This is a genomic window from Thermanaeromonas sp. C210 (assembly GCF_013167955.1).
In the GTDB taxonomy this organism is placed as follows: Bacteria; Bacillota; DSM-521; order Neomoorellales; family Neomoorellaceae; genus UBA12545.
Genome location: NZ_BLWF01000002.1, coordinates 1 through 221,174, shown reverse-complemented (window position 1 = coordinate 221,174; position 221,174 = coordinate 1). Strand labels below are relative to the sequence as shown.

At 56.5% G+C, this 221,174-nt stretch carries 214 protein-coding genes, 8 tRNA genes, 1 other RNA gene, 5 pseudogenes and 2 riboswitches; of the genes and pseudogenes, 174 read left to right on the top strand and 54 right to left on the bottom strand.

Going from position 1 to position 221,174, the window contains the following annotated elements; all coding sequences use genetic code 11:
• The 3 genes from tnpA (TAMC210_RS05185) to TAMC210_RS05175 all read right to left on the bottom strand — a co-directional run.
• Positions 1-241, bottom strand: a 241-nt coding sequence (gene tnpA / locus TAMC210_RS05185) for an IS66 family insertion sequence element accessory protein TnpA (RefSeq protein WP_173298144.1), incomplete at its 3' end; no start/stop codon positions are given.
• Positions 242-337: 96 nt separating this feature from the next.
• A complete protein-coding gene (locus TAMC210_RS05180; RefSeq protein ID WP_173297739.1) occupies positions 338-679 on the bottom strand; it encodes a nucleotidyltransferase domain-containing protein in 342 nt (113 codons plus the stop codon).
• Positions 643-948, bottom strand: coding sequence for a HEPN domain-containing protein (locus tag TAMC210_RS05175; RefSeq protein WP_217267275.1), 306 nt, complete (start codon positions 946-948; stop codon positions 643-645). The genes TAMC210_RS05180 and TAMC210_RS05175 overlap by 37 nt, the downstream gene beginning before the upstream one ends.
• 131 nt (positions 949-1,079) lie before the next feature.
• On the opposite strand from TAMC210_RS05175, the gene TAMC210_RS13905 reads away from it, so the two are divergent.
• The 4 genes and pseudogenes from TAMC210_RS13905 (at position 1,080) to TAMC210_RS13295 (ending at position 2,074) form a co-directional block, all read left to right on the top strand.
• A complete protein-coding gene (locus TAMC210_RS13905; RefSeq protein ID WP_217267307.1) occupies positions 1,080-1,280 on the top strand; it encodes a recombinase family protein in 201 nt (66 codons plus the stop codon).
• Between the two features lie 2 nt (positions 1,281-1,282).
• On the top strand, positions 1,283-1,531 hold the full coding sequence (locus tag TAMC210_RS13305) for a hypothetical protein (RefSeq protein WP_254388522.1): 249 nt from the start codon (positions 1,283-1,285) through the stop codon (positions 1,529-1,531).
• A gap of 18 nt (positions 1,532-1,549) precedes the next feature.
• A pseudogene (locus TAMC210_RS13640) lies at positions 1,550-1,747 on the top strand (recombinase family protein); the annotation flags it as partial.
• A 45-nt stretch (positions 1,748-1,792) separates the two neighbouring features.
• Positions 1,793-2,074, top strand: coding sequence for a zinc ribbon domain-containing protein (locus TAMC210_RS13295; protein ID WP_217267274.1), 282 nt, complete (start codon positions 1,793-1,795; stop codon positions 2,072-2,074).
• Between the two features lie 384 nt (positions 2,075-2,458).
• Here TAMC210_RS13295 and ssrA read toward each other — a convergent pair.
• From ssrA to TAMC210_RS05155, 3 genes are all read right to left on the bottom strand, one after another.
• Positions 2,459-2,814: a transfer-messenger RNA gene (gene ssrA / locus TAMC210_RS05165) on the bottom strand.
• Between the two features lie 16 nt (positions 2,815-2,830).
• Complete coding sequence (gene smpB / locus TAMC210_RS05160) at positions 2,831-3,304, bottom strand: SsrA-binding protein SmpB (protein WP_173297738.1); 474 nt, start codon at positions 3,302-3,304, stop codon at positions 2,831-2,833.
• 237 nt (positions 3,305-3,541) lie between these two features.
• Positions 3,542-3,817, bottom strand: coding sequence for a YkuS family protein (locus TAMC210_RS05155; protein WP_173297737.1), 276 nt, complete (start codon positions 3,815-3,817; stop codon positions 3,542-3,544).
• A 117-nt stretch (positions 3,818-3,934) separates the two neighbouring features.
• Here TAMC210_RS05155 and splB point away from each other — a divergent pair, with 117 nt between their 5' ends.
• Complete coding sequence (gene splB / locus TAMC210_RS05150) at positions 3,935-4,948, top strand: spore photoproduct lyase (RefSeq protein WP_173297736.1); 1,014 nt, start codon at positions 3,935-3,937, stop codon at positions 4,946-4,948.
• Positions 4,949-4,959: 11 nt separating this feature from the next.
• On the opposite strand, the gene TAMC210_RS05145 is transcribed toward splB, so the two are convergent.
• Entirely contained in the window at positions 4,960-5,403 is a 444-nt protein-coding gene (locus tag TAMC210_RS05145; protein WP_173297735.1) for a helix-turn-helix domain-containing protein, read from the bottom strand.
• A gap of 150 nt (positions 5,404-5,553) precedes the next feature.
• Here TAMC210_RS05145 and TAMC210_RS05140 point away from each other — a divergent pair, with 150 nt between their 5' ends.
• The gene (locus TAMC210_RS05140; RefSeq protein ID WP_254388521.1) at positions 5,554-5,766 is read left to right on the top strand and encodes a helix-turn-helix transcriptional regulator; all 213 of its coding nucleotides are present in this window, start codon (positions 5,554-5,556) and stop codon (positions 5,764-5,766) included.
• 279 nt (positions 5,767-6,045) lie between these two features.
• Here TAMC210_RS05140 and TAMC210_RS05135 read toward each other — a convergent pair whose 3' ends face one another.
• The 5 genes from TAMC210_RS05135 to TAMC210_RS13285 all read right to left on the bottom strand — a co-directional run bounded on the left by TAMC210_RS05135 (position 6,046) and on the right by TAMC210_RS13285 (position 10,471).
• Entirely contained in the window at positions 6,046-7,143 is a 1,098-nt protein-coding gene (locus TAMC210_RS05135) for a murein hydrolase activator EnvC family protein (protein WP_173297734.1), read from the bottom strand.
• Between the two features lie 256 nt (positions 7,144-7,399).
• Positions 7,400-7,678 carry a ferredoxin family protein gene (locus tag TAMC210_RS05130; protein WP_173297733.1) on the bottom strand — a complete coding sequence of 93 codons (279 nt, stop codon included), beginning with the start codon at positions 7,676-7,678 and terminating at the stop codon, positions 7,400-7,402.
• On the bottom strand, positions 7,679-8,989 hold the full coding sequence (locus tag TAMC210_RS05125) for an FAD-dependent oxidoreductase (RefSeq protein WP_173297732.1): 1,311 nt from the start codon (positions 8,987-8,989) through the stop codon (positions 7,679-7,681).
• A 322-nt stretch (positions 8,990-9,311) separates the two neighbouring features.
• Positions 9,312-9,650: a hypothetical protein gene (locus tag TAMC210_RS13475; RefSeq protein ID WP_254388490.1), complete on the bottom strand. Its 339-nt coding sequence runs from the start codon at positions 9,648-9,650 to the stop codon at positions 9,312-9,314.
• A gap of 176 nt (positions 9,651-9,826) precedes the next feature.
• A complete protein-coding gene (locus tag TAMC210_RS13285) occupies positions 9,827-10,471 on the bottom strand; it encodes a hypothetical protein (protein ID WP_173297428.1) in 645 nt (214 codons plus the stop codon).
• Positions 10,472-10,604: 133 nt separating this feature from the next.
• On the opposite strand from TAMC210_RS13285, the gene TAMC210_RS05115 reads away from it, so the two are divergent.
• The 4 genes from TAMC210_RS05115 (at position 10,605) to TAMC210_RS05100 (ending at position 12,710) form a co-directional block, all read left to right on the top strand.
• Positions 10,605-10,680 (top strand) — tRNA-Ala (locus TAMC210_RS05115).
• Positions 10,681-10,698: 18 nt separating this feature from the next.
• Positions 10,699-10,773, top strand: a tRNA-Val gene (locus TAMC210_RS05110).
• Positions 10,774-11,558: 785 nt separating this feature from the next.
• Positions 11,559-11,840, top strand: a complete 282-nt coding sequence (locus TAMC210_RS05105; RefSeq protein ID WP_173297731.1) for a DUF4372 domain-containing protein — start codon at positions 11,559-11,561, stop codon at positions 11,838-11,840.
• A 153-nt stretch (positions 11,841-11,993) separates the two neighbouring features.
• On the top strand, positions 11,994-12,710 hold the full coding sequence (locus TAMC210_RS05100) for a DNA-methyltransferase (protein WP_173298141.1): 717 nt from the start codon (positions 11,994-11,996) through the stop codon (positions 12,708-12,710).
• 385 nt (positions 12,711-13,095) lie between these two features.
• Here the strand turns inward: TAMC210_RS05100 and TAMC210_RS05095 are convergent, their stop codons facing one another.
• From TAMC210_RS05095 to TAMC210_RS05075, 5 genes are all read right to left on the bottom strand, one after another.
• Positions 13,096-13,488, bottom strand: a complete 393-nt coding sequence (locus TAMC210_RS05095; protein WP_173297730.1) for a hypothetical protein — start codon at positions 13,486-13,488, stop codon at positions 13,096-13,098.
• A 148-nt stretch (positions 13,489-13,636) separates the two neighbouring features.
• On the bottom strand, positions 13,637-15,358 hold the full coding sequence (locus tag TAMC210_RS05090; RefSeq protein ID WP_173297729.1) for an NADH-dependent [FeFe] hydrogenase, group A6: 1,722 nt from the start codon (positions 15,356-15,358) through the stop codon (positions 13,637-13,639).
• 25 nt (positions 15,359-15,383) lie between these two features.
• The gene (nuoF, locus tag TAMC210_RS05085; RefSeq protein ID WP_173298140.1) at positions 15,384-17,144 is read right to left on the bottom strand and encodes an NADH-quinone oxidoreductase subunit NuoF; all 1,761 of its coding nucleotides are present in this window, start codon (positions 17,142-17,144) and stop codon (positions 15,384-15,386) included.
• Positions 17,145-17,292: 148 nt separating this feature from the next.
• Entirely contained in the window at positions 17,293-17,766 is a 474-nt protein-coding gene (locus TAMC210_RS05080) for a complex I 24 kDa subunit family protein (protein WP_173297728.1), read from the bottom strand.
• A gap of 625 nt (positions 17,767-18,391) precedes the next feature.
• Positions 18,392-19,705 (bottom strand): putative manganese-dependent inorganic diphosphatase, encoded by a 1,314-nt coding sequence (locus TAMC210_RS05075; protein ID WP_173297727.1) that lies wholly within the window; start codon positions 19,703-19,705, stop codon positions 18,392-18,394.
• Between the two features lie 611 nt (positions 19,706-20,316).
• On the opposite strand from TAMC210_RS05075, the gene TAMC210_RS05070 reads away from it, so the two are divergent.
• The 24 genes from TAMC210_RS05070 (at position 20,317) to TAMC210_RS04955 (ending at position 46,931) form a co-directional block, all read left to right on the top strand.
• Entirely contained in the window at positions 20,317-20,706 is a 390-nt protein-coding gene (locus TAMC210_RS05070) for an ArsR/SmtB family transcription factor (RefSeq protein WP_217267272.1), read from the top strand.
• Positions 20,707-20,822: 116 nt separating this feature from the next.
• On the top strand, positions 20,823-21,896 hold the full coding sequence (arsB, locus tag TAMC210_RS05065; RefSeq protein WP_173298139.1) for an ACR3 family arsenite efflux transporter: 1,074 nt from the start codon (positions 20,823-20,825) through the stop codon (positions 21,894-21,896).
• 353 nt (positions 21,897-22,249) lie between these two features.
• Positions 22,250-22,945: a FadR/GntR family transcriptional regulator gene (locus TAMC210_RS05060; protein WP_173297725.1), complete on the top strand. Its 696-nt coding sequence runs from the start codon at positions 22,250-22,252 to the stop codon at positions 22,943-22,945.
• Positions 22,946-23,074: 129 nt separating this feature from the next.
• Complete coding sequence (locus TAMC210_RS05055; RefSeq protein WP_173297724.1) at positions 23,075-23,764, top strand: RraA family protein; 690 nt, start codon at positions 23,075-23,077, stop codon at positions 23,762-23,764.
• Positions 23,745-24,800, top strand: a complete 1,056-nt coding sequence (locus TAMC210_RS05050) for an Ldh family oxidoreductase (RefSeq protein ID WP_173297723.1) — start codon at positions 23,745-23,747, stop codon at positions 24,798-24,800. The genes TAMC210_RS05055 and TAMC210_RS05050 overlap by 20 nt, the downstream gene beginning before the upstream one ends.
• 163 nt (positions 24,801-24,963) lie before the next feature.
• On the top strand, positions 24,964-26,820 hold the full coding sequence (locus TAMC210_RS05045; RefSeq protein ID WP_173297722.1) for an aldehyde ferredoxin oxidoreductase family protein: 1,857 nt from the start codon (positions 24,964-24,966) through the stop codon (positions 26,818-26,820).
• Positions 26,821-26,851: 31 nt separating this feature from the next.
• Entirely contained in the window at positions 26,852-28,000 is a 1,149-nt protein-coding gene (locus tag TAMC210_RS05040; RefSeq protein ID WP_173297721.1) for an iron-containing alcohol dehydrogenase, read from the top strand.
• Positions 28,001-28,246: 246 nt separating this feature from the next.
• A complete protein-coding gene (gene dapA / locus TAMC210_RS05035; RefSeq protein ID WP_173297720.1) occupies positions 28,247-29,131 on the top strand; it encodes a 4-hydroxy-tetrahydrodipicolinate synthase in 885 nt (294 codons plus the stop codon).
• A 30-nt stretch (positions 29,132-29,161) separates the two neighbouring features.
• Positions 29,162-30,310 carry an iron-containing alcohol dehydrogenase gene (locus TAMC210_RS05030; RefSeq protein WP_173297719.1) on the top strand — a complete coding sequence of 383 codons (1,149 nt, stop codon included), beginning with the start codon at positions 29,162-29,164 and terminating at the stop codon, positions 30,308-30,310.
• Between the two features lie 14 nt (positions 30,311-30,324).
• Positions 30,325-31,077, top strand: a complete 753-nt coding sequence (locus TAMC210_RS05025; RefSeq protein ID WP_173297718.1) for an SDR family NAD(P)-dependent oxidoreductase — start codon at positions 30,325-30,327, stop codon at positions 31,075-31,077.
• A 226-nt stretch (positions 31,078-31,303) separates the two neighbouring features.
• Entirely contained in the window at positions 31,304-32,335 is a 1,032-nt protein-coding gene (locus TAMC210_RS05020; RefSeq protein WP_173297717.1) for a zinc-dependent alcohol dehydrogenase, read from the top strand.
• Positions 32,336-32,343: 8 nt separating this feature from the next.
• Positions 32,344-33,381 carry a zinc-dependent dehydrogenase gene (locus tag TAMC210_RS05015; protein ID WP_173297716.1) on the top strand — a complete coding sequence of 346 codons (1,038 nt, stop codon included), beginning with the start codon at positions 32,344-32,346 and terminating at the stop codon, positions 33,379-33,381.
• A gap of 13 nt (positions 33,382-33,394) precedes the next feature.
• The gene (locus TAMC210_RS05010; protein WP_173297715.1) at positions 33,395-34,195 is read left to right on the top strand and encodes a class I fructose-bisphosphate aldolase; all 801 of its coding nucleotides are present in this window, start codon (positions 33,395-33,397) and stop codon (positions 34,193-34,195) included.
• Positions 34,196-34,211: 16 nt separating this feature from the next.
• Positions 34,212-35,756: a xylulokinase gene (locus tag TAMC210_RS05005; protein ID WP_173297714.1), complete on the top strand. Its 1,545-nt coding sequence runs from the start codon at positions 34,212-34,214 to the stop codon at positions 35,754-35,756.
• A complete protein-coding gene (locus TAMC210_RS05000) occupies positions 35,737-36,204 on the top strand; it encodes a hypothetical protein (RefSeq protein ID WP_173297713.1) in 468 nt (155 codons plus the stop codon). Before TAMC210_RS05005 ends, TAMC210_RS05000 begins: the two co-directional genes overlap by 20 nt.
• Before the next feature lie 236 nt (positions 36,205-36,440).
• Positions 36,441-37,877 (top strand): Nramp family divalent metal transporter, encoded by a 1,437-nt coding sequence (locus TAMC210_RS04995; RefSeq protein ID WP_173297712.1) that lies wholly within the window; start codon positions 36,441-36,443, stop codon positions 37,875-37,877.
• A 113-nt stretch (positions 37,878-37,990) separates the two neighbouring features.
• A complete protein-coding gene (locus TAMC210_RS04990; RefSeq protein WP_173297711.1) occupies positions 37,991-39,259 on the top strand; it encodes a lactate racemase domain-containing protein in 1,269 nt (422 codons plus the stop codon).
• A gap of 36 nt (positions 39,260-39,295) precedes the next feature.
• On the top strand, positions 39,296-40,549 hold the full coding sequence (locus TAMC210_RS04985) for a four-carbon acid sugar kinase family protein (RefSeq protein WP_173297710.1): 1,254 nt from the start codon (positions 39,296-39,298) through the stop codon (positions 40,547-40,549).
• Positions 40,506-41,627, top strand: a complete 1,122-nt coding sequence (pdxA, locus tag TAMC210_RS04980) for a 4-hydroxythreonine-4-phosphate dehydrogenase PdxA (protein ID WP_173297709.1) — start codon at positions 40,506-40,508, stop codon at positions 41,625-41,627. Before TAMC210_RS04985 ends, pdxA begins: the two co-directional genes overlap by 44 nt.
• A 97-nt stretch (positions 41,628-41,724) precedes the next feature.
• Positions 41,725-42,306 (top strand): class II aldolase/adducin family protein, encoded by a 582-nt coding sequence (locus tag TAMC210_RS04975; RefSeq protein ID WP_173297708.1) that lies wholly within the window; start codon positions 41,725-41,727, stop codon positions 42,304-42,306.
• A 27-nt stretch (positions 42,307-42,333) separates the two neighbouring features.
• Entirely contained in the window at positions 42,334-43,359 is a 1,026-nt protein-coding gene (locus TAMC210_RS04970) for an alcohol dehydrogenase catalytic domain-containing protein (protein WP_173297707.1), read from the top strand.
• A 94-nt stretch (positions 43,360-43,453) separates the two neighbouring features.
• On the top strand, positions 43,454-44,956 hold the full coding sequence (locus tag TAMC210_RS04965) for a xylulokinase (RefSeq protein WP_173297706.1): 1,503 nt from the start codon (positions 43,454-43,456) through the stop codon (positions 44,954-44,956).
• A gap of 145 nt (positions 44,957-45,101) precedes the next feature.
• Positions 45,102-45,869, top strand: coding sequence for a FadR/GntR family transcriptional regulator (locus tag TAMC210_RS04960; protein WP_173297705.1), 768 nt, complete (start codon positions 45,102-45,104; stop codon positions 45,867-45,869).
• Between the two features lie 90 nt (positions 45,870-45,959).
• Entirely contained in the window at positions 45,960-46,931 is a 972-nt protein-coding gene (locus TAMC210_RS04955) for a sigma-54 interaction domain-containing protein (protein WP_254388556.1), read from the top strand.
• Between the two features lie 32 nt (positions 46,932-46,963).
• On the opposite strand, the gene TAMC210_RS04950 is transcribed toward TAMC210_RS04955, so the two are convergent.
• The 4 genes from TAMC210_RS04950 to TAMC210_RS04935 all read right to left on the bottom strand — a co-directional run bounded on the left by TAMC210_RS04950 (position 46,964) and on the right by TAMC210_RS04935 (position 49,651).
• Entirely contained in the window at positions 46,964-47,698 is a 735-nt protein-coding gene (locus tag TAMC210_RS04950) for an MBL fold metallo-hydrolase (RefSeq protein ID WP_173297703.1), read from the bottom strand.
• A 53-nt stretch (positions 47,699-47,751) separates the two neighbouring features.
• The gene (gene paaI, locus TAMC210_RS04945) at positions 47,752-48,153 is read right to left on the bottom strand and encodes a hydroxyphenylacetyl-CoA thioesterase PaaI (RefSeq protein WP_173297702.1); all 402 of its coding nucleotides are present in this window, start codon (positions 48,151-48,153) and stop codon (positions 47,752-47,754) included.
• Between the two features lie 36 nt (positions 48,154-48,189).
• Positions 48,190-48,438 carry a hypothetical protein gene (locus TAMC210_RS04940; protein WP_173297701.1) on the bottom strand — a complete coding sequence of 83 codons (249 nt, stop codon included), beginning with the start codon at positions 48,436-48,438 and terminating at the stop codon, positions 48,190-48,192.
• A gap of 70 nt (positions 48,439-48,508) precedes the next feature.
• Positions 48,509-49,651, bottom strand: a complete 1,143-nt coding sequence (locus tag TAMC210_RS04935) for a glycerate kinase (protein WP_173297700.1) — start codon at positions 49,649-49,651, stop codon at positions 48,509-48,511.
• A 288-nt stretch (positions 49,652-49,939) separates the two neighbouring features.
• Between TAMC210_RS04935 and TAMC210_RS04930 the strand changes: the two genes are divergently transcribed.
• Positions 49,940-50,015, top strand: a tRNA-Ala gene (locus TAMC210_RS04930).
• Between the two features lie 143 nt (positions 50,016-50,158).
• Here the strand turns inward: TAMC210_RS04930 and TAMC210_RS04925 are convergent.
• Entirely contained in the window at positions 50,159-50,866 is a 708-nt protein-coding gene (locus TAMC210_RS04925) for a tyrosine-type recombinase/integrase (protein WP_173297699.1), read from the bottom strand.
• A 299-nt stretch (positions 50,867-51,165) separates the two neighbouring features.
• Here TAMC210_RS04925 and TAMC210_RS04920 point away from each other — a divergent pair, with 299 nt between their 5' ends.
• The 8 genes from TAMC210_RS04920 to TAMC210_RS04890 all read left to right on the top strand — a co-directional run bounded on the left by TAMC210_RS04920 (position 51,166) and on the right by TAMC210_RS04890 (position 55,668).
• Positions 51,166-51,402, top strand: a complete 237-nt coding sequence (locus tag TAMC210_RS04920) for a DUF433 domain-containing protein (RefSeq protein ID WP_254388519.1) — start codon at positions 51,166-51,168, stop codon at positions 51,400-51,402.
• A 74-nt stretch (positions 51,403-51,476) separates the two neighbouring features.
• A complete protein-coding gene (locus tag TAMC210_RS13900; protein ID WP_217267271.1) occupies positions 51,477-51,593 on the top strand; it encodes a DUF5615 family PIN-like protein in 117 nt (38 codons plus the stop codon).
• Between the two features lie 21 nt (positions 51,594-51,614).
• A complete protein-coding gene (locus tag TAMC210_RS13275) occupies positions 51,615-51,761 on the top strand; it encodes a hypothetical protein (protein WP_217267270.1) in 147 nt (48 codons plus the stop codon).
• An 884-nt stretch (positions 51,762-52,645) separates the two neighbouring features.
• Positions 52,646-52,891, top strand: coding sequence for a hypothetical protein (locus TAMC210_RS04910; protein ID WP_173297697.1), 246 nt, complete (start codon positions 52,646-52,648; stop codon positions 52,889-52,891).
• 435 nt (positions 52,892-53,326) lie between these two features.
• Positions 53,327-53,581, top strand: a complete 255-nt coding sequence (locus tag TAMC210_RS04905; protein WP_173297696.1) for a CARF domain-containing protein — start codon at positions 53,327-53,329, stop codon at positions 53,579-53,581.
• A 174-nt stretch (positions 53,582-53,755) separates the two neighbouring features.
• Complete coding sequence (locus TAMC210_RS04900; RefSeq protein ID WP_173297695.1) at positions 53,756-54,124, top strand: ArsR/SmtB family transcription factor; 369 nt, start codon at positions 53,756-53,758, stop codon at positions 54,122-54,124.
• A 63-nt stretch (positions 54,125-54,187) separates the two neighbouring features.
• Positions 54,188-55,357 (top strand): permease, encoded by a 1,170-nt coding sequence (locus TAMC210_RS04895; protein ID WP_173297694.1) that lies wholly within the window; start codon positions 54,188-54,190, stop codon positions 55,355-55,357.
• Positions 55,358-55,425: 68 nt separating this feature from the next.
• A complete protein-coding gene (locus TAMC210_RS04890) occupies positions 55,426-55,668 on the top strand; it encodes a thioredoxin family protein (protein WP_173297693.1) in 243 nt (80 codons plus the stop codon).
• A gap of 112 nt (positions 55,669-55,780) precedes the next feature.
• Here TAMC210_RS04890 and TAMC210_RS04885 read toward each other — a convergent pair whose 3' ends face one another.
• The 7 genes from TAMC210_RS04885 to TAMC210_RS04855 form a co-directional block, all read right to left on the bottom strand.
• On the bottom strand, positions 55,781-56,656 hold the full coding sequence (locus tag TAMC210_RS04885; RefSeq protein WP_173297692.1) for a tetrahydromethanopterin S-methyltransferase subunit H: 876 nt from the start codon (positions 56,654-56,656) through the stop codon (positions 55,781-55,783).
• 37 nt (positions 56,657-56,693) lie between these two features.
• Positions 56,694-58,055, bottom strand: a complete 1,362-nt coding sequence (locus tag TAMC210_RS04880) for a monomethylamine:corrinoid methyltransferase (RefSeq protein WP_173297691.1) — start codon at positions 58,053-58,055, stop codon at positions 56,694-56,696.
• Positions 58,048-58,716: a cobalamin B12-binding domain-containing protein gene (locus TAMC210_RS04875; RefSeq protein ID WP_173297690.1), complete on the bottom strand. Its 669-nt coding sequence runs from the start codon at positions 58,714-58,716 to the stop codon at positions 58,048-58,050. Before TAMC210_RS04875 ends, TAMC210_RS04880 begins: the two co-directional genes overlap by 8 nt.
• The gene (locus TAMC210_RS04870; RefSeq protein WP_173297689.1) at positions 58,700-60,502 is read right to left on the bottom strand and encodes an ABC transporter ATP-binding protein; all 1,803 of its coding nucleotides are present in this window, start codon (positions 60,500-60,502) and stop codon (positions 58,700-58,702) included. The genes TAMC210_RS04875 and TAMC210_RS04870 overlap by 17 nt, the downstream gene beginning before the upstream one ends.
• On the bottom strand, positions 60,499-61,554 hold the full coding sequence (locus TAMC210_RS04865) for an energy-coupling factor transporter transmembrane component T family protein (protein WP_173297688.1): 1,056 nt from the start codon (positions 61,552-61,554) through the stop codon (positions 60,499-60,501). Before TAMC210_RS04865 ends, TAMC210_RS04870 begins: the two co-directional genes overlap by 4 nt.
• A gap of 68 nt (positions 61,555-61,622) precedes the next feature.
• Positions 61,623-62,264 carry a hypothetical protein gene (locus TAMC210_RS04860; RefSeq protein WP_173297687.1) on the bottom strand — a complete coding sequence of 214 codons (642 nt, stop codon included), beginning with the start codon at positions 62,262-62,264 and terminating at the stop codon, positions 61,623-61,625.
• A 306-nt stretch (positions 62,265-62,570) separates the two neighbouring features.
• Positions 62,571-63,803, bottom strand: coding sequence for a PocR ligand-binding domain-containing protein (locus TAMC210_RS04855; RefSeq protein WP_173297686.1), 1,233 nt, complete (start codon positions 63,801-63,803; stop codon positions 62,571-62,573).
• 247 nt (positions 63,804-64,050) lie between these two features.
• Between TAMC210_RS04855 and TAMC210_RS04850 the strand changes: the two genes are divergently transcribed.
• The 3 genes from TAMC210_RS04850 to TAMC210_RS04840 all read left to right on the top strand — a co-directional run bounded on the left by TAMC210_RS04850 (position 64,051) and on the right by TAMC210_RS04840 (position 71,379).
• On the top strand, positions 64,051-65,067 hold the full coding sequence (locus tag TAMC210_RS04850; RefSeq protein ID WP_173297685.1) for a tetratricopeptide repeat protein: 1,017 nt from the start codon (positions 64,051-64,053) through the stop codon (positions 65,065-65,067).
• Positions 65,068-65,093: 26 nt separating this feature from the next.
• On the top strand, positions 65,094-70,631 hold the full coding sequence (locus TAMC210_RS04845) for a DUF6079 family protein (protein ID WP_173297684.1): 5,538 nt from the start codon (positions 65,094-65,096) through the stop codon (positions 70,629-70,631).
• An 85-nt stretch (positions 70,632-70,716) separates the two neighbouring features.
• Positions 70,717-71,379, top strand: coding sequence for a glycosyltransferase family 2 protein (locus TAMC210_RS04840; RefSeq protein WP_173297683.1), 663 nt, complete (start codon positions 70,717-70,719; stop codon positions 71,377-71,379).
• A 5-nt stretch (positions 71,380-71,384) separates the two neighbouring features.
• On the opposite strand, the gene TAMC210_RS04835 is transcribed toward TAMC210_RS04840, so the two are convergent.
• Both TAMC210_RS04835 and TAMC210_RS13895 read right to left on the bottom strand, forming a co-directional pair.
• Positions 71,385-71,945 (bottom strand): O-acetyl-ADP-ribose deacetylase, encoded by a 561-nt coding sequence (locus TAMC210_RS04835; RefSeq protein WP_173297682.1) that lies wholly within the window; start codon positions 71,943-71,945, stop codon positions 71,385-71,387.
• 258 nt (positions 71,946-72,203) lie between these two features.
• Positions 72,204-72,344 (bottom strand): annotated as a pseudogene (locus TAMC210_RS13895) (ABC transporter permease subunit); the annotation flags it as partial.
• Positions 72,345-72,466: 122 nt separating this feature from the next.
• A riboswitch (cyclic di-AMP (ydaO/yuaA leader) is annotated at positions 72,467-72,605 on the top strand.
• 106 nt (positions 72,606-72,711) lie between these two features.
• Here TAMC210_RS13895 and eam point away from each other — a divergent pair.
• Both eam and TAMC210_RS04820 read left to right on the top strand, forming a co-directional pair.
• Entirely contained in the window at positions 72,712-73,983 is a 1,272-nt protein-coding gene (eam, locus tag TAMC210_RS04825; protein ID WP_173297680.1) for a glutamate 2,3-aminomutase, read from the top strand.
• A 67-nt stretch (positions 73,984-74,050) separates the two neighbouring features.
• Positions 74,051-74,491 carry an OsmC family protein gene (locus TAMC210_RS04820; protein ID WP_173297679.1) on the top strand — a complete coding sequence of 147 codons (441 nt, stop codon included), beginning with the start codon at positions 74,051-74,053 and terminating at the stop codon, positions 74,489-74,491.
• Positions 74,492-74,532: 41 nt separating this feature from the next.
• On the opposite strand, the gene TAMC210_RS04815 is transcribed toward TAMC210_RS04820, so the two are convergent.
• Both TAMC210_RS04815 and TAMC210_RS04810 read right to left on the bottom strand, forming a co-directional pair.
• Complete coding sequence (locus TAMC210_RS04815) at positions 74,533-75,285, bottom strand: OmpA/MotB family protein (RefSeq protein WP_173297678.1); 753 nt, start codon at positions 75,283-75,285, stop codon at positions 74,533-74,535.
• On the bottom strand, positions 75,278-76,069 hold the full coding sequence (locus TAMC210_RS04810; protein ID WP_173298138.1) for a motility protein A: 792 nt from the start codon (positions 76,067-76,069) through the stop codon (positions 75,278-75,280). The genes TAMC210_RS04815 and TAMC210_RS04810 overlap by 8 nt, the downstream gene beginning before the upstream one ends.
• A gap of 227 nt (positions 76,070-76,296) precedes the next feature.
• Between TAMC210_RS04810 and TAMC210_RS04805 the strand changes: the two genes are divergently transcribed.
• The gene (locus TAMC210_RS04805; protein WP_277997678.1) at positions 76,297-77,100 is read left to right on the top strand and encodes a prolipoprotein diacylglyceryl transferase; all 804 of its coding nucleotides are present in this window, start codon (positions 76,297-76,299) and stop codon (positions 77,098-77,100) included.
• On the opposite strand, the gene TAMC210_RS04800 is transcribed toward TAMC210_RS04805, so the two are convergent.
• Complete coding sequence (locus tag TAMC210_RS04800) at positions 77,097-78,302, bottom strand: metal-dependent hydrolase family protein (RefSeq protein WP_173297676.1); 1,206 nt, start codon at positions 78,300-78,302, stop codon at positions 77,097-77,099. The genes TAMC210_RS04805 and TAMC210_RS04800 overlap by 4 nt on opposite strands.
• Positions 78,303-78,611: 309 nt before the next feature.
• Here TAMC210_RS04800 and pstS point away from each other — a divergent pair, with 309 nt between their 5' ends.
• From pstS to queG, 6 genes are all read left to right on the top strand, one after another.
• The gene (gene pstS, locus TAMC210_RS04795; RefSeq protein WP_217267269.1) at positions 78,612-79,700 is read left to right on the top strand and encodes a phosphate ABC transporter substrate-binding protein PstS; all 1,089 of its coding nucleotides are present in this window, start codon (positions 78,612-78,614) and stop codon (positions 79,698-79,700) included.
• A gap of 225 nt (positions 79,701-79,925) precedes the next feature.
• Entirely contained in the window at positions 79,926-80,867 is a 942-nt protein-coding gene (pstC, locus tag TAMC210_RS04790) for a phosphate ABC transporter permease subunit PstC (protein WP_173297674.1), read from the top strand.
• Complete coding sequence (gene pstA, locus TAMC210_RS04785; protein ID WP_173297673.1) at positions 80,867-81,712, top strand: phosphate ABC transporter permease PstA; 846 nt, start codon at positions 80,867-80,869, stop codon at positions 81,710-81,712. The genes pstC and pstA overlap by 1 nt, the downstream gene beginning before the upstream one ends.
• 3 nt (positions 81,713-81,715) lie before the next feature.
• The gene (gene pstB, locus TAMC210_RS04780) at positions 81,716-82,474 is read left to right on the top strand and encodes a phosphate ABC transporter ATP-binding protein PstB (RefSeq protein ID WP_173297672.1); all 759 of its coding nucleotides are present in this window, start codon (positions 81,716-81,718) and stop codon (positions 82,472-82,474) included.
• Positions 82,475-83,001: 527 nt separating this feature from the next.
• A complete protein-coding gene (locus tag TAMC210_RS04775; protein WP_173297671.1) occupies positions 83,002-83,580 on the top strand; it encodes an HD-GYP domain-containing protein in 579 nt (192 codons plus the stop codon).
• A gap of 40 nt (positions 83,581-83,620) precedes the next feature.
• Positions 83,621-84,712, top strand: a complete 1,092-nt coding sequence (queG, locus tag TAMC210_RS04770; protein ID WP_173297670.1) for a tRNA epoxyqueuosine(34) reductase QueG — start codon at positions 83,621-83,623, stop codon at positions 84,710-84,712.
• A 63-nt stretch (positions 84,713-84,775) separates the two neighbouring features.
• Here queG and TAMC210_RS04765 read toward each other — a convergent pair whose 3' ends face one another.
• From TAMC210_RS04765 to TAMC210_RS04755, 3 genes are all read right to left on the bottom strand, one after another.
• Entirely contained in the window at positions 84,776-85,513 is a 738-nt protein-coding gene (locus TAMC210_RS04765; RefSeq protein WP_173297669.1) for a glucose-6-phosphate isomerase family protein, read from the bottom strand.
• Positions 85,514-85,545: 32 nt separating this feature from the next.
• The gene (locus TAMC210_RS04760) at positions 85,546-85,929 is read right to left on the bottom strand and encodes a hypothetical protein (protein WP_173297668.1); all 384 of its coding nucleotides are present in this window, start codon (positions 85,927-85,929) and stop codon (positions 85,546-85,548) included.
• 260 nt (positions 85,930-86,189) lie between these two features.
• Positions 86,190-87,788 carry a stalk domain-containing protein gene (locus TAMC210_RS04755; protein ID WP_173297667.1) on the bottom strand — a complete coding sequence of 533 codons (1,599 nt, stop codon included), beginning with the start codon at positions 87,786-87,788 and terminating at the stop codon, positions 86,190-86,192.
• 416 nt (positions 87,789-88,204) lie between these two features.
• Here TAMC210_RS04755 and TAMC210_RS04750 point away from each other — a divergent pair, with 416 nt between their 5' ends.
• The 72 genes from TAMC210_RS04750 to TAMC210_RS04400 all read left to right on the top strand — a co-directional run bounded on the left by TAMC210_RS04750 (position 88,205) and on the right by TAMC210_RS04400 (position 159,840).
• Complete coding sequence (locus TAMC210_RS04750; protein ID WP_173297666.1) at positions 88,205-89,503, top strand: phenylacetate--CoA ligase family protein; 1,299 nt, start codon at positions 88,205-88,207, stop codon at positions 89,501-89,503.
• An 11-nt stretch (positions 89,504-89,514) separates the two neighbouring features.
• Positions 89,515-89,946, top strand: coding sequence for an ACT domain-containing protein (locus TAMC210_RS04745; protein ID WP_173297665.1), 432 nt, complete (start codon positions 89,515-89,517; stop codon positions 89,944-89,946).
• Between the two features lie 31 nt (positions 89,947-89,977).
• Entirely contained in the window at positions 89,978-91,087 is a 1,110-nt protein-coding gene (gene hisC / locus TAMC210_RS04740; protein WP_217267268.1) for a histidinol-phosphate transaminase, read from the top strand.
• 69 nt (positions 91,088-91,156) lie between these two features.
• Positions 91,157-91,756, top strand: a complete 600-nt coding sequence (locus TAMC210_RS04735) for a GerMN domain-containing protein (RefSeq protein WP_173297663.1) — start codon at positions 91,157-91,159, stop codon at positions 91,754-91,756.
• A 227-nt stretch (positions 91,757-91,983) separates the two neighbouring features.
• A complete protein-coding gene (locus TAMC210_RS04730) occupies positions 91,984-93,798 on the top strand; it encodes an N-acetylmuramoyl-L-alanine amidase (protein ID WP_173297662.1) in 1,815 nt (604 codons plus the stop codon).
• Positions 93,799-94,019: 221 nt separating this feature from the next.
• Positions 94,020-95,348 (top strand): transposase, encoded by a 1,329-nt coding sequence (locus tag TAMC210_RS04725; RefSeq protein WP_173297661.1) that lies wholly within the window; start codon positions 94,020-94,022, stop codon positions 95,346-95,348.
• Between the two features lie 348 nt (positions 95,349-95,696).
• Complete coding sequence (murI, locus tag TAMC210_RS04720; protein ID WP_217267267.1) at positions 95,697-96,506, top strand: glutamate racemase; 810 nt, start codon at positions 95,697-95,699, stop codon at positions 96,504-96,506.
• Between the two features lie 30 nt (positions 96,507-96,536).
• Positions 96,537-97,316, top strand: a complete 780-nt coding sequence (rph, locus tag TAMC210_RS04715; RefSeq protein WP_173298136.1) for a ribonuclease PH — start codon at positions 96,537-96,539, stop codon at positions 97,314-97,316.
• The gene (locus tag TAMC210_RS04710; protein ID WP_173297660.1) at positions 97,276-97,878 is read left to right on the top strand and encodes an XTP/dITP diphosphatase; all 603 of its coding nucleotides are present in this window, start codon (positions 97,276-97,278) and stop codon (positions 97,876-97,878) included. Before rph ends, TAMC210_RS04710 begins: the two co-directional genes overlap by 41 nt.
• 315 nt (positions 97,879-98,193) lie before the next feature.
• Positions 98,194-98,267, top strand: a tRNA-Gly gene (locus TAMC210_RS04705).
• Between the two features lie 18 nt (positions 98,268-98,285).
• Positions 98,286-98,362: transfer RNA gene (locus tag TAMC210_RS04700), tRNA-Arg, on the top strand.
• A gap of 30 nt (positions 98,363-98,392) precedes the next feature.
• Positions 98,393-98,469: transfer RNA gene (locus TAMC210_RS04695), tRNA-His, on the top strand.
• Positions 98,470-98,485: 16 nt separating this feature from the next.
• A tRNA-Gln gene (locus TAMC210_RS04690) sits at positions 98,486-98,560 on the top strand.
• 9 nt (positions 98,561-98,569) lie between these two features.
• Positions 98,570-98,645: transfer RNA gene (locus TAMC210_RS04685), tRNA-Lys, on the top strand.
• 399 nt (positions 98,646-99,044) lie between these two features.
• Positions 99,045-100,385: a trigger factor gene (gene tig, locus TAMC210_RS04680; RefSeq protein ID WP_173297659.1), complete on the top strand. Its 1,341-nt coding sequence runs from the start codon at positions 99,045-99,047 to the stop codon at positions 100,383-100,385.
• Complete coding sequence (gene clpP / locus TAMC210_RS04675; protein ID WP_173297658.1) at positions 100,345-100,944, top strand: ATP-dependent Clp endopeptidase proteolytic subunit ClpP; 600 nt, start codon at positions 100,345-100,347, stop codon at positions 100,942-100,944. The genes tig and clpP overlap by 41 nt, the downstream gene beginning before the upstream one ends.
• Positions 100,945-100,968: 24 nt before the next feature.
• On the top strand, positions 100,969-102,231 hold the full coding sequence (gene clpX / locus TAMC210_RS04670; RefSeq protein ID WP_173297657.1) for an ATP-dependent Clp protease ATP-binding subunit ClpX: 1,263 nt from the start codon (positions 100,969-100,971) through the stop codon (positions 102,229-102,231).
• 203 nt (positions 102,232-102,434) lie between these two features.
• Positions 102,435-104,069 carry an ATP-dependent protease LonB gene (gene lonB, locus TAMC210_RS04665; RefSeq protein ID WP_173298135.1) on the top strand — a complete coding sequence of 545 codons (1,635 nt, stop codon included), beginning with the start codon at positions 102,435-102,437 and terminating at the stop codon, positions 104,067-104,069.
• Between the two features lie 103 nt (positions 104,070-104,172).
• Complete coding sequence (gene lon / locus TAMC210_RS04660) at positions 104,173-106,569, top strand: endopeptidase La (protein ID WP_173297656.1); 2,397 nt, start codon at positions 104,173-104,175, stop codon at positions 106,567-106,569.
• A gap of 133 nt (positions 106,570-106,702) precedes the next feature.
• Positions 106,703-109,357 (top strand): valine--tRNA ligase, encoded by a 2,655-nt coding sequence (locus TAMC210_RS04655; protein ID WP_173297655.1) that lies wholly within the window; start codon positions 106,703-106,705, stop codon positions 109,355-109,357.
• A gap of 126 nt (positions 109,358-109,483) precedes the next feature.
• A complete protein-coding gene (locus tag TAMC210_RS04650) occupies positions 109,484-110,806 on the top strand; it encodes a bifunctional folylpolyglutamate synthase/dihydrofolate synthase (RefSeq protein WP_173297654.1) in 1,323 nt (440 codons plus the stop codon).
• A gap of 65 nt (positions 110,807-110,871) precedes the next feature.
• Positions 110,872-111,525 (top strand): redox-sensing transcriptional repressor Rex, encoded by a 654-nt coding sequence (locus TAMC210_RS04645; RefSeq protein WP_173298134.1) that lies wholly within the window; start codon positions 110,872-110,874, stop codon positions 111,523-111,525.
• A gap of 21 nt (positions 111,526-111,546) precedes the next feature.
• Entirely contained in the window at positions 111,547-112,152 is a 606-nt protein-coding gene (locus TAMC210_RS04640) for a Maf family protein (protein ID WP_173297653.1), read from the top strand.
• On the top strand, positions 112,136-112,828 hold the full coding sequence (gene radC, locus TAMC210_RS04635) for a RadC family protein (protein ID WP_173297652.1): 693 nt from the start codon (positions 112,136-112,138) through the stop codon (positions 112,826-112,828). Before TAMC210_RS04640 ends, radC begins: the two co-directional genes overlap by 17 nt.
• 45 nt (positions 112,829-112,873) lie before the next feature.
• Positions 112,874-113,914 carry a rod shape-determining protein gene (locus tag TAMC210_RS04630; protein WP_173297651.1) on the top strand — a complete coding sequence of 347 codons (1,041 nt, stop codon included), beginning with the start codon at positions 112,874-112,876 and terminating at the stop codon, positions 113,912-113,914.
• A 15-nt stretch (positions 113,915-113,929) separates the two neighbouring features.
• Entirely contained in the window at positions 113,930-114,862 is a 933-nt protein-coding gene (gene mreC, locus TAMC210_RS04625) for a rod shape-determining protein MreC (protein ID WP_173297650.1), read from the top strand.
• Complete coding sequence (gene mreD / locus TAMC210_RS04620; protein ID WP_173297649.1) at positions 114,774-115,283, top strand: rod shape-determining protein MreD; 510 nt, start codon at positions 114,774-114,776, stop codon at positions 115,281-115,283. The genes mreC and mreD overlap by 89 nt, the downstream gene beginning before the upstream one ends.
• Positions 115,244-117,316 carry a penicillin-binding protein 2 gene (gene mrdA, locus TAMC210_RS04615; RefSeq protein ID WP_173297648.1) on the top strand — a complete coding sequence of 691 codons (2,073 nt, stop codon included), beginning with the start codon at positions 115,244-115,246 and terminating at the stop codon, positions 117,314-117,316. The genes mreD and mrdA overlap by 40 nt, the downstream gene beginning before the upstream one ends.
• Positions 117,317-117,521: 205 nt before the next feature.
• A complete protein-coding gene (gene minC / locus TAMC210_RS04610) occupies positions 117,522-117,959 on the top strand; it encodes a septum site-determining protein MinC (RefSeq protein ID WP_173297647.1) in 438 nt (145 codons plus the stop codon).
• Entirely contained in the window at positions 117,952-118,746 is a 795-nt protein-coding gene (gene minD / locus TAMC210_RS04605) for a septum site-determining protein MinD (RefSeq protein ID WP_173297646.1), read from the top strand. The genes minC and minD overlap by 8 nt, the downstream gene beginning before the upstream one ends.
• Positions 118,747-118,760: 14 nt before the next feature.
• Entirely contained in the window at positions 118,761-119,057 is a 297-nt protein-coding gene (gene minE, locus TAMC210_RS04600) for a cell division topological specificity factor MinE (protein WP_173297645.1), read from the top strand.
• 113 nt (positions 119,058-119,170) lie between these two features.
• Positions 119,171-120,307 carry a rod shape-determining protein RodA gene (gene rodA, locus TAMC210_RS04595; RefSeq protein ID WP_173297644.1) on the top strand — a complete coding sequence of 379 codons (1,137 nt, stop codon included), beginning with the start codon at positions 119,171-119,173 and terminating at the stop codon, positions 120,305-120,307.
• Between the two features lie 114 nt (positions 120,308-120,421).
• Positions 120,422-120,706 carry a co-chaperone GroES gene (gene groES, locus TAMC210_RS04590; protein ID WP_173297643.1) on the top strand — a complete coding sequence of 95 codons (285 nt, stop codon included), beginning with the start codon at positions 120,422-120,424 and terminating at the stop codon, positions 120,704-120,706.
• Between the two features lie 45 nt (positions 120,707-120,751).
• Entirely contained in the window at positions 120,752-122,365 is a 1,614-nt protein-coding gene (groL, locus tag TAMC210_RS04585; RefSeq protein WP_173297642.1) for a chaperonin GroEL, read from the top strand.
• A gap of 238 nt (positions 122,366-122,603) precedes the next feature.
• Positions 122,604-122,714, top strand: a riboswitch (TPP riboswitch).
• A 156-nt stretch (positions 122,715-122,870) separates the two neighbouring features.
• On the top strand, positions 122,871-123,485 hold the full coding sequence (gene thiE / locus TAMC210_RS04580) for a thiamine phosphate synthase (protein WP_254388516.1): 615 nt from the start codon (positions 122,871-122,873) through the stop codon (positions 123,483-123,485).
• 45 nt (positions 123,486-123,530) lie between these two features.
• Complete coding sequence (thiS, locus tag TAMC210_RS13270) at positions 123,531-123,731, top strand: sulfur carrier protein ThiS (RefSeq protein ID WP_217267266.1); 201 nt, start codon at positions 123,531-123,533, stop codon at positions 123,729-123,731.
• Between the two features lie 63 nt (positions 123,732-123,794).
• On the top strand, positions 123,795-124,577 hold the full coding sequence (locus TAMC210_RS04575) for a thiazole synthase (RefSeq protein WP_217267265.1): 783 nt from the start codon (positions 123,795-123,797) through the stop codon (positions 124,575-124,577).
• 13 nt (positions 124,578-124,590) lie between these two features.
• On the top strand, positions 124,591-125,988 hold the full coding sequence (gene hydG / locus TAMC210_RS04570; RefSeq protein ID WP_254388515.1) for a [FeFe] hydrogenase H-cluster radical SAM maturase HydG: 1,398 nt from the start codon (positions 124,591-124,593) through the stop codon (positions 125,986-125,988).
• A gap of 280 nt (positions 125,989-126,268) precedes the next feature.
• Positions 126,269-127,018, top strand: a complete 750-nt coding sequence (locus tag TAMC210_RS04565; protein WP_173297640.1) for a M23 family metallopeptidase — start codon at positions 126,269-126,271, stop codon at positions 127,016-127,018.
• A 3-nt stretch (positions 127,019-127,021) separates the two neighbouring features.
• Positions 127,022-127,897 carry a peptidase M50 gene (locus TAMC210_RS04560; RefSeq protein WP_173297639.1) on the top strand — a complete coding sequence of 292 codons (876 nt, stop codon included), beginning with the start codon at positions 127,022-127,024 and terminating at the stop codon, positions 127,895-127,897.
• A 333-nt stretch (positions 127,898-128,230) separates the two neighbouring features.
• The gene (locus TAMC210_RS04555; RefSeq protein ID WP_173297638.1) at positions 128,231-130,150 is read left to right on the top strand and encodes a TIGR03960 family B12-binding radical SAM protein; all 1,920 of its coding nucleotides are present in this window, start codon (positions 128,231-128,233) and stop codon (positions 130,148-130,150) included.
• Complete coding sequence (locus tag TAMC210_RS04550) at positions 130,134-130,787, top strand: TIGR03936 family radical SAM-associated protein (protein WP_173297637.1); 654 nt, start codon at positions 130,134-130,136, stop codon at positions 130,785-130,787. The genes TAMC210_RS04555 and TAMC210_RS04550 overlap by 17 nt, the downstream gene beginning before the upstream one ends.
• A 220-nt stretch (positions 130,788-131,007) precedes the next feature.
• Positions 131,008-131,751, top strand: coding sequence for a GntR family transcriptional regulator (locus TAMC210_RS04545; protein WP_173297636.1), 744 nt, complete (start codon positions 131,008-131,010; stop codon positions 131,749-131,751).
• A gap of 160 nt (positions 131,752-131,911) precedes the next feature.
• Positions 131,912-132,676 carry an SDR family NAD(P)-dependent oxidoreductase gene (locus tag TAMC210_RS04540; protein WP_173297635.1) on the top strand — a complete coding sequence of 255 codons (765 nt, stop codon included), beginning with the start codon at positions 131,912-131,914 and terminating at the stop codon, positions 132,674-132,676.
• A gap of 362 nt (positions 132,677-133,038) precedes the next feature.
• A complete protein-coding gene (locus tag TAMC210_RS04535; RefSeq protein WP_173297634.1) occupies positions 133,039-134,208 on the top strand; it encodes a sugar ABC transporter substrate-binding protein in 1,170 nt (389 codons plus the stop codon).
• A gap of 82 nt (positions 134,209-134,290) precedes the next feature.
• Complete coding sequence (locus TAMC210_RS04530) at positions 134,291-135,787, top strand: sugar ABC transporter ATP-binding protein (RefSeq protein WP_217267264.1); 1,497 nt, start codon at positions 134,291-134,293, stop codon at positions 135,785-135,787.
• Positions 135,784-136,782, top strand: coding sequence for an ABC transporter permease (locus TAMC210_RS04525; protein WP_173297632.1), 999 nt, complete (start codon positions 135,784-135,786; stop codon positions 136,780-136,782). The genes TAMC210_RS04530 and TAMC210_RS04525 overlap by 4 nt, the downstream gene beginning before the upstream one ends.
• Before the next feature lie 41 nt (positions 136,783-136,823).
• The gene (locus tag TAMC210_RS04520) at positions 136,824-137,717 is read left to right on the top strand and encodes a sugar phosphate isomerase/epimerase family protein (protein ID WP_173297631.1); all 894 of its coding nucleotides are present in this window, start codon (positions 136,824-136,826) and stop codon (positions 137,715-137,717) included.
• A gap of 168 nt (positions 137,718-137,885) precedes the next feature.
• Positions 137,886-138,905, top strand: a complete 1,020-nt coding sequence (locus TAMC210_RS04515) for a Gfo/Idh/MocA family protein (protein ID WP_173297630.1) — start codon at positions 137,886-137,888, stop codon at positions 138,903-138,905.
• Positions 138,906-139,072: 167 nt separating this feature from the next.
• Positions 139,073-140,935, top strand: coding sequence for an aldehyde ferredoxin oxidoreductase family protein (locus tag TAMC210_RS04510; RefSeq protein ID WP_173297629.1), 1,863 nt, complete (start codon positions 139,073-139,075; stop codon positions 140,933-140,935).
• 33 nt (positions 140,936-140,968) lie between these two features.
• Positions 140,969-141,223: a MoaD/ThiS family protein gene (locus tag TAMC210_RS04505; protein ID WP_173297628.1), complete on the top strand. Its 255-nt coding sequence runs from the start codon at positions 140,969-140,971 to the stop codon at positions 141,221-141,223.
• Between the two features lie 4 nt (positions 141,224-141,227).
• Complete coding sequence (locus TAMC210_RS04500) at positions 141,228-142,229, top strand: phosphoglycerate dehydrogenase (RefSeq protein ID WP_173297627.1); 1,002 nt, start codon at positions 141,228-141,230, stop codon at positions 142,227-142,229.
• Complete coding sequence (locus TAMC210_RS04495; protein WP_173297626.1) at positions 142,226-143,278, top strand: zinc-dependent dehydrogenase; 1,053 nt, start codon at positions 142,226-142,228, stop codon at positions 143,276-143,278. The genes TAMC210_RS04500 and TAMC210_RS04495 overlap by 4 nt, the downstream gene beginning before the upstream one ends.
• Positions 143,279-143,354: 76 nt before the next feature.
• The gene (locus TAMC210_RS04490; protein WP_254388513.1) at positions 143,355-143,939 is read left to right on the top strand and encodes a glucose-6-phosphate isomerase; all 585 of its coding nucleotides are present in this window, start codon (positions 143,355-143,357) and stop codon (positions 143,937-143,939) included.
• The gene (locus TAMC210_RS04485; protein WP_173297625.1) at positions 143,939-145,492 is read left to right on the top strand and encodes a xylulokinase; all 1,554 of its coding nucleotides are present in this window, start codon (positions 143,939-143,941) and stop codon (positions 145,490-145,492) included. Before TAMC210_RS04490 ends, TAMC210_RS04485 begins: the two co-directional genes overlap by 1 nt.
• Before the next feature lie 371 nt (positions 145,493-145,863).
• Positions 145,864-146,178, top strand: a complete 315-nt coding sequence (rplU, locus tag TAMC210_RS04480) for a 50S ribosomal protein L21 (RefSeq protein ID WP_173297624.1) — start codon at positions 145,864-145,866, stop codon at positions 146,176-146,178.
• A 7-nt stretch (positions 146,179-146,185) separates the two neighbouring features.
• Positions 146,186-146,533 (top strand): ribosomal-processing cysteine protease Prp, encoded by a 348-nt coding sequence (locus TAMC210_RS04475; RefSeq protein WP_173297623.1) that lies wholly within the window; start codon positions 146,186-146,188, stop codon positions 146,531-146,533.
• Positions 146,521-146,796, top strand: coding sequence for a 50S ribosomal protein L27 (gene rpmA / locus TAMC210_RS04470; protein WP_173297622.1), 276 nt, complete (start codon positions 146,521-146,523; stop codon positions 146,794-146,796). Before TAMC210_RS04475 ends, rpmA begins: the two co-directional genes overlap by 13 nt.
• A 68-nt stretch (positions 146,797-146,864) precedes the next feature.
• Positions 146,865-147,419, top strand: coding sequence for a Spo0B domain-containing protein (locus TAMC210_RS04465; RefSeq protein WP_173297621.1), 555 nt, complete (start codon positions 146,865-146,867; stop codon positions 147,417-147,419).
• Between the two features lie 153 nt (positions 147,420-147,572).
• Positions 147,573-148,841: a GTPase ObgE gene (gene obgE, locus TAMC210_RS04460; RefSeq protein ID WP_173297620.1), complete on the top strand. Its 1,269-nt coding sequence runs from the start codon at positions 147,573-147,575 to the stop codon at positions 148,839-148,841.
• Positions 148,842-148,859: 18 nt separating this feature from the next.
• Complete coding sequence (gene proB, locus TAMC210_RS04455; RefSeq protein ID WP_173297619.1) at positions 148,860-149,996, top strand: glutamate 5-kinase; 1,137 nt, start codon at positions 148,860-148,862, stop codon at positions 149,994-149,996.
• Between the two features lie 19 nt (positions 149,997-150,015).
• Positions 150,016-151,272: a glutamate-5-semialdehyde dehydrogenase gene (locus tag TAMC210_RS04450; protein WP_173297618.1), complete on the top strand. Its 1,257-nt coding sequence runs from the start codon at positions 150,016-150,018 to the stop codon at positions 151,270-151,272.
• Positions 151,273-151,316: 44 nt separating this feature from the next.
• Positions 151,317-151,940 carry a nicotinate-nucleotide adenylyltransferase gene (nadD, locus tag TAMC210_RS04445; protein ID WP_173297617.1) on the top strand — a complete coding sequence of 208 codons (624 nt, stop codon included), beginning with the start codon at positions 151,317-151,319 and terminating at the stop codon, positions 151,938-151,940.
• 112 nt (positions 151,941-152,052) lie between these two features.
• Entirely contained in the window at positions 152,053-152,610 is a 558-nt protein-coding gene (gene yqeK / locus TAMC210_RS04440; RefSeq protein ID WP_173297616.1) for a bis(5'-nucleosyl)-tetraphosphatase (symmetrical) YqeK, read from the top strand.
• Between the two features lie 43 nt (positions 152,611-152,653).
• Complete coding sequence (rsfS, locus tag TAMC210_RS04435; protein WP_217267303.1) at positions 152,654-152,974, top strand: ribosome silencing factor; 321 nt, start codon at positions 152,654-152,656, stop codon at positions 152,972-152,974.
• A 20-nt stretch (positions 152,975-152,994) separates the two neighbouring features.
• On the top strand, positions 152,995-155,493 hold the full coding sequence (gene leuS, locus TAMC210_RS04430) for a leucine--tRNA ligase (protein WP_173297614.1): 2,499 nt from the start codon (positions 152,995-152,997) through the stop codon (positions 155,491-155,493).
• A gap of 163 nt (positions 155,494-155,656) precedes the next feature.
• Positions 155,657-155,983, top strand: a complete 327-nt coding sequence (locus TAMC210_RS04425; RefSeq protein WP_173297613.1) for an MTH1187 family thiamine-binding protein — start codon at positions 155,657-155,659, stop codon at positions 155,981-155,983.
• Positions 155,984-156,229: 246 nt separating this feature from the next.
• Positions 156,230-157,636, top strand: a complete 1,407-nt coding sequence (locus TAMC210_RS04420; RefSeq protein WP_173298131.1) for a sodium:proton antiporter — start codon at positions 156,230-156,232, stop codon at positions 157,634-157,636.
• A 120-nt stretch (positions 157,637-157,756) separates the two neighbouring features.
• Positions 157,757-158,380 carry a ComEA family DNA-binding protein gene (locus TAMC210_RS04415; protein WP_173297612.1) on the top strand — a complete coding sequence of 208 codons (624 nt, stop codon included), beginning with the start codon at positions 157,757-157,759 and terminating at the stop codon, positions 158,378-158,380.
• Between the two features lie 117 nt (positions 158,381-158,497).
• Positions 158,498-159,283: an undecaprenyl-diphosphatase UppP gene (uppP, locus tag TAMC210_RS04410; RefSeq protein WP_173297611.1), complete on the top strand. Its 786-nt coding sequence runs from the start codon at positions 158,498-158,500 to the stop codon at positions 159,281-159,283.
• A 56-nt stretch (positions 159,284-159,339) separates the two neighbouring features.
• Positions 159,340-159,609, top strand: a complete 270-nt coding sequence (rpsT, locus tag TAMC210_RS04405) for a 30S ribosomal protein S20 (protein WP_173297610.1) — start codon at positions 159,340-159,342, stop codon at positions 159,607-159,609.
• A gap of 69 nt (positions 159,610-159,678) precedes the next feature.
• Positions 159,679-159,840: a hypothetical protein gene (locus TAMC210_RS04400; protein ID WP_173297609.1), complete on the top strand. Its 162-nt coding sequence runs from the start codon at positions 159,679-159,681 to the stop codon at positions 159,838-159,840.
• 17 nt (positions 159,841-159,857) lie between these two features.
• On the opposite strand, the gene holA is transcribed toward TAMC210_RS04400, so the two are convergent.
• Positions 159,858-160,847, bottom strand: coding sequence for a DNA polymerase III subunit delta (gene holA, locus TAMC210_RS04395; protein ID WP_173297608.1), 990 nt, complete (start codon positions 160,845-160,847; stop codon positions 159,858-159,860).
• 88 nt (positions 160,848-160,935) lie between these two features.
• Entirely contained in the window at positions 160,936-162,108 is a 1,173-nt protein-coding gene (locus TAMC210_RS04390) for a sensor histidine kinase (protein ID WP_173297607.1), read from the bottom strand.
• Positions 162,109-162,735: 627 nt separating this feature from the next.
• Between TAMC210_RS04390 and TAMC210_RS04385 the strand changes: the two genes are divergently transcribed.
• The 9 genes from TAMC210_RS04385 (at position 162,736) to TAMC210_RS04345 (ending at position 171,151) form a co-directional block, all read left to right on the top strand.
• Entirely contained in the window at positions 162,736-163,524 is a 789-nt protein-coding gene (locus tag TAMC210_RS04385) for a nicotinate-nucleotide pyrophosphorylase (protein WP_254388555.1), read from the top strand.
• A gap of 22 nt (positions 163,525-163,546) precedes the next feature.
• Positions 163,547-164,470, top strand: coding sequence for a molybdopterin-binding protein (locus TAMC210_RS04380; protein ID WP_173297605.1), 924 nt, complete (start codon positions 163,547-163,549; stop codon positions 164,468-164,470).
• Positions 164,445-165,218, top strand: a complete 774-nt coding sequence (locus tag TAMC210_RS04375; RefSeq protein ID WP_173297604.1) for a 2-keto-4-pentenoate hydratase — start codon at positions 164,445-164,447, stop codon at positions 165,216-165,218. Before TAMC210_RS04380 ends, TAMC210_RS04375 begins: the two co-directional genes overlap by 26 nt.
• 58 nt (positions 165,219-165,276) lie before the next feature.
• Complete coding sequence (locus tag TAMC210_RS04370; RefSeq protein WP_173297603.1) at positions 165,277-166,152, top strand: acetaldehyde dehydrogenase (acetylating); 876 nt, start codon at positions 165,277-165,279, stop codon at positions 166,150-166,152.
• Complete coding sequence (gene dmpG, locus TAMC210_RS04365) at positions 166,149-167,168, top strand: 4-hydroxy-2-oxovalerate aldolase (protein WP_173297602.1); 1,020 nt, start codon at positions 166,149-166,151, stop codon at positions 167,166-167,168. Before TAMC210_RS04370 ends, dmpG begins: the two co-directional genes overlap by 4 nt.
• A gap of 2 nt (positions 167,169-167,170) precedes the next feature.
• Entirely contained in the window at positions 167,171-167,791 is a 621-nt protein-coding gene (locus TAMC210_RS04360) for a 4Fe-4S binding protein (RefSeq protein ID WP_173297601.1), read from the top strand.
• Positions 167,791-169,236, top strand: coding sequence for a hypothetical protein (locus tag TAMC210_RS04355; RefSeq protein ID WP_173297600.1), 1,446 nt, complete (start codon positions 167,791-167,793; stop codon positions 169,234-169,236). The genes TAMC210_RS04360 and TAMC210_RS04355 overlap by 1 nt, the downstream gene beginning before the upstream one ends.
• A gap of 391 nt (positions 169,237-169,627) precedes the next feature.
• Entirely contained in the window at positions 169,628-170,407 is a 780-nt protein-coding gene (locus tag TAMC210_RS04350; protein ID WP_173297599.1) for a cysteine hydrolase family protein, read from the top strand.
• 249 nt (positions 170,408-170,656) lie between these two features.
• Entirely contained in the window at positions 170,657-171,151 is a 495-nt protein-coding gene (locus TAMC210_RS04345) for an AmiS/UreI family transporter (RefSeq protein WP_173297598.1), read from the top strand.
• A gap of 129 nt (positions 171,152-171,280) precedes the next feature.
• Here TAMC210_RS04345 and TAMC210_RS04340 read toward each other — a convergent pair whose 3' ends face one another.
• From TAMC210_RS04340 to istA, 5 genes and pseudogenes are all read right to left on the bottom strand, one after another.
• Positions 171,281-171,823, bottom strand: a complete 543-nt coding sequence (locus TAMC210_RS04340) for a transposase (RefSeq protein ID WP_173297597.1) — start codon at positions 171,821-171,823, stop codon at positions 171,281-171,283.
• A gap of 7 nt (positions 171,824-171,830) precedes the next feature.
• Complete coding sequence (locus TAMC210_RS04335; RefSeq protein ID WP_173297596.1) at positions 171,831-172,034, bottom strand: hypothetical protein; 204 nt, start codon at positions 172,032-172,034, stop codon at positions 171,831-171,833.
• Between the two features lie 523 nt (positions 172,035-172,557).
• Positions 172,558-173,583 (bottom strand): annotated as a pseudogene (gene tnpC, locus TAMC210_RS04330) (IS66 family transposase); the annotation flags it as partial.
• Between the two features lie 344 nt (positions 173,584-173,927).
• Positions 173,928-174,704, bottom strand: a complete 777-nt coding sequence (gene istB, locus TAMC210_RS04325) for an IS21-like element helper ATPase IstB (protein WP_173297595.1) — start codon at positions 174,702-174,704, stop codon at positions 173,928-173,930.
• Positions 174,701-176,200, bottom strand: a complete 1,500-nt coding sequence (istA, locus tag TAMC210_RS04320) for an IS21 family transposase (RefSeq protein WP_173297594.1) — start codon at positions 176,198-176,200, stop codon at positions 174,701-174,703. The genes istB and istA overlap by 4 nt, the downstream gene beginning before the upstream one ends.
• A gap of 101 nt (positions 176,201-176,301) precedes the next feature.
• On the opposite strand from istA, the gene TAMC210_RS04315 reads away from it, so the two are divergent.
• Positions 176,302-177,393 carry an IS110 family transposase gene (locus tag TAMC210_RS04315; protein ID WP_173298130.1) on the top strand — a complete coding sequence of 364 codons (1,092 nt, stop codon included), beginning with the start codon at positions 176,302-176,304 and terminating at the stop codon, positions 177,391-177,393.
• Between the two features lie 563 nt (positions 177,394-177,956).
• Here the strand turns inward: TAMC210_RS04315 and TAMC210_RS04310 are convergent.
• The 4 genes and pseudogenes from TAMC210_RS04310 to tnpA (TAMC210_RS04295) all read right to left on the bottom strand — a co-directional run.
• Positions 177,957-178,518, bottom strand: a pseudogene (locus TAMC210_RS04310) (IS66 family transposase zinc-finger binding domain-containing protein); the annotation flags it as partial.
• A 39-nt stretch (positions 178,519-178,557) separates the two neighbouring features.
• Positions 178,558-179,735, bottom strand: a protein-coding gene (locus TAMC210_RS04305; protein ID WP_373996437.1) for an IS3 family transposase whose coding sequence is annotated in 2 segments (ribosomal slippage) — positions 178,558-179,474 and positions 179,474-179,735 — 1,179 coding nt in all. Because the reading frame shifts where the segments join, the coding sequence is not laid out codon by codon here.
• Between the two features lie 169 nt (positions 179,736-179,904).
• A complete protein-coding gene (gene tnpB / locus TAMC210_RS04300; protein WP_173297592.1) occupies positions 179,905-180,264 on the bottom strand; it encodes an IS66 family insertion sequence element accessory protein TnpB in 360 nt (119 codons plus the stop codon).
• Positions 180,258-180,578, bottom strand: a complete 321-nt coding sequence (gene tnpA, locus TAMC210_RS04295; RefSeq protein ID WP_173297591.1) for an IS66 family insertion sequence element accessory protein TnpA — start codon at positions 180,576-180,578, stop codon at positions 180,258-180,260. Before tnpA (TAMC210_RS04295) ends, tnpB begins: the two co-directional genes overlap by 7 nt.
• A 449-nt stretch (positions 180,579-181,027) precedes the next feature.
• Here tnpA (TAMC210_RS04295) and TAMC210_RS04290 point away from each other — a divergent pair, with 449 nt between their 5' ends.
• Complete coding sequence (locus TAMC210_RS04290; RefSeq protein ID WP_173297590.1) at positions 181,028-181,825, top strand: IclR family transcriptional regulator; 798 nt, start codon at positions 181,028-181,030, stop codon at positions 181,823-181,825.
• 2 nt (positions 181,826-181,827) lie between these two features.
• Here the strand turns inward: TAMC210_RS04290 and TAMC210_RS04285 are convergent, their stop codons facing one another.
• Both TAMC210_RS04285 and TAMC210_RS04280 read right to left on the bottom strand, forming a co-directional pair.
• Positions 181,828-184,281 (bottom strand): DNA internalization-related competence protein ComEC/Rec2, encoded by a 2,454-nt coding sequence (locus TAMC210_RS04285; protein WP_217267262.1) that lies wholly within the window; start codon positions 184,279-184,281, stop codon positions 181,828-181,830.
• Positions 184,282-184,291: 10 nt separating this feature from the next.
• Complete coding sequence (locus tag TAMC210_RS04280) at positions 184,292-184,972, bottom strand: NUDIX hydrolase (RefSeq protein ID WP_173297588.1); 681 nt, start codon at positions 184,970-184,972, stop codon at positions 184,292-184,294.
• Between the two features lie 204 nt (positions 184,973-185,176).
• Between TAMC210_RS04280 and TAMC210_RS04275 the strand changes: the two genes are divergently transcribed.
• A complete protein-coding gene (locus TAMC210_RS04275) occupies positions 185,177-185,614 on the top strand; it encodes a GatB/YqeY domain-containing protein (RefSeq protein ID WP_173297587.1) in 438 nt (145 codons plus the stop codon).
• A 30-nt stretch (positions 185,615-185,644) separates the two neighbouring features.
• Here the strand turns inward: TAMC210_RS04275 and spoIIP are convergent, their stop codons facing one another.
• Positions 185,645-186,673, bottom strand: coding sequence for a stage II sporulation protein P (gene spoIIP / locus TAMC210_RS04270; protein WP_173297586.1), 1,029 nt, complete (start codon positions 186,671-186,673; stop codon positions 185,645-185,647).
• 86 nt (positions 186,674-186,759) lie between these two features.
• On the opposite strand from spoIIP, the gene larB reads away from it, so the two are divergent.
• From larB to TAMC210_RS04165, 21 genes are all read left to right on the top strand, one after another.
• Complete coding sequence (gene larB, locus TAMC210_RS04265; RefSeq protein WP_173297585.1) at positions 186,760-187,518, top strand: nickel pincer cofactor biosynthesis protein LarB; 759 nt, start codon at positions 186,760-186,762, stop codon at positions 187,516-187,518.
• Between the two features lie 63 nt (positions 187,519-187,581).
• On the top strand, positions 187,582-187,920 hold the full coding sequence (locus TAMC210_RS04260; RefSeq protein WP_173297584.1) for a phage holin family protein: 339 nt from the start codon (positions 187,582-187,584) through the stop codon (positions 187,918-187,920).
• A 75-nt stretch (positions 187,921-187,995) separates the two neighbouring features.
• Positions 187,996-189,795, top strand: a complete 1,800-nt coding sequence (gene lepA / locus TAMC210_RS04255) for a translation elongation factor 4 (protein ID WP_254388509.1) — start codon at positions 187,996-187,998, stop codon at positions 189,793-189,795.
• Positions 189,796-190,923 (top strand): radical SAM family heme chaperone HemW, encoded by a 1,128-nt coding sequence (gene hemW / locus TAMC210_RS04250; RefSeq protein ID WP_173297582.1) that lies wholly within the window; start codon positions 189,796-189,798, stop codon positions 190,921-190,923. It begins immediately after the preceding gene.
• Positions 190,924-191,029: 106 nt separating this feature from the next.
• A complete protein-coding gene (hrcA, locus tag TAMC210_RS04245) occupies positions 191,030-192,067 on the top strand; it encodes a heat-inducible transcriptional repressor HrcA (protein WP_173297581.1) in 1,038 nt (345 codons plus the stop codon).
• 65 nt (positions 192,068-192,132) lie between these two features.
• Positions 192,133-192,852: a nucleotide exchange factor GrpE gene (gene grpE / locus TAMC210_RS04240; RefSeq protein WP_173297580.1), complete on the top strand. Its 720-nt coding sequence runs from the start codon at positions 192,133-192,135 to the stop codon at positions 192,850-192,852.
• Between the two features lie 11 nt (positions 192,853-192,863).
• A complete protein-coding gene (gene dnaK / locus TAMC210_RS04235; protein WP_173297579.1) occupies positions 192,864-194,705 on the top strand; it encodes a molecular chaperone DnaK in 1,842 nt (613 codons plus the stop codon).
• A gap of 14 nt (positions 194,706-194,719) precedes the next feature.
• Positions 194,720-195,862, top strand: coding sequence for a molecular chaperone DnaJ (dnaJ, locus tag TAMC210_RS04230; protein ID WP_173297578.1), 1,143 nt, complete (start codon positions 194,720-194,722; stop codon positions 195,860-195,862).
• Between the two features lie 9 nt (positions 195,863-195,871).
• Entirely contained in the window at positions 195,872-196,735 is an 864-nt protein-coding gene (prmA, locus tag TAMC210_RS04225) for a 50S ribosomal protein L11 methyltransferase (protein ID WP_173297577.1), read from the top strand.
• A 7-nt stretch (positions 196,736-196,742) separates the two neighbouring features.
• Complete coding sequence (locus TAMC210_RS04220; protein ID WP_173297576.1) at positions 196,743-197,504, top strand: 16S rRNA (uracil(1498)-N(3))-methyltransferase; 762 nt, start codon at positions 196,743-196,745, stop codon at positions 197,502-197,504.
• 22 nt (positions 197,505-197,526) lie between these two features.
• Positions 197,527-198,864 (top strand): tRNA (N(6)-L-threonylcarbamoyladenosine(37)-C(2))-methylthiotransferase MtaB, encoded by a 1,338-nt coding sequence (mtaB, locus tag TAMC210_RS04215; protein ID WP_217267261.1) that lies wholly within the window; start codon positions 197,527-197,529, stop codon positions 198,862-198,864.
• 80 nt (positions 198,865-198,944) lie between these two features.
• A complete protein-coding gene (locus tag TAMC210_RS04210) occupies positions 198,945-199,286 on the top strand; it encodes a histidine triad nucleotide-binding protein (RefSeq protein ID WP_173297574.1) in 342 nt (113 codons plus the stop codon).
• A 139-nt stretch (positions 199,287-199,425) separates the two neighbouring features.
• Complete coding sequence (locus TAMC210_RS04205) at positions 199,426-200,316, top strand: M23 family metallopeptidase (RefSeq protein ID WP_173297573.1); 891 nt, start codon at positions 199,426-199,428, stop codon at positions 200,314-200,316.
• 11 nt (positions 200,317-200,327) lie between these two features.
• Positions 200,328-200,717, top strand: a complete 390-nt coding sequence (locus tag TAMC210_RS04200; protein ID WP_173297572.1) for a bactofilin family protein — start codon at positions 200,328-200,330, stop codon at positions 200,715-200,717.
• A 151-nt stretch (positions 200,718-200,868) separates the two neighbouring features.
• Entirely contained in the window at positions 200,869-201,045 is a 177-nt protein-coding gene (gene rpsU / locus TAMC210_RS04195) for a 30S ribosomal protein S21 (RefSeq protein ID WP_173297571.1), read from the top strand.
• Positions 201,046-201,235: 190 nt separating this feature from the next.
• On the top strand, positions 201,236-201,553 hold the full coding sequence (yqfC, locus tag TAMC210_RS04190) for a sporulation protein YqfC (RefSeq protein WP_173297570.1): 318 nt from the start codon (positions 201,236-201,238) through the stop codon (positions 201,551-201,553).
• Positions 201,553-202,821, top strand: coding sequence for a sporulation protein YqfD (gene yqfD, locus TAMC210_RS04185; protein WP_173297569.1), 1,269 nt, complete (start codon positions 201,553-201,555; stop codon positions 202,819-202,821). The genes yqfC and yqfD overlap by 1 nt, the downstream gene beginning before the upstream one ends.
• A gap of 237 nt (positions 202,822-203,058) precedes the next feature.
• Positions 203,059-204,054 (top strand): PhoH family protein, encoded by a 996-nt coding sequence (locus tag TAMC210_RS04180; protein ID WP_173297568.1) that lies wholly within the window; start codon positions 203,059-203,061, stop codon positions 204,052-204,054.
• Positions 204,033-206,198, top strand: coding sequence for an HD family phosphohydrolase (locus TAMC210_RS04175; RefSeq protein WP_173297567.1), 2,166 nt, complete (start codon positions 204,033-204,035; stop codon positions 206,196-206,198). Before TAMC210_RS04180 ends, TAMC210_RS04175 begins: the two co-directional genes overlap by 22 nt.
• On the top strand, positions 206,167-206,637 hold the full coding sequence (gene ybeY, locus TAMC210_RS04170) for an rRNA maturation RNase YbeY (RefSeq protein WP_173297566.1): 471 nt from the start codon (positions 206,167-206,169) through the stop codon (positions 206,635-206,637). Before TAMC210_RS04175 ends, ybeY begins: the two co-directional genes overlap by 32 nt.
• Positions 206,630-206,968: a diacylglycerol kinase family protein gene (locus TAMC210_RS04165; protein WP_173297565.1), complete on the top strand. Its 339-nt coding sequence runs from the start codon at positions 206,630-206,632 to the stop codon at positions 206,966-206,968. Before ybeY ends, TAMC210_RS04165 begins: the two co-directional genes overlap by 8 nt.
• Positions 206,969-207,138: 170 nt before the next feature.
• Here the strand turns inward: TAMC210_RS04165 and TAMC210_RS04160 are convergent, their stop codons facing one another.
• Entirely contained in the window at positions 207,139-207,624 is a 486-nt protein-coding gene (locus tag TAMC210_RS04160; protein WP_217267260.1) for an NUDIX hydrolase, read from the bottom strand.
• A gap of 111 nt (positions 207,625-207,735) precedes the next feature.
• Between TAMC210_RS04160 and TAMC210_RS04155 the strand changes: the two genes are divergently transcribed.
• The 10 genes from TAMC210_RS04155 (at position 207,736) to ppdK (ending at position 218,223) form a co-directional block, all read left to right on the top strand.
• A complete protein-coding gene (locus TAMC210_RS04155) occupies positions 207,736-208,128 on the top strand; it encodes a cytidine deaminase (RefSeq protein WP_173297564.1) in 393 nt (130 codons plus the stop codon).
• 13 nt (positions 208,129-208,141) lie between these two features.
• Positions 208,142-209,053 (top strand): GTPase Era, encoded by a 912-nt coding sequence (gene era / locus TAMC210_RS04150; RefSeq protein ID WP_173297563.1) that lies wholly within the window; start codon positions 208,142-208,144, stop codon positions 209,051-209,053.
• A gap of 64 nt (positions 209,054-209,117) precedes the next feature.
• Complete coding sequence (locus tag TAMC210_RS04145) at positions 209,118-209,291, top strand: hypothetical protein (protein WP_173297562.1); 174 nt, start codon at positions 209,118-209,120, stop codon at positions 209,289-209,291.
• Between the two features lie 37 nt (positions 209,292-209,328).
• A complete protein-coding gene (recO, locus tag TAMC210_RS04140) occupies positions 209,329-210,105 on the top strand; it encodes a DNA repair protein RecO (protein WP_173297561.1) in 777 nt (258 codons plus the stop codon).
• A complete protein-coding gene (locus TAMC210_RS04135; protein WP_173297560.1) occupies positions 210,080-210,526 on the top strand; it encodes a DUF4342 domain-containing protein in 447 nt (148 codons plus the stop codon). The genes recO and TAMC210_RS04135 overlap by 26 nt, the downstream gene beginning before the upstream one ends.
• Before the next feature lie 419 nt (positions 210,527-210,945).
• Positions 210,946-211,899, top strand: a complete 954-nt coding sequence (gene glyQ, locus TAMC210_RS04130; RefSeq protein WP_173297559.1) for a glycine--tRNA ligase subunit alpha — start codon at positions 210,946-210,948, stop codon at positions 211,897-211,899.
• A gap of 4 nt (positions 211,900-211,903) precedes the next feature.
• Positions 211,904-213,994 (top strand): glycine--tRNA ligase subunit beta, encoded by a 2,091-nt coding sequence (gene glyS, locus TAMC210_RS04125; RefSeq protein WP_173297558.1) that lies wholly within the window; start codon positions 211,904-211,906, stop codon positions 213,992-213,994.
• A 96-nt stretch (positions 213,995-214,090) separates the two neighbouring features.
• Positions 214,091-214,729 carry a helix-turn-helix transcriptional regulator gene (locus TAMC210_RS04120; protein WP_173297557.1) on the top strand — a complete coding sequence of 213 codons (639 nt, stop codon included), beginning with the start codon at positions 214,091-214,093 and terminating at the stop codon, positions 214,727-214,729.
• Positions 214,701-215,558, top strand: a complete 858-nt coding sequence (locus TAMC210_RS04115) for a pyruvate, water dikinase regulatory protein (protein ID WP_254388508.1) — start codon at positions 214,701-214,703, stop codon at positions 215,556-215,558. Before TAMC210_RS04120 ends, TAMC210_RS04115 begins: the two co-directional genes overlap by 29 nt.
• Complete coding sequence (gene ppdK / locus TAMC210_RS04110) at positions 215,548-218,223, top strand: pyruvate, phosphate dikinase (protein ID WP_173297555.1); 2,676 nt, start codon at positions 215,548-215,550, stop codon at positions 218,221-218,223. Before TAMC210_RS04115 ends, ppdK begins: the two co-directional genes overlap by 11 nt.
• Before the next feature lie 51 nt (positions 218,224-218,274).
• Here the strand turns inward: ppdK and TAMC210_RS04105 are convergent, their stop codons facing one another.
• Together TAMC210_RS04105 and TAMC210_RS04100 are read right to left on the bottom strand one after the other, a co-directional pair.
• Positions 218,275-218,757 carry a DUF523 domain-containing protein gene (locus TAMC210_RS04105; RefSeq protein ID WP_173297554.1) on the bottom strand — a complete coding sequence of 161 codons (483 nt, stop codon included), beginning with the start codon at positions 218,755-218,757 and terminating at the stop codon, positions 218,275-218,277.
• Positions 218,754-219,290, bottom strand: a complete 537-nt coding sequence (locus TAMC210_RS04100; RefSeq protein WP_173297553.1) for a ferritin-like domain-containing protein — start codon at positions 219,288-219,290, stop codon at positions 218,754-218,756. The genes TAMC210_RS04105 and TAMC210_RS04100 overlap by 4 nt, the downstream gene beginning before the upstream one ends.
• A gap of 272 nt (positions 219,291-219,562) precedes the next feature.
• On the opposite strand from TAMC210_RS04100, the gene TAMC210_RS04095 reads away from it, so the two are divergent.
• From TAMC210_RS04095 to TAMC210_RS04080, 4 genes and pseudogenes are all read left to right on the top strand, one after another.
• Positions 219,563-219,781: a DUF6485 family protein gene (locus tag TAMC210_RS04095; RefSeq protein WP_173297552.1), complete on the top strand. Its 219-nt coding sequence runs from the start codon at positions 219,563-219,565 to the stop codon at positions 219,779-219,781.
• Between the two features lie 12 nt (positions 219,782-219,793).
• Positions 219,794-220,258, top strand: coding sequence for a ribonuclease HI (gene rnhA, locus TAMC210_RS04090; protein ID WP_173297551.1), 465 nt, complete (start codon positions 219,794-219,796; stop codon positions 220,256-220,258).
• A gap of 74 nt (positions 220,259-220,332) precedes the next feature.
• A complete protein-coding gene (locus TAMC210_RS04085; protein WP_173297550.1) occupies positions 220,333-220,932 on the top strand; it encodes a flavodoxin family protein in 600 nt (199 codons plus the stop codon).
• Between the two features lie 18 nt (positions 220,933-220,950).
• Positions 220,951-221,174 (top strand): annotated as a pseudogene (locus tag TAMC210_RS04080) (deoxyguanosinetriphosphate triphosphohydrolase); the annotation flags it as partial.

Genomic DNA, 221,174 nt, shown 5'->3' with positions numbered 1-221,174 from the left:
GTCCTATTTTGACCAGTAGGGACTGTTCTGGGGAACCTTGCTCGCTTATTTCTATTGGCAGCCACCGGTTGGAACTTTCCGGGGGAGCTGTGGTCTGGTTCTTAAACTTCCGCAGCCAGTACCATAACTGCCTGGGGCTAATGCCCTCATGGGAGGCGCACCATTCTTTAACGCTTTGCCCGCTTTCCCTGTATTCGGCTATACGAGCTTCCCAAAGTTTTTGTAATTCGGCTCTGGTCATAAGGGGAAATCCTCCTCAGTTAGTTTTCCGAGGAAGATTATCCCTTAAACTCGAGCACAATGCCAAGGTGGGTTATATTTGACGCTTACGAAGCCCTTAAAGCTGGTATTCTACGATTTTTTGCCGGGCCAAGACGTCGTAAAGGAAACTGGCCCTGCTCAGTTTTTCTACCTGCACTTCTTCGGGGGTGCAGGCCAGGGGCTCGATGGGCTGCATTACCCTGGCCAGGGCCCTGCCCAGCACTTCGTAGCGGCGGTACAGGGGCATCCGGGCGAAATCGGGAGACACCACTAATAAATCGATGTCGCTGTCTTCCCTGGCATCGCCCCTGGCCCGGGAGCCAAAGAGGATGATCTTGTCGATCTGGATACCCTGGGTTTTGAGGGCTTCGGCAAACTGCTCTACGATTGCTCTGATATCAGCTCTCTCTTCACCCATTCCATTACCTCCTTTGTCTTGCCGAGGTACTCCTGGGCGACTTTGCGGGGATAAGCCTTCCGTGCGGCGGCGAGGTCTTTGGGGTAGCGGGCGCCTGACCCTATGGCGTCCAGCGTCCCCAAGAATTCAAGATACTCATCGGGCAAATTGACCTGCGCTAGCTTTACAAGGAGCAACAATTTATGCGTTTTAGGAGGGGTCTTATCTGTTTGCAAAGTAACGACAGCCTTCAAGAGTTTTTCCAAGGCCAACTGGCACATGTAAATCATATAAGTAAGCCCCAGGAGCGAAAACCCATGAAAGCTGTTGCATATGCAAGATTTTTTTCGGATAACCAGCGGGAAGAAAGCATTACAGCCCAACTCCGCGCCATTCGCGATTATGCCGAAAAACATGGGGTATCGTACGGGAGTACATAGACGAAGCCCGCTCCGCCACCACCGATGACCGCCCAGGCTTCCTGCAGATGATTTCCGACCTGAGAAATGGTGTGATCCGTCCAGATCTGGTGCTGCTCCACAAGTTAGATCGGTTTGCTAGAAACAGGATGACGCGGCCATTTACCGCAGGGAAATACAGCGAGCCGGTGCTCGCCTGGTAGCCGTGGAGCAACCTCTGGACAATAGTCCCGAGGGTGCGTTCCTGGAAGGTATTCTGGAGGCTATGGCCGAATACTACAGCAGAAACCTCGGCCGCGAAGTTATGAAAGGCATGCGGGAAACCGCCTTCCAATGCAGGCCTACAGGAGGTAAACCTCCCATGGGTTACGATATAGACCCCAGTTCAAGAAGATATATCATCAACGAGCGTGAAGCGGAAGCTGTCCGCATAATCTTCTCCATGTATCGCTAGGGATACAGTTATAAAGAGATTATCGACTACCTAAATAGCCATGGTTACAGGACAAAGCTGGGCAGACAGTTTGTCAAGACATCCCTTTATGAAATCCTCCGTAACGAAAAATATACTGGAGTTTTTGTATCCAACCGGGCCGCTAGTAAAACCGGTGGTAAGCGCAACAACCATAGATTCAAGGGCGACGATGAAATTATCCGGATCCATGGTGGATTGCCAGCCATTATCGACCCTTCAACTTTCCGGGAGGTGCAAAAAATGATGGATAGGAGAAAGCGTGCACCTGGAGCAGCTAAAGCAAAAGAGGTCTATTTACTTACCGGCCTTGTTCAGTGCGGTGCTTGCGGCGGCCCGATGATCGGGAATCGCAGGCGAGCCGGGCGCAATAAAGATATTTATGCGGCCTATGAGTGTAATAACCGGAAGCGCCTTAAGGCTTGCCGTGCGAAGTCCATCAATAAGGAATATCTGGAGCAATATGTCTTGAACGAATTAATAAGGCTTATTTTTAGTGATGAAGGAATACGCTATACTGGTTAAGAAACTGAATGAGGCTAATAAACAACACCTCGAAAGAAAGTCTAGGGAACTACATTATGCCAGGCAACAACTCTCAGAAGTGGAGAAGAAAATCGGGAATATAGTAAACGCCATAGCCGACGGCCTATACAGCCCCACTATGAAGGAAACCCTGACAAAACTGGAGGAAGAAAAAGCCCAGTTACAGGTTACCATAGATGAAATCCAGCGTTCTAGTGTTGTTGAATTAACCGAGGATATGATAAAAGCTTACCTAGAAAAAGATAAGCAGGTCATACTTTCCGGAGACCTGCAGGCCTGCAAGGCAATCATTTCTACTTACGTTGATAAGGTCATCGTTTACGAAGACCACATTGATGTGATCCTAAAAATTGTGGATTTCACTGGTGGAGGCGGGGGGAATCGAACCCCCGTCCGAGGGAGCACCCACAGAAGCTTCTACCAGGATAGTTTCCGTTTTAATCTCGCCCCAGGGCCCCCCGGAAACTGGGTGCACCTGCGGCCAGCCTGCTTATCTCTCCCTCTGGGCCCACAGGCCGAGGTCCAGAGGACAGCCCGCTAGGGTTGACATCCACTCCGGGCCCCGCGGGCCGGGCCCGGGTGGATGGGGCTGCGGTCTATTAGGCAGCCAGAGCTAATTCTTTGTCGGCACTTATAGAGGTTCCACCGTTTAACGAGGAGGTGGGATCTCGCCTGGCCACTCCTGCCAATGCTTCCCCCGTCGAAACCAGTACGCCCCCACGAAAGCCGACTAACTCAAAACTTAAGCTTTTGCCGGTCGCGAAAGGCTTTTTCTATCTCCCGCTTGGCGTCGCGCTCGCGAAGGGCTTCCCGCTTGTCATAGAGCTTTTTGCCCCTGGCCAGGGCCAGCTCTACTTTGACTCGGCCCTGGGGATTGAAGTACACCTTTAGAGGGATGAGGGTTAATCCCTTTTCCCTCGTCTTACCGATGAGCCGGCGGATTTCTTCTTTGTGAAGGAGGAGCTTCCGCGGCCTTCGGGGCTCGTGGTTAAACCGGTTGCCCTGTTCATAAGGGCTGATATGCATATCGTAGAGAAATACCTCTCCCTTTTCTACCCTCGCAAAGCTGTCTCTTATGTTAGCTTTGCCTCCCCGAAGGGACTTGACCTCCGTTCCGGTGAGGACTATACCTGCTTCCAGGGTTTCCTCAATGGTGTAGTCGTGTCGGGCCTTGCGGTTTTCGGTCACCAGTTTGAGCTGCCGGCCCATGGTATTCCACCCCGTATATTTTCAGGTTCATTATACCACGGCCGGTAGGGGCGACGTCAAGGGGAGGAGGCTTGGAGAATGACCATCATTAACTCCTTGAAGGTTAAACGAGCATCAGTTACAATAGAAGTGTTCAATAAAATGTTTTTCATAGAACCTCACTCCCCTTTGCGTAATTTCTTCCCACTTGGAGTGAGGTTCTTCTCTTTTTTACCATTTTCTTACCAAAGCCCACTTTTATTTTACACTAAGCTGGTATTCCAACCTTTCCCTCACCATCTGGGCGACCTGGGCCGGGGTTTTGCCCACGGCCTGAATCACAGGCACGCCTGCCGTTATGTCCTCCATCCCCATCATATTCGAGTCTTGGCCGCTTATCACTAGTACACTGTAGTTCTTAAGCTGGTCACCTGTCAAATTGCTCATGTCCACCCGGTCCACTTCAAAACCTTGTTCCTCCAGGTGGTCACCTATGGCGCTGATAGTGTCCTCTACGGCTATACGTTTGACCATGGCCGGGCACCTCCTATTTTTGCTCTTTTCACCGATATTATGAACGGCGGTGCCCGCCTTTATTCCCACGGTTCTTGGGGCCAGTCGCAGGGCAAGCTAAAGGTGAGGTGAAGAACGGTGCCCACCTTTATACCGCGTCTGGTACTCATGCAAAGGGCGGCCCTCAACTATCCCCTGGGCCAACACCTTATGAGGCGCTTCAACCAGGAAGGAATCGAAGTAGTATTCTACGACCGAAGAATTCCCTCCTTTCCTCACCGATCTTTTCGCGCCGGGTTCTTGTTTTCCAAGCGAACGATGGTTGTTACCCTGTGGAAGAGGGGGGTATTCCAGACTTGCCGGCCCTCAGCCCATTACCAGCTACCGCTGGTATCTGGCTGTCCCGGCTTGTGTGAGTACTGCTACCTCAATACCAATTTGGGCCGCCGGCCCTTCGTAAAGGTGTACGTGAACCTGGAAGATATTTTCCACCAGGCCCGCCAATATGTGAGACAACGACGGCCGCAAACAACCATTTTTGAAGGTGCTGCAACATCCGATCCCGTAGCGGTAGAAGGCTGGACCGGTTCCCTTAAGAATGCCGTCCAGTTCTTTGCGGGCCTAAAGGATGCCTATTTTCGCTTTGTTACTAAATATACCGACGTAGAGGGTCTGCTGGGGATAGAGCATCGGGGAAAAACAGAAATAAGATTTAGCCTCAACTCCGATTATATAGTAGAGACCTTTGAGAAGGCGGCTCCACGGATAGATTCAAGGTTGAAGGCGGCGAGGAAAGTCTGGGAGGCTGGTTATCCTTTGGGGTTCTTCATCGGGCCCATCTTTGCCTTTGAGGGATGGAGGCGTGAATATGAAAGGTTATTGGCCGCGATAAGGGACTACCTGCCGGAAGATGCAACCTTTACCTTTGAACTCATAACCCACCGCTTCACTTCGCGGGCTAAGAAAATCATTCAAGAGGCTTACCCGGGGACCGAGGTTCCCATGGACGAGCGGGAGCGCCGGTTTAGGTACGGCCAATTCGGGTACGGTAAATACGTCTATCCCCCGGAGGTAATGGAAGAACTGCAGGAGTTCTTCTATACCCGGATCGAGGAGTTATTTCCCCACGCCAGGATCCTCTACTTTGTTTAAGGGGCCGGGCCCTACGATTCCCCGTCGGACGTGTCTTTTGGGCGGCGCTCCTTCTCCTTTTCTATGAGGCGCAGGGACCATTCCCAGTGCTGGGCCAGAAGCTCTCTCTCTTCCGGGGTCAAGTCAGGAACGCGCTTCAGGAGCCGCACAAAAAGGGGGTCCGTCAGGCTGGCCCTTAAGCCCGGCTCCAAAAGGAGGAGGGAGACCAGGTCCTGGGTTTCCGGAGCCAGGGCATAGTTTACCCTTTGGCGAGATTCCGACCGGCCCAAGAGATAGTCCACCGATACCTGGAAGAAGTCCGCCAGGCGCTCTAGAGTTTCGGGATCGGGCCGGCGCCGGTTTCGTTCGTACATGGCAATAGTGCTCTGGCCCATGTTCAAGAGCTTGGCCAGCTGGGCTTGGGAAAGCCCCTTTTCTTTACGCAGGGCTGCCAGCCTCTCACCAAAGGATTCCACAATGAATACACCCTGCACCAATGTAACACGCTCTGTGATAAGAGGCAACTGGTATCACTAAAAGCAATTTTTTCTCGGATAACTCCTTGACAAATATCGCGGTAGGTGATTATATTGGTTAATGATGACAGAACTTAGCGGTGATCCCTTTTGCGGAACGAAAGAATGTACCGCCTTCGTTTAAAGCGCAAACTCAGCCAGAAGCAGGTAGCCGAGGCCGTGGGCATTACCCAGAGCGGGTATGCCATGATAGAAACCGGACGGCGCCATCCCCGTAAAGAAGTGATGAAGAAGCTGGCCGACTTTTTTGGGGTTACGGTGGATGAGCTTTTCTTTAACGAAGACCGCGGTCAATCTTCCTAAAGTAGCGAGACGGCGTACGCTCAAGCGTACTCTATCCCCTGGCTACCCTGTAAAGGGTAGCTTTTGTTTATGAATGCCAGGGGCCACGATTAAAAGGGGAAGCCAGGCTGAGAGCCTGGCCCTGCAACAGACCCTATCTAACCACCTCACTAGAAGTCGCCGAAAAACAGCAGCACCAGTATCAGGAAGAGGATAAAGGCCAGGCGTCCGTCGAAGAAGCTGGCCGCCGCGGCATTGTTGGTAGTTTCAGGCATAAGGAATTCCTCCTTTGCGTGAACCTTACCGTATTGTATGCGGCGAGGGAGGTAGAAGTTCCAGGGTCATAACTCCGTCCCTAATCTCCAGGTTGCTGTACTCTAAATCCAGGGCGGGCGGCGGCAGTTCAATAGTAAAGGCGGGCTGCGGCAAGAGAACATCCCACGTGGACTTGTCGAGGGGGAGGCCGCCCATCTCTAAGGCTAGAGGGGTAAAGGTTAGATGGCGGGGTCCCGTCACGGCCAGGGAACCCTGAAGGCGAAAGCCCGGTCCTGGTATTACTAGCCTCTGGGGAACCAGTTCAAACCTTACTCCCTCGAGCGCACCCCCGCCGCCCAGGAGCACCTCGTTAATCTTGGCCTGGCTGAATTCTGCCAAAACGCGACCCTGACCTACCGTTACCCTGTCAGGGCTAAGCCGCTGCCAGGGGAAATTTGGAAAAGTGGCAAGAACGGCTTCTAAGGAAGGCAAGGCTTCCTGCCAGGCCTGTTCCAAAGCCAGGAGGGCCTGACGGTAGTGGGAAGATTGGCGACGTACCTCCTCCAAGGCGAGCTGGCGGTGGTTCCGCAGGGCTACCAGCTCCTGCTCCAGGGCGTCAAGCCGTGCTGCCGCCCGGCCGAGCTCCCGCTCTTTCTGGTTAATTTCTTCCTTAATTTTCTGCACCTCGACATAAAGGGCTAGTTGGTGGCGGACCCTTGCCAGCAGGAAGTTTACATAGCGCTGCATCAATTCCCAGCGGACAAAAAAATCGGCCAGGTCGGTGCTTAAAAAAGCTGCCAGGAGGTAAGGGGAAGCACCGTACCTTTGAAAAAAACGGAGACTCTGGCCCACCTTTGTAGAGCCCGCGGACAGCTCCTGGGCCAGCTCGTGTTCCCTCTTCTGGGCCAATGCCAAATCCCCTTCCAGCTGCTCCTGTTGGGCGGCGAGGGCCTCCTTGTCGGTGGTCAGCTTGTGCAGGCGAGAATCGATTTCCAGGAGTTCCTGCAGGAGGGCGTACTCCCTGCTCCCGGTGTTCTCCAGGCGCCGCTGCAACTCTTCCTTAGGGTCGGGAGAAGCGGCCAGACCGGGGAAGCCCATAAAGAAAAGCAGCAGGCCGCACAGGACTGCGGTGGCTGACCGCAATTGATCTCTCTCCTCGGAAATCTATTACCTAAGAGAGTCATTCGCCAAGGGGAGGGCAATATCCTGCTGGAATGGAAAAAAATCCCAAACAGTTGCTCCTCCTATTGGGCCGACAAGGGTGAACGGTAGGGAGATAATTTATGCGGGCCTGGCGGCCTTTTCAGCCTTCGGCGGGGCCGGGAGGGATCATCCACCCGTGAAGGCAGGAGGCACGCCTTAAACCCGTGCCGCGGGAAAAATTCCCGGTCCAGGCCCGCTAGTAATGGTAGGTGACCCCATACCCTCCTGGTGGATATTGCCAGAGGATGTTAGTCGGGCAGACCTTACTACAGGCGCCGCATTCTATGCACCGGACGTAGTTAATTTTTAGGGTGTCCTCTTCCCACTCGTAGACCTGGCTGGGACAGATGTACGTACAGGGTTTGTTCTCACAGCTGAGGCACCCTTTGACGTCCCTTAGGGCAATGTGGGATACCTCGCTGGCCTTGAATTCAACTAGAGGCAAGGGATCTCCGGGAAACTTGGCCGGCAACATCTAGAAGGGCCCCCAATGCTTAGCGAATTCCCACATGTCGCCGATGGTCTTCCACGGGAATTGTTTGGCCCGGATGATGTCCCTGAGGCGGGCCGCCTTTTCTCGCTCGCTTAAGAGGTCGATGTTAAAGAATTCCCGGGCCAGTTCGTTTAGGGTGCTGGCAACCAGGTAATCGGCATCGGACCGTTGGTGGTAGTATCGCAGGGTTTCCCGATCGGCCTTGATGTCTTCGAAGAAAAAGGTATTCTTTATTTTTAACTCATAGTTGGCCAGCATCCGGGCTGAAAAATCGCCCTTGGCTTTGGCCTGGACCACCGTTTCGGCGGCATATTTCCCCGAGAGCATGGCCAGGTCGGTGCCCCGGCGGCCGCTGATCATGAGGGCGGCGTCGCCCGCCACCAGCACGTGGTCTCCGTAAAACTTGGGCAGAAAACTGTACCCGCCCTTGGGTATCATATGGGCTTGATATTCCAGAACCTCTGCCCCCTCGATAAGGCGACGCACCAGGGGGTGTTCCTTCAAACGCTGGAGAAGATAATAAGGGCTCAAACCCCTTTCAGACAGCTGGTTTAGGTAACCGCCCAAAATAATAGAGATGGTTTCCCTGTTGACCCAGATTCCTGCCTTACCGATGGCGGTGGCTGTGGGGAACCCCAGCATACCGATGACGGCACCCTCGTTGTCCTCTAACTGGAAGCGATCGTTAATCTTTTCGGAGGGGAGTCCCAAGACCTCCTTGACATAGAGGGTATAGGTGTGCCAGGGAGGCGGCTCCTTGATCAAACCCGCCTTGGCGGTGAGAAAGGGGAGAACTCCTTCGGCTATGATGACCACGTCAGAACGTAGCACTTCGCCCGTGTCCAACCTGACGCCGCGGATGGGGCCGCGGGCGAAGATACCTTTATCATAGATAAAATCCCGCGCATGGGCCTGGGTGCGCAGGACGGCCCCGGCGGAAGCCGCCTGGGCGGCGAGCCACCTGTCAAAGTTGGGACGCAGGACCGTAAATTTATTGTAGGGCTCCCGGCTGTAGCGCAGGTTGGCATAGCCCATGCGGACGACGGAGTCCGTATGGAGAAACCAAAATTCTTCGGTAACAACTGGCCTCTCCAGGGGAGCCGAGTTCCAAAAGGCGGGTACGATTTCTGCCGTGGGCTGGCTGTAAATGGTGCCGCCGAAGACGTTCTTGCAGCCGGGGAAAGCACCGCGCTCTAAGAGGGCGACCGAAAGCCCGTTTTGTGCCAGCGTTAAGGCCGCGGTACTTCCTGCCGGTCCGGCTCCGACGACAATGACATCATAACTGTCAGCCATGGCAACCTCCAACTACAACCTGAGGGCTATTCCTATTTATTTTGGGGTGGGCGCACTAAAAATATGTGCCTGAGGGGAGAAATACCCGGAGTGTCCCGGCGGCTCCTCGAATGGCAGCCCGGCCGTTGCCCGGCAGGGGATTGCTTTAAAGTATGCCGGCCCGCGGCCGGCCGCTGGCCGTGTCAACTCACATAAAAACCTTACCGAAGGGAGAAGGCTCACTCAAATAAAGACCTAACCTAAAGAGCGATAGTAGAAGGGGGTACTATGTTCCATCATCTCCCTTTAGCTTTAGAGGGTATGCTGTATATGGGTCATTGTTTTAATGGACGGCTTGCTTTTGTTGAGAAGGCTCAGTATAACCTTTAGCGAGCAATTCCTCCAGTTGGCGGTGAAGTACAAGGGGATTAATAGCCTGGAGTTGGCGCTGGAATTTAGCGTTAGTATGAGGGTCTAGTATCCCGGCGTCTATTAAACGCTGCAAAGGGGTTCGAGCCGTATCATAGGTTTTGCGCACATAGGCACCTTGACGTTTCTTAGCAACTACTTTACGCATTGGTAAGAAAAGGTTAACATAGATATCCAAGTAGGCGTAGACCTGATTAAGCCAAGTAACGGCGTTAGGGGTGTCATAGCGTTCATAGCCGACGATATGCCGCACGAACTGGCGATTTTTCTGTTCAACATGGGCATTATCATTTTTGCGGTAGGGTTGGCTTCGCGTAAATGTAAGGTCATTTTGCTGGCAAAAACGGAGGAGTTGGTCATTTAAGAACTCACTACCGTTATCGGTATGGATGCCCCAAGGTTTAAGCGGCCATTCGTTAAGGATAGCCTTCAGCTCGCGAAAGACGGCGGCCTGGCTGCGGCCAAGGATGGCTCTGCGGGACTGTAACCCGTCACCACGTCGACGACGGTGATGGTGTAGGCGAAATGGCCCAGGGAAGAACCGCCATGATGCTCCACCAGGTCGACTTCCAGGGCACCGGGGCGGTTTTCATTCCAAGCATAACATTCAATTGGCACCTTGCTACGAAGCCTGGAGCCGGGTTTTGGGTGGGGCAGGGTACGTTTAGGCTTAGGAGAGCGCCATTTAGCTATTCTTCTAGCCAAAGTAGGGCGGCTAATTCGAGCCAGCTGTTCCCGTATCTGAGGAGTGAGGAGGAGCTCTCCGTGGCTGGCCAGGAGCTCAGCCGTAGAAAGGAGTACTGGATGGAGGCGTTCGGCACAAGGATAATCCAGGGCCTCCCAAACGAGCTGGATGGCCGGGAGTGCCTCCAAATACTTTAATGGTTTAGAACGCTTTTTAGCTGGCTTTTTGGCAGGAATAGGATTATTTAAGACATAGATAGCATACTTACGGTTATAGCCGAGCATCTTGACTACCTCGTCGATAATCTGGGATTTTTCGGTTCGGGAAGCGGCCTGAGAGTAACGCTGGTGCATGTTGTTTAAATACTCACGGCGACTATTTAATGACATCCTCAATACACATCCCCTCGGTAAGATTTCGCCGTGAGTGAGCCGTTCCCCCTTCGGTTATATTTTAAGTGAGTGATCGCGGGGCCTTGACAGGTGTCGGTCGGGGAAGGTATAATAATTTCGCAATGAATAAGGGCGTGTAGCTCAGTTGGGAGAGCGCTAGAATCGCACTCTAGAGGTCAGGGGTTCGAATCCCCTCACGTCCACCATTTTAAAAAGAAAACTATGGGCGCGTAGCTCAGTGGGAGAGCGCTTGACTCACATTCAAGAGGTCGCAGGTTCAATCCCTGCCGTGCCCACCAATAAAATCAAGGCCCTCGGGTCTTACACCTCGGGGGCCTTAGCATTTCCGCTGCAAGACCGCTGCAATTTGTTGCAAAACCGCTATGGGTAGCAGTAACGCAGCAATCAGATTGTAACCGACCTTGCTCTTACATTATTAGTCTACCATCACAAAAGGCCGAAGCTATCTGTTTAGCCGCTTCCTTCCTCATGGAGCACCACTAGGACGTGTAATGGTATCCTGCTTATCCACTGCCTCCTCGAGTATCGGTTGAAGTTCTGCCCGCAAAGTGCCATCCATTCGCATCTGGACTGCCCTCATGTCGAATCGTCCCACTTCGGAGCGGCAAGTTACTACCTGGTAACTTCAGATTTTGATGAACTACCTTCCGCGACAATCTCGACTAATGAGGTGATGGCACTAACCTGGCGGCGCGTACCTTAGCTTCGAACGATAGGCCCACAGGTCCACCGGCTCCCAGTTACACGGTTTACTCATTGTTGTGGTAAACTCCTGTCAAGGGACAGTGAAAATGTCATAGTAAGGAAGCTTCATCTGGACTGAGAAAATGTCAGGCCAGAAGGGTCAAAATTAAGTTTCAGCGTCACTAGCGTTGCATAAAGAAAATATAAACTTGTCAAGAGCAATAGCGCCCAAAAATCAGCCAAATTCCTGAAATAACCTGGCCTTGCAAGAAAAAACTCCTTATACTAGAGATTAAGGGTAGTCCTTGCCCCAACCTCTAACATAAGGAGGCCCAAATGCAAGGCAAGGATACCACATTATCCACATTTCATCAACTGTTTGCTCCGGTTTCTAAACGACTATTTTTGGCAGTTAACCGCAGGTATGGGGGTCGATAAGTACGCTAAGAAGCTAAATTCCCTTCAACTCGTTGAACTAATAGCCTTCGCTCAGCTGGAACAACTTAATGGCTTGCGGGATATCAGCAATAGCTTCAATGACCCGCAATTTAGCCGGGCCATCAATTTAGAGAGCATCAGTTTCTCCCAGATAGCGCGCCGTTTAAGGGATTTACCGCCGCAGCTTCCCAGGCCCGAGAAGGAAATAGCTATAGCGGTGTAGAATGATACCGCATCATAAGAAATTTGGCCCACAGTGATTTCACCAAAAGGGGTCCGCCTTTCCCGCCGAGAGGTTTATTTCTTACTGTGGGTATTCTTGGCCGTTCGAAAGAAACCTCCGCAGGATTAAAATTAGGGGTGTTAGAGGGTGTCAATGGTTTTCGCCAATGGCAGGTGTGCACCTACCTATAGCGATTGTCTCAAAGAGCCCCTCTACCAGTATGACTTTCCTAATCTCTGCGACGGACGAGATCTTTTGGCTGCGGTCAGGGATAATTCCGTCCCATGCGTTTTCTTTGATCCCCAGTACCGGGGTATTCTGGATAAGTTGGCTTACGGCAACGAGGGCGAGAGCCGCGGAATCAGACGTTCCGTTTTACCGCAAATGGATGAAGCCACCATTAAAGAGTTCGTAGGGGAGATAGCACGGGTGCTTGTTCCCACCGGCCACCTTTTTCTATGGGTGGATAAGTTTCACCTGTGCGAAGGGGTATCTGGATGGATGCCTGCAAACCTCCGCATTGTAGATATGATCGTATGGGATAAGCAGAAGATCGGCATGGGTTATCGTACCCGGCGGCAGTGCGAGTACCTATTGGTTATTCAAAAGAAGCCCCTGCGGGCTAAGGGCGTCTGGGCCGTACATGATATACCCGATGTATGGGCGGAAAAACCCATTAATTGTCATGCCCATGCCAAACCGGTGAAACTCCAGGCTCGATTAATAGAGGCAGTGACCAATCCAGGGGATGTGGTGGTAGACCCGGCGGCGGGGAGTTATTCCGTGTGGAAAGCGGCACAACTTGTAGGCCGCAGATTTTTAGGAGGCGACATAGTGTACGGCCCTCATTATGAAGGCGAAAGGTCGTAAACATGGTGGATATACCCGGCTTTTTGGTGACGAACGGCTAGGCTGCCTCACCGGCATACCTCAATCAGAGCGGTGGCGTTCGATCAAATCGGGGTCGTAACGATTATATCTAAATGAAGATCTGGCATCCCATAGATTAGGAGGGTCGAAAATAATTTTTTTCTTAAAGCAACCGTTCTTTTGATCCCAGTAATAGTCGGCCAATTGAATATAGTGAGTATGCATCACATAAATATGCCTTTCTAAATCCGTAGTGTCAGGGCTAATAATTCTAGATTTGTTAAAGATGCCTATCCAGAATTCTATTTGTCCATGCTGCACATAATCGTTAAACAGGGGAAATATTTTCCCACCCTTTCTTACAAGTAAAAGCCATCGTTGCCCATCATCCCACCCCATCAGGCCATCCGGATTCCTTTGGGCCGAGGTATACAATTCGATGCTTTCCTCCCTGCCTATCTACGTCCTCATACATTCTTTCAAGGAGGGTAAGGTTTTCCGTCCTAATGGCCTCTACCGCCTGGATGGTCTCGACCTTTTGTTGCTTGAAGGACTGAAGCAGGTAGCTTTCGACGGCGTCCTGTGTGGGAAGGATCACCTCGGGGTCAAAAAAGATTATGCTTGTTGCCGGCTGGACGGTTAAGGCCGGGGCCTGCGGCGCGGAAAGAACGGTGACACACTCCATCCTACGAGGAATATCAAGGCCTCCAGACATATTTTTTGCCTTTCGTGAGGCACCTTTTAATCTCTTCCTCTGTCCGCCGAAAAAATGCCTCACCAGGCCCTCAAAATCCTCGCAAAGCTTACAGCCACCACGGATAAAACCCGGCCCGAATAAAAGAGGGGTAGACCGCCGGATACCGCACTGATCTACCCCTCTTCCAAGCATTCACCGGAAACGGGGGTTTTGCTAGGGTTATCTTACCCTAGTATTTTCCCCTGGGTGTGTAGGAGGTATGGAGGAGATGATGGGACTTTGCGCTCAAAGGTTTGCCCAGGAACTCGCGGTAGAGGGCCTGGATGGAGGGGTTCTCATGGGACTTACGAATAGGCATTTCGACGTCGGCCTGGTAGATGCCCTTGATGCGCTGCTCCCTGATTGCGGTGTTGGTGGGGATGGGCTGCCCACCGCCGCCGATGCAGCCACCGGGGCAGCACATGATTTCAATGAAGTGATACTGCTCCCCGGCCTTGACCCGCTCTAAAAGCTGCCGGGCGTGGCCCAGGCTGTGAGCCACGGCTACCCTGACTTTGGTGCCCTCGATATCGACGGTCGCTTCCTTAATGCCCTTGAGACCGCGGACCTCGTAAAAGTCCAGGGAAGGCAGTGTCTTACCGGTAATCAGCTCGTAGGCGGTACGCAGGGCCGCCTCCATAACTCCGCCGGTAGCGCCGAAAATGACCCCTGCGCCGGTGGATTCGCCCAGGGGGTCGTCATACTGCTCTTCGGGGAGGCTCTTGAAATCAATCCCCGCTTCCCTGATCATCCGCGCCAGCTCGCGCGTAGTGAGGACGTAGTCCACGTCCTGATAGCCGCTGTCTCGCATCTCCGGCCGCTGGCACTCGAATTTCTTGGCAGTGCATGGCATGATGGAGACGACCACCATCCTGGCCGGATCTATACCGGCCTTCTGGGCATAGTAAGTCTTGGCCACAGCACCGAACATCTGCTGGGGCGACTTGCAGGTGGAGACGTTGGGTATAAGCTCGGGGTAGAAGTGCTCCATGAACTTTATCCAGCCCGGGCTGCAGGAGGTGATTAACGGCAGGGGGCCACCCTTGGTAAATCGCTCAATAAACTCGGAGCTTTCTTCCATAATGGTCAGGTCGGCGGAAAAGTCGGTATCAAAGACCCTGTCAAAGCCCAGGCGCCTTAAAGCCGACACCATCTGGCCGGTGTTGATGCTCCCCGGAGGCAGGCCGAACTCCTGGCCAATGGACACCCGGGTGGCCGGTGCCGTCTGGACGACAACGAATTTTTCTGGGTCGGCCAGGGACGCCCAGACCTCACCGGTATAATCCTTTTCGTATAATGCGCCTACCGGGCACACCAGGGTGCACTGGCCGCACTCCACGCAGGCGGTGTCCAGGAGTTTATCCTGGAAGGCCGGGGCGATGACAGTATTAAAGCCGCGGCCCATGGGGGCGATGGCCTTTACCCCCTGGACCTTTTCGCACACGGCCACGCAACGGCGGCAGAGGATGCACTTATCAGGCTCCCGGATGATAGCCGGTGTGGAATCGTCTATAGGGTACTCACTCTTTTTACCCTCAAAGCGGACCTGCCGGATCCCCAGTTCCTGGGCCAGGGATTGGAGTTCGCAGTTGAGATTGCGGATGCAGGTGGGGCACTCCATCTTGTGGTTGGAAAGGAGCAGTTCCACATTCAGGCGCCGGGCCATCCTGACCCGCGGGCTGCTGGTTTTTACCACCATACCCTCGGCTACCGGGGTCACACAGGAGGCCATCAGGTTCCTGGCCCCTTCAACTTCAACCACGCAGACCCGGCAGGCGCCGATCTCGTTGATGCCTTCCAGGTAACAAAGGGTGGGAATGTGAATACCGGCCTTTGCGGCGGCTTGTAAGATCGTCGTTCCGGTCTCAACTTCCACCGGTATATTGTCAATGGTTAAGTTTACGGTGCTCAACTTACTTACCTCCCATTTTTCCCTTTCATTCCCTCGTTATGGCTCCGAACCTACATTTCTCATAACAGCTGCCGCATTTAATGCAGGCTGCAGGCTCAATCTGATGGGGTTCTTTTTTGCCACCGCTTATGGCCCCCGCCGGGCAGACGCGACTGCAGGCCCCGCAACCGGTACATTTCTCGGCGTCAATAACATATGAAATCAGCTCCTGGCAAACATGGGCCGGGCAACGGTGGTCGCGAATATGGGCAAGGTACTCGTCCCGGAAATAGACGATGGTGCTCAAGACCGGGTTAGGGGCCGTCTGCCCCAGGCCGCACAGGGCAGTATCCTTGATCTGCTGGGCCAGTTCTCTAAGGAGTCCAATATCCCCTTCCTGGCCTTGGCCCTTGGTGATGCGGTCCAGGATCTCCAGCATCCGGGTAGTACCGATCCGGCAGGGCGTACATTTGCCGCAGGATTCATCTTTAACAAAGTCCAGGAAAAATGTGGCCAGGTCCACCATGCAGGTGTCTTCGTCCATAATGATTAGACCGCCCGACCCCATGATGGCCCCCAGGGCCGTTAGAGAGTCATAATCAATGGGTACATTAAGGTGTTCGGCGGGAATACATCCGCCTGACGGACCTCCAATTTGGGCAGCTTTAAACTTCTTGCCGCTGGGTATTCCACCGCCTATATCATAAACTATCTGGCCCAAGGTGGTACCCATAGGCACTTCTATCAGGCCATTGTTGTTGATTTTCCCTGCCAGGGCAAAGACCTTGGTACCCTTGCTCTTTTCGGTACCGATGGAAGCAAACCATTCCCAGCCGTTGCGAATAATGGTGGGCACATTAGCCAAGGTCTCTACATTATTGATTATCGTGGGCTTGCCCCACAAACCTGATACGGCTGGGAAAGGAGGACGCGGCCGCGGCTCGCCCCGGCGTCCCTCGATGGAAGCCAGCAATGCTGTTTCTTCGCCACAGACGAAGGCGCCGGCGCCCAGCCTAATATCGACGTCAAAGTCAAAACCGGAATTGAACAGATTTTTGCCCAAGAGACCTTTTTCCCGTGCCTGGCTGATGGCGATTTTCAGCCGGTGCACCGCAAGGGGATATTCCGCCCGCACGTAAATGTATCCCTGGTTGGCGCCGATGGCATAGCCGGCGATGGCCATACCTTCCAGCACGGCATGAGGATCGCCTTCCAGGATGCTGCGGTCCATGAAAGCCCCTGGATCTCCCTCATCCGCATTGCACACAATGTACTTGATGGGTCCCGGCGAGCGATGGGCAAACTCCCATTTTAGCCCGGTGGGGAAACCGCCGCCTCCCCGGCCCCGAAGGCCCGATTTCTTGATCACGTCGATGACTTCTGCCGGTTTCATTTCGGTCAATACTTTAGCCAGTGCCAGATATCCATCCCGCACAATATATTCTTCAATGGATTCGGGGTTAATAATGCCGCAGTTGCGCAGGGCTATGCGGACCTGGTGTTTAAAAAAGGGCAACTCCGTGTGGGGCCTGATGGCGTCCCCCTGGCGGTTCACAACCCATTCGGTTACAATGTTGCCATCAACGACATGGCGACCCACAATTTCCCTGGCTTTGGTGGCGTCTACCTTCCCGTAAGTCACCTTCGGCTGGCCGGGTAAAATCACCTCAACGAGGGGCTCGTGGGCGCAAAGGCCGATGCAACTTGTCTGGCTAACTATTACTCCCGTTAACTGGCGTTTGGCTACTTCATCGAGGATGGCGTTCATAACCTCACGGGCCCCGGCGGCGATGCCGCAGGTTCCCATCCCCACGACGATCTTCGCCTTCGCGGCCGCTTCTTGGGATTGAATGGCTTCCAATTCACTTTCCTTGAACTTCTGCAATTCCTCCAGGGACTTAATCACAACTCATCACCCCCTGCATTCTAGCGGACCCCTTTATTGATAGATGGCGTTACTGGTATTCCTTTAATATCTTCAGGGCGGTATCTGGGGTTAAGCGGCCATGGGCCTTCTGGTTTACAGTCATTGCTGGCGCCAGGGAGCAGCAACCGAGGCAGCGTACCTGGTTGATGGTGAATTTACCGTCTGCCGTGGTATCGCCGACTTTCGTTCCCAGCTCCTTCACCAGGCGTTCCAGTATCGCCGGTGCGCCCCTAACGAAGCAGGCAGTGCCCATGCACACCGAGACCTGGTATTTGCCCTTGGGCTTGGTTGTGAAATAGTTATAGAAGGACACCACACTATAAACCTGGCTTAGAGAAAGCCCCAGACCATCGGCGATTGCTGCCTGGACATTGCGAGGCAAATAGCCTACCAGTTCCTGGCTCTGGTGGAGGACCTCGATCAAGGCCGACGGCTGTCCCCGGTGGGCGTCGATGATCTTTTCGAGTTCTTCCCATTTAGCTTCGCATTGGCATGTTTCCATTAGAACAACCTCCTCATAAAAGAGTAGCCATGGAACCCTCAGAGGGTATGCATCCTACAATAAGCCGTCTCTCCGGAACCGCCCTCGAACCGGACCGGGAAAATTGAGCCGACCGGGAGGGGATAACCCCCTCTTTTTTAAAGCAGGCCTGGATTTACCGACCTATAATTGCAGAGTGATAGTGAGGCTATTCACTATAACTGTTAAGTCAGCTTGTGATACTTCTTACAGAGAACTTATTTGCCATAAAGTCAAATTTTCCTGCCGGATCTCATATAATTCTTATTAATAGTTCATATTTTTGGACAACATTGTTCACAAATCTGTTTTTCGGTTTCTTGAATCCGCTCCCGGTAACGAAAACCGGGCCTTGAAGGTTGCCCCCTCGGCCCGGTTAGCGTGCTTTTTAAGTTTTAGCCCTACCTTTGGAGAAAATAAAATACTTCGGCTTAAGGGTCTTTAGCCGGCATCTCCTGGCATCAAACGGCTTTGAACTCGTGCACCGCCCGACGATCTTTCCCTTCCTGGCTCTGCCATTATTAGGAGGCTCATCAGGTTCAGGTTCGGGTTCTTGGCAAGTTGGGGAACGCTTCTCAATCTTGCCTCGTGCTGCGGCTGCGGCAAGTCACCCTAAAAGTACACGCCGCAGGGGCGGCACCACTTGTTTTTTCCGCGACATCACGCCCGGCAAAAATACCTTGGTTTTACCAGGGGGCACGTTGAAGGCCTGTTCCACGGCCCGGGCCTGGTGGCCGGTGAAGAAGAGTTCCGTACCGTTGCGCATGAGGTCGGTAATCATCAGCAGTACCAGGTCGTAATTTTTTTCTTTACAGAGTTTATCCATCTCCTCCAGGAGGACCTCCTGACTCACGGGGAGGGCCTGCTGGTCTACTATCTCTATCTGGCCGATACCTACTATATGGTTACCCAGGCAAAATTCTTTAAAGTCCTCCAGTAGGATATCGCGACCCGAGCGGCCCGCCAACAAGGATCCCGCCTGGAACATTTTCTTGCCGAACTCGGTGGGGTTAAGGCCCGCCAACTCTCCCAGTTTGGCTACCTGCTGCCGGTCTTCCTCGGTAGTGGTCGGGGATTTCAAGATCATGGTGTCGGACAATATGGCCGCACACAGGATTCCCGCTATTTCTTTGGGGGGCGTAATGCCCTTTTCGGCAAATATTTTACTGATTATAGTGGAGGTGCTGCCGACCGGTTCGTTGCGGACTAGAATAGGCTCGGAAGTTTCTATATCCGCCACCCGGTGATGGTCGATAATCTCCAGTATCTCGGCCTGCTCGATGCCGGGAACCGCCTGGCTTCTTTCATTATGGTCCACCAGGATTAACTTCTTGCCCCGCATGGCCAATAGGTGATAACGCGCAATCATGCCCATAAAACGGTTGTGTTCATCCACCACCGGGTAATTCCGGTACCGCGTTTCCAGCATGGTCCTTTTAACCTCTTCTACCAGGTCGTCGTTATGAAAGACTACCAGGTTTTCCGTGCGCATTATGTTTTTAACCGGTGCGTCCATGGGTACATACCCGCTATCCCAGGCCTCCAGAAGGAGACGGGCCAGGTCGCCCACGGTAAGCAGACCCAGAAGGTGCTGCTCGCCATCGACAACCGCCAGGGTTTTGACCCCGTGCTGGCGCATGAAAATTCCCGCCTGTCTCACGGTTACTTCCGGGCGAATAAAGAGAATCCCACCGTCGAGGACGTCCTCTACTTTGGTCTTCACATTGTCCACGTAAATAGGAGCGGGTACGTTGAAATACTCCAGCACGAACTGGGTTTCCCGGTTTAGCTCCCCGCACCTCGCGGCGATAACATTATTCTCCTTTCGTATCCGGTTTTGCAGGTAGGCATAGCCTATGGCGGAGGCAATGGAATCGGTGTCTGGCTTTTGATGGCCTATTACTAAGATTTCTCTCGCCATTTTCTTCCACTTCACCTCTAGGGATAGTAACCCGATTGCCAGGTCTTGGCCCGAAAACCGGTACCCGGTATTCATACCGGCTGAGGTAGTCATGGCTGAAGGTGGGGCAGGTATGTTTTATGGTAATAATCGTTGGTTTCCGGGATCCATGTCCAGTTTATCCCTAACGTCGGGAACTTTCAAGCCGGTCCGGGCGCCCCAATGGATGGACGATAGGTGACGGGCCGCGTCACCGTACTCGCTTAAGACCCGGGAGGTCTGGCCGGCCCCTCGAGGGTATTCCCCTGCTTTTAAGACCTGCTGGACCTGTTCTCGCCAAGGATTTCCGCGCAAGGCCGAAAAGCATTACAGGCTTACGGGGTTTCTCAAGGAATTGGGGCCCATGCTTCAGGGCTGGCGCAGGATCCCTTGGCCTTAGGTCTTGCTGAAGGGTGTCGAGCCCGGCCTCACATTAAATACCGCCTGAGGCCTGCTCCCTACCTAAACGGTCCGGGTAGCCCGTCCCAGCAAAGGCGGGATAACCCGGGCGCTGGCTTTCGTTGACAAAGCAGATAAAGTTAAATATTATATAATAAATAACTTATACTTGTCCTAATGGGGAGGTGAAGGAGGTGACCTTCAAGGAGTGGGAAAAGGCCTTTAAAGCCTTGGGCCAGCGCCTCCGGCTCAGGATTCTGGCCCTGCTGGCCGAAGGGGAGCTGTGCGTCTGCGAGCTGGAGGAGATCCTGGGCCTCACCCAGCCGGCCATCTCCCAGCACCTGAGGGTTCTGAAGGAAGCCGAACTGGTCCGGGAGAAAAAGGTCGGCCAGTGGGTGTTCTACCGGCTCAACAAAGAGCGGCTGGCCGCAGTCCTCCAGGGATGGCTGGCTTACCTGGAGGCACCCCTCGCGGAAAAGGAGGAATTGGCTAAAGACTACGAGAAGGTGCAGGAGCTCCTGGAGAATCCCAAGGTTGCCTGCAGAGCGCCCCGGGAGAGGGGTGGCAAAGGTGGCCCTGGTTAGAAGACCATTGCAGGATGGCGTATTACCTTCAGTCTGTACTAAAGTAACCAGGAGGACGGTAGCCACGGTAGCCAAAGGCAGGTATAGGTATGAAGAAGGAGGATTGCTGCACTAATATGGCCCCGGCAACCAACCACCAACCCACGGCGGGGTTATCCCTGCTGGATCGTTTCTTGACCCTGTGGATCTTCCTGGCCATGGCCTTCGGCGTGGCCCTCGGTTACGTCGCACCCGGGGTGGCAGACGCCCTCAATAGGATGTCAGTGGGTACCACCTCCATCCCCATAGCCATCGGCCTCATAGTTATGATGTACCCGCCCCTGGCCAAGGTGAAATACGAAGAATTGGGCAAGGTATTTCGCAACGGCAGGGTTATGGCCCTGTCCCTCATCCAGAACTGGATTATAGGCCCTATCTTGATGTTCATCCTGGCCGTTATCTTTTTACACAATTATCCGGAGTACATGGCCGGCCTCATCCTCATCGGCCTGGCGCGCTGCATCGCCATGGTCATTGTCTGGAACAGCCTGGCCGGGGGTGATGCCGAGTATGCCGCCGCCCTGGTGGCCTTGAACTCCGTCTTCCAGGTTATCTTTTACTCCCTTTATGCGTATGTTTTCATCACCCTGTTGCCGGCGTGGCTGGGTTTCCAGGGGATGCAGGTCCGCGTAACCATCGGTGAAGTGGCCACCAGTGTGGCCATCTACCTGGGTATACCCTTTGTGGCCGGTTTTTTGACCCGCTTGATCCTTCTACCGGCCAAGGGCAGGGAATGGTATGAAAAAACCTTTGTCCCCAAAATCAGCCCCCTGGCCCTGATCGCGTTGTTGTTTACCATTGTGGTCATGTTTTCCCTTAAGGGTCAGTATATCGTTTCCCTGCCGATGGATGTGGTCAGGGTGGCTATACCCCTGATTTGCTATTTTGTCCTCATGTTCTTAATTTCCTTTTTCATAAGCACGCGCCTGGGAATTAACTACGAGCAGACGACGACCCTTTCCTTTACCGCCGCCAGCAACAATTTTGAGCTGGCCATCGCCGTGGCCGTGGCCGTCTTCGGCATTAATTCCGGCCAGGCCTTTGCCGCGGTCATCGGTCCCCTTATTGAAGTGCCGGTGATGATCGGGCTGGTGAACGTGGCCTTGAATTTCCGGCGGCGCTACTTCGCGGCGTCACCGGGCCCGAGGTAGCCGTTGAAAGGGAAGACCAGTTACCAGGGTTCAAACCTGCCTAGGGGAGGCGGCCCCGTGCGCCTCCCTTTTTTCGTTTTATCTCACAAGGGACACGGGCAGGGGAGGTGCGTTGGCCGGTCACGCCGGTTAGACCGGAAAAGAACCCGGAAAGGTGCGCGTATGGAGCCCCCTGTCGCCCCCCAGGTGGGCGTCGGCGAGGTGAGGGCGCCCGGGTTTTGCTCCCAGCGCCCACGAGAATTTTTAGCTGTCCCGGCGGAGGGGGAGAAGGAAAAGCCAAAGATATGTAGAATATTATAGCAATAATACTAAGTGGTATGGACACCGGATGAAAAGGAGACATAGCAGTAGTAATGGAAGCGCGGGAGGTTAAGCGGGTTAAGCTGTACGAGCAGATCGTGGCCGACATCAGGGAGCAGATAGCGTCGGAGAAATTAAAACCGGGCGAGAAAATACCGTCCGAGCGCGAGCTTGCCAGGCTCTACGGTGTCAGCCGCTTAGCCGTACGTGAGGCCCTGAGTGCCCTGGCAGCCATTGGCCTTATTGAAGTTAAACACGGGGTGGGTTGTTTTGTAAGGCAGGTGGAACGGCGGCTCCTACCCCAGGACATCGCTATGAGTTCGGAAGAAAAGGACCGGGCCATGGATCTACTTGTTTTCCGGAGGGGTTTTGAACCCGAAGCCGCCCGGCTGGCAGCTCTATATGCTTCTCAAGAAGAGGTAGAGGAGATCGCCCGGCTACAGGAGGCGGTGAGGGAGAATATCGTGGCGGGAGGGATGGCCGTAGAGGAAGACTTCCGTTTTCATATGGCCATTATCCGGGCCACCCATAGCCCCATTTTCATCCAGGTGGCCGAAACCCTGGAGCAATATTGGCTGGATAGCTTCAGGCTGTGTAAAAAGCATACCCTGGGTGTTCCTACCAGGCTGCCCGTTTTGCTGGAGGAGCACCAGATAGTCCTGCGCTACCTCCTTTATCGAAATCCCGACGGCGCCTACAAGGCCATGAAAATGCATATAGAAAACGCCATCCGGAAATTGGAAACTTAAAGGTGTCGCGGCCCGGGAAGAAAAAGTTAAGCCGCACGTAACTTAAGGAACCATGGCCGTCACCTACGGATGGAAGAAGAAGTTTAGACTTTCACTAAATGCGCGGATATATTAAGGAGTGAGAATTAAATGGCCGCAGGTTTCCGCATTTACACCCGGGTTAAACGCCCGCCCCTCTCCCTCGCCGATGCCTTTCTCCCGTACTCTACTTGTAACATAGCCGACAACATGGGGAGAATGTTTTGCATGGATGCCGGGATAAAGCCGGTGCGGGAAGACGCCAAGCTGGCCGGTATAGCCTTTACGGTAAAGACGCGACCGGGAGATAATCTGCTGGTCCATAAAGCCCTGGATATGGCCGAGCCGGGGGACGTTATCATTGTGGACGCCCGGGGCGATATGACCAACGCCATACTGGGAGAAATTATGGCCCGTTATGCCCTGAAGAGGGGTCTTAGGGGATTGGTGGTAGACGGGGCTGTCCGGGATTGGGCGGGGATAAGGCGATTAGATTTGCCGGTTTTCGCCCGGGGCGCAAGCCCGCGGGGACCCTATAAAGACGGGCCCGGGGAGATAAACGTGCCGGTTTCTTGTGGGGGTGTGACGGTTTTCCCCGGGGATGTTATTGTGGGGGATGCGGACGGCGTGGTAGTAATACCCGCCGGCGAGGCGGAGGAAATCCTTCGCAAGACCAGGGAAGTGGCCCTCCGCGAACAGGCCATATTCCGGCAAGTTGAAGAGGGTACGTGGGACCGGGGGTGGATAGATGAAATCTTGAGGCAAAAAGGGTGTGAAATCCTTGAAACGCTATGGAGCTAGCGATTTGCTGGATTTTTGTACCGGCATACTTACCAGGTTGGGTGTGGGGGAAGAAGCGGCCAGACTTCTGTCCGACACCTTAGTGCAGGCTAATCTCCGGGGAGTAGATTCCCACGGCGTCACCCGCATGGGTATTTATGTGGAGAGGATACGGCGGGGATTGGTGGACCCCGGGGGGGAGCCGGAAATCATCAGGGACACGCCGGCCGTCGCCCTTATGGATGCCAGGAACACCCTGGGACAGGTAGCTTCTTACCGGGCCATGCGCCTGGCCATAGAGAAGGCCAAGGCAGTGGGAACCGGGATGGTGGGCGTGCGGGGCTCCAACCACTTCGGTGCTGCGGCCTACTACACCATGTGCGCCTTAAAGGAGGATTTAATAGGCATAGCCCTGTCCAACGCCCCGGCCACTATGGCCCCCTGGGGGGCGCGCGCTCCTTACATGGGAACCAATCCCCTTTCGGTGGCCGTGCCCGCCAAGGGGAGGCTGCCCATTGTATTCGATATGGCCACTAGTATTGTAGCCCGGGGGAAGATTATCCTTGCCGCTCAAAAAGGGGAAAGCATCCCTGAGGGATGGGCTATGGATGCAGAAGGCCGCATCACCACCGATGCCGAGAAGGCCCTGGAAGGGGCCGTGTTACCCTTCGGCGGGGCCAAGGGTTCGGCCATTGCCATCCTGATAGATGTTTTTGCCGGTATACTTACGGGTGCGGCCTTCGGGCCCCACATAGGCGACCTATATCGTAATCTGGAGGGCAGGCAGAATTTGGGTCATGTTTTTGCCGCCGTCGATCCCGGCGTCTTCGGCGACACCGACGAGTTTAAAAACCGTATAGCTCAAATGATCGACGAGATAAAAGGGCTGCCGCCGGCCTACGGGGTTGAGGAGGTCCTGCTCCCGGGAGAAATCGAATTCCGCACGGCGGAGAGGAGAAGGAGGGAGGGGATCCCCCTGGAGCCCGAAGTAGAAGAAATGCTCCTCGGGTTAGGGCGGGAGTTCGGGGTACCGTGGATAACGCCCGTAGGACCGTGAGCAAAGAGGGGGCCGCCCTGGCGGCTTCTTTAGTCGCTCGCTTTCAAGCCAAGGCAGGCCTCTACCCCCAAAAGTGGGGATAACTCAGGGGATCGCCGGGTGGCGGAGAAGTAAACCGCTTTCCCTTCCGGCGGAGAAAATTCGACTAAGGGGGGTAAAACCCGTGTACGGCTACAACGGGAAGGTTGCCGTGGTGGATCTCACCACCAGAACCGTACAGGAGAAACCTTTGACTTCCGAAGAGGCCCGGAAGTTTATAGGAGGCAGCGGCCTCGGGGCTTATTATTTGGCTCGTCATTTCAAGGAGCATTCCGGGGATGCAGCGGTAGATCCTTTCAGTCCGGAGAACCCCCTTATCTTCACCGTAGGACCTTACGTCGATACGCCGGTACCGTGCAGCGGGCGCCATGCAGTTACCACCCTGTCTCCCCTCACGGGCATCTTTGCCGAGTCCGACATCGGGGGTTCCTGGGGCGTGGCCTTTAAACGGGCGGGCTATGATGGCCTAATTGTCACCGGCCGGGCCGATTCTCCCGTCTATATCCTGGTGGCAGGGGGCCGGGTCAGCATACACGACGCTGCCGCCTACTGGGGCAAAGATACCTTTGCCACTTACGAGCAGCTGAAGGGGGCCACCGGCGGGGAGGTAACCTGCATTGGGCCGGCGGGGGAAAGGCTCGTCAGGTATGCGTCCATTATGAGCGACGGCAGGGACGCCAGGGCGGCGGGCCGCTGCGGTGTGGGTGCGGTTATGGGCTCCAAAAACCTCAAAGCCGTGGTGGCCAGGGGAAATAAACGTACCGATGTATGGGACAGGTCGGGTTTGGTGGCTGCGGTTAAGGCCATGATCCCCCGGATACGCCAGGGCAACGCCGGTATGACGCGGTACGGTACCGCAGGAGGGGTTATTACCCACGAAAGCTACGGGAACTTTCCCTTACAGAACTGGCGGCTGGGCCGGTGGCCGGAAGGCGTGGAAAAGATATCCGGCCAGCGCATAGAGCAGACCATCTTTGTGGGAAGGTACTACTGTCATGGCTGTGTTATAGGTTGTGGGAAAAAAATACGCATAAAGGAGGGGAGGTACGCGGGAGTAGAGGGCGCAGGGCCGGAATACGAGACTTTAGGTTGTCTGGGCGGGATGTGCCTCATAGACGATCTCGAAGCTATAGCCTACGCCAACGAACTCTGCAACCGTTACGGCATGGACACCATCTCCGCCGGTAACACCATTGCCTTTGCTATGGAGGCCTTCGAAAAGGGCCTTATCGGCGAAGGCGATACAGGGGGGGTGAAACTCACCTGGGGCAATGCCGATGCCATGGTGGAAATGGTGCGGCAGATAGGCGAGAGGACGGGTTTAGGTAAGCTCTTGGGGGAAGGAGCCAAGCGGGCCGCGGAAGCCCTAGGGGGGCTGGCCGTGGAATTTGCCCATCATGTTAAAGGGCTGGAATTTCCTGCCCATGATCCCCGGGCCTTCAACGGGGTAGCCCTGGCCTATGCCACCTCCAACAGGGGGGCCTGTCACCTCCAGGCCTTTACCCATCCCTTTGAGCGGGTGGTAAAGATGCCCGAACTGGGATATGAAGAGCCCCACGACCGCCTGGCGGTGGAGGGCAAGGGGGAATTTGTGGCGCGGTTACAAAACCTGATGTCCATGGTGGACTCCCTCAAAATATGTAAGTTCGTGTTCAATGGCGGTGTCCAGGTAAGTCACCTCACCTCGTGGTTGAACTCCATTACCGGCTGGAACATAAGCCCTCAGGAATTCCTCGAGACGGGGGAACGGTTGTTTACCCTGAAAAGAATGTTCAATGTTCGGTACTGCGGGATTAGCAGGAAAGACGACACTCTGCCGCCTCGTCCTTTAACCTGCAAACGGCGGGGTGAGGGTGTAACCGTCAACTTGCCCCCCCTGGGCCGTATGTTGAGCGACTACTATGAATGCCGCGGGTGGGACGAGATAGGGATACCTACCCGGGAAGTACTGGAGCGGCTGGACATAGCAGACCTTTTCTAAAGCTTAAACGCCATGGTCGGGAGTTGGGAGCATGCTATATACTTACAAACTTCCCACGGAACTAATATTCGGCGCAGGAAGCCTAAAAGCGTTACCGGCGAAACTGCGGGAATTGGGAAAAGAACCCATTTTTGTGGTTACGGACCGAGGGGTTAAGGCTGCGGGGATTTTGGAGAGGGTACTAAGAATTTTGGAGGAGGAACAATTTAAGGTTTCCGTTTATGATGCAATTGAAGGAGAGCCCACTACCGATTTGGTGGAAGGGGTGACGGAGGAAGTCAGGCAATCCGGTGCCCAATTGGTGCTGGGCGTGGGTGGAGGCAGCGCCCTGGATACGGCGAAAGCCGTCGCCGCCATGGCAACCAATGGGGGTAAGATCTTCGATTACGCGGGTATAGGGAAGATAAAGAATGAACCCCTTCCGATAGTAGCCATACCCACCACCGCCGGCACCGGCAGCGAGGCTACCATGTGGGCGGTCGTTACCGACAGGGAGGCCAGGGTAAAGACCGGTATAGGGAGTTATAAACTAATGCCCGTCTTTGCCGTCCTTGATCCCGAGCTAACTATAACTATGCCTCCGCGGGTAACGGCCGCCTCGGGCCTGGACGCCCTGTGCCATGCCATTGAGTCCTATGTGTGCACGGCCACCCAACCCATATCTGAAGCCCTGGCCCTCCAGGCCATCAAACTTATTGCCCGCAGCCTGCGGAAGGCCGTAGCCAACGGCCGGGACCTGAAGGCCAGGGCAGACATGCTCTACGCCAGCACTATCGCGGCCTTGGCCTTTAACGTGACCAGGCTGGGGATAGCCCATGCCCTCGCTTCGCCCTTGGGTGCGCACTTCGGGGTGCCCCACGGAATCGCCAATGCTATTCTTCTTCCCCATGTCATGGAATATAACTTAATAGGCGCACCGGAAAAATTCGCCGACATTGCCGCAGCCTTAGGGGAGGACGCCTCCCACCTGCCTCCCATGGAAGCCGCCCGCAAAGGGGTGAAGGCGGTTGAAGAATTAACAAAGGATGTGGGTATAACCGACAAATTAAGCAGTTACGGGGCTACGGAGGATAAATTAGGTTCGATAGTGGAGGAGGCTATAACCAGCGGGAATATAGCGGTCAATCCCCGCCGGCCCGAACCCGGGGATTTGCTGGCGATATGCAAGAAAATCCTGTAGGGGGTACCCCGGGGTTAATTGCGGTTCCCTTTAAGGTTTCGGCTTCTTTCGAAATTCCTTTTTAACAAAAGTACAAACGGATTGATAAATTAGGTGAGAAATTATTGAGAAAAGACTGCAAGAAAGTTATCTAGACACCATTCGCAATTAGCCACCTTCCTTGCCATGCGTACCGGCATGGAACTTGCAAAAAGGTTCTAGTGGGTTGTCCGGGAAAGTGAACACCCATTGGGAGGTGAAGGAGGATTGCGGGGGATTTACGCTCCCATTGCCACGCCCTTTGAAGGGGAAGAAGTGGCGTATGACAAGTTGGAGGCCAATTTACAATTCTGGGTGGCTTCCAAGCTGGCGGGTATTGTGGTTTTGGGTTCCAACGGCGAGTTCGTACTCCTAGACCCTGCAGAAAAGGAGAGGCTCATTAGTTTTTGCTGCGAAAAGGTGGCGGGCCGCAAAGCGGTGGTGGCCGGTACGGGCGCCGAATCTACCCGGGAGACGGTAAGGCTTTCCAAGAAGGCGGCGGCAGCAGGGGTCGATGCAGTGCTGGTGGTGACTCCCAGCTATTACAAGGGCAGTTATAACGACAGGGCCCTCAAAAAATACTTCTTCGACGTGGCCGATGCCTCCCCTGTGCCGGTGATCCTCTACAACATGCCGCGGAATACCGGCATTAATATGTCTTCCAGGCTGGTAGCCGAACTGGCTGCCCATCCCAACATTATCGGCATCAAGGACAGCGGGGGCAATATCGTACAGATCGCCGAGATTATCAACAACACCCCACCTGATTTCGCCGTTTTTGCCGGTTCGGCGAGTTTTTTGCTGCCGGCCCTGGCCTTGGGAGCCAGGGGTGGTACCCTGGCCTTAGCCAACGTGCTGCCCAATGAATGCGCCCAAGTACAGGAATATTATGAGGCCGGAGATATGGAAGCCGCCCGGGTTCTGCAACTGAAACTCCTGGAAATCAACGCCGCGGTGACCACTCGCTGGGGTGTGGCGGGCCTCAAGGCGGCCATGGACATGGTGGGTCTTTACGGTGGGGACCCGCGCCCGCCTTTGTTGCCCTTGGCCCCGGAAGAGCGGGAGGAACTCCGGAACATCCTAGTGCGTACCGGACTGGTAGAAATCCGCTAAGGGGTTAATCTTCCCGGGAGGTGGGGGACTGTGTTAGGGGTCTACAAACTTCCTACCGAGCTTTTTTTCGGATGCGGTGCGTCCAGGCACACAGGGGAAAAGCTTAAAGAGTTGGGGGCCAGCAAGGTATTCGTAGTTTGTGATCCGGGGGTAAAGCAGGCCGGGTTGCTGAAGGGAATAACGACCTCCTTAAAAGAGGCCGGCCTGGAGTTTACGGTATACGAAGACATCAAACCCGAGCCCACCAGCGACATAATCGAAGTGGGTACGGAGTATCTCAGGAAGAGCGGTTGTGATGTAGTTTTGGGGGTAGGCGGCGGGAGTGCCCTCGATTGCGCTAAAGCCTTTGCGGCCATGGTTACCAATGAGGGACGGATCACAGATTACACCGGCGTCGGCAAGCTGAAAAACAAACCCCTTCCCGTAGTGGCCGTCCCCACTACGGCCGGGACGGGCAGTGAGATCACCATGTTCACTGTCATCACAGATGCCCAGACCAAAATGAAGGCGCCGGTGGGTAGCTACATGCTCATGCCGGTGCTGGCCATCCTGGATCCCGAATTGACGGTGGGCTTACCCCCCCATTTAACTGCCTCTACGGGTATGGATGCCCTTACCCACGCCGTGGAATCTTACGTCAACGTTAACAGCCACTATATTTCCGAAGCCTTGGCCCTCCAGGCCATCAAGCTTATAGCCCGGAGCCTCCGGAAGGCGGTGGCCAGGGGTACCAACCTACAAGCCAGGGAAGACATGCTCATGGCCAGCACCATAGCCGCCCTGGCCTTCAATTCCACCCGGCTGGGTCTGGTCCATGCCATGTCACAACCCGCCGGAGCCCATTTCGGCATTCCCCACGGCTTGAGCAACGCCATCCTGTTGCCCCACGTGATGGAATATAACCTGATGGGTAACCCGGAGAAGTTTGCCGAAATCGCCGCCCTTTTCGGTGAGCCCACCGGAGGCCTGCCCGTTATGGAAGCCGCCGCTAGGTCGGTAAAGGCGGTTAAGGAGTTAATGGCCGACATAGGCATAGTTGAAGGGCTGGGTGCTTTCGGTGTCCGGGAAGAGCACCTGGGTATGCTGGCCGATGAAGCACTAACCAGTGGGAACGTTCCCCTCAATCCGCGCCAGCCGTCCAAGGGAGACATCATCGAGATCTACAAAAAGGCTTTGTAACGAGGGTGATTTTTATGGGTGAGTTCACGGGCCGGGTCGCCTTGGTGACGGGCGGGAGTAAGGGTATAGGCAGGGCTACGGTTCGCCGGTTCTGCCAGGAAGGAGCCGCTTGCGTTATCGTCAACCGCAGTGAGGCCGAAGGGCGGGACTGCGCGGCGGAGCTGGCGCAGCAGGGCTACCGGGCGGTGGCTATAGCGGCCGATGTTTCCAAGGGTGAGGACATCAGGCGGATGGTAAAGGCGGTTCTCGAAGAGTTTGACCGAATCGACATCCTGGTTAACTGCGCCGGAGTCAATATCCGCAAGCCGGCCGTGGAGTACACGGAGGAAGATTGGAATTTCATGGTGGACATCAATCTCAAGGGGACCTTTTTCACCTGCCTGGAGGTGGGCAGGCACATGATTGAGCGGGGAGGAGGTGCCATTGTCAACCTAGCCTCCATCCAGAGCGAGGAAGTCCTGCCCGAGCGCTCCATTTATGCGGCCACCAAGGGCGGTGTGAGGCAGCTGACTAAAGCCCTGGCCGTAGAGTGGGCTAAATACAATATAAGGGTAAACGCCGTCTCCCCGGCTTTTATCAGCACTCCCATGGTGGAAAGGGTACTGGCCGACCCTAAGTGGCACCAACTGATTACCTCGCGCACCCTTTTGGGGAGGCCGGGCTCGCCGGAGGAAGTGGCGGAAGTCATTCTCTTCCTGGCCTCTCCCCGGGCCAGCTACATCACAGGGGCCAATATCCTGGTGGACGGCGGCTGGACGGCGGGCTAGCCGACAAGTAAAGGGGCCGCTCGTGAGAAATGCTGTGATAAAAACGTGAGAAATAGGGTGAGAAAGCCATGCCCGGCAAACCTATACGGCCCGAGAATTGAATAAGGACAAGTGGTGGCATGGTACGTGCAATACAATTTTTCCAAGGAACAAAGGTGTATGACAACTTACCATTACCAGTAGCTTCCACCAGAGCCCTAAACCGGAGATGTTAGGGGGTACCCAGGTGAGGGTAGCCGTATTAAGAGGTGTAAGGAATATCGTTATCGAGGAGCGGCCGGAACCCCGGCCCGGACCGGGCGAGGCTTTGATTAAAGTTAAAGCCGTGGGCATATGCGGCAGCGACCTTCACCTTTACGGCCGCGGCCGCATAGGCAATACAACCTTAAGTAGACCCTTGGTACTGGGGCATGAAATTGCCGGTGAAGTGGTCGACGTGGGCGCGGGGGTGAGCCCGGACCTCCTCGAAACCGGGGTAGTGTTGGAGCCCGGATACTCCTGCGGGCAATGCGAATTTTGCAAAGAGGGAAGATATAACCTCTGTCCCTCCCAGCGGTTCATGGGCATCGGGGAAGAAGACGGGGGAATGGCCGAATTCGTTGCGTGGCCGGTTACCCACCTCTACAAAATACCTGCAGGTTTGAGCTTCAGGGCGGCTACTCTGGTAGAACCGCTGGCCATAGCCTGCCAGGCCGTGTCCCACGGCCTGGCCCGCCCCGGAACGGCGGTGGGAGTAATCGGCTGCGGGCCGGTGGGGCTGTCCACCGTCCTGGCCGCCCATAGCCTCGGCTGTGAGGTACATGCCGTCGAGGTCTATACGCGGCGCCTGGGCAAGGCCGGCGAACTGGGGGCCGAATACCTGTATGGCGGCCATCCTTCCACGGCGGAGGAGATCAGGGCCAACACCCGGGGTAGGGGTTTGGATGTCGTCTACGAAACTTCAGGGAGCAGGGAGGGAGTGGAACTGGCCTTGAAGGCCGTCAGGCGGGGAGGACGGGTGGTCTTCGTGGGCATAGGAGGGGGCGAGGTTCCCTTAAACATAGATATCATTACCCGCACCGGCCTTTCCCTGGTGGGGAGCTTCCGCTACGTAAACCAATTCCCCGCGGCCTTAAGCCTCGGTCGTCGATACGGAGATAAACTGGAAGGCCTCGTAACCCATACCTTCCCATTGTCGCAGGTGGGGGAGGCCCTGGAATTCACCATTAATAACAGGGCAGAAGTTATCAAAAGCGTGATAGTAGTACAGGAGGCATAAAAGATCCCATGTTAGCGGCAGTCCTTTACGGCCCGGGCCACCTGGAGGTCACCGATTACCCGGAGCCCGTTATCGGAGACGAAGAGATTCTCGTCAAGGTGGGGACCGCGGCCATATGCGGGACGGATTTGCGCATTATCGCGGGCAAGAAAACCCGCGGAGTTCGCTACCCTTCGGTGATAGGCCACGAGTTTGCCGGTGAGGTGGCCGCCGTTGGGGCCGGGGTAAAAGACTTTAAACCCGGGCAGGGGGTCGCCGTGGCGCCCATAATACCCTGCCGGAACTGCCTGTACTGCCGGACGGGCCTGGAGAATGTATGCGCCAACCGGCAGGCCCTGGGATATGAATTCGACGGAGGTTTTGCGGAATACGTGCGGATACCCGCCGTCGCCCTGGCCAGCGGCAACGTATTCCACCTCCCCCCCGGCGTGAGCCCGGAGGAGGCAGCCTTGCTTGAACCCCTCTCCTGCTGCCTGAACGGCCAGAGGAAAGTCGGTGTGGGGGCCGGGGATGCGGTACTCATTATGGGGTCCGGCCCCATAGGCCTTATGCATCTTATGCTGGCCCGGGCCAAGGGGGCCGGCAAAATAGTAGTCAGCGAGCTTTCGGCCCGGCGCCGCAGGTTAGCCTTAGAAGCAGGGGCGGACGTCGTGGTAGACCCGGCCGAGATGTCCCTAGCCGAGGTGGCGCGGCGCGAAACGGACATGGGCTTTGACGTGGCCATCATGGCCGTAGGGGTGCCGGGCCAGGTTAACGACGTTTTTAAAGCCGTGCGCAAGGGAGGTAGGGTCAGCCTTTTCGCCGGCTTCCCGGAAGGGGAAACGAGCGTTATCGACGCCAACACCATCCACTACAACGAAATATTGGTTACGGGGGCCAGCGCCTCGACTCGCCAGGACTTTATCCAGGCCATGCACCTGGTAAAGGCCGGGCGGATAGACTTAAAGCAGCTTATATCCCACCGGTTTGCCCTGAAGGACATAGCTCAAGCCCTGGAAGTGGCGCGTTCGGGGGAGGGCCTTAAAGTAATAATCGAACCCCGCTAAGGAGGAAGGGTCCATGGAATTAGGAAAACAGATTCGCCTGGAACGGCTGCTGAATAGCAGGTCTAAACGAATATTCGTAGTGGCCTTTGACCACGGCGTGAACAGGGGAGTGCTGCCGGGGATAGAGAATGTCGGCGCAAAGCTTAAAGCAGTGGTGGAGGCGGGGGTGGATGCCGTAACCCTGAACAAGGGCATAGCCGCGCGGCTGTTTCACCCCTATGCCGGGAGGGTGGCCCTCATAATGAAGGCTTCGGGGTTTTCGCCCTTTCACAAGAACTATGACGTCACCTACGCCGACGCGGAGGAGGCCATAAGGTTAGGGGCCGATGCCATATCGGTGGGGGTCATGCTGGGCGACGAAAGACAGCCCGAAATGTTAAAGGAACTGGGACGCATATCTAAAGAAGCCGCCAGCCTGGGCCTTCCCCTGATAGCCCATATCTACCCCGGGGGCAACCTCATACCCGAAGAAGAGCGTTACAAAGTCGAGCATATAAGCTACTGCGCCCGGGTTGGCGCCGAGCTGGGAGTAGATATTATCAAGACCTGGTACACGGGATCTCCCGAAACCTTTGCCCGGGTGGTGGAGGCCTGCCCCGCCAGGGTGGTAGTGGCGGGAGGGCCCAAAATGGATAGTGCGCGGGAACTATTCCAGATGACCTACGATGCCCTAAGGGCGGGCGCGGCCGGCGTCACCTACGGCCGCAACATCTGGCAGCACGACAACATCCCTGGCATCGTACGGGCCTTGCAAAGCATAATTCACGAAGGGAAGACGCCGGAAGAAGCCGTAGCCCTACTGGAAGAAAAATAAAGGGGAAGTGAACTAAGTGGAGGCGCGGGAACTTCTCCTCGGTATAGACGTGGGTGGCGGAGGCGTCAAGGTAGGAGCTTTTAACCTTGACGGCCGGCTCGTGGCCCTGGCTACGGAGCCCCTGGACCTCTCCTTCCCCGGCCCGGGGTGGGCCGAATCCCACCCCGGGGACTGGCTGGAAAAAATACGAATCTGCATGGACAGAATAAAGGAGAAAATCCGCGACCGCGAAGTCGTAGGCATAGGTCTAAGCAACATGTGCCCTTCCCTGGTGGCCCTAAATGACGCCGGTGAGCCCCTGCGTCCCGCCATCCTCTACCTGGATACCCGGTCCTGGCAGGAAGCTTCTGCCATTCAAGAACGCAGGCCCCTGGAGTGGTTTCTCCAAGAGAGCGGGAATAGGGTGGCGGCGGGTACCATATCCGGTACCAGTATTCGCTGGCTGAAGGAGCACGAGCCGGAAGTTTACCGGTCAACCAGGTTCTTTGGACACGCCAATACCTACCTGGCAGGAGCCCTGACAGGAAGGTTCGGGATAGATTATTCCAATGCTTCCCTCACCGGCCTCTTCAACCAGCGAACTACCTTGAAGTGGTCCCCGACCCTTTGCGAAGCCTACGAGGTAGAAATGACCAAGTTGCCCGAACTTATCCCCTCCCACGAAAGGGTAGGCCGACTAGACGAAAGGGGCGCCGAGATACTGGGGTTGCCCACGGGTATACCGGTGGCCATGGGAGGAGCGGACAGCGCCTGTTCTGCCTTTGCCGCAGGAATTACAGAAGAAGGGGACGTCTTTGAGACTTCAGGCACTTCAGACGTCCTGGCCGTATGTTTTGCCAAGCCCCTTTTCGAAGCGCGGTTTCTCAACCGGTGCCACGTAGTTCCTGGGAGGTGGCTGGGCATGGGAGCCATGGTGGCGGTAGGCGCGGCCTTCCGGTGGGCGAGGGATGTCCTGGGTTCCACGGAAAAACACGTGGCCGAATTGAGCGGGCTGGACGCCTACGACGTGCTGTGCGCGGAAGCCGCCCGTTCGCGGCCGGGGGCCCGGGGGGTAGTATTCCTCCCCTATATGTCGGGTGAGAGAAGCCCCATCTGGGACCCTCATGCCAGGGGAATATTCTTCGGGCTTCACCTCAAAACCACTAAGAACGACCTTATCCGGGCGGTTCTCGAAGGCGGGAGCTACGGCTTAAAGGCTAACTTGGAAGTGGCGGAAGAACTGTTGGGGAGGGAAGTGAAAACCATTGCAGTGGTGGGAAAGGGAGGTAAGAACGATTTTTGGGCTCAACTGAGGGCGGATATCACCGGCAAGGAGATAAGGGTGTTGGAATTCCACGAGACGGCCGTCCTTGGCGCCGCCATGCTGGGAGGGATGGCCGCCAGCGTGTACGGTGACTATAAAGACGCCCTGCGGGCGGCGGTAAAGGGATACAAATCATATTTTCCTAATTACCAGAATAAGGATATATATAAGGCTGCTTATAAGTTATATAAAAGCTTATATCCGCGCCTTAAAGACTGTTTCCGGGAGTTGAAGGAAATTGAGGCGCAGTACTACTAGCCAGAAGCCACGGGGATTGCTCCTGGCCCGGGGGATAGCCCTGGCAGGCTTTGCCGGCTTAGCCCTGAGCACCCTCATGGAGGGTAACTACTTCCTGGCCGCCCTTTTCGCCTTGCTATCGCTGTACTACCTGAATAAGCTCCTCCGGCAGCGCGACGGTGGGCCTGCTCCGCAAACCGAGGCGCGGGTCCGGACCGGTAGCCTTTATCCCGCTGCGGCCAAGGCCGAGCTGGCCGAGATGCTCGCCTACTACCGCCGTCTGGAAAAGGGGTGGAGGAACATCGCCATCGCCGGCTGGGTGGTAACCGGGCTGATGGCCGCCTTTTTCCGGACGCCTTTTATCCTGATAATTCTGGCCCTGGTGAGTTACGCTACTTACGCTTTCTTAAGGTGCCGGAAGGCGGTCAGCCTCATCGAAGGAACGGTGGGCCGGGCCGGAGAAACGTAGCGGGTCTCCCACCGCAAAACGGCGGTTATAGGCGGGGACCGAGGGACCGGGGTCGGCGGCCAGGCCAAAGGCCTTAAGGGGCCAAAAGAGAGGAGGGGGGTGGTTCCTTACGTATTGGGGCAAAGGAGGTGATGGCAGCGCCGTAGGGGATCGCGATGAAACTAACGGGAAGTGGTCCTCCGATGTCTGATTTAAAACTAAAAAAGTAAAAAGCCAAATTTTAGGAGGTGCACGAATTGGCCAATAGCCTGTTTAAGTATCCGGAGCCCGATCCGCGGCTCAAGATGGGATGGAAAGGGCTTCTGGCCTTCCTCGGACCGGGCTTCATCCTGGCTTCGGCGACCGTAGGAAGCGGCGAGGTCTTTTTCGCTCCCCGCGGGGGCGCCCTTTTCGGCTACGCCGTACTCTGGTGCCTCCTACTGGGCGCCCTCTCCAAAGGGTTCATGGCCATTAGCGGTACTCGTTATGTGGTCTTAACGGGCGAGCACCCCATGACGCGCTGGGGTCAGATCTTTCCCGGCCCCAAGAACTGGTTTCCCGTTATGATGGGCATATTGACCATAATTTGTTTCCCCTCCTGGGTGGGCGGGCTCGCCAACTTATTGGGGGATATTACTACCAAGTGGACGGGTGTCCTGGGTATTAAGTGGTGGGCGACCATCTATATCATAGGGACTTTAATTATTGCGGTTATAGGCAGCTACAACTGGGTGGAGAAGGCCCAGACCACCATTGTCGTCACCATGGTAGTAGCCTTTCTGGTAGGGGTTTTTGCGGCCAGGCCGGATTGGGTCCAGGCCTTCCTGGGGCTTTTCCCCACCATCCCCTCCGGCTATGAGCCGTGGGTCATCGAAAAGTATCCCGACGTGGCCAACCGCAAGCTGTGGATAGAGCTGGTGGGTTACGTGGGGGCCATAGGCGGCGGCACTTATGACTACATCGGATATGTGGGACTCTACCGCAATAAGGGGTGGGGAGCCCTGGGCCTGCCCAACCTGGCGGAAATCCAGGAGAAACTATTGGCTGCCGATCCCAAGGCAAAATTCGCCCTGCCCGTGGAAGAAGAAGAGGTGAAGAAGGCCCGGACCTGGCTCAGGGCCCCGGCGACGGACGCCGTGGTGAGCTTCGGCGCCCTGCTGATAATCACGGCGGCGGTTACCATCCTGGGCGCTACCTTGCTCCATCCCGCCCAGCTCGTGCCGGCGGGCACCCAGCTCATGGAACACCAGGCTTTGTTCCTAACCCAGCTTCATCCTTCCCTCCTTTACCTGTACTACGTCGGTATATGGTGCGCCCTTTGGGGGACCATCTACAGTGTTTTCGAGCTGTATCCGGCCACTACCTACGAATCCTTTGCTCCGGCCTTCAAAGTTATCCGCGATGCCGGTAAAGACGGAATAGCCAAGTGGGTATGGGCCTACATGGTCCTGGCCGGGCTGGCCTACAACTGGTTGGGCCTGACCTTTACCACTATGGTAACCTACGCGACCATGATAGGCGGCAGCCTGACCTGCGGGATCTGGTGCCTGGCCCAGGTATGGACGGAGAGGAAGGTTCTTCCCAAAGAATACCACATGGGTCCCGTCCTCACCACCTGTGTTATCCTCTCCGGCCTCTTCCTGCTGGGTATGGCCGTGATCTCCATCATGCAGCAGTTCGGCCTGATCAAGTAGGGTTCCAGGCAGGGATTACCTTAAGGGGGGTGCAAGGGGGTTAATGTTAACGGCCTGCGAGGGCGGTGACATTAACTCCCTCCTTCATGTTCCATGGGAATGGGGGTTTACGGATGCGCATAGAAGGATTGGAAGGGGTAGTTTTGCCCCGGATGTATCGCATTAAGCAGACCTTTCCCGATCTGGCCCTCCGGGATGTACCGGGGAAGGTCAGGGAGGAAATAGCCCGGACGGGGTTTCGCAATAGAGTGGCCGGGGGTAAAAGGGTGGCCGTAGCCGTGGGGAGCCGGGGGATTAACAATATCGCCCTTATAGTCAAGACCGTGGTAGAAGAGATAAAGAGATACGGGGGCAAGCCCTTCATACTCCCGGCCATGGGCAGTCACGGCGGGGCCACGGCCGAAGGTCAAAGGGAGGTGCTGGAGAGCTACGGTATTACCGAAGAATACACCGGGGCTCCGATAGTTTCTTCCATGGAAGTGGTGTCCCTGGGCAAGACGGCCAAAGGTGTCGAAGTGTTTATGGATAAGGAGGCTTACGGTGCCGACGCCATTGTGGCCATCAACCGCATAAAGCTGCACACGGACTTCCGCGGCGAGATCGAGAGCGGGGTGTTGAAGCTTTTGGCCATAGGGCTAGGTAAGCACAAGGGAGCGGCCAACATACACCGGTACGGGGCGTGGGGCTTGAAGGAACACATTCCCGAAGTGGCCCGGGTAATGATAGAGAAAGGGCCGGTGGCCTTAGGCATAGGTATAGTAGAGGATGCCTACGACCACACGGCCATCATAGAAGCCATGGAACCGCGGGACATAGAAGAGAGAGAGAAGGAGTTGCTTAAGAAGCAGCGGGAGCTAATGCCTTCGTTGCCTGTGGACAAGATAGACGTGCTCATAGTAGACGAGATGGGGAAAAACGTGAGCGGTTGCGGCATGGATACCAATGTGATAGGGAGGATCAAGATTAAAGGGGTGCCGGATCCCGAAAGACCGGATATACAGGTGGTAGTAGTGTTGGACCTTACCGAGGAGAGCCACGGTAATGCCGTAGGCATAGGCCTGGCGGACCTTACCACCAGGAGGCTGGTAAACAAAATAGATTTCGAGCAAATGTATGCCAACTGCATAACCTCCACCTTTCCGGAGAGGGGAAAAGTACCGGTCACCATGGATACCGATGAACTGGCCATCAAGACGGCCTTCCTGTGGATAGGGCCGATAGACGGCCGGGAGGCCAAGGTGATCCGGATAAAGAATACCTTGGAACTGAGCGATATGTACGTTTCCGAGGCCTGCCTGGAGGAACTCAAGGGACGCTCGGATATAGTCGTCCTGGAAGGCCCGGTAGAACTGCAATTCGACGCGGAGGGGAATCTGGTTTAAAGGGACGTAGTAAGCCGAGGGAGGGGTGGGCGGGCCGTGACTATCTTACCGGTCGTAATAATAGCCGACGACCTAACCGGAGCCTGCGACGCCGCTGCCCAATTCCTTCCTCAAATACGCCCCATAAAGGTTTGGACGGAGGTGCCGTCCGAGATTTCCCGGGACCTGCGTTCGTACAGGGTGATTTCCCTGAACACCCAGACTAGGGATCTCTCCCCTCATTCGGCAGGAGAGATTTGCAGAGCGGCAGGGCATCTTTTGAGGGTGAGTGGCGTAAGAACCATTTTGATCAAAAAGATAGATACCGCCTTTCGCGGCAATGTAGGCATTGAAATAGAACGGCTCTTAGATAGTTTGGGTTTGAAGGCTGCGGTGGTAATACCTTCTATTCCCGACCTGGGGAGAACAACCGTCAACGGTGTTCAACTACTTGAAGGCAGACCCATTCACGAATTCTTTGCAGAGGATCCAACGTATAAGTTGCGCACGTCAAAAGTCACAGAACTGATAAGCCGTAGTACGCGACTGCCCGTGGGGAATGTACCCTTAAATGTGGTTCGCAAAGTAAAGGAAATAAGGCCGGCTGTAGAGCAGGCCTTGAAAGCCGGGTTTAGGATAATCGTTTTCGATGCCGCCAGCAACGAAGATATAGATCGGACGGTATACAGTTTACTTTCTGATGGCCTTTCCTTCCTTTTTGTTGGTTCTCTGGGCCTTACGGCTGCCATTTCCCGGTACCTTGTTGGAGCAAGGGGTACCGGACACGGGCCCATACATGGAGCCCAGACCCCGGGGAGGGGTGCCCGGGGGGGAACCCTGGTCGTCTGCGGCAGCAGGCACCGGGCCTCGGTACAGCAGGTCGAGTGTTTGAGAGGGGTGGAGGGTGTAAAGACTTTCTCCCTCGAGATAACTCCGCCGGGGCCGGATGAATTTTTACTTGAAGACATTGCCGCCGCCTTGAGGGGCGGAAATATGGTGGTCCTGAGGGCCGAACAGGTAGGGGAAATCACGGCGGCCGGCAGCTTGGCGGCCGATTACCTGGCCCGGGTCACCAAGGCTATAGGGGAAAGGGCGTCCTTCGAAGATCTTATAATCCTGGGCGGGGATACGGCTTATCACGTGTGCCAAACTTTAGGGGTTGTAGAACTGGAGCTGGAAGGCGTTATGCATACAGTAGTTAGTCGCGGTCGGGTGATAAAGGGGCCGCGGTCGGGATTGCAGCTGTGGCTAAAGGGGGGCTCCGTCGGTGGTCCGCGAATATTGGCGGATGTCCTTGACTACCGGGGATAGGCCGCCTGGGGAAAGTATACCGGGCGAATTACGCCCGCTAATAGGAATAACCATGGGGGACGCGTCGGGGATAGGGCCGGAAATCATAGTAAAGGTCTTGGGTTCTCCAGAGGTCTACGACAAGTGTGTACCCGTCGTACTGGGCGATGCCAAGGTCTTGGAAAGGGCCCGTCAGATGGTCGACCCGGACCTTAGAATAAACAAGGTGGTCAACCCTGCCCAGGCCCTAGGACGGCCCGGCATAATCGATCTTATCGACTACGATAACATTGAGATGGACCAGGTACCGGACGGCGTGGCCAATCCTGTCGCAGGGAGGGCGGCGGTTTTTTACACTAAAGCGGCTGCCAGCATGGCAATGGAAGGGAAAATCGATGCCGTCGTTTCCGCTCCTGTAAACAAGGAGGCAATGAGGCTGGCAGGTTACACTTACGAGGGGCAGGCCCAAATACTGGCAGAAGCCACCGGCGCCTCGGAATATTCCATGATCCTTACATTAAGGCACGTGCGCATTATGATGCTCACCACCCACATGTCCCTTATGGAGGCCTGCCGGCAGGTAAAAAAGGACCGGATCTTAAGGGCATTACATTTAGCTCATAAATCGCTGGAGGGTTTCGGTATAAAGGCTCCCCGCATCGGCGTGGCCGCCCTTAATCCTCACGCAGGGGAGAACGGGCTGTTCGGCCGGGAGGAAATAGATGAAATTGTACCGGCCGTAAACCAAGCCCGCGCGGAAGGCCTTAACGTTTCTGGGCCCTTCCCGGCGGACAGCATTTTCTTAAAAGCAAGGGATGAGGCCTTGTTTGATCTGGTACTCAGCCTTTATCACGACCAGGCCAATATCGCGGCCAAGCTCATGGGATTCGGCTCCGTCGTGACCCTTATGCTGGGTATCGGGATTATCCGTACCTCCGTGGGGCACGGTACGGCCTTCGACATCGCCTGGCAAAATCGGGCCAGGGCCGATAATTTCAAGGCCGCACTGCTTGCCGCCGCAGACCTGGCTATTCGCAGGCGCGGTTGCGGTGGCCCGCCGGAGAAAGATTTACGGTGCCCGGCCGGTCCGGCTCCCTAGACCTTGCGGGGAATTGGGTGGGGGTTGATTTTACTCCGGCGTAGTGCCAAGATGGGAAATGGTGGACTCTAGAAGCTTTAACCTAGGGGGAATTTCTATGGACTTAAAAGATCAACTGGTCGAAGTATGCCATCTGCTCTATCAACGGAAACTGGTAAGCAGCACCGGCGGGAACGTGAGCGTAAGGACGGAAAGGGGACTTTACATCACGCCTACCGGCTATTCCCTGGGGGAACTAACCAGAGACGACATAGTGGAGATGGACCTTGAGGGCAACGTCTTAAGCGGGGGCCGGCCTTCGAAGGAATGGCGGTTCCATACTAGCCTCCTGAAGCTGCGGGAGGACGTCAACGCCGTAATCCACGCCCACCCCACCTATGCCGTGGCCGTATCCTGCAGAAAGGATCTAGAGCTTGCCGATGCCATGCCGGCCCTTACACCGGGTTATCTCGTCCGAGTAGGAAAGCTTCCGGCGGTCCCCTACGCGCCTCCGGGGACCGAAGACCTGGCCCGGAGCGTTGAGGATGTGCTGCGCGACCACCATGCCGTCCTCATGCAGAACCACGGCGTCACGGTGGTGGCGAAAGATTTAAGGTATGCCCTAATTCTCTTAGAAGAAATCGAAGAGAACGCCCACCTTTATCTCTTGTTGGGTCGAGATTATCGTTCCCTGAGTTAAAAATTCCGGGAGAAAGGAGCCAAGGACGTGAAAGCCCTTTATTTCTTGAGCCCCGGGCAACTGGAGCTGCGCGAGGTGGAGAAGCCCGAGGCGGGCCCGGGCGAATTGATAGTGAAGGTAGCCTACGCCGGGGTGTGCGGCACGGATGTGCGGATCTACCGTGGAACCAAAGCCATTCCCGCGCCGCGGATAATCGGCCATGAATTTTCGGGAACCATTGCCGAGGTAGGTCCGGGGGTGGAAGGCTGGGAGGTCGGCTCCCGGGTAACCGTCTATCCCGTTATACCCTGCGGTACGTGTTACGCTTGCCGGAGCGGCCGGCCCAACATATGCCTTAACCGCACCACCATCGGTTACGAACTGGACGGGGCCTTTGCGGAGTACGTAAAAGTACCGCGAGAAGCCGTGGGGCAAGGTCACGTGATACCCCTGCCGCCGGAAGTCTCCCTGGAGGAAGCGGCGGCCGCCGAACCCGTAGCCGCGGCCTTCCACGGGATTCGGCGGTCCCGGCTTTCTCCCGGGCAGGACGTCTGCATTATGGGCGCGGGTCCCATAGGCCTCTATCACCTGCAGTTAGCCTTCTGGCGCGGCGCCCGGCAGGTTATTGTTTCGGAACCCCAGGAAGAAAGAAGGAATCTTGCCTTAAGGTTCGGCGCCACGGTGGCGGTGGCACCCGAGGAAGTAAAGGCAGCGGTGGGTGAAGTCACCGGCGGAGCGGGAGTTGACGTAGTATTCATCGACGTGGGAATACCCGCCATAATCAGGGAAGCCGTGAGCCTCGCCAAAAAAGGCGGGACGTGTGTGCTTTTTGCCGGCTGCCCGGCCGGGAGTACGGCCGAGATAGATCCCAATGAAATCCACTACAGAGAAGTAGACCTCATAGGTTCTTCGGCCTCCACGCCCGGAAATTTAGCCACGGTCCTAAGGCTGGCAGCCCGGAATTTCATCGATATCAAGAGCACTATAGGCCACATTTTGGACTTGGAAGACTGGGCCCGGGCCTTCCAGATGAAACAGGATTATGCCGGGCTGAAAACCCTCCTAAAGCCTTAACCTTGGCAGAACCCCCGTTGTGTTTCCGGTGACTTGTTTAGAGGTATGTTAACGGGGAGCCCCAACGACAAGGGAAGATAAGGGAGAAGGCCCCATGGAAAAATACCTCCTAGGCGTGGATGTGGGCGGGTCGGGGTGCAAGGTATCCCTCTACGACCGGGAGGGCCGTCCGGTGGCTGCGAGCTACCGGGAAACCCCCCTGGCTTTCCGGGGCGGCGGTCTGGTGGAAGCGGACCCCCAGGAATGGTGGGAGAGCTGTCTTTTGGGAATAAAGGAAGTGTTAAGCCGTTGTTCCGGTGAGGTAGCGGGCATAGGAGTAAGCGGTACCAATGCCACCCTGGTCGTGGACCAAAGGGGGGAACCCCTTTACCCCGCCATTATGCAACTGGACCTGCGCTCCGTTAAAATGGCCGAAGAAATAGAGCAAAGAATAGGCTTCACTAAGGTGTTCGAAATTACCGGCAACCGTATAGCCGCCGGCACCTTTTCCCTGCCCGCCATCTTATGGATGAGGAGAAATATATCGGCCTTAGAGGCCGAGAAGCACACCTTTTTGGTGCCCACCGGTTTTATTGTGTTTAAGCTGACCGGCCGCCGCACCGTCGATTATTCTCGGGCGGCTACCATGCTGTTGTTCGATTACCGCCAAAAGTGTTGGGATGCCCAACTCATGGGCGACCTCGGCATAAGCCTCGAGGAGCTGCCGGAAATCCATCCACCCTGGGAGGTGGTAGGGGGGGTAAGGCCGGAAGTAGCCGAGCAGACGGGACTGAAGGCCGGGACCCCGGTGGTGGCAGGCTGTATGGACACCGTAGCCGCCATGTTGGGGGCGGGCATTGCCGCCAAAGCCCAAACCCTAATAACCCTGGGCACGGTGGGGAGAGTATCTGCGGTCACCGACGAAGGTAAGTGGAGGCCCGAATTCCTCAATTGCCACCACGGCGTAGAGGACACATGGCTGAGCATCGCCCTCATAAACACGGCGGGAGCCTGCCTGCGGTGGTACCGGGACCTGGTAGGCGGGGATTACGGCGCTTTAAACGAAGAAGCGGCCGCAGTAGAAGCGGGCCGGGAGGGCCTAATCTTTCTCCCGTACCTGGGGGGCGAGAAATCTCCTATATGGGATGTCCAGGCCCGGGGTATTTTCTTCGGCCTGAGGCTGCACCATACCCGGGCCCACCTCTACCGGGCGGTGCTGGAAGGTATCTCCATGGCTATAAGGCACAACCTGGAGATAATGGCCCGGGACCGGGAGCCTTCCCCCGAATCCGGCCTTTACGTAAACGGCGGGGGAGCGGCAAGCTCCGTCTGGCTGACTATTCTGGCCTCGGTCTTGGGTAGGCCCCTATTTGTGCTTAAGAATCCGGAGACAGAACCCCTCGGCGCGGCCTGGCTGGCGGGAAAGGGTACCGGGGAGGGCAGGTGCAGCCTGGAGGAGCTCCTCCACCGGGGGATATCCTTCCAGGTTTGGCCGCGGGAGGAGCACAAGGCCTTTTACGATGAGCTCTTTGCCACGTATCGCCACCTTTATACGGCCAATAAGGATTTGTTCGGGCGGGGAGAAACCCTTTCGCTTCAGGGGAGAGAGCCCTGTTAAGGCGGTTGAACTTAGAAAGAGAAATTTGTGAAAATAGGCAGGAATTTGCGCCCAGACGACGAATATATCTTCCAAGTAGTTGTAATACAACTTACCATCTTGGGCCTTAAGCTGGCCTAAACAGAGGGTACGGAGAGATGGAAGGATGGCGATCAGGCGTATTCCCAAGGTTAGTGTCAGCCAGGCCGTCTTCGAACAATTGAGGGACCAGATATTCAGCGGGAACTGGCCTCCGGGTAGCCGTCTACCTTCGGAAAACGAGCTGGCCAGGATGTTGGGGGTAAGCCGCATCTCCGTGCGGGCGGCGTTACAAAAGCTTAACACCTTGGGACTGGTCCAGAGCCGGCAGGGTGGGGGCACTTTTGTAACTGACGTCACGGTGGATGTTTATTTGAATCCCCTGATCCCGGCCCTGGCCCTGGGCAAACATGACCTGCTGGAGATCCTCGAGTTCAGGAGGGTTTACGAAGTTGAAAATGCCCGGCTGGCCGCCATGCGTCGCACGGAAAAGGACCTGGAGCGGCTGGAAGCTATTATGGAGCGCATGCGCCAGGTTAAGGAGGATCTCTCCCTGTTTTCCGTAGAGGACCTCAATTTTCACCTGGAGGTGGCCAGGGCTGCGAAGAACTCCCTGATACTTAAGGTGGCCCAAATTACCAAGGATATCCTGCGGCACCATATGAAGGAGATTGTTGCCTTTCGCGGGAGTAAAGACGGCTTATATTACCACCCCCTGATTTTAGAGGCCATAGCGGCCCGGGATCCCCAAAGGGCGGCGGAAATAATGGCAGAACATATTGAGACCATGATAGACGATGTGAGGGAGCACTATCCGGAAGAAGAGGACAATAGGGGTGGCGCCGAAGGGAGGGAGACATGGAGGGGAGACAGGCAGGCGGACACCGAAGTATGAAGGGAGCCCGAAGGCTGCCGACCGGCGCGCCTTGCTGTACATTCCGGAAAGCCATGCCTATGCCAATAATAGAGGTGAAGACCCTTGGCAGTGCGGCAGGCCAAGTATTTTTTAGAGGATATCAAGACGGTAAACCCCGATATGCAGAAGATTAAGGCGATGATACAGCGAGTCGCCCCCTCTGAAGCTACCGTACTTATCATAGGTGAGAGCGGTGTGGGAAAGGAATTGATTGCCTCTGCCCTGCACAACGAGAGCGGGCGACCCGGTGAATTTGTGGCCGTTAACTGTGCCGCCGTTCCGGACGGCCTGTGGGAAAGTGAATTTTTCGGCTATGAAGAGGGAGCTTTTACAGGGGCATGCAGGAAGGGTAAGGCCGGGATCGTAGAGAGGGCCCACATGGGAACCTTGTTCCTCGACGAAGTGGCGGAAATACCCTGGCCCCTGCAGGCCAAGCTCCTGCGAGTGCTCCAGGAAAAAGAGGTGACGCGCGTCGGGGGACACCGGCGACGACAGGTAGATGTGAGGGTGGTGGCCGCGACCAACAGGGATTTGGCCTCTATGGTAGAGAAGGGCGCCTTCAGGCGGGATCTTTATTATCGTTTAAGCGTTATACCCATATTGGTACCGCCCTTAAGGGATAGGCCGGATGACATCTTGTACCTGGGGGAATATTTCTTACGGTACTATGAAGGAAAAAGCGGCAAAAAATTCGCCGGATTTACTAATCGGCTGAAGAGGTTTTTCCTTTCCTACAATTGGCCTGGAAACGTAAGGGAGCTTGCCAACTGTATAGAATTTGCCGTTAGCCTTGAAGACGGGGGACGGATAGACCTGGACAGCCTGCCTCACCCCCTTAAAGAAGTAGCAAGGGAATGGCAGGAAAGGAATAAACCGGAAAAGTGTAATGGTTATAACGATTATGAAGAAAAATTACAGATCTTAAGGGTGTTAAATAAGCACGGCTGGACGGTAGAAGGGAAAAAGAAAGCCGCCCGCGAACTGGGGATAAGCCTGGCTACCCTTTACCGGCGTTTGAAAATCCATAATATCTGCTTCTAACCCGCCACGGGGTTTTCCGGCAGCCGGGCGGCTTAAATTTCCAACACCGAGCGCTCTACGGCTATTTGCGAGGCGGGAAAGACCGTCCGGGCTTCGGCGAGCAATTCCTGGGGCCGGTACCAGGACCGGAGATGGGTTAGGACCAGCCTCTTGACCCCGGCAAGCCGGGCCAGGTGGGCGGCCTGACCGGCCGACATGTGGCCGGTAGCCCCGGCTTCAAGGTCGCTCCTTAAATACGTTGCTTCCGCCAGGAGCAGGTCGGCTCCTTGGGCAAAGGAAGCCAGTTCCTCGGAATACTCGGCATCACCGGTGTAGACTAGAGTTTTGGCACCCCGGGAAATACGCATGGCCAGGGACGGCAGGGCGTGACGGGTGGGCATAAAGCGGAGGCTGAAATCCCCGACGGTCACTTCCCGGCCCGGCTCCAGGGGTTCGGCCTCCAGGGCTTCCTTGTAAGTAAGAGTGCGAAAAACATCCTCCGGATGGCTGGGCGCCCATACGGGTACCGGCTGCTTTCTTTTCCCTTCGGCCACGGCCTGATCCACGGCATAGCGGTAAACCCAAAGGTCGCTCATATGGTCTCCGTGCAGGTGGGAAAGGAAGATCCCGTCTACTTCCCAAAAGGGGACATATTCCTGCAGCCGGGCCATGATGCCGCTGCCGAACTCCAGCACCAGCCGGGTACCTTCACCTTCCAGGAGATATCCTAAACAGGCCCCGCCGGGAGGAGGATAGGGCGTATAACACCCCAGGATGGTCAAACGCATAGGCCTCACTCCTTTCGCATGTCCCCGCTATATATTAGCCCGCTCCTTCTATTCTAAACTTGCGGCCGGAAGGACGTGCCCCTAGCTATGGCGATGACCTTGCCGCTTCCTTCCTCTTCTATGGTCACGTCGTAAATGCCGGTACGCCGGGTGGCGTGGTGCTCCCGGGCGGTGGCCACCAGCCTTTGGCCCGCCAGGGCCGAGGCAAGGTAATTAATGGTTACCGTTAAGGCTACCGACTTTTCTCCCCGGGAGTTGCTGGCCAGCCCCAGGGCGGTATCCGCGAGGGTGAAAATGGCCCCGCCGTGGCCGATACCGTGAAAATTCAACATATTGTCCGTTAAAGTCATGGCTACCCGGGCATAACCGGGGGCCACTTCCAGCAATTCCACCCCCAGGTAACGGGGGAAGGCATCCTCGTGGAATTTTTGCCGAAGGTCTTCCCAAGCCTCCAATGGTTTCTCTCTCCCATTATTAAGATAAAAAGGTCTTCAGTCCCCCTCCTCTTGGGGCTTAGAGGCAACAATATGATAGGTCTGGCCGTCGCCGTCTCCCCGGCTTTGATAGTCTAATCCCCAATCTTCCAGGAGCTCTATGATGGGTTCGGCTTGATGGGCATCGGCGGCCTCCAGGGAAATGGTGAGGTGGTCGCCCCTTTGCAGCCGGGAAAGGGCATCCAGGACCTTGTCCCGGTCCTTGGGAGTAACGACCGGTCCTATCCACAGGTGGATGTCAGGCATCGGTGCTCCTCCCTCTGTACCTTTGGTGTCCTTAGTATGGCCGGAAGGAGCCCGTTTTAACTACGGAATCTCATCTCTTCAAAGCCGTAAGGAGGAGCACCAGGCGCTCCGCAGCGTCGGCCAGCAGCTCAGCCGCGTTTTCCAGGCAGAAGGAAAGGGGAACCGGTCGGGGCACGATGCTCATAAAACCTTTAATACCTTGTTCTAACACGGCGTTGGCTCCTTCCCCGATGGAACCCACTAAGGCCACTACGGGAATACCGTACTTGCCGGCCAACCGGGCCACTCCGACCGGTACTTTACCATGGACGGTCTGGCTGTTGATCTCCCCTTCCCCAGTAATGACCAGGTCGGCCCCCTGGGCCAGTATTTTTTCCAGGTTTACAGCTTCCATGACCAGCTCGATTCCGGGGCGCAAGGTGGCGCCCAGGAAAGCCACCAGGCCGGCCCCCAGGCCCCCGGCGGCGCCGGCGCCCGGAAGGTTTCGCACTTCCTTCCCCAAGTCGCGGACGATGATGTCGGCCAGGCGCGCCAGGGCCGCGTCCAGGCGAGGCACCATTTCCGGGGTGGCCCCCTTCTGGGGGCCGTAGACCGCCGAGGCGCCCCGCGGCCCGCATAAGGGATTATCCACGTCGCAGGCCACCATTATCTCCGCTTCCCGTATCCGGGGATCGAGGCTTTGACTATCAATGCGGTGCAGCCGCTCCAGCCCGGCGGCCCCGCGGGGGATTTCCTCACCATCCTGGTCCAGCAGGCGCACGCCCAGGGCCTGGGCCATACCTGCTCCTCCATCATTAGTTGCGCTACCCCCGATGCCCACGATAAGACGGCGACAGCCGGCATCCAGGGCATGACGGATGAGTTCTCCGGTGCCGTAAGTAGTGGTAATGAGGGGATTGCGCCGGTCTTTTGGTACCAGCGGCAGGCCGGAGGCCTGGGCCATTTCTATTACCGCGGTCCGGCCGTCACCCAGGACGCCCCAGCAAGCCCTCACCGGCTCCCCCAGGGGACCGGTAACGGTGGCCGCTTCCACTCGACCGCCCGTGGCGGCTACCAGAGTGGAGATCAGCCCCTCACCGCCGTCCGCCAGGGGCACCTCTATTGTTTCTGCTGCGGGCAGAACCCTTTTGACACCCGCCGCAATGGCCGCTGCTACTTCGGGTGCCTCGAGGCTCTCCTTAAAAGAGTCGGGAGCTATGACGATACGCTTCATGGCCGCCCTCCTGTAGAAGTTGGCTATGGACTTCCAGCCTAAAATAAATTTCGCCGGCCGGGCGCAAAAACCTCTTTAAGTATGCTGCGGAGAGCAAACTTTGTTACGAAAGTTTATCCAAACTGAAATCCTTTAATTGGAACCGAACCGGTACCCCGCGACTTCCCAAAGCTTTAAGTTGTTGTTATCATCAAAGTACTGTGAACGAAACTCTGGCCTATCTACACAGGGTGTTGAACTAGCTCTTGACAAAGGGGAAAAGTAGGGGATATAATAAATGCTGCGCGTGGGGCTATAGCTCAGTTGGGAGAGCGCTTGAATGGCATTCAAGAGGTCGGGGGTTCAAATCCCCCTAGCTCCACCAAGAAAAAGAAAGGCCTCCCGGGATCGGGGGGCCTTAAAAATATGACGGTTTACGATAATCTTACGGCAATGCGGGCGGTCCCGCATTCAGCGGCGGGCCGCCCCCTTTTTCCCCTTTCCCTTCCCCTAAGTCGAGCACCGAGCTCAGCTTCTCCGTGGCCCTCTCCTGGAGGCCAGGCACGAGGTGGCTGTACGTGTCAACGTGACGGTTATGGTGCTGTGGCCCAGCCTCTCCTGGACGACCTTGGGATGCTCCCCGAGGAGCAGGAGCAGGGTCGCATGGCTGTGCCGCATGTGGTGGAAGCTCACGTTGGGCGGCCCGCCCGTCCTCAGCAGGCCCTCAAACTTGCGGACGAAGTTGCGGGGGTCGAGCGGCCTGCCCTCCTCGGTGCAGAAGACCAGACCGTGGTCGCAGTACGCGGGCCCCCGGGACAACCTCTCCCCGGCCTGCCGCTTTTTGTGGGTCCTGAGCCCGGCCACCACTTCCTTCGGCAGCGGTATCGTCCGCCTCGACTTCTCAGACTTCGGCTCCATGAACGCCAACTCGTGCCTAGTCCTTATCAGGGAGCGCCTCACGGTGACTGTACCCCTCTCCAGGTCTACGTCCTCCCACTTGAGGCCGAGGAGCTCGCCGCGGCGGAGGCCTGTCGCCCCCTCAAAGAGGAACGCTGGGAAGAGCCTGCCGTCCCTCGCCGCGGCCAGGAACCGGTTCAGCTCATCGGCGGTCAGGGGTCTTATCTCCTTACGCTTCTGCCTCGGCGGGCTGACCGCCTCGGCCACGTTGCGGTAGACGAGGTCTTCTCTGACCGCCTGCTCCAGGGCCTGACGGAGCACGGCGTGTATGTAGGGCACCGTCCTGGCCGAGAGCCCCCTCCCTGCCGTCCGCGTGGCCGCCCCGGGGAGACGGGCCGGGGCAACCCGGCCTTCAAATATTTTCTGGGAGTGCTGGAGAAGACATGTCTTTGCCGGATATAATATTGACAGGAGTAAATCAGGACTCAGTCCTAAAAGGCTACAGCCAGCAAAATGCAGGAGTTGTAAATGGATTTAAAGAGGCTTGCTCCGGAATACAGGTTCAAAGCTCGCTGCCGAGCATTTCTTAATTGTTGATCACAGGAAGCAGGATGTTTGCCAAAGGGGGAAAGCGTACAGTGGCAGATGGTTTGATTAAATCCGATCCTAAGGTCCTTATGGGGAAACCCGTGATTGCCGGGACCAGGATACCCGTAGAGCTTATTCTTGAGAAGCTTGCGGCCGGCGAGACGGTGGAACAAATTATGCAGGCCTACCCGCGCCTCACTGAAGAAGGAATCCGGGCAGCTGTGGCATTCGCCGCAAAAGCTATTCGGGCTGATGTAATTTATCCAGTGCAAGAGGTGGCTGAATGAGATTTCTGGCCGATGAGAACGTAGACCGCGAGATTGTTGTCGAGCTTAGAAAGCGCGGGTGCTAGGTTACCTATGTGGCAGAGATGGACCCAGGTATCTCAGACGACGCACTTTTGGATTTGGCCAATAAAGAGAAGGCGATACTGATAACAGCGGACAAGGACTTTGGAGAAATTGTCTTCAGACAGTAGCGCGTTACTGAAGGTGTTGTCTTGGTAAGACTTTCGGGCCTGCCGCAAGAGGTTAAAGCCAGGTTAGTGGCTCTAGCTATTGAGAAGCACCTTACGGAAATTACAGGTGCCTTTACCGTCATTACCCGCAACCACATCCGCATTAGAAAGATAAACCCCATCCCTTGAAGCCTTACATCGTTTGGCACGGGGAGGCTAACTGTAGTAGTGCTGGCTCCTTAGTTGCCAAAAACAAAACAGGAGAAGAGGGATTGGCCTTTTTATTTATAGCTTAGCCTGGGCAGGATTGTGGAGGGCGAGGTTGTCGTCGATCCCCGGGGTTTATTGCAGTACTGGGGATTGACGACAAAAAAGTTTGCTCCAGTACCCGCAAGCCCTTGCGCCCCGATAGATTCGCAATGGTTTTGACCCGACTAATAGGGGACGGAAACAGATCTCAAACAACTTAGCCCGTTTGGCGTTTAGCAGTTTTGACCCGACTAATAGGGGACGGAAACGCTAGCAGGAGACGGTCAAGCGGGCTCATTGATTTCCGTTTTGACCCGAGTGCTAGTCCTTTCGTATTTGACAGCGGGGCGGTCCCCCCTGCCCCAACGAGAGAGCTCCGAGGCCCTGGCGAATGAACTAAGGCGGCGGGGCTACAATGTGTACCTCATAAAGCTCCGGGAATAAAACACCCGCGGGTTTTAAGCTTCTGCGGGGCAGGAATATTAAGGAAATAGTAGAATAATTAATCATTAAGGGGTAACCTCACCTTTAACGACCCAGGGCGAGGGGCTTAACAAGGGCAGGGCTTTAATTTAATAAGGGCCCAGCAATTTACTGTTGAGCTATCATCCCGGGGTACAAGTTAGGCGGCCGCGCCCTCGAAGTGGCGCGCAAAGTATGGTGATCACCTAAGCTGTAGCGCCTTGTGCTATAGGGCCGGGTACGCCAGGAATCACCGGGTTGGGGCCAGAGCGGGACGTAGGCGGCTAACGGGGCGGTTAGCTGGTATTTTGAATATTCAGCATTACCGGGCTACGAAGCACGGTTTATGGAGGTAGATGCTGGTGCCCGTGCAGATAGGCAAAGCTGGCGCAGGGGCAAGGCAAATAGCCAGGCGGCGAGCGGTGCGGATCTGCTTGACGATAATAGTTTTCATCGTGTTGGGCAGCGGGCTTTCCTATGTTGGCAATAGGCTTTTACGTATTGATACTTGGCTTGCTTACCTTGTGGGACTGCTGGTATTCGGCCTGGGAATCGGTTTCCTAATCGCAGTTATCAAGGCCTCCACCGGCAAAGAAGGGAAGAGCTAGACAGGGCCGTCAAGCGCGCGGTAAAGGGAGCGGGTGCCGAGGAAAAAGTGTCGGAATAAAGGGAATAAGGGCAAGCTCAATGAAGAAGAGCGGCATGGAGTTTTCTGGCATCTCCTGGCAATTAAGTCTGAGGAGGAAAGTAGTTCCAGGTAGAGTTAATCCTCAACAAATTTAAGATAGAACTAGCTGAGCTGAGGCTTCCCCGGATAAAAACCGCTCTAGGACGGGGAGGGATAGAGGTTGGAGCGCGTCCTATTTGCTCCGATAGGCGATACTGATCCTGTAAGGTACGATTTCGACGGCTCTGTGCTCCATATTGTCAGGTATTACCAGCCCAAGACAGTATAACTTTTTATTAATAAGCGCTTTGAAGAGAGGGACCGCGAGCATGACATCTATGGCCGGCTCATAAAGCTCATATCGCCCAACTGCCGCGTGGAAAAGATATACACGGGCATAGAAGACGCTAGCGATTTTGACGCTTTTAACGAGATCATGAAAAGGTCGTTGGGAGAGATTGCCGCTCGCCACCCGGAGGCGGAAATACTTTTAAATATCTCCTCCGGCACACCGCAGATGATCGCCTGCCTCTGCCTGGAAGCGGTGAGCGGCCGCTACCGCTGCCGGCCGGTCCAGGTAAAAATGCCCAAAAGAGACTCCAATGCAGGCATAGGTCACTTGGCAAGATAATTCGGTAGAGACAATATGGGAGAAGCTTGTTTCCTCCGGTGATCGCCTAGTGGGAGTTCCTAGGAATGTAGTTGACGCGAAGTAAACCTTGGGCTATTATATAGTTACATAGAAATATACAAATATAGAAACCGACCTCGATTTTCACGCCGCCGGTTGCAGGAGGTGAAAATTATGGAAGGATTAATTGAATGCCTCAAGGTTTTGGCGGATCCCACCCGCATGAAAATCATTAAATTTCTCTTGGAGAGAGATATGTATGTGTGTGAACTGGTAGCAGTTATGAATATGGCCCAACCCACCGTCTCCCAGCACCTTAGAAGGTTGAAGGCTGTGGGATTGGCGGAAGAAAAGAAAGAAGGGCAGCGGGTCCGCTACCGGTTAAATAGAGCAGTGTTGGCCGGATGGCAGAGGGAATTAGAGGGATTTTTGGCCACACCCCCCAAGGATATCCCCTCCATGAAAGAAGAGTGGGAGCGGTATCAAAACCTCGTTGCCGACGGGAAAGTGCTGGATTCCTGCCCGGGCGTAAGGGAAATGTAAGGGCGAACAACACCCGGCAGGCACTGCAACCAGCCCGGTTTTGAGAAGGAGATGCGCAGTTCCATGGGAAGACAAGGCAAATTGATGCTCGTGGCAGCCGTATTCCTGGCCGCCTATTTTCTACCCTTCCACCACCCCAGGATACAGGGGGCTATTTTAGAAGCTCTCTACATGCTCCACGATTACGCCCGGGAACACGTCCTGTTCTGCCTGATTCCCGCCCTGTTTATCGCTGGGGCCATGAGCAATTTTCTTTCCTCCCAGTCCGTGATGAAGTATTTCGGACCGGATAGCCCTAAGGCCGCGGCCTATGGGATAGGGGCTGTTTCCGGGGCCGTTCTCGCCGTGTGCTCTTGCACTGTCCTACCCTTGTTCATGGGCATATACAAACGGGGAGCAGGCTTAGGACCGGCCATAGCTTTTCTTTATTCCGGCCCAGCAATAAACGTTTTGGCCATTATCCTTTCGGCCCGGGTTCTAGGATGGCAAATGGGACTGGCCCGGGCCTTGGGAGCGGTCATGTTTTCGGTGATTATAGGCCTCAGCATGGCCTTACTCTTTAGAGGAGAAGAGCAGGAGAGGGCTAAATGGTTGGTAATGCCGGAAGGAGGGGAAACCGGGCGGACCTTAGGTCAGACCGTGCTGTTTTTCCTTCTTTTGATCTTGATTCTTGTCTTTGCCGCCTGGGGTCAACCTGCGGAGAAGGCGGGTTTCTGGTACGGCGTCTACAGCATTAAGTGGTATCTGGTCGCCGGGCTCGTTATCGCCCTCGCCCTGGTATTGCGGGCCTGGTTTACGCGGGAAGAACTAAAGGCGTGGGTGGATTCTACCCTGGATTTCAGCCTTAAGATTTTACCCCTCCTCTTCGGAGGGGTACTGGCGGCCGGATTCCTCATGGGGAGACCCGGTGTGGATGCGGGGATAATCCCGGCCGAGTATATATCCATGGTGGTGGGAGGCAACGGGCTTCTGGCCAATTTCGCGGCTTCTATCTTCGGCGTCTTCATGTACTTTGCTACCCTGACGGAGGTGCCCATCGTCCAGGGGCTTCTGGGTTCCGGCATGGGCCAGGGACCCGCCTTGGCCCTTCTCCTGGCGGGTCCGGCTTTGAGCCTTCCCAGTATGCTGGTCATCAACAGCGTCCTGGGCTTCAAGAAGACCTTGGTCTATGTTATCCTGGTGGTCATAATGTCCACCCTGACGGGAACCTTGTATGGAGCCCTGGTTAGTTGAAGGGGAAAACTCCTTTTAGGCCGCTGGCGAGAGCCTCATACACTTTATAGAGAAAGGGGAGACCGTAAATGGAAATTAAAGTTTTGGGCACGGGGTGCGCCCGCTGTAATGCGCTGGAGAGGAACGTCATTAACGCCTTGGCCGAAATGGGGGTGGCGGCGGACGTGGAAAAGGTCACGGACATCAACAAAATACTTGACTACGGGGTCGTGATGACCCCGGGGCTGGTAATCAACGGCAAGGTCAAGGTTTCCGGCCGGGTGCCGGATAAAGCCGAGATCAAGAAGTGGATAGAAGAGGAAATGGGCTAAAGGCCGGGAGCAAACCGGCCTTTTAGCCCCCTTCGGCCTTAGGAGCGAATTCTCCCCGGCCGCGGCAGGCTCCTTCGCCTCCCGGCAGGGGGCGAGGCCCCCCGGCGCTTCGTCAAAAGGCCCTTCGTTTCTCCCGGGTCATCTCTCTGTCGGCATAAGCCAACATGCTGCCGGCGGCCTGGACGGCAGGATACACCCAGGGCGCATTGGCCAGGGAGCCGTAGAAGAGAAAATCCGCCCCCCAGGCCAGGGGTAGGGTTAGGGCGGCTGTGGCCGTGGCTATGCGTACCGCCTCTGAAGGCCGGTTCTCTCGCATCCAGAGATAAAAGCCGTTGCAGGGTGCACACCCCACGGGTAGATTCCACCTTTCCTTGGCCCGGGCTATGGTCAGGGCCGCCCAGCCGATGCTGGTAAGGTCGAGGACGCCGGCATCGATCATTATATCGAAACCGCGGGCCTGGAGTTTGGCCAGTAGCCCGTTGGGGCCATCCAGGAGATCCAGGCGGTCCCGGGGCCGCACGGCTGTGTTGCCCAGGGCTAGAACCACCACCCTCCGGACGCCGCACTCCTCCAGGAGAGCTAGCTCCTCCTCGGTCATACGCTCATCTAAAGAATTATAAATGATCCGCTGGATCAAAGGAGACCCCTTCAGTTCCTTCAGCACCTGCATCCTTACGGGCCGGTTCACGGCATCCAGCATGAGGGGCTCCTGGGAGTTTTCGGCGACAAAATCCAAGTACCTGCGCAAGGCCAGGGGGGTTTCTCCGATAACATCGATAATGCGCGGCAGGGAGTAGGTCCGGGCGAGCTCCTCCTCCTGCTGGAGGAGGTCGCGGGCTGCCCGGGCGTCGAAGAGGCCTTGTTCTGCGTCGAGCACGAGCCTTTGGCCCCGGAAGAAAATGCTACCTATCATCACCGTGGGCCGGTGGCCGGCCGGCCCGGTTGAGGCGGATGGTACGGTAGTCTGGTGCAGGTTGTAGCGTGACACGCAGGAAAACCTCCCGTTAGGGCAAACTCTACAAAACTTAGAACAGCCCCATGGCGGCCAGCTTTTCTTTCACTTCTTCGTAAGTCCTCCGCCATTCCTCCACCGGCTCTATGCGAACCAAATCGTAGACTTCATTGAAGGGCCGGCCGAAGAGGGGTTGGGCGAAGGTATGCTGGTAGAGGGGCAGCAGCCGGGAGATAAGTTCGTTGGCCTGGCCGTAGGTTAAGCCCTTGTCCACCACGGCCCGTCCGACTTCGGCCATCAGGCGGGTCTCCAGGCCGCTGGCGTTATGGGTCTTACCGTTGGTAGCCGCTACGCCTAAAAGGTGCATACCGCCCTTTACATTGGCAATGGCGTTGGCCGCCACCTCCCACAGAAGCTCTTCCGTGCCCGCGCCGTTAGTGGCGAAGATGTCGCCCAGGAGAATGAGGGGACTGTGGCGGGCAAAGGCGCGGCCGACCAGATTGATGACCCACATGACTTCAGGGGTGCTGGTGGAGGTGTAACGGATGTGGACGGGGTGGCAGAGGTGGAGGTGGGCCTGGTTAACCAGGACTCCCAGCATGAAGGCGGCCATGGTAGCCACGGCCGTGGCTTCCGGTCCTCCGGCGTAACCGCCTACCATGGGGTTGGGCAGGTTGCCGTTATATCCCCCGTATTCCACGAAATTGGCCACCTTGGCCAGGTTGTGGTAATCCGTTTTAAGTTCGCTTAAGATAGGCACCAAGTGGATATCGCAGGTCCGCAGGTAATCGGGGTGGGCTACTGCCAGGTCGCCTAGGGAAGTACCGCTGCTTTCGGCGGCGATAAGGGGCATACCCGGGCGGCCGCAGCGGGTAATACCCTGACGCAGGAAACTCAGCTCCCGTCGGGTGGCGGTGATTTCCAGGGGGCTTCCGGTCCGTACCTCCCGGCCGTCCACCATCACAATGGCCCCGTGGTCCAGGCCGTCTATGAGGGGCTCCCGAGCATAAGATAGCACGGTGGCCAGGTATAATTCTTCCGGGATGGGGGCGCCCGCGTTGCCGCCGAAGACCACCGGATACCGCGAATCGTCCGGCCTCCGGGCGAAAAGGAGGCGGCTGTCGCGGCCCTGGCCCACCGTTATTTCCCGGGGGGCCATATGGAGGGCCCCTTCGATCTCTTCCCTGGTGAACTGCATGACTCTGCTGGTCGAACGGCAGTACAAGCCTACGGCCACGGCCATGTCCAGGCCGGCGGCATAAAGGGCATCAGCCTGTTTTTCGTCCTCGGGTACTACTTCTTCCGGCCGGAAGCGCAGGCCGTATTCACGGGCCAGACGCCGGGCCGTTGCGGCTACGAGCTGCAGATCGAAATCGGCTTCGGCCATGTAAGGCCCTGTTTCGGCCCGTTCCATTATTTCTACAAAGCTAAGCATCCTGGGATTCGCCTCCTATCAGCCGGCGGACTAAATGAACGGCTTCCAGGGCATTCTCCGCGTAACCGTCGGCCTTTATTTCCCGCGCATATTCGGCATTAACGGCAGCTCCGCCGATGATTATCCGATAGTTTTCCCGCTGGCCCTTTTCCTGGAAAAGATTTATAACATCCCGCAAATACGGCCGCGAAGTGGTCAGGAGCGACGAAAGGGCTACGACTTGAGGCTGCTCCTTGAGGGCGGCCTCTAAGATTTTGCCGGCGGGTACGTCCACCCCCAGGTCTACAACCTCAAAACCGGCCGCCACCAACATGGAGCTTACTATGTTTTTGCCGATGTCGTGGATGTCGGTTTCTACCGTAGCTATCAGCACCTTACCCCGGGACTGATAACCAGTGCACTGGCGCTGCAGTTCGGGCTGCAGAATTTCCAGGGCAGCCTTTAAGGCGTTACCGGCCAGCATCAGGTCGGCCAGAAAATACTCGCCGGCCTCGAACTTTTGTCCTACCACCTGAGCCCCGGCAATAAGCCCCTGATCCAGAATTGCCTGCGGATCTAGCTCTTGGGCCAGACCGTCCTGCACGGCCTTTAGAGCAGCCTGGCTGTCGCCGTCTATTACCGCCTGGCGGGCAGCCTCTATGGGATCATGACCGGTTTTCATTGAGCTTCGCCTCCCCACTGCTCAAAACTTGTTCCCACTCTTTTACGCTTATTAAGGACGGCCATTCCGGCTTAAGTTTCTGTATCTCCCAGGTGAGCTGAACCGCCTGGGGCGGATAGAGCAGGGCCTCTTCCACCAGATCCGGGCTGCTGAAAAGGTCCCTGGTGTCCCCATCGAAAACAACCCGGCCTTCCCGGAGAACCACCGAGCGGGGGCAGTAGGTAGTCACCAGACTCATATCGTGGGTAATGACGATTAAGGTGGTCCCTTGGAGGTTCAGCTCCTGGAGGAGGGTCATGATGTTGGCGGACATGCGATAATCCTGGCCCGTGGTCGGCTCGTCCACAATGAGGATTTCCGGCTCCATGGCCACAATACTGGCCACCGCCAGCCGTTGTTTCTGCCCCTTCCCTAGGAAAAGGGGGTCCTCTTCCGCCAATTCCGAAAGCCCCACTATCTCCAAAGCCCGGGCGACCCTTCTCTTGATTTCTTCCTCTGGCAGTCCCATGTGGCGCAACCCGTAAGCTACGTCATCGAAGACGCTGCGGGTGAAAATCTGGTGTTCGGGGTTTTGAAACACATAGCCTACGTACCGGGGAAGCTGGGAGCGGACCTTTTTGGACCGTATGTCCAGCCCTAAAACCTCGGCCTTTCCTTTGGAAAGGGGATATATGCCGCAAAGGACTTTGGACAGGGTGGTCTTGCCGCTGCCGTTGGCCCCCAATAAGGCCAGGAACTCACCCCGGTATATTTGGAGAGTGACGCCCTTAAGGGCCACGGTCCCGTCGGGGTAGCTCTGCTCCACTTCCTCCACCCTAATGACGGCTTCCCCCCTGGGGGGCGGAGGATCGGGACGGGGCACGGGCATGGATTGCAAGCGGGGGGCCAGGCGGGCGGCAGCCCCCTGCACGGTGACCGGGGCATGGTCTTCCAGGGAGCACCCGGCCGCATGGAGCACCCTGATGGCTTCGGGAACCATAACGCCGTGGCGTTCTAATTCGTCTACGCGGTTGTAAAAAACGGCCGGCGGAGCGGTGTAATGAATACGGCCTTCGTCCAGGAGGATAACCCGGTCGGCAAACTCCATAATGACCTCGGGATTATGCTCCACCAGGATTACGGTAAGGCCGTATTGCTCCTTAAGGCTCTTTACCGCGGCCATGACTTCCCTCTTACCCACCGGGTCCAGGTCGCTGGTAGGCTCGTCTAAAACCAGGATTTCGGGCCGCATGGCCAGGAAGGACGCCAGGGCCACCCGCTGTTTCTGCCCGCCGGACAGGTCGGCCGGGTGGGTAAGGGACGCCCGCGGCCACAAATGTTCGAGATTGACCATTTTTAATGCTTCCCGGGCGCGGGCTTCGATTTCGGAAGCGGGCAGCTGGAGGATCTGCATCCCCAGGGCCACCTCATGGAGGACGCTCATCCGCAGGAATTGGTTTTCCGGATCCTGCATAACGAGGCCTACCCGGGGCGAGAGGACGCCCCGCCCGCGGATGGCGGCTTGAGAACCCTCACCTTCCAGGTAAGTTACCGGTTCCCCTAAGACCTCCACGGAGCCTCGCCAGTAGTTGTTCACCTGGCCGTAGGGCACCTTGATGGCGTGGGGTATAATTCCGGCGATGATGCTGCACAAGGTGGTCTTGCCCGCACCGCTGGGCCCGGTAAGGGCCACAAACTCGCCCGCTTCAATCTCCAGGTCTACCCCCTGAAGAGCCCAGGGGTTTAACTTCCCAGTAAAGGCGGGGTAGCGCCACCAGAGATCGCGAAGTATAATTGCCGGCTTCATAATAAGTTCACCCACCATCCCAGGGCGCGGGTAAGGTTAAAGTTGCCGGCGTATACGAGGAGCACCAGCGCCAGGCATAGGATTATCACGGCCCAGTCCGCAGGCCGGAAGGGCATTGTTTCATGAAAGGGGGTGGGCTTTCGGGCCCGGTGGAAACCCCGGGCCAGCAGGGCCGGTCCTACTTCACTGGCCCGGCGGAACATGGTGGCCACAAGGGGTACGGCAAGAAAGGCGAATTCTTTAAGTTGCTGCCATATGGGGCGCTTCTGCAGCCCGATACCCTTGGCCTTTTGAGCCTGCACGATGGTTTCGTAGTCTAACATGGCGGTGCTCATACTCCTTAATGCTAGGGAAATAAAGAAGCTAAGGCGGAAGGGCAGGCCCAACTGGCAGAGGACTCCCACGAATTCGAACTCCCGTACCGTCATAACTAACATTAGAGTGAGAAAAACCATGGCGGCATAACCGCCGACCTTGGTGACCGCAACCAGGATGTTTTTGTCGGACAGGTAAATATACAGGGGGTGGAAAAAATCGATTTTGGCCCCGATCCAGCTGTAGTCCAAACCGGTGAGCTCTACCAGAGCCAGGGCGGCCAGCCCGGCCATCAGGGCGGAAAAAATACCTTTGGTAAACCAGAAGGTCACCAGGCCGGCCACCACGAAGGCTACGAGGGACAGGGAGATGCCGATGGGAATATATCCGTGGTAAACTTCCCACCGGTAGAATACCCGGCTGCCGGGGTCTGGATTGAAAACGATCCAGTTGATGAACAGGGTCAGCAGCATAAAAAAGATCAACACCAGGTAAGAGCGAAAGACCCACTGGAGAGTCCCGGCCCAGATATGGGGTAGAAGGGATAAAAGGAGTAGTACCATCACCATTGCCGGGTCCGGGCTGCCCATATCCATACCCCTCACCAGCACCAGGGACAGGAGAAGGGTAGCCGCCAGTTTGGTCACGAGGTGAATCCGGGCCAGGGCCGTGTCGGCCCGCATGGAGAACAGCAGCGTCCTTACGTATTGTTTATTGGCACTGGCGGTATCCGGCATCCTTTCATCTCCTTTGTTGCGGTACCGTTCCGGGTCCGGTCCCCGGGTTCCCAAGGGTTCTTATTCCCTTAAGACCAGATGCCCCGGGTAGTCAAGCCGAATCTTTCGATAACAGGAGACAGGGTGGTCAACAGTATGGGCCCGATGATGGCAATGACGATGGTGCCCCCTACAAACCAGGCCACCCATGTGGGGTAGAAGGCGTTGGGCGGCACTATGCCCCCTAAGACCAGCAAAGCGGTACCGAAGAGCCCGCTGATGATGGTGGGGATAAGGGCACCGAAGAAGAAGTAGAAGAGGTAATTTTTGAAGGATTTCAGGACATTCCTTCCCAAGGGATCGAAACCGATGCGCGGGCCTACCAGGCGGATTATGATGAAGGGAACCAAAGGCTCCAATATGTCAGCAATAGACCAGGGGATGGAAAAGAGCACCGGCAAGCCGCTCAGCCAGCCCGCCCCCACAAGACACCCGATGTATGAAGCCAGGATACCCCATCCGCCGAACCACAGCGTCATCACATTATAAAAGGCCGAGGCCACATAGAGGGCCGAAACACCTGCGAAGCCGATGGGCACGGCGAAGACGCCCAGCCAGGACACGATAATGGATACGCCGATGGCAATGGCATAAACGGCGTATTGGGTCATGGTCAACGGGGGATTGGGATTCCATGCCAGAGTATATTGGGGCTCCTTCACGTCCACCATGCTTTTTCCCTCCTTTTCCTTACGGGTTATTTCCCCTCGCGCATTCTGCCTGCATGCCGGTCCCATCACTCCCACGACCGGCCCCGTACGGCGATGGCCTTTATCCCTCGGTCCCAGCCCCCGGGGATGGCGACCGAAGGTGCCCGGAGCCGGGTCCTCCGAGCCATTCCCTTTTGACTCCAGATGCGCTTTTAGTCACCCTTCTGGTCCAATACCACCTCCTCGGACTAAGTCTACTTAGAAAGTTAAAAAGGATTTCGCAGTTTGCGCGCGGATTCCTTGACAAGATTCTGCTTTCTAATGTAACTATTCGGTCTTTTTCGCCGCATAATATTGTTCCTGATACTCCCGCGGAGAGAGCTGAACTATTTTCTTAAAGACCCGGGTGAAATAGCTGGGGTTGGGATAGCCGACCCGCCTACCTATTTCCCGGATGCCCAAGGATCCCTCCCGCAGGAGCTTTTTGGCCATTTCCACGCGAAGACGGGTCACATAGGCTATGATGCTTTCTCCCATGCTCCGGCGAAAGAGGTGGCTCAAATAGGAGGGGCTTACATAGGCCGCCCGGGCGATGTCCTCTACCGTGAGGTGGGGCTGGTGGTAATTCTCGTAGATAAAGTGGAGGGCGCGGCCCAGAATGGGGCCTACTTCTTCTTCCCCTTTGGGCGGGCAGAAGGTTTCCAGGGCCTGCCAGGGAAGCTGCCGCAGGACCTCTGCCGGGGCCTGGCTGGCCTGCCAGATGAGCTGGGCGTTAAGGGTGAACACCCGGCTGAGGTCTTCGCCGGGCAGATCGGCTGCAGCCCGGCTCAAAAGTACGATGAGGTTTATCACCTGGGAACGGAAGCGGTGGATGTCGACGCTTTCCTGATCCTGCAGGTCGTTCAGGAGGGATTGGAGGATTTCCTTGGCTCCGGCGTGGTCGCGGGACCTTACCCGGAGCAGTAGCTCCTGCTCCCGCTCCATAAGGACTGCCCTCCGCGACGGCCATTCCCCTTTAACTATGGCTGCCATGGCGGTGCGCTGTCCCCGGGCAAGGTAGTTGGCCATCAGGTAGAGCATTTCCACACTGCTCTGGGCCTTCTGGGGTGAGATCAGTTTTAATTGCCGGGAAGCCGCAAGAAGCCGGTCCGGGTCCAGGTGTAGGTCCTGGGCCACGGCTAGTACCATGGAGGGGAATTCTTTATCCGGCGGGCTCAGGTGGGCCTCACCACAGACCACGGTGAGGCCTACTTCCGGATCTATGGCTACCGGCAGGGCCCAGCCTAAAAGGCCGGCGTGGCACCGAAAGAGATAGGGTCCACCGAATTTCCTGGCCTCCTGCCCGGCCCGGGCGTAAGCTCGCCGGCAGCGCGCTTCACCCGCAGGGGTGCTGCAGATCAGCTGGCAATAGGGCGCCTCCTGCTGCCCTTCCGGCTGCAGAACCACCTGCCCTTTGTAACCCACCCCTTTCACCACCAGGCCGGTAAAGCGGTTAAAGGCGGAGAGCAGCTCCTTAAGGCTTCCGGCTTGGATCAGTTCGGATAGATTAAAGTGGTACATAGCCTACCCCCTTTGTTCCCTTCTAGTCCTTACTTTATCACGCCACTAGGACTGCGGCAACGTCCGCGGGCGTATCTTGTAGAGGGACAAACATGATATAATTAAATAGCGTAAGAAGGGTCGGTAAAGTGATCTAAAAAAGGCGTACTGCCGGCGGGCCTAGACATGGACAGGGGCGAGAACCTGCCTTATGGAAGTATCTACCGGACCCGTCGGGACAACGGCGTTTCCCGGAGGGGGTAATCCCATGGCTACCGGCAAGGCCGAGGGCTTCACCACGGTGTGGCAACGGGTGACATACCTTAAAAGGGCCGGGGATTGGGAGGCGGCCGCGGCCGAGCTCGAGGCAGCCCTGGAGAGCAGGCCTGACGATCCGGCCCTTCTTTTAAGCCTGGCGAGCCTCTATATTCGACTGGGGAAGTACCCGGAAGCCGATTGGCTGGCGGACAGGGTACTGGAGCATAATCCGCGGCATTCCCGGGCCCTGTTCCTTAAAGGGCGGGTGGCCGCCCGGCGGGACGACCACCTTGCGGCCGTGGAATACCTGGAGGCGGCCTTTACCGAAGAGCGCACTCCTTATATAGCGGCCCGCCTCGCCCAGGCCTATATCAACGCCGGCCGGGCGGAAAAGGCGGCTGACTTCTGCCGGGGGCAACTCAGCTTAGACCCCGACCAGGTAGAGCTCTGGAAGAAACTGGGCCTGGCCTTGGAGAAATTGGGAGATTCTAACGGAGCTGCCCAGGCCTACCGGGAGGTCCTGAACCGGAGCCCGGAGGATGCCTTTATACAGGCTCGTTATGTTAAGCTGGCGGCCGGAGGAGATAAACAGGAGGGCCCGGGCCTTTTGCGGGAAATAGATGCCTTTTTAAAGGTGGAGAAGAGGGCCCAGAATCCCCATCTCCATGCCGTAAAAGGCCGGGAGCTTTACCGGCAGGGGCGGTATGAGGAGGCCGCCGCTGCCTACCGCCGGGCCCTGGAGCTGGCGCCCGGCGACCCGTATTTCCTGGCCCACCTGGGTTTCTGCCTATACCGCCTTAACCGGGAGGCCGAAGCCTTAGAGGTCCTGGAACAGGCCCTGGAAAAACGGCCTACTGATGTACATATTTGCCGGACCCTGCTGACCCTTTACCGGAGGTTGGGTCGCCAGCAGGAAGGGGCGGAGTTCCTGCGGTCCATAGCCGGGCGGGAGGCCGGGGCCCAGAAGCTCTGGGGACTGGCCCGTAAACTGGAGCGGGAAACCGGCACCGCAGACCCGGAACAATGACCAGACCAGGCTAAAGGAGGGTCACAATGCGGCCGCAAAATTCCCAGCCCACCATCGGCCATCTCATAGAGGTACCGGCGGTCCGTACGGTAATCCAGCTGCAGGATGCCCGCGATCCCGATTTGCAAGAGCACCTCGTGCAGAGCTTCGTCCTGACCGGGGAAGCCGAGAGGGCCCTGGGGGCCGTACTGAGCGCCATAGCCCGGGACGAGGGGCAGGGCTTCTTTCTCCTGGGGCCTTACGGCTCCGGCAAGTCCCACCTCCTGGCGGTCCTCCATCTCCTCCTCACTTCTCCTGAAAAGCGGGAGGTGATGGCCGCCAAGGAGAGGGTCGCCGCCGCCTGGCCGGAGGGGTGGCAGGCTCTTTTAGAAAGGGTGGGAGGCCGGCGCTACCTGGTGGCTGCGGTGTCTCTGGTGGAGCACAGCCACCATGAAGAATTGGAGGATATTGTGCTGGCGGCACTGGATGAAGCCGCCCAGGCCAATTTCGGCAGGGCTTTGGGACTGGCCACGCGGGAGCAGTATGTCGCCCAGGCCAGGGCGATCCTGACCGACCGCTACCCGGAAGTCCTAGAGGAGTTCCTGGCCCAGAGGGGAACCACCGAAGAGGAGCTTTTCGCCCCGGCGAATATCCACCTTTTGCAGGCCCTGTTAAGGCAGGTGGGCATGCCCTTCCGTTGGGGGTACCGCCGGCAGGAGGTCATGGCCGAGCTGGAAAGCCTCCTCGACGGCGGCGCGGCGGGAGGAGCGGTAATTTTAATAGACGAACTGTCGGAGTTCTTGCGCTCCAAGCCCGACAGCCGCAGTTTTAACGAGGATATACGCTTCCTCCAGTACCTGGCAGAGATATCCCGGCGCATGCCCTTGTGGGTGGTGGCCACCCTTCAGGAGCAGATCGAGGCCACAGGGGATATTCCGCCGGAAGCCTTTAACAAAATAAAGGACCGGTACCCCGTCTGCTTCCGGCTCACCGGCGAGCACCTGCGAGAAATCATCAGCCGCCGCCTCATCGTCCACCGGCCTCCTGCGCGGGAGTATCTGGCCGAGCTTTACGGGGAGCTCAAGGGGGCCTTTCACGAACTGCCCTTTAGTCAAGAAGAATTTTATGATCTTTATCCGGTGCATCCCCTGACGGTGGCGTTTCTGGAGCGCCTGCGCCCCCTTTTCTCCCAGCACCGGGGGGTGGTGGACTTTATATACTCGCGCCTGACCGGGGACCCGGCCCGGCAGATACCGGGCCTCTTGGACCGACCGGCAGACACCCTTCTCGGCCCCGACCTCATTTTCGATCATTTCCAGGACCGCATCCGGGCCCTACCGGAAACCAACCCCTATGTGCAACAGGTCTTCAATTACTACCAGGAGGAGATGCCCCGGCTCCTCCCGGAACCGCGGGAGCAGGAACTGGGATTCAGGCTCCTTAAAGTTCTCATCCTTGCGGCCCTGGGCGCCTCGGCCAAGCCCCTTACGGTGCGCGATCTCACCCATCTCCTCCTCTGCCCCCTTACCCGGCTGGAATGGCACTTGAATTACGAATATATAGCCGATATCCTCCAGCGCCTGTACCGGGGCGGAGCCTATATCGGCTGCCACGAAGGGTCCTCGCCCCTGGATACGGCCTTTTACGTGGATCTCCAGGCCGACGTGCAGCTCTTGGTACGCCGGCGGGTGGAATACCTCAAGAAGGGGTTTTTCCCCGGAGACCGGCGGATTTTTACGACCCTGGGGAGGCATCTTACCGACGCCCGTTTGCCCCTGGCCTCCCTCCTGGCCGAAACCCGCACCCCCTTAGAGGTATCCTGGCAGCAGACCCGGCGGGAGGGCTTGATCCTGCTGAAGGATTTGGAAGATCTAAGCCCTGAAAGCGTGCAAGAGTTGGCCCGCGAAAGCCTCACCACCGACGTGGATTTCATCCTCGTGCTGGGATGGGCCGGCGACACAGAGCGGCAGCACCGGCACCTGGAGGAGCGGCTTCTACCGGCCCTGACCGGCCCGGCGGGCCGTGCCTTCCTGTTCTGGCTGCCTTCCGACCTTTCCGAAGAGGAGGAGTTCCTTACCCAGGCCCTGGCTTATGAGCTCTTGCGGGAGGAGTATGCCGGGGATGCCAGCCCTACCGGGCAGAGGGTGCGTGCATACCTGGACGGAATCTGGGAGGAGGTTAAGGGCCGGGTACAGGATATTTTCCGCCGGGCCTACCTCTCGGGGCGGCTGATAGATGGGGAAGGCGAGGAGGTGCCTTGGCCCACCAACCCGGCTTATGAATCCTTTAAAGGCCTGGTAGAGAGGTTGGCGGCCGTAGTTCTGGGCCGGCGCTATCCCCGGCATGCCAAGGTGGCTCCCCGGGGAGGAGTTATCCTGCCCCCCCTGCTCCAGCGGGTGATAAACGAGTTGCTGATACCGGGGGAATTAAAAGGCAAGCCCGATGCCAACCTCAAAATGGGCCTGGAAAACTTTTTCCATCCCCTGGGGGTAGTCAAGAAAACCCGAGAAGGATACTTCCTGGAGATTTCGCCCGAAAAGAATCCCCTGGTGGCCGCCTGCTTGGAACACCTCAAGGAAGGCCCGGCAGAACTGGAGACGTTAAGCTGGAAATTGCGCAAGAGCCCCTTTGGGTTGAGCGAAACCGGGTTTCAACTTCTGGTACTGGCCCTGGTGGGGGCGGGCCTCGTCGTACCCTATGCTTCCGGCCGCCGGTTAAACCTGAGGCAGATAGGACCCTACAATTTCCAGAAGATCGACAAGCTGGCCTTGGCCGAAACCTTACCCGCCTCCTTTCAGGAGATCCTGGCAGGAGTTAAGTTTTTGCCCCCCGCCTGGCGGCAGGGTACTTTCACTCCGGCCCGGCAGCAGGAGATCTGGGACTACCTGGTACGGTTCCGCCGCGAAGCTGGTACGCACCTCCAGAGGGTGGAACATCTCCTGGAAAGTGTGGCCGATTACCCGGCCCTGGCGGCGCTGCCCTGGGAGACGGCCCGGGCCGATCTCCGCAGGGTGGCCGCTTTGCTGGAAGAAATAAAAGTATCCTACGGGCCACGGGAGGGTCTGGAGCGCTTCCTTGCGGCCTACCAGGCCGACCCCTTATGGGAGCTGGCTTGGGAACGCACCCAAAAACTAGGGGCCTTTCTGGAGCAGCACCTTAATCATTTTCTCTTTATGTACGGCTATCTTACGGCGCCCCAACTGTCCCTGCCCGATAGTCCTGCCTATCAAGGACTGCGGGAGGCAAGGGATAAATTATTGGGCCTCCTCCAGACGCCCGATTTGTTCTACCAGGAGGACCTCTACCAGCAGGCGGCTTCGGCCTTTGCTCGTTTCCAGCGGGATTATATAGAACAGTATACTGCCGAGCACCGGAGACTGCGCTCGCCGGAACGTTTTCAGCCCTATCATGCCCTGCGGGAGGGAGAGGCTTACCAGCTCCTCAGTCTCCTCAGCCAATTGAAGCAGGTGGCTGCTCCGGATTCCTTGAGGCGGATTAACCAGCTTCTGGTAACCGCCCTGGCCCGCCAGTGTGCGGAAAACCCGGAGGAGAAGCTGGCCCTCCAGCCGGCCTGCCCGTGCGGCCTGGTGCTGGGGGTAAAGGACGAACTGCCCTCTACGGCCGCCATCCAGGCGGCCATAGAGCAGGGCCTCCGGGATTACCTCCAGGCCCTTAAGGAGCCCCTTTACCGGGAAAAGGTGCAGGGCTTCCTGGCCGGGCTGGAAAAGGTGGGCCGGGCCCAGGAAGCTGCGCGGGTTCGGCGACTTCTAGATCTGGACGTGGATTCACCTGGCCTTCTAACCAGGCTGAAATCCGTTTTGAACCGGGCCGCTGTAGACCTCATCAACCAGGCCCTGGCGGGCCAGGTCCTGGTGCTGGACCGCAACCTGGACGACCTTTACGACCTCCTCGTAAATCGCATATTCCGGCCGGATCAGCTCCTAGACGTGGTACGGCGCTGGATGACCGGGCCGGATAAGGAAGAAGTGGAACCCGGCGCCCACATACGGGTGATAGGTAGCGGGGTAAAGGGAACGGCCGATTGCCTGGTTGAGAAGAAGGCTTTCTACAGCCATTCCCCGGGGAACGTGTATACCTGGCTGGCGGAGACGTATCCTGAATTGGTGCCCTACTGGAACCAGTGGGGCGGGTCGCGCTTTCTCTTGGTGCTCACCACCATATGGTGGCTGAAGATCCACGGCCGCGACGCCCGCATGGTGGCCCGCCTGTGTTCGCTGCCGGAGGTGCCGCCCGCCGCCCTGAGCAGCCTCCTGGAATTGGCCCGACAGGTATTCGAGCTACAGGCCGGCCCGGAGGAAGTGATCCCGGCCGCCGTCATGGCAGCCCGGGAGAGCCTGGACGGCCAGGCGGAGGAAGCCTACTGGCAGGTCTTAGCCCCCCGGGAGGATATACCGGGTCCGGACCTCCTTCCAGTCTTGGCCCGGGAGAACATTTTCCCCGTCCTTCTACGCCGGGCCACCGTCCGGTACCTGGAATGGCTGGAGGGGGCGGACGGCCCAGAGTTGGCCGCCGCCGTAGCCCGGTTGGACGCGGTCTCCGCCGCCCCGCCCGGCCCGGCCTGGGAAGGATCCGAGCCGGCCGCCTGGCTGGACGCGTGCCGCCTGGCCACCAGGCTAGTCTATTCCTTAAAGGCCTTGGGCGCGGCCGATCCGGAGGGCTTTAAAGGGCCGGACTGGGAGAAGGTTTACAGCTCCCACCTGGGCACCCTAGAGAGCCTGTATGCCCACCTGGAGCAGCGGCTTTCCCTGTTAGGCCTGGCCGGAGATTTTCCCTTAACGCAGGTGGAAGGGGAGGTGCGGCGGCTTCTGGCTGGCTACGCCGACGCCTTCCGCCGGTTTTACGGGGAGAGGAGCAGCGCTCCCGGCCTTACCCTCGAAGAGCTTTTGTCCCGGCTGGAGCGCTACCGCCAGCGCTGGCGCCCGGAGGCCCTGTATTTTATCTGGGCGGACGGGCTACGGTGGGATGCCTGTGAAGTGATGGTGGCCGAGCTGGGTCGCTCCGGGGTCTTATATGAGGAAGTGGCCCGGGGCCTCCTGTGGTGCCCCGTTCCCACCGTCACCGCCACCCAACTGGCACGCCTTGAAGGGGCAGGAAAGGCCCTGCGCTTTCTGGAGATCGGCCTTCCTCCCGGCGACCCGGCCGAGGTGGCCCGGCAGGGGAACCGCCTGGCCCCGGGGGACCCCAAGCCGGTCCTGCGGCTCAACCTGGTAGATGAGAAGGTTCATACCTCTACGGCGGACTATGCCACCTTCCTGGCCGAGCTGGCCTTGGGATTCCGCCGCCAGCTCCTGCCGCTGGTATCTGCCTTCCCGGCCCGTTCCCTTATCCTGATAGCCGGGGATCACGGTTATGCGGTGAATCATGGTTTCCGTCCCGAAGATGAGGAGCATTCCCCTCGCTACCTCCACGGAGGGGTTTCCCCCCAGGAAGTCCTGGTGCCCTGGGTGATCCTTTGGAAGGTGGGCAATCGACCACCGGCCTCCGGCCAGTTGGACTTTGAACCTTTTTACGGGGGCGGAACCGGGGGAGGTGATAGGAGGGCGGCCGGGCGTTTTTCCCTTTAAGGTTTAGCAGACAAGGATAATTTTGGTTATAATATTGGGGAAGCGTGATGGTGCAAAACACATAATGATAAAAAGGAGTCTGCCCATGAAGGTCACAGCGGTGATCCCGGCGTACAACGAAGCGGCGACCATCGGATCGGTTATCGAAGTTTTACGCCGTGTACCCCTTGTAGACGAGATTATTGTGGTTAGCGACGGTTCGGAGGACGCCACGGCCGAGGTGGCCCGCAAACAGGGAGCGAGGGTAATCGAGCTGGCCGAAAATTGCGGCAAGGGTGTGGCCATGGTCAGAGGCGCCCGGGAGGCCCGGGGTGAGGTACTTATCTTTCTAGATGCCGACTTAGAGGGACTAACTCCCGAGCATGTGGAAAATTTACTGAACCCCGTCCTCCAGGGGGAAGCCGAGATGACCATCGGGGTCTTCGCCCGGGGTCGCTGCCTTACCGACTGGGCTCAGGTTATCGCTCCCCACCTGTCGGGCCAACGGGCCATGCCCCGAGCCCTTTTCTTAGGGGCGGGCATAGAAGACAGCCGTTTTGAAGTAGAGGTTATGTTATCAACTGTTGCCCGGCGCAGGGGATGGCGGGTAAAAAAAGTGCCCCTTTTCAACATGACCCACGTCATGAAGGAGGAGAAAAGGGGCTTTGCCCGGGGTATAATAGCCCGTATGGGAATGTATAAAGATATAGCCTGGTTCTTCTGGCGGGCCGGGCTTAAGAGACATAGATATTCCCGCACTTCATTGTGAGGCCCTCACGGGCCTTCGCCCAGCAAATCCTTAAGGGCCTTTTCGTAGGCCTCCAGTATGGAAGGAGAGAATAAAACGAAGCGCACCTCTTCGAAGGTCCCGGGGTGTTCTTGGAGGTAAGAAGTGACCGTGCGGAGGGCAATCCGGGCGGCCCTTTCCAACGGGAAGCGATAGGCTCCGGTGCTGATAGAGGGGAAGGCTAAAGTCTTAATGCCGCGCTCCCGTGCCAGATCCAGGCTGTTGCGGTAAGCGCTGGCCAGGAGTTCGTCCTCCCCCTTGGCCCCTCCCGACCAGACGGGGCCCACGGTATGGATCACGTAGCGGGCCTTCAGGTTGCCCCCGGAAGTTATCACGGCTTGTCCCGTGGGGCACCCGCCTTTTTCCTCCCGGATGCGGCGGCACTCTTCGGCGATGACGGGCCCTCCTGCGCGGTGGACGGCGCCGTCCACGCCCCCGCCTCCCCAAAGGCCTTCGTTGGCGGCGTTAACGATTGCTTCGGTATCCTGTACGGTGATATCGCCCTGGAGCAAGGCCAGCCTGGTTCCCCCTAATTTAGTTTCCGTCATACTTCAGTTCTTCCCCCTTCCCATTAAGGTATTTCTGGCGGGCTCTCCTCGCCGGGTACGCGTCGCACCCCGGCCCCCGCACCGCTGCCCCCTGCCCGCCGGTGGCGGTTTTCCCCCATCCGGGCCATGCCGCGGCGGCCGGCATTCCCTTTACCCGGCGACACGCCTTCGCCCAGGTTTTTTGTAAGCGTCTATATTAAGCGTCTATATAATTATATTAAACCTATTTTTTCCCCTTTGCCCATATCCTCGGCAAAGGATTACGGTCGGCAAGGCCATGGGAAGTTGCACCTTAGTCACAAGCTGTCTACTGGTGGAACCAAAAGCCCCGGCCGCCTCGATAATGTCCTGGGGTACCTGCCGAATACCCAGGTTGGTGAGGCGGATGGCAGGAGTGAGCTTAGTTGCAATAAACATCCCTTCCGGTAGAGGGTAAAAGGGCCCCCGGCGGTCTAAAAATTTACATTGCCTTCGGGCGGGGCTTATTTTATAATAAAATAGAGTGAAACACTTATAATTGAATAAAGGGAACGCTGAATCCGTAGGGGAGCGGGGGAACCAAACTTCGGGGTGAATCCTGTATACCGGACGGATACAGGTAGGGTTAGCTTTCGACCCGAACCCGTCAGCTAACCTCGTAAGCGTGGAAAGTGCGAAAGCAAGAAGGATTATTGTGCCCTTTTGAGGGCGGCGAAGTATACTCCAAACCCCGGGTCAGACGGGGTTTTTTGTTTACTTTACTTTAACCTTAAAGGGGGGATAAACCATGAGCATTGATTTCACCCGGCAGGAGTGGAACGAAGAGGAGAAGAGGGCAATCGCTTTAAGACGGGCCGCCGAGTTGAAGGAGCGGATAAAAGAATACCTAGAAGCCAAAGAAACCCTTCCCTCGGGTCGCGAGGCAAAAGAGGAGATAGCCGCCCGCCGGCAAAAGATTATGGCCTATTTCGGGGTTACGGAAAAGGAATGGCAGGACTGGCGCTGGCAGCTGCAACACCGCATTACGGACGTAAAAGTCCTACGGGACCTTATTCCCCTGACGGCGAAGGAAGCAGAAGATATAGAGGCCGTGCAGAAGGTTTACCGCTGGGCGGTTTCCCCCTATTACCTGAGTCTCATGTCGGATACTCCTGATTGCGCCGTGAGAAGGCAGGCCCTGCCCTGCCGTATGGAATTGGAAGATAAACTCGGCATTCCCGACCCCATGGCGGAAGAGCTTACTTCGCCGGCTCCCTGTATTACCCGGCGCTATCCCGACCGCCTGATCATTAATGTGACCAACCAGTGCGCTATGTACTGCCGCCACTGCCAGCGCCGGCGCAATATCGGCGAAGTTGACAAGGCCCGTAGCCGGCAGGAGCTGGAACAGGCCCTGGAGTACATTCGGGCCAATCCCGAAATCAGGGATGTACTCATTACCGGTGGAGACGCCTTGATGTTAAGCGACCGGGTGCTGGATTGGCTTCTGACGGAACTTGATCGTATCCCCCATGTGGAAATCAAGAGGCTTGGTACCAGGGTGCCGGTGACGCTGCCCCAGCGTATTACGGCCGAACTGTGCGCCGTACTAGCCAAGCATCCGCCCCTTTATCTCAACACCCAGTTTAATCACCCGCGGGAGATTACCGAAGAGGCTAAAGAAGCCTGCGACAGGCTGGTCCAGGCGGGTGTGGTACTGGGCAACCAGGCGGTGCTGCTGCGGGGGGTAAACGATCATCCCTTTATCATGCGCAAGCTCAACCAGGAGCTTTTGAAAATCCGGGTTCGGCCCTACTATTTATTCCACGCTAAGCCCGTGAGGGGTACCACCCATTTTATAACGTCTATAAAAGAAGGAATAGAGATTATGGAACAACTGCGCGGCTATACTTCCGGGTTAGCCGTTCCCACCTATATCATTAATGCGCCCAACGGCTACGGGAAGACGCCGGTACTACCCCAGTACGTGGTGGCCCGGGGAGAAGGTCAGGTCGTCTTGCGCACCTGGGAGCGGCGCTACCTGTTTTACCCGGATCTGGGCGGTCATTCCTCACCGTAACCTTGCCTTTGTTTTCGGCCGGGAGTATAATGATAGCGAAAATAACCAAAATGAGGTGGGAAATAGGATGCGCGTTACGGTCTCCTGGCAGGGCGGAATGCGGCTGGTGGGGCAAGGAGAGTCCGGGCAGGAAGTAACTATGGACGCGGCGCCGGAACACGGCGGCCGTAATGAAGGCGCCCGTCCCTCAGAAGTTTTCTTGATGGGTATGGCCGGGTGTACGGCCCTCGACGTGTTATCCATCCTGGGCAAGAAGAGGGTTAAAGTAGAATCTTTCGCGGTGGATGTGGAAGCCGAACGGGCTGACGAACATCCGCGGGTTTTCACCTCTGCTACATTAATTTACCGCTTGACCGGGCCTGATTTGGCGGAAGAGCAGGTGAAACATGCCATCGAACTTTCTCTGGGTAAATACTGCGCCATGGTTAACACGGTGAAGAAGGCTGCGCCCATATCGTATTGCTATGAGATTAACGGGCGCCGCAGTCCGGTGGAGCCGGCGCCCTGATGGGGGGCTCCCTATATCCCGGGTGAGCCGGCCGCCGGTTTCTATTCAAGGTGCGGCTCCACGACGTTGAAGGTTTCCTTTAGCACGACTATATCCACCCGGCGGTTCCGGGCCATGTTCTCTTCAGTATCGTTGGGGACCAGGGGACGATATTCACCGTAACTGGTAGCCGAAAGCCGCTCAGGGCTTATGCCGGCCTCGGTTATTAGAACGTGCAGGACGTTCAGAGCCCGCGCAGATGCCAATTCCCAATTGGATGGGAAGCGCTCGGTCTGAATGGGCAGATTGTCGGTGTGGCCTTCAATGCGGAGGTAGTTGGGCAGGGGAGCCAGCATTTTGCCGACCCTGGTGATTATTTCCCGGGCCCGGGGTGTGAGCTGGTCCGAACCTCTAGGGAAAAGAACGGTTTCGACCATGCCCACCACCAGGCCCCTCTCTTCTTTTGTCAGGATGATCTCCTGCTGGAGGCCGGAAGCTGCTATGTATTCGTTAAGTTGGGTGTATATCTGATCCAGGGGGGAGCTTTCCTGGCCTTCACTTGCGGCCTGCGGCAGGGCGGGACCGCCGGAGAGGCCGGGAATCATGCTGGGCCCCGCTTCGGTGAAAAGGCCGCCTGGTGTCCCGGTCAAAGCCTGGCTGAGGGATTGGGCCAGGGCGCTTAACTTTTTCATGTTGGTGTCGCTGATGGCGTACATGACTACAAAAAAGATCATGAGAAGGGTGATGAGATCTGCATAAGTCAGAAGCCAGCGCTCTTTATTATCGTGGTTTTCTTCCCTGCCCCTCTTAAGCACCTTTGCTCCTCCCTCCCTTCTCCGTCGAGCGGTCGAACTCCTGTTGCTGGGACGGAGGCACAAAGGCTAGAAGGGTACTCCGCAACAGCGTTGGACTTTTGCCGGCCTGAATGGCCAGAGCCCCTTCCAGGATTAATTCCTGGTAAAGGCGTTCCTTTTCCGACTTGTTTTTGAGCTTGGTAGCCAGGGGCAGCCATATGAGGTTAGCGGTCACGACGCCGTAGAGGGTGGCTACGAAGGCCAAGGCTATGGACGGCCCGAGTTGGTCGGGCGAGCTAATGTTGCTCAGTACGTGAATGAGTCCCATGACCGTTCCTATAATGCCCATAGTGGGTGCGTAGCCACCCGCTGCTTCAAAGATTCTTATGCCGGCAGCATGGCGTTCGGAAGTGGCATAAATATATTGTTCCAAGGTGAGGCGGGTTTGCTCGGGGTCCGTGGCATCCGCCACCAGCTGGAGGGCGGTCCGCAGGAAGTTATCCTTGATGTCGCTTAACTCTTTCTCTAGGCCGGCCAGGCCCTCTTTGCGGGCTATCATGGCATAGTTAGCCAAGAGGTCGATGGTTTCCCGGAGATGATATCTCCTGTTGGTGAGGGCTACCTTCAGCAGACCGGGGATGGACCGCAGTTCGTCCGCGGAGAGCCCTATCATGGTGGCGCCTACCGTCCCACCGATGACTATGAGGAAGGGAGATACTCCCAGAAGGGCAACCATTTCACCTCCTTCCAAGGCAAAGGCTAGCAGCAGGCAGCCGAAACCGATGGCCATACCGAGGAAAACCATTACATCCAAGGGGAACACCTCCGGATAATTGCCTGGCTTTTTCGACCTTCCCTGAAAGGATAGGGGTTGTTTCACTTCAACGGTGCTAGATTCGACACCGGGCAAGTAAATCCTTTACAACCGACCCTGAAAATTCATCATGCCGGCACGGTCCGGGGAGGTTTTAAAGGAAGTAAAGTTGAAAGAATACGGGATAGAAAAACACATTACGATGGGGAGGAATGTATTTGCTGCTCGACCTTAACCCGGTTGCCTTTCATATTGGGCCTTTAGCGGTGCGATGGTACGGTATTTTTATGGCCATATCCTTCCTGTTAGGGGCGTGGTACCTCTACCGGGAGGGTCTGCGGAGGGGGGTAGCGGAGGATTTCCTCCTGAACCTGGCCATGATCGTGGTGGTGGCCGGCGTGGCCGGGGCGCGGCTGCTGTTTGTGCTGGCCAACTACCCGGAGTGGTTCGTGCGCGAGCCCGTGCAAGTGTTAAAGATTTACGAAGGCGGCCTGGCCTGGCACGGAGGACTCCTGGGGGGTGTTCTGGCCGGGTGGTGGTACGTCCGTCTTCATAAGAAGGAATTTAACGTGCTGGCCGACCTAGCAGTTCCGGGCCTGGCCCTGGGCTATGCTATGATACGCATTGCCAACGTTTTCAACCAGGAAGTCCTGGGCCGACCTACCGATTTCTGGTTTGGGCGTTGGCCGGCTCAGCCCATAGGTACCCTTATCGGGCTGGTATTGTTGTTGCGGTATTTTTACCTTGAGCGGAAGGACCCTCCGTCGGGATACCAGTTCTGGTCGTTTATTTTTTACCATCAGCTCCTGCGCGGGTTGATAGAGGAAACGGTGCGGGAAAATCCCCTCGAGGCGTGGGGATATGTGGTACCCCACTGGGGGCTCGGCTTCTTTACCCTGGCTCAGCTAACCACACCTCTGATCATGCTCCTGGCCTATTACTTTATGCGTAAAGCCCGGCTTAAAGGCCCTTCACGCGGAGGATCTTACCGCCTAACCCTCTTTCCCCGGCCCAAGCCTTAGCCCTTTTCTGGGATGATGACGACCTCCAAGCGCTGCAAAGCAGAGAGATCTTCCAGGGGGTTGCCAGCGATGGCGATGAGATAGGGCAGCTTACCCGGCGTAATGCTGCCCAGTTCGGATTCCAAACCCAGCGCACCGGCTCCTATGCTGGTAGCGGCCCGGAGGACGGCCCGGGACGGGATTCCGGCGGCAAGGAAAAAGGACAGCTCATCTCCGTAGCTCCGGCCATGATAGACCCCCGGCGCACCGGCATCGGTTCCCACAATGAGCCTCACGCCCGTTTTATGGGCGTGGGCTATTTTTTTTAGCTGTAGTTCTACGGTGCGCCTGATGATATCCTGTTCCCTGGGGTTGTACTCCCGGGCCTTGGCCACTTGGAGCCGGTTGGCCACGGCTGCTACAGTAGGGGCCCAGTAGGTGCCCCGCTCGGCCATTTTATGCAGGGTTTCGTCGGACACAAAATATCCGTGTTCCACGGAATCTACCCCGGCCTCGACGGCCTGCCGCACAGCCCCATCGGAATTGGCATGGGCCATGACCTTAAGACCCCGCCCATGGGCCGCCTCCACCAGGAGCCGGAGCTCGTTAAAATCGAACTGCACAGGGCCGACCTCGCCCCAATTCTTAAAGGTAACCAGTCCGGAAACTATTACTTTTATTTGATCACTCCCGCCTGCCGCCAGGTCCTTCACTGTGCGCTGCCAGTCGAAGGGGGGTGTTAGGGGAGGGCCGAGGAAGGATCCGTAGAACCCCTTCTTGTGAACCGCCCGGCCCGTAGCCACGATACGGGGTACCGGCCCCTCATGAGGTGCACGGTCCCGCGCCCAGAGGTTCCAGCCGGATGCGTCACCGCCGTCCCTGATGGCCAGAATTCCGTGCTCCAGGTTGGCTTCCAGTTCTTTTTTGATGCAATGGATCATGGCCTCAGGGTCCTGCCAGCGGGCCACAGCGGCTTTAAAGTCAAGGCCGTCCAGGGCTAGATGTACGTGGGCGTCGACGAGGCCGGGCAAGAGGGTTAAATGAGGGAGATATAACTGCTGGGAACCGTCAGGGCTATAGGAAGCTCGGGGTACCACCCGGTCTATACGGCCCTGCCGGAGGCAGACTACCATCCGGGAACTAAGCGCCGGACTTTCACCATCCCAGAGATAATCGGGCAAGAGATCCAGGCTGGTTTGAGGAGTCAGGCGCAACACCTTCACCTTTTCCACCTCCAGACAGCCAATATGCTACACCTTTACCCGGGGGAAAGCAAGATAGGACCAATCCCCGGCCGGGCCGGCTGGCAGTCTCCTTTAGGGCGTAAGGATTGCTCCGTGTCGGGATATTTGGGGGGTTAAGGTGGCCCGTAGCCAGGTATAACCCTGCTGTTAACGAAACATTAACCTGCACCTAATGGATAGTTAACAGAAGGATTATATAATTTTTAAGGGGTAGTCTATAACCCGCTGCAAGTGAAAACAGGGGGAAGGGTAAGAGCAGAGATGAACCGTGGAAAGGCGGGCCGGAGTTTGGCTCGACGGGTGACGGTTATCTTGGGTATCCTGGTGGCGGGGCTCCTATTGATTGCGGTGGCCTGCGGCCCCCGGGGCGAGGCCCGCCGGAATGAGCACGGCGGAAAACCTGCTGCGTACCTTATCGGGGTGGGGGCTTCTTTCCCTTATCCCCTTTACAGCAAATGGATTGAGGAATACAGGAAGCTCAACCCCAACGTAAATATCGATTATCAGTCCATAGGCAGTAGCGGCGGTATCAATAATATATTAAAGGGAACGGTAGACTTTGCCGGTAGCGATGCACCTATGAAGGATGAGCAACTCTCCCAGGCCCGGAGCCCGATTTTCCATATTCCTTCCGTAGCAGGGGCCGTAGCCATTACCTACAACCTTCCTGGGGTGGACAAGGGTCTGAAATTAAGCCCGCAGGTGCTGGCTGATATTTTCTTGGGCAACATCACTAAGTGGCGCGACGAGCGGCTTGTTTCCCTCAATCCCGACCTTAACCTGCCCGATCTGGATATTGCGGTCGTTCACCGCTCCGACGGCAGCGGTACTACGAATATTTTCACCGATTACTTGAGCAAGGTTAGCCCTGTGTGGGCAGAAAGGGTTGGTACCGGTACTGCGGTGGAGTGGCCCACAGGCATCGGCGGCAAGGGCAATGAGGGAGTGTCAGGTACGATTAAACAGATTCCTGGCTCCATCGGGTATGTGGAGATGGCCTATGCCGCCCAGAATGGCCTCCCCCGGGCCTTAATTCAAAACAGAGCCGGCAGGTTTGTGGAACCCACCCTGAAGGCCACTACGGCGGCGGCAGCCGGTGCGGCTGCCCACATGCCGGAAGATATGCGGGTTTCCCTCACCGATGCCCCAGGGGAGGGCTCCTATCCCATTGCAGGGTATACTTACCTGCTGGTCTATCGGGACCAGCAGAATAAAAGGAGGGGCGAAGCCCTGGCCGAGTTTTTGTGGTGGGCCCTCCATGAGGGTCAGCAATATGCCCGGGAGATGTTTTATGCCCCTCTTCCCGACAACGTAGTTAAAATGGCCGAAGCCAAGATTAGAGAGATTAATTATAAAGGACAACGCTTTATCGAGTAGGCGGAGCAGGGTGGTGTAATCCCTCGAGTTATCCCCACCTTCGGCGGGAGAGGCGTGCCTTAGTTTAAAAGCGGGACTAAACCTGAGGGACGGTCAAACTGCAAAAGGGGGATACGTTGGGGAAATTGCTGGTATGCGAGGCCCCCGGCGAAGTTTTTTGTGCTGTTGTGAGCTAATATTAAGACCTTGAATAGCGGCAATGCCGGCTTGGTTGGAGGTTATAAAATGGTCGGTAAGGCGGGTCGGGGAAAAATCAAAGACACCCTCTTTGCCGGTATTAGCGGCCTGGCGGCCCTAAGTATTGTTTTCATTATAATTGTAATGCTTTATGAACTAATCGAAGGAGCGGGGCCGGCCCTGGCCCGTTTCGGCTGGGATTTTTTAACCGGGACCCGGTGGGACCCGGTCCATGAAAAATTCGGCGCCTGGCCTTTGATTTACGGGACCCTGGTTTCTTCCTTTATTGCCCTTTGCCTGGCCGTGCCCCTGAGTTTGGGCATAGCTATCTACTTGGCCGAGTTGGCCCCTTCGTGGCTCCGCGATCCCCTGGCTTTCCTAGTGGAATTGCTGGCCGCTATTCCCAGTGTAGTCTACGGGCTGTGGGGCCTTTTTGTATTGGTGCCCTGGCTGCGCACCAGCGTGCAGCCTTTTCTGGGAAATACTCTGGGCTTCCTACCTTTATTTCAGGGGCCGCCTTTGGGGATGGGCATGCTGGCGGCAGGGCTGGTTTTGGCCATTATGATTTTGCCTATCATCACCTCCCTGTCTCGCGAAGTTCTCTTGGCAGTTCCCCTCTCCCAGAGGGAAGCAATGCTTGCCCTCGGGGCCACCCGGTGGGAAGCCATAAGGATGGCCGTTCTACCCTATGGCCGGTCCGGCATCATAGGGGCCATTATCTTAGGTCTGGGTCGAGCCCTGGGAGAAACCATGGCCGTTACCATGGTCATAGGTAATCGGCCTCAGGTATCTCCGTCCCTCTTCCATCCGGGCCAGACCATCGCCAGCGTTATAGCCAATGAGTTTACCGAGGGCTTTAACGAGTTGCACCTTTCGGCCCTGTTAGCTTCTGCACTGCTGTTGTTCGTTATTACCCTGCTGGTAAATGTTTTGGCCAGGTTGCTGGTCTGGCGGATGAACAAAGTTACCCAGGGAGTGAGCCGGGAGTAATGGTGGCCCGCAAGGTCAAGCGCAAGCTATGGAACAGGTTTATGTTGACCCTAACGGTGGTGGCTACCGCCGTCGCCCTCGTCCCGCTGGGTAGCATCCTCTATTACGTGGCGGTGAGGGGTTTGCCGGCCCTAAATTTAGATTTCTTCACCAAACTGCCTGCTGCCGTAGGTGAACCGGGTGGGGGACTGGCGAATGCCATTCTGGGGACCATTATCCTTGTTTTGCTGGCCGGGGCCATGGCCGTTCCCCTGGGGATTCTGACGGGGATTTACCTGGCCGAATTTGGCAGGGGGCGCTTGGCCTGGACGGTGCGCTTCCTGTGCGATGTCCTTACCGGCGTGCCTTCTATTATTGTAGGTATTGTGGTGTACAGTACGGTGGTTTTGACCATGAAGCGCTTTTCGGCGCTGGCCGGTGGAATAGCCCTGGCCGTTATCATGTTGCCCATGGTGGCCCGGACAACGGAAGAGATTTTGAGGTTGGTACCTCAGAGCTTGCGGGAGGCTTCTCTGGCCCTGGGGGCTACGCGGGCCAGGACCGTGAGGAGTGTAGTGCTCCGGAGTGCCATGGGGGGTATTATTACCGGGGTGATGCTGGCTACTGCCCGGATTGCTGGGGAAACGGCACCTCTCCTTTTCACCGCCCTCAACAGCCGGTATTGGCCGGGAGGCCTTACGGATCACATAGCTTCTTTACCGGTTTATATTTTTACCTATTCTACGACGCCCTACGAAGAACTCCACCGTCTGGCCTGGGGCGCGGCCTTGGTGTTGGTGGTCATGGTGCTGGCCACCAGCATAGCGGCCCGGATGGCTGCCCGGCGGCTAAACGGAGGTCGGTGAGGTTTGGCAGTTAAGATTCAGGTAGAGGGTTTAAGTGCTTGGTACGGTGCCAAAGAAGTAGTAAAGGGTGTAAACCTTGCCATTGAGAGCCACCGGGTTACGGCCATTATCGGGCCTTCGGGCTGTGGCAAGTCCACCTTGATCCGGTGTCTGAACCGTCTCCACGAGTTGATTCCCGGAGCCAGGGTGAGGGGAAAGGTTCTGGTGGACGGGCGTGACCTGTACGCCCCTGGTACAGATCCTACCGAAGTACGCCACAAGATTGGCATGGTGTTCCAGAAGCCCAATCCCTTTCCTACCATGTCTATCTTCGATAATGTGGCCGTGGGCCTGCGCCTTCACGGGCTGAAGCCGGGTCAGACCTTGGAAGGGGTAGTGGAAAGAAGTTTGCGCATGGCGGCCCTGTGGGAGGAAGTGGCCGATCGCCTCTATACCTCGGGGGCCAGCCTCTCGGGTGGACAGCAGCAAAGGCTGTGCATTGCCAGGGCCCTGGCCGTGGAACCGGAAGTGCTGCTCATGGACGAACCCTGTTCAGCCCTGGATCCGGCTGCCACGTTGAAGATCGAGGATCTCATCCTGCAACTTAAGGAAAATTATACCATCGTTATCGTGACTCACAGTATGCAGCAGGCGGCCAGGGTGGCCGATTATACGGCCTTTCTCCTGGATGGGGAACTGGTGGAGTTCGGTCCCACCGCCGAAATCTTTACCCGTCCCAAAGACAAGCGAACCGAAGATTACATTACCGGGCGCTTCGGCTAGACCTTCCTGCATCTGACTGCGGCGTAGGTTCGGCCCGGCCTTGTTTCCTTTGCTTTGGGGGCCTAGCCCGGTGGGGGGGACGTGCCGGTCCGGCCCCCATTCAGGTAGCGGCCGGCGGCCTGCCCCTAAAGGGCTCTCCCCACCTTTGGGCAGGTTTTCATTACCGCGGCCCGGGTACAAGCCGGCCTGCCCCTTCTGGCGTATCCCCTGCTTTGGTGAGGGTGATTTAGCTCGTAAGCGAGCGACGTGGCCTGAGCGGAAGACAATCTCTGGCGAAATTGAGGACGGAGGCGGGACCGAGGCCCGAAAGAGGCCTGCGGCCGGCTCCTGAGGCACAGAAGCGGAATGAGCCGGGAAACCCGGCGGAGGCCGAAAATGGAGCATCAATATTGGTCCGCGAGGTTATTGGTGCGAGGGGGGCTAAATCACGCCCGGCTAAAAGTGGGGATGCGCCAGCTGACCTTAACCTTGAGATTTATCGAAAGTTGCGGTAAAATAGTCGTGGAGGGGTAGAAGGGAGAGGGCCGGTGCTATTCCCGGAGGTAGCCGTTCTTCTCAGGAGATTGCGCCGACACAGCGCATCTACTTACCAGCACTGTTACAATGTAAGTAATCTTTGCCGGGCTTTGGGCATCGGCCTGGGACTCCATGGCCAGGAAGTAGCCTCCATTGCCCTGGCCGGGCTTCTTCACGACATCGGTAAAATGAGGATACGCCCCTCTATTTTACACAAAGCCGCCCGGCTAACCCCCCAGGAATGGGAAATTATGCGGCGGCACCCCGATTTCGGTGTCGAGATCGTATCTACCAGGGCGAGGCTGCAGGTTCTTTGTCCCCTGATAACTTACCACCACGAGCGGTGGGATGGTAAGGGGTACCACGGCCTGGGGGGAGAGGAAATTCCCTTAGGAGCCAGGATTATTGCCCTGGCGGATGCCTTTGATGCCATGACCTCTTCCCGGGCTTATAAGTACTCTAAAGACTTGCGGGACGGCATCCGAGAACTGGAGGAAGGTGCGGGCACCCAATTCGATCCGCGGCTGGTCAAGGTCTTCTTTGAGATAATGCCCGAGATACTCAAAAGAAATAGCCACCAGGCCTGTTAGCCGGTGGCTTTTTTATGGCCGTCGGGAAGGGTAAAAGGATATGGCTTTAATTGAAGAACTCCAACAAGAAGCGAGCAGGTTAGGGTTGAGGCTTGGAGCTGTTCCGGCGACAACGGTTTTCAGGCGCGGCCTCGACGCGTTGCGACACAGGGAAAAAGAAAAATGGGAAACGCCCTTTGTCGGGAGCAGCATCGAAGCACGGTGCCGCCCCGACGTGCTTTTTCCCGGGGCGCAGACGGTGATAGTCGTTGCCCATCCCTGGTATTTTCCGGCTGGGCGGCCTCCGGGGCCAGGAGAGGGCCTGGTGGCCATGAGCTGTCGGGGAGAAGATTATCACCGGGTGCTGGAGCGCCTTCTGGAGCCCTTGGCGGAGTGGTTGAAGGAGCGGGGAGCGGCCTGGGCGGTTGTTCAGGTGGATAAAGGGCCCCTTATCGAGCGGGAAGCGGCTTTTGTGGCCGGGCTGGGCTACTACGGTTACAATTGCTCTCTAATGGTGCCCGGCATGGGATCCCGGGTGGCCCTGGGATTGATTATTACGGACCTCAAGCTGGAGGCCACCCCGCCTCTCAAGGAGTTAAAGTGCCGGGAGTGCGGCCGCTGTCTACGCGCGTGCCCCACGGGAGCCCTGGTGGCGCCCTATACACTGCATCCCGGGCGCTGTCTTTCTTACCTCACTCAGAAGCGAGGCTTCCTCCCCCCGAGTCTGCGGCCGTACCTGGGGCAGAGGCTTTTCGGGTGTGATGTTTGCCAGGACGTCTGCCCAGAAAATGAAGGGTTAACCTTAGTCGGCACACCCTTTATCCATCCGGGGTTGGTCCGGGTTTTGACCATGGATGGCCGCCGATTCCGGGAACTTTTCGGGTCCACGGCCCTGGCTTGGCGGGGGAAATCCCTCTTGCAGCGCAATGCTGTCATTGCCCTGGCTAATACCGGGTATAAGGGAGAGGAGGCCATCAAGGCATTGCAGAAGCTCCTCTCTGGTCCTTCTCCCGTCCTGCGTGGTCATGCGGCCTGGGCCCTGGGGAAGCTGGGGTTGCCCGAAGGACGCCGAGCGCTGGAAACGGCCTACGAGAGGGAACAGGACCCCTTTGTCAGAGAGGAAGTAGAGAGGGCTTTGGCCGGCGAAGGGTAAAGGGAAGCCCTTGGCCCGCGTGCGGGGAGGCCAAGGGCTTCCCTGCTTCCGAAGGCTCACCCTTTACTTCAAAAACCTGAAGGCTTCCGGATCGGCCACAAAAGCTTCGTATAGGGACTTGTTCTTGACGGCAGCCGTAGGTTGGAGGAGATTGGGGGCAGCCATGAGTTTAAGGGCCACCGAATTTTGGTAGTGGGAATTCTTAACGAACTCTCCTTTGGCCCCCTGGCCCTGGATGTAATAATAGGCTGCACCGCGCTTATCCCGGAAGGGGCCGTAAAGGGACGAAAAATTGCTCTCCACCAAGTTGGCCATGACCAGGGAGGTATTCCCAGGGTTGATGGTTACATGACCGTAACCAGGGGGGATGTAAACCTTGTCCCCCTTCTTGGCCTCCACGGCAATAATCTCTTCCACGTCGCCGCTGCGGTTGTTCTTTTGCAGCAGGTAAAGGGCTTCTCCCTCCAGGACCTCGTAATATTCGGGGTATGTCTCGGAAGAGTGAGGCTTGAGGGGATGGAAATGGCCCACGGTCTTGATGTACTCTCCTTCGATGGTTCCCGGTAAAATAACCGTTATGTCGTAACGTATATCATTCTTGTCAAAGATTTCCTTGTCCTGGGCGAAGCATACCCCCCGGTACATATAGTAAAGGGGGCGGTCGCTGGGTGTCACGCTGGGGGCATAGAGGACCGGCAGGGCATCTTCCAACCGGCGGACGTCCGGCTCGGGGGCGATAATGCCAGGGCCGAATTCCAGTAGTCCGTCACTCTTAAAGGAAAAATCTTTACCCGCCAACATGGAGGAAACCTCCCCTAATAATATCGGCTCCATTATACCTCAGAATGCCTTTCGCTACCATACATTTCCCGGAAAACTCTAGTTATAATGCTCTTCTCTTCTTCGTTAAAGAGCCGGGTAACACAGAATTCCACTACGGTAGTAATAGAACCATCGGGCAGCTGGTAAATTTCGGATTTAACAACTCTCCCGTAGCCCAATACTTCTTCGCTCTTATTGACGATGAAAGCCTCTAAACCTACGGGATGGGCTAGCTTATGTCCCTGGCGGAAAAACCCCAGGATGATATTACCGCAGCTCCGCTTCCACAAGAGCAGGTTTTCGCCGTCGCCTTTTTTCTCCCCCGGTTCCTGGGGCAGCTCATCTACCGGCAGGCGTATAAGCCAGGTAAACTCATACTTATAGCCCACGTCCATCCCCCGCACATTATTGTTTGAGTCCCTGACTATAATAATTCGATTTTTTCTGGTGCTTTCCTCTCGCAGAAGCCCTGTTATATATTTCCCAGTTTATCGGCTTAAACATTTTCCTCCAGCCGGCGGATTGGGGGGGCGCGTCCAGGTCTCCGGCAGCCAGATAACCCCCACCTCCGTTGGGGCGGGGGTTATCTTACCCTCCTCGAGGGGGACAGGGTTGCAACGGCCTCGGGAATTCCTTTGAAGAGAAACCAGGCTCCCTATTTCTCCCGGGGGTCAAAGACCAGCTTCACCGGCAGATAGGAGCCTCCCGGCGGCACCAATACTATTTCGGCGGCCTGTTTGGCCTTTAACCTTCCCAGGTAAACGGGCTGGCCTCCCTGCCTTACGAATCCCTCGCGCGGTACATTAACGAGGCGGCCGTCCACGAGCACCGTTCCAGCGAAGAGACCGGACACCGGCACCAGGAAGGCTTCGGTATCCTGCTGAGGCACAACCCGTATTCGGTAGACCGCCCCATAATTGCCCTTCAATGAGGGCGCGGAAGCGCCGGGCTTCAGCGAGGGCAGGAATTGATCTGTTATGCCGTCAGCCAGGCGTAATTCTCCTGTCTCCTGGCCGGATAAGGAAAGCTCCACCTCTATGTCGGCAGGCCCGAAGGTGCCCCGGGCGTGAACGCCGTCAGCTGGAAGATAAGGAAGCCGGGAGTATTCCCTTAAGACTTTCTGGGAGGCTAACGCGGCTACAAAGAGGATGTCCACCTTACCTGTGGCCTTGACGTCCAGAATGCCGTGGAGAACCTGGTGACGGCAGGCGGAAGGCTGGATGCGATTTAACACCGCCGCCTCGCCGGGTTTAAGGGTAAGGGTGCGAGGTTGAGCTTCCATAAAGTATTGGGCCAGGGCTTGTCGGGCCACCAGAAAGACGTTGGTGGAGGGGCCGCCGTATCCCTCGCGCTCCACGGTCAGCTCTACTTCTTCGCGGCTGCGGTTCACGGCCAGTACATAAACCTTAAAGGTTTCGGGGTGTTCGATGGCGTGCCAGAAGTAGAGCCGCGCCCTTTCTTCCACCTCGTCTTGGTAGAGAATTCCCGGCTCCTTTATGTACTCGGGGCTGTTGCTAAAAAGAAGAGGAGGACCGGTGCGCCGGACGGGGGGTTCGTAGGTTAAGGTGGGAGATAGTTCCCCTCCGGCCCAAAGGTCGCCGGGCTGAGGATTGGCCGGGTCGGGTAGGACATGGATCAGCCGCGATAAGGGTTTGCTCCAGCTGCCGCGAGCATCCTTAACCTGCAGGGTAACGGTGTAACTTCCGGGTTGGGAGAAGATATCCTGGCGCCCCTCCCACCTCTCCTCCGCGATGGGGTCGCCCTCCGGGTCCTCGGCTTTGACGGTGTAGCGAACGGGTTGCCCGGCGTACACCGGCTGGGATACTACGAAATGGGCCAGTGGCGGCCGGTTGGAACTGCCCAGAAGATAGGCGTTTCCTTCTGCCCACCGGGCGTAGGGCACCTCAAAGACGCGGTGGAAAAATACGGCCGGTACGAACAGGATGCCCCGCGCCTCTTGTACCGGAACGGGCAGGATCTGGGTTTCGGTCTCCTCACCCTCCAGGACAACCGTCCTGCTTCCCGGGTGGGTGACCGCGTGTCTGCCGCCCAGGATAACCTTTATGGTATCCGGCTCTCCTGCCTCCCAGTGCACTTCGCCTCCTAAAAGCTTGGCCAGCGGCCGGAGGGGAACCATAATGTAGTCGCCGTGGAAGAAGGGCGGGGCGGGCAGTTTTTCTGGCCGTCCGTCCACCCATATTTCCTCTGTGGAGGCGGAAAAGATAATCTGGCCGGACCCGGCCCAGGCCGGCAAAGGGAGTCCCGCGGTCAAAACTAGGATGAGGAATAATAGCGCGGGTGCCAGGAAAGGTTGCGAGGAGCGAAAACGCGGTCTGACTTCGGCTGTCCTCAAGTTCCATCAGCTCCTTAAATCGGCAAGGTTAACGGTAAGCCGGCAACCTTCCTTAAATCTACCCGATGAGGTCGGTAGGGGGGAATTCCCCCAAGGCCTCGGGTGGTCGCCTGAGGAGGGATTTATGAAGATTAATAACCGTTCTCTCTATAATTGGCTTGTTTTCTCCTTCATCCCGGGGAGTTGGGGGCCACCTTTTTCCCTTTGCATGATTTTTGGGAGTCCACCTATGAGCCGGCAGGAAACTGCCCGCGGGTGTGGAACTAATAAAACCAGAAGTCGAACGTCTGAGATTGGTTAGTGGTGGAGGGCCGAAGGTGTACTGGAATCCGAAATACGAGTGTTTATCCGCCGAAGAGTTGCAGCAGTTGCAGCTGGAGAGGCTAAAGGCAACGGTGGAGAGGGCCTTTCTTAACGTCCCCCACTACCGGCGGGCTTTTCAAGCCAAGGGCTTGGAGCCTGGAGATATCAGGACTCTGGAGGATTTGCGCAAGCTCCCCTTTACTACTAAGGATGATTTGCGGGAAAACTATCCCTTTGGCATGTTTGCCGTGCCCATGAGCGAAATCGTCCGCATCCATTCTTCTTCCGGGACTACGGGAAAGCCCACCGTGGTGGGCTATACCCGGAGGGATATTGATGTGTGGGCGGAGCTCATGGCCCGGGCCTTGGTGTGCGGCGGTGCCACCCGCAACGACATTATCCATAATGCCTACGGATACGGCCTGTTTACCGGCGGTCTGGGTGTGCATTACGGCGCCGAACGCCTGGGTGCTTCGGTCATACCCATATCGGGCGGCAACACTAAACGCCAGGTTATGATTATGCGAGATTTTGGCAGCACCATTTTAACCTGCACTCCTTCCTATGCCCTTCATATTGCCGAGGTCATAGGGGAAATGGGGATAGATCCCGCGGAACTCAAGCTGAAGGCCGGAATTTTCGGGGCCGAACCCTGGTCGGAGAGTATGCGGCGGGAAATCGAAAGGCGGCTGGGGATCAGTGCAGTCGATATCTACGGGCTTAGCGAAGTAATCGGGCCCGGGGTGGCCATCGAATGCCAGGAGAAGAACGGGCTGCACATCTTCGGCGATCACTTCTTAGCCGAAGTAATCGACCCGGCCACCGGGGAACCCCTGGGCCCCGGCCAGGTGGGGGAACTGGTCCTGACCTCCCTCACCAAGGAGGCTTTACCCGTCATCCGTTACCGCACCAGGGATGTGACTGCCCTTTTACCGGGGGACTGCCCTTGTGGGCGAACGGGGGTACGCATCGCCCGCATTACCGGCCGCACTGACGATATGCTCATCATCCGCGGGGTGAATGTTTTCCCCTCCCAGGTGGAAAGCGTACTGCTGGAGATAGGGGGAACGGAGCCCCATTACCAGCTCATCGTGGACCGGGAGGGCAGCCTGGATACCCTGGAAGTCCAGGTGGAAGTTTCCGAAAGCCTGTTTTCCGATGAAGTACGCCGGCTGGAGGACCTGGAACACCGGCTCCGCCAGGAGCTGGAGAGCACCCTGGGCATCAGCGTTAAGGTTACCCTGGTGGAACCTAAAACCATTGCTCGCAGCGAAGGGAAGGCCAAACGGGTCATCGATAGGCGAAAACTTTAGGGGGGCCGGAGATGAAAATCAAACAACTGTCCGTATTCCTGGAGAACAAATCGGGACGCCTGGCCGCCGTCACCAGGCTGCTGGCTTCCAAGGGCATTAACATTCGGGCCCTATCTATTGCCGATACGTCGGATTTCGGCATCCTGCGCCTCATTGTAAACGATCCTCAGGCCGCTTACCGGACCTTGAGGGAGGGGGGCTTCACGGTAAGTTTGACTGAGGTTCTGGGGGTAGAGATGCCGGACCGTCCCGGCGGGCTGAGCAGTGTTCTGACCCACCTGGAGGAAGCGGGTATCAATATTGAGTACTTGTACGCCTTTCTCGGCAAAGGCGAAAACGGCGCCCTGGTAATCTTCCGCGTAGAAGATCTGGATAAGGCCATTGAGATCTTATCGGCCAAGGGTGTTAAACTGGTAAGCGCCGAAAATGTCTACGCATTATAAAAGCAAATTGGAGACGGGAGTGATGGGCCTTATGGTCAAGTCTTACCCTGCCTGCCGGGAAGCCATCCTGGATATCAAACCCTATGTTCCGGGCAAGCCCATTGAAGAAGTGCAGCGAGAGCTGGGCATTAAGGACGTGATCAAGCTGGCCTCCAACGAAAACCCTTTGGGCCCTTCGCCCGATGCGGTTATGGCCCTGCGGGAGGCTGCCGAAAAGATCTACCTTTACCCGGACGGCAGCTGTTATTACCTGAAGCAAGCCCTGGCGGCCAAGCTGGAGGTATCGGAGGAGCAGCTCATTATAGGTAACGGCACCGATGAAATCCTCAAAATGCTGGGCGAAGCCTTTGTAGATCCCGGGGACGAAGTTATAGTAGGCGATCCCACCTTTTCCGAATATGAATTTGCGGCCCAGGTGATGGGAGGGAGGGCGGTGAAGGTTCCCTGCCGGGATTTCCGCCTTGACCTGGAAGCCATGGCAGGGGCCGTTGGCCCGCGGACCCGCCTGGTTTTCCTTTGCAACCCCAACAATCCTACCGGAACCATTGTATCGCAGGAAGAAGTGGATGTGTTTCTGAACCGTGTGCCCTCCCATGTACTGGTAGTACTGGATGAGGCCTACTACGAATATGTGACCTCGCCTGCCTATCCCGATAGCCTGGCCTACGTACGGGACGGGCGGCCCAACGTCATCGTCCTGCGGACCTTTTCCAAGATTTACGGCCTGGCGGGCCTGCGGGTGGGGTATGGCATCGCTCACCCGGAAGTTATTAAGGCTTTGAACCGCGTTAGGGAGCCCTTTAATGTTAATTCTCTGGCCCAGGTAGCGGCCAGGGCCGCCCTCCAGGATGAGTATCATGTGGGCAAGAGCAGGGAGGTCAACAACGAAGGCAAGGAATTCCTCTATGAGCAATTCCGGGCCTTAGGCCTCAAATATGTACCCACGGAATCCAACTTCATTTTTGTGGATATTGGCCGCGATAGCCGGGAGGTTTTTAAGAAAATGCTCGCCAAAGGGGTTATCGTCCGTACCGGAGATATTTTTGGATACCCAACCTTCCTCCGTATTACCATCGGTACCCGCCGGCAGAACCAACGATTGATTGACGCCCTGCGGGAGGTTTTGTCCGAGGTGCCTTAAAAAATTAGTAATATATCCCTCCTTTCACGGATATGAATGAAATAGCAGAAGCAGGAAGGAGGGATTTCTTTGCGGGGAAAGGTTCAAGCTTTGGCGGCGGGCCTCCTCTGTGCCTTTCTGGCGGCTTTATCTAGTGGTTGCGGCTTATCTAAAGACACGGCTGACCAACCGGATTCCCAGGTTCAGTTGCAAACACCCCAGGAAGAGCTCGGCCAGCCGGAAAGCCCTCAGGTGACGGAAAACCAGGACACCGTCAAGGTAGTACTTTATTTTAGCGATCCCACGGGGCAGAAGCTGGTGGCCGAGGAACGCCTCATTCCTAAAGTGGAAGGAATTGCTCGGGCCACGGTAGAGGAATTGATCAAGGGACCGGCGCCGGGTTCTCAACTCCTGCCTACCATTCCTGAAGGGACCGTCCTTAAAGATATCAACATCCGGCCCGACGGCCTGGCCAGGGTGGATTTCAGCAAGGAGCTGGTGGAAAACCACAGTGGGGGTTCCTTGGGGGAGAGCCTGACGGTTTATTCCATCGTCAACACTTTGACCCAGTTTCCTACGGTGAAACAAGTGCAAATCCTGGTGGAGGGACAGTACGTAGAGACCATCGCCGGCCACCTGGATGTATCTTCGGCTATGACCCGCAATGAGGCCATAATTAAGACAGATTAATTTAAAGGGCGTATGCCTTGCCAAAGGAATAGGGGAATATCTGGAAAGAGTGCCCAGGCACTCTTTTTTCTTTTGACATAAATTTTGGTGGGGGAAGGAAAGTCGACATAAATAGCGAATTAGTTTGGTGTTGCCAGTTTTGCCAGAAAGGGGAGAGGGGAGTGGTTGTACGGGGGCGGAGCAGGGGAGGCTGCCGCCAGCCGGTCAGATTAGGTTGGAAGCACCTTTTGACGTGGAGTCTATTCTTTCTGCTGGTGGCCGGTGTTTTCGCCGGGGGGCCGGCTTCAGCAGCCACCCGTACCGTCAAATTGTACTTTAACGGAACGCTACTTAATCCGGCCGTGGCGCCTTATGTCGACACCGCCGGCCGGACCATGGTACCCATCCGCATAATCATGGAGGCCATGAAGGCCAAGGTTGGCTGGGTGGCCGGCGAACAAAAGGTCCGAATTGAATACGGTAATACAGTTTTGGAGATGTGGATAGGTAAGAAGACGGCCAGGCTGGACGGCCGGACCTTGGCCATGGACACGGCGCCGGTGCTTCACCAGGGTACCACCATGGTGCCGGTGCGGGTTATTGCAGAGAATTTCGGCGCCCAGGTGGATTGGGATGCCTCTTCTTCGAGTGTGCGGATCTGGCTGCCGGAACAGACGAGCGTGAAGCAAGTGCGAGTACGGGGAAGTTACGTGAATATCCGTCCCGGTCCGAGTACAGCCTACGATCCTCCTCTACTTACCGTTAAAGAAGGCACGGTGCTCCCCGTTTTGGGTAAGGTTCCCGGCTGGTATCAAGTCCAGCTCTCCGACGGGGGACGCGGCTGGATCAGCGCCGACTGGGTGGAACCCGTGGGTACTCCACCGCCCTCGGACGGAGGGAGCGGAGGACAAGAGGAAAAGCCGACGAGTTACGTTGCCGTAGTAGGCTCCAAACCGGTGGCCGTTTTGGCCGGGCCTGGGCCCATTTACCGCCAGGTCGCCACGGCTCCGGCGGGTTCTCAACTGCGGGTGGTAGAAGAGCAGCAGGGCTGGATACAAGTACAGCTGGAGACAGGCCTGAAGGGCTGGGTACCGGCCAGTCTGGTTACCCTTAAGCCTTGGGAAGGTGATAAAGGAGAAGAGGAGGGCGACGGAGGGTCTCTCCGCATCACCGGGGTAGAAGTAAAGACAACAGCGGAGGGATTGCAGCTGTGGGTTCAGGGGACCCAGGCCTTCACCTACAAGACCCTGCGGCTGTATAACCCTGAAAGACTGGTATGGGATATTCCGGGCGCCGTGCTGGACGTGCCTCTTGATGAGCGCGAGGTCCCCGTGGGGGCGAAGGGTGTGGCCCGGATAAGAATGAGCCAGTTTACCTCCGATACGGTGCGGGTAGTAGCCGATCTAACTACTTCTTTGAAGTTTTCGGTAGGAGAGGCGCCGCAAGGCAAAGGAAGGCTGTTTTTCCTGGAGCAACCTTCCTTGAAGAATGCCGTGATCGTTCTAGACCCCGGCCACGGTACCGACCCTGAGGGGCGGGATCCGGGGGCCATCGGGCCGGGGGGCACTCAAGAAAAGGACATCAACCTGGCCATCGCCCTAAAGCTTGCCGATCTCTTAAGGTCGGAGGGAGCCAAAGTATACCTCACGCGCGAAGGCGAATCAACTCCCTACAGGCTGGCCGAACGGGCTTTTTACGCCAACGACCTCGGAGCGGACGTCTTCTTGAGCATCCACTCCAATGCCTCTGTCAGTTCCGAGGTAGGAGGGACTTCCACCTATGTTTATGCTCCACCCGGTACGGAACTCGGCCAGCAGAGGGAGGAACGGCTGCGCCTGGGCCGCAGTATTCAAAATGCCCTGGTGGCTGCTCTGGGCCTCCGCGACATTGGGGTTTTGGAAGCTAATTTTTCCGTCCTGCGCAACACCAAAATGCCTTCGGCCCTGGTGGAAGTAGCCTTTATCTCTAACCCCCGGGAAGAGAAATTATTAAAGGACCCGGCTTTCCAAGCCAAGGCGGCGGCCGGCATCTTAGAAGGATTGAGGAGATACTTTAATTCATAACCCTTACCTGGAGCCATCTGCGCTGACGCGGAAATAAGAAAGGTGAAGGTATGAAGGGATTGGGGGAAAAAATTTTACCCCGGGAAAGGCATGAATTTGGTTGGGGTTGAGGGGGATTGGGTTTAAGGAATTAAAAAATTGACCCCAAAAAAGAGGATGACCCTCCTTCAGAGCGAATCTGTTAAGTAAGACCAAACCAACCAAACAAAGGAGGGTCATCCATGGCTATTATACCACAACAGAGGCTTTTTGGGTGGAGGGAAATCGAAAATTTAGGGGAGCTCGAACGACTTAGGCTAGTACTTGAATACATGCCGGACGAAGAATTGATGGTGGAACTGGAGAAGGAACGGGCGAATGGGCGGGATGACTATCCCATAAGGGCCGTATGGAACTCTGTACTGGCAGGGATAGTATACCAACATCCTTCGATAGAAAGTTTAAGGCGGGAACTTTGGCGTAATGCCCAATTACGAGAGCTATGCGGATTTGACCTAACGAAGGGAGAAAAAGCCGTACCGCCGTCATGGGTATACAGCCGGTTTTTGGGGAAACTGCTTAAGAAAGAAGAGAAGGTCGAAGAAATATTTTACCGGCTGGTAGAGGAGCTAAGGGAGGAACTACCGGGTTTTGGAGAAGTAGCGGCCATAGACGGCAAAGCCTTGGCGAGCTTAAGTCGTGGGAGGAAGAAGGAAAAAGTGGGGGAGCTTAGACCTGACGGTCGGCGGGAACAAGATGCAGACTGGGGGTGTAAGGTTTACCGGGGTAAGAGGGAAGACGGCAGCCAGTGGGAAAAAGTAGTGAAATGGTTTGGATTTCGGCTGCACCTAATAGTAGATGCCCTATACGAACTGCCTCTAGGGTTTAAAGTTACCAAGGCGTCGGCGAGCGAAGTAAAAGAGGCGCCCAAGCTTCTGGAGAGGGTAAAAGAGAAGGCACCGGGGACCTTTGAAAGGATTAAATATCTTACAGCAGACAAGGCCTACGACTCCACAGAACTAATCATCGAGCTATGGGAAGAGTATCAAATAAAGCCGGTCATAGACATAAGGAACCAATGGAAAGACGGGGAAGAAACTAAACTAATAGCGGGGCAGGAGAGCGTAGTATACGACTATAAGGGGAAAGTATACTGTTACTGTCCGGAGACGGGGATAAAGAGGGAGATGGCCTATGGAGGATTTGAGAAGGACCGGGAAACATTAAAATACCGCTGTCCGGCCAGGCATTATGGGTTAAGATGCAAGGGAATAGATAAATGTCCGGTTAAGAGCAGTATTCGGATACCCCTTAAGGAAGACCGGAGGGTGTTCACGCCGCTAGCACGTTCCAGCTACCGCTGGGAGGAACTTTACAAGAAGCGTACAGCGGTGGAGCGAGTAAACAGCCGATTAGACCAGAGTTTTGGTTTTGAGCAACACTTTATTCGAGGATTAAAGAAGATGAGTTTAACATGCGCTCTAGCGTTAGCGGTGATGCTGGCCATGGCGCTAGGGAGGATACGAGAAAAGAAAGGAGAAAACCTACGCAGTTTAGTAAAGGCAGCCTAAATTAAGTGGTAGATACTACCATAAAGGGTGGTAGAAGAAGTAATATACCCTTTTTGGGGTTATTTTACCAACGCTTGCCATCTCCTTAAGGCTTTTTATATTCCTGAGGCGCCTACCCTATTAATTATAGGGTTGCTTCTGTAAGATTATGTCAAGGCCTTCTAAAAAATCGGCCACAACGCAGATGCCTCACCTGGCAGCTTCCTTGTCAGCCTTTGTTTTCTCTGCTAGAATGGCTTAGGTGCACCGGTGAACGGGTGCTACGGACGGCAATACTTACATATATAGTAAAAGATTTAACACCAGTCGTCGTAGAAGGGGTGTATCTTACGAAGGAGATGAACAAGGGTGCTGCCAGAACAGCCGGTGGGTGTGTTTGATTCCGGGGTCGGCGGGTTAACTGTAGTCCGGGAAATAGTTCGCCAGCTTCCTGCAGAAACTATCATTTACTACGGTGACACGGCTCACGTACCGTACGGCTCCAAAAAGGTAGAGGAGCTGATAGCCTATGCCGATGCCATTGTGTCCTATCTGGTGGAGCAAGGGGTTAAAGCGATAGTTGATGCTTGCAATACTACTTCTGCTATAGCCTTAGACTATCTAAAAAATAAATATAGCGTCCCCATTATCGGGGTCATTGAACCCGGGGTCCGGGAAGCCCTGGCAGTGACCCGTAGCGGCCGTATCGGCGTGCTGGCCACGGAAGCTACCATTGCCAGTGGCATCCATGCCCGATTGCTTCAATCCCTGGAACCCCGCCTGAAGGTTTATCCCCAGGCGTGTCCCCGCCTGGTACCCCTGGTGGAAGCGGGGAGAGTGGAGGGGCCGGAGGCTCGCCAGGCGGTGGCCGAATATGTAGAGCCCCTGGTGAAGGAGGGTATCGATACGCTCCTTTTGGGGTGCACCCATTATCCCTTTTTAGCACCGGTAATCCATGAGGTGGCGGGAGAAGGGGTAACTTTAGTAGATCCGGCGGCGAGTACCGCCCGGGAACTGGGTGACCTCCTCGAGCGGCACGGTGGCCTGCGCTGTGTTCACGGCTCCCAGGCCCATACCTTTTTAGTGAGCGGTTCGGCAGAAAGTTTTCGCCAGGTGGCTCAAAAACTGGTGGGCTGGCCGGAGCTCAAGGCTGCGCGCCGCGTCAAGCTCCTGGACTGACCTGCAGGAGAAAGGTGATGAGGGGGCATGATTAGAAGGGACGGCCGGGGAGCCCGGGAACTGCGACCGGTGAACATCGAACCCGGCTACCTCAAATACGCAGAGGGTTCGGCTCTAATCACCCTGGGAGAAACCTGGGTTTTGTGCAGTGCCAGCGTAGAAGAAAAAGTGCCGCCCTTCCTAAAGGGTTCGGGAAGGGGATGGATAACAGCCGAATATTCCCTCCTGCCCCGGTCCACTAAGGAAAGGACGGTCCGCGAAGCGGCCAAGGGGAGGGTTAGCGGCCGGACCCATGAAATCCAGCGCCTCATCGGCCGCGCCCTTCGAAGTGTGGTCGACCTAGGCCTTTTAGGGGAGAGGACCATTTGGGTGGACTGCGATGTGCTTCAAGCCGATGGGGGCACCAGGACCGCGGCCATTACCGGGGGATTTGTGGCCTTGGTGGGGGCCCTGCATGGGCTCCAAGAAGCCGGCGTAATTCCCCACCTGCCGGTCCGGGATTTTCTGGCCGCTACTAGTGTGGGCATAGTGGGAGGAGAGCTCCTTCTAGACCTGGCCTTTGAGGAGGATGCCATGGCCCAGGTGGATATGAACGTGGTCATGACCGGAGGCGGCCAGCTAGTGGAAGTCCAGGGCACGGCGGAAGGGAGTACCTTTTCCCGGGCCGAAATGGACGCCATGCTGGACCTGGCCTGGCTCGGAATCGGGGAGCTCATTCAGGCCCAGAAAAAGGCCCTGGGAGACTTAGCCCTAAAGGTGGTAGCGAGGGATGCAGAGGAAGCTGGTCCTAGCGACGCGCAACAGGGGTAAGGTTAGAGAGTTCGAGGAACTCCTCGCCCCCCTCCGGCTGGAGGTATATTCCCTGCTGGATTTTCCTGGCCTGTCCCTGCCTCCGGAAACAGGCCGCACCTTTGAAGAGAACGCCCTTTTTAAGGCCCGGTTAGTGTCCAGCTGGTTGGGGCTCTCGGCCTTGGGGGACGATTCGGGGCTGGAGGTGGAAGCTTTAGGTGGCGCGCCGGGACTCTATTCCTCGCGCTTTGCCGGCGAAGGGGCCGACGATGCCAGGAACAACGAGAAGCTCCTACGCCTCCTGGAACCCTACCCGGAGGAACTACGGCGGGCGCGCTTTTGCTGTGTGCTGGCCCTATGCACGGCCCAGGGCGATACCTATACGGGCAGGGGGTTTCTTGAAGGCTTTATTACCAGGGAACCCCGCGGCCGAGAGGGCTTCGGTTATGATCCCCTGTTTTTGCTCCCCGAATGGGGTAAGACCCTGGCGGAGCTGGGACCGGAAGTCAAGAACAACATCAGCCACCGGGCCCGGGCCGTGCGCGACCTTTGGCCTGTTCTGGTGAAGGTTTTTGAGGGCTGAGCTGTCCCCGTTTTTGATCCCAGGTCTCCTTGGCTTGCCCTTGGGAGACCTTCCGGGCCAAGCTAGACGCTGGGCTCAAGGCTCCGGCAGGCTTCCCGGCAAGTTAGGCTTCCTGCCTCAGTTGCCGGCCGCGGCCTATCCTTGGTCTCAAGCCTGCCTCCGTCTGTCGTGAAGCTTAAGCATGGCTACCCTTCGAGTTTAGTCGCTCACTTCCAAGCCCAAGTAGGCCTGCCCGGCAAAGAGACGGGATAGGATACGTAGGTTTTGATAGCGGTTGACGACTGTAGGTTTATGAAGTATAATTAATGTTGCCATGCGGGTGTAGCTCAATGGTAGAGCCCCAGCCTTCCAAGCTGGTTGCGTGGGTTCGATTCCCATCACCCGCTCCATACTTGCGATCATCTAGGGCGCCTGTAGCTCAGCTGGACAGAGCAGCGGCCTTCTAAGCCGCGGGCCGCAGGTTCGAATCCTGCCAGGCGCGCCATGTTAATGAATAAAAGTGTACGGCTACGTGGTGGGTGTAGCTCAGTTGGTTAGAGCACCAGGTTGTGGCCCTGGGGGTCATGGGTTCGAGTCCCTTCACCCACCCCAATTAGATAATTAGTGCTGGGGCGTAGCCAAGCGGTAAGGCAACGGACTTTGGATCCGTCATGCGTTGGTTCGAATCCAGCCGCCCCAGCCATATGTGCATGAGCCATTAGCTCAGTAGGTAGAGCACCTGACTTTTAATCAGGGTGTCGGAGGTTCGATTCCTCCATGGCTCACCAACAAGGGGAAAGGCGGGCGGAAGGCGTTGTGGCTATCGCCCGCCCTTTGTTTCTAGCAGGGTTCCGGGTTAAAAGGCCCGGACTTTTGTTGGAATGTTTTAGCCTTGCAGGGCGCCAACGCGATGCGTTCAAGTTTGGCACCGGTGTCGGGGGGACGCCTGCGCGGTCTCCCTTGACAGGTCCTGATCTTATCTGATACAATGCGGCTACGAAACGAGAGGCAAGACTTTTGTTCTTACCACCTCGGCTTAGGTTGCAGGACGGTCGGCCGAGGTATTATTGTAGTGGCCGATAATTTATACTTGGACGGCAGGAAAAGGTAAGCCGCGTAGCGAAATAATTCCGTAGGTTCCAGCATAATATGAACAAGTGTCGGACCTGAGGAGGAGCAGGGCATAAATGAAGGCAACGGTGGAAAAGCTAGAGAAGAACCGGGTAATCCTGGAAGTGGAGGTGGAAGCTCCCCGGCTGGAGCAGGCACTGGATAAGGCCTATCGGAAGCTGGTACGCCAGGTCAACATACCGGGCTTCCGCAGAGGGAAAGCACCCCGGTTTATCTTAGAGCGCTACATGGGCAAGGAGCCTCTTTACCATGAGGCTATGGATATAGTCATCCCTTCGGCCTACCGGGAAGCGGTAGAAGAAACCAAGATTGAGCCCATCGACCAACCGGAGGTAGAGATCGTCCAGGCAGAGGAAGGCCGGCCCCTTATTTTCAAAGCCACGGTTGACGTCAAACCCGAAGTCCAGCTCGGACAATACAAAGGGATTCCGGTAGAGCGGCCGGAGGTAAAAGTTACCGATGAAGATGTGGAGGCTTTTTTAAAGCGCCTGCAGGAGAGATTTGCCCAGCTTAAAGACGTAGAGGAAGGCTCCCTACAAGAGGGTGATACGGCGATAATAGACTTTAAAGGTGAAGTGGAAGGCCAAGATTATCCCGGCCTTAAAGGGGAAAACTACCCTCTAGAAATCGGTTCCGGTACTTTCATTCGGGGCTTTGAGGCCCAGTTGGTGGGAGCCAAGGTAGATGAAGAACGGGAAGTAAAGGTGACCTTCCCGGCAGACTATCACCGCCAAGAGCTGGCCGGTAAGGAAGCGGTTTTTGCCGTTAAAATACGGGGCATCAAACGGAAACAGCTCGCGCCCCTCGATGATGAGTTTGCCAAGGACGTCAGCGAGTACGAAACCCTGGAGGAACTCAAGGAGGATATCCGCGAACGCCTGAGGGAGGAGCAGGAGCAGAGGGCGGCAGCAGAAGTGCGCCGCCAAGTAATAGAAAAGGCGGTAGCAAATGCCGCTGTCGAATTACCCCCGGTGCTGGTAGAGAGGCGCATTGGCTATTTGATTAATGATATGGCTTGGCGCCTCCAGAGTCAGGGCGTCTCCCTGGAGCAGCTCATGGAACGGTCGGGGAAAACCTGGGAGCAGTTGAAGGAAGACCTGCGGCCTCAGGCCGAGAAGGACGTAAAAACAGATTTAGTCCTGGAAGCCATAGCCAAGGCCGAAGGCATGGAAGCTACGCAGGAGGATGTGGACCGGGAGATAGAGAAAATGGCCCAGCTCCTGCAGCAGCCAGTGGAAAAAGTCCGGGAGAGAATGGAAAATAATTTGGATGGGCTGCGATACGATATTATAATTAATAAGACCATCGAGTATCTAGTAAGCAACAGCATCCCTGCAGACGGAGGTGGGCCTGAAGATGTCCGTTCTGGTGCCGATAGTAGTGGAGCAGACCAATAGGGGCGAGCGAGCCTATGATATTTATTCCCGGTTGCTAAAGGACCGCATTATTTTCTTAGGTAGCCCTATAGATGATCATGTGGCCAATCTGGTTATTGCCCAGATGCTCTTTTTGGAGGCCGAGGACCCCGACAAGGATATTCACCTTTATATCAACAGTCCGGGGGGTTCTATTACGGCGGGCATGGCTATTTTCGATACCATGCAGTATATTAGGCCTGATGTGTCAACTATTTGCGTGGGGCTAGCCGCCAGCATGGGTGCTTTTCTCCTGGCGGCGGGGGCTAAGGGAAAACGCTATGCCTTGCCCCATAGCGAAATCATGATCCACCAGCCCATGGGAGGCACTCAGGGTCAGGCGGTGGATATTGAGATCCACGCCAAGCGTATTATGAAGATAAGGGACCAGCTGAACCAGATTCTGAGCGAGATCACGGGGAAACCCGTGGAGGTCATAGCGAGGGATACGGACCGGGACCATTTTATGTCGGCCTTGGAAGCCAAGGAGTACGGTCTTATTGATGAGGTAATCACCAGGCGCGTGCTGCTCGCCAAATAGGCACGACAGCGAGGTGAACTCTACATGTATAAGTATACCGACGATAAGGGACAACTGAAGTGTTCTTTCTGCGGCAAGCTGCAGGATCAGGTCAAGAAGCTGGTGGCGGGACCCGGGGTTTATATCTGTGACGAATGTATCGAGCTGTGCAATGAAATTATCGAAGAAGAACTGAATGAAGATCTAAGCCTGGAACTAGGAGAGATTCCCAAGCCCAAGGAGATAAGGGAAATTCTCGATGAGTATGTAATAGGGCAAGACCACGCCAAGAAGGCCCTGTCGGTGGCGGTGTACAACCACTATAAGAGGGTTAATCTGGGCCTAAAACTGGATGATGTAGAAATTCAGAAGAGCAATATTCTCATGATCGGGCCTACGGGAAGCGGTAAGACCCTCTTGGCCCAGACACTGGCTAAGATCCTCAACGTACCCTTTGCCATTGCCGACGCCACGTCCCTCACCGAGGCCGGCTATGTAGGTGAAGACGTAGAAAATATACTCCTGAAACTCATCCAGGCGGCCGACTACGATGTGGAGAAGGCAGAAAAGGGTATAGTTTATATCGACGAAATCGATAAGATCGCCCGCAAATCGGAAAACCCCTCCATTACCCGCGATGTTTCCGGGGAGGGCGTGCAGCAGGCTTTGCTAAAGATCCTGGAAGGGACGGTGGCCAGCGTGCCGCCCCAGGGGGGCCGCAAACACCCCCACCAGGAGTTCATCCAGATCGATACCACCAACATCTTGTTTATCTGCGGCGGGGCCTTTGAGGGTTTGGATAAGATCATCAAGAACCGCATTTCCAAGAAGACCATGGGCTTCGGAGCCCAAATTCAAGGGAAAAACGAAGTCAACATCGGCGAGATCCTGAAGCACGTAATGCCGATGGATCTCCTAAAATACGGTTTGATTCCGGAGTTCGTGGGCAGGCTGCCTATTATCGTTACCTTGGATGCCCTGGATGAAGAAGCCCTTATCCGGGTGCTGACGGAGCCGCGCAATGCCCTGGTGAAGCAGTACCAGAAGCTCTTCGAAATGGACGGCGTCACCTTGGAATTTAAAGAAGATGCCCTGGTGGCCATTGCTAAAGAGGCCATCAAGAGGGAGACCGGCGCCCGGGGCTTGCGGTCCATTCTGGAAGAGGTCATGCTGGACGTCATGTATGAGATACCTTCCCGGGGCAATGTCACCAAGTGTGTGATTACTAAGGACGTCATCTTGCGGAAGGAAGAGCCCCTTCTCCTCACCACGGTAGAACGCAAGAAGAAAAAAGAAGAGACGGCGTGACGATAAATCTAGGTGAGAAAGGCGGGAGCCCAGGGGTTTCCGCCTTTTATTTTGCCTGCTGACGTGGTGGATAAAATCCGGGGTTCTGGCACAACTTAAGAAACGAAACCCTCCAGAAAGGAGCTTTAGTTGTGCCGGAAGCCAATCTTAACCTCGCCGGAATACTTACCTTTGTACAGGTCTTTCTGGCCGTGGTCATCGGGATGTATGTCTGGAATCTCTTGAAGAACCAGCCTGGCAACCGCACGGCGGTGGAAAAGGAATCCCGTAAGGAACTGGAAAAACTGCAGCGGTTGCGCCAGATTGCGTTAACCCAACCCCTGGCGGAAAAAACGCGCCCGTCCACTTTTAGCGAGATCATCGGCCAGGAAGAAGGGTTGAAGGCCCTCCGGGCTGCCCTTTGCGGTCCCAACCCCCAGCATGTCATTATCTACGGGCCTCCGGGGGTCGGCAAAACGGCGGCGGCCAGGCTGGTGCTGGAAGAGGCCAAGAAAAACCCCTTATCGCCCTTCAAAGAGGACGCCCAGTTTGTAGAGGTGGACGGTGCCACTTCCCGTTTTGACGAGCGGGGCATTGCCGACCCCCTTATCGGCTCGGTACACGATCCCATTTATCAGGGGGCAGGGCCTTTAGGCATGGCAGGAATTCCCCAACCCAAGCCGGGAGCGGTTACCAAAGCCCATGGAGGGATTCTATTCATTGATGAGATCGGCGAATTACACCCCATCCAGATAAATAAACTTCTCAAAGTCCTGGAAGACCGCAAGGTACTGCTGGAGAGCGCTTATTATAGCTCCGAGGACACCAACATCCCCAGCCATATCCACGACATTTTTAAGAACGGCCTGCCTGCCGACTTCCGTTTAGTGGGGGCCACCACCCGGCTCCCCCAGGAAATCCCTGCCGCCATCCGGTCCCGCTGCATAGAAATTTATTTTCGACCTCTCCTGCCAGAGGAGATAGGCATTATCGTCAGGAATGCGGCCCGCAAGATCGGCCTATCCCTGCAGGAAGAGGGAATAGAGATTATTAAGCGCTTTGCCACCAACGGCAGAGAAGCCGTCAACATGGTCCAGCTGGCTGCCGGCCTGGCTATGACCGAGAGGCGCGCCCAGATCACAAGGGAAGACGTAGAATGGGTGGTGAGCTGCGGACAATACACTCCCAGACAGGAAGCGCGCATTTCCCCGGAGCCCCAGGTGGGAGTAGTTAACGGCCTGGCGGTGTATGGGGCCAACATGGGTACCTTGGTAGAACTGGAAGCTTGTGTCCACTTTGTAGGCCAGCGCCGCGGACAAGTAAAGGTAACGGGCGTGGTTGAGGAGGAAGAGATGGGCAGCCACGACGGCCGCCGGTTCAAGAGAAAAAGCATGGCCCGGAACTCGGTGGAAAACGTCCTCACGGTAGTGCGTTCCCTCTTAAACGTCGATCCCCTCGATTATGACATTCACCTTAACTTTCCCGGCGGCACACCGGTGGACGGGCCGTCGGCCGGTATCAGCATGGTCACCGCCATCTACTCTGCTTTCACCGGAATACCCGTGGACAATGTAGTGGCCATGACCGGCGAGGTATCCATACGGGGGGCCGTAAAGCCGGTGGGTGGTATAGTGGCCAAGGTGGAAGCTGCCCGCCGGGCCGGGATCCGGAAAGTGTTGATACCCTGGGAGAACTGGCAGGAAAGCTTTCGTAAGTTGAAAGATATACAGGTGGTGCCGGTGCGCTGGGTGCAGGAGGCGCTTGAGCATGCCCTGTACCAGGAAAACAAAATCAGTGCCCGCGAAGGTTTATCTTCCCGGGCCCAGGTCTTAAGCGCTTCCCCTTTCCAGCGCCCTTAAACGCTCACCGCTTTTTACCTATTGCGGAGGGGGGCGATATCTCGTAGAATATAATGAAGACTTGGAGAGGAGAAATAGGGGGACTCTGTTGGAGGTGTAAAATTTGACGCGGACTATTCCTTTGCTTCCCTTGCGGGGAGTTATTGTTTTTCCATATACCGTACTCCACCTGGACGTAGGGCGTGAACGTTCGGTTAATGCCATCGAAGCGGCCATGATCCGGGACAGGGCCATTTTCCTGGCCATGCAAAAGGAAGCCCAGACCGATGAGCCGGGAGAAGAAGATATCTATACTACCGGCACTGTGGCGGAGATTAAGCAGTTGTTGAAGTTGCCCGGGGGAACCATAAGGATCCTGGTGGAGGGGATGCGGCGGGGCAAGATCGTCCGCTACCTGGGCTATGATCCTTATTTGTCCGTGGAAATTGAGGAATATACTGACGAGGTCCCGTCCGACAACGAGATTGATGCCTTGATGCGCACCCTCATCAACGAATTTGAGCATTATGTGAAGATGTCCAAGAAAATCCCGCCGGAGACCGTGGTGGCGGTGGTGAGCCTGGAAGAGCCGGGGAGGATGGCGGATGTTATTGCCTCCCATTTGACTCTCAAGCTGGTTGACAAGCAGGCCGTCCTGGAGGCCGTTGACATCCGCCGGCGCTTGGAGCTCCTGTGTGAGATACTGGCCCGGGAAAAGGAAATCCTGGAGCTGGAACGCAAGATCAACTTGCGGGTCCGCAAGCAGATGGAGAAAACCCAGAAGGAGTATTACCTGCGGGAGCAGATCAAGGCCATTCAGAAGGAGCTGGGCGAAAAAGACGAGCGCCTGGCCGAAGTCGAAGAGTTGCGGGAAAGGATTGCTAAGGCCAAACTCCCGAGGGAGATAGAGGAGAGGGCCCTCAAAGAAGTGGAGCGCCTGGAGAAAATGCCGCCCATGGCTGCGGAAGCCACCGTGGTGCGCAACTACTTGGATTGGTTGCTGGCTCTTCCCTGGCAAAAAGAAACCAGGGATCGCCTGGACATCAACATGGCCGAAAAGATCCTGAATGAAGACCATTACGGACTGGAAGAAGTAAAGGAGCGCATACTGGAGTACCTGGCCATCCGTAAGCTGGCTAAGAAGATGCGCGGGCCTATTTTATGTTTTGTGGGGCCGCCGGGGGTGGGTAAGACTTCCCTGGCCAAGTCCATCGCGCGGGCCCTACAGCGCAAGTTTGTACGCATTTCCCTCGGTGGAGTGCGGGATGAGGCGGAAATACGCGGTCACCGGCGCACCTATGTGGGCGCCCTTCCGGGACGCATCATCCAGGGGATGAAGCAGGCGGGCAGCAAGAACCCCGTCTTTTTGCTGGATGAAATCGATAAGATGAGCAGTGACTTCCGGGGCGACCCGTCATCGGCCCTCCTGGAAGTGTTGGACCCGGAGCAGAACTATATGTTCAGCGATCATTATATCGAGGCCCCCTTCGATCTTTCCAAGGTAATGTTTATCACCACCGCCAATGTGGAATACTCCATTCCCCGGCCCTTGCTGGATCGAATGGAAGTCATCCGCATACCGGGCTATACTGAAGAAGAGAAAGTTAAAATAGCCCAGCTGCATCTAATCCCGAAGCAGATTAAGGAGCACGGATTGAAGGCCAATCAGCTGGTTATTTCGGAAAATGCCCTCCGCCGGATTATACGGGAATACACCCGGGAAGCCGGGGTGCGGAATCTGGAACGCCAGATAGCCACCCTGTGCCGTAAGACGGCCCGGGACATTGTGAGCGGAAAGGCCGAAGCCGTCAAGGTGACGGCTCAAAACGTGGACACCTTCCTGGGTATACCCCGCTACCGGCATACTCTGGCCGAAGAAGCGGAAGTCATCGGCGTGGCCCGCGGGCTCGCGTGGACCGAAGTGGGCGGCGAGGTCCTCAATGTAGAGGCCACCGTGTTAAACGGGAAGGGTAACTTGACCCTAACCGGTAAACTAGGCGAGGTTATGAAGGAATCGGCCTATGCTGGCTTCAGCTACCTGCGGTCCCGGGCGGGAGATCTGCGGCTGGCTCCTGACTTCCACGAAAAATGCGATGTCCACATCCACGTGCCGGAAGGAGCTATTCCTAAAGACGGCCCTTCGGCAGGTATAACCATGGCTACAGCCATGGCTTCGGCCTTGATGGGCGTTCCGGTACGCAGCGACGTGGCCATGACCGGGGAAATAACCCTGCGGGGGCGGGTGCTGGCGGTAGGAGGGATAAAAGAGAAGGTCCTGGCCGCCCACCGGGCGGGGATTAAAACCGTTATACTTCCGCGGGATAATGCCAAGAATCTGGAGGAAATACCCCCGCAGGTAAAGCGCAAAATAAAATTCGTGCTGGTAGACCATATGGACGAAGTGCTCAAAGAGGCCCTGGTTCAGCGCGTCCACCCGGCGGACAAAGGCCGGCAAGAAAAGGGTGATTACGCCGAGGCTCCGGTGGATCCCGGCCCGGTATCATCTACGCTGAGGAACTAGCCGCCGGGAACGACAGCCCTTGACATGATTTGGCCCGAAACGTTAAGATATTAGCGGACCTTTATAGCCAATTCCCTCGTCCGGCAAGGGCGGATGAGGGGTTTTTTTCTAAAAGCATAAGGAGGAAGCGGGTGTGCCTTCGGCATTTTCATTGCCCTCGGTCTATTCACCTAAAGAGGTTGAACGGAAATGGTACCCCGTGTGGGAAAAGGCAGGTTATTTCTGCGGGCCGCGGGAGAAAGCGGCCGGGCGGCCCACCTTCAGCATAGTCATGCCGCCGCCCAATGTCACCGGCAGCCTGCACCTGGGACATGCTTTAGATAACACCCTCCAGGATATCCTGGTCCGCTGGCACCGCATGCGGGGGGATGCTACCCTCTGGATCCCGGGGACCGACCATGCAGGGATAGCCACCCAGGCCCGGGTGGAGGAGGAGCTGTCTAAAGAGGGATTGAGCAAGTACGATCTGGGCCGGGAGGAGTTCCTGCAGCGGGTATGGGCCTGGAAGGAACAGTACGGCACGCGCATTACCCAGCAGCTCCGGCGGCTCGGCGCTTCCTGTGACTGGAGCCGGGAGCGCTTTACCATGGACGAGGGTTGTTCCCGGGCGGTCCGGGAGGTTTTTGTGCGCCTGTTTGAGAAGGGGTTGATTTACCGCGGTAATTATATCATCAACTGGTGCCCGCGCTGCCAGACTACTATTTCCGACATCGAAGTAGAACACCAGGAGGAGGCCGGGCACCTTTGGTATGTACGTTATCCCTTTAAAGACCGTCCGGGCGGCATTGTCGTGGCCACTACCCGGCCGGAGACCATGTTGGGCGATACGGCTGTGGCCGTCCACCCGGACGACGAGCGCTACCGCCCCTTCATCGGCGCAACCCTCATCCTACCCCTGGTCAACCGGGAAATACCGGTGATCGCCGATGAATATGTGGACCCTAACTTCGGGACCGGCGCGGTTAAGATTACCCCGGCCCATGATCCTAATGACTTCGAGATAGGCCAGCGCCACGGCCTGCCGTCGGTTACCGTCATCGGCAAAGACGCCACCATGACGGCGGATGCCGGCCCATACGCCGGCATGGAGCGGTATGCCTGCCGCCGGCAGGTGGTTCAGGATCTGGAACGCCTGGGTTACCTGGTAAAAGTAGAAGAGCATACCCACGCCGTGGGCCATTGTTACCGCTGCAATACCACTATTGAACCCTTAGTTTCGCCCCAGTGGTTCGTACGGATGAAGCCCCTGGCCGAACCCGCCATCCGCGCTGCCCGGGAAGGGCGGGTACGCTTCGTGCCGGAGCGCTTTACCAAGATCTACCTTAACTGGCTAGAGAATATCCGCGACTGGTGTATTTCCCGCCAGCTCTGGTGGGGTCACCGCATCCCGGTCTGGTACTGCCAGCAGTGCGGGGAGGTCATATGCAGTACCACCGACCCCGAGGAGTGTCCCTCCTGCCGGAGTACGGCCCTGGAGCAGGATCCCGACGTTCTGGATACCTGGTTCAGCTCGGCCCTGTGGCCCTTCTCTACCATGGGGTGGCCTGAGAAAACCCGGGAGCTGGAGGTTTATTACCCGACTTCGGTGCTGGTAACCGGTCGGGATATTATCTTTTTCTGGGTGGCCCGCATGATCTTTATGGGACTGGAATTCATGGAGGATGTCCCCTTCCGGGAGGTCCTCATTCACGGCCTGGTTCTGGACGCCCTGGGGCGCAAGATGAGCAAATCCCTGGGTAACGGCGTAGACCCCATGGAAGTTATAGAGGAATACGGGGCCGATACCCTGCGCTTTATGCTCATCACCGGCAATACGCCGGGTAACGATCTGCGTTTCCATCCGGAGCGCCTGGAAAGTACCCGCAACTTCTGCAACAAGATCTGGAACGCCGCTCGCTTTGTCTTATTGAACCTGCAGGATTACGATCCGGAAGGGGAAAGGGCGCCGTATACCGTGGCCGATCGCTGGATTTTGAGCCGGCTGGCCGGGGTAGTAGATCAGGTTACCGCCAATCTGGAGGATTACGAGATAGGCGAGGCAGCCCGGCTTATCTACGACTTTTTCTGGGGTGAGTTCTGCGACTGGTATATTGAACTGGCCAAAGGCCGCCTCTACGGTGAAGATCCGGCGGCCAAAGCCACGGCCCAGAAAGTGCTGGTAGAGGTGCTGGAGACCAGCTTGCAGCTGCTGCATCCCTTCATGCCCTTTATCACCGAGGAAATCTGGCACCATCTCCCCGGCGAAAGGTCCAGCATAATGGTTAGTTCTTGGCCCCAGGCGCCGCCGGAATCCCGCGACGCGGCAGCCGAAGAGGCCATGACATTGATTATAGAAGTGATCCGGGCCATCCGCAATCTAAGAAGCGAAATGCGGGTAGCTCCCGGCCGCAAGGCCCGGGTCCTGCTCGTCGCCCAGTCTGCCGCTACAAGGCGGGTTTTAGAGGAGGCGCGAGAATACCTGGAGAGCCTGGCCCGGGTCGAACCCGTGGAAGTAGTGGCGTCCCTGGAAGAGCCTCCGGTTAAGGCGGCTGCGGCGGTTACCGCCGGCGTGGAGATCTATCTACCCCTTGAGGGGTTGGTGGATTTCCAGAAGGAAATAGCCCGGCTGGAAAAGGAACTGGCCGCCGTACAGAAAGAGCTTGAGCAGGTGCGCCGCAAGCTCGCCAAACCCGATTTTGTGGCTAAGGCGCCGGAGGAAGTGGTGGCCAAGGAAAGGGCTAAAGAAAAGGAGCTGGTGGACAAAGGGGAGGCCCTGCAGAGTCGGCTGCGCTCCTTAAGAGGCTTCTAAGGCCTCCTGTCCCTTAGCTCATCAGCGGTTTCTGCCCCCCTTGGGGAGGGTAGAAGATGCCGGGCTACCCGGGGCTTTCCCCTACCTCTGGGGCCAGACGTCCTAGACATTTCGAGGTGAAGAAGCTTGGATTATCCTCAGGCCCTGGCATACTTGCGGGATCTTACTAAATTCGGCGTTAATCTGGGCTTAGGTCGTATGGAGGAGCTGCTGGAGCGGTTGGGTAACCCCCACCGCCGGCTCCGTTTTTTTCATATCGGTGGGACCAACGGCAAAGGGTCGGTAGCGGCCATGGTGGCGGCCATCCTCCAGGCTGCCGGTTATAGAGTGGGGCTTTTTACCTCCCCCCACCTCCACAGCTATACCGAACGCATCCGCCTGAACGGGCAGGAGATACGCCGGGAACACGTGGCCGAAATCCTCACCCGCATGCGCCCCCTTCTGGACGGGATGGTAAAGGAGGGCCACGAGCATCCCACCGAGTTCGAAGTAAGCACGGCCTTAGCCTTCCACTATTTTAATGAGGTGGGGGCGGATTACGTAGTTTTGGAAGTCGGTCTAGGAGGTTCCTTTGATTCCACCAATGTGATACCTTCCTCCCTGGTCAGTGTAATTACTAACGTAGGGTTGGATCACATGGATTACCTGGGTCATACCCTGGTAGAAATCGCCGGGGAAAAGGCGGGCATCATTAAGGATAGGGCGGTAGTGGTCACCGGCGCGGATAAGCCCGAAGCCCTGGAAGTTATAGAGACAAGGTGCCGGCGGAAGGGAGCCATCCTCTACCGGCTGGGGAAGGAATTTACTTATAACCCCACCGAGGTGTCCTGCAGGGGAGGCCGGATGGACTGGAAGGGGCTGGGCCGAACCTACCCCGGCCTGAGGGTAGCCCTCTTGGGTCGCCATCAGCTGAGCAACGCCGCGTTGGCGGTAGCGGTAATGGAAGCGGCGCGGCGCCACCATAACCTGGACGTCCTGGAAGAACATATCCGGGAAGGGTTGGACCGGGCTTTCTGGCCGGGCCGCCTGGAAATAGTTAACCGCCGTCCCCTGGTGGTTCTGGACGGGGCCCATAACTACGACGGCGCACTGGCCCTGAAACGGTCCTTGGAAGAATTGTTTCCCCACCGGCGTTTAATTTTGGTTCTGGGGATGCTGGCCGATAAAGAGAGGGAAAAGGTAGTGGCCGCCTTGGTTCCCCTGGCCCAGGCGGTGATTATAACCCGGCCCAACAATCCCCGGGCGGGAGATTGGAAGGTCTTGGGGTTGCATGCGCGCCGCTTCACCCCCCACGTTCATATCATCAGGCACATATCCCAGGCTATGGAAACAGCTCTGGGTCTGGCGGGGCCTGAGGATTTGATTTGCGCTACCGGATCTTTGTACATGGTAGCTGAGGCCAGGGAATGGTTTCTAATGAAGAAAAAAGAGGATTTCGCGGTTAAATAGCGAATAGGACAAAATCAGACCTTGTGCGAAAGGTTTAAACTATAGCAGGGGGGATTTCCAGAATGATTAAGACCCTGAAAGTTCCGGAGGCTACCATCACCAGACTTTCGGTGTACTCCCGTTTCTTGGCCCAGGCCGACCGCCAGGGAATTGTGACCATCTCGTCGGGGGAAATTGCGGAAGGGGTTGGGGTGAGCCCGGCCCAGGTTCGCAAAGATCTGGCCTACTTTGGCGAATTCGGGACCCGGGGTGTGGGATACAATGTAAAGGATCTTTACTGGCATATCATTAAAATCCTGGGCCTTAATACCACCTGGCCCATGGTCATCATCGGTGCCGGTAACCTGGGGACCGCCCTGTCCATGTACGGCGGTTTCCGGGAGAGGGGCTTTAAAATCGTAGGTATTTTTGATAATGCCCCCCACAAGATCGGCTACCGTTTAAACGGGGTTGAAGTTTACAGCATGGATAGGCTGGCCGAAATAATCGAAAGGGAGAAGGCCCAAATAGCTATTATTGCCGTGCCCGCCGACCAGGCCCAATTTGTGGCTGACGAGCTGGCCAAGACCTCCATCCGCGGCATTCTCAATTTTGCCCCGCGGGTCATCAATGTCCCGAGCCACATCGAAGTGCGCAACGTCGACCTGACCGTTAATCTAGAAATCCTGACCTTTAACCTAGCCTTCCGGCGCACTTTGAAAGCTTATCACGAGGCTTAAAGCCTTAGGAGAGCAAGGTAGATGCCTCGACTGGTTCTAGCCTCCGGTTCACCGCGGCGGCAGCAGCTCTTAAGCCAGTTGGGCTTGCGGTTTGAAACCATGCCCAGTTCCCTACGGGAGAACAAATACGACCGGCTGCCACCTGAAGAACGGGTGAGGGCCCTGGCCAGGGCCAAGGCCCTGGAGGTGGCCCGGAACCTATCCGAGGCCGTCGTAGTGGGGGCCGATACCCTGGTCGTCTGCCAAGGCCGGGTACTGGGTAAGCCGTCTTCTCCGGCCGAAGCCGAAGCCATGCTGAGCTTTTTGAGTGGGAAAACCCACCGCGTTTATACCGGGGTAGCGGTGGTGGCTGTGCCCGGTAAAGTTATCCGGGAAGCCTGGGAATGTACCGAAGTACGCTTCCGGCGGCTCACACCCAAAGAGATCAAAGCCTATGTGGCCACCGGTGAACCCCTGGATAAGGCAGGCGCCTACGGCATCCAGGGGCGGGGTGCCCTTCTGGTCGAAGGTATCAAGGGAGACTTTTTCAACGTAGTCGGCCTACCCTTGGTCAAAACGGCCGGGCTGCTGGAGGAATTCGGCATAGATATCTGGGGAGGCCCTAAGGCAGATGGTGGAAAAGAATGAGGGAAGGACCATTAAGAAACTGCCGGAAGATCTGAGGCCGCGGGAGCGCATGTTGCTGGCAGGGGCCCAGGCCCTCTCCAACGCCGAATTGCTGGCCATCCTACTCCGCACCGGCACCCCCCGGGAAAACGCCCTGGATTTGGCCCAAAGGTTGCTGGCCCAGCCCGGAGGGCTGCGCTACCTGGCCGAGGTTTCCCTGGAAGAGTTGAAGGAACAGAAGGGAATAGGTTTAGCTAAGGCGGCCCAGATAAAGGCGGCCGTGGAACTGGGGCGCCGGCTGGCGGCGTACAGCGCCCACAGGCCTGTCATCCAGCAGCCTGGTGATGTAGCCGCCCTTCTCATGGACGAAATGCGCTATTTGGACCGGGAACACTTTCGCACTATTTCTTTGAATACCAAGAACCGGATTTTAGCCGTCGATAACGTGGCGGTGGGTAGCTTGAACGCTTCCCTGGTACACCCGCGGGAAGTATTTAAAGGTCCCATAAAAAGGAGTGCAGCGGCCATCATCCTCGTCCACAACCATCCCAGCGGGGATCCTTCCCCCAGCGTGGAGGATATTCAGGTGACCCGTCGGTTGGCAGAAGCTGGGAGGCTGTTGGGTATTGAGGTCCTGGATCATGTGGTGTTGGGAGACGGCTCTTTTGTGAGTATGAAAGAGAGGGGCCTGCTTTAGGCCTTAGATATAGACCTTAAAGCGTACGAGGAAGGAGCATGATTTATGGTATTCTCCCGGGACATCGGGATTGATTTAGGTACGGCCAATACCCTCGTTTATGTGAGGGGCAAAGGTATCGTCCTGCACGAGCCCTCCGTGGTGGCCATCCGGAGGGGAAACGGGCAGGTGCTAGCCGTGGGAGAAGCGGCCAAGAAGATGATAGGACGCACACCGGGCGACATTGTGGCTATAAGGCCTTTAAAGGACGGAGTTATAGCCGACTTTGATGTAACCCAGAGCATGCTGCGTTACTTTATCCAAAAGGCCATTCCCAAGGGTTTCTTTGTCCGGCCCCGGGTGGTGGTCGGCGTGCCTTCGGGCGTCACTGCCGTGGAAGAGAGGGCCGTACGTGAAGCCGCCATTCAGGCAGGGGCCAAGGAGGCCTATCCCATCGAGGAGCCCATGGCCGCGGCCATCGGTGCCGGGCTGCCGGTCTACGAGCCCACCGGCAATATGATTGTAGACATCGGCGGGGGCACCACGGAAGTGGCCGTAATTTCCCTGGGAGGTATCGTCACCAGCCGCTCTATTCGCATGGGCGGAGATGAAATGGATGAAGCCATTGCCCAGCATATTAAGCGCAACTACAATCTAATGATCGGTGAGCGTACAGCCGAAGAGATAAAAATGGAAATAGGTGCGGCTTATTTTGGCGATACTCCGGAGGACGAAGCCCGGAGCACGCGCACCTACTCCGTCCGGGGACGGGATTTGGTGACCGGTCTGCCCAAAACAATTGAGGTGTCCGCGGAAGAAATCAAGGAAGCCCTGGCCGAACCGGTGGCCGCCATCCTGGAAGCCATTAAAGTATGTCTGGAACGGACGCCCCCCGAACTGGCAGCGGACCTTATGGACCGGGGAATAGTTATGGCTGGCGGGGGTTCACTGCTCTGGGGACTGGACAGGCTGGTCAGCCAGGAAACGGGTATGCCGGTCCACATGGCCGAGGATCCCCTGACGGCCGTCGTTATAGGCACCGGCAAAGTTTTGGAGAACCTGGAGGAATTGAAGCGGGTACTCTTTGCGGCACGGCGCTCGGGTTAAGAGAGGTGTTATTTATTGCGGTGGCTTTGGCGGAGGTTGCTTCCCCTCCTTGGTCTGGGGCTGGCTGCTGGGATGTTAATCTTTATCCTCCGCTGGTCGGTAGCCGGGGGGAGCACCTTCAGGTTGGCCGGGGGAATTCTAAAGGAAATGGTGGCACCGGTGGCCGGGGCTGCGACTTGGGTGGGACACAGGGGCCAAAGCCTGTGGGAAAATATCTTGCATATGGGCCGCTTGCAGGAGGAAAACGAGCGCTTAAAAAGGCAGGTTGCCGAATTACAAGGCCGGCTTGCCCAGATGGAAGAATATCGCCTGGAGAACGAACGGTTACAACAAGTGCTGGCATATAGAGATGCCACCAAGGAACGATGGCAGTTAAAAGTTGCCCCGGTTATAGGCCGCAATCCCGACAATTGGTTTAGCACCCTTACCCTGGGTATTGGGTCGGAGGAAGGGGTGCGGCAAGATCAAGTCGTGATTACCCCGGCAGGGGTGGTAGGCCGTATCATCCGGGTCAGCCCCCGGACGGCCGAGGTGCTGTTGCTCCTCGACCGGGAAGGAGCGGTGGGGGGCATGGTACAATCTACCCGCCTCCCGGGGGTAGTGGAGGCCAGCTCGGACTACCGGGGCTACTTGCAGATGATCCACCTGGCCCACGATGCCCCCGTTGCCAAGAACGATGTGATCGTCACTTCGGGCCTGGGGGGGATTTTCCCGAAGGGTCTGCTCATCGGTACGGTGGTAGAAGTCTTGCCGGAGACCGGGGGCTTGCTTAAGAGAGCCCTTATCGCGCCGGCAGTAGATTTCCACCGTCTGGAAGAAGTTATGGTGATTACCGAGGTTTTCGGGGGGGTGGCGGAGGATGCAGGTGGTAGTCTGGCTACTGGCGGGGATGGGCGCTCTGATTCTGGAAGCCACCCTAATGGAATTCTTCAAGATAGCCGGCGTTAAACCGGACTTGTTGCTGATCCTGCTCCTGTTTTATGCCCTGGAAACCGGGGCAGGCCGGGGGGCAGTCGTGGGGCTGCTCTACGGCCTGATGGAAGATCTTTATGTCGGCCGATTGCTGGGCTTTAACGCCCTGATCAAGATGCTGTTGGGCTACCTTCTGGGTTGGGGCAGGGATAGGTTAAATGTGGACAATCCCTGGGTACCTGTCAGCCTGGCCTGGGGAGCCAGCCTGGCCGCCGGAGTTATGTTTTTGCTCCTGTGCCCCTTGGGGGGAATGGACTATCCCTGGTCGGCAGCCTTGACCACTGTAATATTGCCTGCTTCTATTTATAACGCTTCTCTGGCCTTCGTAGGCCAGGGCCTTTCCCGGAGGAGAGCAGAGTGGGTAGCCAGGAAAAGGAACCATGGAAGCTTAACCTGAACCGCCGCCTACAGGGCTACTTAGCCTTCTTGGTTCTCGTTTTCTTAGTCCTGGCAGGGCGGCTTTTCTTTCTCCAGGTGGTAAATGCCCATGAATTCGCCCGGCAGTCGGCTGAAAACAGCATCCGGCTTATTCCCATCGAAGCCCGGCGGGGGGATATTCTGGACCGCCAGGGGAGGGTCCTGGCCACCAGCCAACCTGTGTATGCCATTACCCTGACCAATGTTCCCGGGCAGGATATGTCGCCCGTTATAGAGAAGCTAGCCCGCCTCTTGGAAGATCCCGAACTGACGCCGGAGGTTATCGCCGAAAAACTGAAGAACAATCCGTATCGCTATGAACCGGTAGTGGTTAAGCGATTGCCTGCCGGTCCCGAGAGCATGGCTGTAATTACTAGGCTGGAGGAAAGGCGACCGGAGCTGCCGGGTGTCAATATCACCACGGAACCCCAGCGGTTTTATCCCAACGGCCCCCTGGCCGGACACCTATTAGGTTTTGTGGGCCAGATAACCCAGGAGGAGTTGGAACAGCGGCGGTCGGATAATTACCGCTTCAACGACAAAATCGGTAAAAGCGGCATTGAACGCTACCTGGAGTATGAAAAACGCGGTGATCTTCGCATAGGCCTGAGGGGGCAGGATGGCGCGGAGCAGGTAGAAGTCAACGCCTTCAATCGCAAGATCCGAGATCTCTTTACCATTCCTCCGGCTCCGGGAGATAACGTGGAGCTGACTCTGGATCTGGATCTCCAGAAGACCCTGGAAGAGGCCATGGACCGGGTTATTGCCGAGACCAAGAAAAAGAATCCCAAGGCCGGCGCCGGGGCGGCAGTAGTGCTGGACGTTAAGACGGGGGCTATTCTGGCCATGGCCAGCAAGCCTGATATGGATCCCAACGATTTTGTCACCGGTGCCTTTTCCGAGAAACAGGCTTACTACAACGATCCCCGCCTCAAACCCATGTTTAACCGTGCGGTCCAGGGCACCTACCCCCCCGGCTCCACTTTTAAGCCTATTACGGCTATCGCCGCCCTTCTGGCCGGGGTTGACCCCGATTACAGGATAGATTGCAGGGGCCGATATTGGAAAGCAGGGGGGATCAGCTGCTGGAGCAGCCATGGCCCGGTGGACCTGGAAAAAGCCCTGGCCGTTTCATGCAATACCTACTTCCAGTGGGCCGGAGAACAGGCCGGCATTGACCTGGTGAACCGGGTGGCCGCCCAGTTCGGTCTGGGGAGCCCTACCGGTGCCGTAGGTATTCTGGGGGAGGCCAAGGGCATTCTGCCTTCTCCGGAATGGAAGAAGACCGTCAATGGGGCAGCCCTGGAGAACTGGTTGGCCAAGGAGCAGGAAAAAATCGAGCAGAAATACCGAGAGGTTTTAGCTTCCGCCGACGAAGAGGAGAGGGAGCGCTTGTTGCGGCAGAAAGAGCAGGAGCTGGGTGCCCTAAAGGCCAGATTCGACATAACCTTCAACTTTGAGACTAACTGGCAGCCCTTTGACACGTACAATACGGTAATCGGCCAGGGAGCCAACAATTATACTGTGCTCCAGCTCGCCAACTACGTGGCCACCCTGGCTAACGGCGGCACCCGGTGGCGGCCTTATCTGGTAAAGCGGGTGGTGTCCCCGGAAGGTGAGGTTAAGTTGGAATTCGGTCCGGAAGTGGCACAAAAAGTTGATATTCCGGCCGAAATTTTAGAAGAGGTTCGGCGGGGGATGCTGGCTGTGACCCAGCCGGGCGGTACGGCTTCCTTTCTCTTCGCCGATTTCCCGTCCCACCTCAAGGTGGGGGCTAAGACCGGGACGGCCCAGACCGGCCTGGCCGGTGACGACCTCAGCCGCGATTTTTACGGAACCTTTATCGCCTTTGCTCCCTACGACGATCCTCAGATCGCCTTTGCCGGGATCATAGAATACGCGAGCCATGGCGGCGACTCAGCGGGAATAGTGGCCCGGGAGGTCTTTGCCCGTTATTTCGGTTTGACCGACCAGCTTTCGGACGCCGAGCTGGCCGGAAGAGCCACCGAATAAACCGACGCCGCACCTGTGGGTGTTCCCGAAATTCGACAGGAGGGGATACTGTACCCGGTCCTGGGCCGGAAGATCCTCCCTTCTTGTCGTATTTTCCGGAAAAGGAGATAAAAAAAGCTCCCGGCTTTTTGCCTCCTACGGCAGGATTTACCTTATAACACGTAGAAAGAAAAAATCATCATGCGTGCTTAACGGAGGAGAGTATATGCCTTCGGGAGGAACGCTGGCACTGGGGAAGTCCCGCTGTGGGCCCGGACATACGTTACTAGTGCGGCGTACGGTGCGCTCGGGTCAGCGCATCGACTATCCGGGTAATATGGTAATTATGGGCGACGTCAATCCCGGCGGTGAGGTGGTGGCCGGGGGGCACGTCATCGTCATGGGCGCTCTGAAAGGTATTGTCCACGCTGGGGCCGAGGGAGATGAGGGGGCGGTGGTTATTGCCTTCGACCTGCGGCCCACCCAGCTGAGGATAGCAGGATATATTGCCCGGCCGCCGGATGTTGAGGACAAGCCAACCCGACAACCCGAAATTGCCAGGGTGCAGGACGGGACGGTGATCATCGAACGATACCAACCTGGCGGAGAAAGGCGCTTCCTAAACTCAGGTAATACCACGAAAGAGGAGGAACAAGATGGGTGAGGTTATAGTCATTACCTCGGGCAAGGGCGGCGTAGGGAAAACGACTACTACGGCTAATCTGGGCACCGGACTAGCCCTTCTCGGCAAAAGGGTGGTTATGGTAGATACGGACATAGGGCTGCGGAATCTGGATGTGGTGCTGGGACTGGAGAACCGCATAGTCTACGATCTGGTGGACGTGGTGGAAGGAAGGTGCCGTCTGAAACAGGCATTGATCAAGGATAAAAGGCTGGAGAATCTTTACCTTCTGCCGGCCAACCAGACCAGGGACAAGACGGCCGTTACCCGACACCAGATGATGGACCTGTGCGACCAGCTAAAAGAAGATTTTGATTTTGTGCTGATCGACTGCCCGGCCGGCATTGAAATGGGCTTTAAGAATGCCATTGCCGGAGCGGAAAAGGCCGTTGTGGTGACTACGCCGGAAGTGGCGGCCGTGCGCGATGCCGATCGTATCATCGGCCTGCTGGAAGCGGCAGAAATGGAGGCGCCGCGCCTCATAATCAATCGCGTACGGCCGGACATGGTCCGCCGCGGAGATATGATGGATATCGACGATATGCTGGAGATCCTGGCCATTGACCTCCTGGGAGTGGTGCCGGAGGACGAGATGATCGTGGTTTCCACCAACAAGGGGGAACCGGCTATTCTGGACAAACGTTCCCGGGCCGGACAGGCCTACCACAACATTTCCCGCCGTCTCCTGGGTGAAGAAGTACCCCTGCTGAATCTGGAGGGCAATGAAGGTATCGTGGCCAAATTGAGGAAGCTCTTTGGCCTAGGTTAAGGGGGGACCTACCGGTGTTAGATTTCCTGTTGCGTTTTTTTGGACGCGAAACGAGCTCCAGCAAGAAGGTGGCCAAGGAGCGGCTGCGCTTGGTGCTGGTCCACGACCGGGTAGGGGTATCGCCTCACCTGCTGGAGGCCTTGAAGGAAGACTTGATTAAGGTTATTTCCGAGTACCTGGAGATCGACGCCGCCGGGCTGGAAGTTAGTTTGAGCCGGGAAAACGATACGGTTGCTCTGGTGGCCAACATTCCCATCCTCCGCATCAAGCGAACCTTTAAGGCCAGCGGCGAACAAAGCGTTACATACTAGCCCTCTGGAGTATAAACGAGGCACGCCACCGTATGAAAGAAAGTCAGGCCCCGCGAAGCTACCGGCGGGGCTTGCTTTTTTGTATAATTAGAGGGACAAGGTGGCGAAAGAAGATGTTTAACCGCAAACTATGGCGCAACTTAGATTATGTTTTGGTAGCCACTGTGCTGGCCATTTTAAGTATCAGCCTCCTGGTCCTGGACAGTGCGGCCGCCAGCATAACCTCGCGACCCGACTATTACGTTAAAAAGCAAATGATGGTTATCGCCCTGGGATTGATAGGTATCCTGGCGGCTTTGGCCATAGATTACCAGCAGCTTAAGCGGTATCGGTTACCCCTGTACGTCTTCAACCTCCTATTGCTGGCTTCAGTTTTCGTTATAGGCAGTGAGGCCAAGGGAGCCCAGCGCTGGATCGATCTAGGATTTTTCCAGTTTCAACCCTCGGAGTTCAGTAAGCTAATGGTTATTATCACTCTGGCCAGTTTGTTGGATGGCCGCCAGGGTAAATTAAACCGTCTGAGGGATCTGTTGGTCCCCTTTCTGCATGTGGCCGGGCCCATGCTCCTGGTACTCAAACAGCCCGACCTGGGAACCGCTCTGGTGTTCGTGGCCATTCTGGGGGGCATGCTATATGTGGCCGGCGTGAATTCACGCCTTTTCTTTGCTTTAGTTGGGGGAGTTGCTTTGGCCACCGGCCTGGCCCTTTACGCGCACTTCAACTGGGGCATGCCCTTGCCTCTGGAGGAGTACCAGCTCAAAAGGTTGGTGGTCATGCTAGATCCCTATAACGACGGAGAAGGGGGTCGTGGAGCCGGTTACCACATTATCCAGTCCCAGGTAGCCATCGGCTCTGGCGGCCTCTGGGGCAAAGGGCTACACCAGGGTTCCCAGGTCCAGCTCAATTTTCTACCTGAGCACCACACCGACTTTATCTTTTCGGTGGTAGGAGAAGAACTCGGGTTCTTTCGCACCCTGGGGGTGCTAGCCCTGTATTTCCTGCTCCTTTACCGGATGATCCGCATCGCCAACCAGGCCAAGGACTTTTTCGGTGCCCTCCTGGTTACCGGGGTTTGCTGCATGTTTACCTTTCATGTGCTGGTCAATGTGGGCATGACCATAGGCATCATGCCGGTGACCGGCATTCCTCTCCCCCTTTTCAGCTACGGCGGCAGTTCTATGCTGACCAACTTGTTGGCCCTGGGTATAGTGATCAACGTAAATTTGCGCAGGCAAAAAATTCTTTTTTAGAACCGCGACCTATTGACAAGCAGAAAGCCCATGTATTAATATAATATTTGGCTGTTAGCACTTACCTCAGGTGAGTGCTAACAAAATTTGTACGCTGAAGGGAGGATAACTTCTATGCTCCGGCCTCTTGGCGATCGGGTGGTAATCAAGGTAGTTTCGACCGAGGAAAAGACCCAAGGAGGCATTGTTCTGCCGGACACCGCTAAGGAGAAGCCCCAGGAAGGGGAAGTGGTGGCAGTAGGTCCGGGCCGGATCTTGGACAACGGTACGCGGGTGGCGCCTGAAGTTAAGGTGGGTGACCGGGTGGTCTTTGCCAAGTACAGCGGAACTGAGGTCAAAGTGGACGGGCAGGAATACCTGATCATCCGCGATAGCGATATTCTGGCCGTGAAAGAATAAATTCAGCGGGCGATATGACACCTTAAAAGGAGGTTGGGACACACTATGGCCGCTAAACAATTAGCCTTTGACGTAGAAGCGCGGCGAGCCCTGGAACGGGGTGTCAATACTGTGGCCCAGGCCGTCAAGGTTACGTTGGGCCCCAAGGGTCGCAACGTCGTCCTGGAACGCAAGTTCGGTTCGCCGGTTATAACGAAAGACGGCGTAACGGTGGCCAAGGAAATCGAATTGAAGGACCCCATGGAGAACATGGGCGCCCAGCTCTGCCGGGAAGTGGCTTCCAAGACCAATGACGTAGCCGGCGACGGCACCACGACGGCGACGGTCCTGGCCCAGTCCATTATGCTGGAGGGCCTCAAGAACGTCACGGCGGGGGCCAATCCCATTTTCATTAAGAGGGGCATCGACCGGGCCGTGGACGCCGTGGTGGAAGAGATTAAGAAGATGAGCATTGCGGTGGAGTCCAGGGAAAGCATTGCCCACGTGGCCTCCATTGCTGCCAATGATACGGGCATCGGCGAGCTCATTGCCGAAGCTATGGAGAAGGTGGGCAAGGACGGCGTGATAACCGTCGAAGAGTCCAAGGGCACCACCACCACCGTAGACGTAGTTGAAGGTATGGAGTTCGACCGCGGATACATCTCCCCCTACTTTGTAACTAATGCCGAGGCCATGGAAGTGGAGCTGGAAGAGCCCTATATACTTATCCACGAAAAGAAAATCTCGGCCATTAACGACCTGCTCCCCCTGCTGGAGAAGGTCGTCCGGACGGGCAAACCCCTTTTGATCATTGCGGAAGATGTAGAAGGCGAAGCCCTGGCCACCCTGGTGGTCAATAAGCTGCGGGGCACTTTGTCTTGCGCTGCGGTGAAGGCTCCGGGCTTCGGTGACCGGCGCAAGGCCATGCTGGAGGATATTGCCATCCTCACCGGTGGCACCTTCATTTCCGAAGATCTCGGCGTTAAGCTGGAAAACGTGGAGCTCCAAATGCTGGGCCGGGCCAAGAAAGTCAAGATCGCTAAGGAAAAGTGCACCATCGTGGAAGGCTACGGCAGCAAGGACGCTGTAGCCGGCCGGGTGGCCCAGATCAAGAAGCAGATCGAAGAGACGGATTCCGACTATGACCGTGAGAAGCTTCAAGAGCGCTTGGCCAAATTGGCCGGCGGCGTAGCGGTTATCAAGGTCGGGGCGGCTACGGAAACCGAGCTTAAGGAGAAGAAGCACCGCGTGGAGGATGCCCTGGCGGCTACGCGGGCGGCCGTGGAGGAAGGCATTGTGCCGGGCGGCGGAGCGACCCTCATCCACTGCATCCAGGTGCTGGATAAGATCGAGGCCGACGGCGACGAGGCAGTGGGCGTAAGGATTGTTAAGAGGGCTCTCGAGGAGCCGTTGCGGCAGATTTGCGCCAATGCCGGTCTGGAAGGCTCGGTAATTGTGGAGCGCGTCAGGAGCGAAAAGCCGCCCATCGGCTTCGACGTGGTAACCGAGCAGTATGTGGACATGATTAAGGCCGGTATCGTGGATCCTGCTAAGGTTACCCGCAGTGCCCTGCAGAATGCGGCCAGCATCGCCTCCATGCTGCTGACCACCGAGGCTCTCGTGGCCGAAATTCCCAAGGAAGAGAAGAACCAGCCCATGCCGCCCAACATGGATTACTAAAAACTGCCGGGCAATAAAAGGATACCCTCGCGAGGAGGGTATCCTTTTTTACTTTTTTACGCCCCCCACGGGGGCGGAGGACGGGACAGGAAGGGTGTATAGAAATTGAAAAGGAGAGGGAAAAGCACGAAAAGGGCGGAAAGAGGGCCTGTATGGGGCAAGAAACGGCCGCTGGAGCTGGCGACGGGATTTGCCGGGCCGGGCTAGGAGAGTTAAAATAAATTCTAATATAATAGTGTATTTGACAACGGGGAGCTCCTGTTAGGGGCTGAGAAAGGGCTAGTGAGCACCTGACCCGCTGAACCTGTTCAGGATAATGCCTGCGGAGGGAAAAGAAAGCCGGTGATTTAAGGGTGTACTTTCCTTGCGGAGGTGCACCCTTTTTATCTTTATGGCGGACGGCAGGGAAGCCGTGCTTCGTATCCGTTCCTTGCATGGCCGGCTGCGGGAAAACGACCAAGCCCTCGCAGGGGATAGAAGTCGGCCTGGAAGGGGGTGATGACGGGTGGCCTGGCTATATGTAATAAGCAACCAACAGCTTACCCGGTATCCCCTGGAGGTTATGGCGGCTAAACTGGAAGGAGTAGACTTTTTCCAATTACGGGAAAAGAACCTTCCTGCAAGCGAGCTCTACCGGCTGGCCTGCAAGCTGCGAAGGGCGTTGCCGGCGAACACCAGGCTTCTAATCAACGACCGGGTGGATATAGCCATGGCGGCAGGGCTGGACGGCGTACATTTGGGGCAGCGCTCTCTTCCGGTGGAAGCGGCCAGGAGGCTACTGGGGCCCAACGCCCTCATCGGGGTATCCGTACACAACCGGGGAGAAGCTTTGACGGCTGCCCGGAGTGGCGCCGACTACCTGCTCTTCGGCCATGTATTTGCCACCGATTCCAAGAAGGGTTTGCCGCCCCGGGGGTTAGAGGCCCTGGGGGAAGTTGCAGGGGAGATTGGTATACCAGTGTTGGCCCTGGGCGGGGTTACCGTGGAGAGGGTGGAGGCCTGCCTGGCGGCGGGGGCCAGCGGAGTGGCCGTCATGTCGGCCGTTATGGCTGCTACTGATCCTGCAGCGGCGGTCAGGGAGTTCCGCCGGGCCTTGGACGGGGATAGAGGAGGGACGTGAGCTCGGGGAGGATAAGCCGAAAAGAAAAGGAGGGTTGCAAGAAAGATGCAGATTATGGTGAATGGTGAGAAAAGGGAGGTCCACCCGGGCACGACCGTGGCCGGGCTGCTCCGGCAACTGGGTATCGACTATCGTTATATGGCCCTGGAGCGCAATCGGGCCATCGTACCCAAGCAGGAGTACGAGAAGGTGGTGTTGCAGGAAGGGGATGAGATCGAGATCGTCCGTTTTGTAGGAGGCGGTTAATATGTCCCCCCTTTCAGGCAGACCAGGGGGAAAAGGTTAAATAGCTTTGAGGAGGTTTAAGAGATGACGGATAAATTAGTAATTGCCGGCAGGGAATTCAATTCCCGTCTAATGGTAGGTACCGGTAAGTATTCCAGTATGGAAGTTATGCAGAAGGCTATAGAGGCCTCAGGAGCTGAAATTGTTACCGTAGCGGTGAGGCGCCTAAACCTGGGCAGCAATGAGCCTTCCATTTTGGATTATCTGGATTTAAAGAAGATCACTCTACTGCCTAATACCGCCGGGGCCTATACGGTGGATGAAGCGGTACGGCTGGCCAGGCTGGCCCGGGAAGCCGGTCTTTCGGATATGATCAAGCTGGAAGTTATAGGGGATGAAGAAACCCTACTTCCTGATCCGGTAGCCACCATTGAGGCCACCCGCATACTGGTGCAGGAAGGGTTCATTGTGCTGCCCTACACTACCCAGGACCCGGTGGTGGCTCGGCGCCTGGTGGAAGCCGGGGCCGCCACGGTCATGCCCCTCGGGTCGCCCATCGGTTCTGGCCAGGGGCTGCCTAACTTCGAACATATTAAACTCATCATCGATCGGGTAAACGTACCCGTAATAGTGGACGCGGGCATCGGCGCTCCCTCAGACGCGGCCCTGGCCATGGAGATCGGCGCCGATGCCTGCCTTATCAATACGGCCATTGCCCAGGCCCGAGACCCCGTCCTCATGGCCGAAGCCATGAAGCAGGCGGTGGAGGCCGGCCGCAAAGGGTTCCTGGCCGGTCGCATACCCAAGAGGCCTTATGCCAGCCCCAGCAGCCCCACGGAGGGCATGATAGGCCGGCCCAAAGCCTGAAGGGGAGATGGAATTGGCTACCATAAAACCAGAGGCGAACTGGGACCCTACCTCTATCGTAAATCCCCACGATTTAGAGCAGTTGGTGGAGAGCCCGCCGCCCTCTTCGGCGGCCCTGGAGGATATCTTGCGCAAAGCCAGAAACTTGAGGGGACTAACCCTCGAAGAGGCGGCCTCCCTTCTCAACTTGAGGGACGAACACCTCCTAACCCAGGTCTATGCTGCGGCAGGAGAGGTCAAGGAGAAAGTATACGGGCGGCGCATCGTTTTGTTTGCCCCCCTCTATATCAGCAACCGCTGTAGCAATAATTGCCTCTACTGCGGCTTCCGGCGGGATAATCGCCAGCTTAAACGCAGGGCCTTGACCCCGGAGGAGATAGGACGTGAAGCGAAGGCCCTGGCCGAGAAAGGCTTTAAGCGCGTACTACTGGTATCCGGTGAGGGCCGGGAGGGGAGGGACGTAGACTATCTGGTGGAGGCCATTAAGGCGGTTTACCGCTATTCCCCCTTGAGAATAGTCCATATTAATGTGGCTCCCCAGACGGTGGCCAATTTCCGCCGGCTAAAGGAAGCGGGGGCGGGGGTATACCAGTGTTTTCAGGAAACCTACCACCCACCCACTTATATAGCCATGCATCCAAGTGGTGTCAAAGCAGATTACGGATGGCGCCTGACGTGCATGCACCGCGCCATGCAGGCAGGCTTCGGTGATGTAGGCATCGGCCCTCTGCTCGGGCTTTATGATTACCGTTTCGAGGTCCTAGCCACCCTGAGCCATGCCGCAGCCCTGGAGAGGGAATTCGGAGCTGGCCCCCACACCGTTTCCGTACCCCGGCTGCGGCCGGCCCTGGGAGCAGTTCTGACCGGGGTACCCTATCCCTTGAGCGACGTCGATTTTCGCAAAGTGGTGGCCGTTTATCGTCTAGCCCTGCCCTACGTGGGAATAGTGCTCTCCACCCGGGAGCGACCGGAGCTCCGGGATGAACTGATTAATATAGGGGTTTCCCAGATGTCGGCAGGGTCCTGTGTAAGTCCCGGTGGCTATGCCCGGGCGGGGGAACCGGCAGCTCAATTCGAGGTAGACGACCACCGCCCCTTGGAGGACATTTTGCAGGTCATCTTGGACGGCGGGCGACTGCCCAGTTTTTGCACTGCTTGTTACCGGGCAGGCCGGACGGGTGCCCGGTTTACGGGGCTGGCCCGGCAGGGACGCATACAAGACTTCTGCCTCCCCAACGCCCTACTGAGCTTTAAAGAATACCTGCTGGAGAGGGCGCCCCTTCATCTGCGGGAACGGGGCGAAAGGGTAATACGGGCCGGCCTGGCGGTAATAAAGGAGGAATCTTTGCGCCGGGCCACGGAGGAGAAACTCGAACAACTGGAACAGGGATACCGGGACCTATATTTCTAGGTTCGGGGCCCCCGGGGACCGGGCTAGAGGCTCGGACCCGGGGTCTCGGCGCCGGTGTTTCCTGCCCTGGGGCGGCGCAGGCCTTCGATGGGGTATAGTCCCATAGGGCCGGGAATTGCTCGCGTGCCGCAAACCGGAGAAGTCTGCCGGCAGGCGGTTGGACCTTCCTCGGCGTCCACAGGAAAGATAGCAGTGCCCGGCTGACGGACCGGCAGGCATAGTCCGGCAGGACATGCATAAACATTAGATAGAAACATGCCTGTCCGGGAGGCCGCGACTAATGCGTTATGATTGGGATTGGGACGACTTTAAGGGTGCACCCCTGGGGGAATTCAAAGGTCCCGGCCGCGCCTTGCCGCCATCTCGCTTTTCCCGGCAGCTGTTAAAACAGACTCTGGCTGCCGGCTTGCTTTTCTTGGCCATTACTCTGGTTTTCCGCCTGGAAGGAGAGGGAGCGGGTCAACTCCAGGCGGCCCTGCGCTACTACTTGCGGGACCCGTCCTCGGACCAGACCTGGCAGGTGGGCCAGGTCATGAGGAATGCCCTGTGGCTGGATGCCTTCGACCGCTGGGTCTTCCACGATTTTCAAGGGGAACAGGATTCCCTGCCCGCCTTCAGACCCCAGGAGCAAAGGGATTATCCCCCTATGGCCGTGCCGGTCTCGGGTGAAATCATTAAACCCTACGGTTGGCTACCGGCCGAGGAGGGCCAGCCCCAGCAGTTCCACAAGGGCATAGATATAAAGGCTGCGGGAGACAGCCCTGTACGGGCGGTTATGGATGGCCGGGTCATCCGGGCCGGGGAAGACCCTATCCTCGTGCGGGTGGTGGAAATCGATCATGGCGGTGGTCTGGTGACGGTATACGGTACCCTGGGAAAGATCTACGTTCGTCCGGGACAGACGGTTAAGCAGGGAGATACCATCGCAGTTCTGGCTTCGGGCTCCACGGTCCAGCTCCATTTTGAAGTGCGGGAGAACGGCCAGGCAGTAGACCCCATGCTGTATCTGGCTCCGGCTGAGAAAATTTAAGCCATGCGCCTGGGACAAGTAGCCGGGATCAACCTGGTAGTGAATGACTATTTCTTGTTGCTCCTGGGGGTTTATTTCCTGCTGGGGGTTTTGCCCCAGGCTGTACTGCTTTTTTTGGCCGTTGCCTGGCATGAAGCCTGGCACGTGCTTGCAGCGCGTAGAGTGGGCTTTATCCCCGGGAAGGTAGAGTTATTCCCCTTTGGCGGCGTGGCCCGCTTTGCGGCCCCGCTGGCCTTTTACCCCCACCAAGAAGCTCGCATAGCCCTGGTCGGGCCTATAGGAAGTTTAACCCTTGCTCTGATTACGGAGCTGGTGGGCCGGCTCATGGGGAGGGAGGGGGAACCCTGGCTGGCCTTCTTTATTCAGGCCAATTTACTGCTGGGTTTTTTCAATCTTTTCCCGGGTCTGCCCTTGGACGGCGGTCGCCTTTACCGTAGCTGGCGGACCTGCCGAGTGGGGGCGGGCCGAGCTACCCTGGAAGGCGCTGTGCTGGGTCAGGCTCTGGCGTTACTCCTGGCCGTGGGAGGCATAGTCGGGTTCTGCCTGCGGGTCACCGACTTGCAGAGCGTCATCCTGGCCCTTTTCATTTTCCGAGAAGCTAGCCGGGAAAAGGAGGTAGCCCCTTATTTGTTTTGGCGTCAGTTCTGGCGCGGGTACCCCCCGGAGGAACGGAAGATCCTGGGCGAGGCTTGGCTGTTAGCCGCAAGGGAAGGAGAGCCCGTGATCCGAATTGTGAAGCGGTTTAAGCCCAGGAAATACAACCTGGTAGCGGTAATCGGTTCCGGAGGCCGGGTATTAGGCCTGGTGGGCGAAGGAGAGGTGCTTAAGGCCCTTTATGACGGAGGATCTGGCGAACCTATCGGCAAACTGCTACGGTAGGCGTACTCTCCCTTCCTTTGCCTTGGCGCGGCGAAAGAAGTCCGGCGCACCCCAGTTTTGGTCTCCAGCCTGCCTGGCTTGGGGCCGCTCCGGAAACCCTCACCGGCAAGACAACCGCTTATCTCAAGGCTCCGGTGGGCTACCCGGCAGAGTCCAAGATCCTGCCTCAGTTGCCCGCCCTGGGCTTCTCATGGCCTCGGCCCACCGCCGAGCTAAAGTTCGGCAATACCGCTGGGGTTGAGTGGCTCACCGCCAGGCCCAAGCAGACCTTCCATGTAAAGGCCAGGCATAAATGAGTGAAAGGTATATTGCCGCCGAGATTTTTGCTATACTATGAAGTGGTCTCGTGACTTTTCGTTTAAGGAGACAGGACCATTGCAGGAATATATAAGAGAGAAAATACTGCCCCGGGTAGAAAAGCCGTCCCGCTATTTGGGAACAGAGTGGAATAGCGTACATAAGGATTGGGATAAGACCCCGGTGCGCATGGCCTTTGCCTTTCCGGACTTATACGAAGTGGGTATGTCCCACCTCGGATTGGCCGTCCTCTACGGAGCGGTAAACGAAAGGGAAAACATGCTTATGGAGCGGGTCTTCGCTCCGGGGCCGGACCTGGCCGGGATCTTGAAGCAGGAGGGGCTCCCCCTCTTTTCCCTGGAGTCTCACCGACCGTTGGCCGAGTTCGACGTTGTCGGCTTTACTCTCCAGTATGAGCTGAGCTATACCACCGTACTCCATATGTTGGACCTGGCCGGCATACCCTTATTGGCCGCCGAGCGCCGCTCCGGCCATCCTCTGGTGATCGGGGGCGGACCCTGCGCTTGTAATCCCGAGCCCCTGGCCCCTTTCTTCGATTGTTTCGTTTTAGGGGACGGCGAAGAGGTACTCCCTTCGCTGTTGGAGATCGTGGCCGAACTTAAGGATTCCCCCGCCTCGCGTACAGACCGGGCGGAATTCCTGCGCCGGGCCGCTGCCTTGCCGGGGGTCTACGTGCCGTCCTTTTACGAGGTCGGTTACCGGCAGGACGGGACTGTAGCCGAGATAAGGACCGTGAGGCCCGAAGCTCCGCCAAGGGTAAGGAAAGCGGTGGTGGACGACCTGGACCGGGCCTATTTCCCCACGCGGCCCATCGTGCCCTATCTGGAGGTGGTCCACGACCGCATTATGCTGGAGGTGATGCGGGGCTGCACCCGGGGATGCCGCTTCTGCCAGGCCGGAGCCATTTACCGGCCGGTGCGGGAGAGGGATGTGGAGGTGCTGCTGCGCCAGGCGGCGGAGCTGGTCCGGCACACGGGGTATGAGGAAATCTCCCTCACCTCCCTCAGCACGGCTGATTATTCCTGCATCGAAGCCCTGGCGCGGTCCCTGGCGGAGGCCTACGCTTCCCGGGGCATCGCGGTTTCCCTCCCTTCTCTGCGGGTGGACGCCTTCAGCGTGAGGCTGGCCCAGGCCCTCCAGCGGTTCCGCAAGAAGAGCACCCTCACCTTTGCTCCGGAGGCCGGAAGCCAGCGCCTGCGGGATGTGATCAATAAGGGAGTAACGGCCGAGGATCTTCTTTCAGCCACCGGCGAGGCCTTTGCCGCCGGTTGGCACCATATTAAACTCTATTTTATGATCGGATTGCCTACGGAAACCGACGAGGATCTGGAGGGAATAGGAGAGCTGGCCCGGCAGGTGTTGGAACAGGGGCGGCGGTTAAGCAAGGGCAAAAAGCCCACGGTTACCGTAAGCGTTTCTTCCTTCGTCCCCAAACCCCATACCCCTTTTCAGTGGGAGCCCCAGGACGGCTTAAAAGAACTAAAGGAGAAACAGGGTTTCCTGCGATCCCGCCTCAAAGGTCCCGGCCTGCAGTTCAGCTGGCACCAGCCGGAGATGAGCTTCCTGGAGGCAGTCTTGGCCAGGGGTGACCGGCGGCTGGCCCCGGTTATCCTGGAGGCCTGGCGAAGGGGAGCCAGACTGGAAGGGTGGTCGGAACACTTCCGCTACGAGATATGGCAAAGGGCCTGGGAAAACGCCGGGGTAGATCCCGCCTTTTACGCCTACCGGCGCAGGGATTATGACGAAAAACTCCCCTGGGATCACCTGGATTTCGGTGTAAGCAAAAGATTTCTCCAAGAAGAGCACCGCCGGGCCATGGCGGGGGAAGTAACCCGGGATTGTCGTTCGGGGCGGTGTGCGGCCTGCGGGGTATGTCCCGGACTGAACGTGCGCTTGCAGCTAAAGGGGGAGGGGCGTCTTGCGGCTGCGGATTAAATTCGCGAAGCGAGGAGAGGGGCGTTTCTTGAGCCAGCTGGAAGTAATGCGCGCCTTCCAGCGGGCTGCGCGGCGGGCGGATCTTCCCCTGGCTTTGAGCCAAGGTTTTAATCCCCATCCACGTATATCCTTCGGACCGGCCCTGGCCGTGGGCCTGGAAAGCGAGGCGGAATATCTCGACCTGGAGCTGGCGGAACCCATGGAGGCGAGGGAAGTCTTGAAGGCCCTCGCAGGCCAGCTGCCCCTAGGGCTCGAGGTTCTGACCATCAGGGCCCTTTCACCCGGCGAGCCCACCCTGGGAGAAGCCGTCCGCTGTGCTGCCTACCGGGTGGAAGTGGAGGGACTGCCTCCCGGGGAGCTGCGCCAAAGATTGGATGCCCTCCTGGCTCAGGAAAAGGCCATCATCTGCCGGCGGACGAAAGAGGGACCCCGGCAGGTAGATATCCGGCCCGGCATTTACCGGGTGGACCTAGAGGGGCCCCATACCCTTGACATGCTTCTAGCCTGTGGTCCTCAAGGCACCGTTCGGCCCGAAGAGGTAGTAATGGCCTTGGATCCCCGCCTTACGGTTAAACATGCCCGCCGGACGGGGCTGTACACCGGCTGTGAAGGTAAATCGGCCGCTCCCCTGGATTAATTCCCATCTTTTATGCAGCACGATGTTGGGTAACCCTTGCCGGCATATTTTTTGTTTTTTCATAACGGAGCAGCAGGAATTTTGCCAAGGAGGGCGAATAATATAACATCAAGATGTAAACACAAGATGCTAACCGATGGAGAAGGGAAGGACGCGGCCGAGCAGCATGGCTTCTTAAGGAAAGCACTCCACAGACCAAATAGGGTAAGGAAGGGAGAACATGGCAGTTCACCGAGGCTTGAACATGGATCCCCGCATACCCCTCTACTATCAGCTGATGCAGGTGCTGCTCCAGGAGATCGAGGAAGGGAGGTATCAGCCCGGAGACCTTTTTCCCTCGGAGAATGAGTTGTGTGAGAGGTTTAGCGTAAGCCGGCCCACAGTACGCCAGGCCATAAACGAGCTCGTCCGGGAAGGCCTCTTGCACCGCGTGCGGGGCAAGGGAACCTTTGTATCCGAACCCAAGATCCAGCAGGATTTTTTTCAGCGGCTGGTCAGCTTTACCGAAGAAATGGAACAAAAGGGCCTCAGCGCTACTACTCAGGTGTTGGAGCTGGAGGTAGTGCCGGCCTCCAAGACGGTAGCTGCCTTTCTGTCTCTGGCCCATGAGGAACCGGTTTACCGTCTGGAGCGTCTGCGCCGGGTGGAGGGCACCCCCATTGTGGTGGTGACCACTTTCGTACCCCAGAAGTATTGCCCGAATCTTCATGAACACGACCTTAACAATAACTCCCTCTACAGGACCTTGGAGTCACGGTACGGTATTCGCGTATGCCGGGCTAGGCGCATTCTGGAGGTTATCGCTGCTACCGAGGAGCTGGCCAAGCTTCTGGAAACGGAAGTAGGTGCGCCCTTACAGCTTTCCAAATCGGTAGGCTGGGACCAGTATAACCGGGCCGTGGAGTTCTCTATTGCCCGTTACCGAGGAGATAGAAGCCAGTTCATCATAGAGCTGCGGCGGTAGGATATTTTTCGGCCGGCACCGGTGGTGCAGGATATGCTCAAACTGGTGGCAACGCAAGTTGCCCGGAGGGAGGAACGGCGAAAGGCTAATAAGAAAGAAATGTCTTATTTGTTCCTATTTGTTTAGGAAAATGCTCTTGGAAAAGGGGTGGTAAAATTCTATGAATCTTGATTTCGGGAATAAAGTAGTTGTAATTACGGGAGCCGGCCTGGGAATAGGCAGGGCGGCAGCTCGGATGTTTGCCAAACACGGTGCGAAGGTAGCAGTTATCGATCTGAACGAGGATCATGCCCGCAATACGGTGGAAGCCATAGGGGCAGAGGGAGGAACCGCAGCTTACTTTGTGGCAGATGTTTCCCAGGAGGAACAGGTCAAGAATTGCTTCCGCGGAGTTTTGGACAAGTGGGGACGGGTAGACGTCCTGATTAACAATGCGGGCATATACTACCAGGGTAAAATTACCGATACTCCCCTGGCCGTATGGGAAAAGGTGATGGCGGTTAACGTGCGCGGTGCTTACCTCTGTGCCCGGGAGGCCGTAGCCATCATGGAAAAGCAGGGTGGGGGGGTCATAATCAACGTAGCCTCGGAGGCGGGGTTGGTAGGCATTAAGGGACAAGTGGTGTACAACGTTTCCAAGGCCGCGCTAATCGGTCTCACTAGAAGTTTGGCAGTGGATCATGCTCCCGCTATAAGGGTGAACTGTCTATGCCCCGGAACCACGGCCACTCCGCTAGTAGAAGAATCAGTTCGACGCAGCGGAGACGCTGAAAAGGCGAGGAGGGAGCTGGAACAAATAAGGCCCATGAACAGATTGGGTTTGCCCGACGAACAAGCAGCCGCCCTTTTGTTCCTGGCTAGCCATGAGATTAGTTATGCTACAGGAGCCGTCCTGTGCGTTGACGGTGGATATACTGCCCAGTAAACCGCCATAAGAATCAAGTTTTCCCTGACAAAAGGCCGAGGGATAACAGAGATAAGAAGTAACCCAGAGATGGAAAGCAAATTATAACATCAGGATGTAAACACAATATAATATAATACTCCCGTTTTCGCTGAGGGGAGGGATGCTTGGTAGGTTTAAGCATAGGAGATTCCCGGTTCAGGTGAGTAGTAGGTAACCTAGGCTCTTACCGGAGGGCACCTCCAAATATCATTTAGTCGGAGGTGATGAGACTAAAGGGGCATTACTGCCGAACGTAATCACCTTTAACCGTTCGCGGGAAAGAGGAACTACATCTAAAACCTTCTAAAAGCAGGATATTTTAAGTTAGGAGGTCAGGCTCTATGTTTCCCAAGCGGCGGGTATTAATACCCATATTAGTGGTTTTTGCCTTACTGATATGGGTGGTCGGGTGTTCCAAGCAAGAGGCTTCACCTTCGGGCACTGCTCAAGGTGAATTCCAATTGCCGGACAAAATAGTTATCGGGTGGGCACCCCCTGATATTACCGGCGTCTTCAAAACGGCGCAAGATTACCTCGAGCGAGCGGCCAAGGATGCTCAGGAGAAGGCCGGGCTAAACGTGGAAGTCATAACGAGGGCGCCTTCGTCCCATACGGACTATGCCGCCCAGGTGGCTATTTTGGAAAACTTCATACAGCGTAAGGTGGATGCCATCGTAGTATCTCCCATAGACATCGAGCCCGTTAAACCGGTCATCAAACAGGCCAACGAAGCGGGGATCCCGGTTATCGTAGTAAATCTGCTAGAACCTATCGAAGGAATAGAGGTAGCCTCCTATATCGGTTTTGACAATGAACAAGCCGCCAGGGTGAGCGCCTACGCGGTATTAGATTATCTCGGAGGCCCGGGTGTCCTCGGAGAAGGAGAAAAAGTCGAAGTTTCTCCGGAAACCTATCTCGACGAGGAATGGTGGAAGAACCTTTATAAGGATGTAGATCCCAACAGCATAAAAGGAAAGGTGGCCATAATTGAGGGAGTGGCCGGCGACTTCTTTACTAATGCCCGCACCAGAGGTTTCAAGGAGGTAATAAGCAAATTCCCCAATGTGGAGATAGTTTCTGCTTTGCCTGCCGACTGGAATCGGGAAAAGGCGGTAAAGGCGGCCGAAAACATACTGCAGAACTTTAAAGACCTGGACGTGATCTGGGCGCAATGCGCCGAGATGGCCCTGGGCGCTAAAAATGCCGTTCAGGCCGCTAATAGGCAGAACGAGGTAGCCGTGTTCAGCAATGACGGTACTCCGGAGTCCGTCGATGAAATAAGGAAGGGAACCATAGTAGCCGAAACGTGGCACGGTTTCCCAGAATGGGGATGGTATGGTACCAAGTTTGCCGTTATGCTAAAGCTCGGCGTGCCGGTGCCCGAAATCTTTGACGTTCGGCCCAGAACGGAGTATAAGAATAATGCCGATATGTTTTACCCCAACCCCAAGTTAGAACCCATCGACTGGAACAAGATCATAGAAGAGGCTAAGGCTGCTAAGGCTAAATAGCTGCGGCAGGATATAACACCGGCCGAGGAGTAGGGAAGGGTACCCCCTACTCCTCGGCTTGAAAGGACTGGGAGGGGTGAACTTGTCGCCTCCGCTTGTTGAACTAAGAAATGTGAGCAAGCGGTTCTTCGGAACACAGGCGGTGGATAATGTTTCGCTTACGGTGGACGAGGGAACCGTTCACGTGCTCCTGGGAGAGAATGGTGCAGGCAAGTCTACCCTTATGAAGATTCTCGCCGGGGTGGTTAAGCCAGATACAGGGGTTATTCTTATCCAGGGGCGCAAGGCGGAAATGGACCACCCGTGGGATGCTTTAAGGTTAGGTATAGGCATGGTCTATCAGGAACTCACCCTTGTACCCACGCTATCCGTAGTAGAAAACATATGTCTCGGTGGGCTGCCTCGCAAGGGTAATAGCCGTCTAGTAGACTGGAAGGCTGCCAGGGAACGGACACGCGCCGCTCTAGAAAGGCTGGGCGTGGATATCGACCCCGATACCAAGGTGCGAAATCTGGAGCTTGGGCAGCAGCAACTTATTGAGATAGCCCGGGCTATCTCCAGAAATGCGCGCCTCATTATACTGGATGAGCCCACCTCCGCTTTGACAAGCAATGCGCGTGAGAAACTGTTCTCGATAGTTCGCGCCTTGAAGAAAGAAGGAGTGGCTTTTATCTACATCACCCACCACTTAGAAGAAGTTCCCATGATCGGTGATATGGTTTCTGTATTGCGGGACGGCAAACTGGTGGCTACCAAGCCGGTTAGTGAAGTGGATGAACAGACCCTCATCAAAATGATGGTGGGTAGAACTTTGGAAGAACAATATCCGCGAGAAGAAGTATGTCCGGGAGAAGAGGCTTTGAGGGTCGAGGGTTTGGCCGCCGGCAACCGGGTGAAGGATGTAACCTTTGCCGTCCGCTACGGTGAGGTGTTGGGCATCGCAGGACTAATGGGTGCCGGCAGGACGGAACTTCTGGAAACGGTTTTTGGCCTGCGCCGGGCGGATAAAGGCACGATATGGGTAAACGGGACGGAACTGAAGGTACGTTCTCCACAAGATGCCATTAGGGCCGGAATGGCACTAGTTACCGAAGACCGTAAGAACAGCCTTGTTCTGCAGAATTCTATCAAGTTTAACCTTACCCTGGCCAGCCTCAGATTGCACAGCAGGATAGGACTCATGAACCGTTATAGAGAAGTTAAGAGCGCCTTGGATCTGGTAAAAGGTTTGAGGATAGAACCGCCCCAATTAACGCGGGTAGTGAGGACCCTTAGCGGGGGTAACCAGCAAAAGGTGGTCCTAGGAAAGTGGCTTTGTAGCAAAGCGCGCATTTTCCTTCTGGACGATCCTACCAGAGGAATCGATGTGGGCGCTAAGGTTGAAGTGTACCGCCTAATAAACCAGCTGAAAAAAAGCGGTGCGGCCGTGGTGGTAGTGTCTTCGGACATGGGGGAACTGATGGGAATATGCGATCGTATAGCAGTGATGCGCACGGGCAGATTAGTCAGAGAGTATGAAGCTAGGACGGTAAGCCAGGAGGAAATCCTGGCGGCAGCGATGGGAGGTACAGTCGCATGAAGGATGTAAGGGCAGTCGCCCCGAAGGCCGATACCGGGGTCAGAAGGAAAGGAGCGGCGGTTCTCGAGCTCTTGGGTAGAGGTGCAGCAGGATTTGCACTAATACTCCTTATCCTCTACCTGAGTCTAGCAACTCCTAGCTTTCTAGATGTGAATAATTTCCTTAATATCGCCAGGCAAAGCTCTATAAACGCTATACTGGCCGTTGGTCAGACGCTGGTGATTTTAGCCGCAGGCATAGACCTCTCTATCGGGTCCGTCATGGCCCTGGCCGGTTCCGTGATGGCCGTAGCCGTGGTGAAATACGGCGTACCTTTGTTACCCGCCGTGGTCCTGGCCCTTCTGACCGGGGTGGTGGCCGGGTTTCTGAACGGCTACGTTATCTCCAAAGGTCGAGTTCCCGACTTTATCGTGACTCTGGGAGGCCTATCGGCTTATAAAGGTCTGGCCCTGATAGTCACAGACGGTCTGCCCATTTCCGGGATCCCGTCTGTAATCGCCTGGCTAGGTAGCGGGGATATTTTAGGCATACCGGTGGCGGCCATCGGAGCAGCTATTGTAGCCGCAATAGGTTGGTTTCTCCTGGCCCATACCACCTTCGGCAGGGCGGTTCTAGCCATGGGGGGTAACCAGGAGGCCGCCAGGGTTTCGGGCATCAACCTGGTCCGTACCAAGCTTCTAGTCTACTGCTTTGCGGGCTTATGTGCAGGTATAGCCAGCATATTCATGGTGGGTCGGCTCAATTCTGCCAATGCCCTTATGGGTACGGGCCTGGAACTTTCCGCGATAGCGGCAGTGGTTATTGGTGGCACGAATCTCTTTGGTGGCGAGGGCAGCATCGGAGGTACGATCTTGGGCGTCGTGACCATGGGGGTCCTGGCCAACGGGCTGGACCTGCTTAACATCTCGGCGTTCTGGCAGCAGGTAGTGCTGGGCCTGGTCATAGTGGCGGTAGTGGTCTTTGACCAGTGGCGGCGTCGGCGCTGGGGTATGTGAAAGGAAAAAGATATTTAAACTTATCGAAGGGAGGCCGAATCATGGGTTTTAAGTACAGCATCAGCAACTGGATATACGGTGATGAGGCGTTGGAGACGACCTTTCAGCGGCTTAAGCGCTATGGCTACGACGGTGTGGAACTTATGGGAGAGCCTGCACGCTATGACACTGACGAGGTGGAAGCCCTGTGCAAGCAATACGGCCTTAAGGTCCTGAGTATTGCCGGTATGTATCCCTGGCCCACCGAAGAGCGAGATTTGAGCAACCCCAGAGAGGAGGTTCGCCGGAGAGCCGTTCAATATCTTAAGGACTGCTGCGACTTTGCGGTGAGGTTGGAAGCGGGCGTAATAATAGTGGTGCCGTCGGCCGTAGGTAAGGTCCTACCGGTGGGTGAGCCCCGGGACGAGGAAGAGTGGCTCAAGGCTTACGATAAAGAGTGGAAGCTGGCCGTGGAGTCACTGGGCGAAGCAGCCCTTTACGCAGAAAAGCAGGGCGTAGTCCTCGCCATAGAGCCTATTAACCGTTACGAAACGTTCCTTGTGAATACCTGCGAGCAGGGGTTGCGGATGATCCAAGAGATAGGGTCCCCGGCGGTAAAGTTGCACCTGGATGTTTTCCATATGAACATTGAGGAAAGAGATGTAGCCCAGGCTATTAGGGCTGCGAAAGGTGTGCTTGTCAATCTCCACGTGGCCGACAGCAATAGGACGGCGGTGGGGGAAGGTCATATAGATTTCAAGGCTGTCCTGCAGGCTTTACTGGATATAGGGTACGAAGGGATGTTATCCCTGGAGCCTTTACCGCCCGTCCCCGACCCCTATATGGCGGCCCGCATGAAGCGGTTTATGCATCTATGGGACGATTATGCCAGGATATCCATTGAAAGGCTTAAGGATATAGAAGGGGAACTCAGGGGAGGCGAAAGCAGGGGGTAAAACAGGAACCTCCTGACCCACCGGCACAACACATTTTATCCCCGATTATCCCCGAGTTTCAAGGGTTTGTGATTTAGGGCTCGCTTGCGGCCCGTAGAATTCCCCACCAGTCCTCCAGATTAGTCGGGGAGCCATATGAACCATATTTAGACTACGGGAGGGAGCGTAGTGCTGAGTATTGAAGCATGCGGCGTAGCTGTCCTGGGAATCGGAAGGGCGGGGATGGTCCACGCACGCAATTTCGTAGAATCCGTGCCCATGGCCAAGCTTGTTGCCGTTTATGATGTGGAGAAGGAACGAGTGGAGGCGGCGGCCAGTGAGTTAGGAGTCAAGGGTTATACCGACCTGGAGAAAGTACTGGGCGATCCCGCCATAGACGCAGTGGTGGTGGCTGCGCCGACCTTCGCCCACCGGGATCTGGTTGTGGCAGCAGCAAAGGGCAAGAAGGCCATCCTGTGTGAAAAACCCCTTACCCTTACGCCAGAAGAGGCCGAGGACATGCGCCGGGCAGTGGAAGAAAACGGCGTAGTTTTCGTCATGGGGTTTATGAGGCGTTACGACGCGAGTTTCATGCGGGCCAAGGAATTACTTGAGAACGGCGAGATCGGCGACCCTCTTATCATACGGTCGGTGGGTAAAGGGCCGAGCCTCCCGCCCCGCTGGGCTTGGGATGTTAAGAAGAGCAACGGTGTTTTAGGAGAAGTCAACAGCCACGATTTCGATACTGTTTACTGGCTGATGGGCTCCGAGTACAAGTGGGTTTATGCCCGGGGCAAGAATATGCGCTGTGAGGACCTTCGGGAAGAGTTTCCCGAATTCTACGATCACGCCCTGGTCATGTTTGAACTGAAGAACGGCTGTATGGGCACCGTAGAGGGAGCCTGCCCCAGCGAGTACGGGTACGATGCAAGGGTTGAAATACAAGGCACCAAGGGGGTTCTCTTTATCGGTGACATAGCGGAGCACGGTGTTACGGTATGCAGTAAGGGGAAAGGCGCAAGCAGGTCCTTGGTCCAGAGCTGGCGCAGCCTATTTAGGGAGGCGTACATCCGGGAGGACCGACATCTCATTGAATGCCTCTCAAAGGGAGCCAAACCCCGTACCACCGTCGAGGATGGTACTAGAGCCCTTAAGGTAGTTCGCGCGGCCAACCGTTCACTGGTGACGGGAGAAGTGGTTCATTTGTAAGGGAATGGTTGTGACAGACTTTAGATGAGTTGCGCGGGGTTCGCGTGAGGTGGGGAGGCTACGAGACACGGGAGGGGTTTTACCTTTCTGCACCTGTAAGGATAACATTACGTGCTAGCAATAGGGCTGGGAGGGAAACCTGGAGACTATGAGCGGACGGGGTGAGGATGTTGTTTAAAGGTGGATACCTGGGAAGGGTGTTACGGGTAAATCTCACGGACGAAAAGGCCACAATAGAGGAGATTGCTCCTCAAGTGTACGAACAGTTCTTGGGCGGTCGGGGCGTGGCGGCCTTTTATTACTACAACGAGATAGGTGCTAATACCGATCCCCTTTCCCCGGAGAATAAGATATTCTTTTTCACCGGGCCGTTAACGGGGGTAAGGCTGCCTTCCACTACGAAGTTTAACCTGGCCACCAAGTCCCCCCAGACAGGACTGTACCTCTGTTCTAACTCCGGAGGAAATTTCGGGCCCCATCTCAAATTTGCGGGGTTTGACGGGCTCATCATTGAGGGCCGGGCTAAAAGACCCACCTTCCTTTATATCCGGGACGGCCAGGTGGAGTTCCATTCGGCCGAAGCCTTCTGGGAGGAAGAAACCGGCCGGGGCACGGAAATCATAAAGGACACCATAGGGGAGAAAAGGGCTTCGGTAATGATCGCCGGCAGGGCGGCGGTGCGCGGGGCGGACATCGCCTGTATCATGGTGGACGGCCGGAGCGCCGGCCGGGGCGGCGCCGGCCGGGTCATGGCGAGCAAGAACTTAAAGGCCGTGGCGGTACTGGGGCGGGGGAAGATACCCCTTCACCGCCCGGAAGCCCTAGCGGAGTTCAGCCGCGAGGCCATGCGCAAGGCGCGGGACAGCAGGCCTGTGCATACTCGCTTCGGTACGCCCCAGTACACGGGCGTCCTCAACGAACTGGGATGTTATCCCAGCTACAATTTCCGTACCAGTGTATTCGATGGTATTGAGACCATCAAGGCCGAATACATGGAAAAGCACTACAAAGTGAAGAACAAAGCCTGCTACTCCTGCCCCATCGGGTGCGCCCAGATATGCGAGGTTAAAGAGGGGCCCTTTAAGGGTTTCAAGTCCGACCCGGAGTACGAAAGCATAGGCAGCCTGGGTGGCCAGTGCGGCGTGGCCGATTTCGGCGCCATTGTTGCGGCTAACAATTTATGCGATGAGTACGGGATGGACAGCATGTCCGCCGGGACCATTATTGCCTATGCCATGGAGTGCTATGAACTGGGCCTGTTTAGCCGGGAGTTGATAGGAAGGGAACTGCCCTTTGGCGACGGCAAGGCCATGGTGGAGATGCTCCGGGATATGGGGGAGATGCGGGGCTTTGGTGCCGAGCTGGCCAGGGGCTTTAAGTACCTGGCCGCAAAATATCCGGAAACCGTGCCCTACATGATGCACTGCAAATGGATGCCCTTTGCGGCCTACGAGCCGAGGGGCTTCTTCGGCATAGGGTTGTCCTACGGGACCTCCAGCCGTGGGGCGTGCCACAACGTAGGCGGATGGACCATCCGGGACGAACTCCTTACCGGCGAGTACGACAGGTTTGCTGTTAAGGGGAAGGGGCTTCTCGTTAAGCGTATCCAGGACACCAGGGCGTATGTAGACTCCCTGGGGATCTGCACCGTGGCGCGGTCATCTATGGGCTTTAGCGACCGGCCGAGCGGGACGGTTTTGGAGATGGTCACCGGGGTGGATCTTACACCCCAGCTCATGGAGATCGGAGAGAGGATATATACCCTGGAACGGCTTATCCTAGCGCGGGAAGGTATTACCCGTAAGGACGATTACCTGCCTGACCGTATTATGAAGGAGCCCTTGCCGGAGGGGCCGGCCAAGGGGAAGGTACTGACTAGAGAGATGTACGACGAGATGTTAGACGAGTATTATGCAGCCCGGGGCTGGGACAGGGACGGGATACCTACTCGCGAGTGTTTGAAGCAACTGGCGTTGGACTCCGTGGTCCAATCCGATGGAACCGGCACGGTCGCCGCCGGTGTTAAATAAAGTTGCGTGTCCGCACCTGTGGAGGAAGGGTATATGAGGGTTACCGTTACCTTTCTGGGCCCGGCGGCCAGCTTTGCCGGCCGTACGGCCGCTGTCCTTGAAGTAGCGGCGCCGGCTACGGTAAAGGAGATACTGGAGGTTGCGGCCAACGAGTGCGGCTTCCGTGTTGACCCGGCAGCCTGGGCCGTGTTATTGGACGGCCGGGGGGTACCGCCGGAGGATTGGGACGCCTGTACGGTCGACCAAGACTGCCAACTTACGGTCCTACCCATGCTCGCGGGAGGTTAAGAGGATGACCATTAAAGTAGTCGTAACGCCCAGATCCTTTGCGGCTACCTCTCCCTTACCCCTTAAGGTACTCGAGGAGAGGGGCTATAGCATCGTGCGCAATCAGCTGGAACGACCCCTTGAGGTCGATGAGCTTCTGGAGCTCGTTAGAGACGCGGATGCCCTTATTGTCGGTATAGATAAAGTAACCAGGAAGATAATCGAGAACGCGCCCCGCCTGCAGGTCATTTCCAAATACGGCGTGGGGGTGGACAATATTGATCTTGAGGCCGCAGCCGAGAAGGGCATAATCGTGACGAACACCCCCGACGTCAATACGGAGGCCGTGGCGGACCTGGCGGTGGGGCTGATGCTGGCCGCCGCCCGGCGTATCCCCCAGGCGGATGCTTCCATGAGGCAGGGCCAGTGGAAGAAGTTCATGGGCATGTCCTTGTTCGGAAAGACCGTCGGCATCCTGGGGACGGGTCGGATCGGCCGGGCGGTGGCGAGGAGGCTCCTGGGATTTAGTACCAAGCTGTTGCTTTACGACGTTTGCCCGGATCCCTCCTTGGCGGCGGAGGTAAGGGGAGAATATGTCGGATTGGAGCAGATCCTCCGGGAGGCTGACTACATCTCCGTCCACCTTCCCCTCGTACCGGAAACCAGGAACCTCATAGGTGAGGCTGAACTCAGGCTCATGAAACCCAATGCCGTCCTCATAAATACCTCCCGGGGCGGAATCGTAGAAGAAAAGGCCCTCGCCAGGGCCCTGCGGGAGGGGTGGATAAGGGCTGCGGCGCTAGATGTGTACGCCGAGGAACCCCTCCGGGGCCGGGAGCTGCTGGACCTTGAAACTACGGTCTTGACACCCCATATAGGTGCCTATACGGAAGAGGCGGTAATGCGCATGGGTCTGGAGGCGGCGGAAAACGTGATTAGCGTTTTAGAAGGAAGAAGACCGAAGAATGTAGTATCCTGCTACAGGACTCATGAAGGAGAAGCGAACGGAGGGAGTGCGAGCCGGTGAAAAAGGCAGTTTACCGGGGAATAAGGGATATGGAGGTGGTGGAGGGCCCCGTCCCTCAAATAGGCCCCTACGAAGTCCTTCTGCAGGTAAAGTATTGCTCCATCTGCGGTACCGATATCCGCATTTACCATTACGGTCACTTTAAAATACCTCCGGGAACCGAACGAGTGCTGGGGCATGAGGTAGTAGGTGTGATAGCCTCGGTGGGGAGCGAGGTCCGGGGCCTGGCCCCGGGAATGAGGGTGGCTGTAGCCCCAAATATAGGGTGCGGACAGTGCGAAGTATGCTTGCGGGGTTGGAACCAGCTCTGCCCCGACTACCAGGCCTTCGGAATCAGCCTGGATGGCGGCTTCCAAGAATACATGAAGATTACCGCCCCGGCCGTCCTTCGGGGCAATATAGTGGGCATACCGGACGGCGTATCCTTCGAGGAAGCCGTGTTGGTTGAGCCCTTATCCTGCGTGTATAACGGGGTAGAAGCCGTAGATATACGCGCGGCCGACGTGGTGGTAATAATAGGTGCGGGACCCATAGGCCTGCTCCACGTTCAGATGGCCAAACTCAAGGGCGCGGCAAAGGTGATCTTAAGCGAGACGGTGGAAGAACGTCTACAGGACGGCGCACGATTCGGGGCCGATGTATTGGTGAACCCCTCTAAGGAAGACCTGAAATCGGTCATATTTAAAGAAACCGGCGGGAAGGGAGCGGATGTCGTTATAACCGCCTGCTCGGTGCCGGCGGTGCAGCAGCGGGCCCTGGAGCTGGCGGGGGTTTTCGGACGCATAAACCTCTTCGGGGGCCTGCCCCGCGGCCAGGAAACGGTGCCTCTGAACACTAACCTCATCCACTATAAACAGTTGAAGGTTACCGCCACTACAGGCTCTAACTACCATCAATTCCGCCGTTCCATGGAGCTTATCGCCGCCGGGCGTGTGGAGGTTAAGAGTCTCATCGAAGGTATTTACCGATTGGAATCCATTAAGGATGCCTTTGAAAGGGTAGCCGGGAAGGCCAGCAACCGTAAAGTGGTCATCGGTTTCGACTGGTAGGCAAAGGGGAGCGGAAAGGCCGACGACAAACACGGCGTTACGGAAGAATTAGAACCGCGGAAAGGGGCGAAGTGGGTTGCATCTATTTAAACCCTTTAATACCATATGCGATCTCAAGACGGGTGTTCTTTCTCCGCCCGGCAATCATATAGTGCGCTATTTGGCGGACATGAAGGAAATGTTCCATGACCGGGAAGCGGCCGAAACCATGTTAAAAGAGAACCCGAAGGTTTACGAATTCTATAATGTAGTCATTCCCGAAGAGGACGGCCATCTCCAGCACTGCACCAGTATCATATACCCGGGCAAAGTAGGCAAGGAATACTTTATGACCAAGGGCCACTTTCACGCCGTGGCCGGCACGGCGGAGATCTATGTATGCCTTGCCGGCAAGGGGCTGCTCCTGATGCAGACTGAGGACGGCCAGGCGGAAGTCCTGGAGATGTATCCGGGCAGCATATCCTATATCCCGCCCTACTGGGCCCACCGTACGATAAATACGGGGGATGAACCCCTGGTCTTTTTCGGGGTGTATAGGGGTGACGCGGGCCATAACTACGGCACCATAGAAAAACAGGGTTTTTCCAAGCTGGTTTTGGAGGAAGACGGCCAGCCGTGCATCATAGATAATCCCCGCTACAACCCTCGGGGGGGAGACTGATGGGCGCCAAATACCTTCTGGGCGTCGATATAGGCACTGCAGGGACCAAGGCGGGATTATTTGACCTGGAAGGTCGCCTCCTCGCCGTAGCCTACGCCGAGTCTTATTTGCGGTATCCAGCACCGGGGTGGGTGGAGCAGGACCCGGAAGATTTCTACCGGACGGCCTGTATCACTATCCGGGAAGTTTTGGAGAAGAGCGGCATAAATCCACGGGATATAGCCGGTATGGCCTTCGACGGACAGATGGCGGGTATCATGGGTATAGATGAAGAATGGCGTGCCGTTACCCGCTACGACTCGTGGCTTGACGTCCGCTGCCAGAAATACGTGGATTGGCTGAGGGAGCATTTCGGCGAAAAACTCATAGCCACGGTGGGCATGCCCCCTTCCATAGCCCACGGTCCCAAGATGATCTGGTGGAAGGAAGAAGAGCCGGAGGTGTACCGCCGCATTGTCAAGTTCATTGTCCCAGCCGTATATGTAGCGGGGCGCGTATGCGGGTTGCGGGCGGAACAGGCCTTCGAGGATTACACTTATCTTCACTTTTCCGGCGTTTCCGACGCCCTCGCCGGCCGGTGGTCCCCCGAACTCCTTGGTGCCTTTGGCCTATCCCAGGATAAGCTTCCCCAAATAGTCGAGCCCTGGCGGATTGTCGGTTATGTAACCGAGGAAGGGGCCAGGGACACTGGCCTGGCCGCAGGCACGCCCGTGGCGGCCGGGGTGGGGGATACGGCGGCCAGCTTCCTGGGCGCAGGTATGGTAGAGAAGGGCCAGGCCGTGGATGTAGCGGGTACCGCTTCCGTGTTAGCCTTCTGTGTGGACGAATTCGTCCCGGACATTGAAAACAAAACCTTGATCGTACCCCGGGCCGTCCAGCCCGGTCTGTGGTTCGCCATGGCCTATATCGGCGGCGGGGGCTTGTGCCTGCGGTGGTTTAGGGATACCTGGGCTGCTGCGGAAAGGGAGGAGGCAGAGCGTTCGGGCCGTGACGTGTACGATATTCTTAACGAAGCCGCCGCGGAGGTTCCGGCCGGGTCTGCCGGGCTCTTGTTCGTACCCCATCTGGGCGGCCGTGTCTGCCCTTATGACAGCCGCATCCGAGGAGCATGGATAGGCTTTAGCTGGAACCACGACAAGGCAGGCTTCTATCGTTCTATATTGGAAGCAGTGGCCTACGAGTATGGCTATTACCTAGATATAACTCGCAAATTGTTCCCGAGCCTGGAAGTTAAGGAAGTGCGGGTCATAGGCGGCGGAGCGAGAAGCCCCCTCTGGAACCAGATGAAGGCGGATATCTTAGGGATACCCTACGTGAGTTTGGAGAGGGAAGAGGTAGGCATCTGGGGTTCGGCCTTGGTGGCGGGGTATGCGGTAGGCATCTACAAGGACCTGGCGGGGGTGGCCAAGGAACTTGCCCGGCCGGCCCAAAAGTTCGAGGTAAATGAAAAGGCCCACGCCCATTACCGTCCCTACCGGGAACTCTACAGGGAGCTCTACGCGGCCCTTAAAGGCGTTTACGACCGCCTAGACGAGATAGCCCTGGGAACATAGCTTGGAAAACGAAGGTGGCGGCCCTCAATCCTCTGTGATATAACAGAGGTGGGTAGAAGAAAAACAAAAGGGGGGTAAGGGTCAAATACAACCTACCTAAGCAACGCCCCTAGATTTAGGAGATAAGCCTCTTCAGAAAACAAGCTGGGGAGGCTTATTTCTTATGACCGGAGCCTAACTTCAACGACGCCTACTAACTCTTGACACGGAGGGCGGGCGTGGTTTGCTTGACAGCCCTTTACTAAATATGCTACACTGCAGAAGCGGATATACCTCAAGTTTTAAACCGCCCGGGAAAGGTCTAAAAACCCCTGCCTTCGGGCAGGATACCTTTATTCCGGCGAGTCTTAGCTTGGGAGGAGAAGGAACGAATGTACGCTATTATCGAAACAGGTGGCAAGCAGTACCGGGTTTCCGAGGGCGATGTGTTGAAAGTGGAGAAGCTGCCCGTTCCCGAGGGCGAAACGGTAGTATTGGATAAAGTGCTGGCCGTCCAGGGCGACGGGGGTTTGCAGGTGGGTAGGCCTTATCTGGCCAACGCCCGGGTGATAGGCAAGGTCGAAGGACACGGTAAGGGCGAAAAGATAATCGTGTTCAAATATAAGCCCAAGAAGAATTACCGCCGGAAGCAGGGGCACCGTCAGCCCTTTACTGCCCTGCGTATCGAAAAGATCGAGGTTTCCTAAAATACCCATGGTCCGGGTAACCCTTTGGCGCGATGAGGGCGGCCGCGCGGTGGGTTTCCTGGTTTCCGGCCATGCGGGCTACCGACCGCGGGGCCGGGATATAGTGTGTGCCGCTGTATCGGCCCTTACCCAGGCGGCGGTCATGGGGCTGGAGGAGTACCTGACCGTGGCTCCTGAAGTCCAGAAAGGGGAAGGCACTCTACAGTGCCTACTGCCCGGGGACCTGCCGGTACGCGAGCGGGAGAAGGCGGAGGTCATTTTAGGGACCATGGAGCTGGGCCTGAGGGCCATAGCAAGGAGCTATAGACGCTTTGTACAGGTTGAATCGAGGAGGTGGAGCAGATGCGCAAGATAGACCTGCAGCTGTTTGCCCACAAGAAGGGAGTGGGTAGTTCCCGCAACGGACGGGACAGTGAATCGAAGCGGCTGGGCGTGAAGAGGCACGACGGCCAATTCGTTACCGCTGGAAACATTATTGTGCGCCAGCGGGGGACCAAAATTCACCCGGGCCGTAACGTGGGCCTGGGTAAAGACAACACCCTGTACGCCCTCATTGATGGCTATGTGAGGTTTGAACGCAAGGGCCGGGATAAGAAGCAAGTTAGTGTTTATGCTTAAGGCCCAGATAAAACCTGGGCGACCCCTGGAAGATTCCAGGGGTCAATAAATATTTTGGGGTGGAGATTGTGGCAGGGGAGACCGAAGCCTTTGTACGCTTGCTGCGGGGTCAAAAACACGATTTCCTTAACCACCTGCAGGTAATATCCGGCTTTTTGCAGTTGGGTAAACCCGAAAGGGCCCTGGCCTATACTAAAGAAGTAGTCGCGCGCATCGGGAAAAACGGGAGACTGATGCGCCTGCGGCAGGCCGAGTTGGTTCTCCAGTGCCAGTTTAAACTAGAAGAAGCAGCCCAGCGCCAGATCAAGGTGGAAGTGGAAGTAGACACCGAAATGGAGGACCTGGCCTTAACCGGGGAACAGGCGGCGGGTCTTCTGGAGCTCGCCTGGGAACTGGTGCTGGGGGCCTTCGAAGCCGGGGAGCAGGAAGGAAGGCTAGGGCTGGAGATCCGGGAAACAGGGCAAGGGTATCTCTGGCGTTTTACTGGCTCTCCGGGGCCGGTGGGAAGGGAGAGAATGGATTCCGTCCTCGCGGAGCTGCAGGAACGGGCGGAGAAGTGCGGTACGCCTGTTACGTGGTCTCCCCATAAATTCGAACTCACCCTACTTTTGCCCCGCAAGTAAGTGCGACCTTATTGGTCCGTCTACGGGCATCCCCGGCCACAGGATTTTTGTTCCCCCGCAAAAGGGGGGTTATATACTTTTTTGCCCGCCAAGGGCTAGTCTTTAAGGTGCTAAAGGAGTACGTCAGCTCAAAAGGGGCAGAGGTCAGCATCCATGTTTTACGACGAAGCAAAAATATATGTCCGCGGCGGTGACGGCGGTAACGGGGCGGTGGCCTTCCGACGGGAAAAGTACGTACCCCGCGGGGGCCCCAGCGGTGGCGACGGCGGTCGGGGCGGCAGCGTCGTCCTGGAGGCCGATCCGGGCCTTAGGACCCTGGTGGATTTCCGTTACCGCAGTCATTACCGGGCCGAAAGGGGCGAGCACGGTCAGGGCAAGAATAAACACGGCCGCAGCGCCCCCGACCTGATTCTGCGGGTACCGGTGGGGACCGTGGTGCGCGACGCGGTTACCGGAGAGGTTTTGGCGGACCTCGTTGCTCCCGGTCAGAGGGTGGTAGTAGCGGCGGGCGGCCGCGGGGGTCGGGGCAATGCCCGCTTTGCTAACCCCCGGGAGCAGGCCCCGAAGTTTGCGGAGAAGGGGGAGCCTGGGGAGGAGCGGTGGATCCGGTTGGAGCTTAAGCTCCTTGCCGATGTAGGACTGGTAGGCCTGCCCAATGCGGGGAAATCCACTTTGCTATCCCGCATATCCGCCGCCCGGCCCAAGATTGCCGATTACCCCTTTACTACCTTGAACCCCAACCTGGGCGTGGTGCGCCTGGATGAGGAACACTCCTTTGTGGTAGCCGATATTCCCGGCCTTATTGAAGGCGCCCATCAGGGAGCGGGGTTGGGATTAAAGTTCCTACGCCATATCGAGAGGACCCGGGTGCTGGTCCACGTGCTGGACGTGGGCATGAAGGGCGGAGAGGAAGTTCTCCGCGACTTCGAAACGGTCAACAATGAACTGGGCCATTACAGCCCCGAACTTCTAAAGCGCCCTCAGGTGATTGCGGCCAATAAGATAGACTTGCCCGGGGGCGAGGAAAACTGTAGGTTTCTTACCGAAAGGTTGGGCGAAAAGCACCGCATATTTCCCCTTTCGGCCTTGAAGGGGGAGGGCCTTGAACCCCTGCTATGGTATTTGGTAGAACTGCTCGAAGACCTGCCGGAGGTGAAGGACGCGCCCTCGGACGAGACTACGGCAAGGATGGTCGAACCGGCCGAGACTTTCACCATAACCCGGGAGAACGGCGTGTTTGTTGTCTCTGGCCGGGAGGTGGAGCGGCGGGTGGCCATGACGGATTTCAGCAGTGACGCGGCGGTGCGGCGCCTACAGCGGACTTTCAAACGCCTGGGGGTTGAAGAGGCCCTGCGGCGGGCCGGCGCCCGCCCGGGGGACACTGTTCGTATAAGGGATCAGGAGTTCCAGCTGGAGGAGTAACCTGGGGGAGGGGGTAATTTGACGGCTAGCGACTGCCGGCGGGCCCTGGCCGACACCAAGCGAGTGGTAGTTAAGGTAGGTACCAGCACCCTCACCCATCAGACGGGAAAGCTCAATCTAGAGCGTATGGAGCGCCTGGTAAGGGAGCTGGCCGATCAGGTCAATGCCGGGCGCCAGGTGATACTGGTCACTTCCGGCGCCGTGGGGGCCGGCATGGGTAGATTGGGCCTCAGGGAGCGGCCGCGCACGCTGCCGGAGAAGCAGGCAGCGGCTGCTGTAGGCCAGGGCCTGTTAATGCACATGTACGAGAAATTTTTCGGCGAATATGGGCTGACCGTGGCCCAAGTTTTGCTTACCCGGGACGACCTGGCTGACCGCCGGCGTTACCTCAACGCCTGCCATACCTTCGGGGCCCTCTTGCGCTTAGGCGTATTACCCATCGTAAACGAAAACGATACGGTGGCCGTGGAGGAAATCCGGGTGGGGGACAATGACACCCTGTCGGCCCTGGTGGCCGGCCTGGTGGATGCCGACGCATTGATCCTCCTAACAGACAGCGAGGGCCTATATACGGCCGATCCCCGTTCGTGCCCCGACGCTCGGCTTATCCCCGTGGTAGAAGAGATCGGCCCGGAGATAGAGGCCGCGGCCGGCGGTGGCGGCTCGACCTGGGCCACCGGAGGTATGGTTACCAAGTTGCAGGCGGCCCGCCTGGCCACCAGTTTCGGCATTCCCGTAATTATAGCCAGCGGCCTGTTGCCCGGCCGGATCGCCGGTATTTTAAGGGGTGAAGAAATAGGGACCCTTTTCCTGCCCCGGGACCACCGGGCCCACGGCCGCAAGAAATGGCTGGCCTATGGGCCCGTAGCCCAGGGGAAGATTTGGGTTGATGCCGGCGCCGCCCGGGCCATTATTCACCGGGGAAAAAGCTTGCTGCCCAGCGGCATTACGGGCGTGGAGGGGAACTTTGAGCACGGTAGCCTGGTGAGCATTCTGGGTCCCGACGGGAACGAAATTGCCCGCGGCATGACCAATTATGCCGCGGAAGAGATAAAACGCATCCAGGGGAAGAAAACCGGTGAAATTCTTGCAATTCTAGGGCGCAAGGATTATGATGAAGTAGTACACCGCGATAATCTAATCGTACTCGCATAACGGGGGTGGACCGATAAAAATGGCGGTGCGGGAGGAAATCGTCGCCCTGGGGAAAAGGGCGCGGGCGGCGGCCCAGAAGCTGGCCACGTTAAATACCGAAGTGAAGAACAACGCCCTGAGGGCCATGGCCCAGGCCCTGAGGGAACGTTCGGCCGAAATCCTCCAGAGCAATGCCCTGGATATGGAAGCGGGGCAGGCCAGGGGCCTCTCCCGGGCCCTGCTGGACCGCCTCCTCCTTAATGAAAAGCGCATTGAGGAGATGGCTGCCGGCCTGGAGGCCCTCGTCAGCCTTCCCGACCCGGTGGGAGAAATTACATCCATGTGGACCAGGCCCAACGGCCTCACCATCGGCCGCATGCGGGTACCCCTGGGAGTCATCGGCATCATTTATGAGGCCCGGCCCAACGTGACGGTGGATGCCGCCGGCCTGTGCCTAAAGACGGGGAACGCCGTGATCCTGCGGGGAGGTTCCGAGGCCATCAACTCCAATCGCGCCATTGCGCGGATTATTGGCGAGGCGGCCATCGCCGCCGGGATACCCGAGGGCGCCATTCAGCTGGTGGATACTACCGATCGCGAGGCGGTACAGGTCATGATGCGCCTCAATGAGTATATCGATGTCCTCATTCCCCGGGGTGGCGCCGGACTCATCCGCACGGTGGTGGAGAACGCTAGCGTGCCGGTCATTGAAACCGGGGTGGGTAACTGCCACGTATACGTAGACGAGGATGCCGACCTGGAGATGGCGGCCCGGATCGTGGTCAACGCCAAAACCCAGCGGCCGGGGGTTTGCAATGCCATGGAAACCCTTCTGGTGCACCGCAATATTGCCCCGTCCTTCCTGCCGCTGGTGGCGCCGCAATTGAGGGACTTAGGTGTAGAACTCCGCGGTTGTGAAAACACCCGGGCCCTGGTTCCCTTTGCCAGGGAGGCCACCGAAGAGGATTGGGCCACCGAATACCTCGACCTCATTCTAGCGGTTAAAGTAGTCAACGACCTGGAGGAAGCCATCCAGCATATTTCCACGTACGGTACCAGGCATTCCGAGGCCATCGTGACCAACAACTACGCCCGGGCCCTGGAGTTCCTCCGGCGAGTTGATGCGGCCGCGGTATACGTCAACGCTTCTACCCGCTTTACCGATGGATTCCAGTACGGCTTCGGCGCCGAAATCGGCATCAGCACCCAGAAGCTTCATGCTCGGGGTCCCATGGGCCCGGAACAGCTCACCACCTTCAAATACATCGTCTTCGGTAGTGGACAGGTGCGCCAGTAATTGCTAAAATACTTCTGTAGCACGAGGTACACCGGGGGTAAACGATGGCCGCCAGTTGTCTGCAACAGGTGGGCCTAATGGGGGGTACCTTCGATCCCATTCATTACGGCCATCTGGTTGCCGCAGAGGAAGCACGGGATGAGTTTAAACTGGAGAGAGTTATCTTTATCCCTGCCGGCCATCCGCCCCATAAGAAGGGTTGTCCAGTTACTCCGGCCGAACACCGCTACCGCATGACGGTGTTGGCCACGGCCAGCAACCCTCACTTTACGGTGTCACGTATAGAGATCGACCGGCCGGGGTTATCCTATACCATCGATACGGTGACAGAGTTTCGCCGCTTGTTGGGCCCCGAGCCGGAGCTTTATTTTATTACCGGGGCCGATGCCATCCTGGAGATACTACACTGGAAGGACGTAGAAGACCTCCTCCGGAAATGCCGGTTTATTGCGGCCACCCGGCCGGGGTTTCCTTTGGAGAAGCTCAAGGACCTGAAACCCCAGTTGCCGCCCGAGGGGTGGCAGCGCATTCATTTCCTGGAAGTGCCGGCCTTGGCCATTTCTTCCACCGACATTCGCCGGCGGGTGCGGGAAGGTAAGACCATAAGATATTTGCTGCCCGAGGCGGTGGAGGAATATATCCGGCGGGAAGGTTTATATTTGAGCTGACCTCCTATTGCCCATAGGGGGTTTTTCTTCAAGGAGAGGCCTTGGAGATCGCGTTGAGCCCGGTTGTGGCAGGGAAGTCCTGCCTCCCGGGGACTACGGGGAGAATTCGGTCATGGAGGAATACGCCGAACTGCTGGCCCGGAGGCTTTCGCCCGGGCGTCTCCGCCACAGCCTGGGAGTGGCCGAGTATTCCGCCCGGCTGGCGGCCAAATACGGGGCGTCTGTGGAAAAAGCCCGGCTGGCGGGCCTGCTGCACGATTATGCCCGGGATCTGACGCCGCAAGAATTGGTTGCACGGGCGGAAAGGGCGGGCCTCATAAGTCATACCGTTGAGAGGAAGGTCCCGGTTCTCCTGCACGGCCCGGTAGGGGCCTTGTTGCTGAGGGAGGAAGTAGGTATAGAGGACGAAGAGATCCTCCAGGCCGTAAGCCGTCATACCATAGGTGCACCGAACATGAGCCTGCTGGATAAAATAGTCTATCTGGCCGATGCTCTGGAACCTGGGAGACAATACTCGGGCGTGGACGACCTGCGGCGGGCGGCGGAAGGAGACTTGGACTGCGCCCTATTGAAGACCATGGAAAGCGGTATTGTTTATGTGTTAAGAAGGGGGCAACTTCTCCACCCCGTTACGATAGAAGCCAGGAACTATCTGCTGATCAATCGATAAAGGGGGTTCTATTTGCTTGACGGACACCCTACGGGTAGCCCGGGTGGCCGCCCAGGCTGCCAGGGACAAAAGGGGCCAGGAAGTGGTCATACTGGATATACGTAAAATTTCTTTAATAGCCGATTACTTCGTTATCACCCACGGCACCTCCACCACCCAAGTGCAGGCCATAGCCCGGGAAATAGAGGAGAAGGTGGCCGAAGCGGGCGGCCGGCTCTTGCGGCGGGAAGGATATGCATCGGCGCGGTGGGTCCTGCTGGATTTCGGGGGAGTGGTGGTCCATGTCTTTTTGGAGGAGGACCGCAGGTTTTACGACCTGGAACGCCTCTGGGCCGATGCAGAGTTGGTAGAGCTGGAAGCCTAAAAGGGGTGAAAAGGAGCGATATGGAAGCTAGATACAACTTTAAGGAGATCGAGCCCAAGTGGCAGCGCCGCTGGGAAGCCGGCGAGGTCTATAAAGTGGTCGAAGACGAGGGTAAGCCCAAGTTTTACTGCCTGGAGATGTTTCCCTATCCTTCCGGCAACCTGCATATGGGGCATGTAAGGAACTATTCCATTGGGGACGTAGTGGCCCGCTACAAACGGATGAGGGGCTTTAACGTCCTTCACCCCATGGGATGGGATGCCTTTGGCCTGCCGGCGGAAAACGCCGCCATTAAACACGGCATCCATCCGGCGGAGTGGACCTGGAAGAACATCGCCAACATGCGCAGGCAGCTTATGGCCATGGGCATAAGCTACGATTGGGACCGGGAGGTCGCCACCTGCCATCCCAACTACTATAAATGGACCCAGTGGCTTTTCCTCCAGATGTATAAGCACGGCCTTGCCTACCGGAAGAAGGCGGCCGTCAACTGGTGTCCTTCCTGCGCCACCGTCCTGGCCAACGAGCAGGTGGTGGGCGGAGCCTGCGAACGGTGCGGTACGCCGGTCACCCACCGGGACCTGGAGCAGTGGTTTTTCCGCATTACCGCTTATGCCGAACGTTTGCTCAACGATTTAAAGAAGCTCCCTGGATGGCCCGAGAAGGTCAAGGTGATGCAGGAAAACTGGATCGGTAAGAGCGAGGGCGCCGAGGTGGTCTTTACCGTGGCGGGCACCGGACAGGAGATCCCGGTTTTCACCACCCGGCCGGACACCCTTTTCGGCGTTACCTATATGGTGCTGGCGCCTGAACATCCCCTGGTGGAGGATTTGACCAGGGGAACCCCCTATGAGGGGCCGGTGAAGGAGTTCGTCCAGGCCGCGCGGCACCTGAGCGCCCTGGACCGGACGGCCACGGAAAAGGAAAAGGAAGGCTTGTTCACAGGAGCCTATGCCGTCAACCCCGTCAGCGGGGAAAGAATTCCCATATGGATTGCCAACTACGTCCTCATGGAGTACGGCACGGGAGCCGTTATGGGCGTTCCCGCCCACGACGAGCGGGATCTGGCCTTCGCCCGCAAGTACGGACTGCCGGTGAAAGTGGTAATACAGCCCCCGGACCGGGAGCTGGACGCCGCCACCATGGCGGAAGCTTATGTGGAGCCGGGCCGCATGGTCGATTCCGGCCCCTTTAGCGGCCTACCCAGCGAGGAAGGTAAGGAAAGGATAATCCGCTACCTGGAAGAAAAGGGGATAGGCAAGCGCAAGGTAAATTATAAGCTCCGCGACTGGTTGATTTCCCGGCAGCGCTATTGGGGAGCGCCCATCCCCATAATATACTGCGACCACTGCGGGATCGTACCCGTTCCCGAGGAGGACCTACCCGTAATCCTGCCCGAGGGGGTGGAATTCAAGCCCACCGGGGAATCCCCCTTAAAGGATTGCCCCGAGTTTGTTCACACCACCTGCCCCGCCTGCGGCAGGCCTGCCCGCCGGGAAACGGACACTATGGATACGTTTGTATGCTCTTCCTGGTATTTCCTGCGGTACACCACTCCCCACAGCCAGGAGGTTCCCTTTGCCAGGGATAAGGTGGACTACTGGATGAACGTAGACCAGTATATAGGCGGGGTGGAGCACGCCATCCTCCACCTCATGTACGCCCGCTTCTTTATCAAGGCCCTCTACGATTTTGGGCTGGTAGGGGTGGAAGAGCCTTTCCAAAACTTATTGACCCAGGGCATGGTGCTCAAGGACGGGGGCAAGATGTCCAAGTCCAAGGGCAATGTGGTGAGCCCCGAGGATATCATCGAGCGCTACGGAGCCGACACGGCCCGCCTGTTCATCCTCTTTGCCGCGCCGCCCGAGCGGGACCTGGAATGGAGCGATCAGGGAGTAGAGGGGTGCTATCGTTTTTTAAACCGGGTATGGCGGCTGATCTATAACTATAGCGCGAAAGTGCGCGGCCTCCAGATTGGAAAGGGAGAAATCAAACCGGCCGGCCGTGCCGACAGGGAATTGTACCGGCTTATCCATGCTACCATCAAAAAGGTCACCGAGGATATCGAGGAGCGCTTCAATTTCAATACCGCCATCAGCGCCATCATGGAACTGGTCAACGGTTTTTACCATTATCAGGATACCGTCCCGGAACCGGAGCAAAACCTGCCTCTGGTGAAGGAAGGGCTGAAAAAGCTCATTACCCTGCTGGCTCCCTTTGCCCCCCATATTGCCGAGGAGCTGTGGCAGGGGATCGGGCAGGAAGGGAGTGTGCACCAGGAGAGCTGGCCAGCCTACGATCCTCAAGCCCTGGTAAAGGAAGAAATAACGGTAGTGGTTCAAATTAACGGCAAGGTCCGGGACCGCCTGCAGGTGCCGGCCGGGATGAAGGAAGAGGATTTGAAGGAAGCTGTCCTGGCGAGGGAAAAGATCGCCTCCCTGTTGTCGGGGCAGCAGGTGGTAAAGATCGTAGTGGTGCCGGATAAACTGGTGAACATCGCCACCCGGCAGGCCGGCTAGAGGGTGGCCCGCCTGCGGGCTTTAACCTCGGGGTCTGCGGGTGGAGCGAAGGATGACCCTTCACCGGTAAGTCTTCAACCTTTTTGCCCGGGCCAGGGGCGGGGTAACCCTGGGCCAGGGGATAACCTTTTGGCGGCCATAAAAAGGGAAAGGAGCGAGGAGCATGCCGGTAGCCCAGATAACGGTGATACCCCTAGGAGGGCCGGGCTCCCCCAGCCTGAGCTCGTATGTAGCCGAGCTGCATCGCTTCTTGAACCAGGTAGAAGGAATTAAATACCAGCTAACCCCGATGTCCACGGTTATTGAAGGCGATTTGGATGTGCTGTTTACGGTTTTCCGCCGCATGCATGAATTGCCCTTTGAGAAGGGTGCCCTCAGGGTGGTCACTAACATCAGCATTGACCAGCGGATAGACAAAGAGGTAACCATGGAGGGTAAAATCGGATCGGTAAAGAAAAAGCTGGCGGGAGGAGGAGAGGGCGGGACGTAATCCCACCTTTTCTTCCTGAGATGAGGCAGTCGGGGGAGAAGGAGGATTTTCTCCCTTTAAGTAGAATGCCTATTTACGGTGTCCTTTGCGGGCCGGGAAGGGCTCCAAGATCAGTGGAAAAATCGTAAAAAGAGCAAGGGAGTATGATTAAGCAGCGTTCCCGGAGGTATACTTTGTAAAATAAGGGAGGAAGGGTAGAGAGTGAGGAAGTTGTGGGGCGTGGTAGCCTTGGTCTTAGCCTTGGCGATGGGTATCTTGGGGGCACCCGACGTAGCCTGGGCCTCAGGGAGCGGGGAACTGGGACACTTGTTGCCCTTGTGGAGTATAATCCCCTTCGCGGGTATGCTTCTGTCTATTGCTATTTTTCCCCTGGTTAATGCCCACTGGTGGGAACACCACATGGGTAAGGTGAGCCTTTTCTGGTCCCTCGTTTTCTTTATCCCCTTCTTAATCTACTTCGGCGCGGAAACCGCCTTTGTCCAAGCAATTGAGGTTTATGTGCTCGACTACATACCTTTTATTATCCTGCTCTTTGGACTTTTCGTCGTATCCGGCGGTATAATTTTGCGCGGTACCCTGCGGGGAACTCCGGCGGTAAACACCCTGCTCTTAGTGGTGGGCACCTTGCTGGCCAGCTGGGTGGGTACCACCGGCGCCAGCATGCTCCTGATAAGGCCGGTCATCCGGGCCAACGAATGGCGGCGGTATAAGGCCCATATCATTATTTTCTTTATCTTCTTGGTCTCCAACATCGGAGGCTCCCTTACCCCCGTCGGCGATCCGCCCCTTTTCTTGGGTTTCTTGAGGGGTGTACCCTTTTTCTGGACCATGAGGCTTATTCTACCTATGGGATTAAACGTTATAATCCTGCTGACCCTTTACTTCCTTCTGGATACTTATTATTATCGCAGAGAAAATACACCCGGAACTACCCAGGCACGCGAACCCCTTCGGGTAGAAGGCTTGCAGAATCTGATATACCTTGGTATGGTAGTGGGTGCGGTGATTTGGAGCGGTCTGCTGGCCAAGCACCCGTCCTTTGGCGACCCGGCGACGGGAGAATTGTACGGTATTCCCTTGTGGCGACATGGGGAAGAAACCGTGACCCTACCCTACGTCAACCTCATCCGAGACGTAGTTATCCTCCTGGCGGCCTATCTCTCCTACAAGACTACTCCCCTGGCCATTCGCAGGGATAACCGGTTCACGTGGGGGCCGATTAAGGAAGTAGCTACTCTCTTTGCCGGGATTTTCATGACCATGATTCCGGCCTTGGCCATCCTCCATGCCCGGGGGGCAGAGCTCGGCCTCACCCAGCCGGCCCATTTCTTCTGGGCCACGGGCGCTCTCTCAGGTTTCCTGGACAATGCGCCCACTTATCTGGTCTTTTTGACTACGGCTGCCAGCCTGGGGGCATCGGCAGGCGTACAGACAACCTTAGGCCTGGTGGATCCTCAAATGCTCATGGCTGTTTCTTGCGGGGCGGTTTTTATGGGGGCCAACACTTATATAGGTAACGCACCCAACTTCATGGTGCGCTCCATCGCTGAGGAAAACAACATCAAGATGCCCAGCTTCTTCGGCTACATGGGCTGGTCCCTGGCCATCTTGATACCTCTCTTCGTTCTGGATACCCTGATATTCTTCCGGTGAACCCCATTGGGAGGCGGCAAAGCCCGTGCGGTCCGGCCCTTGGTCCGGCAGGATTCCGCACTCCTGTGGGTTACCCCCTTTGATTGGCAAAGTCGACCATAATGGCTTGAGGTGGAGGCCATGTGGGAATGGGACAGCCGGGTGCGATGGGTGGGTCTGTTGCTTGCGGTAGCTTTGGTCTTCGGGGCAGGAGTGCAGTACGGCCGCTGGCGTCAGAGTAAAGAAGCAGTGGTGCCGGCGGTAGAGAAGGAAGCCATCTCAGCCGCCCCGCTTCAAGGAGAGGCTCTGCCCGGGGAAGAGAAGGAAGATCGGGGTAACATAACCGTCCACGTAGCAGGTGCCGTTGAGAGGCCGGGGGTTTATCAGTTGCCGGCGGGTGCCCGGGTGAACGAGGCAGTTCAGGTTGCGGGACCGCTGCCCGAGGCTAATCCCCATGCTTTGAACTTGGCGGCTCCCCTGCAGGACGGTCAGCAGGTAGTTGTGCCGCGCCAAGGGGAAGAAGGGAGCGCGCCCGCTTCACCGGGCGCCGCGGCGGGCGGGGTGTCGCGGGGGAAAATTAATATTAATACCGCCAGCCTGGAGGAGCTGGACAGTCTTCCAGGCATCGGACCGGCCCTGGCGCAGCGGATCCTGGATTACCGTCAGCAGCACGGGCCTTTCCGCACCATTGAAGATTTGCAAAACGTTTCCGGCATTGGAGTTAAACGATTTGAAGAGTTGAAGGAACTCATTACCGTTTATTAACCCTGCTAAGGGGGACCGCGGCTCTAGTTTTACAACCCGGGTAGATCCCTCTGTTCTTTTACTAGGTGCTTGTATAGGCGACCTGAATATACAAAAGGAGAGGAAGGTCAGGCTATAGTGTCTATTCTCCAGGCCTTTGTTCTGGGCCTAGTCCAAGGTTTAGGTGAGTTCCTACCCATCTCCAGCTCGGCCCACCTGGTCCTGGTGCGCTGGCTTTTGGGCTGGCCGGATCCCGGCTTAACCTTTGATGTGGCCCTCCACGCGGGCACGTTGGTGGCCGTCCTGGCTTACTTCTGGCGGGAGTTGCTGGAGATTGGCCGGGAAGGTTTAAGGCAGCCCCGCAGCCGGGAAGGTCGGTTGCTTTATTACATACTTTTGGCCTGCGTCCCCGGAGCCCTCTTCGGCGTAGCCCTGGAAGAACAGGCCCAAACGGTTTTCCGGACGCCGGTTCTAATTGCCCTGGCCCTGGCCCTGATGGGCATTGCCCTGTGGGCGGCAGACCGTGGGGGGCGCAAGACCCGGAATATAGAGAATATCACCCTGGTAGACAGCCTTTTGGTCGGGCTTTCCCAGGCCCTGGCTATTATTCCCGGAGTCTCGCGCTCGGGCATCACCATGACGGCGGGACTCCTTACGGGGATGAGCCGGGAGACCGCCGCCCGGTTTTCCTTCTTATTGTCGGTGCCTATTATTGCCGGCGCCGCCCTCTGGGAGTTCAGGCATCTGTCTGTGGCGGAGATTGATGCGGCCTTCGCCGTAGGTATCGTTACGTCGGCGGTCGTGGGCTTCCTGGCCATCAAGTTCCTCTTACAATACCTGCGCCGGGGAAGCTACTTGCTTTTCGCCTGGTACCGCCTGGCCCTCGCGGCCCTGGTGGTACTGGTGGAGGTGTGGCGCGGCTAGTCCTGTTGCAGGGGGAGTTGTGGCGTGATAAAATACAGCGGGGAGGTGACGAGTAAGTGGCTAACACCAAGTCGGCAAAAAAGCGCATCGAGATCACACGTAAACGCACAATGCGCAACCGGGCGATTAAATCCAGGGTAAAAACGGCCATTAAAAAGTTCGAGTTGGCCTTAGCCGGCGGAGAACTAGATCAGGCCAGGGAAAAGCTGGTCGAGGCCATTAGAACCCTTGATAAGGCGGTCACTAAGGGTGTTTTACATCCCAATACGGCGGCCAGGAAAAAATCGCGGTTACAATTGCGCTTTAACCGCCTGGCGGCCAGCTAAAAAATTTTCCGAGAGTATTCCCCCCTTTACCATGCCATACTAACAGCAGGCGGAAAGGGGGGATTTATTTTGGCCGAAAAAGAGAAGGGCAAGGAAAGGCGAGCCCTAAACCCGGCGGCGGTCCCAAGGGTAGGGGCAGAGGATTTTGAATTGGGTCCGGAAGTCACACCGGGGCCGGTGTTTCCCGGCCAGGGAACCGGGGAACGCAAAGAAAAGGAACGCGGCAAGTAGGAGATGGGGAAACGGGATTACCCCACCCGTTTCCCCCTTCTTGTGGCGGCCCAAATGGCCCGCTCAAGGAGGAAAGCGGGATTTCCGGCACCGGTTTTAAGGTCGACATCGGTTTGCAGGAAGAGCTCTAAAACTTCAGAAGCCGCTTCCGGGGAGAACCGAGCCGCCTGCCGGGCCACCTTCTGAGCCACGAAGGGGGGAAGGTGGAGGGCGACGGCCAGGTCCGGCGAATCAGGCCCGGCTAAATGGGCCTGTAGGATCAACCGGAACTGGCGGACCATCATCCCCAGAATGCCCAAAGGAGCCTCTCCCGCAGCCAGCAGTCGGCGGCAGAGGCCGATGGCTACTTCTGCCCGGCCGCTGCCCAGGGCATCCACCATTTGGAAAATAGTGTCGGAGGCCAGGGCGGCGGGAACAAGGGCCTGGACTTCCTGCAAGGTGATGGGGGTACCGGGCGGAAGGTACAGGTCCAGCTTGGCAAGCTCCAAAATCCCCTGCTGGAGGTTACCGGCAGCCTGGGCCAGGGCCATGGCCGCCGGGCCCTCTATCTTACGGCCCATCCTTCGGGCTTCCTGGGCTAACCACCGGGCCAGGGCTCCGGGCTTCAAAGGGGCAAAATCTACACAGCGGCCCACCTTTTGAAGTAGCTGAAAGACCTTCCCCTTTCTATCTATGTTTCCCGGGGCTATTAAGACCAGGCAGGCTGTCGGAGAAGGGTGGGTCAGGTAAGTGACCAGAGCTTCGCCGTCAAGCCGGGCGTTCTTAATGAGAATTAAGCGCTTGCGACCCAGGACCGGGGGCGTGCTGGCCAGGACTGAGAGGCTTTCAGGAACAAGATCTTCGCCGGCGAACTCCTGGTAATCGAAGGGCTCTGCTTCTGGAGATAAAAGGGTTTCTTTGAGAGCTTTGACGGCTTGGGCCAGTAAATATTTTTCCTCGCCGTACAATAGATATACGGGTGCCACCTGGCCCCTTGTTAATTCTTGTTGAAGTTCCGGCCAGGTCATTCTTGCCCTCTCCCCTTTGCAATGGTGCTTCCGAAACGTTCCCCAGTCGCGATGGGTTACCTGCCGGGAATAGAAGCCGTAATTTATTTTAAGTTTCAGGTGCAGCCCCTGGCTGGACCTTGGACTCTTTGTCTAAAGGTATCGTTATACTGATATTGGTGCCTTTGCCGGGAGCAGTAGTGATTTTCATTTCTCCCTTTAAAAGCTGCACCCTTTCCCGCATGCCCATCAGTCCGTAACCCCTGCCTTCCTCACGGTTTCGAACAGCCTCCAGGTCAAAGCCTTTACCCTCGTCCCGTATGCCAATGCTTATTCTGTTGGGCAGCATTTCTACCTTAACCACGGCCCTCTTAACCCCGGCATGCTTTCTAATATTGTTTACGGCCTCTTGAATTATCCTGAAAAGGGCTACTTCTAGGGTATTGTCCAGGCGGCGCTCCTGCCCCAAAAACAAGAAGTCGACCTCCAGCCCGTGTTGCTCCTTGTAGGTAGCAAAGTACCGTTCGAGGGCGGGAACCAGCCCGATATCGTCCAGCACCATGGGTCTGAGGTCGAATATGATCTTGCGCATATCCTGCAGGCAAAGGCTAACGACATTTTGCAGGGCATGGAGCTCTTCCCGGATTTGATCGGGATCCCGGTTCAAAAGCTGAAGGCAGTATTCGGCCCGCAGAGCAATGTGGGCTAGGGATTGGGCCGGTCCGTCGTGGATCTCCCGGGCCACCCTCTTGCGCTCTTCCTCCTGGGCCCGGATGATACTGAAAACCAGTTGTTGGGTTTGCTGCAGCTCATCCAGCTTTAAGCTTAAACCTTGCAGTTCGCCGGTGAGATAATTAAGGATAACATTCACCTGGGAGGCAAGCTGCTCGGCCTTTTGAACGGTTAGTTGCAGTCGGTGCCAGCTCCTTTCCAGGTGATTACGCCGGTACTGCAGTATCTTTTCTTTATCCCTGAGCTTGATCAGCTCTATCTGCAGCTGATATGCCGCGTCGTAAGCTTCCTTGATATCCTGTTCCTTATAGCGATAAAAATCCTTACTCACTTCCGCTAGGCGGAGCCGGGCCCTCTTTTCGGCCCTTTCGAGCCGGTCCACCTCTTCGATGACGGCCTGTAAGGACTTCTTGACCTCTTCCAGTTCCCTGCTCACCTGTCTTACTTCCGCCTGGGCATTTTCGGCAATCTCATGGATTTGAGACCGGCTGCGCTCGAGGGCTTCAACGGTTTCCTTTAGGATGTGATCTAAGACGCTGGCATCCAGCACGGCCCTCACCCCGCACTGCCTTTGTCTCCCTGCCGGCTTCCCCTTGGAACACCATGGGGACTAATGTCGCCGGGCTCCACCCTAAAGTATACCCTTACTCATCACGTTGTCCAACCCCTTTCATCCAACCCCTTTCACCCGTTGCACCCCCGGGGACGAGGACGGCGTTACTAGGACCCTCCCCCTCGCGTCCCGCCGTAGTTGGGTCAAGTCCGATACTGTGTGCAAAATCCCTCTGGTAGCTTTGGATGTTTGTTACAGGCTTACGAGGCTACCTCTTTTTCGTTTTTGCTAGGTTTTTCTACTTTAGGTCCGTTCTTGTTCCTGCCTCCATACCCTGTGCTCCATTAGGTCTAAGTACCGGTGGCCGGTTGCCCAGTTTCATCCCTATCCCGGGCACTACTAATTAACCTCATTATTGAACTCATTAACATCCCTTCGATTAATTAGTATCTAAATAAAAAGGCAAAGCTTTGTCGTGGTACGATAACAACAAATAACTTTCTACCATGCCGAACCAAATTCTTTTTGGTCTTGCAGGAAAACCAAATTGCGTAGAGAATTAACTTTATAGCAAAATAACGAATAATATACGATAATATCGAACGAGGATGAGCGCTTTTGGATGTGAGGGATTTTCTATTTACACCCCTAGGGGGGGATTTGTTTCTTCTAGAAATTACAGCTAGACAGGAGGGCATTTTAGCCGGTACAGATAAGCTGCAGGCAGGAGCTCGGGAGCTGGGACTGAAACTCGAATGGATAGCTTCGGAGGGTATGCAGCTTGAGAGAGGGACCTGCATCTGCCGAGCCTGGGGTGATGCCTGGCAGATAGCTCGGGCGGAAGAGCAACTCCTTGGCTGGATTGGCAAAGCGTCGGGTGTAGCTACAGCAGCGGCGCAGATGGTGAGTCGTGCCCAGGGCAGGGTGAGCATTGTCTGTGGTGCCTGGAAGAAAGTGCCACCTGAGGTAAGGCAGGATTTACGCCGGGCCGTAGCTACCGGCGGAGCAGGAATCCGGATTACAGAGGAGCCCTTTGTCTACCTCGATAAAAATTATGTCCGCATGTTCGGGGGTATAGGTCCGGCGGTACGCAGGGCCCGGGCGCTAGAGGGGAGAGTAGTGGTAGTTCAACTGCGGGGTGAAAGCGCTCCCTTGGCAGAGGAAGCCGGAGAAGCTGCGAGAGAGGGAGCACGTATCCTCATGGTGGATACCGGTAAGTTAGAGGACCTGGTGCTGGTAAGGGAAGCGGCCCTGGAGGAGAATTTCCGGGACCAAGTTAAGCTAGCTTTTGGTGGGGGCGTAAAAAAGGGGGATCTTGACAGAGTAATTGCTGCCGGGGCCGACATTGTAGATGTCGGCCGGGCCATTATCGATGCTCCGTTGTTAGACTTTAGTTTGGATGTTCGAAGATGATCAAATCATTGGGGAGAAAAAGATGGAATGGGATTTGCTAGAGAAAACTACCTTTTGGGTTCAAGATGTAGACCTTCGCGGAGCCGACCTGGGGCAGGTGGCGGCTGCCGCCGCTGAGGCCCTACATCTTAAGGTTCACGAAGTTATGGTAGTGGACGTGCGGCCGGGCCTGGTAGCCTTTGATATCTTGCGGCGCCGGGTACAGGCGGAGGCTGTAGCCGGTAAGGAAAAGGAGATTTTGAAGCGGCTTAAGGAGGTTCCGGGTGTAATCCTGGGACCCGAGGCCGGAGTTCACTCAGAAGGAGTATTGGGGCTGATCGCCCTGGAACCGGGTGAGGCCCGGGAGATACTTTCAGCTTCAGCCCGGCTGGCCTCGGAAATTAGCCAAGCTGTAGCGCGCAGAGCCCTGATCTTCGCTTCAGGCAGTGAAGTGCTGGCAGGGAAAATTCGCGATACCAATTCGCCCTATCTCATAGAGGCTCTGACCGGGGCTGGCTTTCAAGCCGAATTTGGAGGGATTTTAGAGGACGATGTAATAGCGGTAGCCAATCGGCTGGAGGGAGCCCTGGAGCGGGGGTATGGCCTTATTGTAACTACTGGCGGTGTGGGGGCGGAGGATAAGGACTGCAACATAGAGGCTATCTTGCGGCTGGATCCCCAGGCCCACACTCCCTGGATATTAAAATTTACCCCCGATAATAACCGCCACCACAAAGAAGGGGTACGCATAGCCGTGGGCCGGGTGGGTGTGGCGCGGCTGGTAGCCCTGCCGGGACCCCATGAGGAAGTGCGGCTGGCCTGCCAGGCCTTGCTGGAGGGCCTGGCCTTTGGACTAGATGATGCCGGTTTGGCCGAGAGAATCGCGGGAGTCTTGCGCCAGCACTGGCAAGAACGTATGGGAAAAGGAGGTAGCGAACACCATGAATTTCCAGGCCATAGCCGCTAAACTTTTGGAGGCAGAGGCAACCCGGAAGGCCATTGAACCTCTTACCTCTACTTATCCTGACTTAACCGTAGAGGATGCCTACCGGATCCAGCTGGCCGGAGTGGAGATGAAACTGAAACAGCGACGGCGGATAATAGGCAAAAAGATTGGCCTTACCAGTAAAGCCATGCAAGACCTTCTGGGAGTAAAGGAGCCGGATTATGGCCACTTGCTGGACCACATGTTGCTCCTGGAAGGTGAACCCTGCCGGAGAGAGGAGTTACTCTGGCCGCGCGTGGAAGGCGAGCTGGCCTTTATTCTGAGGGACACTTTAAAAGGTCCGGGGGTGACCATCGCCGACGTTTTCCGGGCCACGGAAGGCATTATGCCGGCCATAGAAATAGTGGACAGCCGCATACGGGACTGGAAAATAAAGCTGGCGGATACCATAGCCGACAATGCCTCCAGCGCCCGCTTTGTCTTGGGCAGCAGGATGGTACCTATTAAAGACCTGGACCTTCGCCTGCTAGGTATGGTAGTGGAGAAAAACGGCGAGGTGGTCAATACGGGAGCCGGTGCGGCGGTGTGGGGCCACCCGGCGGCAGCCGTGGCCTGGCTGGCCAACAAGCTGGCTGCTTTTGACATTGCTCTGGAGGCGGGCGAGATCATACTTTCCGGGGCTATCACCGCGGCTGTAGAGGCGGTGACAGGGGATGTTTTTACTGTATCTTTCCACAGCCTGGGCACCATTAATCTGCGGTTCGTTTAACCTGCGAGCGGGGTAAAACTGGAGCTAGAGCGCTGTCATAAAGGAGGCTAATTAATAAGTGGATAAAATTAAAGTCGCCGTGATCGGCCCGGGTAATATCGGTTCCGATTTGATGTATAAAATCTTACGCAGCCGCTACCTTCAGATGGAAATGATGGCGGGAATTGTGGAATCCGAGGGCATCAAAAGGGCCCGCTCCCTGGGCATCCGCACCACAACCCAAGGCATAGGACCCGTACTGGAGGACCCCAACATAAAAATCGTTTTTGACGCCACCGGGGCCAAACATCACCTCCAGCATGCCCCCCAGCTGGAGGCTGCGGGCAAGATCGCCATCGACCTTACACCGGCGGCCATAGGGCCCTATGTGGTACCACCGGTCAATCTGAAAGATTTGTATGAGGCTCCCAACCTGAACATGGTGACCTGTGGGGGCCAGGCTACCGTGCCCATAGTTTACGCCATAAACCAGGCGGCCGGAGCCCGGTATGCGGAGATAGTGGCGGCCATTGCCAGCAAAAGCGCCGGTCCGGGGACGCGGCAGAATATCGACGAATTTACCCAGACCACAGCGAAAGCCCTGTGTGCCGTAGGAGGGGCCGAGAAGGGTAAGGCCATTATTATCCTGAATCCGGCCGAGCCGCCCATAATCATGACCAACACAATATATGTGGAAGTAGAAAATCCGGACGAGAAGGCCATACGTGAGGCCGTAGCTGAAATGGTCAAGGAAGTCCAGAGCTACGTACCGGGTTACCGGTTGCGGGTGCCGCCTATCCTGGACGGCAATAAAGTGACTACTATTATCGAAGTGGAAGGGGCGGGGGATTTCCTACCCAAGTATTCCGGTAATTTGGACATTATAACCGCAGCGGCTGTGGCCGTGGCTGAAAGGCTGGCGGCGAGGATGCTGGGAAAGGAAGCGGTAGCATGAACAAAGGTAAATTTGTGCATATAGTAGATACCACCTTGCGGGACGGCAGCCACGCCGTGGCCCACCAGTTCACCAGGGAACAGATTACGGCCATTGCGGGCGGGCTGGATGAGGCGGGAGTCGAATACATTGAGGTTTCCCACGGAGATGGTCTGGCAGGTTCCTCCCATAACTACGGATGGGCGGCTTTGAGTGACGAGGAAATGCTCCTAGCGGCGGCGGAAGTTATTCGTAAGGGGAAACTGACTGTATTACTGCTTCCGGGAATAGGCACGCAGGAAGACCTGAAACTGGCCATCGATTGCGGCGCCAAGGCAGTCAGGGTGGCTACCCATGTCACCGAAGCGGATATTGGTGAACAACACATTGGTCTGGCTAAAAAGATGGGGTTGGAAGCTTTTGGGTTCCTCATGATGTCCCATATGGCACCTCCGGAGAAGGTGGCGGAACAGGCTGCGCTATTTGAATCCTATGGTGCAGATTACGTTTATGTAGCGGATTCCGCTGGAGCTATGTTACCCGAGGATGTGAAGGCCCGGGTGGAAGCGGTAGTGGAAAAGGTCAAAGTGCCGGTAGGCTTCCACGCCCATAACAATTTGACCCTGGCGACGGCCAATTGCCTGGCGGCTCTGGAGGCCGGCACCACTTTCCTGGATGGCGCCTGCCGGGGCTTAGGTGCCGGAGCGGGCAATGCTCAAACAGAGGCTTTGGTGGGGGTGTTGGACCGAGCCGGTTACCGGACCGGCGTGGATTTCTACAAAATAATGGATGTGGCCGAAGATATTGTAGAGCCCATCATGCACCGGCCCCAGGTAGTGCGCAATGCACCCCTTATGCAAGGCTATGCCGGAGTTTATTCCAGTTTTTTACTTCACACCTACCGGGCGGCCGAAAAATTCGGCCTGGATCCCAGAGATATTTTGGTGGAACTAGGAAGGAGGAGGATGGTCGGAGGGCAAGAGGATATGATCATTGATGTGGCCTATCAGCTGGCACAACAGAGGGGAGGGGGTTAAAATTGAAGGTCGTTAACTTACTGGCGGTTGTCGACCAGGAAAAGTGCCGGGGCTGTAAGACCTGCGAGAGGGTTTGCCCGGTGCTGGCCATCTCGGTAGTGGACCGTAAGGCGGTGGTGGATGCCGACCGGTGCCGGGGTTGTGCGGCTTGCGAGCAACGGTGCCCGGAGTACGCCATCACCATGGCAAAGCGCGAACAGCCTATTGTGGTCCAGGTGGACGTAGCCGGCGTGGATTACGCCAAGATAGAAGAACTATGCCGCAAGGCCAAACTTCACCCCGAGCAAATCATTTGCTATTGCACGGCTACCAGGGCCGAGGAAGTGGCGGCTGCTATTTTGCAGGGAGCGCGTTCCCCCGAGGATGTGTCTTTCCAGACCGGGGCCCGCACCGGGTGCAAGGTGGAATGCATCCAGCCTATCTTGCGCCTCTTGGAGGCCGCGGGCATAGAGCCTTCGCCGCCGAAAGGTGGCTGGCAATGGTATGGACGTACTCCCACCGTGTGGGAAATACCGGAAGAAGTGAAAAAGAAATATACGGGGCGCGGTTTCTACTTTGACGAGGACATTAAGCTCTTCGAGCGGGTAATTGCGGCACCCCTACAAGGTAGGAGGGAATCGTAATGCGTCCACCAATACCCCCAATACCTCCCCGCAAATCGCAGTACGGTATTGATCCTTCGCTAGTACGGAAGAGAGTATGTGAGCTTCCGAATATGACGTCGGTACTTCTTAAGGAGCTATTCCCGGACTTGCCTGAGGTTATTTATCCGGGCGACCAGGGAATCGCGGCAGTACGCAGAGCCACCGAGGAAGCCCTCCAAAAGGTCGATATGAGCATGATAAAGCCGGAGCACTCGGTAAACATCCTGGCCTCCCACCACGGTTTTACTTTGCTGGGGGGCGAACCCTATGCCGAGATGCTTAAGACCTTGAAGGATGTTATCCAGGCCCGCACGGGTTGTACAAACATACGCCTGCGGGCCGGCGTGGGCTTGCGTTTCCGCGAGACAGAAGAATATATCAAGCGCTACGGCCTGGATAAGCACTTTAAGGGCAAGGCCATCGGAGTGGCCCCTATTGATGAAGGTATACCTATAGAGACGGAAATCGGCACTTTATACGGCATAAAGAAGGTATACGATGCCGACTGGATTGTCCACGCCCATAACTCCGATGTACGCGAAGTTCATTTTCACCGCCAGGTAGACCGGGCGGTAAAGCCTTTCGGTATGTCTTATGCCCGTATCGAGACCCGCTCCACTTACCACCAGAACCTGGGTCCCCGGGCGGCTAACTTTACGGCCAGAGCTATCTTCGATTCTCCTTTTGTCCAGAGCAAATTTGCCTTTGCCTCTTTCCTCACAGTGGCTCCTAATGGCATCATGGGAGTGGATGCCGATAATGACCTGTATGCGTTAAACGACCGGGTAACCTATTTGGGGTGCCGCTATTACGGTAAGATGATGACCCTATTCGGTGAGATAGACGAATGCATAGCTGCTCTCGACTTTCCTTGTCCGGTGGTATACGTATTTTCCGCTGGTGTAATTTATGCTAACTTTGCTGGGGCCAATACCGACCTCTATGACTTAGAGAATCCGCTGCCAGGATATACCTGGTACACTGAGGCTTTCTACGGGAAGCAGGGCAGGCCGCTACTCAAGGAGATCCCTCCTCTCAATCCGGCCATCAAGATGTGCGTGCACAATTACGCCTGGACGGGATATCCCAGCGCCTTCTTTAGCGAGCACATTCCTACAGTGGTAGTGGGGCAGGAGCAGGCGGAGCTTTTTAACCGTGACCCGCAGAATCTCAACTATATGAAGCATGCTGTGGTGGCAGAAACTACGGAGGCGGCCATGGAATTTGCTTACAAAGTGACCGGTACCCGAAAGGTTTTGATCTTTGATGGCGCTATAGGCGGGATAAACTTAAGTGAGCCTTTAGCCGAATTCCTGCTGAAGAAGGCGCCGGAGGTTAGCGAACGCGTAGAGAGGGAGTTGTTGCCGAAGTGGTTGCGGCAGAGGGGTGTCGAGAGAGAAACAGGGTCCAGAGCTCCTTTCTGAGCCTTTCCCCAGGTGAGACTAACAGTACGCAATAGAAGGGAAAGGAAGTAAACCAGTTATTGAAACAATCACTGACTATATGAATTGGTGGGTAGCTCCTTATTGAAGGGAGAACCTCTAAGGGGGGTGCGAGCCGTGCATAAGTAGTTGCCATTAGGTCCAGTGAGCAAGCTAACCTAGCACTGAGGAAGTGGAGGAGGTGATGAACTGTCCCGTCATCAGTCTTACCGCGATTCTCCCCCAAGATTTCTCAGAGGTATAATGGCTCTATTTACTTGCTGAGTTCAGGTTTAATGTAATGTAAGAAAATCATACATTCCAATGCAAAAATGCTAAGAAATTGGTTTCCAAGCACTTCACTAAACATCAAAGACCAGAGGAGGTATTCGTTATGGACTTGGTAAAAAGGTATTTAGAAATCTATGGCCGGAAAGAGGATGAACTACTTAAGCCAGAAGAATTCAAATCTGAAGGACTATATGCTGGAGAAAAGGAATTTATTATGTTCGCGGAAAAAGAATATCTTATAGACAAGCACTGGGTGTTTGAAATAAAGAAAGAGGAATGCGCTCTTCTTGTTGTAGATTTACAGGAGGATTTTGTAAATCCTAATAGCCCTTTATGCATTCCTGAAGCCTATCGGCAAATACCGCGCGTTAAAAAAGTTATTGAAACTTGTCGCACATTGGGGGTTCCGGTAATATACATGGCTATCAACGTTGCCCCTGATTGTGTTCATGACATGTATGAATATTGGCCTCCTATCAAGGCTGGAGCTGTTAAAGAAGGGACCCCTGGCGCCGATATTTACCACGAAATATATCCAAAAGAGGGTGAAAGAGTAATACGCTCAAAACATTCGTATTCCTCATTCGCTGGTACTGAACTAGATATGGTTCTTAGACACTTAGGCGTAAAGACAGTGATCGTGTGCGGTACGCTGACAAACGTTTGTTGCGAAACTACTGCTAGGGACGCATACTCGCGCGGTTACCATGTAGTCTTTGGTAGTGATATCAACGCTACTGATAACGCTTTAGCCCATGAGGCAACCTTAAGAACTTTAAGAAGAGCTTTTGCGAGAGTGATGACGGCAGAACAAATTATTCAAGCCTTAACCGAAGGAGATTCACTTTATCATCAAGCTGTCAGTAGATTGAAGCAGAGTTAGTCTGGCTTAACAAAAGCTTCTAAACCTGAACGCGGCAAGAGCGAAGCTATTATGCCTCTTAATGCTTAAATTCGCAGTTTAGGCTTTACTGTACATGGTCACGTTGGCCAAACACGGCCGCTGGTGCCAGAGTTACCTTTGGACGCTCCAACGTGGGGGAGACTCACTGGTTCTTAGTACAGTTTCGAAGGGGGTACAGGCAAAAAAGCTTTGTCTGTACCCTCTAAATAAATGAAAAGGAGGATTTTTATGGTTGCTATTATCCTGTTAATTGCCGCTTTTATTTTCCTAGTAGATGCTGCCTTTATGCTAGGAAAAGTTAACTCCAAAGGGGCGGCTACTGCCAATGCCATCGTAGGGGCGCTAATGGCGGTTTTGGGTCTATGGTCGTCTGGTACAGCGAAAGACGAGGGAACGTTAATAGTTGCAGGACTTACCATGGCCTTTTCGATGTTTTACTTAATTTTCGCTTGGGATCTATTTGGCGATTATGATCTGACTGGTCTTGGGTACTATTGCTTGGGGGCCGGACTTTATGTTGCGCTTACCTCTTACTTTTATTTCAATGCCGGTGATTTGCGATTTGGTCTTTTCGCTTTCTCCTGGGCGGTATTATTCTTAGCGGCTTTTGCTTCTATGGCTTTGAAACTAGCCTGGGGAAGATTTATCGGATGGCTACTGGCAATAGAAGGGATAGTTACTCTCTTATTCCCGGCCTTCCTTATTATGATCGGCAAGTGGTAAAGTTAGCCCTAAATCCGTGATAACCCCCAAATTAATGAGCCCGACTTTACCGCCTCGGGCGAATGTCAAGGGACAGTGAAACTGGCGTATCCGCACCTATGAAAAACCGCAACCCTGATTTTAGATGATTTAGGCTGCAGGAGGGGTTATTTCTGTCATCGTTTGCTCTTCTCCTACGAGAGACGTAATTTTTTGCGGCAAATCATTGTCAACTTTGTACGGCAGCGCCCTTTTGTGCATGCGGCGTATTTTCTTTTGCCGCAACTCCTCTTTGAGGTAGCGATACTCCGTGTTCTTCGTCAGCATCGCCCAGATGATGGTGAGTAGCTTCCTTGCCGCTGCTACAATGGCAATCTTATGGCCTTTGCGCTTTTTGAGCGTTAAGTAGAAGTCCCGCAGAGCGCCGGGCTGTCTCACCGCCGTCTGGGCAACCTGAATGAGGACCCAGCGCAGCATGCTCCGGCCCGCCTTGGTGATGTGTCCGGTGTACCTGGTCTTGCCCGACTGGTGCACCGAAGGAACCAGGCCGGAAAAACTGGCCAGCTTTTTCGCCGAGGCAAAGCGCTTGATATCGCCAATCTCGGCTAGGATGGTCAGGGCGGCCAGGACGTCTATCCCGGGTATGCCCAGAAGGATCTCCACCCCGGGCAGGGCAATAGCCCTTAGGTTCAACTCTTTCTCAATGGCCGCGATTTCCGCCTCTAATCATGGAGGCATTGTCGGTGGCTTCAAGCGCCACCTTGCAGTTACGGTCGAGTTCTTTGGCGAACCGCTTCCACTCCTTCTTCTCGTTGGGGAAGCGGAACCGCCTGATGGAGTTATCCGGCAGAAGCTCTGCTCCCTCGCAGTAGGACTTGTGGACATCAAGGCCAAAATACCGCAATCCTGACGCACCTCCGTTTCTTTTTGGGGCAGGCAAAGGTAAGCGCGACACTCACCTATTCGGGCTTTTTAGCCCACTTGGGCGGGTCGAGGGGCGGCCAAACAGTTTGTCGGGCTCTAAGCCCATGGGGATACACAGCCGCCCTGCCTGCACCCACCTTTGCTTGTATCCCACCCTAGTAGATTAATTCGTCAGGGTTGCGGTTTTATCATGCCAACAGTTTTAAATTTCCGGCATCAAGTAAGGTAGGAAGCATAATAGTTTCGGTAGCAACTTGGCCTTAAAACTTTGAATGTATAATATCCAAATATCCACCTTGTGTCAAACGTCAATGGAAACAATGGAAATAATGTCCGGTAAAATATAATGCTCGAGTAGAGGTATGCCTCACGGCATACCTCCCTCACAGAACCGTGCTTGCGCAATTAACGTAAGCGTCAAATACTACCCACCTTGTTGGGTTGTGGTAGTAAGCAAAGAACCCCTACCGAATCATCTAAGGTAGGGGCTAAAACAAGTTTAATTAATTATTCATCCGGCAAATGGGGGGCAGAGTATCCGACCACGGCAGGAGTTGATCTAATTCCTCTTTATCCTGCGGGTCCAGGTTGGGCAGCCTTTCGAAGAGGTAAGTAAGGTAGTGGAAGGGATTTAATCTATTCTCCTTGGCTGTTTCTATGATACTGTAGACAATAGCACTCGCTTTAGCACCCCGCGGGGTGTTGGCAAATAACCAGTTCTTACGGCCAATAACAAAGGGTTTTATAGAACGCTCGCTGCGGTTGTTATCAATTTCCAAACGCCCGTCTTGTAAAAAGGCGACAAGTTTATCCCATTGGCTAAGGCAATAGTAAACCGCCTGCCCAAAGGCACTTTTGGGCAGCACCTGCGCTTTCTGCTTCTTAAGCCATGCTAAAAACTCGTCCAGCACGGGCTGGCTGCGCACCTGGCGGATTTGATACCGTTCTTCTGGTGTAACGTCTTTAAGCTCGCGCTCTATGGCAAAAAGCCTGTTGCAGAACTCCAGCCCCTCCCGGGCAGCCACTGCTGCATGGCGTTTTTCCTCCGGCAGGGCTTTTAAGGCTTCGTCGAACTTGCGCCGGGCATGGGCCCAGCAGCCCACCAGGGTAACATCCGAAAGCTCATGGTAGCCGGCATAGCCGTCAACATGCAGATAGCCCTTAAAGCCTGCCAGGAACCGGCGGGGGTGTTTGCCGGCCCGGGTGGTCTGGTAGTCGTAAAGAATTATGGGGGGACTGTCCCGCCCCGTACGGTAAAGCCAAAGGAATGATTTGGTGGTAGGCTCCCTTCCCGGTTCATGAAGTACCTGCAGGGTAGTCTCGTCGGCATGGAGGAGGTCTCTTTTAAGAAGGTGTTCATGGAGACGGTCATAAATAAGGGTTAAGTAGGTGTTAGCTCCATGGAGCACCCAGTTGGCCATGGTCTGCCGGGAAAGGTCTATCCCCCAACTTTTAAACTGCTGCTCCTGGCGGTAGAGGGGTAGCCCCTCCCCGTATTTCTGGGTCATAATGTAGCTTAGACATAATGGAAGGGCCAGCCCCACAGTAGCGATACGTAGGTTATATTGGTACAATAGGTACCAATACAGAGCTACAAGCTAAGGAGGCTGGCAAGATGAATTATACCACATATGTAGGGCTGGATGTTCACAAGGATAGCATTTGTATTTGTCAATCGAAAAATTGACCACTTGATCTCTTGAAAGTTGACCACCTGTATAGTTTGGTTTCGCTAGGACTATGTTTACTTATTTTAGAATAGCAACCACCTCCTGGTTTTGCTTAATTAATATTTGTTGCTCGCATAATGTTAACCAAGGTTGGCCGGGCTGGCTCGGGACGCCGTTTAGCTTACGTGAAATACTTTCAGCTACTATGCAGAGGCAGAACTAACCAATCCTTCCTCTTGGCGTCGCCTTAAACTCTGACGGAAGCGATAGCTTTCCCCGTTCATGACCAGGATATGGGCATGATGGGTGAGCCTGTCCAGGAGGGCAGCAGTCATCCTTTCATCTCCAAATACTTGTACCCATTCGCTGAATTCGAGATTGGAAGTAATGAGCACACTCCCCCTTTCATACCGGCCAGCCAAAAAGCGGAAGAGGAGCTGGGCTCCTTCAGTGGTATAGGGTACATAGCCCAGCTCGTCTACCACTACCAGGTCTTGCTTTAGCCACTGCTTTTCCAAGGAAAGTAATTTATGTTCCCGGGCAGCTGCTAAGAGTTCTGTAACCAGGCCGGGGGCAGTATAAAAGCGTACACGGCAACCCTGCCGGCAAGCACATAAAGCCAGGGCAATGGCCAAATGGGTTTTGCCGGTTCCACTGTTACCAAGGAAGATGACATTTTCCTTGGCTTTGATGTATTCTCCCCGGCTTAGAGTTAACACCTTAGGTTTACTCAAGCTTGGTAAGGCAGTAAAGTCGAATTCTTCCAGGGTTTTGAAGTAGGGGAAGTTGGCCCGGCGGATACGGTTCTTAAGGGCGCTTTCTTCCCTGCTCAATACCTCTTGTTCCAAAAGAGCGCATAAGTATTCTTCATAAGTGCGGTTGTTTTCTGCGGCTGTACGGGCCAGACTTTTGTAGTGCCGGGCCACCGCTGGAAGTTTTAGTTTGTGTAAATACTCTTTAAGAAGAAGTTCTGTGCTCAATGGACTATCCTCCCGTTATTACAGCTTCCCAGGAGGTCGAACTGTTTTAAGTTCGGCCTAGACACCCGGTAAGCTGATAGGTCTTGGGTTCCTTGGGAAATGAGGCATTTACCGGTTAACTGCTCAAGGATACTTCTAACTCCAGGGGCATGGTAAACTCTTTCGTCTAAAGCTTTATTTAAAGCTAAAGTTAGAGCGTCCCATCCCACTTCCCGGTGGTACATGAGGATCTGGACAAATTCCTTTTCCGGTTGGGCATGATGTTCTTTTAAGGCCGCCAAGTACCGGTGATATACTGGCGGAAGGTCTGCACGATGAAAGGGCTTAGCATCCTCCAAAGCCCTAGGTTTGCGGTATAGGGCTTCTAAGTAATGGTCCAGGTCATATATCTCCTCTCCTGTGCCATAAGAGCGGCGGTGAGTGGCCACCAGCCGGTGGTCAGCGTAGATTTCCACCCGGTGAACGTAAGCCCTGACCACCACCAGGCGACCTGCACAGGAGGGAGGTACAGAGTAGTAATTGTTTTCAAAGCGCACAAGTTGGTTTTGGGCAGCTTTGGCCTCAATATGACGGTAGCAGGGGAAGGGGTGGGGAGGTAGAGGAAGGAGATGTTTTTTCTCTTCCTGCCAGGCTTCATACACCGTCATCTTGGAGCCGGGCACCTTGTGAGTGCGGGCATAATCTAAACAGCGCTTAAGAAACAATTCGTTTAGCTCCGCCCAATCCGAAGCTTCCGGAGTGGGGGTGAAGAAGTTGCGGTGGACAAAGCCTACCAAGTTTTCCACCCCGCCCTTTTCATTCCCCTTTCCGGTATTACAGTACCGGCTTTCAAAAAGGTAATGGCTACGGAAGGCGATAAAGCTGTTTTGTTCAATGCGGTTTCGGCCCGCAAGCACCTTGAAAACAGCTGTCTTTAAGTTGTCATAAGTGATACTCAAAGGAACGCCGCCCAAGAAGATAAACCCCTGGGTATGGCCTTCGAAAAAAGCTTCCTGCCTTTGGGTGGGAAAGGCCATAACAAAGGGCATCCGGCTAAATCCTAGACGTAGACAGAAGAACTGGACCAGGGTTTCTTCTCTGTCCAAAATGGCCACATCCTCACCCCAATCGCACTGGGCATTACTGCCGGGGCGGAACTCTAAAGGGATAAAAGTTTCTTTAGCGTTTCTACGCAATTCTCCAACTAGCCGCCTTATAGTAGAAGGGCTTCCGGTGTAACCGTATTCTTCCACCAAACGCTGGTATATACGTTCTCCCGTGAGGTGACGCTTATTCTTTTGTTCTTCAGCCACCCACTGGGCCAAGACCTCCCGGATATGCCCGGTCACAGGTCGGGGTCTGGGAGACCTAAGGTGATACATAGGTGGTTCTGCATCTTCGAGGGCTTTTCTTATGGTTTGCCGGGCAAAACCCAGTTCTCTGGAGATCCACCGAATGGATTTCCCTTCTACGTAATGGAGCCTGCGGATCATCTCCTTATCGACCACGTCGATCATCCTCTTTCCCCCTGTTGCCGAAGGTTTGTCCCCTTCAGCATAACAGGGAATGTGACCAGGGTGGTCAACTTTTCGCTGATCATCTGGTCAACTTTTAGAGTATCAAATACAGCCTTTCCGTAGCCATTGCCAAAGCGGGACGTGAAGAAGCAGAAAACCTGGGTAGTATGGCCAATGAACCCGAAGCGATAGCCAAATTGGTGCGGCGCTTAAGAGAACCGGTAGAGAACCTATTATTCTGTTACGAGGCTGGTCCCTGCGGTTATAGGATTTACCGGCAGCTCAAAGCCATGGGAGTTGACTGTCTGGTAGTAGCCCCCTCCTTAATACCGCAAAGACCAGGAGAACGAATAAAAACCGACCGGCGGGATGCCAAGAAACTAGCCCGTTTACTACGGAGCGGCGAATTAACGCCGGTGTGGGTACCGGATGAAAAGGAGGAAGCCTTACGCGACCTGACCCGCGCCTATGAAGACGCCAAGGAAGATATTCTTCGCAAGAAAAACCAGATTGGCAAACTGCTATTACGGTTAGGCTTAAGGCCACCGTCAGGAGTAAAAGCCTGGACTGTCAAATATCGCCAGTGGCTAAATAGTATTCGGTTTAACCAACCCGGGCAGGCAATAGTACTGAAAGAATATATTCACGCCCTGGAAGAAGCGGAAGCCATGGCAGAGCGTCTGGAAAGAGAGATAGCCGTACTGGCCGAAGAAAGTGACCAGGCGCCAGTTATCAAAGCCCTGCAGTGCTTACGAGGCGTAGCCCTGATTACCGCCGCAACGGTGGTAGCCGAAGTAGGGGAACTAACACGCTTTGAGTCACCCAAGGAACTCATGTCATATGCTGGCCTGGTTCCCAGTGAATACTCCAGTAGCGGCAAGCGGCGTCAAGGTGCTATCACCAAATCAGGCAACGCCCACATACGCAGGGCAGTAGTCGAAGCCGCCTGGCATTACCAGAGAATACCGGCCGTAGGTTATGGGCTAAAGAAACGACAAGAAGGACAATCGGAGAAGGTAAAGGCTATCTCCTGGCAGGCACAACACCGGCTTAATTTAAAGTTCCGCCGCTTAACAGGAAGGGGAAAGATGAAACAAGTAGCAGTAGTAGCAGTAGCGCGGGAGTTGCTAGGGTTTATGTGGGCGATAGCTCAGGAAGTAAAGCGGGAAGAAAGTCTCGCCAAGATTGCCTAAAGCATTAACCCCCTCACTGCACTAGCTAAGACCCAGGCAGTTATAAAGTTATTGCCAATATCAATAATCACAAGTAGGGTGTAGGAGCCAGTAGGTGGAGTTCGGCAGCGGTAAGGAGAATCCCCGGCACCTCCTATGTGCCAGGCAAATTTAACCTGATGCACGTTTTTAGACCGGGGCAGCTCCCGACGCATAAACGTCTTGTGGTAACCAATCCACGTATATCAGGCTGAGCAACCGTCGATTGAGCCCAACCCACCTATTGTCCCCTACACCCTGGCCGAGGGGTGGGAAAACAAGAAGAAAAATAAAGCACAATCCGCCCGGCAGCTTTTGGGGATTATAGGGCGGGTCGCTGCGCCTGTCAAGGGTAAAGCCTTGCGGCCCGCCATGCGGCCCTTGACAGGCTTGCTCCCCGCCCATAATTGGCTACCAGAGCCGGGCGGAAGAAGTTAAAACCCGTAGACGTCCAACTTTAAATTGCTGCCTTGAGCAGGGGAGGGATATTTCTGTCCTAAAACAGGTTTCGCAAAAAATTTTCAGAGGGGCTTGACAAGGCCCTTCCATATCAGGAGGGAGGGAGATACCGGGCTTCCCGGAAGTACAGGAGCAGGCATGGGCGCCGTGATAACCGGGGTGGTTATCTCTTTCCTCTCGCAGCGGCGGCAGGAATAAACGTAGCGCACGTGCTTAACCACTTTCACCTTGGCCGGGATAATTTTGAGCTCTTGCCGTACCTCGGTGCCCATTTCATGTAAAGGGCCACCGCAGCAGGGACAGAGCCTCTCTTCTTCCGGTAGGCGGTGTTCTACCACCTCAACCGGTAAATCTTCCAGGTTCATCTCCCGGCGGCTGCGACCTTTGCGGCGCTGGTAGGTGATGGTCTCCAAATCCGGTTCAGCTGCTTCCGGCCGGGCTTCCACTTCCGCCTCATTAAAAAGCAAAAGCTGCTCTTGTAGGGCGCAGGTCCGCTCGCTGGAAGAACCGAATTGCCTTTTCTTGCTTAAACGGAACTGCTCCATAAACTAATTTAAACTTAGCGGTAAGTTCGGCATTCTCCCGTTCCAGCTGCATACATTGTTGTTCCAATTGAGCACAGTGCTCTCGCAGTTCTTCTATGGTCATGGTAGCTATTGGACTTCCCCCGGTTAATTGGACACCAACTTAAGCCACCTTTATCAGGTTCTCATAGTTTTTCTCGAATTCTTCCGGTGTCTCATACCCAAGGGCTGAATGTAATCTGAGACGATTGTAAAAAACCTCGATGTACTCAAAGATTTCCACTCTGGCTTCTGCCCGGGTTTTAAAACGGCGATGGTATACGAGTTCCGTCTTCAAGGTTTTGAAGAAGCTTTCCATAGGGGAATTATCCCAACAATCTCCCTTGCGGCTCATGGAACAGATAAAACCATATTGCCGGAGCAGTTGCTGATAATCGTAGCTCGCATACTGGCTGCCGCGGTCGGAATGGATGACCAATCCCCGACCGGGACGGCGGTTGGTGATGGCCATATGCAGCGCCTCGATGACCAGTTCCCGGGTCAGATATTTCTGCATCGAATAACCTATAATCCTTTTAGAATAGAGGTCCATAACCGCCGCCAGGTACAGCCAACCCTCATCGGTGTTGATATACGTGATATCCGTTACCCATCTCTTATTGGGGCTATTAGCAGTAAACTCCCTGTTTAAGATATTTTCGGCCACCGGAAGGTTGTGTTTAGAGTCGGTGGTCACCTTGAATCTGCGTTTTTGGATGGCCTGGATCCCCGCTTCTCGCATCAGCCGTTCGACCCTCTTTTTGCCGCAGTGGATACCCTCCCTGCCCAGCTGCTTATGGATGCGGGGACTACCATACGTTTTCCGGCTCTTGTTGTAGATATTCACGATTTGTTCCTTGATAATTTCATCTTGTATCCTGCGTTGGCTTACGGGCCTTTTTAGCCAGCGGTAATATCCTGTCCGGGACACCTTTAAAACTCGGCACATCGTCTCGACACGGAAAGTTCCCGTGTGCTCCCGGATAAACCGATATTTCATCTCGGTGTTTTGGAGAAGATGGCCACAGCTTTTTTTAAGATGTCCCGTTCCTCCTGGGCGATTGCCAGCTCTTTTTTCAGGCGGCGGTTTTCCTCTTCCAAATCGGTGCCGCGCATCTGTTTTCCTATACCGGGAAAGGCTCGTTCTCCGTATTTTACCTGTTCCCTTTGCCACCTGCTGAGCATGCTGCTGTTAATCCCCAGGTCGCGGGCAATCTGACTGGTAGTTTTGCCGCTGGTGCGGCATAGCTCGACGGCATTGCGCTTGAACTCTTCATCATATTTTCGTCTGGACTCTCCCATGGACACAGCGCCTCCTTGCTCTAATTATATACTCTTAACTCTGTGTCCTACAAATCGGGGGAGGGTCATATATACTTAGCAGTGTCCATGCTTTAATAATTTGATGAATCAGCCCAAATTCCTCTAAAATAAACCATAAGGTGAAAATATTTCTTCCTGATGCTTTATATTACAAGATGGCGCGCGCTTTTACCTCAGGATGGGCTTTAGGCTGGTTTAGGGGGAGGCCGTCAAGCAACCAGCGCAGTTCCCGGCGGCTTATGGTGATGGTGGAAGAAGAAGTAGTGTCTTGAGGCCATATGAATTTGCCCTTCTCCAGCCGGCGGTAATAAAGCCAAAACCCGTTGTGCTCCCAGTGGAGGATCTTCAGTTTGTCCCTTTTACGGTTGCAAAAGACAAAGAGGCAGGAAGAGAAGGGGTCCAGCTCGAAACCCTCCTTGACCAGCACTGCCAGGCCGTCGATGGACTTGCGCAGGTCGGTGGCGCCGCAGGCGAGATAAACCCGGTCGATGGCCACTTCGTTTAGCATAAGCTTACCAGCACCTGAACTACCTTGGTGAGCAAATCCGGGTCAAAGCCGGGTCTTATCTCAATGCTGGCCGGTCCTATTTTGACCAGTAGGGCCTGTTCTGGGGAACCTTCCTCGCTTATTTCTACCGGCAGCCACCGGTTGGAAATCTCCGGAGGAGACGGGGTCTGGTTCTTAAACTTCCGCAGCCAGTACCATAACTGCGTGGGGCTAATGCCCTCATGGAAGGCGCACCATTCTTTAACGCTTTGCCCGCTTTCTCTGTATTCGGCTATGCGAGCTTCCCATAGTTTTTGTAATTCGGCTCTGGTCATAAGGGGAAATCCTCCTCAGTTCGTTTTCTGAGGAAGATTATCCCTTAAACTCGAGCACTGTGCCAAGGTGGGTTGTATTTGACGCTTACCAATTAACGCACACGGCTCCTCAAGGAATCCTTCACGTAATGTATGCGGACGGCAACCGAATCTCCATGATATTCACATATATCCTGGGACTTGGTAAGGGGTACTTTTCTAGGAACCTTTCGAACTTCTCACCGTCGAAATCTTATCCCAAGGAATTGATTAAAGTGTAAAGCCCAAAGAGGTTCCTGAGCCCTGGTCGAGCTTATGGTAAAACGAAGCGGGGGATGGTATTTTGACCCATCCCCTTTTTATTTTTAGAGAGAGGAAATTAAATAGATAAAGCGAATTAATATCTATATAGCCGAATACCATACGGTTATAGCGTACACCCGGTTAGCGGTGTAAGGGGGTTCTTAACCATGGAGAATACTTCCCAAATAAGGTCGGTAGCTAAGGCGCTGAAAATCATTGATGTCCTGGCCGAAGCGCGAGGGGAATTGGCTCTGCACGAAATTGCCGGTAAGCTAGGGCTGGCGAAGAGTACTGTCCATGGACTGCTTTCCACTTTGCGGGATTTTGGTTACGTGGAACAATCGATCTTTACTGGGAAATACAAACTGGGCTTAAGGCTCTTTGAACTGGGGAATATTGTGGCCCACGGCTGGGATGTGCGAACCGTTGCAGCCCCCTATATCCAAAAGTTGGTAGATGAGTTAGGGGAGACCGTCCATCTGGTGGTCCTGGACAAAGGCGAGGTTCTGTATATCGATAAGCGGGAAAGCCACCAGTCTTTGCGAATCGTATCCCAGGTGGGCATGCGGTTGCCGGCCCACTGTACCGGCGTGGGCAAAGTGCTTCTAGCCGCCCTACCGCCAAGCGAAGTGAGGCGTATTATTGCTACTAAGGGGTTGCCCCGCTTTACCAAGAACACCATTACCGATCCCAGAGCTTTGGAGGCCGAGCTGGCCAGGGTGCGCGCCCAGGGGTATGCGATAGATAATGAGGAAATTATGGATAGTCTGCGCTGTGTGGCCGCCCCCATTCACGACCACAGTGGAAAGGCTTGCGCTGCCATCAGTATTTCGGGACCGGTTGCCCGGCTCGAAGGAGAAAGGCTTAAATTAGCCATAGAACTGGTAACGCGGACGGCGGCGGAGATTTCCGCCGGCCTGGGGTATCGGGCAGAGCAGTTTATCCGTACGCCCCTCAGCCCCTAAAATTAAGGGTGCACCACCAGCTCCTTCCCGCCCATCATGCTTTCCACCTCGATACGTTTACCGTTGCTGAGGCAGGTGATGGCTCCCTGCAGGTCAGTGCGGAGTACAGGCACTCCCTTTTCCTGCCAGTAATCCAGGACCTCCCGCGCCGGGTGCCCGAAGTTGTTCCCGGCTCCTACTGAAATAACGGCCACTTTAGGATTTACTTGCTCCAAGAATTCTCCATGCAACCCGTACCGGCTGCCGTGATGGGGGACCTGGAAAACTGTGCTGGCCGGGACAAAACCGGAGTCCACCAGGTCGGCCATGGCGTTGGCCTCGATATCTCCGGCGAACAGGAAGCTCGAGTCACCGTACTGCAGGTAGGTTACCAGGGAACGGTTATTGCCGTCGGAGGCGATATAGGACCCGGCCGACGTGGGGTGAAGAAACCGGAAGCGGACGGAAGGATCTAACCGCAGGGTATCCCCCCGGCTGGCCTCAGCCCAGGGTATTTCCTTGACCCTTAAGCGGTCTAGCAGGGGCTCGTATTCCTCCTGGAAGGCGCCCGTTAAGGGAGGAAGTACGACTAGAGAAACGGGAATTTCTTCTACCACGGCCAGGAGCCCCCCTAGATGGTCGGCGTCGGGATGGGTGCTGATCACCACGTCCAGGGCCTTGATCCCCTGGCGGCGAAGGAAAGGCACTACTACTTTACGCCCAATTTCCTCCCCCATATTTTCGTCCGGCCTTCCTCCGCCGTCTATAAGCACATGTTTACCCTGAGGTGTCGAGATAAACACGGCATCTCCCTGACCCACATCCAGAAAGGTTACCCGGAGGTCCCGGGGAGGAGGAGAACTGAGGAGGAATATTAAGCCAAGGGCAGAGGCCGCCACGAGCAAGAACAGAGGCCCGCGAACCCAGCCTGTCAGGTACCGCGACCGCCACCAGATACGGCGGGGGTGGTTCCACCTCAAGTATATTTCCCGCAGGAGTATCAAGCCCGCATAGTATGCTCCTATTAAACTCCACGAAGGAGTGGTCACGGTTATGGAAACACCGGGTATACTGCCCAACAAGGATAAGGACCATAAAAGTATTTGCAACAGGGGCTCCAATCCTGCAGCCAGAGCGGCGGCGACCGGAGGGAAGACCTGGGCCAGCAGAAAGGCGGCCAGGCCGAGGATGACAATGAGCCCAACCGGCAGCAGAGCCACGAGGTTGGCGGGCAGACTCAAAAGGGGAAAGATATTAAAATAATAGGCTATTAAAGGCGAGACGGCCACCTGGGCCGCCAGGGGAACTACTAGATACTGCCGCCCGGGTACGCGGGAGAGAAGGCCGTCGAGGAGGGGATACAAGTAAACGATGCCCCAGGTGGCCAGAAAGGAGAGCTGAAAGCCTGGATCGTAGAGGGAACGGGGCCGGAACAGGAGGATGATCAGGGCGGCCAGGGCCAGGGACGTATAAAAGGAGGCCCGCTCCCGCTTCCAGTAGGCCAGAAGCCCGATGCCCCCCATGATGGCGGCTCTGGTAACGGAGGGGGTAAAGCCCACTACTGCGGCATAAAAAATAAGGCCGGCGATACCGACGGCCACTGCCGCGGGCAAGGGAAGACCTAGGATACCGCCCAGGCCCATGAGGAAAAAGAGGACGAAGCCCACATGCAGGCCGCTTACGGCAAAAAGGTGAAACACCCCCAGGTGTTGAAACGTATCGGCATCATTTTCTTCCAAGTACTCCTTGTCGCCGAAGAGGAGGGCCTGCAGGAGGCCGGCCTCGCGGGGTGGCAGGGTGGAAAGGACTACCTGCCGGGCCTTCCCTTTAGCGGCCAAGGCGAGGTGAATCAGCGGATTCCCGTGCTCTGATCCTATTCTGGTCATAGCGTCCGGCTGGGTGATTAACATCTGGTTATAAATATAATTTCTCGCCAGATAAGCGCGGTAATCCAGCTCGCCAGGGTTACGGGCCGGAGGGGGGGTTACCAGCTGGCCGTGGATCCGGAGGACGTCACCGTAACGGTAAAGGGGCGCAACCGAGGTCTCCGGCGAACTGTACACGACAACCTGGACCCGCTCGTTTACCCTTTTCCGATAGGCGTGCTGGCGGATTTCCCGGGCGGCTACGGTATACACTGTTCGGCCGGGATAAACCTGGGGGTCCTCTACCACCATGCCCGTGAGGTCCAGAAAAGTGTTGCGGTCCTCTGCTAGGCTGCTTTGGTGGTGGCGGACATCCCATGTACCGACCAGAAGCCCCAGAAAAAAGAAGCCCGCCAGCCAGAAGGCCCGCCCTCCGACCCCTGGGGCAGGAGGGTGGAAAAGATAAGCCATGGTCCAGGAGATAAGGGTTAAGGCCAGGGCCCACCACGGCTCCAAGGGGAGCACCGGTACCAGCAGTAAGCCGGCTACATAAGCCAGAGCGGCTATGACGGGCAGGTTTGCCAGCATACGGTAAATTTCGCCAGGAATCAATGTTTTCCTGCTAGGGATCACCGGGAAAAACCTTGCCGCGCCAGCTTCCCGGCGGGTCGTCACTTTGCCTTATAATATTGAGGAAGTGATGGAGTATTCTGGCCGTTATGCCCCAGACGGTACGGCCGTGGATTTCATAAAATAGTTCTGGCCAGACGGCGGTGCGCCAGGGATAATTCCGGCCCCGGGGAATTTTGTGGAAGGGGAAGGTTTCCGGCGGGCTGACTTGTAAGGTTATTTCATGGTATTGGGGGGCCTGGGCCAGAAGGTAATGGAGTTCGGCGGTAAAAATTTCTCCTACTTCTGCCGGGTTAGGGCGGATGGCTTCAGGTTGGCGCAAGAACCCGGCAAAGGGATAAATAATCTGGCCAAAGGGTGTAACTAAAACATCCAAACTCCCCCACACCTCTACATCGGATGGGGCAAGGCCCAGCTCTTCGCAGGTTTCCCTCACCGCCGTTTCCTTTTCGTGGGCATCGGCCGGGCTCACATGTCCCCCCGGAAAACAGATTTCCCCTGGCTGGGTTAACAGGCGATGGGAGCGGACGGTAAAAAGGACGGCACAGGTACCTTCCTTGGGGTTTAACAGAGGGATCAGTATGGCTGAAGGGCTGTACCGCTCGGCGTCCAGCAGTCCCCTTTGGTATTGACCGATTTTCTTTTTTATCCTTTCCAGGGTTAGATATTGCACTTGACCTGGTCACCTGCCGCAAAAGCTGCTTAAACCCATCATAGTCCCTTAAGTCTTTGAAGTCCAGTTCCTCGGGCATTCCCCAGGGGAAAAGGGGTCAAACTGTGGTTGATACCTTTAAGGAGGGATAAAGATGGGCGGTGGAGAAAAGAAATTATGCCAGGGTCTGCATTGGTGACTTAACCTGGAAAGGAGGCAGGAGCAATGAAGGAACAGCTTGCCCGCGACATGAAGGAGGCCCTTAAGAGTCACGATAAAGTGAGGCTGCAGACCATCCGCATGGTCTTGGCCAGCATCAAGAATGCGGAAATTGAGAAGCGGCGGCTCCTCAATGATGACGAGATGGTGAGTATAATCCAGCGGGAGATAAAACTGCGCAAGGAGGCCCTGGAGCAGTTTGCCCGAGGTGGGAGGGAAGACCTGGTCCGACAGACCCAAGCCGAGATCGGGGTGCTGGAAAAATACTTACCCGACCAGTTGAGCGAGGAAGAACTCCTTGGCGTCATAAGGGATACCATTCGCGAAGTAGGGGCCCAATCCACCAGGGATGTAGGTAAAGTTATGGCCGCCCTCATGCCCAAAATCAGGGGCCGGGCGGACGGCAAGAGGGCTAACCAGTTAGTGGTGGAGCTGCTCCGATAAAGGTGGGCCGGCGGACCAGGGCGATGCCCCCTACTGGGTCAAGGGGTTTTCCCTTTGCAAATCCCGTAAAACCTCGGCGAGGACCCGGGCCATGAGCCGGGCCGCCTTTTCTGCCTGGTCCAGGGTGTTGTTGCTGCTCCCTATCTCCAGGAGGAGGGCCCGCGGGTGCAGGTGCTGGTTGTAGCGGCCTTCCTGGACCCGGACGCCCCGGCTCAGGCCGGGATACAGCTCATCCATTTTGGCGGCCAGGCGGCGGGCAAAGGCTTCGTTTTGGCGCCAATTGGGGTGCTCCAGCCGGGCATCGCTGCCCACGACGATTAAAATCTGGGCTACCTGCTGATCGTTGATGTAGGCGACCGGCGGCTCCTTCAAACCGGCATCCCGGTGGATGTCCAGTACAATCTGGATGGAGGGATATTCGGCCAGGAGGCGGCGGACCGTCTTTTCCGAGTTGGCGTAGGCCTGGGCAAAGTCGGGGTAATCGTGGATGGTATCAGAACGCACCACCGGCACACCGTATTCCTCGGTGAGGGCCTGGGCTAGGGCGGCGGCTACCAGGCTTATACTCGCGTTTTTCCCCGGTGTCCTTTCGGTTCCATCGCTGGGAGCATAGGCTTCGGCATTATGGGTGTTGTAGATGGCCACGAGGGGGTGACGGCCGCCCTCTTCTACTGGGGCAAAATCCGCGGGCGGAGGAGGTGGCGGGCTCTCCTGCCCTTCGGGCAAGGGGTAGTACTCCTCCTCCGTGGTTAAAAAACGGACCAGGTCGGGGTTTAGGACCTGGACGGCAGAGGGCACCAACCCAGGTTGCGGGGGAAGTGGTTGCCGGCCGGCCTCCAGTACCAAGGTGGGGAGGCCGGCCTCGAGGATACCCTGCCAGAAGGACGTGGGTAGAGAATAGGAATAACTGGCCACGGCCCCCGGTAACCGGCGCAAAAGGGACTTCAGCGGGGAGGATACCCCGAACAGCAACAGGCCGGCGAGCACCAAGAGAAAGAGCCGGCACAAGAGTCTGAGGCTTTTCCTGACCCTCCAATTGGTGATAAAGTAAATATTCAAAGGGCTGTTCCCCCTCACTACCGCCATTTTATTCCTTTAAAGTTCTTTTTAGACCTGGGGGGAGGCTTCCTTAAGGGGGTGCGGCAATGACGGAAGGCCAATTAAGGGAACTTCTTGAGGGATTGCAGGAAGGCCGGGTGAGTCTCGAGGAAGCCGTGGAGAAGATCAAAGGCCTGCCTTACGAGGACCTCGGTTTTGCCAAGGTCGATCACCACCGGGCCCTGCGCAACGGCTTTCCGGAAGTTATCTTCGGCCAGGGTAAGACCCGGGAGCAAATTGTAGCCATTGCCTGCCGCCTGGCCGGTGCCGGTGCTACGGTGCTGGTAACCCGGACGGAGGAAGAGACCTATGAGGCGGTGGCCGACAAACTGCCCGAGGCTCGGTTCAATGCCCTGGCCCGTACCATCGTGGTCCCGGCAGGGGAAATACCTCCCACGGGCGGGCGCGTAGCCGTCTTGAGCGCCGGAACGGCCGATTTACCGGTAGCCGAGGAGGCGGCGGTTACAGCGGAGGTCATGGGCAACGAGGTGGACCGCATATACGATGTGGGGGTAGCCGGTATTCACCGCCTCCTCGACCAGATGGGTAGGGTGGAGCGGGCCGATGTTGTGATCGTGGTGGCCGGAATGGAGGGGGCCCTGGCCAGTGTAGTGGCCGGCATGATAGCCCAGCCCGTCATTGCTGTGCCCACCAGTGTGGGATACGGGGCCAGCTTCCGCGGCCTGGCGGCCCTCCTGGCCATGTTAAACAGTTGTGCCACCGGCGTGGGCGTGGTCAATATCGACAACGGCTTTGGTGCCGCCGCCCTGGCCACGGCCATTACCAGGTTAAAGCTAAAAAGGTAGCAATGGTATAATTCACCTCCCTTCTGGGTAATGCTATAGTAAAATACCCGAGGAGGTGACGAAATGAACAACTGGTTAGGCGTGGTTATTCGTTTTATAGTCTCCGCTCTAGTGCTGATGCTGGTGGGTTACCTGTTGCCGGGTATCCAGGTAGCCGGGTTCACCGGCGCGCTGGTGGCGGCGCTGGTGATTGCCGCTCTCGGTTGGGTGGCGGAAACCCTGTTAGGCAAGAGGATATCCCCCCGCAGTCGTGGTATTGTCGGTTTTATCGTGGCCGCAGTGGTTATTTATTTGGCCCAGTTCCTGGTACCTACCATGTTGCGGGTTAATGCGTTGGGCGCCCTGCTAGCAGCCTTAGTGATAGGTGTTATCGATGCTTTTGTGCCGACGGAGCTGCGCTAGGCACTCCGGGGAAGCGGGCCGGGCTTTAAGCCCGGCCCGCTTTCTGTTATAATGGGATAGGAGGTGCCGGTAGTATTGACCAGGCAAGATCGTATCCGCAATTTCTGTATCATCGCCCACGTTGACCACGGCAAATCCACCCTGGCCGATCGTTTGCTGGAATATACCGGTGCCTTGAGTCCCAGACAGATGGTGGATCAGGTACTGGATACCCTGGAACTGGAGCGGGAAAGGGGTATCACTATTAAACTCCAGGCCGTCCGCCTTATCTATAGGGCGCGGGACGGTGGAGAATATCTCTTAAACCTCATCGATACTCCGGGCCATGTGGATTTTACCTACGAGGTGTCGCGCAGTCTGGCCGCTTGCGAGGGGGCCCTGCTGGTGGTAGACGCCACCCAAGGTGTCGAGGCCCAAACCCTGGCCAACCTCTACCTGGCCCTGGAGCACAACCTGGAGATCATTCCCGTCATCAATAAGATTGATCTGCCCAATGCCGAACCGGACCGCGTGCGCCGGGAACTGGAAGAAGTGACAGGACTAGACGGCAGTAGCGCTATTCTGGCTTCGGCCAAGACGGGCCAGGGTACGGAGGAAATACTGGAGGCCATTGTCCGGCGCATCCCTCCACCCAAAGGGGATAGGGGAAAGCCGTTACAGGCCTTGATATTTGATTCCCATTTTGATGCTTACCGGGGAGCCATTCCCTACGTGCGGGTGGTCCATGGCAGATTGAGCAAAGGCATGGTCATCCGCATGATGTCCACAGGTAAAGAATTCGAGGTGGACGAGGTAGGGGTTTTCACCCCCGCTCCCGTGCCGGTTCAGGTCCTGGAGGCTGGGGAAGTAGGTTATTTGGCCGCGGGGATCAAGAATGTGCGGGATACCCGGGTAGGGGACACGGTGACCGGAGCGGAAAGGCCTGCCGCGGCACCCTTACCGGGGTACCGGCGGGTGACACCCATGGTTTACTGCGGCCTTTACCCCGTGGATTCGGAACAATACGATGACCTGAGGGATGCCCTGGAAAAGTTGCAACTCAACGACGCGGCCCTGGTCTTCGAACCGGAAACCTCGGCGGCCCTGGGGTTCGGCTTCCGGTGCGGCTTCCTGGGGCTTTTGCACATGGAAGTCGTCCAGGAGCGTTTGGAGAGGGAGTACGACCTGGAGCTGATAACGACCGCGCCCAGTGTGGTCTACAAGGTAATCAAGACCAACGGCGAAACCCTTATGGTGGATAACCCCACCCACCTGCCTCCGGTGGGGACTATTGAGGCCATGGAAGAGCCCTATGTTAAGGCTACCCTCCTGCTTCCCTCCGACTATATAGGCTCAGTTATGGAGCTCTGCCAGGAGAGGCGGGGTACCTTTGTGGGCATGGAGTACCTCTCGGAAAAGAGGGTGATGCTCACCTACGAACTGCCCCTGGCGGAAATTATTTACGATTTCTTCGACCAGTTGAAATCCAAGACCCGCGGCTATGCCTCCCTGGATTACGAATTCCTGGGCTACCGGGTATCGGACCTGGTTAAGCTGGATATTCTCATCAATAACGAAGTGGTGGATGCCCTGTCCGTGATCGTCCACCGGGATAAGGCCTACCAGCGGGGCCGGGCCCTGGTAGAACGGTTAAAGGAGCTTATCCCCCGGCAGCTTTTCGACGTGCCCGTACAGGCGGCCATCGGTAGCCGGGTTATAGCCCGGGAAACGATACGGGCCTTGCGTAAAAACGTCCTGGCCAAGTGCTACGGCGGTGACGTGACCCGTAAACGCAAGTTATTGGAAAAGCAAAAGGAAGGCAAGAAGAGGATGAAGCAGGTAGGCAAGGTGGAGATACCCCAGGAAGCTTTTATGGCCGTATTGAGGGTGGATTAGATGAACCTCTACATCCACCTTCCTTTTTGCCTGCGAAAATGCAACTATTGCGACTTTATCTCTTTCCCCGCCGTACCCCTTCCGGTGACCGTCCGCTACCTTACGGCCCTTGGCCGGGAGATGGAGATGGTAGCGTCGGTTTTCCGGCCCGGAAAGGCTGCTACGGTGTATTTCGGGGGCGGCACACCGACCTACCTGGCGGCGGACGATTTGGTCGGATTGATGGCCCGTGTAGCCGCTATATTTAGTATCGAAGAACTGGCAGAAATCACCGTGGAGGCTAATCCCGGCACCCTGACCCCGGCAAAACTGCAAGCCCTGCGGGCGGCCGGTGTTAATCGCCTGTCTCTGGGAGCCCAGGCCTTTAAAGATGAGTTGTTGAAAACTATGGGGCGGGTCCACGGGGTGCGAGAAATCTACGAGTCCTTCACCTGGGCCCGCCAGGCCGGCTTTGCCAACATCAGCCTGGATTTAATCTACGGCCTGCCGGGACAGGACCTGGACGATTGGGAAGAGACCTTAGAACGGGCCCTGGAACTGGAGCCAGAGCACCTCTCGGTCTACGGCCTGGAACTGGCGCCGGATACGCCCTGGGGTCGCTCCTACTCCCAGGGCCGCCTCCTCCTACCTGATGAACATGACGTCGTGGCCATGTACTGGACGGCAAGGGAAAAAATCCAGGAGGCCGGCTATGAGCACTACGAGATATCCAACTTCGCCCGCCCGGGTTTTCAATGTCGTCACAACCTTACTTACTGGGAAAACCGGCCCTACCTTGGAGTAGGAGCAGGGGCATCCTCCTATTGGGGCGACAGGCGGTGGCAGAATCTAACCTCCCTGGAGGCCTACTGCCGGGCAGTAGAGGAGGGCCAGTTACCTGCGGGCGAGGAGGAAGTATTGACCCCCCACCGGCAGCGAGGGGATACCCTTTTTCTTGGCCTGCGGCTCCTCCGGGGTGTCAGCCTTAAGGAATATCGCGAACGCTTCGGTGAGGATTTGCTAGAAGCATATGGCCGGGAACTGGAGTGCCTCTCGGCTCTAGGCCTCGTGACAGTAGAGGCGGGGTTTTTGCGCCTTACGGAGAAGGGCCTGCCCCTGGCCAATGAAGTGTTTGTGGCCTTCGTCTAGCCGGGGTTAATCGGCTTGACAAATTGACCGGCCCGGTGTTATTTTGTAAATGAAAGTTTTTAGCACTCGGCATATTAGAGTGCTAATAGAAGAAGGTGAGTAAAAAATGCGGGTGGAGGGGCGGAAGCGGAAAATCTTAGAAGCTATTATATTAGACTATATTGCCACGGGAGAGCCGGTAGGTTCCCGGACTATTGCCCGGCGCTACAACCTGGGGGTGAGTCCGGCCACCATCCGCAACGAAATGGCCGATCTGGAAGAGCTGGGCCTTATAGAACAGCCCCACACTTCGGCGGGCAGGATTCCCTCAGACCTGGGATATCGTTACTATATAGACTGTATAATGGAGCGCCATGAGCTGTCCCCCGCCGAAAAGGAATATATCCGGCACCGCTTCGAGCAGAAAATAGGAGAAATTGAGCAGGTCTTGGCGGATGCCACGGGTCTGATTGCCGAGTTGACCAGCTATGCGGCTGTGGCCCTGGGGCCCTACCAGGGACGGGCTCATATCCAGCAGGTGCAGCTCCTATATGTATCTCCGGGCAAGGCCCTTCTGGTAGTAGTTACCAGCAGCGGCTTGGTGGAGCACCATTTGTTCAGCGTGCCCCGGGGCGTAAACCGGGCCGAGCTAAATTACCTTTCCCAGTTGTTAAACGAAAGGCTTAAGGGTATTGTGCTGGAGGACATTAAACCGGCGTTCCTGGACAGTATTTACCAGGAAATGCTGGCTACCGAACACAAACAGCTCTGTTCCTTGCTGATCGAACTTCTGGAAGAACTGAGCAACCTAAAGAGGGATGCGCGGATTTTTCTCGACGGTACCTTAAATCTTTTTGAACAGCCCGAGTTCAGGAATATAGATAAAGTTAAGGGGTTGCTCTGTATTCTGGAAAAAACAGATGCCCTGCGAGAACTCTTCGCCGAAGGCCCTCCAGCCGGCCTTAGAGTGAAAATAGGACGGGAAAATAAGAATGAAGAGATTAATAACTGTAGCATTCTCACCGTAACCTATGAAATAAACGGTGAGGTCATCGGCAATGTAGGAGTCCTGGGCCCGACGCGAATGAATTATTCTAGGACTATTTCCGTACTCGAATATGTGGCCCAAGAACTATCCCAGGCCCTCGAGAAGCTGTGCGGATAGCCCGGGGCGAAGGGTCCGCGGAGGCGAGGCCCCGGGTCTATGGGCCGGAAGGAGTGAAGACCCAGGTGAAAAGCTTTAGCGGCGGTGAAGGGCCGGAAACCGAACGGTCCCAGGGGCATACAGGGAGGGAGTTAGAGGCGGCGGAAGCGGACAGGGAACCGCCGGCTCCTCCCACGGAGGAAGACCAGGGCCTCCGGGACAAGGAGGCCGAGCCGGAGGCGCCGCCGGAGGACGAAACGACCTTCCTTAAAGAAGAGCTGGTGGCCAGGCAGGAGGAGATCGAAAGGCTTCGCTCCCAGCTGTTGCGGCTGCAAGCCGACTTTGACAATTATCGCAAGCGCATTCGGCGGGAGCAACTGGAACTGAGGCAGACTGCCTGCGCCGAGCTGGTGAAGGAATTGCTCCCCGTCCTGGATAATCTGGAGCGGGCCATGGCTTCGGCCAGGGGCGGGAGTGAGGAGGGCGCCCTGCTGAGCGGGATTGAGCTGGTTTTCCGGCAATTGGTCGAAGTCCTGGGACGCTACGGCTTGTCAGAGGTCAAGGCCCTGGGGCAACCTTTTGATCCCGCCTATCATGAGGCCGTGGCTACGGAAGAAGCGACCGATCCTCAACGGCACAACCTGGTCACCGAAGAACTCCGCAAGGGCTATCTTTTACACGGGCGCCTTTTGCGTCCGGCCCTGGTAAAGGTAGCCCTGGCGTCTGCACCGGAGACGTCCGAAACGGAAAGCGAGCCCCGAGAAGAGGAGCTGGACAACAGGGAAAACAAGTCGGAGAAGGAATAGGGGGTAAGAATATGACTAAAGGTAAAGTACTGGGTATCGATCTGGGAACTACCAACTCCTGTATGGCCATAATGGAAGGCGGGGAAGCGGTGGTAATCCCCAATGCCGAGGGAGGAAGGACTACCCCGTCGGTAGTAGCCTTTACCAAGGAAGGCGAGCGCCTGGTAGGTCAGGCGGCTAAGCGCCAAGCCATTACCAATCCCGCCCGTACTATTGTCTCCATTAAGAGACACATGGGTACTACCTACAAAGTAAGGATAGACGGTAAGGAGTATACTCCCCAGGAAATTTCTGCCATGATCTTGCAGAAATTAAAAGCCGATGCCGAGGCTTATCTGGGGGAGAAGATCACCCAGGCGGTCATTACCGTTCCGGCCTATTTTACCGACAGCCAGCGGCAGGCCACCAAGGACGCCGGCCGTATAGCCGGCCTGGAGGTGCTGCGCATTATTAATGAGCCTACGGCCGCGGCCCTGGCCTACGGGCTGGATAAGGGCGAGGACCAGACCATCCTGGTCTACGACCTGGGGGGAGGCACCTTTGACGTTTCCATCCTGGAACTCGGAGACGGCGTCTTCGAGGTAAAGGCCACCAGCGGCAACAACCGCCTGGGTGGCGACGATTTTGACGAGAGGATTATGAACTACCTCATCGATATCTGCCGGCGCGAGCACGGTGTGGATCTGCGCCAGGATCCCATGGCCATGCAGCGCCTGAAGGAAGCGGCGGAACGGGCGAAGATCGAACTCTCCAGCGTTACCAGCACCAATATAAATCTGCCCTTTATCTCCGTGACTTCCAGCGGTCCCGTGCATCTGGATGTCACCTTAACCCGGGCCAAGTTCGAAGAACTCATCGCCGACCTGGTGGAGAAGACGGTGGAACCCATACGCCAGGCCATGTCGGACGCAGGCCTCAAGCCCGAAGATATCGATAAGGTACTGCTGGTAGGCGGCTCCACCCGGGTTCCCCTGGTCCAGGAGACCGTAAGAAGGATTTTGGGCAAGGAACCCCACAAGGGGATCAACCCGGACGAATGCGTGGCCATGGGTGCGGCCATCCAGGGCGCTGTTCTGGCCGGCGAGATGAAGGATATCGTCTTGCTGGACGTCACGCCCCTGTCCCTGGGAATCGAGACTCTGGGTGGTGTGTTCACCAAAATAATTGAGCGCAATACTACCATCCCCACGTCCAAGAGCCAGATCTTCTCCACGGCGGCCGATAATCAAACGACGGTGGAAATTCATGTGTTGCAGGGTGAGCGTCCCATGGCGGCTGACAACAAGACCCTGGGACGCTTCCAGCTCACCGGCATTCCCCCGGCCCCGCGGGGAGTGCCCCAGATCGAAGTCAAGTTTGATATTGACGCCAACGGCATCGTCCACGTCTCGGCCCGGGATCTGGCCACGGGTAAGCAGCAGGCCATTACCATCAAGTCGTCGAGTGGCCTGTCGGAAGAAGAGATCCAGCGCATGATCAAGGAAGCCGAGATGCATGCCGAGGCCGACCGGAAGCGCAAGGAAGAGGTGGAAACCAGGAATCAGGCCGATTCCCTCCTTTATCAAACTGAGCGTACCTTAAAGGAATTTAAAGATAAGGCCGATAAAGCCGACGTGGAACGCATCGAACAGGCCAAGAAGGATTTGCAGGATGCCCTGGGAGGCCAAGACGTAAACCGCATTAAGGAGAAAATGGAGGCTTTGTCCCAGGCCCTCTACACCCTCACCAGCAAGGCCTATCAGCAGGCAGGCGCCGAACAGGCACGCCAGGCCACGGGAACGGAAGGCCCCGGTTGGGGCAGGGACCATGTGGTGGATGCCGATTACAAGGTCGTGGACGATGATAAGCGGTAAGAGCCGGTGATTCTATGGCCAAGCGAGATTATTATGAGGTCCTCGGAGTGGACCGGGGGGCCTCCCAGGAGGAAATAAAAAAGGCCTACCGGCGTCTGGCCCGCCAGTATCATCCGGACTTAAACCCGGGCAACAAAGAGGCGGAAGAAAAATTCAAGGAAATCCAGGAAGCCTATGATGTCCTCAGCGATCCGGAGAAGCGATCCCGCTACGACCAGTTCGGCCATGCCGGAGTAGAGGGCGGAACAGGCGCTGGTCCCGGCTTCGGCGGGTTTGACTTTGGGGGCGCCGACTTCGGAGGCTTTGGCGACATTTTCGACATGTTTTTCGGCGAGTCCTTCGGCGGCAAGCGCCGCCGACGCGGGCCGGAGCGGGGGGCTGATGTGAGGCTGGACCTGGATATCTCCTTTGAGGAGGCCGCCTTCGGGGCCGAAAAAGAAGTGGGGGTGCCGAGGCTGGAGAGGTGTCCCGACTGCGGCGGGTCGGGGGCTGCTCCGGGCACCGGGCCGGTAACCTGTCCGGCCTGCGGCGGGACCGGACAGGTGAGGATCACCCAGCGGACTCCTCTGGGGTACTATCAGACCATACGCACCTGCCATGAGTGCCAGGGAACGGGTACTATTATCCCCAATCCCTGTAAGACCTGCCGCGGCCGGGGGCAGGTACAGCGCACCCGCAAGATAAGAATCAAAATACCGCCCGGTGTGGACACGGGTGCCCGCCTGCGTTTGGCCGGGGAAGGAGAGGCAGGCGAGAGGGGCGGGCCGCCGGGCGACCTGTACGTATATATCAACGTTCGGCCCCACAAGATCTTTCGCCGTGAAGGATTTGACCTCCTCTGCGAGGTTCCCATTTCCATGGTCCAGGCAGCCCTGGGGGACGAAATCGAGGTACCCACCTTGGAGGGCAAGGCCCGCCTGACCATACCCGAAGGTACCCAGAGCGGCACCTCCTTCCGCCTCAAAGGGAAGGGGATTCCGCGCCTCAACGGGGCAGGCCGTGGAGACCAGCATGTTGTAGTGCGCGTGGTAATCCCCAAGAATCTGACCGAGCGGGAAAAGGAGGTCTTAAGGGAATTCGCCCGGCTGCGCGGATGGGAACCCTCGGAAAAGGAAAAAGGTTTTTTTAGGAGAGTAAAGGATGCCTTCATGGGTTAGGAAGATATTATGAAGTGGCAGGAGATAAGCATAACGACTACCCCGGAGGCCAGTGAAGCCGTGGCCGGCCTCTTCTACGAGACGGGGGCCCAGGGCTTGGTCCTGGAAGATAAAGGCGGGCAGGTGGTGCTGCGGGGCTACCTGCCCCAGGATAAAAGGTTAAAGGCGCGGTTGCAGGACTTTAAAGGGCGGCTAAAGGCAATCGGCCGCTTTTTTCCTGGTTGCCGGGCCGAGATGTCTTCGCGGAGCATAGAGGAAGAGGACTGGTCCGACGCCTGGAAGGCTTATTTCAAGCCGGTAAAGATCGGCCGGCGGCTGGTCGTCAAGCCGAGCTGGGAGGAGTACAATCCGCGTCCCGGGGAGCTGGTAATGGAGCTGGACCCGGGCATGGCCTTCGGCACCGGAACCCATCCCACTACGGCCATGGCCCTTGAAATGCTGGAAGAATTTATAAAGCCGGGCCATGTAGTGTATGACGTAGGCACGGGGTCGGGAATATTGGCCATCGCTGCGGCCCTGTTGGGGGCCCGGAGGGTCGTTGCCGTGGACAATGATCCGGTGGCGGTTAGAACGGCCCGGGAAAACGTGCAACGCAACGGCCTGGAAGGAAAGATAAAGGTCCAAGAGGGCGATCTCCTCCATGGACTTCCTCCGGGTGCCCATGTAGTCACGGCCAATATTGTGGCGGATGTATTGCTGGCCTTGCTGCCCCAGGCTGCTAGGCTCCTGCCTCCTGCCGGACGGCTTATTTTGGGAGGCATTATAGCCCCGCGGGCGCCTGAACTGGTGTCCGCCCTCCGGAGCCACGGATTTGCCGTAACGAAAAGGGAGCGCCGGGGAGACTGGATAGCCCTGGCGGCGACGCAGGGGTGAGCCGCGGATGGCCCACCATTTTTTTATACCGCCCGAAGAGCTGCGGCAGAAGAGAATCGTCCTCTCTGGTGAGACGGGCCACCACGCTTCCCGGGTTCTCCGTCTGAACATCGGGGAAGAAATCAGCGTGGCCGACGGCCGGGGGACGTCCTTTAAGGCGCGCGTGGTGGCCGTACGGCCGGGAGAGGTAGTGGCCGAACTCCTGGAGCCCCTCCCTTCTAACGACCCTCCCCTGTCCATCACCCTGCTCCAGGGCCTACCCAAGGGGGACAAGATGGAACTTATTATAGAGAAGGCTACCGAACTGGGCGTAAGCAGAATAGTGGGCCTCCTCACGGAAAGGGTAATAATAAAGTTGGATGAGGAGGCCGCGGCCCGGAAAAAGGACCGCTGGTGCAAGGTGGCCCGGGCGGCGGCCCGCCAGAGCCGGCGGGCCTCCATACCCCTCGTCGAAGGCCCCTGCTCCCTGGAAGAGGCTCTAAATGGAATGGCTCCGGAAACCCTCCTCCTGGTACCGTGGGAAGAAGAACGGCAGAGGGGGTTGAAGGAAGCCCTGTCGGCAGTGGATTTTTCGCGGCCCCTGGCCATCCTGGTGGGGCCGGAGGGAGGATTGACCCCGGCGGAAGTGGATCGGGCCCGCCGGGCCGGAGGCATAGTTGTCGGCCTCGGCCCCCGCATTTTACGCACCGAGACGGCGGGCCTGGCCTGCCTGGCGGTCTTAATGTATGAGGGGGGAGACCTGGGAGGTAGGAGGTATAGTTCGGGTTAAAAACGAAGGAGGGAACAGGAGAGTGGCCGCAAAGCGGGTGGCCCTGGCCAGCCTGGGGTGTAAGGTAAACCAAAACGAATTGGAGGCTTTGAAAGGCCTGTTCAGGTCCGCGGGTTACCAAATAGTGCCCTTTGATGCCCCGGCCGATGTTTATGTGGTGCACACCTGTACCGTCACCCATTTGAGCGACCGCAAATCCCGGCAAATGATCCGGCGGGCCGTCCGCAATAATCCGGAGGCCGTGGTGGCGGTAACCGGCTGCTACGCCCAGGTGGCTCCGGAGGAAGTTCTGCGTATACCCGGCGTCGATGTAATAGTGGGCACCCGGGACCGGGCCCGTCTGGTGGAATTGGTGGAAGAGGCCCGGCGTACGGGGAAGGTAGTCAATGCCGTAAGGGAACCGGAGAAGGGGGAGGCCTTTGAGGAATTGCCCGTGACTCAGGTGAGCCGGGCGCGGGCCTTCTTAAAGATCCAGGAAGGTTGCGAAGAATACTGTACCTATTGCATAGTGCCTTATGCCCGGGGGCCTTTGCGCAGCCGGGCACCCCAAAGGGTTGTCGAGGAAGTACAGAGGCTGGTGGACGCAGGTTATCAGGAGGTCGTCCTTACTGGCGTCCATACGGGGGCCTACGGTCGCGATCTGCCGGGGGGCGTAGATTTGGATTACCTCCTCCGGCAACTTCTTGAGGTACCGGGTCTAGGCCGCCTGCGCCTCAGCTCCATCGACCCCCTGGATTTCACCCCGCGGTTGATCCGCACCCTGACCGAAGCAGAGCAAATCTGTCCCCACTTCCACATACCGCTGCAGAGCGGCGACGACTTCATCCTCGAGCGTATGGGTCGGAGGTATACCGCCTACCAGTACCTGGAACTCTTAGATCGTCTCCGGGAGGGGCGACCGCGGGCGGCCATAACCACGGATATTATCGTAGGATTTCCCGGCGAACAAGAAGAGCACTTCCGCCGCACTCTGGAAGTGGTCCAAAGGGCCGCCTTTGCCAGGCTCCATGCTTTTCCCTATTCTCCGCGGTCGGGTACTCCTGCTGCAGCAATGCCGGACCAGGTTCCTGCGGAGGTTAAGAAGGAGCGCATGGCGCGCCTGCTCCACTTGGGCCGGAGGCTGGAAGAAGAATATGCCAGGTGCTTTCTGGGGGAGACTTTGGATGTGCTGGTGGAGGAACAGCTCCCCGGAGGGGAAGATCTATGGGAGGGGCATACCGGCAATTACCTGACGGTGTTCTTCGCCGCCCCCGGTGACTGGACCGGCCGCTTGGTTCCGGTACGTTTGCGGGATTGGCAGGAAGGTAGGATATGGGGCGAAGCCTGCCTTACCGGCCACCCCTTAAATTCGGGATGGTAAGATGTACCGGGGGGCAGGATTTTTTACCAGGGGCGCGAAAGAATCCTTTTAGTCTATCCCTGAGGGAGGTTCTGCCGACCATGTCGGACTGCATTTTCTGTAAGATAGCGGCGGGCGAAATGGCGTCGGAAATGGTTTATCAGGATGAGCGGGTAGTAGCCTTTAAGGACATCCGGCCAGTGGCCCCGGTACATATCCTCATCATACCGCGGAAGCATATCCCTGACCTGACGGCCATTACCGAAGAAGATGCCGGTCTTATAGGCCACCTCCATCTGGTAGCGGTAAAAATAGCCCGGGAGCTGGGCTTGGCCGACCGGGGCTTCCGCCTGGTAAACAACTGCAAGCAGGAGGGGGGTCAGGTCATCTATCACCTACATTATCACCTCCTCGGTGGGAGACAGCTCAAGAACATCTGCTGAGGCGAAGAAGCACTTTAGCAACGCCAGACGAGGTCCTTGAAACGGGTAGCAAGCCACTGGTCCACAGACCGGTGGCTTTTTTGTCTGAAGCGGACGAGATAAAAGGAAAAAAGCAAAAAATGTGGAATAAATTATACTCATGAAGTACAAGTCGGAAACCCATTTTACCCTCCTGGTGGTCCCCGAGGGCCGCCGGCAGATCCACAGCTGGCGATTGCCCTTTTGGAGTTTAAGACTTCTAGGGGTTCTCCTGGTATCTGTATTGACCCTCGCAGGGGCGTTGGGCTATCTCTCTATCCGCCTGGCCGCCAGGGTCAAGAGTTTACAACAACTGGAAGTGGTTAACCTGCAGCAGGCCCGGGAAATTGCCCGCCTGAAAGAGGAGACCCAGGCCCTGGAGGAGGCCGTCAATGAGGTAACGCAGCTGGAGGCCCAGGTTAGGGAGAGGCTGGGCCTGGACCGGGCGCGCCCAGGTTTGAGCTCCCGTGGCTCTTATCTGCCCTTCAGGCCCCGGGAGCAGGCCCGCAACTTGGCTGAGGTGGAAAGTAGTCTCCAGAACTTAAGGGCCGAAGTTCCCCAGGCGGCCGCCCGGTTGAGGGAGCTAAACCGGCAGGTAGAGGAGCACCTGGCTTATCTCGAGGCCAAGCCTACCCAGTGGCCGGTAAGAGGGGAAATCACCTCCCCTTTCGGCTACCGAACTTCTCCGACCAACCGGTGGCGGGAGGAGTTCCACGACGGCCTCGATATAGGCGCTTCCTTCGGTACCCCTGTGAGGGCTGCGGGGGCGGGTACGGTGGTCTTCGCGGGCTGGATGGGTGTATACGGACGGACGGTCATCATCGATCACGGCTACGGTTATCGCACCTTTTACGGCCATAACTCATCTCTGCTGGTAAGGGAAGGGGACCGGGTAAAGAAGGGACAGGTCATTGCCGAAGTGGGGAATACGGGTAGGAGCACCGGCCCTCATGTGCATTTTCGTCTGGAGGTTCAGGGACGGCCGGTGGATCCCCTTACACTTCTGGAGTAAGAGGTGGAGTCATGTTAAAACGCCGGGACGTACCTTTAAATGAGAACGCGCCGGTCAATACTATCATAGGACGCAGTACCAGAATCAAAGGTTCCCTGGTGAGCGAGGAATCCCTCCGGGTGGACGGTTCCTTTGAAGGAGAAATAACCACCGCAGGGGATATAATCGTAGGGGCAACGGGAGAGGTAGAGGCCACCGTAACGGCCCGCAACTGTTGCGTAGTAGGGAAGTTAAGGGGGAAGGCAGAGATCACCAACCGCATGGAAATCCTGGCCAAGGGTGTGGTCGAGGGCGATATACAGGTGGGCGAGCTGGCCGTGGAAAAGGGTGCGGTCTTCTGCGGCAACTGTACAGTGACCAAAGGAGGAGATGCGGGGGAACAGGGAGCCCCATTGGAGTAACCCTTTTTTCTCCCGCCCAGGGTAGTGATGAGGGCGAGTTTCCGTCCTGGTAAGAGGAAAAAGTAAAAATGTGTGGAATAAGAATAAATATAGCCCTTAAAATTGGCCTAGGGTGGTAGTCGCGTTCCGGGCCGGAGGGAGGGAAAAACAGGTGAGCGAGGTAAGAGTAGGTAAAGACGAAACCTTGGATAGCGCCCTGCGGCGGTTCAAGCGCCTTTGCCAGAAATCGGGTGTGCTCGCAGAGATCCGTAAACGCGAGCATTACGAGAAGCCCAGCGTAAGGCGCAAGAAGAAAGCCCAGGCCGCCAGGAAGCGGCGTTGGCGGTAAGGTTGGAGATTTTCCCCAGATGGGTACCCTTCCTCCAGGTGTCCCTGGAAAACGACCAATCTACCCAGGCAAGGCGACTACTGGCTCGCAAAGCCCGGCTTATGAAGCCGGGCTTTTTTGTGCCTCGATAACCCCGGTGGGTCTTTTTGCCGGTGAACAAGCATAGATTTAGTGGGAGGGAGGGGCCGTTATGGACAGACCCTTTAATTCGAGGAAATTGGCCGCTCGCCTTCGCACCGCGGAAACCGGGTTGGTCCGGTTTTTAGATCTCCCCCCAGACGCCGTGATGAACCTGCCTCGTCTTACCCTGCTGGGCAACAGTAGACTCATTGTGGAGAACCACCGCGGCCTCCTCGTTTACAACCGGGATCTGATCAGAATTAAGGTGACTATCGGTGAGATAGAGGTAGACGGTGAGGATTTAATGCTTAGAGCGATCCGGCCGGAAGCCCTGGTCGTGGAGGGCAACATAAGAAAGATAACCTTGGCTCAGGGGGGAGGTCGCTAATGTTGCGGGACTGGCTGGCTTTCCTGGAAGGTTATCTTATCATCCGGGTGGAGGGAAAAGGAGCGGAAAGCTTCCTCAACCTGGCCCTGGAGAGGGGGATGGCCTTCGGCGATCTCAACCGGGATGAGGAAGGTAACGTGGTCGCCAAGATACCTCTAAGGTATTTCCGCAGCCTGCGCCTGGTGGCCAGGGAAACCGGCTGCCCCCTTCACATACTGGACAAGCGGGGTCTCTATTTCTGGTGGCGGCGTTTAAGAAGACGTCCTGCGCTCCTTTTAGGAACTCTGGTGTTCGTAGTGGGGCTATACCTTCTTTCCGCCTTCATCTGGACGGTGGACGTGAACCCCTTGAATGAATTAAAAAAGGTCAAACCCGAAAGAATAGTGGACGTCGCCAGGGAAGCAGGCCTCCGGTCGGGCGCCTGGAAGGGGAACCTCGACGTACGCTCCTTAGAGCACTACATCCTCCTAAAAACCCCCGAATTGGCCTGGGTGGGCGTCAGTTTCCAGGGCACCCGGGCCATTATCGAAGTGGTGGAAAAAACGCTACCCGATCAGGAGGGCGATTCCCGCCTCCCGGCCCACATTATAGCTACCAAAGACGCTATAATATCGGAAATCCTGGTGCTGAGCGGCCAGGGCCGGGTGGCGGTGGGGGATACTGTGCGCCGGGGCGACATTCTCATTTCCGGTATTGTCTTAACCTCTACGCCCCAGGAACAGGCCGACACCGCCAACCAGGCCGCCCGTCCGCTGCCGGCGCCCCGCCTGGTGCGGGCCAGGGGCATCGTACGAGGACGGGTATGGTACGAAGCTGAAGGAGAGGTTCCAAGGCAACAAATACAGGAACACCTTACCGGGCGGCAAACAACGGCGGTAATGCTCCGCACTCCCAACACCCGGGTCATCCTTAAGGGGCCCGGTGTGCCTCCTTACCGTAACTACCGCCGGGAGGAGAGGATTATCCGCCTCCCTTCGTGGAGGAATTTTGCTTTCCCCGTCGAACTGATTATTATGACTTATTATGAAACCTCGGTGCAGCACCTTCGGCTCACGCCGGAAGAGGCCAAGGAAAAGGCCAGGGAGCAGGCCCTGTCTAATCTAAGACAGCAGCTTCCTCCCCAGGCCAGGGTCTTAGGCACAAAAACCGTGGAAGTAAAGGAGGAAGCGGGCCGGGTGCGGGTGAGGGTAATCCTGGAGGCAGAGGAGGACATAGGCAGGGAGGCCAAGCTTACCGGCCTTAAGCCGGAGCAGGACGGAGCTCCTTGACGAGACAGCCATGGGATAGGGCGGCTGGAGGGGTGCCCACCTTCCTTGACTGTCGGCATAGATAGGAAAAGGCAGGCGGTGTCTTGGTCCGCGAAGCTCACGGTGCGACGGGGAGCCAAATCATGCCCGGCTAATAAGCGGGGATGGCTCAGATACATTGAAACCTTTACTGGGAAGGCTGAATACGGTATAATAAACTGTCATCCAAAAGGATGCCGGGGAGGATGAGGGACAAGTTTGACCGAACAACTCGAAGTTAAGCTGGTACTCGGGAACAACGGTGAGGCGGCTACCCTTTTTGGTTACCGCGATGAAAACCTAAGGTATATTGAAGAACATGCGGAAGCCCGCATCGTAGCCCGGGGCAATGAAGTTCACATTTCCGGCCGCAAGGCCGAAGTAGAGGAGCTGGAAGAGCTCTTCCACCAGTTAATGGGCTTAGTGCGTCTGGGTACCAACATTAACACGGCGACCATTAACTACGCCTGGAACCAGGTGCGCCAGCGGAAAAAGAAAAAGGGCCAGGTGCCGGATCTATCCGAGGCTCTGGGAGAAGTCCTCTATGTAACGCCGCGGGGCAAACAGATCCGGCCCAAAACCTTAGGCCAGTTGCGTTATGTACAGGCCATGCGCCAATACGATATCGTTTTCGGCATCGGACCGGCCGGTACGGGCAAGACCTATCTGGCAGTAGTTATGGCGGTAAGCGCCTTGCGCTCGAGGAGTGTGGAAAGGATAGTCCTGGCGCGGCCGGCCGTCGAGGCCGGTGAGAAGCTTGGTTTCCTGCCCGGTGACCTCCAGGAAAAGGTCAATCCTTACCTACGGCCCTTGTACGACGGTCTTTACGACGTTTTGGGTATGGAAATGGCACAAAAATATATGGAAAAAAGTATTATAGAGGTAGCTCCCCTTGCTTATATGCGGGGCCGTACCCTGGATGATGCTTTTATCATCCTGGATGAGGCGCAAAATACCACCTCGGAACAGATGAAGATGTTCTTAACCCGTATTGGCTTTGGCTCGCGGGCAGTTATTACGGGAGATGTTACCCAGATAGACCTCCCCCGGGACGTTACTTCCGGCCTGGTGGAAGCCGAGCGCATACTGCAGGGGATAGACGGGATTGCCTTTGAGTATCTCACCGAAGCAGACGTGGTAAGACACCCGCTGGTGCAGGATATCATCAGGGCATACGAAAGGAGTGAACGGGTTTGGCGTGGCAGTGGCCAATAAGCCAGCTACGCTCACTATGGGCCCGGGCTGAACAGAAAACCGTCGTCAGGCGAACCCTCTGGGGAGGGGTTTTATTTTTCCTGGCCCTGACCATTATGGCGGTAGACTTTTGGCCCCGAAGGATAGACTTAAAGGTAGGCCAGCCCAGCCCCAGGGATTTTAAAGCCCCCCAGGGAATAGTTTATGAAAGCGATGTCCTGACGGCCAGGGCCCGGGAGGAGGCGGCCCGGAACGTAGAACCCATTTATAAAGTTGACAACACCGTGGTAGAGACCATCTCCCAGCAGGTGAAAGAAATATTCGGGACTTTGAAGCAAGTCAATTCTCAAAATACGGATACGGGCGAGGGGGCTGCTAAGCTTCAGGCAGCCTTGCCTTCTTTCAAGTTGAGCCCATCTACTGTGCAGGCGCTGGTAACGGCGGATGCTGCCGAACTAAATCACCTGGAAGAGCGTATCCTCCAGATTATACGGCGTAATATGGAGGGTGCCATCTCCCAGGAAGCGGTGGAATCTACCCGGCAGAAAATCATGGCCGAGGTGGAGAACCTGGAAGCGGCGGAGGAGTACAAGCCTTTCTTGGTAGCTCTGGTCCAAAACCTGGAACTAAAACCCAACTTAGTATATGACGTAGCCGCAACCCTGCAAAGGCAGGAGAGAGCTCGGGCCGAAGTAGCCCCGGTGCAAGTGACCATTCGGCAGGGAGAGAAGATTGTAGGGGACGGGGAAATTGTCGACGAGGAGGACATCGAGGCCCTCCAAAAACTCGGGCTTCTTCGGCCGGAGGCCCCCTGGACCGCGCTGCTGGGTCTGGTCTTGCTCCAGGGAATTCTGGTATTCCTGGTGCTTTTTTACCTGCGCTCCTTTAAAAAGCAGGTCTACTCCAGTGACCGCCTACTCCTTTTGCTGGGCTTGTTATGGTTGATTTTCCTCCTCTTTGCCCGGGGAGTAATGGCCATAAGCCTGGGCAGCAGTGCCGAAGTTACCCGCCTGGTTGGATATCTTATCCCCGTGGCGGCCGGGTCTATGCTGGCGGCTATTCTGCTGGAAGCTCAGGTGGCGGTGGTCTTTACCTTGTTCTTGGCCCTGGAAACCGGTATCATCAGCGGCAATTACTTCCCCTTTGCGGTGACCGGCGTAATCAGCGGGCTGACGGGTATTTACTGTGTTTCCCACCTGGATCAGCGGTCCAGCCTGGCCCGCTCCAGCCTTTATCTGACCCTGGCCAATATGCTGGCCGTGGTGGCCCTGGGTTTCCTCTATAACTATTCCTTATTTCAGTTGAGTGTAGGGGTAGGTTTGGCCATGGCCAACGGCATCCTGGCCACGGTCCTGACCATTGGCTTCCTGCCCTTCCTGGAGAACACCTTTGGCATTACCACGTCGGTAAAACTCCTGGAGCTCTCCAATCCGAACCATCCCCTCTTAAAGCGCCTGCTCCTGGAGGCGCCGGGGACTTACCATCACAGTATTCTGGTGGGAAACCTGGCCGAAGCCGCTGCCGACGCAGTAGGAGCGGATTCCCTTCTGGCCAGGGTGGGGGCTTACTATCACGACATCGGTAAACTCAAGAGGCCCTACTTTTTTATCGAGAATCAAGTGGGCGCGGAGAATCCCCATGACAAGTTATCTCCTTCCTTGAGCACTTTGATTATCTCCTGCCATGTCAAGGACGGCCTGGACCTGGCCCGGGAATTCGGTCTGCCGGAGGTAGTGCAGGATATTATCGCCCAGCATCATGGCACCACTCTAATGTCCTTCTTCTATCACAAGGCCTGTGAAAGAAGCCACGGCCACGACGTAGACGAGGAGGATTATCGCTATGACGCGCCCAAGCCCCAGAGCAAGGAAGCGGCCATCGTCATGCTCGCCGACAGTGTAGAGGCCGGAATACGCTCCTTGCCCAAGCTCACCCCGGGCCGCATGGAAGGTTTTGTGCGCAAAATAATTAAAGAGAAGTTGGAAGATGGTCAACTGGAGAACAGCAACCTGACCTTCAAAGAACTGGCCACCATAGGCGATGCCTTTGTCCGGGTTCTTAACGGTATTTTCCACTCCCGGGTGGAATACCCGGAGGCGGTGTTGCGGGAAATGGAAAGGAGAAAGGCCCGAAATGGAATGCTTCATAAACAATCAGCTGGATAAGGCCCTGGAACCTGCCCTGGAAAAAGCCCTCAGGAACCTTCTTCAGGAGGCAGCCAGGCAGGAGGGGGTGCCGGAAGGGGCCGAGGTGAGCGTTACCCTGGTAGATGATGCGGAAATCAGGCGTTTAAACCGCATGTACCGCGGGGTGGATGCCCCTACGGACGTCCTTTCCTTTCCTCTCCAGGACGAAGAGGAAGTAGAACCGCCGATTAAGGGGGAAGAAGGAGAGCTGCTCCTGGGGGATATTCTTATTTCCCTGGAAACGGCCGCACGCCAGGCGGCCGCCTACGGGCATTCCCTGGAAAGGGAAGTGGGCTTTCTGGCCCTCCACGGCTTTTTGCACTTGCTGGGCTATGACCACGATACACCGGAGAGGGAAGAGATCATGTTCCGCCGACAGGAAGAGATTTTAGGCAAGGTGGGGCTGGTGCGTGGGTAAGAAATTCCGCGCCGCCTTTACGGGACTCCTCTTTGCCCTACGAACCCAGTCGAATATGGCCATTCATTTGAGCGCGGCTGCCGGGGCTTTGGCGCTGGCGTATTACCTTAAGGTAAGGGATTGGGAATGGGTGGCCCTCGTTTTAACCATTACCCTGGTACTGGCGGCCGAAATGTTCAACACGGCCCTGGAGGCGGCGGTTAATCTGTACAGTCCCCAGTATCACCCCCTGGCCCGGGTGGCCAAGGATGTGGCCGCCGGAGCCGTCCTGGTGACGGCCCTGGGGGCGGTCATAGTGGGGATGCTGATTTTTTTACCTAAACTCCTTTAAAGTCTAAAGGACATACTGGATGAGAAATGCTTTAAAGCCTCACTTCTCCTGGGCGGTTGCTCTCTCTGAGGCGCCCCGTTGGGGGCCAGCTAGTTGCGGATCGCCGTTTTCCGCCGGAGGATTACCTCGGTCCGGCAAGCCCCGGCGGGCACAAAGGACCAAGGGGCTTCTCAGGGAGTTCTCCCCCGGAGGGTCCGGTAAAGCAGCCCGGAAGGCCTGAGGTGGGGCGGGTCGGCGAAGAGGCCGAGTTCCCTCAGCAGTTCCAGGGTGCCGACGGTGAGTTCATGGTTACCCACTTCCTTTAGGGGGACCCAGCGGGCTTCCATCACATCTGACGCGGGGGAGAGTTCACCTGAGACGTATTCGGCCCAGAAATCCACCAGAACATAGTGGTATTTGACCCGGCCCTGGTCATCGGTATAAATGCTGTCTAGGACTGCTACGGGGGGCCCTATTCTTATGGTGAGGCCGCATTCTTCTTCAACTTCCCTCCGGAGGGCCTGGGTTAAGGTTTCCCCGGTTTCCACCTTGCCTCCGGGTATGCTCCAGGCGCCCTTGGCCGGCGGCCTTCCTCGCTTTACCAGGAGCAGGGCTTCACCGTGTACAACGATGGCTCCTACGCCCACCAGAGGTGTAAGGGGATAAGTGCGTAACACTTTCCAGACTCCCGATTCCACGGCAATTTGTATATACAAATTATACGCTTCTCGCCGGATTCCTGCTCTTATAATTATTAAAATTTCCCCCGAAAGAGGTATAATAGATTTATGGATAAGACCTATGACGGAGAGGCACTGATAAGAGCTGCCGCAGGAGCCAGGGAAAGGGCCTACGCACCTTACTCTCGTTTTCCGGTGGGAGCCGCTTTATTGACGTCCTCGGGCAGGGTTTATACAGGCGTTAACATCGAGAATGCTTCCTATGGCCTTACGGTTTGTGCCGAAAGGGTAGCCCTCTGGAAGGCGGTTTCCGAGGGGGAACGCGAATTTGTCGCCCTGGCGGTAGTAGGGGGCGACAGGCCCTTTACCTTTCCCTGCGGTGCCTGCCTCCAGGTGCTGGCGGAATTTGCCCCTGACCTGGAGATTATAACCGGCCTGCCCGAGGGAAGGATGCTTAAGGAACGGCTAAAGGATCTTTTGCCGAAGGCCTTCGTCCTTTAAGGAGTAGTAACGTATGGCGGAAGTCAAGGATCACCGTTCGGGTTTCGCCGGCCTTATCGGGCGGCCCAACGCGGGCAAATCTACCTTGCTTAACGCACTGGTAGGCCAGAAAGTGGCCATCATCTCGGATAAACCCCAGACCACCCGCAATAGGATTCTGGGAGTTTATACCGCTCAAGACGCCCAGATCGTGTTTTTGGATACGCCGGGAATACATAAACCCCACCATCGCCTGGGCGAATATATGGTTTCCTTAGCCCGCCAGACTCTCAAAGAAGTGGACGTGGTTGTTTACGTAGTAGATGTTTCGGTGGAACCCGGCGCAGGGGAAGAATATATCCTGGGTTTTCTTAAGGAAATAGCCACCCCGGTGGTCCTGGTCTTTAACAAAATAGATTTAATTAATGGCCGGCAACTGGATAAGACAAAAGGGTTTTTTTATTCTCGCTTTCAACCGGCTGAGGCGGTGGCTGTTTCCGCCCTGCAGGGCCTCAACGTGGACCTGCTGCCCCCCCTGATAATCCGGCACCTGCCGCCGGGACCCCAGTATTACCCGCCCGATCAGGTGACGGACCAGCCGGAGAATCTGCTCATAGCGGAGCTCATCCGGGAAAAGATCCTGCTTTTAACCGAGGAAGAGGTACCCCACGCGGTAGCCGTGGTGGTAGAGGAGGTAGCGCCCCGCCCCAATAATATGTTATACGTGGCAGCCACCGTTTATGTGGAAAGGGATTCCCAGAAGGGCATCCTTATCGGGAAAGGAGGTCGCATGCTGAAGGAAATCGGAACCCTCGCCCGCCGGGAACTGGAAGGTCTTTTGGGCAATAAAATGTACCTGGATCTGCGGGTAAAGGTCAAAAAGAACTGGCGAAAGCAGGAAACGGCCTTAAAGCAGCTGGGCTACGTGCTGGCAAAAGGGGACTAGTATAGGCTGTTCGATTTGGGCAAGGATATAGGTTAGGCAGGTCCCTTTCAGGAGGGGAAGACGTGTGAAACCCAGCGAAGCTCTTTGGCAGCTTTTTGCGGCTACGGGACACGTCCACATTTATTTGCTCTATAAACAACAGGAAAGATATGAGTTGGAGGCAGGGCTACAGGATAATGAGGCCCACCCAGGGGATGGGGGAGCGCAAAATTCGGTAATAGGCGAAATAACGGGCTAAAGTACTGAAGAAAATATAACGGGCAGGTTAAAAGGCAGTGGCAGGCCTTTATCAAGTACAGGGTATTGTGCTTTCCACCCAGGATTTCCGGGAAGCAGATCGCATTTTGCATATTTTAACCCCCAACCGGGGAAAAATTACCGCCATTGCCAAGGGGGTGCGCAAGGCCCACAGCAACCTGAGGAGCGGCACCCAGCGACTCTGCCTGGCTCGTTTCCTGCTTTATGACGGCCGGAGCATGGCTACGGTAACCCAATGCCAGGTAGAAGACTTCTTTGCTCCCTTAAGGGCAGACCTCGAAAGGTTGTTGACCGCCTGCTACTTAGCCGAGATAGCAGACGTTTCAGTGCCGGCCGGTCAGGCCAGTCCGGAGATGTTCGGCTTGTTGCGCCGGAGTCTTGGCCTTTTGGTCCGGGAAAATCCTCACTTGGTAGCCCGGGCCTTTGAAGCTCGCGCCATAAGCGTGCTGGGATTTGCCCCGCGGGTCAATCTCTGCGCCGCTTGCGGGGCCCCCCTGGAAGAGGGGCTTATACCCTTTGCCCCTGCGGCCGGGGGCGCCCTTTGCAGCCGCTGCAGCCGGCAGTATGGGGCGCAGTATCGCGTATCCCGGGAGGCCCTGGCCGTTTGGCGTAATCTGGCGTCCATGGGCGGCTCCCACCTCAGCCGCCTGAAATTGTCTCCCCGGTGTCAGAGGGAGCTGGCGGAAATTCTGCCTGCTTATTTGGAATACTATTTAGACAGAAGGCTCAAATCCCGTATTTTAATGGAGCAAATTAGGGAGGATGCATATGAGTACGGAACTCGAAAAAATTGACATCCTGCGCAAGCGGGTAGGGCTGTCTTCCCGGGAAGCCAAACAAGCCCTGGACGAAGCCGGGGGGGACGTTATTGAAGCCCTTATCCGGCTGGAGGAAGGTAAAAAGGAGGAAACGGTCCACGCCTTAGAGACGTGGGGGGAAAGACTTCTGACCCGCATTAAGGAGATCCTCCACAAGGGCAAGGTGACCAAAATCAAGATCAAAAAAGACGGGAAAACTGTGGCCGAAATACCGGCTACGGCCGGAGCTTTGGGCGTCCTGGGGGTGCTGGCCAGCACCGAGCTGGCCATCCTGGCCGGGATTAGCAGTGTGGCGGCCCTTTTCAATCGCTACACCCTGGAAATCGAACGTCCCGGCGGCCAGGTGGAAGAACATTCCTTAGACTTACGGGAGAAAGACGGAGGCAACGGGGCCTGAGTCTTTGCCGCCTTTAAAAGCGTCACTTAGCTCACCGACGAGGGAGTGGAGGCAAGGGGAAGGGCAGGGGCCTGGCGAAGGGGAGTACGGAGGCGGCGCCGGAGCCTTAGAGAGGCTGCGGCTGTCAGGCACGGAAGCCCCATGAACCGGAAACCCGGCCGGGTAGGCAAGGTGAGCGCTGGTCTGGTCAGCGGGGCTCATGGAGGGAGCGGGAGCTCAATGACGCCCGGCCTAAGCTCTGGGGATGCGAGTTGACAAGCCCCCCCTCCTCTGGTAAATTATTTTTCAAGGAGGACTGAGCTCCCGTCCCGTGGTGGGGCGGGTTTTTTGTGTAGCAAGATCAAGATAGCAGGCCACCAAAAGACTTGTGCGCAAAGAGGTCCTGCATAACCTAGATACGTGGGGGAGTGCCTGTTCACGTGAATTTTCAACAGCTCATCCTTGCCCTTCAGAATTTCTGGGCGGATTATGGTTGTGTTATCCAACAGCCTTACGACCTGGAAAAGGGTGCGGGGACCATGCACCCGGCGACTTTCCTTAGGGTCCTGGGCCCTGAACCATGGCGAGTGGCCTACGTGGAGCCCTCTCGTCGTCCTACCGATGGCCGCTACGGCCAAAACCCCAACCGCCTGCAGCATTATTACCAGTTCCAAGTTATTTTAAAGCCCTCACCTCCCGAAGTGCAGGATATCTACCTTCGGAGCCTGGAACACCTCGGCATTAATCCCCTGGAGCATGATATTCGGTTTGTAGAAGACAACTGGGAATCCCCCACCCTGGGAGCCTGGGGTTTGGGCTGGGAGGTGTGGCTGGACGGAATGGAGATAACCCAGTTCACTTACTTCCAGCAGTGCGGCGGCTATGATCTGCGGCCGGTGAGCGCGGAGATTACCTACGGTCTCGAACGGCTGGCCATGTACATCCAGCAGGTGGACAGCGTTTATGATATAGAGTGGGTAGATGGGGTGACCTACGGCCACATCCACCACCAGGCAGAGGTAGATTATTCCCATTACAATTTTACTGCTGCGGACACCGGCATGCTCTTCTCCCTCTTTAACGTTTACGAGGCCGAAGCCAAGCGCATTATCGAACAGGGGTTGGTGCAGCCGGCCTATGATTACGTCCTGAAGTGTTCCCACACCTTTAATCTGCTGGATGCGCGCGGGGCCATCAGTGTAACCGAAAGAACGGCGTACATAGCCAGGGTACGCCACCTGGCCCGACTCTGCGCTACGGCTTACTTGGAGCAGCGGGAGAGGCTCGGTTATCCCCTCCTCAAGGCCTTCCCCCAAGGGGGGATTCCGGAGGGCGCCCCAGGTTGGGCTGCCGCCGAGGATACAAAGGACAGTTTTGACGTTAAGGGGGGGTAACAGGTTGAGGCGAGACCTGCTGCTGGAGATCGGTACCGAGGAAATGCCGGCCCGGGTTCTGCCCTCGGTGCTGACGCAACTGGGAGACCTGGCGGGCCGGCTGTTCAAAGAAGAACGGTTGACCTATCAAGATGTGGCGGTGTACGGAACGCCGCGCCGCCTGGTCCTCTATGTTAGCGGCCTGGCGGAAACCCAGGAAGAACTGATCCGCGAAATTAAGGGCCCTCCCGTAAGGGCGGCCTTTACGGCCGATGGCCAGCCTACCAGGGCTGCCCTCGGGTTTGCCCAGAACCAGGGCGTGGCGGTGGAGGAACTGGTAACCAGGACCTTACCCGGCGGGGAGTATGTCTTTGCCCTCAAAAAGGAGGCCGGCCGCCCCGCCTTGGAGGCTCTGCCCGGTATATTGATAAAAATGATCCAAGGCTTGAGTTTTCCCCGGCCGATGCGCTGGGGAGACCTGGAGCTCAAGTTTATCCGGCCCATCCGTTGGCTCCTGGCTTTATTCGGTCCCGACGTAGTTCCCCTCAATCTGGAGGGCCTGAAGGCGGACCGGCTGACATACGGTCACCGGTTTCTGGCTCCTGGCCCCCATTTAGTGACTGCGCCGGAGGCCTATTTTAAAGTTTTAGAGGAGAACTACGTCATCGTCGACCACCGGCTGCGACGGCGGCTCATATGGGAGCAGGTAGAAAACCTGGCCCACCGGGAGGGCGGAAGGGTTAAGGACGATCCCGAGCTCCTCGAGGAAATTACCTTTCTAGTCGAATATCCCACGGCCGTGTGCGGTCGCCTTGCGGAGGAGTACCTGAAGCTGCCCCCGGAAGTGGTGACCACCCCCATGCGCGAGCACCAGCGCTATTTTCCCGTTTGGGATGGTCGCGGCGAGAAGTTATTGCCCCTTTTCATCGCCGTACATAACGGCACCGGGGAGCATACCGACAAGATACGGGCGGGATATGAAAAAGTGCTGAAAGCCCGTCTGGCCGACGCTTCCTTCTTTTACGAGGAGGATCGCAAGACACCACTGGCGAGCAAGGTGGAAAAGCTGGCCCACGTTCTCTTTCAGGAAAACCTGGGTACCATGCTGGACAAGGTGGAGCGTTTAAAGAAACTGGCGGTATATTTAGCCTGCACCCTGGATCTGCCGGAAGGCCTGTGGCCTACGGTGGAAAGAACGGCCGAACTGGCCAAGGCCGACCTGGCCACCAACATGGTCTATGAGTTCCCCGAGCTCCAGGGAATTATGGGTTCCTACTATGCGGCAGCCGACGGTGAAGACGAGGAAGTTTGTCGCGGGATCCGCCAGCATTACTGGCCCCGCTTTGCCGGCGACCGCCTGCCGGACTCCCTGGCGGGCATGGTGGTCGGATTGGCCGACCGGCTGGATACCCTCGTGGGATGCTTTGCCGTCGGCCTCATCCCTAGCGGCTCCCAAGACCCCTTTGGACTGCGCCGGTGCGCCTGGGGCCTGGCGGCCACGGCGGTAGAATTGGGCCTGCACTTTTCCTTAGCTGAAGCTATAGCCCAGGCTTACGACACCTATACGGCAGCCAGCATCCGCCTGCCCCAGCCTTTAGGCCAGACCGCGGAGGAACTTCAGGGCTTCTTGCGGGGAAGGCTGGAGCATATCCTTGAAGAAAAGGGCATACGCTATGATGTGGCGGAGGCGGTACTGGCGGTGGGCTGGGACGATCTGGCCGGTGCTTATCACCGGGCCCGGGATCTGGAGGCATTCCGCCGGACGGAAGGTTTCCCCGCCCTGCTTACGGCCTTCACCAGGGCTTTTAACCTGGCCCGTCAGGCGCAGGAAGAGTACGAGGTGGAGCCGGGCCGGCTGGAGGAGGAGGCCGAACGCCGACTCTACCACTCCCTTGCGGCTGCCGAAGGGGAGTGCCGGCCTTACCTGGCCCAGGGGAACTATCTGGGCGCCCTAGAAAGAATGGCCGACCTCCGGGGGCCCATCGATAACTTCTTCGACCGTGTTCTGGTCATGGCTCCGGACCCTTGGCTTAGGCGCAATAGGCTGGCCCTGCTCCAGAGAATAACCCGTCTTGTCTTGCAGGTGGCCGATTTTTCCCGCCTGCTTCCTGACTAGGAAAAAATTTTTGCAGCAGCAGGAAAAAGGCTGGTAATGTTGTATACGTAATAATGTATACAACGGTCGCTGGCGGCTGTTAAGGGTGGTGAAGCCGTGCAGCTTACGCCGCGGCAAGAGAAAATAGTGGAGATCGTGAAGCGCCATGGTCCCATCACGAGCCAACAGATCGCTGCCATGTTGAATCTAACCAGAGCCGCTCTACGCCCCGACCTGGCCATCTTAACCATGTCGGGGATCTTGGAAGCTCGTCCCCGGGTGGGGTATTTTTATCACGGTGGTTCGGTACAAGCCCTGATAGCGGATGAGATAAAAAAAATTAAGGTAGGAGATGTCAAGGGCCTGCCCAAGGTAATCCGACGAGACGCCTCGGTTTACGATGCCATCGTAGCCCTATTTATCGAAGATGTCGGCACTTTAATGGTGGTCGACGGTGAAGGCCACCTAGAAGGTGTGGTGTCGCGGAAGGACCTCCTTAAGGCGGCCATCGGCGGCACGGCTAACCTGCAGCAGATGCCCGTCTCGGTGGTAATGACCCGCATGCCCAATATAGTCTGTACGACGCCGGACGAGAGCATCCTGCACGCCGCCAGGAAGATTATCGAGCACGAGGTGGATGCCCTGCCGGTGGTACGGCCGGTGGGCCCTTCGGGCAACAAGCTGGAAGTCGTCGGCCGCATCACCAAGACCACCATTGCCAGGTTGTTTGTGGAATTGGGCACGGCCGGCAGGTAGAAGGGAGGGTTCGACCATCGGAGTAGTTTATATTATTTCCGATTCCCTGGGGGAAACTGCCGAACAGGTTGTTCGGGCCGCCGCCAGCCAGTTTGACGGCGGGGATGTTGACATCCGGCGTATACCCTATGTTACCGAACCCGAGCACCTAGAGGAGATCGTGGCCGAAGCAGCCCAGGAAAAGGGAATCATAGCTTTTACCCTCGTTCTGCCTGAGCTGAAAGATAGGCTACTGCAACTTGCCAGGGACCACGGCATAGGTGCGGTTGACCTTTTAGGGCCCATGCTCGAGGCCATGGCAAGCCTTACCGGCCGATCACCGCGCCTGGAACCCGGGCTTATACGGCGCCTAGATGAAGATTACTTCCGGAAAATGGAGGCCATCGATTTTGCCGTGAAATACGACAACGGCAAGGATCCTCGGGGCCTCCTCTACGCGGACATCGTCCTCATAGGCGTTTCCCGGACGTCCAAAACGCCCGTATGTATGTATCTGGCCTTAAAGCGGTTACGCGCGGCCAACCTGGCCCTGGTGCCCGAGGTACCCCTGCCAGAGGAACTTCTATCCCTTCCCCGGGGGAAAATCATAGGTCTGACCATTCACCCGGAGCACCTATACCAGATCAGGCAGGAGCGCCTGAAAACCATGGGGCTTCCGGCCCGCGCCGATTACGCCACTATGGAGCGCATTCAGCACGAGCTGGCCTACGCTCAGAAGGTTATGGAGCAGTTGGGCTGCCCCGTCATCGATGTTACTAATAAGGCTGTAGAAGATACGGCCGTTAAAATACTGGAAATCTATTATCGGGGGGAAAAAGATGGCAGGTAAAAAGTACATCTATTTGTTCTCCGAAGGCCGAGCTGATATGAAGCAGCTCCTAGGAGGCAAGGGAGCCAACCTAGCCGAGATGACCAACATCGGCCTGCCGGTGCCGCCGGGAATTACCATCACTTGCGAGGCTTGCAATGAGTATATTCGCCTGGGCAGGCAGTTCCCGGAGGGCCTGGAAGAAGAGTTAAAGGCCAGGCTCAAAGATCTGGAAGCCCTCAACGCTAAGAAGCTGGGAGATCCCAAGGACCCCCTGTTGGTTTCCGTCCGTTCCGGCGCTCCGGTTTCCATGCCGGGTATGATGGACACCATCCTCAACCTGGGGCTCAACGATGAATCGGTTAAGGGCCTGGCGGCCAACACCAATGACGAGCGTTTTGCCCTGGACTGCTACAGGCGGTTTATCCAGATGTTTGGAGACGTGGTCCTGGGCATCGACCATGATAAGTTCGAGGCCATCTTGGAGAAGCACAAGGAACGCCTGGGGGTCAAATTCGATAATGAGCTGACGCCGGCGGCCTTGCAGGAAGTCATCGCCGAGTACAAGGACCTGGTAAGAAAAGAGGTAGGCCGGGACTTCCCCCAGGATCCCCAGGAACAGTTGAGAATGGCGGTGAGGGCCGTCTTCGATTCCTGGGACAACCCGCGGGCCATCGTATATCGTAAGATCAATAAAATACCTGATGATCTGGGGACGGCCGTCAACATCCAGACCATGGTCTTCGGCAACATGGGCCCCACCAGCGGTACAGGGGTGGCCTTTACCCGTAACCCCGCCACGGGAGAAAAGGGCATCTACGGAGAATACCTCATCAACGCCCAGGGCGAGGATGTGGTGGCGGGCATCCGCACCCCCAAGCCGATTGCAGAACTTAAGAAGGAAATGCCCGATACCTACCGGCAGTTTGAAGAGATTTGCGCCCTCCTGGAGAAGCATTACCGCGACATGCAGGATATCGAGTTCACCATCGAGAGGGGCAAGCTCTATATCCTCCAGACCCGTGTAGGCAAGCGTACGGCGGCGGCGGCCGTCAAGATAGCCGTAGACATGGTGGAGGAAGGTCTCATCAGCCAGGAAGAAGCCATCTTAAGGGTGGACCCCGATCAGGTGGTTCAGCTGCTCCACCGGCGCGTAGACCCCGAGGCTAAGGTCCAGGTAATTGCCAAGGGGCTGCCGGCTTCTCCCGGCGCGGCTTCGGGGAAAGTGGTTTTCGATGCCGATGAAGCGGAACGCAAGGGTTTGGACGGGGAAAAGGTTATCCTGGTGCGGAACGAGACTACGCCGGATGATATTCACGGCATAGTCCAGGCCCAGGGCGTATTGACGGCGCGAGGGGGCATGACCAGCCATGCGGCCGTCGTGGCCCGGGGCATGGGCAAGCCGGCGGTTGTAGGTTGTGGAGACCTCAAGATCGACGTGGGCGGTAAGAGATTCTTCGTGGGCAGCCTGGAAGTGAAAGAGGGGGATGTTATTTCCATTGACGGTGCCACGGGCAACGTCATGCTGGGCGAAGTTCCCCTGGTAGAACCCCAATTGAGCGGCGAGTTCCAGACGCTGCTCCAGTGGGCCGATGGGGTCCGGCGCCTCAAGGTCCGCGCCAACGCCGACACTCCTGAAGATGCTCGGCGGGCCAGGGAATTCGGGGCCGAGGGTATAGGCCTCGCCCGTACGGAGCATATGTTTATGGGTGCGGACCGGTTGCCGGTAGTGCAGCAAATGATCCTGGCTAAGAATAAGGAAGAACGGGAGGCTGCCCTGGCCAAGCTTTTGCCCATGCAGCAGGGCGACTTTTATGAGATCCTCAAGGTGATGGAGGGGCTCCCGGTGACCATTCGCCTCTTGGATCCGCCTCTCCATGAGTTCCTGCCCAGCGCCGAAGAGTTGCTGGTGGAAATCACGAGGCTGGAAGCTACCGGCCAAAATCCGGAGGAATTGGAAGCTAAACGGGATCTCTTAAGGGAAGTCCGGGCTAGGGAAGAGTTCAACCCCATGCTAGGCCACCGGGGCTGCCGGCTGGGCGTGACTTATCCCGAGGTGTATGCCATGCAGGCCCGGGCCATCTTCCGGGCGGTCGCCCAGCTTAAGAAAGAGGGCATTAACGTGTTGCCGGAAGTGGAGATCCCCCTGGTCATCCACGTCAATGAGCTGCGGCGCCTGCGCCAGCTCGTCAACGAAGTAGCCGACGAGGTCAAGAAGGAAACCGGGGTGGACTTCGATTATAAGGTGGGCACCATGATCGAGCTACCCAGGGCTTGCGCTACGGCCGATGAGATTGCGGAAGAAGCCGAGTTCTTCTCCTTCGGCACCAACGATCTCACCCAGACCACCTTTGGCTTCAGCCGGGATGATGCCGAGGCCAAATTCCTGCCCCAGTACCTGGAAGAGAAGATCTTGAAGGAGAATCCCTTTATGGTCCTGGACAGGCAGGGAGTGGGTAAGTTTATGCGCATGGCCGTAGAGCTGGGGCGCAAGACACGGCCTGAACTGGAGGTGGGCATTTGCGGTGAGCACGGTGGAGAGGCCAGCTCCGTGGAGTTTTGCCACCTCATCGGCTTGAACTACGTGAGCTGCTCCCCCTTCCGGGTGCCCGTGGCGCGCTTGGCCGCGGCCCAGGCGGTAATCAAGGAGAAGAAGGACAAGGAGGCTTCATATAGTACCGAATAGCAAGGGCTGGGAAACCGGTCCCCGGCCTCGGGTGGCGGCCCCCTCCTTTCTTTAAAGGCAGGGGGCTTGCTTTTTCCAGGTTTCTTCATTGAACAGCTTTATCCCCTGGGAGTGCAGAAGGGCTGCCGTGACGCCTTGGCCGGGCCGGGTTTGACCCCTAAAGCTGCCGTCATAGATGGCGGTGCTTCCGCAGGAAGGGCTTCTTTCCTTAAGGATGGCTATTAGGGTTCCGTGACGGCGGGCCACCTCGAGGGTTGCACGGGCGCCTGCGATGAAGGCGGGTGTTACATCCACGCCTTCGTTGTTCACCACCCGTGCCTGGCCTTGCAGCACATCCCGACCGTCTCCCCCCTGAATTTCTGCCGGCGGGCGGGGAACGGGGAGCCCTCCCAGCCTTTCCGGGCACACGGGGATGGCCTTCCCCCGGACCACCAGGTCTCTGATTGCCGGTACGGGGTTGGCTCCGCCGTCATATCTACATTGGCAGCCGGCCAGGCAGGCGCTTACGAGAACGGGAGGTAGGTCGGATTTCACTTTATCTCTCCTTGGCTTTGGGGTTCACCAACATTATAGAACAAGGGAGACCCCTTTGTCATGGCGTATAGAACGCCGAACCTAGTTGCGTGCTCTAACTCATCGCCCATGGCCAGGAAAAAGGTATCCCGCACCAGTCCATCGGTACTGGATAGAATCACTTCGTGATAAAATTCTGCCGCCTCCAGTTCACTCTGGAGGGATATCAAAAGGCCCTCCTCATAACTCCGGTATTGAACCGGGTCAATGGTGTAATGGGGCTTTTGGCCGGTGAAGAAGCTGTACAACCTAGAAAAAGCCTCCAGGTGTTTCAGTTCATCTTGGTAAGCGTGGTGGACGAATTCCCGGTGTAGCTCGTTCGGCGTTTCCCTTAACAAACGGTAATACAAATCGGCGGCCGTTGCTTCGGCAACAATGGAGTCATAAATATTCTTTAATAGTTTTCCCCAATCATGGGGGCCCAATATCGGTAGATTAGGTATTTGTAACTTTAGCGGGCCATAGGCCGGAGGGGTACCGGGCTTATAGGGCATAGCATCCACCCTCCTCAGATCCGTGTTTATAACGATTATATGCAACCAGTGACATTGTGTGCGGCCCCGCTTCGGCAGGAATCCGGCCTGTAAAGGAGAAGCTCATAAAGAGGACCGGGTAAGGGCTATTTTGGCGCCTGTTCGCCGGACAGGGTTTATGGAGCGAGCGAAACCCAAGCAGGCCTAGGCTCGAAAGTGGGGATGCCAGGGTCCCCGGCCTTACCTGGCGAGCCCGGTTCCGCGAGAGGAGTCAGTTAAGGGGGTAAAGCCTTATGGGGCAGTGCGTTAATCTAGAGCAAAATCGGAAAATGTGTACCTGTACTTATGAACCGTGCAGCAGGAAGGGTAATTGTTGTGCCTGCATACTTTACCACCGGCGCCATGGGGAGTTGCCGGGATGCCTGTTCCCCCCGGAGGTAGAACGCACATATGATCGCAGTATCGAGCGCTTTGTGGCCTGCTACGGCCGCGGTTCCGGAAAGGGCAGGTGAGGGACCGCAGAAATGAAGGAGGTCATAATCTACACCGATGGAGCTTGCAGCGGCAATCCCGGTCCCGGGGGGTGGGGGGCGGTTCTCCTCTACGGTAAGCACCGCAAGGAGCTTTCCGGCGCCGTACCCTCCACCACCAACCAGCGAATGGAATTGACGGCGGCCATTGAGGCCTTGAAGGCCCTAAAGGAAGCATGCCGGGTGAAGCTTTACAGCGATAGTGCCTATCTGGTAAACGCCTTCAACCAGGGCTGGCTCAAGCGCTGGGAGGAGAACGGCTGGCAGACGGTAAAAAAGGAGCCGGTGGAGAATAAGGATCTATGGCAGGAACTCCTCAAACAAGCGGCCCGGCACCAGGTGGAGTGGCTCAAAGTGGCCGGCCACAGGGACAATGAAGGGAATAACCGCGCCGATGCCTTGGCGCGAGCGGCCCTGGCGAAGCTGCAGGCCCGGGAAAAAGATAAGCCGGGAGGTTAGCCCGGCAGGAGAAAATCACTCTTGTGTCGAACCATTTACCGATTAAATTCCAGTCATCAAAGGGTGGGCCGGCAATGTTAATTGTAGGCATCAATGGTAGCCCTCGCAAAGAGGGCAACACGGCGTATCTTCTTCGGGAGGGCTTGGCCGCGGCGGCGGACGCCGGAGCAGAAACCGTCCTCATCCATGCGGGCGAAGCCCTGGCGGACCAGAAGAATTTCTTCTGTGTCCAGTGCAGCTCACCGTGCCAAGGTTTGTGTTCCCGGGACAATCGCCTGGGCGAAGCCTACGATATCCTGCGCCGCTCGGACGGGATCCTTCTGGGCAGCCCGGTTTATTTCGGCAGCGTCTCGGCCCAGCTTAAAGCTTTTTGGGATAAGAGCAGGGTGCTCCGCAAGGAGAAGGCCCTGCTCAATGTGGTAGGGGCGGCCGTGGCGGTAGGAGGCAGCCGCTTTGGAGGGCAGGAAACCACTTTAAAGGCCCTCTTTGACATGATGCTCGTCCAGGGCATGATGATAGTAGGAGACGGTCACGGGGAATACGATTGCGGCCATCAGGGAAGCTGCGGCCAGGCGCCGGCGGCCCAGGATGAATTCGCCGTCAAGCGGGTGAGGATCCTGGGACGGCGTTTGGCCGAGGTGGCGGCAGCTACCGATTCTCTGCGTCGCCGCTAGGGCCGGGGAGGGGGCTCGTTGCTCTTAAGGGAGGAAGCCGAACGCCTGGAAGAAACCTTGCTCTCACCTTTCGCTACTTTGAGCAGCTGGAGCCGGGGTAGGGAGCGGCCGGAGGAACCCTGCCAGGTGCGGACTGAATTTCAGCGGGACCGCGACCGGATTATTCATTGCAAGGCCTTCCGCCGGCTGAAGCATAAGACCCAGGTCTTTATCGCCCCCGAAGGAGACCATTTTCGCACCCG

Coding starts and splice junctions, on each gene's coding strand:
- TAMC210_RS05180 (WP_173297739.1), bottom strand. CDS start 679: ATGGGTGAAGAGAGAGCTGATATCAGAGCAATCGTAGAGCAGTTTGCC.
- TAMC210_RS05175 (WP_217267275.1), bottom strand. CDS start 948: ATGATTTACATGTGCCAGTTGGCCTTGGAAAAACTCTTGAAGGCTGTC.
- TAMC210_RS13295 (WP_217267274.1), top strand. CDS start 1,793: ATGATGGATAGGAGAAAGCGTGCACCTGGAGCAGCTAAAGCAAAAGAG.
- smpB (WP_173297738.1), bottom strand. CDS start 3,304: ATGGGCCGGCAGCTCAAACTGGTGACCGAAAACCGCAAGGCCCGACAC.
- TAMC210_RS05155 (WP_173297737.1), bottom strand. CDS start 3,817: ATGGTCAAACGTATAGCCGTAGAGGACACTATCAGCGCCATAGGTGAC.
- TAMC210_RS05130 (WP_173297733.1), bottom strand. CDS start 7,678: ATGTTGCCGGCCAAGTTTCCCGGAGATCCCTTGCCTCTAGTTGAATTC.
- TAMC210_RS05125 (WP_173297732.1), bottom strand. CDS start 8,989: ATGGCTGACAGTTATGATGTCATTGTCGTCGGAGCCGGACCGGCAGGA.
- TAMC210_RS13285 (WP_173297428.1), bottom strand. CDS start 10,471: ATGTCATTAAATAGTCGCCGTGAGTATTTAAACAACATGCACCAGCGT.
- TAMC210_RS05100 (WP_173298141.1), top strand. CDS start 11,994: ATGGTTTTCGCCAATGGCAGGTGTGCACCTACCTATAGCGATTGTCTC.
- nuoF (WP_173298140.1), bottom strand. CDS start 17,144: ATGGGAACCTGCGGCATCGCCGCCGGGGCCCGTGAGGTTATGAACGCC.
- TAMC210_RS05080 (WP_173297728.1), bottom strand. CDS start 17,766: ATGGAAACATGCCAATGCGAAGCTAAATGGGAAGAACTCGAAAAGATC.
- TAMC210_RS05075 (WP_173297727.1), bottom strand. CDS start 19,705: ATGGCGAGAGAAATCTTAGTAATAGGCCATCAAAAGCCAGACACCGAT.
- arsB (WP_173298139.1), top strand. CDS start 20,823: ATGGCCCCGGCAACCAACCACCAACCCACGGCGGGGTTATCCCTGCTG.
- TAMC210_RS05060 (WP_173297725.1), top strand. CDS start 22,250: ATGGAAGCGCGGGAGGTTAAGCGGGTTAAGCTGTACGAGCAGATCGTG.
- TAMC210_RS05055 (WP_173297724.1), top strand. CDS start 23,075: ATGGCCGCAGGTTTCCGCATTTACACCCGGGTTAAACGCCCGCCCCTC.
- TAMC210_RS05040 (WP_173297721.1), top strand. CDS start 26,852: ATGCTATATACTTACAAACTTCCCACGGAACTAATATTCGGCGCAGGA.
- TAMC210_RS05025 (WP_173297718.1), top strand. CDS start 30,325: ATGGGTGAGTTCACGGGCCGGGTCGCCTTGGTGACGGGCGGGAGTAAG.
- TAMC210_RS05015 (WP_173297716.1), top strand. CDS start 32,344: ATGTTAGCGGCAGTCCTTTACGGCCCGGGCCACCTGGAGGTCACCGAT.
- TAMC210_RS05010 (WP_173297715.1), top strand. CDS start 33,395: ATGGAATTAGGAAAACAGATTCGCCTGGAACGGCTGCTGAATAGCAGG.
- TAMC210_RS04990 (WP_173297711.1), top strand. CDS start 37,991: ATGCGCATAGAAGGATTGGAAGGGGTAGTTTTGCCCCGGATGTATCGC.
- TAMC210_RS04975 (WP_173297708.1), top strand. CDS start 41,725: ATGGACTTAAAAGATCAACTGGTCGAAGTATGCCATCTGCTCTATCAA.
- TAMC210_RS04965 (WP_173297706.1), top strand. CDS start 43,454: ATGGAAAAATACCTCCTAGGCGTGGATGTGGGCGGGTCGGGGTGCAAG.
- TAMC210_RS04960 (WP_173297705.1), top strand. CDS start 45,102: ATGGCGATCAGGCGTATTCCCAAGGTTAGTGTCAGCCAGGCCGTCTTC.
- TAMC210_RS04950 (WP_173297703.1), bottom strand. CDS start 47,698: ATGCGTTTGACCATCCTGGGGTGTTATACGCCCTATCCTCCTCCCGGC.
- TAMC210_RS04940 (WP_173297701.1), bottom strand. CDS start 48,438: ATGCCTGACATCCACCTGTGGATAGGACCGGTCGTTACTCCCAAGGAC.
- TAMC210_RS04935 (WP_173297700.1), bottom strand. CDS start 49,651: ATGAAGCGTATCGTCATAGCTCCCGACTCTTTTAAGGAGAGCCTCGAG.
- TAMC210_RS04900 (WP_173297695.1), top strand. CDS start 53,756: ATGGAAGGATTAATTGAATGCCTCAAGGTTTTGGCGGATCCCACCCGC.
- TAMC210_RS04895 (WP_173297694.1), top strand. CDS start 54,188: ATGGGAAGACAAGGCAAATTGATGCTCGTGGCAGCCGTATTCCTGGCC.
- TAMC210_RS04890 (WP_173297693.1), top strand. CDS start 55,426: ATGGAAATTAAAGTTTTGGGCACGGGGTGCGCCCGCTGTAATGCGCTG.
- TAMC210_RS04880 (WP_173297691.1), bottom strand. CDS start 58,055: ATGCTTAGCTTTGTAGAAATAATGGAACGGGCCGAAACAGGGCCTTAC.
- TAMC210_RS04875 (WP_173297690.1), bottom strand. CDS start 58,716: ATGAAAACCGGTCATGATCCCATAGAGGCTGCCCGCCAGGCGGTAATA.
- TAMC210_RS04870 (WP_173297689.1), bottom strand. CDS start 60,502: ATGAAGCCGGCAATTATACTTCGCGATCTCTGGTGGCGCTACCCCGCC.
- TAMC210_RS04865 (WP_173297688.1), bottom strand. CDS start 61,554: ATGCCGGATACCGCCAGTGCCAATAAACAATACGTAAGGACGCTGCTG.
- TAMC210_RS04860 (WP_173297687.1), bottom strand. CDS start 62,264: ATGGTGGACGTGAAGGAGCCCCAATATACTCTGGCATGGAATCCCAAT.
- TAMC210_RS04855 (WP_173297686.1), bottom strand. CDS start 63,803: ATGTACCACTTTAATCTATCCGAACTGATCCAAGCCGGAAGCCTTAAG.
- TAMC210_RS04850 (WP_173297685.1), top strand. CDS start 64,051: ATGGCTACCGGCAAGGCCGAGGGCTTCACCACGGTGTGGCAACGGGTG.
- TAMC210_RS04845 (WP_173297684.1), top strand. CDS start 65,094: ATGCGGCCGCAAAATTCCCAGCCCACCATCGGCCATCTCATAGAGGTA.
- TAMC210_RS04840 (WP_173297683.1), top strand. CDS start 70,717: ATGAAGGTCACAGCGGTGATCCCGGCGTACAACGAAGCGGCGACCATC.
- TAMC210_RS04835 (WP_173297682.1), bottom strand. CDS start 71,945: ATGACGGAAACTAAATTAGGGGGAACCAGGCTGGCCTTGCTCCAGGGC.
- eam (WP_173297680.1), top strand. CDS start 72,712: ATGAGCATTGATTTCACCCGGCAGGAGTGGAACGAAGAGGAGAAGAGG.
- TAMC210_RS04820 (WP_173297679.1), top strand. CDS start 74,051: ATGCGCGTTACGGTCTCCTGGCAGGGCGGAATGCGGCTGGTGGGGCAA.
- TAMC210_RS04810 (WP_173298138.1), bottom strand. CDS start 76,069: ATGGTTTTCCTCGGTATGGCCATCGGTTTCGGCTGCCTGCTGCTAGCC.
- pstC (WP_173297674.1), top strand. CDS start 79,926: ATGGTCGGTAAGGCGGGTCGGGGAAAAATCAAAGACACCCTCTTTGCC.
- pstA (WP_173297673.1), top strand. CDS start 80,867: ATGGTGGCCCGCAAGGTCAAGCGCAAGCTATGGAACAGGTTTATGTTG.
- queG (WP_173297670.1), top strand. CDS start 83,621: ATGGCTTTAATTGAAGAACTCCAACAAGAAGCGAGCAGGTTAGGGTTG.
- TAMC210_RS04765 (WP_173297669.1), bottom strand. CDS start 85,513: ATGTTGGCGGGTAAAGATTTTTCCTTTAAGAGTGACGGACTACTGGAA.
- TAMC210_RS04760 (WP_173297668.1), bottom strand. CDS start 85,929: ATGGACGTGGGCTATAAGTATGAGTTTACCTGGCTTATACGCCTGCCG.
- TAMC210_RS04745 (WP_173297665.1), top strand. CDS start 89,515: ATGAAAATCAAACAACTGTCCGTATTCCTGGAGAACAAATCGGGACGC.
- hisC (WP_217267268.1), top strand. CDS start 89,978: ATGGTCAAGTCTTACCCTGCCTGCCGGGAAGCCATCCTGGATATCAAA.
- TAMC210_RS04725 (WP_173297661.1), top strand. CDS start 94,020: ATGGCTATTATACCACAACAGAGGCTTTTTGGGTGGAGGGAAATCGAA.
- TAMC210_RS04710 (WP_173297660.1), top strand. CDS start 97,276: ATGCAGAGGAAGCTGGTCCTAGCGACGCGCAACAGGGGTAAGGTTAGA.
- tig (WP_173297659.1), top strand. CDS start 99,045: ATGAAGGCAACGGTGGAAAAGCTAGAGAAGAACCGGGTAATCCTGGAA.
- clpP (WP_173297658.1), top strand. CDS start 100,345: ATGTCCGTTCTGGTGCCGATAGTAGTGGAGCAGACCAATAGGGGCGAG.
- clpX (WP_173297657.1), top strand. CDS start 100,969: ATGTATAAGTATACCGACGATAAGGGACAACTGAAGTGTTCTTTCTGC.
- lonB (WP_173298135.1), top strand. CDS start 102,435: ATGTATGTCTGGAATCTCTTGAAGAACCAGCCTGGCAACCGCACGGCG.
- TAMC210_RS04640 (WP_173297653.1), top strand. CDS start 111,547: ATGCCTCGACTGGTTCTAGCCTCCGGTTCACCGCGGCGGCAGCAGCTC.
- radC (WP_173297652.1), top strand. CDS start 112,136: ATGGTGGAAAAGAATGAGGGAAGGACCATTAAGAAACTGCCGGAAGAT.
- TAMC210_RS04630 (WP_173297651.1), top strand. CDS start 112,874: ATGGTATTCTCCCGGGACATCGGGATTGATTTAGGTACGGCCAATACC.
- mreD (WP_173297649.1), top strand. CDS start 114,774: ATGCAGGTGGTAGTCTGGCTACTGGCGGGGATGGGCGCTCTGATTCTG.
- minC (WP_173297647.1), top strand. CDS start 117,522: ATGCCTTCGGGAGGAACGCTGGCACTGGGGAAGTCCCGCTGTGGGCCC.
- minD (WP_173297646.1), top strand. CDS start 117,952: ATGGGTGAGGTTATAGTCATTACCTCGGGCAAGGGCGGCGTAGGGAAA.
- rodA (WP_173297644.1), top strand. CDS start 119,171: ATGTTTAACCGCAAACTATGGCGCAACTTAGATTATGTTTTGGTAGCC.
- groES (WP_173297643.1), top strand. CDS start 120,422: ATGCTCCGGCCTCTTGGCGATCGGGTGGTAATCAAGGTAGTTTCGACC.
- groL (WP_173297642.1), top strand. CDS start 120,752: ATGGCCGCTAAACAATTAGCCTTTGACGTAGAAGCGCGGCGAGCCCTG.
- thiS (WP_217267266.1), top strand. CDS start 123,531: ATGCAGATTATGGTGAATGGTGAGAAAAGGGAGGTCCACCCGGGCACG.
- TAMC210_RS04575 (WP_217267265.1), top strand. CDS start 123,795: ATGACGGATAAATTAGTAATTGCCGGCAGGGAATTCAATTCCCGTCTA.
- TAMC210_RS04565 (WP_173297640.1), top strand. CDS start 126,269: ATGCGTTATGATTGGGATTGGGACGACTTTAAGGGTGCACCCCTGGGG.
- TAMC210_RS04560 (WP_173297639.1), top strand. CDS start 127,022: ATGCGCCTGGGACAAGTAGCCGGGATCAACCTGGTAGTGAATGACTAT.
- TAMC210_RS04555 (WP_173297638.1), top strand. CDS start 128,231: ATGAAGTGGTCTCGTGACTTTTCGTTTAAGGAGACAGGACCATTGCAG.
- TAMC210_RS04545 (WP_173297636.1), top strand. CDS start 131,008: ATGGCAGTTCACCGAGGCTTGAACATGGATCCCCGCATACCCCTCTAC.
- TAMC210_RS04540 (WP_173297635.1), top strand. CDS start 131,912: ATGAATCTTGATTTCGGGAATAAAGTAGTTGTAATTACGGGAGCCGGC.
- TAMC210_RS04535 (WP_173297634.1), top strand. CDS start 133,039: ATGTTTCCCAAGCGGCGGGTATTAATACCCATATTAGTGGTTTTTGCC.
- TAMC210_RS04525 (WP_173297632.1), top strand. CDS start 135,784: ATGAAGGATGTAAGGGCAGTCGCCCCGAAGGCCGATACCGGGGTCAGA.
- TAMC210_RS04520 (WP_173297631.1), top strand. CDS start 136,824: ATGGGTTTTAAGTACAGCATCAGCAACTGGATATACGGTGATGAGGCG.
- TAMC210_RS04510 (WP_173297629.1), top strand. CDS start 139,073: ATGTTGTTTAAAGGTGGATACCTGGGAAGGGTGTTACGGGTAAATCTC.
- TAMC210_RS04505 (WP_173297628.1), top strand. CDS start 140,969: ATGAGGGTTACCGTTACCTTTCTGGGCCCGGCGGCCAGCTTTGCCGGC.
- TAMC210_RS04500 (WP_173297627.1), top strand. CDS start 141,228: ATGACCATTAAAGTAGTCGTAACGCCCAGATCCTTTGCGGCTACCTCT.
- TAMC210_RS04485 (WP_173297625.1), top strand. CDS start 143,939: ATGGGCGCCAAATACCTTCTGGGCGTCGATATAGGCACTGCAGGGACC.
- rplU (WP_173297624.1), top strand. CDS start 145,864: ATGTACGCTATTATCGAAACAGGTGGCAAGCAGTACCGGGTTTCCGAG.
- TAMC210_RS04475 (WP_173297623.1), top strand. CDS start 146,186: ATGGTCCGGGTAACCCTTTGGCGCGATGAGGGCGGCCGCGCGGTGGGT.
- rpmA (WP_173297622.1), top strand. CDS start 146,521: ATGCGCAAGATAGACCTGCAGCTGTTTGCCCACAAGAAGGGAGTGGGT.
- obgE (WP_173297620.1), top strand. CDS start 147,573: ATGTTTTACGACGAAGCAAAAATATATGTCCGCGGCGGTGACGGCGGT.
- TAMC210_RS04450 (WP_173297618.1), top strand. CDS start 150,016: ATGGCGGTGCGGGAGGAAATCGTCGCCCTGGGGAAAAGGGCGCGGGCG.
- nadD (WP_173297617.1), top strand. CDS start 151,317: ATGGCCGCCAGTTGTCTGCAACAGGTGGGCCTAATGGGGGGTACCTTC.
- yqeK (WP_173297616.1), top strand. CDS start 152,053: ATGGAGGAATACGCCGAACTGCTGGCCCGGAGGCTTTCGCCCGGGCGT.
- leuS (WP_173297614.1), top strand. CDS start 152,995: ATGGAAGCTAGATACAACTTTAAGGAGATCGAGCCCAAGTGGCAGCGC.
- TAMC210_RS04425 (WP_173297613.1), top strand. CDS start 155,657: ATGCCGGTAGCCCAGATAACGGTGATACCCCTAGGAGGGCCGGGCTCC.
- TAMC210_RS04420 (WP_173298131.1), top strand. CDS start 156,230: ATGGGTATCTTGGGGGCACCCGACGTAGCCTGGGCCTCAGGGAGCGGG.
- TAMC210_RS04415 (WP_173297612.1), top strand. CDS start 157,757: ATGTGGGAATGGGACAGCCGGGTGCGATGGGTGGGTCTGTTGCTTGCG.
- holA (WP_173297608.1), bottom strand. CDS start 160,847: ATGACCTGGCCGGAACTTCAACAAGAATTAACAAGGGGCCAGGTGGCA.
- TAMC210_RS04380 (WP_173297605.1), top strand. CDS start 163,547: ATGGAATGGGATTTGCTAGAGAAAACTACCTTTTGGGTTCAAGATGTA.
- TAMC210_RS04375 (WP_173297604.1), top strand. CDS start 164,445: ATGAATTTCCAGGCCATAGCCGCTAAACTTTTGGAGGCAGAGGCAACC.
- dmpG (WP_173297602.1), top strand. CDS start 166,149: ATGAACAAAGGTAAATTTGTGCATATAGTAGATACCACCTTGCGGGAC.
- TAMC210_RS04355 (WP_173297600.1), top strand. CDS start 167,791: ATGCGTCCACCAATACCCCCAATACCTCCCCGCAAATCGCAGTACGGT.
- TAMC210_RS04350 (WP_173297599.1), top strand. CDS start 169,628: ATGGACTTGGTAAAAAGGTATTTAGAAATCTATGGCCGGAAAGAGGAT.
- TAMC210_RS04345 (WP_173297598.1), top strand. CDS start 170,657: ATGGTTGCTATTATCCTGTTAATTGCCGCTTTTATTTTCCTAGTAGAT.
- istA (WP_173297594.1), bottom strand. CDS start 176,200: ATGATCGACGTGGTCGATAAGGAGATGATCCGCAGGCTCCATTACGTA.
- tnpB (WP_173297592.1), bottom strand. CDS start 180,264: ATGCTAAACGAAGTGGCCATCGACCGGGTTTATCTCGCCTGCGGCGCC.
- tnpA (WP_173297591.1), bottom strand. CDS start 180,578: ATGACCAGAGCCGAATTACAAAAACTATGGGAAGCTCGCATAGCCGAA.
- TAMC210_RS04290 (WP_173297590.1), top strand. CDS start 181,028: ATGGAGAATACTTCCCAAATAAGGTCGGTAGCTAAGGCGCTGAAAATC.
- TAMC210_RS04275 (WP_173297587.1), top strand. CDS start 185,177: ATGAAGGAACAGCTTGCCCGCGACATGAAGGAGGCCCTTAAGAGTCAC.
- larB (WP_173297585.1), top strand. CDS start 186,760: ATGACGGAAGGCCAATTAAGGGAACTTCTTGAGGGATTGCAGGAAGGC.
- TAMC210_RS04260 (WP_173297584.1), top strand. CDS start 187,582: ATGAACAACTGGTTAGGCGTGGTTATTCGTTTTATAGTCTCCGCTCTA.
- hemW (WP_173297582.1), top strand. CDS start 189,796: ATGAACCTCTACATCCACCTTCCTTTTTGCCTGCGAAAATGCAACTAT.
- hrcA (WP_173297581.1), top strand. CDS start 191,030: ATGCGGGTGGAGGGGCGGAAGCGGAAAATCTTAGAAGCTATTATATTA.
- dnaK (WP_173297579.1), top strand. CDS start 192,864: ATGACTAAAGGTAAAGTACTGGGTATCGATCTGGGAACTACCAACTCC.
- dnaJ (WP_173297578.1), top strand. CDS start 194,720: ATGGCCAAGCGAGATTATTATGAGGTCCTCGGAGTGGACCGGGGGGCC.
- prmA (WP_173297577.1), top strand. CDS start 195,872: ATGAAGTGGCAGGAGATAAGCATAACGACTACCCCGGAGGCCAGTGAA.
- TAMC210_RS04220 (WP_173297576.1), top strand. CDS start 196,743: ATGGCCCACCATTTTTTTATACCGCCCGAAGAGCTGCGGCAGAAGAGA.
- TAMC210_RS04210 (WP_173297574.1), top strand. CDS start 198,945: ATGTCGGACTGCATTTTCTGTAAGATAGCGGCGGGCGAAATGGCGTCG.
- TAMC210_RS04205 (WP_173297573.1), top strand. CDS start 199,426: ATGAAGTACAAGTCGGAAACCCATTTTACCCTCCTGGTGGTCCCCGAG.
- TAMC210_RS04200 (WP_173297572.1), top strand. CDS start 200,328: ATGTTAAAACGCCGGGACGTACCTTTAAATGAGAACGCGCCGGTCAAT.
- yqfC (WP_173297570.1), top strand. CDS start 201,236: ATGGACAGACCCTTTAATTCGAGGAAATTGGCCGCTCGCCTTCGCACC.
- yqfD (WP_173297569.1), top strand. CDS start 201,553: ATGTTGCGGGACTGGCTGGCTTTCCTGGAAGGTTATCTTATCATCCGG.
- ybeY (WP_173297566.1), top strand. CDS start 206,167: ATGGAATGCTTCATAAACAATCAGCTGGATAAGGCCCTGGAACCTGCC.
- TAMC210_RS04155 (WP_173297564.1), top strand. CDS start 207,736: ATGGATAAGACCTATGACGGAGAGGCACTGATAAGAGCTGCCGCAGGA.
- era (WP_173297563.1), top strand. CDS start 208,142: ATGGCGGAAGTCAAGGATCACCGTTCGGGTTTCGCCGGCCTTATCGGG.
- TAMC210_RS04135 (WP_173297560.1), top strand. CDS start 210,080: ATGAGTACGGAACTCGAAAAAATTGACATCCTGCGCAAGCGGGTAGGG.
- ppdK (WP_173297555.1), top strand. CDS start 215,548: ATGGCAGGTAAAAAGTACATCTATTTGTTCTCCGAAGGCCGAGCTGAT.
- TAMC210_RS04100 (WP_173297553.1), bottom strand. CDS start 219,290: ATGCCCTATAAGCCCGGTACCCCTCCGGCCTATGGCCCGCTAAAGTTA.
- TAMC210_RS04095 (WP_173297552.1), top strand. CDS start 219,563: ATGGGGCAGTGCGTTAATCTAGAGCAAAATCGGAAAATGTGTACCTGT.
- rnhA (WP_173297551.1), top strand. CDS start 219,794: ATGAAGGAGGTCATAATCTACACCGATGGAGCTTGCAGCGGCAATCCC.
- TAMC210_RS04085 (WP_173297550.1), top strand. CDS start 220,333: ATGTTAATTGTAGGCATCAATGGTAGCCCTCGCAAAGAGGGCAACACG.